Annotated in this window: 193 protein-coding genes, 4 tRNA genes, 3 rRNA genes and 2 pseudogenes (2 of these 202 running past the window's edge); 104 read left to right on the top strand and 98 right to left on the bottom strand. The window is 67.3% G+C overall.

Features of this window, described 5'->3' with window-relative positions; genetic code table 11:
• Both JL11_RS06145 and JL11_RS06150 read right to left on the bottom strand, forming a co-directional pair.
• Positions 1-813, bottom strand: the 5' portion of a protein-coding gene (locus JL11_RS06145; protein ID WP_054764880.1) for a sensor histidine kinase. The gene continues 168 nt to the left of window position 1, outside the view; 813 of the gene's 981 nt are visible here — the first part of the coding sequence; the start codon lies at positions 811-813; the stop codon falls past the left edge of the window.
• Between the two features lie 96 nt (positions 814-909).
• On the bottom strand, positions 910-1884 hold the full coding sequence (locus JL11_RS06150) for an alpha/beta hydrolase (RefSeq protein ID WP_054766846.1): 975 nt from the start codon (positions 1882-1884) through the stop codon (positions 910-912).
• Between the two features lie 91 nt (positions 1885-1975).
• On the opposite strand from JL11_RS06150, the gene JL11_RS06155 reads away from it, so the two are divergent.
• Entirely contained in the window at positions 1976-2158 is a 183-nt protein-coding gene (locus JL11_RS06155) for a hypothetical protein (RefSeq protein WP_054764881.1), read from the top strand.
• Here JL11_RS06155 and JL11_RS06160 read toward each other — a convergent pair.
• The 4 genes and pseudogenes from JL11_RS06160 to JL11_RS18190 form a co-directional block, all read right to left on the bottom strand.
• Entirely contained in the window at positions 2155-2964 is an 810-nt protein-coding gene (locus tag JL11_RS06160) for a hypothetical protein (protein WP_054764882.1), read from the bottom strand. The genes JL11_RS06155 and JL11_RS06160 overlap by 4 nt on opposite strands.
• On the bottom strand, positions 2961-3182 hold the full coding sequence (locus JL11_RS06165; protein WP_054764883.1) for a hypothetical protein: 222 nt from the start codon (positions 3180-3182) through the stop codon (positions 2961-2963). The genes JL11_RS06160 and JL11_RS06165 overlap by 4 nt, the downstream gene beginning before the upstream one ends.
• 68 nt (positions 3183-3250) lie before the next feature.
• Positions 3251-4186: pseudogene (locus tag JL11_RS18185) on the bottom strand (ATP-binding cassette domain-containing protein); the annotation flags it as partial.
• A 111-nt stretch (positions 4187-4297) separates the two neighbouring features.
• Positions 4298-5170 (bottom strand): annotated as a pseudogene (locus JL11_RS18190) (ATP-binding cassette domain-containing protein); the annotation flags it as partial.
• Between the two features lie 150 nt (positions 5171-5320).
• On the opposite strand from JL11_RS18190, the gene JL11_RS06180 reads away from it, so the two are divergent.
• From JL11_RS06180 to JL11_RS06205, 6 genes are all read left to right on the top strand, one after another.
• Positions 5321-5899 (top strand): TetR/AcrR family transcriptional regulator, encoded by a 579-nt coding sequence (locus tag JL11_RS06180; RefSeq protein WP_054764884.1) that lies wholly within the window; start codon positions 5321-5323, stop codon positions 5897-5899.
• Positions 5896-6234: a DMT family transporter gene (locus tag JL11_RS06185; protein WP_054764885.1), complete on the top strand. Its 339-nt coding sequence runs from the start codon at positions 5896-5898 to the stop codon at positions 6232-6234. Before JL11_RS06180 ends, JL11_RS06185 begins: the two co-directional genes overlap by 4 nt.
• A 102-nt stretch (positions 6235-6336) precedes the next feature.
• On the top strand, positions 6337-7383 hold the full coding sequence (locus JL11_RS06190; RefSeq protein ID WP_054764886.1) for a methyl-accepting chemotaxis protein: 1047 nt from the start codon (positions 6337-6339) through the stop codon (positions 7381-7383).
• 32 nt (positions 7384-7415) lie between these two features.
• Positions 7416-7883: a YcgN family cysteine cluster protein gene (locus tag JL11_RS06195; RefSeq protein ID WP_054764887.1), complete on the top strand. Its 468-nt coding sequence runs from the start codon at positions 7416-7418 to the stop codon at positions 7881-7883.
• A 133-nt stretch (positions 7884-8016) separates the two neighbouring features.
• Positions 8017-8445 (top strand): hypothetical protein, encoded by a 429-nt coding sequence (locus JL11_RS17410; protein WP_152949625.1) that lies wholly within the window; start codon positions 8017-8019, stop codon positions 8443-8445.
• Positions 8372-9586 carry a DNA-packaging protein gene (locus JL11_RS06205; RefSeq protein WP_054764889.1) on the top strand — a complete coding sequence of 405 codons (1215 nt, stop codon included), beginning with the start codon at positions 8372-8374 and terminating at the stop codon, positions 9584-9586. The genes JL11_RS17410 and JL11_RS06205 overlap by 74 nt, the downstream gene beginning before the upstream one ends.
• Here JL11_RS06205 and JL11_RS06210 read toward each other — a convergent pair.
• Together JL11_RS06210 and JL11_RS06215 are read right to left on the bottom strand one after the other, a co-directional pair.
• Positions 9573-9995 carry a type II toxin-antitoxin system VapC family toxin gene (locus JL11_RS06210; RefSeq protein ID WP_054764890.1) on the bottom strand — a complete coding sequence of 141 codons (423 nt, stop codon included), beginning with the start codon at positions 9993-9995 and terminating at the stop codon, positions 9573-9575. The genes JL11_RS06205 and JL11_RS06210 overlap by 14 nt on opposite strands.
• The gene (locus JL11_RS06215; RefSeq protein ID WP_054764891.1) at positions 9996-10262 is read right to left on the bottom strand and encodes a type II toxin-antitoxin system Phd/YefM family antitoxin; all 267 of its coding nucleotides are present in this window, start codon (positions 10260-10262) and stop codon (positions 9996-9998) included.
• Positions 10263-10366: 104 nt separating this feature from the next.
• On the opposite strand from JL11_RS06215, the gene JL11_RS06220 reads away from it, so the two are divergent.
• The 3 genes from JL11_RS06220 to JL11_RS06230 all read left to right on the top strand — a co-directional run bounded on the left by JL11_RS06220 (position 10367) and on the right by JL11_RS06230 (position 12314).
• Complete coding sequence (locus JL11_RS06220; RefSeq protein WP_054764892.1) at positions 10367-11521, top strand: phage portal protein; 1155 nt, start codon at positions 10367-10369, stop codon at positions 11519-11521.
• A 49-nt stretch (positions 11522-11570) separates the two neighbouring features.
• Positions 11571-11807, top strand: coding sequence for a hypothetical protein (locus tag JL11_RS06225; RefSeq protein ID WP_054764893.1), 237 nt, complete (start codon positions 11571-11573; stop codon positions 11805-11807).
• Positions 11808-11912: 105 nt separating this feature from the next.
• Positions 11913-12314 (top strand): HK97 family phage prohead protease, encoded by a 402-nt coding sequence (locus JL11_RS06230; RefSeq protein WP_082382771.1) that lies wholly within the window; start codon positions 11913-11915, stop codon positions 12312-12314.
• 211 nt (positions 12315-12525) lie between these two features.
• Here the strand turns inward: JL11_RS06230 and JL11_RS06235 are convergent, their stop codons facing one another.
• Positions 12526-12903 carry a hypothetical protein gene (locus JL11_RS06235; RefSeq protein ID WP_054764894.1) on the bottom strand — a complete coding sequence of 126 codons (378 nt, stop codon included), beginning with the start codon at positions 12901-12903 and terminating at the stop codon, positions 12526-12528.
• A gap of 125 nt (positions 12904-13028) precedes the next feature.
• Here JL11_RS06235 and JL11_RS06240 point away from each other — a divergent pair, with 125 nt between their 5' ends.
• The 8 genes from JL11_RS06240 (at position 13029) to JL11_RS06275 (ending at position 17399) form a co-directional block, all read left to right on the top strand.
• Positions 13029-14267 carry a phage major capsid protein gene (locus JL11_RS06240; protein ID WP_054764895.1) on the top strand — a complete coding sequence of 413 codons (1239 nt, stop codon included), beginning with the start codon at positions 13029-13031 and terminating at the stop codon, positions 14265-14267.
• A gap of 164 nt (positions 14268-14431) precedes the next feature.
• Positions 14432-14695 carry a head-tail connector protein gene (locus JL11_RS06245; RefSeq protein WP_054764896.1) on the top strand — a complete coding sequence of 88 codons (264 nt, stop codon included), beginning with the start codon at positions 14432-14434 and terminating at the stop codon, positions 14693-14695.
• A complete protein-coding gene (locus JL11_RS06250; protein WP_197273348.1) occupies positions 14692-14988 on the top strand; it encodes a phage head-tail adapter protein in 297 nt (98 codons plus the stop codon). Before JL11_RS06245 ends, JL11_RS06250 begins: the two co-directional genes overlap by 4 nt.
• Positions 14985-15395 (top strand): DUF3168 domain-containing protein, encoded by a 411-nt coding sequence (locus JL11_RS06255; RefSeq protein ID WP_054764898.1) that lies wholly within the window; start codon positions 14985-14987, stop codon positions 15393-15395. The genes JL11_RS06250 and JL11_RS06255 overlap by 4 nt, the downstream gene beginning before the upstream one ends.
• 114 nt (positions 15396-15509) lie before the next feature.
• Positions 15510-15920: a phage major tail protein, TP901-1 family gene (locus tag JL11_RS06260; RefSeq protein ID WP_054764899.1), complete on the top strand. Its 411-nt coding sequence runs from the start codon at positions 15510-15512 to the stop codon at positions 15918-15920.
• Positions 15921-16391: 471 nt separating this feature from the next.
• Positions 16392-16682: a GTA-gp10 family protein gene (locus tag JL11_RS06265; RefSeq protein ID WP_054764900.1), complete on the top strand. Its 291-nt coding sequence runs from the start codon at positions 16392-16394 to the stop codon at positions 16680-16682.
• On the top strand, positions 16679-16864 hold the full coding sequence (locus JL11_RS06270; protein WP_054764901.1) for a phage tail assembly chaperone: 186 nt from the start codon (positions 16679-16681) through the stop codon (positions 16862-16864). Before JL11_RS06265 ends, JL11_RS06270 begins: the two co-directional genes overlap by 4 nt.
• Positions 16854-17399 carry a hypothetical protein gene (locus tag JL11_RS06275; RefSeq protein WP_054764902.1) on the top strand — a complete coding sequence of 182 codons (546 nt, stop codon included), beginning with the start codon at positions 16854-16856 and terminating at the stop codon, positions 17397-17399. The genes JL11_RS06270 and JL11_RS06275 overlap by 11 nt, the downstream gene beginning before the upstream one ends.
• A gap of 104 nt (positions 17400-17503) precedes the next feature.
• On the opposite strand, the gene JL11_RS06280 is transcribed toward JL11_RS06275, so the two are convergent.
• Entirely contained in the window at positions 17504-18208 is a 705-nt protein-coding gene (locus JL11_RS06280) for a DUF805 domain-containing protein (RefSeq protein WP_054764903.1), read from the bottom strand.
• A 97-nt stretch (positions 18209-18305) separates the two neighbouring features.
• Between JL11_RS06280 and JL11_RS06285 the strand changes: the two genes are divergently transcribed.
• The 8 genes from JL11_RS06285 to JL11_RS06320 all read left to right on the top strand — a co-directional run bounded on the left by JL11_RS06285 (position 18306) and on the right by JL11_RS06320 (position 28575).
• Positions 18306-18917 carry a DUF2460 domain-containing protein gene (locus tag JL11_RS06285; protein WP_054764904.1) on the top strand — a complete coding sequence of 204 codons (612 nt, stop codon included), beginning with the start codon at positions 18306-18308 and terminating at the stop codon, positions 18915-18917.
• A gap of 131 nt (positions 18918-19048) precedes the next feature.
• Entirely contained in the window at positions 19049-19696 is a 648-nt protein-coding gene (locus JL11_RS06290) for a baseplate hub domain-containing protein (protein WP_054764905.1), read from the top strand.
• Complete coding sequence (locus JL11_RS06295; protein ID WP_082382619.1) at positions 19693-20133, top strand: NlpC/P60 family protein; 441 nt, start codon at positions 19693-19695, stop codon at positions 20131-20133. The genes JL11_RS06290 and JL11_RS06295 overlap by 4 nt, the downstream gene beginning before the upstream one ends.
• Positions 20134-23970 carry a baseplate multidomain protein megatron gene (locus JL11_RS06300; RefSeq protein WP_054764906.1) on the top strand — a complete coding sequence of 1279 codons (3837 nt, stop codon included), beginning with the start codon at positions 20134-20136 and terminating at the stop codon, positions 23968-23970.
• Positions 23971-24149: 179 nt separating this feature from the next.
• Entirely contained in the window at positions 24150-25070 is a 921-nt protein-coding gene (locus JL11_RS06305; protein ID WP_054764907.1) for a DnaJ C-terminal domain-containing protein, read from the top strand.
• 47 nt (positions 25071-25117) lie between these two features.
• Entirely contained in the window at positions 25118-26275 is a 1158-nt protein-coding gene (locus tag JL11_RS06310) for a phosphoserine transaminase (protein ID WP_054764908.1), read from the top strand.
• Between the two features lie 133 nt (positions 26276-26408).
• Positions 26409-27704, top strand: a complete 1296-nt coding sequence (locus tag JL11_RS06315) for an adenylosuccinate synthase (RefSeq protein WP_054764909.1) — start codon at positions 26409-26411, stop codon at positions 27702-27704.
• A gap of 61 nt (positions 27705-27765) precedes the next feature.
• Entirely contained in the window at positions 27766-28575 is an 810-nt protein-coding gene (locus JL11_RS06320; protein ID WP_054764910.1) for a response regulator, read from the top strand.
• A 12-nt stretch (positions 28576-28587) separates the two neighbouring features.
• Here the strand turns inward: JL11_RS06320 and rpoH are convergent, their stop codons facing one another.
• Together rpoH and JL11_RS06330 are read right to left on the bottom strand one after the other, a co-directional pair.
• Complete coding sequence (gene rpoH / locus JL11_RS06325) at positions 28588-29475, bottom strand: RNA polymerase sigma factor RpoH (protein WP_082382620.1); 888 nt, start codon at positions 29473-29475, stop codon at positions 28588-28590.
• A 280-nt stretch (positions 29476-29755) separates the two neighbouring features.
• Positions 29756-30766, bottom strand: a complete 1011-nt coding sequence (locus JL11_RS06330; RefSeq protein ID WP_054764911.1) for an RluA family pseudouridine synthase — start codon at positions 30764-30766, stop codon at positions 29756-29758.
• A gap of 101 nt (positions 30767-30867) precedes the next feature.
• Here JL11_RS06330 and JL11_RS06335 point away from each other — a divergent pair, with 101 nt between their 5' ends.
• Positions 30868-31503: a DUF2799 domain-containing protein gene (locus tag JL11_RS06335; protein ID WP_054764912.1), complete on the top strand. Its 636-nt coding sequence runs from the start codon at positions 30868-30870 to the stop codon at positions 31501-31503.
• Positions 31504-31520: 17 nt separating this feature from the next.
• Here JL11_RS06335 and fba read toward each other — a convergent pair whose 3' ends face one another.
• From fba to gap, 3 genes are all read right to left on the bottom strand, one after another.
• Positions 31521-32606 (bottom strand): class II fructose-bisphosphate aldolase, encoded by a 1086-nt coding sequence (fba, locus tag JL11_RS06340; RefSeq protein WP_054764913.1) that lies wholly within the window; start codon positions 32604-32606, stop codon positions 31521-31523.
• A gap of 103 nt (positions 32607-32709) precedes the next feature.
• Positions 32710-33906: a phosphoglycerate kinase gene (locus tag JL11_RS06345; protein ID WP_054764914.1), complete on the bottom strand. Its 1197-nt coding sequence runs from the start codon at positions 33904-33906 to the stop codon at positions 32710-32712.
• Between the two features lie 176 nt (positions 33907-34082).
• On the bottom strand, positions 34083-35090 hold the full coding sequence (gene gap, locus JL11_RS06350) for a type I glyceraldehyde-3-phosphate dehydrogenase (RefSeq protein ID WP_054764915.1): 1008 nt from the start codon (positions 35088-35090) through the stop codon (positions 34083-34085).
• 252 nt (positions 35091-35342) lie between these two features.
• On the opposite strand from gap, the gene JL11_RS06355 reads away from it, so the two are divergent.
• The 11 genes from JL11_RS06355 to JL11_RS06405 all read left to right on the top strand — a co-directional run bounded on the left by JL11_RS06355 (position 35343) and on the right by JL11_RS06405 (position 47176).
• Positions 35343-35495 carry a hypothetical protein gene (locus JL11_RS06355; protein ID WP_152949644.1) on the top strand — a complete coding sequence of 51 codons (153 nt, stop codon included), beginning with the start codon at positions 35343-35345 and terminating at the stop codon, positions 35493-35495.
• A gap of 90 nt (positions 35496-35585) precedes the next feature.
• Positions 35586-37325, top strand: coding sequence for a dihydroxy-acid dehydratase (ilvD, locus tag JL11_RS06360; RefSeq protein ID WP_054764917.1), 1740 nt, complete (start codon positions 35586-35588; stop codon positions 37323-37325).
• Positions 37326-37331: 6 nt separating this feature from the next.
• A complete protein-coding gene (gene ilvC / locus JL11_RS06365) occupies positions 37332-38345 on the top strand; it encodes a ketol-acid reductoisomerase (RefSeq protein ID WP_054764918.1) in 1014 nt (337 codons plus the stop codon).
• A gap of 18 nt (positions 38346-38363) precedes the next feature.
• Complete coding sequence (gene ilvG, locus JL11_RS06370; RefSeq protein WP_054764919.1) at positions 38364-40076, top strand: acetolactate synthase 2 catalytic subunit; 1713 nt, start codon at positions 38364-38366, stop codon at positions 40074-40076.
• Between the two features lies 1 nt (position 40077).
• On the top strand, positions 40078-40329 hold the full coding sequence (locus JL11_RS06375; protein WP_054764920.1) for an ACT domain-containing protein: 252 nt from the start codon (positions 40078-40080) through the stop codon (positions 40327-40329).
• The gene (locus JL11_RS06380; RefSeq protein WP_054764921.1) at positions 40329-41576 is read left to right on the top strand and encodes a 2-isopropylmalate synthase; all 1248 of its coding nucleotides are present in this window, start codon (positions 40329-40331) and stop codon (positions 41574-41576) included. The genes JL11_RS06375 and JL11_RS06380 overlap by 1 nt, the downstream gene beginning before the upstream one ends.
• Positions 41569-42981: a 3-isopropylmalate dehydratase large subunit gene (gene leuC / locus JL11_RS06385; RefSeq protein WP_054764922.1), complete on the top strand. Its 1413-nt coding sequence runs from the start codon at positions 41569-41571 to the stop codon at positions 42979-42981. Before JL11_RS06380 ends, leuC begins: the two co-directional genes overlap by 8 nt.
• Before the next feature lie 149 nt (positions 42982-43130).
• Positions 43131-43715, top strand: coding sequence for a 3-isopropylmalate dehydratase small subunit (gene leuD, locus JL11_RS06390; protein ID WP_054764923.1), 585 nt, complete (start codon positions 43131-43133; stop codon positions 43713-43715).
• Entirely contained in the window at positions 43715-44821 is a 1107-nt protein-coding gene (leuB, locus tag JL11_RS06395) for a 3-isopropylmalate dehydrogenase (protein WP_054764924.1), read from the top strand. The genes leuD and leuB overlap by 1 nt, the downstream gene beginning before the upstream one ends.
• Before the next feature lie 218 nt (positions 44822-45039).
• Entirely contained in the window at positions 45040-46389 is a 1350-nt protein-coding gene (locus JL11_RS06400; protein WP_054764925.1) for an ammonium transporter, read from the top strand.
• 97 nt (positions 46390-46486) lie between these two features.
• The gene (locus JL11_RS06405; protein ID WP_054764926.1) at positions 46487-47176 is read left to right on the top strand and encodes a TorF family putative porin; all 690 of its coding nucleotides are present in this window, start codon (positions 46487-46489) and stop codon (positions 47174-47176) included.
• A 57-nt stretch (positions 47177-47233) separates the two neighbouring features.
• Here the strand turns inward: JL11_RS06405 and JL11_RS06410 are convergent, their stop codons facing one another.
• The 4 genes from JL11_RS06410 to JL11_RS06425 form a co-directional block, all read right to left on the bottom strand.
• Entirely contained in the window at positions 47234-49606 is a 2373-nt protein-coding gene (locus tag JL11_RS06410) for a glucan 1,4-alpha-glucosidase (RefSeq protein WP_054764927.1), read from the bottom strand.
• 8 nt (positions 49607-49614) lie between these two features.
• Complete coding sequence (locus JL11_RS06415) at positions 49615-50547, bottom strand: alpha/beta hydrolase (RefSeq protein ID WP_054764928.1); 933 nt, start codon at positions 50545-50547, stop codon at positions 49615-49617.
• On the bottom strand, positions 50544-52064 hold the full coding sequence (locus tag JL11_RS06420; RefSeq protein WP_054764929.1) for an MFS transporter: 1521 nt from the start codon (positions 52062-52064) through the stop codon (positions 50544-50546). Before JL11_RS06420 ends, JL11_RS06415 begins: the two co-directional genes overlap by 4 nt.
• Before the next feature lie 169 nt (positions 52065-52233).
• A complete protein-coding gene (locus tag JL11_RS06425) occupies positions 52234-54294 on the bottom strand; it encodes a glycoside hydrolase family 97 protein (protein WP_054764930.1) in 2061 nt (686 codons plus the stop codon).
• Positions 54295-54399: 105 nt separating this feature from the next.
• Between JL11_RS06425 and JL11_RS06430 the strand changes: the two genes are divergently transcribed.
• Entirely contained in the window at positions 54400-55413 is a 1014-nt protein-coding gene (locus JL11_RS06430; RefSeq protein ID WP_008264064.1) for a LacI family DNA-binding transcriptional regulator, read from the top strand.
• Between the two features lie 5 nt (positions 55414-55418).
• On the opposite strand, the gene JL11_RS06435 is transcribed toward JL11_RS06430, so the two are convergent.
• Positions 55419-57059, bottom strand: a complete 1641-nt coding sequence (locus JL11_RS06435; RefSeq protein WP_054764931.1) for an alpha-amylase family glycosyl hydrolase — start codon at positions 57057-57059, stop codon at positions 55419-55421.
• Entirely contained in the window at positions 57056-58894 is a 1839-nt protein-coding gene (locus tag JL11_RS06440) for an alpha-amylase family glycosyl hydrolase (RefSeq protein WP_082382622.1), read from the bottom strand. Before JL11_RS06440 ends, JL11_RS06435 begins: the two co-directional genes overlap by 4 nt.
• Before the next feature lie 285 nt (positions 58895-59179).
• Here JL11_RS06440 and JL11_RS06445 point away from each other — a divergent pair, with 285 nt between their 5' ends.
• Together JL11_RS06445 and JL11_RS06450 are read left to right on the top strand one after the other, a co-directional pair.
• On the top strand, positions 59180-61981 hold the full coding sequence (locus tag JL11_RS06445) for a TonB-dependent receptor (RefSeq protein ID WP_197273349.1): 2802 nt from the start codon (positions 59180-59182) through the stop codon (positions 61979-61981).
• Between the two features lie 195 nt (positions 61982-62176).
• Positions 62177-63451 (top strand): sugar MFS transporter, encoded by a 1275-nt coding sequence (locus tag JL11_RS06450; protein ID WP_054764933.1) that lies wholly within the window; start codon positions 62177-62179, stop codon positions 63449-63451.
• Between the two features lie 70 nt (positions 63452-63521).
• Here the strand turns inward: JL11_RS06450 and JL11_RS06455 are convergent, their stop codons facing one another.
• The gene (locus JL11_RS06455) at positions 63522-64142 is read right to left on the bottom strand and encodes a TetR/AcrR family transcriptional regulator (RefSeq protein ID WP_335337464.1); all 621 of its coding nucleotides are present in this window, start codon (positions 64140-64142) and stop codon (positions 63522-63524) included.
• A 118-nt stretch (positions 64143-64260) separates the two neighbouring features.
• On the opposite strand from JL11_RS06455, the gene JL11_RS06460 reads away from it, so the two are divergent.
• The 4 genes from JL11_RS06460 to JL11_RS06475 all read left to right on the top strand — a co-directional run bounded on the left by JL11_RS06460 (position 64261) and on the right by JL11_RS06475 (position 70560).
• Complete coding sequence (locus tag JL11_RS06460; RefSeq protein ID WP_054764935.1) at positions 64261-65469, top strand: efflux RND transporter periplasmic adaptor subunit; 1209 nt, start codon at positions 64261-64263, stop codon at positions 65467-65469.
• A 3-nt stretch (positions 65470-65472) separates the two neighbouring features.
• Positions 65473-68739, top strand: a complete 3267-nt coding sequence (locus JL11_RS06465) for an efflux RND transporter permease subunit (RefSeq protein WP_054764936.1) — start codon at positions 65473-65475, stop codon at positions 68737-68739.
• Positions 68739-70175: an efflux transporter outer membrane subunit gene (locus JL11_RS06470; RefSeq protein ID WP_054764937.1), complete on the top strand. Its 1437-nt coding sequence runs from the start codon at positions 68739-68741 to the stop codon at positions 70173-70175. Before JL11_RS06465 ends, JL11_RS06470 begins: the two co-directional genes overlap by 1 nt.
• A 181-nt stretch (positions 70176-70356) precedes the next feature.
• On the top strand, positions 70357-70560 hold the full coding sequence (locus tag JL11_RS06475) for a hypothetical protein (RefSeq protein ID WP_054764938.1): 204 nt from the start codon (positions 70357-70359) through the stop codon (positions 70558-70560).
• 34 nt (positions 70561-70594) lie between these two features.
• Here JL11_RS06475 and JL11_RS17650 read toward each other — a convergent pair whose 3' ends face one another.
• The 7 genes from JL11_RS17650 to JL11_RS06505 form a co-directional block, all read right to left on the bottom strand.
• A complete protein-coding gene (locus JL11_RS17650) occupies positions 70595-70771 on the bottom strand; it encodes a hypothetical protein (RefSeq protein WP_182714330.1) in 177 nt (58 codons plus the stop codon).
• Between the two features lie 50 nt (positions 70772-70821).
• On the bottom strand, positions 70822-71916 hold the full coding sequence (locus JL11_RS06480) for an HlyD family secretion protein (protein WP_054764939.1): 1095 nt from the start codon (positions 71914-71916) through the stop codon (positions 70822-70824).
• Between the two features lie 21 nt (positions 71917-71937).
• Entirely contained in the window at positions 71938-73647 is a 1710-nt protein-coding gene (locus JL11_RS06485) for an MFS transporter (RefSeq protein WP_054764940.1), read from the bottom strand.
• The gene (locus JL11_RS06490) at positions 73647-74222 is read right to left on the bottom strand and encodes a TetR/AcrR family transcriptional regulator (RefSeq protein ID WP_054764941.1); all 576 of its coding nucleotides are present in this window, start codon (positions 74220-74222) and stop codon (positions 73647-73649) included. The genes JL11_RS06485 and JL11_RS06490 overlap by 1 nt, the downstream gene beginning before the upstream one ends.
• 232 nt (positions 74223-74454) lie before the next feature.
• Positions 74455-74964: a GNAT family N-acetyltransferase gene (locus JL11_RS06495; protein ID WP_054764942.1), complete on the bottom strand. Its 510-nt coding sequence runs from the start codon at positions 74962-74964 to the stop codon at positions 74455-74457.
• Positions 74961-77042 (bottom strand): S46 family peptidase, encoded by a 2082-nt coding sequence (locus JL11_RS06500; protein WP_054764943.1) that lies wholly within the window; start codon positions 77040-77042, stop codon positions 74961-74963. The genes JL11_RS06495 and JL11_RS06500 overlap by 4 nt, the downstream gene beginning before the upstream one ends.
• A 220-nt stretch (positions 77043-77262) precedes the next feature.
• Entirely contained in the window at positions 77263-79350 is a 2088-nt protein-coding gene (locus JL11_RS06505) for a S46 family peptidase (RefSeq protein WP_054764944.1), read from the bottom strand.
• 211 nt (positions 79351-79561) lie between these two features.
• Here JL11_RS06505 and JL11_RS06510 point away from each other — a divergent pair, with 211 nt between their 5' ends.
• The 3 genes from JL11_RS06510 to JL11_RS06520 are packed head-to-tail and all read left to right on the top strand — an operon-like array spanning position 79562 to position 82523.
• Positions 79562-80731 (top strand): ABC transporter permease, encoded by a 1170-nt coding sequence (locus JL11_RS06510; protein WP_054764945.1) that lies wholly within the window; start codon positions 79562-79564, stop codon positions 80729-80731.
• Positions 80728-81483: an ABC transporter ATP-binding protein gene (locus JL11_RS06515; protein ID WP_054764946.1), complete on the top strand. Its 756-nt coding sequence runs from the start codon at positions 80728-80730 to the stop codon at positions 81481-81483. The genes JL11_RS06510 and JL11_RS06515 overlap by 4 nt, the downstream gene beginning before the upstream one ends.
• Before the next feature lie 26 nt (positions 81484-81509).
• Positions 81510-82523 (top strand): HlyD family secretion protein, encoded by a 1014-nt coding sequence (locus tag JL11_RS06520; RefSeq protein WP_054764947.1) that lies wholly within the window; start codon positions 81510-81512, stop codon positions 82521-82523.
• Positions 82524-82532: 9 nt separating this feature from the next.
• Here JL11_RS06520 and JL11_RS06525 read toward each other — a convergent pair whose 3' ends face one another.
• Both JL11_RS06525 and JL11_RS17655 read right to left on the bottom strand, forming a co-directional pair.
• The gene (locus JL11_RS06525; protein WP_054764948.1) at positions 82533-83330 is read right to left on the bottom strand and encodes a crotonase/enoyl-CoA hydratase family protein; all 798 of its coding nucleotides are present in this window, start codon (positions 83328-83330) and stop codon (positions 82533-82535) included.
• Positions 83331-83445: 115 nt separating this feature from the next.
• Positions 83446-83598: a hypothetical protein gene (locus JL11_RS17655; protein ID WP_007390126.1), complete on the bottom strand. Its 153-nt coding sequence runs from the start codon at positions 83596-83598 to the stop codon at positions 83446-83448.
• 155 nt (positions 83599-83753) lie between these two features.
• On the opposite strand from JL11_RS17655, the gene JL11_RS06530 reads away from it, so the two are divergent.
• Both JL11_RS06530 and JL11_RS06535 read left to right on the top strand, forming a co-directional pair.
• Entirely contained in the window at positions 83754-83972 is a 219-nt protein-coding gene (locus JL11_RS06530; protein WP_054764949.1) for a DUF1289 domain-containing protein, read from the top strand.
• 88 nt (positions 83973-84060) lie between these two features.
• Entirely contained in the window at positions 84061-84585 is a 525-nt protein-coding gene (locus JL11_RS06535; protein ID WP_054764950.1) for a retropepsin-like aspartic protease family protein, read from the top strand.
• Here the strand turns inward: JL11_RS06535 and pgsA are convergent.
• The 5 genes from pgsA to JL11_RS06560 all read right to left on the bottom strand — a co-directional run bounded on the left by pgsA (position 84582) and on the right by JL11_RS06560 (position 87707).
• The gene (gene pgsA / locus JL11_RS06540; RefSeq protein WP_054764951.1) at positions 84582-85229 is read right to left on the bottom strand and encodes a CDP-diacylglycerol--glycerol-3-phosphate 3-phosphatidyltransferase; all 648 of its coding nucleotides are present in this window, start codon (positions 85227-85229) and stop codon (positions 84582-84584) included. The genes JL11_RS06535 and pgsA overlap by 4 nt on opposite strands.
• On the bottom strand, positions 85226-85681 hold the full coding sequence (locus JL11_RS06545; protein WP_054764952.1) for a PIN domain-containing protein: 456 nt from the start codon (positions 85679-85681) through the stop codon (positions 85226-85228). Before JL11_RS06545 ends, pgsA begins: the two co-directional genes overlap by 4 nt.
• Positions 85678-85965, bottom strand: coding sequence for a type II toxin-antitoxin system ParD family antitoxin (locus JL11_RS06550; RefSeq protein ID WP_054764953.1), 288 nt, complete (start codon positions 85963-85965; stop codon positions 85678-85680). Before JL11_RS06550 ends, JL11_RS06545 begins: the two co-directional genes overlap by 4 nt.
• 43 nt (positions 85966-86008) lie before the next feature.
• Positions 86009-86635, bottom strand: coding sequence for a carbonic anhydrase (locus JL11_RS06555; protein ID WP_054764954.1), 627 nt, complete (start codon positions 86633-86635; stop codon positions 86009-86011).
• Positions 86636-86732: 97 nt separating this feature from the next.
• Positions 86733-87707, bottom strand: coding sequence for a sodium-dependent bicarbonate transport family permease (locus tag JL11_RS06560; protein ID WP_054764955.1), 975 nt, complete (start codon positions 87705-87707; stop codon positions 86733-86735).
• A 95-nt stretch (positions 87708-87802) separates the two neighbouring features.
• Between JL11_RS06560 and JL11_RS06565 the strand changes: the two genes are divergently transcribed.
• Entirely contained in the window at positions 87803-88657 is an 855-nt protein-coding gene (locus JL11_RS06565; RefSeq protein WP_152949673.1) for a LysR substrate-binding domain-containing protein, read from the top strand.
• A gap of 7 nt (positions 88658-88664) precedes the next feature.
• Here the strand turns inward: JL11_RS06565 and uvrC are convergent, their stop codons facing one another.
• The 6 genes from uvrC to JL11_RS06595 form a co-directional block, all read right to left on the bottom strand.
• Positions 88665-90536 carry an excinuclease ABC subunit UvrC gene (gene uvrC, locus JL11_RS06570; protein WP_054764957.1) on the bottom strand — a complete coding sequence of 624 codons (1872 nt, stop codon included), beginning with the start codon at positions 90534-90536 and terminating at the stop codon, positions 88665-88667.
• Between the two features lie 196 nt (positions 90537-90732).
• Positions 90733-91179, bottom strand: a complete 447-nt coding sequence (locus JL11_RS06575; RefSeq protein ID WP_054764958.1) for a DMT family transporter — start codon at positions 91177-91179, stop codon at positions 90733-90735.
• A gap of 31 nt (positions 91180-91210) precedes the next feature.
• Positions 91211-92074 carry an alpha/beta hydrolase gene (locus JL11_RS06580; protein WP_054764959.1) on the bottom strand — a complete coding sequence of 288 codons (864 nt, stop codon included), beginning with the start codon at positions 92072-92074 and terminating at the stop codon, positions 91211-91213.
• Between the two features lie 61 nt (positions 92075-92135).
• Complete coding sequence (locus JL11_RS06585; RefSeq protein ID WP_054764960.1) at positions 92136-92606, bottom strand: NUDIX domain-containing protein; 471 nt, start codon at positions 92604-92606, stop codon at positions 92136-92138.
• A 214-nt stretch (positions 92607-92820) separates the two neighbouring features.
• Positions 92821-94911 (bottom strand): DEAD/DEAH box helicase, encoded by a 2091-nt coding sequence (locus JL11_RS06590; RefSeq protein ID WP_197273350.1) that lies wholly within the window; start codon positions 94909-94911, stop codon positions 92821-92823.
• Complete coding sequence (locus JL11_RS06595; RefSeq protein ID WP_197273351.1) at positions 94908-96290, bottom strand: HamA C-terminal domain-containing protein; 1383 nt, start codon at positions 96288-96290, stop codon at positions 94908-94910. The genes JL11_RS06590 and JL11_RS06595 overlap by 4 nt, the downstream gene beginning before the upstream one ends.
• Between JL11_RS06595 and JL11_RS06600 the strand changes: the two genes are divergently transcribed.
• The 5 genes from JL11_RS06600 to JL11_RS06620 all read left to right on the top strand — a co-directional run bounded on the left by JL11_RS06600 (position 96202) and on the right by JL11_RS06620 (position 98863).
• Positions 96202-96975, top strand: a complete 774-nt coding sequence (locus tag JL11_RS06600; RefSeq protein WP_054764961.1) for an SDR family oxidoreductase — start codon at positions 96202-96204, stop codon at positions 96973-96975. The genes JL11_RS06595 and JL11_RS06600 overlap by 89 nt on opposite strands.
• Positions 96976-96980: 5 nt before the next feature.
• Positions 96981-97379 (top strand): dihydroneopterin aldolase, encoded by a 399-nt coding sequence (gene folB, locus JL11_RS06605; protein WP_152949678.1) that lies wholly within the window; start codon positions 96981-96983, stop codon positions 97377-97379.
• 79 nt (positions 97380-97458) lie between these two features.
• Positions 97459-98124: a DUF4870 family protein gene (locus JL11_RS06610; RefSeq protein WP_054764962.1), complete on the top strand. Its 666-nt coding sequence runs from the start codon at positions 97459-97461 to the stop codon at positions 98122-98124.
• A gap of 10 nt (positions 98125-98134) precedes the next feature.
• Positions 98135-98518, top strand: a complete 384-nt coding sequence (locus tag JL11_RS06615) for a hypothetical protein (protein ID WP_054764963.1) — start codon at positions 98135-98137, stop codon at positions 98516-98518.
• Between the two features lie 60 nt (positions 98519-98578).
• Complete coding sequence (locus JL11_RS06620) at positions 98579-98863, top strand: GNAT family N-acetyltransferase (RefSeq protein ID WP_054764964.1); 285 nt, start codon at positions 98579-98581, stop codon at positions 98861-98863.
• A 20-nt stretch (positions 98864-98883) separates the two neighbouring features.
• Here the strand turns inward: JL11_RS06620 and JL11_RS06625 are convergent, their stop codons facing one another.
• The 5 genes from JL11_RS06625 to msrA all read right to left on the bottom strand — a co-directional run bounded on the left by JL11_RS06625 (position 98884) and on the right by msrA (position 105429).
• On the bottom strand, positions 98884-99201 hold the full coding sequence (locus tag JL11_RS06625) for a hypothetical protein (RefSeq protein WP_054764965.1): 318 nt from the start codon (positions 99199-99201) through the stop codon (positions 98884-98886).
• A gap of 125 nt (positions 99202-99326) precedes the next feature.
• Complete coding sequence (gene mdoH, locus JL11_RS06630; protein WP_054764966.1) at positions 99327-101291, bottom strand: glucans biosynthesis glucosyltransferase MdoH; 1965 nt, start codon at positions 101289-101291, stop codon at positions 99327-99329.
• A 150-nt stretch (positions 101292-101441) separates the two neighbouring features.
• Entirely contained in the window at positions 101442-103289 is a 1848-nt protein-coding gene (locus JL11_RS06635; RefSeq protein WP_231681417.1) for an acyltransferase family protein, read from the bottom strand.
• Between the two features lie 60 nt (positions 103290-103349).
• Positions 103350-104672 (bottom strand): VOC family protein, encoded by a 1323-nt coding sequence (locus JL11_RS06640; RefSeq protein ID WP_054764968.1) that lies wholly within the window; start codon positions 104670-104672, stop codon positions 103350-103352.
• 106 nt (positions 104673-104778) lie between these two features.
• Positions 104779-105429: a peptide-methionine (S)-S-oxide reductase MsrA gene (gene msrA / locus JL11_RS06645; RefSeq protein WP_054764969.1), complete on the bottom strand. Its 651-nt coding sequence runs from the start codon at positions 105427-105429 to the stop codon at positions 104779-104781.
• A 138-nt stretch (positions 105430-105567) separates the two neighbouring features.
• Between msrA and JL11_RS06650 the strand changes: the two genes are divergently transcribed.
• A tRNA-Ser gene (locus JL11_RS06650) sits at positions 105568-105657 on the top strand.
• 41 nt (positions 105658-105698) lie between these two features.
• Here the strand turns inward: JL11_RS06650 and JL11_RS06655 are convergent.
• Both JL11_RS06655 and JL11_RS06660 read right to left on the bottom strand, forming a co-directional pair.
• A complete protein-coding gene (locus tag JL11_RS06655; RefSeq protein WP_054764970.1) occupies positions 105699-107612 on the bottom strand; it encodes a sensor histidine kinase in 1914 nt (637 codons plus the stop codon).
• Complete coding sequence (locus JL11_RS06660) at positions 107609-108262, bottom strand: response regulator (protein ID WP_224761293.1); 654 nt, start codon at positions 108260-108262, stop codon at positions 107609-107611. Before JL11_RS06660 ends, JL11_RS06655 begins: the two co-directional genes overlap by 4 nt.
• Positions 108263-108448: 186 nt before the next feature.
• Here JL11_RS06660 and JL11_RS06665 point away from each other — a divergent pair, with 186 nt between their 5' ends.
• The 3 genes from JL11_RS06665 to JL11_RS06675 are packed head-to-tail and all read left to right on the top strand — an operon-like array spanning position 108449 to position 111038.
• The gene (locus JL11_RS06665; RefSeq protein ID WP_054764971.1) at positions 108449-108904 is read left to right on the top strand and encodes a hypothetical protein; all 456 of its coding nucleotides are present in this window, start codon (positions 108449-108451) and stop codon (positions 108902-108904) included.
• A gap of 53 nt (positions 108905-108957) precedes the next feature.
• Positions 108958-109851, top strand: coding sequence for a hypothetical protein (locus JL11_RS17660; protein WP_054764972.1), 894 nt, complete (start codon positions 108958-108960; stop codon positions 109849-109851).
• Between the two features lie 8 nt (positions 109852-109859).
• Positions 109860-111038, top strand: a complete 1179-nt coding sequence (locus tag JL11_RS06675; protein ID WP_054764973.1) for a TMEM43 family protein — start codon at positions 109860-109862, stop codon at positions 111036-111038.
• 191 nt (positions 111039-111229) lie between these two features.
• Here the strand turns inward: JL11_RS06675 and JL11_RS06680 are convergent, their stop codons facing one another.
• Entirely contained in the window at positions 111230-111970 is a 741-nt protein-coding gene (locus tag JL11_RS06680) for a hypothetical protein (protein ID WP_054764974.1), read from the bottom strand.
• Positions 111971-112500: 530 nt separating this feature from the next.
• On the opposite strand from JL11_RS06680, the gene JL11_RS06685 reads away from it, so the two are divergent.
• A complete protein-coding gene (locus tag JL11_RS06685) occupies positions 112501-115794 on the top strand; it encodes a S8 family serine peptidase (protein WP_054764975.1) in 3294 nt (1097 codons plus the stop codon).
• Between the two features lie 78 nt (positions 115795-115872).
• On the opposite strand, the gene JL11_RS06690 is transcribed toward JL11_RS06685, so the two are convergent.
• A complete protein-coding gene (locus JL11_RS06690) occupies positions 115873-116544 on the bottom strand; it encodes a hypothetical protein (protein WP_054764976.1) in 672 nt (223 codons plus the stop codon).
• A 32-nt stretch (positions 116545-116576) separates the two neighbouring features.
• The gene (locus JL11_RS06695; RefSeq protein ID WP_054764977.1) at positions 116577-117944 is read right to left on the bottom strand and encodes a metallophosphoesterase; all 1368 of its coding nucleotides are present in this window, start codon (positions 117942-117944) and stop codon (positions 116577-116579) included.
• A 247-nt stretch (positions 117945-118191) separates the two neighbouring features.
• On the opposite strand from JL11_RS06695, the gene JL11_RS06700 reads away from it, so the two are divergent.
• Positions 118192-120444 carry a TonB-dependent receptor gene (locus JL11_RS06700; protein WP_054764978.1) on the top strand — a complete coding sequence of 751 codons (2253 nt, stop codon included), beginning with the start codon at positions 118192-118194 and terminating at the stop codon, positions 120442-120444.
• Positions 120445-120556: 112 nt separating this feature from the next.
• Here JL11_RS06700 and pelA (JL11_RS06705) read toward each other — a convergent pair whose 3' ends face one another.
• The 3 genes from pelA (JL11_RS06705) to JL11_RS06715 all read right to left on the bottom strand — a co-directional run bounded on the left by pelA (JL11_RS06705) (position 120557) and on the right by JL11_RS06715 (position 127010).
• Positions 120557-121642: a pectate lyase gene (gene pelA / locus JL11_RS06705; protein WP_054764979.1), complete on the bottom strand. Its 1086-nt coding sequence runs from the start codon at positions 121640-121642 to the stop codon at positions 120557-120559.
• 84 nt (positions 121643-121726) lie between these two features.
• Positions 121727-125140, bottom strand: coding sequence for a TonB-dependent receptor domain-containing protein (locus tag JL11_RS06710; protein WP_054764980.1), 3414 nt, complete (start codon positions 125138-125140; stop codon positions 121727-121729).
• A gap of 238 nt (positions 125141-125378) precedes the next feature.
• On the bottom strand, positions 125379-127010 hold the full coding sequence (locus JL11_RS06715; protein ID WP_054764981.1) for a family 43 glycosylhydrolase: 1632 nt from the start codon (positions 127008-127010) through the stop codon (positions 125379-125381).
• 149 nt (positions 127011-127159) lie between these two features.
• On the opposite strand from JL11_RS06715, the gene JL11_RS06720 reads away from it, so the two are divergent.
• Entirely contained in the window at positions 127160-127435 is a 276-nt protein-coding gene (locus JL11_RS06720) for a hypothetical protein (protein ID WP_054764982.1), read from the top strand.
• 10 nt (positions 127436-127445) lie between these two features.
• On the opposite strand, the gene JL11_RS17420 is transcribed toward JL11_RS06720, so the two are convergent.
• The 9 genes from JL11_RS17420 to JL11_RS06760 form a co-directional block, all read right to left on the bottom strand.
• Positions 127446-127589 carry a hypothetical protein gene (locus JL11_RS17420; protein ID WP_156314160.1) on the bottom strand — a complete coding sequence of 48 codons (144 nt, stop codon included), beginning with the start codon at positions 127587-127589 and terminating at the stop codon, positions 127446-127448.
• A gap of 51 nt (positions 127590-127640) precedes the next feature.
• Complete coding sequence (locus JL11_RS06725) at positions 127641-128618, bottom strand: NAD-dependent epimerase/dehydratase family protein (protein ID WP_054764983.1); 978 nt, start codon at positions 128616-128618, stop codon at positions 127641-127643.
• Entirely contained in the window at positions 128615-129937 is a 1323-nt protein-coding gene (locus JL11_RS06730; protein ID WP_054764984.1) for a UDP-glucose dehydrogenase family protein, read from the bottom strand. The genes JL11_RS06725 and JL11_RS06730 overlap by 4 nt, the downstream gene beginning before the upstream one ends.
• 93 nt (positions 129938-130030) lie before the next feature.
• A complete protein-coding gene (locus tag JL11_RS06735; protein ID WP_191555289.1) occupies positions 130031-131083 on the bottom strand; it encodes a LacI family DNA-binding transcriptional regulator in 1053 nt (350 codons plus the stop codon).
• A gap of 65 nt (positions 131084-131148) precedes the next feature.
• Positions 131149-132699, bottom strand: a complete 1551-nt coding sequence (locus JL11_RS06740; protein ID WP_054764986.1) for a tryptophan halogenase family protein — start codon at positions 132697-132699, stop codon at positions 131149-131151.
• Between the two features lie 8 nt (positions 132700-132707).
• Positions 132708-134237 carry a tryptophan halogenase family protein gene (locus JL11_RS06745; protein WP_156314161.1) on the bottom strand — a complete coding sequence of 510 codons (1530 nt, stop codon included), beginning with the start codon at positions 134235-134237 and terminating at the stop codon, positions 132708-132710.
• A 71-nt stretch (positions 134238-134308) separates the two neighbouring features.
• A complete protein-coding gene (locus JL11_RS06750; protein ID WP_231681419.1) occupies positions 134309-137443 on the bottom strand; it encodes a TonB-dependent receptor in 3135 nt (1044 codons plus the stop codon).
• Positions 137444-137491: 48 nt separating this feature from the next.
• Positions 137492-139738 (bottom strand): beta-glucosidase family protein, encoded by a 2247-nt coding sequence (locus JL11_RS06755; protein WP_054766856.1) that lies wholly within the window; start codon positions 139736-139738, stop codon positions 137492-137494.
• Between the two features lie 425 nt (positions 139739-140163).
• On the bottom strand, positions 140164-140955 hold the full coding sequence (locus JL11_RS06760; RefSeq protein WP_152949696.1) for a PhoH family protein: 792 nt from the start codon (positions 140953-140955) through the stop codon (positions 140164-140166).
• A 312-nt stretch (positions 140956-141267) separates the two neighbouring features.
• On the opposite strand from JL11_RS06760, the gene JL11_RS06765 reads away from it, so the two are divergent.
• Positions 141268-141795 (top strand): gamma carbonic anhydrase family protein, encoded by a 528-nt coding sequence (locus JL11_RS06765; RefSeq protein WP_054764989.1) that lies wholly within the window; start codon positions 141268-141270, stop codon positions 141793-141795.
• Between the two features lie 22 nt (positions 141796-141817).
• On the opposite strand, the gene JL11_RS06770 is transcribed toward JL11_RS06765, so the two are convergent.
• From JL11_RS06770 to tipF, 4 genes are all read right to left on the bottom strand, one after another.
• Entirely contained in the window at positions 141818-142756 is a 939-nt protein-coding gene (locus tag JL11_RS06770; RefSeq protein ID WP_054764990.1) for a bifunctional riboflavin kinase/FAD synthetase, read from the bottom strand.
• Positions 142756-143217: a MaoC family dehydratase gene (locus JL11_RS06775; protein ID WP_054764991.1), complete on the bottom strand. Its 462-nt coding sequence runs from the start codon at positions 143215-143217 to the stop codon at positions 142756-142758. Before JL11_RS06775 ends, JL11_RS06770 begins: the two co-directional genes overlap by 1 nt.
• Positions 143218-143256: 39 nt before the next feature.
• Positions 143257-144126: a TIGR01459 family HAD-type hydrolase gene (locus tag JL11_RS06780; protein WP_054764992.1), complete on the bottom strand. Its 870-nt coding sequence runs from the start codon at positions 144124-144126 to the stop codon at positions 143257-143259.
• Between the two features lie 193 nt (positions 144127-144319).
• A complete protein-coding gene (gene tipF / locus JL11_RS06785; protein ID WP_054764993.1) occupies positions 144320-145594 on the bottom strand; it encodes a flagella assembly cyclic-di-GMP phosphodiesterase TipF in 1275 nt (424 codons plus the stop codon).
• A gap of 108 nt (positions 145595-145702) precedes the next feature.
• On the opposite strand from tipF, the gene JL11_RS06790 reads away from it, so the two are divergent.
• On the top strand, positions 145703-146473 hold the full coding sequence (locus tag JL11_RS06790; protein WP_054764994.1) for an SDR family NAD(P)-dependent oxidoreductase: 771 nt from the start codon (positions 145703-145705) through the stop codon (positions 146471-146473).
• Entirely contained in the window at positions 146463-147446 is a 984-nt protein-coding gene (locus JL11_RS06795) for a lysophospholipid acyltransferase family protein (protein WP_054764995.1), read from the top strand. Before JL11_RS06790 ends, JL11_RS06795 begins: the two co-directional genes overlap by 11 nt.
• On the opposite strand, the gene JL11_RS06800 is transcribed toward JL11_RS06795, so the two are convergent.
• The 5 genes from JL11_RS06800 to ileS form a co-directional block, all read right to left on the bottom strand.
• The gene (locus tag JL11_RS06800; protein WP_054764996.1) at positions 147389-147898 is read right to left on the bottom strand and encodes a response regulator; all 510 of its coding nucleotides are present in this window, start codon (positions 147896-147898) and stop codon (positions 147389-147391) included. The genes JL11_RS06795 and JL11_RS06800 overlap by 58 nt on opposite strands.
• 67 nt (positions 147899-147965) lie before the next feature.
• Positions 147966-148835: a M23 family metallopeptidase gene (locus JL11_RS06805; RefSeq protein WP_054764997.1), complete on the bottom strand. Its 870-nt coding sequence runs from the start codon at positions 148833-148835 to the stop codon at positions 147966-147968.
• A complete protein-coding gene (locus JL11_RS06810) occupies positions 148832-149029 on the bottom strand; it encodes a DUF2093 domain-containing protein (protein WP_054764998.1) in 198 nt (65 codons plus the stop codon). Before JL11_RS06810 ends, JL11_RS06805 begins: the two co-directional genes overlap by 4 nt.
• Before the next feature lie 46 nt (positions 149030-149075).
• The gene (locus JL11_RS06815; protein ID WP_054764999.1) at positions 149076-150344 is read right to left on the bottom strand and encodes a cation:proton antiporter domain-containing protein; all 1269 of its coding nucleotides are present in this window, start codon (positions 150342-150344) and stop codon (positions 149076-149078) included.
• Positions 150345-150597: 253 nt separating this feature from the next.
• A complete protein-coding gene (ileS, locus tag JL11_RS06820) occupies positions 150598-153522 on the bottom strand; it encodes an isoleucine--tRNA ligase (RefSeq protein WP_054765000.1) in 2925 nt (974 codons plus the stop codon).
• A gap of 310 nt (positions 153523-153832) precedes the next feature.
• On the opposite strand from ileS, the gene JL11_RS06825 reads away from it, so the two are divergent.
• Entirely contained in the window at positions 153833-154726 is an 894-nt protein-coding gene (locus JL11_RS06825; protein WP_183216969.1) for a hypothetical protein, read from the top strand.
• 140 nt (positions 154727-154866) lie between these two features.
• Here JL11_RS06825 and JL11_RS06830 read toward each other — a convergent pair whose 3' ends face one another.
• The 3 genes from JL11_RS06830 to JL11_RS06840 all read right to left on the bottom strand — a co-directional run bounded on the left by JL11_RS06830 (position 154867) and on the right by JL11_RS06840 (position 159139).
• Entirely contained in the window at positions 154867-157755 is a 2889-nt protein-coding gene (locus JL11_RS06830) for a M16 family metallopeptidase (protein WP_054765001.1), read from the bottom strand.
• A gap of 161 nt (positions 157756-157916) precedes the next feature.
• The gene (locus JL11_RS06835) at positions 157917-158639 is read right to left on the bottom strand and encodes an anti-sigma factor family protein (RefSeq protein WP_054765002.1); all 723 of its coding nucleotides are present in this window, start codon (positions 158637-158639) and stop codon (positions 157917-157919) included.
• Entirely contained in the window at positions 158636-159139 is a 504-nt protein-coding gene (locus JL11_RS06840) for an RNA polymerase sigma factor (RefSeq protein ID WP_054765003.1), read from the bottom strand. Before JL11_RS06840 ends, JL11_RS06835 begins: the two co-directional genes overlap by 4 nt.
• Before the next feature lie 121 nt (positions 159140-159260).
• Between JL11_RS06840 and JL11_RS06845 the strand changes: the two genes are divergently transcribed.
• On the top strand, positions 159261-160592 hold the full coding sequence (locus tag JL11_RS06845) for a S8 family serine peptidase (RefSeq protein WP_054765004.1): 1332 nt from the start codon (positions 159261-159263) through the stop codon (positions 160590-160592).
• Positions 160593-160678: 86 nt separating this feature from the next.
• Positions 160679-161338: a hypothetical protein gene (locus JL11_RS06850; protein ID WP_054765005.1), complete on the top strand. Its 660-nt coding sequence runs from the start codon at positions 160679-160681 to the stop codon at positions 161336-161338.
• Between the two features lie 118 nt (positions 161339-161456).
• Here JL11_RS06850 and hfaD read toward each other — a convergent pair whose 3' ends face one another.
• The 3 genes from hfaD to hfaA are packed head-to-tail and all read right to left on the bottom strand — an operon-like array spanning position 161457 to position 163955.
• Positions 161457-162572: a holdfast anchor protein HfaD gene (hfaD, locus tag JL11_RS06855; RefSeq protein WP_231681421.1), complete on the bottom strand. Its 1116-nt coding sequence runs from the start codon at positions 162570-162572 to the stop codon at positions 161457-161459.
• Entirely contained in the window at positions 162499-163515 is a 1017-nt protein-coding gene (hfaB, locus tag JL11_RS06860) for a holdfast anchoring protein HfaB (RefSeq protein WP_054765007.1), read from the bottom strand. Before hfaB ends, hfaD begins: the two co-directional genes overlap by 74 nt.
• Positions 163512-163955 (bottom strand): holdfast anchoring protein HfaA, encoded by a 444-nt coding sequence (hfaA, locus tag JL11_RS06865; RefSeq protein WP_054765008.1) that lies wholly within the window; start codon positions 163953-163955, stop codon positions 163512-163514. The genes hfaB and hfaA overlap by 4 nt, the downstream gene beginning before the upstream one ends.
• A 115-nt stretch (positions 163956-164070) precedes the next feature.
• Here hfaA and JL11_RS06870 point away from each other — a divergent pair, with 115 nt between their 5' ends.
• From JL11_RS06870 to JL11_RS06925, 12 genes are all read left to right on the top strand, one after another.
• Positions 164071-164784: a rhomboid family intramembrane serine protease gene (locus JL11_RS06870; RefSeq protein ID WP_054766858.1), complete on the top strand. Its 714-nt coding sequence runs from the start codon at positions 164071-164073 to the stop codon at positions 164782-164784.
• A gap of 91 nt (positions 164785-164875) precedes the next feature.
• Positions 164876-165304: a CBS domain-containing protein gene (locus JL11_RS06875; RefSeq protein WP_054765009.1), complete on the top strand. Its 429-nt coding sequence runs from the start codon at positions 164876-164878 to the stop codon at positions 165302-165304.
• A gap of 634 nt (positions 165305-165938) precedes the next feature.
• Positions 165939-167399: ribosomal RNA gene (locus JL11_RS06880) — 16S ribosomal RNA — on the top strand.
• Between the two features lie 209 nt (positions 167400-167608).
• Positions 167609-167685: transfer RNA gene (locus JL11_RS06885), tRNA-Ile, on the top strand.
• Between the two features lie 58 nt (positions 167686-167743).
• Positions 167744-167819, top strand: a tRNA-Ala gene (locus tag JL11_RS06890).
• A 228-nt stretch (positions 167820-168047) separates the two neighbouring features.
• Positions 168048-170833: ribosomal RNA gene (locus JL11_RS06895) — 23S ribosomal RNA — on the top strand.
• Positions 170834-170920: 87 nt separating this feature from the next.
• Positions 170921-171035, top strand: a 5S ribosomal RNA gene (gene rrf / locus JL11_RS06900).
• Together the 16S, 23S and 5S rRNA genes with 3 tRNA genes alongside form the textbook arrangement of a ribosomal RNA operon.
• Before the next feature lie 69 nt (positions 171036-171104).
• Positions 171105-171181, top strand: a tRNA-Met gene (locus tag JL11_RS06905).
• Positions 171182-171403: 222 nt separating this feature from the next.
• Positions 171404-172486, top strand: coding sequence for a LacI family DNA-binding transcriptional regulator (locus JL11_RS06910; protein WP_082382624.1), 1083 nt, complete (start codon positions 171404-171406; stop codon positions 172484-172486).
• A gap of 209 nt (positions 172487-172695) precedes the next feature.
• The gene (locus JL11_RS06915) at positions 172696-173988 is read left to right on the top strand and encodes a glycoside hydrolase family 30 protein (protein ID WP_231681422.1); all 1293 of its coding nucleotides are present in this window, start codon (positions 172696-172698) and stop codon (positions 173986-173988) included.
• A 120-nt stretch (positions 173989-174108) separates the two neighbouring features.
• A complete protein-coding gene (locus JL11_RS06920; RefSeq protein ID WP_054765012.1) occupies positions 174109-177015 on the top strand; it encodes a TonB-dependent receptor in 2907 nt (968 codons plus the stop codon).
• Positions 177016-177114: 99 nt separating this feature from the next.
• Positions 177115-179085: a glycoside hydrolase family 3 protein gene (locus JL11_RS06925; protein WP_054765013.1), complete on the top strand. Its 1971-nt coding sequence runs from the start codon at positions 177115-177117 to the stop codon at positions 179083-179085.
• A gap of 96 nt (positions 179086-179181) precedes the next feature.
• Here JL11_RS06925 and kduI read toward each other — a convergent pair whose 3' ends face one another.
• Both kduI and JL11_RS06935 read right to left on the bottom strand, forming a co-directional pair.
• Positions 179182-180027 (bottom strand): 5-dehydro-4-deoxy-D-glucuronate isomerase, encoded by an 846-nt coding sequence (gene kduI, locus JL11_RS06930; protein WP_054766859.1) that lies wholly within the window; start codon positions 180025-180027, stop codon positions 179182-179184.
• A gap of 50 nt (positions 180028-180077) precedes the next feature.
• On the bottom strand, positions 180078-182396 hold the full coding sequence (locus JL11_RS06935; RefSeq protein WP_082382625.1) for a glycoside hydrolase family 88 protein: 2319 nt from the start codon (positions 182394-182396) through the stop codon (positions 180078-180080).
• A 235-nt stretch (positions 182397-182631) separates the two neighbouring features.
• On the opposite strand from JL11_RS06935, the gene JL11_RS06940 reads away from it, so the two are divergent.
• Complete coding sequence (locus JL11_RS06940) at positions 182632-184032, top strand: glycoside hydrolase family 28 protein (RefSeq protein ID WP_054765014.1); 1401 nt, start codon at positions 182632-182634, stop codon at positions 184030-184032.
• Between the two features lie 99 nt (positions 184033-184131).
• On the opposite strand, the gene JL11_RS06945 is transcribed toward JL11_RS06940, so the two are convergent.
• From JL11_RS06945 to rhmD, 8 genes are all read right to left on the bottom strand, one after another.
• On the bottom strand, positions 184132-186864 hold the full coding sequence (locus JL11_RS06945) for a TonB-dependent receptor (protein ID WP_054765015.1): 2733 nt from the start codon (positions 186862-186864) through the stop codon (positions 184132-184134).
• Positions 186865-187019: 155 nt separating this feature from the next.
• Positions 187020-188483, bottom strand: coding sequence for an oligogalacturonate lyase family protein (locus JL11_RS06950; protein WP_054765016.1), 1464 nt, complete (start codon positions 188481-188483; stop codon positions 187020-187022).
• 23 nt (positions 188484-188506) lie between these two features.
• Positions 188507-190786, bottom strand: a complete 2280-nt coding sequence (locus tag JL11_RS06955; protein ID WP_054765017.1) for a hypothetical protein — start codon at positions 190784-190786, stop codon at positions 188507-188509.
• Positions 190786-192048 (bottom strand): sugar MFS transporter, encoded by a 1263-nt coding sequence (locus JL11_RS06960; RefSeq protein WP_054765018.1) that lies wholly within the window; start codon positions 192046-192048, stop codon positions 190786-190788. The genes JL11_RS06955 and JL11_RS06960 overlap by 1 nt, the downstream gene beginning before the upstream one ends.
• Positions 192049-192110: 62 nt before the next feature.
• Positions 192111-193013: an amidohydrolase family protein gene (locus JL11_RS06965; RefSeq protein ID WP_054765019.1), complete on the bottom strand. Its 903-nt coding sequence runs from the start codon at positions 193011-193013 to the stop codon at positions 192111-192113.
• Between the two features lie 10 nt (positions 193014-193023).
• Entirely contained in the window at positions 193024-193776 is a 753-nt protein-coding gene (locus JL11_RS06970; protein ID WP_054765020.1) for an SDR family NAD(P)-dependent oxidoreductase, read from the bottom strand.
• A complete protein-coding gene (locus tag JL11_RS06975; RefSeq protein WP_054765021.1) occupies positions 193773-194621 on the bottom strand; it encodes a fumarylacetoacetate hydrolase family protein in 849 nt (282 codons plus the stop codon). The genes JL11_RS06970 and JL11_RS06975 overlap by 4 nt, the downstream gene beginning before the upstream one ends.
• A 19-nt stretch (positions 194622-194640) precedes the next feature.
• Complete coding sequence (rhmD, locus tag JL11_RS06980; RefSeq protein ID WP_054765022.1) at positions 194641-195834, bottom strand: L-rhamnonate dehydratase; 1194 nt, start codon at positions 195832-195834, stop codon at positions 194641-194643.
• Between the two features lie 167 nt (positions 195835-196001).
• On the opposite strand from rhmD, the gene JL11_RS06985 reads away from it, so the two are divergent.
• The 8 genes from JL11_RS06985 (at position 196002) to JL11_RS07020 (ending at position 206009) form a co-directional block, all read left to right on the top strand.
• Entirely contained in the window at positions 196002-196781 is a 780-nt protein-coding gene (locus tag JL11_RS06985; protein ID WP_054766861.1) for an IclR family transcriptional regulator, read from the top strand.
• 29 nt (positions 196782-196810) lie between these two features.
• The gene (locus tag JL11_RS06990; protein WP_054765023.1) at positions 196811-197572 is read left to right on the top strand and encodes an SDR family NAD(P)-dependent oxidoreductase; all 762 of its coding nucleotides are present in this window, start codon (positions 196811-196813) and stop codon (positions 197570-197572) included.
• A 9-nt stretch (positions 197573-197581) separates the two neighbouring features.
• Positions 197582-198715: an FMN-dependent L-lactate dehydrogenase LldD gene (gene lldD / locus JL11_RS06995; RefSeq protein WP_054765024.1), complete on the top strand. Its 1134-nt coding sequence runs from the start codon at positions 197582-197584 to the stop codon at positions 198713-198715.
• Between the two features lie 84 nt (positions 198716-198799).
• Entirely contained in the window at positions 198800-200107 is a 1308-nt protein-coding gene (pelA, locus tag JL11_RS07000; protein ID WP_054765025.1) for a pectate lyase, read from the top strand.
• Between the two features lie 95 nt (positions 200108-200202).
• Entirely contained in the window at positions 200203-200763 is a 561-nt protein-coding gene (locus tag JL11_RS07005; RefSeq protein WP_224761307.1) for a sigma-70 family RNA polymerase sigma factor, read from the top strand.
• Positions 200760-201698: a FecR family protein gene (locus JL11_RS07010; protein WP_054765027.1), complete on the top strand. Its 939-nt coding sequence runs from the start codon at positions 200760-200762 to the stop codon at positions 201696-201698. Before JL11_RS07005 ends, JL11_RS07010 begins: the two co-directional genes overlap by 4 nt.
• A 110-nt stretch (positions 201699-201808) precedes the next feature.
• Positions 201809-204826 carry a TonB-dependent receptor gene (locus tag JL11_RS07015; protein WP_054765028.1) on the top strand — a complete coding sequence of 1006 codons (3018 nt, stop codon included), beginning with the start codon at positions 201809-201811 and terminating at the stop codon, positions 204824-204826.
• A gap of 73 nt (positions 204827-204899) precedes the next feature.
• Positions 204900-206009: a pectinesterase family protein gene (locus JL11_RS07020; protein ID WP_054765029.1), complete on the top strand. Its 1110-nt coding sequence runs from the start codon at positions 204900-204902 to the stop codon at positions 206007-206009.
• Here JL11_RS07020 and JL11_RS07025 read toward each other — a convergent pair.
• The 4 genes from JL11_RS07025 to JL11_RS07040 are packed head-to-tail and all read right to left on the bottom strand — an operon-like array spanning position 205984 to position 209396.
• The gene (locus JL11_RS07025; protein WP_054765030.1) at positions 205984-206916 is read right to left on the bottom strand and encodes a beta-xylosidase; all 933 of its coding nucleotides are present in this window, start codon (positions 206914-206916) and stop codon (positions 205984-205986) included. The genes JL11_RS07020 and JL11_RS07025 overlap by 26 nt on opposite strands.
• On the bottom strand, positions 206913-207704 hold the full coding sequence (locus tag JL11_RS07030; protein ID WP_054765031.1) for a TIGR04290 family methyltransferase: 792 nt from the start codon (positions 207702-207704) through the stop codon (positions 206913-206915). The genes JL11_RS07025 and JL11_RS07030 overlap by 4 nt, the downstream gene beginning before the upstream one ends.
• On the bottom strand, positions 207697-208284 hold the full coding sequence (locus JL11_RS07035; RefSeq protein WP_227976070.1) for a histidine phosphatase family protein: 588 nt from the start codon (positions 208282-208284) through the stop codon (positions 207697-207699). Before JL11_RS07035 ends, JL11_RS07030 begins: the two co-directional genes overlap by 8 nt.
• The gene (locus tag JL11_RS07040; RefSeq protein WP_054765033.1) at positions 208281-209396 is read right to left on the bottom strand and encodes an inositol-3-phosphate synthase; all 1116 of its coding nucleotides are present in this window, start codon (positions 209394-209396) and stop codon (positions 208281-208283) included. The genes JL11_RS07035 and JL11_RS07040 overlap by 4 nt, the downstream gene beginning before the upstream one ends.
• Before the next feature lie 265 nt (positions 209397-209661).
• Here JL11_RS07040 and JL11_RS07045 point away from each other — a divergent pair, with 265 nt between their 5' ends.
• The 10 genes from JL11_RS07045 to JL11_RS07090 all read left to right on the top strand — a co-directional run bounded on the left by JL11_RS07045 (position 209662) and on the right by JL11_RS07090 (position 220011).
• The gene (locus tag JL11_RS07045) at positions 209662-209931 is read left to right on the top strand and encodes a hypothetical protein (RefSeq protein WP_054765034.1); all 270 of its coding nucleotides are present in this window, start codon (positions 209662-209664) and stop codon (positions 209929-209931) included.
• 13 nt (positions 209932-209944) lie between these two features.
• Complete coding sequence (locus tag JL11_RS07050) at positions 209945-211057, top strand: NAD-dependent epimerase/dehydratase family protein (RefSeq protein WP_054765035.1); 1113 nt, start codon at positions 209945-209947, stop codon at positions 211055-211057.
• Positions 211054-212097 (top strand): SDR family NAD(P)-dependent oxidoreductase, encoded by a 1044-nt coding sequence (locus JL11_RS07055; RefSeq protein WP_054765036.1) that lies wholly within the window; start codon positions 211054-211056, stop codon positions 212095-212097. Before JL11_RS07050 ends, JL11_RS07055 begins: the two co-directional genes overlap by 4 nt.
• Before the next feature lie 183 nt (positions 212098-212280).
• A complete protein-coding gene (locus JL11_RS07060) occupies positions 212281-213201 on the top strand; it encodes a glycosyltransferase family 4 protein (RefSeq protein WP_197273353.1) in 921 nt (306 codons plus the stop codon).
• Positions 213198-214334 carry a CgeB family protein gene (locus JL11_RS07065; protein ID WP_054765037.1) on the top strand — a complete coding sequence of 379 codons (1137 nt, stop codon included), beginning with the start codon at positions 213198-213200 and terminating at the stop codon, positions 214332-214334. The genes JL11_RS07060 and JL11_RS07065 overlap by 4 nt, the downstream gene beginning before the upstream one ends.
• Positions 214331-215422 carry a CgeB family protein gene (locus tag JL11_RS07070; RefSeq protein ID WP_054765038.1) on the top strand — a complete coding sequence of 364 codons (1092 nt, stop codon included), beginning with the start codon at positions 214331-214333 and terminating at the stop codon, positions 215420-215422. The genes JL11_RS07065 and JL11_RS07070 overlap by 4 nt, the downstream gene beginning before the upstream one ends.
• Positions 215419-217494 (top strand): bifunctional glycosyltransferase/UDP-glucuronate decarboxylase, encoded by a 2076-nt coding sequence (locus JL11_RS17905; RefSeq protein ID WP_231681424.1) that lies wholly within the window; start codon positions 215419-215421, stop codon positions 217492-217494. Before JL11_RS07070 ends, JL11_RS17905 begins: the two co-directional genes overlap by 4 nt.
• Positions 217495-217513: 19 nt before the next feature.
• Positions 217514-218020 (top strand): DUF1003 domain-containing protein, encoded by a 507-nt coding sequence (locus JL11_RS07080; RefSeq protein WP_054766862.1) that lies wholly within the window; start codon positions 217514-217516, stop codon positions 218018-218020.
• An 81-nt stretch (positions 218021-218101) separates the two neighbouring features.
• Positions 218102-218989, top strand: a complete 888-nt coding sequence (locus JL11_RS07085) for an MDR/zinc-dependent alcohol dehydrogenase-like family protein (RefSeq protein WP_197273354.1) — start codon at positions 218102-218104, stop codon at positions 218987-218989.
• Complete coding sequence (locus tag JL11_RS07090) at positions 218986-220011, top strand: Gfo/Idh/MocA family protein (protein ID WP_054765039.1); 1026 nt, start codon at positions 218986-218988, stop codon at positions 220009-220011. Before JL11_RS07085 ends, JL11_RS07090 begins: the two co-directional genes overlap by 4 nt.
• Before the next feature lie 7 nt (positions 220012-220018).
• Here JL11_RS07090 and JL11_RS07095 read toward each other — a convergent pair whose 3' ends face one another.
• Complete coding sequence (locus tag JL11_RS07095; protein WP_054765040.1) at positions 220019-221428, bottom strand: SLC13 family permease; 1410 nt, start codon at positions 221426-221428, stop codon at positions 220019-220021.
• A gap of 88 nt (positions 221429-221516) precedes the next feature.
• Here JL11_RS07095 and JL11_RS07100 point away from each other — a divergent pair, with 88 nt between their 5' ends.
• Positions 221517-222371: a hypothetical protein gene (locus JL11_RS07100; RefSeq protein WP_054765041.1), complete on the top strand. Its 855-nt coding sequence runs from the start codon at positions 221517-221519 to the stop codon at positions 222369-222371.
• Between the two features lie 12 nt (positions 222372-222383).
• Here JL11_RS07100 and JL11_RS07105 read toward each other — a convergent pair whose 3' ends face one another.
• The gene (locus JL11_RS07105; protein WP_054765042.1) at positions 222384-222833 is read right to left on the bottom strand and encodes a MarR family winged helix-turn-helix transcriptional regulator; all 450 of its coding nucleotides are present in this window, start codon (positions 222831-222833) and stop codon (positions 222384-222386) included.
• Between the two features lie 112 nt (positions 222834-222945).
• Between JL11_RS07105 and JL11_RS07110 the strand changes: the two genes are divergently transcribed.
• Genes JL11_RS07110 through JL11_RS07120 form a run of 3 tightly spaced genes read left to right on the top strand, consistent with a single transcriptional unit; the run spans position 222946 to position 227606 of the window.
• Positions 222946-224721 (top strand): N-acetylglutaminylglutamine amidotransferase, encoded by a 1776-nt coding sequence (locus JL11_RS07110; RefSeq protein WP_054765043.1) that lies wholly within the window; start codon positions 222946-222948, stop codon positions 224719-224721.
• The gene (gene ngg, locus JL11_RS07115; protein WP_054765044.1) at positions 224711-226480 is read left to right on the top strand and encodes an N-acetylglutaminylglutamine synthetase; all 1770 of its coding nucleotides are present in this window, start codon (positions 224711-224713) and stop codon (positions 226478-226480) included. Before JL11_RS07110 ends, ngg begins: the two co-directional genes overlap by 11 nt.
• A 10-nt stretch (positions 226481-226490) precedes the next feature.
• The gene (locus JL11_RS07120) at positions 226491-227606 is read left to right on the top strand and encodes an osmoprotectant NAGGN system M42 family peptidase (protein ID WP_054765045.1); all 1116 of its coding nucleotides are present in this window, start codon (positions 226491-226493) and stop codon (positions 227604-227606) included.
• A gap of 24 nt (positions 227607-227630) precedes the next feature.
• On the opposite strand, the gene JL11_RS07125 is transcribed toward JL11_RS07120, so the two are convergent.
• The 3 genes in view from JL11_RS07125 to JL11_RS07135 are tightly spaced (at most 47 nt apart) and all read right to left on the bottom strand, a layout consistent with a single transcriptional unit that may run on beyond the window.
• Positions 227631-228035, bottom strand: a complete 405-nt coding sequence (locus JL11_RS07125; protein WP_054765046.1) for a DUF1622 domain-containing protein — start codon at positions 228033-228035, stop codon at positions 227631-227633.
• A gap of 47 nt (positions 228036-228082) precedes the next feature.
• Positions 228083-230029 (bottom strand): BCCT family transporter, encoded by a 1947-nt coding sequence (locus JL11_RS07130; RefSeq protein WP_231681426.1) that lies wholly within the window; start codon positions 230027-230029, stop codon positions 228083-228085.
• Between the two features lie 35 nt (positions 230030-230064).
• Positions 230065-230686, bottom strand: partial view of an oxidoreductase gene (locus JL11_RS07135; protein ID WP_054766864.1) — the 3' portion only. 416 nt of this gene lie beyond the right edge of the window; the window shows 622 of its 1038 coding nt (coding positions 417-1038); its start codon lies off the right edge, out of view — the gene reads right to left on this strand; it ends in the stop codon at positions 230065-230067.

A 230686-nucleotide genomic window follows, 5' to 3' on the forward strand; every position in this document is an offset into this window, starting at 1 on the left:
GCGCACCTCCAGCCGGCGTTCGCCGTCCACCTCGTAGAGACGGATGTCAATCCGGCCGGGGCGGCCGGGGAAGGCGTGCTCCAGGGCGTTGTTGACGCATTCCAGCAGGATCAGGGCGACCGGCGTCGCCTCTTCCGCCGTCAGGGCGTGGCAGGCGCGCTCGACCTCGATCGTCACATCCGTGCGGCCCGTGGCCTCCAGGGCGTCGGCGACGAGGCGGCGGGCCAGGTCGTCGAAGGGGGCGGCGGCGCCGTCGGCGTCCAGCAGGCTGCGCTGCACCTTGGCGATCAGGGCCGTGCGGGCCGCAGCCTCCGACAGGACGCGCCGGGCCGTCTCGTCCCGGGTCATGCCCGCCTCCAGCCGCAGCAGGCTGGAGACCACCTGGATGTTGTTGGACACCCGGTGCTGGACCTCCTTCAGCAACAGGTCGCGGCTCTCGGCCAGGGCGGCGTTGCGCGCCACCTCGCGCTTCAGACTGTCGGTCGCCGCATTCATGCCGACGATGAAGAAGATGTCGACCGCCACCACGAAGACGTAGAAGGCCAGGGCCAGGCCGGTCGCTGCGCTCCAGTCGAACCCCGGCGCCCCGATCCAGAACCACCAGGCGCTGAGGCCCGACAGGACGGCGGTCAGAACCGCCGGCCCCAGTCCGCAGAAATAGGCGATCACCACCACGGCCGGGAAGAAGGTCAGATAGGGGAAGCCCGGCGGGAACCAGTCGGCCAGGGCCATGCGCACACCCAGCGCGGTCAGCCAGGCGCAGACCGCCAGGCCGTAGCCATAGAGGGGACGGCGAAACAGGACCGGGTTCAAAGCCTCACTTCTCCCCGATTCCCGCGTCCGGATCGCGCGGTGGTGACGCTTCGTGAGGTAAGGGAAATCCCTCAGTCCCACAATCGGGAATTTTCCTTATGACTTCAGGCGCCTGTTGAGCCAGTGACGGACGGCCGCCCGCGCCCCGCGCGCGGCTGGGCCGCCGAAATGCAGGAAGCCGTGCGGCGCCTCGGGGACGCGGATCAGATCGGCCTCGGCCGCCTCGCCCCAGCGCGTCGCCATCAGCAGACTGTCTTCGAACAGGGGGTCGTATTCGCCCGCCAGGAACAGGGCCGGCGGCAGGCCGGTCAGGTCGGCGTAGAGGGGCGAGACGTCGGGCCGACGCAAGGCTTCCTCGTCCCGATCGGGCGCCAGCCGCGCCAGATCCGCCTGCATGGTCGGTCCGTTGAACAGCAGGGTCTCGGGCCCGGCCGAGCGGACGCCCTCGGTTCCCGACAGGTCGAAGACCCCATAGGTGAAGACGCAGCCTTTGACCTTGTCGATCAGGCCCTGGTCGCGCAGGGCGACGGCGGTCAGGGCCGCCAGATGGCCGCCGGCGGATTCCCCGGTCAGAAAGACGGTCGCGGCGCCCAGATCGTCGACATGGGTCACGGTCCAGTGGGCGGCGGCCAGGCAGTCGGCGATGGCGGCGTCGATATAGACGCCGCGCCGTTCGGACAGCAGGCGGTAATCGACCGAGACGACACAGAAGCCGTGGCGCGCCAGATGGGCGTTCAGCCGGTCGTTCAGCCCGGCGCTGCCCAGAACCCAGCCGCCGCCGTGAATGTCCAGCACCACGGCGCGGGGCGGACCTTCGGGCCGCAGGATGCGCAAGGGAACGGGCGTCTCGCCGTCGGTCTGGCGGATTTCGACGGTGACGCCGCGCTTGCGCAGGCGGGGAACGGTGACGGCCCCGGCGGCCGCGTCCAACCACAGGGACAGGCGCTGGCCCGCCTCGATCCGCCAGGGGTCGGTCCGCAGACGCGGGGCGCGGGCCAGGACGGCGTTGATCCGCCGCACCGCCGCCTGCTGGGCCGGGGGAAAGTCGACGACATGGGTGGAAAGGGTCATGAGGCTGGAGTGGGTAAGGGCGGCTTTGGTTTCAAGGGCGGAGGTTCGGAAGGTCTCGTCAGCCGAAAGAAACCCGGCTAACGTCCGCCCCATGAAGAAGCTCACCCCCTTCGGCGTTCTGCTGATCTTCGGCCTGATCGGCCTGCTCACCGACAAGTTCGGCCTGTGGTTCGCCTTCGGCCTGGTCGCCTTCATCGTGGTCGGGGTGATGCAGAACCGGGGCCAGGGCAAGACGCCGCCCCAGGATCAGGACGGCGGACCTGCGCAGGGCTAGACGACCGTTCCGTCCGCCGGACGAGGACTGGGCTTGCGCTGAAAGACGACCTGAAGCGCCACATTCTTGATCTGCGACCGTTCGATCAGCAGCAGGGGAATGGGCGCCGCGCGGGCCATCACCCTGTGACTGAGGCTGGTCTTTGTGGGCTCCAGCCGGAAGGCTTGGCAGTTCTTCAGGGTCAGGGCGACGATCTGCTTGTCGGTGTCGAGAGACAGGCTCGCGACCTCGCCCTCATAGCCGACCCAGCCGTTCTCGGTCTCCATGTCGGTCACCACATAGGCGGCCAGATGCTTGTCGTAGGCGGCTTCGGGACTGAGCTGAACCAGGGTCGAAGCCCAGCCGCCGTACAGAAATCGGAACAGGGGGACCGCAGGCTGGGGCGGCTCAAGCCGAGCCCGAGCGATGCTGGTCCGCTCCGCGCCGCCGATCGCCCACCGCATGACCAGATAGGCGCCGATCGAAAGGACCAGGAGGACGAACAGCAGCGACCAGACCTCAAGGCCGAGGAAGGGGTCGGTCTTGGGCGGGGCGGCCAGGAAATAGGCGTAAGGATTGGGGTTCCACGGCGGACGCAAGGCCGGAAGGGAGTAGGCGACGCCGTCCCCCAGGACGAAGACGAAGGCCGCCGCCGCATGGGCCGTCAGGGCGCCGAAGATGACGATGGACAGGGCGGTGAAGGAGTTGGGGGCAGGTGGGGCGGGCGCCACCACCTTGCCGCCGCCCGAGGTGTAGAGGGCGGCGAACACCGCCAGACCTGGAGCCAGGATGAACAGCGCCCAGGCGACCCCGAGCGTGACGGTCAAACGGCGCGCGCCGGGGTCTTGGCCTGCATCTTGGCCTGAGCCTGGGCGGGCGCCTCGGCCTGAGCGGTGGTCGCGACAGAGGGCGGCGCGGGCAGGATGACGACGCCGTCGTCGCGACGCTCGCCCTTGGCGATGGCGGCCGACCAGCTGCCGTACTGTTCGACGATCCTGCGACCGGCGCGCAGGGTCTCTTCAGAAGCGATCTGCATCGTCGACATGGAGTCTCCTTCAGGGCTTCACCCTAGCATGAGATTGGGTTTGGCGCATCCGATTCAAGCGGCGCCCCTCACCCAGCCAGGGCCGCCTTCTTCTCTTCCAGCTCCAGCCATTCCATCTCGGCGGACTCCAGCTCGGCGCGGGCCTTTTCGGCGGCCTTCATGGCGGCGTCGAAGGCCTTGGGGTCGCGGGCGTAGAGGTCGGGGTCCGACAGGGCGGCGTCGTGGCGGGCGATGGTCGCGGGCAGGGTTTCGATCAGCTTTTCCAGCTCTTCCAGACGGCGGGCGTCCTTGTAGGAGAGTTTGGCGGTCTTCTTTTGAGGGGCGGGGACGGCCCGAGCCCCCTCCACCGCCTTCGGCGGTCCCCCTCCCCCAACGGGGGCAGGATTAAGAAATCCCGGATTCTGGCGCAGGAAGTCGGTCCAGCCGCCGGGGGTCTCGACGATGTCGCCGCGGCCGTTCAGGGCCAGGGTCGAGGTCGCCAGCCGGTCGATGAAGTCGCGGTCGTGGGAGACCAGGATCAGGGTGCCGTCATAGCCCTCCAGCAGCTCTTCGAGCTTGTCGAGCGTGTCCATGTCCAGGTCGTTGGTCGGTTCGTCGAGGACCAGCAGATTGGCGGGCTTGGCGAGGGCGCGGGCCAGGAGGAGGCGGTTGCGTTCGCCGCCCGACAGGGTCGAAATCGGCTGACGCAGCTGGGCCTCGGAGAAGAGGAACTCCTTGGCGTAGGCGGCGACGTGTTTGGACACGCCGCGCACGATGATGCTGTCCCCCCCGCCGGGCGTCAGGGCGTCCCACAGGGTCATGTCGGACTTCAGCCCCTCGCGCGACTGATCCAGATAGACGGGCTCCAGATTGGCGCCCAGGCGGACCGTGCCTTCGTCAGGGGGCAGTTCGCCCAGCAGGGTCTTGACCAGGGTGGTCTTGCCCGCGCCGTTGGGGCCGACGATGCCCAGGCGATCGCCGCGCATGATGCGGGTGGTCAGGTTTTTGAACAGGGTGCGGCGGGCAGGAAGTGGCGAGTGGCGAGTGGCGAGTGGCGAGAGCGACGGGTCCTGCTCGGCGGTCGGGGCGGCGGAGCCGTCGCTCGCCACGCGCGACTCGCCACTCGCCACTGTGTCGAACCCCTTCGACACCCCCTTGATCTCGGCGACCAGCTTGCCCGAGGTCGCGCCGGAATCGACGCCCAGGGACAGTTCGCGCGGGACGTCCTTCATCTTCTCGGCCCGTTCGGCGCGCATGGCCTGGAGGGCGCGGGCGCGGCCCTCGTTGCGGCTGCGGCGGGCGGTGATGGAGCGGTAGAAGGTCTCGGTCTCGCGCTCGATGGTCTTGGTCAGGCGACGCAGGGATTCCGCCTCCTCCTCCAGCGTCTTGGCGGCCCAGTCGTCGAACTCGACGAAGCCCTTGTTCAGGGTGCGGACGCGGCGGCCCTCCAGCCAGTGAACGGTGTCGGTGACCCGGTTCAGGAAGGCGCGGTCGTGGCTGACGACCAGAAGGGCGAACCGGGCCGAGATCAGCTCGGTCTCCAGAAGCTCGATGGCGAGGATGTCGAGGTGGTTGGTCGGCTCGTCCAGCAGGAGCAGATCGGGCTCCTCGGCGAAGGCCTTGGCGAGCGCCGCCCGGCGGGTTTCGCCGCCCGACAGCCCTTGGGTGGACTTGGCCGGGTCCAGGCCGAAGGTGGTCAGCCAGGCCTCGGCGGTCCAGGGCTCGGCCTCGCCGGACGAGGCGTAGTCCAGCAAGGTTTCGCCGGTGATGATCGGCTCCTGCGGCACATAGGCGAAACGGGTGGCGGACTGGACCGAGCGGTCGCCGCTGTCGGGCTCGATCAGCCCCATGACCACCTTCATCAGGGTGGACTTGCCCGCCCCGTTGCGGCCCACCAGGGCGGCGCGGCTGCGGGGTTCGACCGCCAGATCGACGCCGTCGAACAGGGGGCGGGGGCCGTCCTGAAGGCGGACGTCCTTGAGCGCGACGAGAGGGGGTCTGGCGGCCATCTGACTTTCGATCCTCCCTGGGGAGGCTGTACGGGCGGGGAAGGGGCGGGAAGGGCGTTGATCTAAGGGCTGGAGGGCCGAGACGCCACCGGAAAGATCGTCCATCGGCGCCCAGCTTGACAGTTACCGTCCGGCCGGTATGTAGCGTTTATGGACACCCCCTCCCGCCGCCGCGCGCCCGATCAGACCCGCGCCGAAATCATCGACAAGGCCCTGGAGGTCGCCGCCGAACTGGGGGCGACGGGCTTTACTCTGGATGCGGTGGCGGCGCGCACCCGCGTCAGCAAGGGCGCCCTGCTGCACCACTTTCCCAGCAAGACCGCCCTGTTGGAGGGGATGATCGATCATCTGGGGGCCATGCATGTGGAGAGCGTCCTGGCCGAGGCGGCGCGCGATCCGGAGCCCTACGGCCGCAACGCCCGCGCCTATCTGAGGGTGACGGTCAATGAGCCGGTGACCTTGCAGGACGTCAGCATCGGGCGGGTGGTTCTGGCCGCCTTTGCGATCGAACCCAACCTGGTGCTGCGCTGGAACGCCTGGATGGAGCGGATCAAGACAGACGATCCCGATGATCCGGTCGGCGCCGACGACGCCCTGATGCTGCGGCTGATCGCCGACGGCCTGTGGATGTCGGACCTGTTCGGCCTGCATCAGGTCTCGGACGAGCAGCGCAAGGCCCTGCTGTCCCTGCTGACGCCGGGCCATACGATCACGGCCAACGAGCCGTGAGCCCCGTCACCTGGGCCGCCCTCTTGGCCGCCATCGCCTGCGAAGTGGCGGGCACCAGCCTGCTTCAGGCCTCGCAGCAGTTCACCCGGCCCTGGCCGACGGCGGGGACGGCGGTCTGCTACGGCCTGGCCTTCTATCTGCTGTCGGTGGCCCTGAAGCAGATGCCGGTGGGGATCGCCTATGCGATCTGGAGCGGCCTGGGGGTGGTGGCGATCTCCGTGATCGGGGCCGTGGCCTTTCGCCAGAGGCTGGACGCGCCCGCGATGCTCGGCCTGGCCCTGATCGTCGGCGGAGTGGTGGTGATCCAGTTGTTTTCCAAGAGCATGGCTCACTGAACCATGGTTATCTGGCGTTAAGTTTTATCGTTCTAGCCTTCGCGCTCGCTTCGGTTCGCCCGCCTCCCCTTGTGGCGCGCCGGGCGCGGGACGGGGGTCTCCATGAGTGAAGCGGACGCGGGCGTCAGGCCAGAGCGTATTCTCGAGCTGTCCGAACGGCTGAACGCCGTGGCGGGCGAGAAGATCGGCGAGATCGCCTCGGTCAACCGGGCCTCCAAGATGCTGGTGGTCAACGCCCAGGTGGTGGCCGCCCGCAGCGGCGAGGCCGGGCGCAGCTTCATGGTGGTGGCCGAGGAGTTCAAGCGCATCTCGGGCCAGATCGACGACATCGCCGGCGCCCTGGAGCAGCAGGTGCGGGGCGACCTGACCGAGCTGTCGGCCATCGGCGGGGCGATCCTGGGCCAACTGCGGGGCCAGAGGCTGGCGGACCTGGCGCTGAACGCCATCGAGATCATCGACCGGAACCTGTACGAGCGGACCTGCGACGTGCGCTGGTGGGCGACCGACAGCGCCGTGGTGGATTGCGTCGCCCAGCCGGACGCGGCCAAGGCGGACCACGCCGGCCGCCGGCTGAAGGTCATTCTGGACGCCTACACCGTCTATCTGGACCTTTGGATCTGCGACAGGGCCGGGACGATCGTCGCCAACGGTCGGCCGGACCGCTATCCGGTCAGGGGTCAGTCGGCGCGGGAGATGGCCTGGTTCCGCGACGCCCTGGCGACCAAGTCGGGCGACGATTTCGCCGTGGCGGACGTCGCCCGGCTGGAGGCGCTGAACGGGGCGCCGACGGCGACCTACGCCACCGCCATCCGCCAGGGCGGCCTGGCGAACGGGGCGGTGATCGGGGTTCTGGGCGTCCATTTCGACTGGCAGGCCCAGGCCCAGACGGTGGTGGACGGGGTGCGGCTGACGCCCGACGAAAAGGCCCGGACCCGGGTGCTGCTGCTGGACCAGACGCACCGGGTGCTGGCGGCCTCGGACGGGGTCGGGGTGCTGAACGAGACGGTCAAGCTGGACGTCGCGGGCGGCGCCATGGGCAGCTACGCCAAGGGGGGACGCACCATCGGCTACGCCCGCACGCCGGGCTATGAGACCTATCAGGGCCTGGGGTGGTATGGATGCCTGGTTCAGGACGCGGTCGCCATCTGATGGCCGCATCCGTCGATTAGGCGCGCCGTCCAATGATCCCCGAGCCCACCCGACCCTATTGGGAAACCAAGACCCTGGCCGAGATGACCCCGGCCGAGTGGGAGGGGCTGTGCGACGGCTGCGGCCTGTGCTGCGTGATCCGGTTCGAGGACGAGGACACGGGCGAGGTGATCCCGACGCGGGTCCACTGCCGGCTGTTCGACCCGGACGCCTGCGCCTGTTCGGACTATGCCAACCGCAAGGCCCAGGTGCCGGACTGCATCAAGCTGACGCCGCACAATATCGAGGCGCTGGAGTGGATGCCCAAGTCCTGCGCCTATCGTCGGCTGCACGAGGGGCGGCCGCTGGCGGCCTGGCACCCGCTGGTCTCGGGCGATCCCGAGACCGTCCATGCGGCCGGGGTTTCGGTCCGGGGGCAGACGATCTCGGAACTGGCCCTGGCCGAGCCGGAAGACGCCCTGGACTTCGAGGCACCAGAATGGATGGTCGAGCGGGGGTGAGCCCCCGTCTGATGGGGTGTGCTCGACGGCGACTGTTGCGATGACGTTGCCTGAAATCCTGTCATTCCAAAGACTTACGCCTTTCCAAGCGCGAACTTCCGGCCTGGGGACGCTGGTGCGCTAGGGTTTGGGCATGACGGGAGAAAGCGAAGAGAGCGAGGCGGGCGGCGACTGGCTGGCGCCGCTGTTCGAGCAGTTGAAGGGGGCGGTTCAGCGCGCCGCCGCCGTGCTGGCCAAGGACGATCCCGAGGAAAAGGCGGATGCGGAGACGCTGGCGCGGCGCGCCGGCGTGGTGGCGCGCGCCGCCCTGGCGGTCGATGCGATCCGCCGCCGCATGGAGGCTGAGCGCAGGGCCGAAAAAGACAGCGAAGAGGACGAAATGGGTGGGCGAACCGACAGACCCGAGGAGGACGAGCGGCTGCGACGCCGGCTCACCCTCCATTCCGAGCGTTTGGACCGCATTCTGGAGACGAAAGGCGCCCGACCAAATGGACGCGCGCGAACTGAGGCGGATGGTGCGGGCGACGGGGCTGCATCCTCACCAATGCCCGCCCCTGGATGAGCCCTGGCGGACCTGGCTGCTGCTGGGCGGGCGCGGGTCGGGAAAGACCTTCGCCGGGGCGGTGTGGATGGATGTGGCGGCGCGGTTCAGGCCCGGCGCGGTCATCGCCCTGGTCGGTCCGGCCCTGCACGACGTGCGCGAGGTGATGGTCGAGGGGGAGGCGGGCATCAAGGCCCTGGCCGAGCCGGGCGACCGGCCCCGCTGGGAGGCCGGACGGCGAAGGCTGGTGTGGGCCAACGGCTCGACCGCCTACGCCTTTTCCGCCGAGGACCCGGACAGTCTGCGCGGACCCCAGTTCCACGCCGCCTGGGCCGATGAGTTCTGCACCTGGCGCAAGCCCGAGGCGGTCCTGTCGAACCTGAGGTTCGGCCTGCGGCTGGGGCCCGATCCCCGGGTGGCGGTGACGACCACGCCCCGGCCCATTCCGGCCCTGCGCCGGCTGATGGCCGAGGCGGGGACGGTGACGGACCGGGCGGCGACGGCGGACAACGCCGAGAACCTGTCGCCGGGCTATGTCGATCATCTGACCGACCTTTACGGCGGGACGCGGCTGGCGGCTCAGGAGCTGGAGGGACAGGTGGTGGAGGGCGAGGGCGCCCTGTTCCGCATCGCCGATCTGAAACAGGCGCGCGGAAGCCGGCCGGCCGAGCTGGACCGGGTGGTCGTGGCGGTCGATCCGCCCGCCAGCGCCCACGGCGACGCCTGCGGCATAGTGGTGGTGGGACGGCGCGAACGGCGGGCCTTCGTCCTGGCCGACCGGACGGTGCGGGGCCTGTCGCCCGGCGGCTGGGCCGCCGCCGTCTGTCGCGCCGCGCGGGATTTCGACGCCCATGAGGTGGCGGCCGAGGCCAATCAGGGCGGGGAGATGGTGCGAAACGTTCTGGGCCAGGCGGACTGTCCGGCCCCGGTCGCCCTGGTCCACGCCCGCCGCTCCAAGGCCGCCCGGGCCGAGCCGGTGGCCCTGTTGTACGAACAGGGGCGGGTCGTCCACTGCGGCGACTTTCCCGCCCTGGAGGAGGAGATGCTGGCCCTGGGCTGCGAGGGCGGACCCAGCCCCGACCGGGCCGACGCCCTGGTCTGGGGCGTGTCGCGGCTGATGCTGGAGCCGCGGGGCGAGGGGCCGTGGATCAGAAGACTATGACGCCGGAGGTTTCGGGATGTTGGGCTGCGGCCCGCGCCAAGGCGGTGTCGGCGCTGATCAAGGAGACGCCCAGGAGGAGAGCCTGAGCCAGGATGATGCGGTCCCACGGGTCGCCATGATCAATGGGCAGGGCGGCGGCCAACTGCGCCGTTTCGGCGCTGATGGGCGTAAGTCTGTAGTCGTGGCTCGGCAAGAAGGACGTCAGGTCTGGCGGCATTCTAAGGAGAAGATCGTCGCGACGCGCGCGGACGCGACGCGGGTCGCGTCGTTTGAAGTCGATCTCGTAGATGCTGGCGACGCTGACATGGGCGACATCGCTGTCGGCGATGAGCCGTGCGGCGGCAGGCGACAGCCGAGGGTCGTCAAAGACGGCCCAGATCAGCGCCTGAGTGTCGAGCAGGACCGCCATTCAGCGGTAGAAATGATCTTCGTCTTCCGAACGAGCCAAACGCTCCATCTCGGGGTCCGGCTGAAGGAAGAGGGTTGCTTCTTCATCCGTCAGCGGCCCCAGGTGGGCCAGGGCGCCGATGCGGAGGCTGGGGCGAGCTTTGGCCGCGCGGATGACGGCGACGGCGTGGCCGTCGCGGGACAGGACGATTTCCTCGCCCTGTTCGGCCTGGGCGGCGAGTTCGGCCAGGGTGGCCTGAGACCGGGCGATGTCGACGTGGATCGTCATAGGCCGAGACTAGCACGGGCGGGGCGGAGGCGAAACGGCGGCGCCGAGCGCCGGCCGCCGCCTCCGCTGCGGCGAGACATTTTCAGGAGAGTGCGATGGGTGGGATGCGGTGGCCGTTCGGCCGGGGCGGGCGTGCGCCCGATCCGGGCGCGCCGGAGGCGAAGACCAGTCGGACGGCGGTGCTGCTGTCGGGCGTCGGGCGGGCGCGGTGGACGGGCAATGACTACGCCGGCCTGGCGCGCGAAGGCTATCAGAAGAACGCCGTGGCCTATCGCTGCATCCGCATGATCGCGGAGGCGGCGGCCTCGGCGCCCTTTGCGGTCTTTGTGGACGGGGTGCGCGACGAGACCCATCCGCTGGCGCGGCTGATCCGCCGGCCCAATCCCGAACAGTCGGGGGCGGAGCTGATGGAGGCGGTTTACGGATCGCTTCAGGTCTCGGGCAACGCCTGGGTGGAAGCGGTGGGGGACGCGGTTCCCGAGGAGCTGTGGGCGCTCAGGTCGGACCGGGTCAAGGTGGTTCCCGGCCGGTCGGGCTGGCCCGAGGCGTGGGATTATTCCGTAGACGGACGGTCGATCCGGATCGGGCGGGCGGCTGACGGCTGGGCGCCGGTGATGCAGCTGAAGCTGTGGCATCCGCTGGACGACTGGTACGGCCTGTCGCCGCTGGAGGCGGCGGCGCAAGGGGTGGATGCGCACAATGCGGCCGGGGCCTGGAACAAGGCCCTGCTGGACAATGGGGCGCGGCCGTCCGGCGCCCTGATCTATGGGGCCAAGGGCGGCGAGCGGCTGACCGACGGACAGTTCGAGGCGCTGAAGGCCCAACTGTCCAGCGCCTACGCCGGGGTGGAGAACGCCGGGCGGCCGATCCTGCTGGAAGGCGGGATGGACTGGAAGCCCCTGAGCCTGACCCCCGCCGAGATGGACTTCACCGCCGGGCGACATGCGGCGGCGCGCGAGATCGCCCTGGCCTTCGGGGTTCCGCCGCAGCTGCTGGGGATACCGGGGGACGCCACCTATTCCAACTATCGCGAGGCCAACACCGCCTTCTGGCGACAGACGGTCATCCCCCTGGTGCGCAAGGCGGCGGGCGCGATGACCGGCTGGCTGGGCGGACGGTTCCCCGGCTGCGAGGTGCGGGCCGATCTGGAGGCCGTGCCGGCCTTGCAGCCCGAACGCGACGCCCTGTGGGCGCGGCTGGAGGCGGCCAGCTTCCTGACGGACGCGGAGCGGCGACGGATGGCGGGGGTGGAGGGATGAGGAAGGCGTGGCGAGTGTCGAGTGGCGAGTGGCGAGGGAGACGTGACGCATGAGCGACGACTCTCAGGTCCGGCGCGTGCCGACCGCCCTGGTGATCGCGGTGGTGGTGCAGACCATCGGCGGACTGGTCTGGGCGGGCGGGGCGGCGGCGCGGATCGCGACCCTGGAGCAGAGGGTCGGGGAACAGAGGCTGGTGGCCGAACGGCTGGCGCGGCTGGAGACCCAAGGCGAGGCGACGGCGGCGGCTGTCGAGCGGATCGAACGGCGGCTGGAGGGGGGCGGGTGAGTGGTTAGTGGCGAGTGGCGAGTGGCGAGTGGTGAGGCGAACCAGGCGATTGGACGAAGGCAGGCGCGACTTCGCTCGCCCCTCGCCCCTCGCCACTCGCCACTCCTGATCCAGGGCTACGCCTCCCTGTGGGGCGTGGCGGATCTGAACGGGGACGTGGTCCAGGCGGGGGCGTTCGCCGACAGTCTGGCGAAGACGGGCGCCGAAGGGGTGCGGATGCTGAACCAGCACGACGGCCGGGCGCCGGTCGGGGTCTGGGACGAGGTGCGCGAGGACGAACGCGGCCTGTTCGTGCGCGGCCGGATCGAGGACTGGTCGCCCGAGGCCCGCTTCGCCGCCGCCCTGAGCCGGGCGGGGGCGATGGACGGGCTGTCCATCGGATACCGCACGGCGCGGGCGCGGCGTCAGGGACGTTTGAGGGTGCTGAGCGGGGTCGAGCTGTGGGAGGTGTCGCTGGTGACGTTTCCCATGCTGCCGGGGGCGCGGTTTAGGGTGTCGGGGGTGTGACGGGGCCGGGCCGATCGTGAATGATACTCTAAGACCGTCATCCTCGGGCTTGACCCGAGGATCGAGCGATCCGCCGCTTGAGCAAAGACGCGGGCGCAGAGCCTGGCCAGGGGCCGATCCTCGGGTCAAGCCCGAGGATGACGGGTCTGGCTGAGCGGTCTGGGCCGTGGGCGGATCGCGCCAGATGACCGCGATCCCGATTCTAGCGGCTTCAGCTTTTGGGCGTGGCGGCTTCGATATTGGCCTGGAGGGCCTGCATTTCGGCGGTGATCGCTTCCATTTCCGCCGTGCATTCGTCGGAGGAGATGGTGGCGGCGCGCGGGGACGCCTTGCCCTTTTCATAGGCCGCCAGGAGGAACTCGGAGGCCGCCTTCTTTTCCGGATCGGTCTCATTGGCCAGGGCGGCGCGGACCTCTTGCGCGACGTCGGGCGGGAACTGGCGTTCGCACGTGCCCAGGGTTTCGAACATGCGCGTCATGCCGGCGAAGACCTGATTGACCTGTTTCGCCTGTTCGGGCGGCAGGCCGGAGGTGTCGGGCGGCGTCTGAAGCGCCAGGGCGCCGGCGAAGGCGAGAACGAGACTGAACATGGGTGAAGCTCCTCCGTCACGCGGAGTAGCACGATTTTCGAGGGACGGCTGCCGTCCATCACAGGTTTCGGGCCACGCCCGGATCACGCGGCGCCGAAGACGGGCGCCTTCACACCGGAGACATCATGAAAGAGACCAAACAGGCTTCGGGCCATCCCGAGGCGCACGGCGCCGTGCGCGAGATGATGGCGGCGTTCGAGGCGTTCAAAGGGGCGAATGACGCCCGGCTGGGCGAGATCGAGAAGAAGGCGGCGGCCGATGTGCTGCTGGAGGAGAAGGTCGCCCGGATCGACCAGGCGGTGGCGGCGGCCCAGGCGCGGCTGGACCGGGTGATGAGCCAGAACCGGCGTCCGGCGATCGGCGGCGAGCCGGTGGAGCCTGTGTCGGCGCCCGAGGCGAAGGCGGCGTGGGACGGCTATCTGAAGACGGGCCACTCGCCTCAACTGGCCGGCGCCCTGGAGGTCAAGGCGGGACTTTCGACGGGGGCGACCTCGGGCGGCTATGTCGCGCCCTATGAGACCGAGCGGGCCATCGAGCGGCGGCTGATGGCGGCCTCGCCGATGCGCGAGATCGCGACGGTCAGGACGGTGGCGGCGGGCGTGTTCCGAAAGCCGGTCTCGACGGCGGGCGTGGCCTGCGGCTGGGTGGCGGAGACGGCGGCGCGGCCCGAGACCGATCCGGCGACCCTGGCCCTGCTGGAATTCCCCTCGGCGGATCTGTACGCCAATCCGGCGGCGACCCAGGCCCTGCTGGACGACGCCATGGTCGATCTGGACGAATGGCTGGCGGCCGAGGTCGAGGACGCCTTTGCGGCCCAGGAGACCCAGGCCTTTGTGGCCGGCGACGGGGTGAACAAGCCCAAGGGCTTTCTGGCCTATCCGACGGCGGCGGACGCGGGTCAGGTCTGGGGCCAGATCGGTTATGTGGCCTCGGGCGCCGCAGGCGGGTTCGCGGCCGACAGTCCGACCGACCGGCTGATCGACCTGATCTATGCGCCCAAGGCCCAGTATAGGCCGAACGGCCGGTTCGTGATGAACCGGAAGACGGTCTCGGCCGTGCGCAAGTTCAAGGACGCGGACGGCAACTATATTTGGCAGCCGGCGACGCGGCTGGGCGAGACGGCCAGCCTGCTGGGCTATCCGGTCACCGAGATCGAGACCATGCCGGATGTGGCGGCCAACAGTCTGTCGATCGCCTTCGGGGACTTCCAGCGGGGCTATCTGATCGTGGATCGGGCGGGGGTGCGGGTGTTGCGCGACCCTTATTCGGCCAAGCCCTATGTCCTGTTCTACACGACCAAGCGGGTCGGCGGCGGGGTGCAGAACTTCGACGCCGTGAAGGTCATGAAGTTCTCCGCGAGCTGATCGGGTCGTCTCCTCCCTGTCGCGCAGCGACGGGGAGGTGGCGCGGCGCGTCTTCGCGCCGTGACGGAGGGGCTCTGCGGGCGTTGAAGAGCCCCTCCACCACTTCGTGGTCCCCCTCCCCATTGCATGGGGAGGAGACTGATTTCTGACGACGGAGATTTTCGATGGCGCAACCGGTGACGGCGGCGGAGGCGAAGCTGTTTTTGAGGGTCGAGCATGAGGCCGAGGACGGCCTGATCCAGACCCTGATTGAGGCGGCCCAGGCGCGGGTGGAGGCGGAGGTGGGGCTGAGCCTGACCTCGACCGCGCCGGCGGGGCTGAGGCTGGCGATCCTGATGCTGGTGCTGCGGGCCTATGAGCGGGGCGAGGCGGCGGCGGACCTGTCGATCGACGAATGGACCGCCCCCTATCGCACGGTGCGGCTGTGAGGGTTCTGGCGAGCCTGTTCCGGCCGGTGGAGGCCGAGACCCCCTATGGCGGGCGCAGCGTGAGCTTCGAACCCGTCGGCTCGGCCTGGCTGACCTGCGGGACGCGGCGGCGGGTCGAACGGGGCGAGGGCGATCAGAGGCGGACGGTCGAGCGGCTGAGCGCCGAGGCGCGGGCCGACGCGCGGCTGGCGGTCGGGCGGGTGCTGCGGTTCGGCGGCGCCGACTGGGACATCGTCGGCCTTGATCCTCTGCGGCCGGGGCGGCTGCGGCTGGAGCTGGAGCGGGTACGATGAAGGATCATGAGAGCGCCCTGCAAAAGGCGGTGGTCGCGGCCCTGAAGGCGGATGCGGCGGTGTCGGCCCTGATCGGCGGGCGGGTGTTCGACCGGCCGCCGGAGGGCGCGGCCTGCCCCTATCTGGCGCTGGGCCGATGCGAGAGCCGGCCGCTGGCGGCGGACGGGGGCGGGGTGGAGCAGAGGCTGACCCTGACCGGGGTGTCGCGCTTCCTCGGCGCGGAAGAGGCCAAGGCGATGGCGGCGGCGGTGCGGGCCTGTCTGCACGAGGCGGTGCTGGAGGCGGACGGGGTGCGGACCGCGACCCTGAGGGCGACCTTCGCCGACGTGTTCGGGGCGAGCGACGGACGGCGGACCTATGCGGTGGTGCGGCTGAGGGCGGTGACCGAGGAAGTGGCGAGTGGTTAGTGGCGAGTGGCGAGTTGGGTCGGGAAGGCGGAAGCAGCGGGGGGAGCCGTTGCGACGACCTTCCTCGCCACTCGTCACTCGCCACCCGCCACTCAGGAGCAAAGCGAGGACAAGATGACCGCACAGGCGGGCAAGGACATGCTGCTGAAGATCGAGGGCGCGCCGGGCGTCTTCACGACGGTGGCGGGGTTGAGGGCGCGGACGATTTCGCTGAACGCGCGCACGGTGGACGCCACCGACGGCGACAGCGCCGGACGGTGGCGCGAACTGCTGGCCGGCGCCGGGGTCAAGTCGGCGGCGGTGTCGGGCCAGGGGATCTTCCGCGATGCGGCCTCGGACGCCCTGGTGCGGGAAGCCTTCTTCGATCAGGCGGCCAAGCGGTGGCGGCTGGTGGTGCCGGACTTCGGCGTGCTGGAGGGGCCGTTCCTGGTAGCGGCCCTGGAATACGCCGGAACGCATGAGGGGGAGGCGACCTTCGCCCTGAGCCTGGCCAGCGCTGGGGCGGTCGGGTTTTCGGCGGCGTGAGGGGGTGAGTGCTGGTGCTAGTGCTAGTGAGCGGGCTTCGCCGGTGAGCGGAGAACGGCGGGGCGGCTGAGTAGACGCTCGCTAGGTTCAATCGACATTCAGCTTACTGCGGTCAGGCCGCTCTTCCCGCGTCAGAGGGCCTTGATGCGGCGACCGGGTTCATCACAGCGATCACGGCGGATTCACAGCGGTCACGACGCCATCGGAACGCGCCGTGTTCGCCGTGACCTCGTCGTGCCCGTTGTGATGAACCCACCCTCAATCGGCGTTACGCCGCCAGACGTTTTCCCTTCCGCTGACGCGGGAAGGAAGACCGACACTCAATCGAATAGAGTCTTCAACGCCCGAGGCGCCTCTCTTGGGTTGGCGGCTGCGCGCAGGACGGCGGCAGGCCCAATGTCGATTGGCCCTAGCACTCGTACTCGCACTAGCACTGGCCCCGGCGTTTTTCACTTGAGATTGGAAGCGACGATGAACCAGGCGCGGGGCGAGGCGGCGGTGATGCTGGGCGGGGTGCGGCGCAGGGTCTGTCTGACCCTGGGGGCCCTGGCCGAGATCGAGACCGGGTTGGGCGTCGAGGGTCTGGCGGCGGCGGCCGAGCGGATGAAGACCCTGTCGGCGCGGGATCTGATGGTGGTCCTGGCGGCGGTGCTGCGCGGCGGGGGCGAGGCCCGGCCGGAGGTCGAGGCGGTCGATCCGCGCGAGGCGGCGCGGGCCGTGGCGGCGGCCTTTGAGGCGTCCTCCGGTCAAGCCGGAAGATGACGGGCGCGACGCCCTGGGGCGAGATGATGCGGGCGGCGATGCGGATGGGGATTGCGCCCGAGGCCTTCTGGCGGCTGTCGCTGAAGGAATGGCGGATGCTGACCGAGGCGCCGCGCGGGACGGCGCCGATGGGCCGGGCGGGCCTGGCGAAACTGATGGAGGACTGGCCCGATGACGGATGAGTTCGGAAGGGACGGGATCGACGACCTGCCGCTGAAGGCGGCCGAGGCGGGGGCGGCGCTGGAGGCGCTGAAGGGGCCGGCCGAGGCGGCGGCGAACGCCATAGAGGCGGCCTTCGGCCGGGCGGGCGAAAGCCTGACCCGGTCGCTGGCGCGGGCGGCGGCGGACGGAGAGGTGTCCCTGTCGGAGCTGGCCCAGGCCGTGCTGAAGGCGGTGAATGCGGCGGCCGGGTCCGGCGGATCGGGAAGCGGTCTGAGCGCGGCCATCCAGGCGGCGGCGTCCAGTTTCGGCGGGGCCAATTTCGGCGGGGCCAGGGCCGACGGCGGGCCGGTGCTGGGGGGCGGCGCCTATCTGGTCGGGGAACGGGGGCCGGAGGTGTTTCGCCCGAGCGTCGGCGGCGAGATCGGACCGGCGACGGGCGGGGCTGTGACCGTCCATGTGGCGGTGGACGGCGGGGCCGAGGCCCTGCTGCGATCCGAGGCCCAGATCGCCCAGATGCTGGCGCGGGCGGTCAGCCTGGGGGCGCGGGGGAGGTAGGCTTTTTTGAGTGGCGAGCGGCGAGGGGCGAGTGGCGAGTGACGAGCGGCGATGCGGATGCGGCCTGTCTCGCCACTGACCGCTCGCCACTCGTCACTGTCTTGCTATTCCCCCTTGGGGTTGGGGCCGAAGCGGTTGTCGCCCTTGTCGCCCTCGACCAGGCCGATCCACAGCAGGAAGGCGAGAGGAACCAGGCCCGCCAGGGCGAAGGCGCCGACGCCCGGGCCCATTAGGGCGAAGAAGGCGGCGGGATTGTCTTCGTAATAGTCGGGGCCCATGCCGCCGGCGAAGGCGGCGCCCATGACCATGACGAAGCCGATGATCGTGAAGACCGTCGCGGCGACCCAGGGAATGGCGACCAGCCAGCCGGTCTTGCCCATGTCGTGCAGGCGTTTCACCGAAATGGCCAGGTTCGGCCAGATCAGGGCCAGGGAGATCAGGGCGCCGATGATCGGCAGCCAGCCGGCGACGACGCCGACGCCCAGCAGGATCAGCCAGCCGATCCAGAAATGGCTGCGGCGGGTACGGCCCTCGAAGGACAGGAACAGTTTCTGCCAGTCGAAACCGGCGACGGTGGTGTCGGTCGAACTGGCGTAGCCGCCGGCGACGCCGACGGTGGAGGGGCCGCCCGCCAGGATCAGGATCTGGGTCGCCTCGCCATCCTCGGGCACGAAATCGACGCGGACGCCGGGGGCGGGGACGGCGGGGGACTGCAGGCCGGCGGCGCTGAAGCCGTAGCGGACGCCGTCGTCGCCGCTGATCAGGCCGGCGCCGGCCGTGGTGTCATAGCTGAGGATTTCGCCGCGCAAGTCTTCGCTCCCGTCTCGAGACGGCCCCCTCGGCCGTCGTTAGCCGAGCATGGACGAGCGGCGCCGTTCGGACAAGTGAAACAGGGGACAGGTTCGAATGAGCTTTCATGAGGTGCGCCTGCCCGCGCGGCTGGCGTTCGGCTCGACCGGCGGGGTGGAGCGGCGGACGGAGATCGCGACCCTGGCGTCCGGGTTCGAGCGGCGGTCCACGCCCTGGGCGCTGGGGCGCAGGCGCTATCTGATCGGGGCGAACCTGAGATCGCTGGACGACATGGCCGCCCTGATCGCCTTCTTCGAGGCGCGGCGGGGGCGGCTGTACGGGTTCCGGTTCAAGGACTTCGCCGATTTCAAATCGTGCGCGCCCAGCGGGACGGTTTCGGCCGGGGATCAGGTTCTGGGCCTGGGCGACGGGGCGCGGACCGTGTTTCCGCTGATCAAGACCTACGGCGACGTCGAACGGCCGATCCGGAAGCCGGTCGAGGGGTCGGTTCGGGTGGCGGTCGGGGGCGTGGAGACCCAGGGCCTTTCCGTCGATTGGACGACGGGGGCCGTGACCCTGGCGGCCGCGCCGGCGCCGGGGGTGACGGTGACGGCGGGCTTTCAGTTCGACACGCCGGTGCGGTTCGACACCGACCGGATCGAGACGACCCTGGAGAGTTTTGAGGCCGGGCGGATGGCGGCGGTTCCGCTGATCGAGGTGCGGGTCTGACGAGAGTGGCGAGTGGTCGGTGGCGAGTGGCGAGGCGGTTCGGGATGCGGGAGCGCCGAGACCTGATCGTCGGGACGAATGGTCGGCCCGCTCACTCGCCACTCGCCACTGACCACTGAGCGAAGGCGAAGATGAGACACATACCGGACGATCTGGCCGCCCGCATCGAAAGCGGGGCGGCGCGGCTTTGCCATGTCTGGCTGGTGCGGCGCGTCGACGGGACGCGGGCGGGCTTCACCGACCATGACCGGGGTCTGACGCTGGACGGGGTGGTCTGTCGGGCGGCGAGCGGCTGGACGGCGGGGGCGGCGGAGAGTGCGGTCGGACTGGCGGCGGGGACGGCCTCGGCCTCGGGCGTGCTGGACGACGCCTCGATCCGCGAGGCGGATGTGGCGGCGGGCCGGCTGGACGGAGCGGCGGTCGAGCTGTGGCGCCTGGACTGGTCCGAGCCGGGGCTGGGGGTGCGGCTGTGGTCGGGGACGATCGCGCGACTGAGGCGGCAGGACGGGGCCTTCGTCGCCGATCTGGAAGGGCCGCTGGCCAAGCTGGAGCGGGTGGTCGGGCGGACCTATGGCCGGCTGTGCGACGCGCGGCTGGGGGACGAGCGGTGCGGCGTGGCGGCGGTCGCCGGCCGGACCTGCGACAAGCGGTGGGGGACCTGCGTCGGGACGTTTGGGAATGGCGTGAATTTTCGGGGCTTTCCGGACGTGCCGGGGGATGACTTCCTGACGGCCTGGCCGGCGCAGGGCGGCCGCCATGACGGCGGGAGCCGGCGGTGAGGGGCGAGGCGATCGCCGCCGCCGCCCGGGCCTGGCTGGGGACGCCGTATCGGCATCAGGCCAGTGTGAAGGGCGTGGGGGCGGACTGTCTGGGTCTGGTGCGGGGGCTGTGGCGCGAGGTGGCGGGGGCGGAGCCGGAAGGCGTTCCGCCCTATTCGCCGGACTGGGCCGAGGCGGGCGGGCGCGAGCTGTTGCGGGAGGCGCTGGAGCGGTGGCTGATGCCGGTTTCGGTCGAGGCCATGCGGGCAGGGGATGTGCTGCTGTTTTGCATGTCGCCGGGCGTGGCGGCCAAACACTGCGCCGTGCTGAGCGCGGTCGAGGGGCCGGAGCCGAAGATGATCCACGCCTATTGGGGACGGGCGGTGGTGGAGAGCTGGATGGGGGTCTGGTGGCGGCGGCGGCTGGTCGCGGCGTTTCGATTTCCCGAGGAGGCGTAGATGGCGCAAGTCGTACTGAGCGCGGTGGGGCAGTCGGTCGGCGGGCCGGTCGGTCGGGTGATCGGGGCGACGATCGGGCGGGTGATCGACGATCGCGTGATCGGCTCCCTGTCGCCGGCGCGACAGCTGGGGCCGAGGCTGGACGGGCTGAAGATCCAGGGGACGGCCGAGGGGGCGCCGATGGCCTGCGTCTTCGGCCGGGCGCGGGTGACGGGTCAGGTGATCTGGGCCGCGCGGTTTCTGGAGGGCAAGGTCAAGGGACGGGCGGGCAAGGGCGGGCCGAAAACGGTCGACTACGCCTATTCGCTGAGTTTCGCCGTGGCCCTGTGCGAAGGCGAGATCGACGGGATCGGCCGGGTCTGGGCGGACGGTCGGCTGATGGAGCTGAACGGCGTGGCGATGCGGGTGCATCGCGGCGGGGAGGACCAGAGGCCGGACCCGCTGATCGAGGCGGTCGAAGGCGCGGCTCCCGCCTATCGGGGCGTGGCCTATGTGGTGTTCGAAGATTTGCCGCTGGGGCCGTTCGGGGACCGGGTTCCGCAGCTGAGCTTCGAGGTGTTCCGGCGGCCGCGCGGGGCGGGGCCGCGGCTGGAGGACCGGCTGGAGGGGGTGTGTCTGATCCCCGGCGCCGGGGAGTTCGCCCTGGCGACCGAGGCGGTGGTGCGGCGCGAAGGGCTGACGCGGACGACGGCGGAGAACGTCCATAACGGCGAGGGGCGGGCCGACCTGATCGTGTCGCTGGATCAGCTTCAGGCCCAGTTGCCGAATCTGAAACGGGTCAGTCTGGTGGTCGGCTGGTTCGGGGATGATCTGAGGGCCGGTCAGTGTCGGGTGCGGCCGGGGGTGGAGCGGCGCGACAAGCCGACCGAGCCGATGATCTGGTCGGTGGCGGGGGTGGCGCGGCATGAGGCCTATGAGGTCAGTCGGACCCCCTCCGTCGGCTTCGCCGCCACCTCCCCCACGGGGGGAGGATCGGCCCCCTCCGTCGGCTTCGCCGCCACCTCCCCCAGAGGGGGAGGATCTGGGCCGGCCTATGGCGGGACGCCGTCGGATGAGAGCGTGCGCCAGGCGATCCGAGAGTTGAAGAGCCGGGGGCTGGAGGTGACCCTGTATCCCTTCGTCTTCATGGACTGTCCCGGCTATCCGTGGCGGGGGCGGATCGCGGGCACGGACGGGGCGGGGGCGGCGGCCGAGATCGCGGCCTTTTTCGGCGGGCCGGAAGACTGGGGCCTGCGGCGAATGGGACTGCACTACGCCCGGATCGCGGCCGAGGAGGGGGCGCACGGCCTCTTGATCGGATCGGAGATGCGGGGCGTGACCTGGACGCGGGATGCGGCGGGCGGCTTTCCGGCGGTCGATCAGTTGCGGACCCTGGCGGCCGAGTGCCGGGCGGTGGTCGGATCGGGGATCAAACTGTCCTACGCCGCCGACTGGAGCGAATATTTCGGACGGCAGGCGGGCGGGGAGGTGCGGTTTCACCTGGATCCCCTGTGGGCCGATCCGAACATCGACCATGTGTCGATCGACTGGTACCCGCCCCTGAGCGACTGGCGTGACGGGCCCGGGGGCGTGGATGCGGCCCGGTTCGACGGGGCGGCGGACCCGGCCTATCTGGCGGCGGGCGTGGCGGGCGGCGAGGGGTTCGACTGGTATTACGCCAGCGCGGCCGACCGGGCGGCCCAGGTGCGCACGCCGATCATCGACGGGGCGCACGGAGAGGACTGGCTGTTCAGGCCCAAGGATCTGAAGGGCTGGTGGTCGAACCTGCACTATGAGCGGCCGGGCGGGGTGCGGGCGGCGACGCCGACGGCCTGGCGGCCGGGGATGAAGCCGGTGCGGCTGACCGAGTTCGGCTGTGCGGCCGTGGATCGGGGCGGCAATGCGCCCAATCTGTTTCAGGACCCCAAGAGCGGCGAAAGCGCCCTGCCGCCCTTTTCCACCGGGGCGCGCGACGATGCAGTGCAGCGGGCGGCGCTGGAGGCGGTGCTGGGCCATTTCGCGGCGCCTGAGAACAATCCGGTTTCGGCCGTCTATGGCCGACCGATGCTGGAGGGGGCGGACGCCTGGTGCTGGGACGCCCGGCCCTATCCGGCCTTTCCGGCGCGGGCGGAGGTCTGGGCCGACGCCGGGGCGTGGCGGGCGGGTCACTGGCTGAACGGGCGGCTGGCGGGCGACGGCGCCGATCTGGTCGCCGCCGTCCTGGCGCGCGGCGGCCTGGCGGCGGATGAACGGATCATCGAAGGGGTGGAGGGGGCGGCGGCCGGCTATGTGATCGACCGACCGATGCGGACGCGCGACGCCCTGGAGCCGCTGCTGGCCGCCTTCGACGCCGTGGCGGCGGAGCGGGACGGGCGGGTCGCCGTCCTGGGACGGACGGCGAGCGGGACGGTGCTGAGCCGCGACGGCCTGGCCCTGCCCAAGGCAGGCGGGGCCGAGACGGCGACGCGACGGCTGGAGGCCCGACCCGGCGCGGCGCGGGTGCGTTTCGTCGATGAGACGGCGGACTATCAGACGGGGGCGGTGACTGCGCGGGTCGAGGACGGGCGGGCCGAGGACGGGCGGGCCGCGACCGGCGGCGGCGTCGATCTGGACCTGCCCCTGGTCTGCGGCGACGGCCTGGCGCGGGCTGTGGCGGAGCGGGCGCTGGAGGCGGAGCAGGCCGAGACGGTCGTCCTGACCCTGGGGCCGCTGGAGGCCCTGGCGGCCGAGCCTGGGGACGTGGTGCGGCTGGAGGGCCGCGACGGCGACTGGCGGGTGGCGCGCGTCGCGGCGGAGGAGACGCCGGCGATCACTCTGGAGCCGGTCGGCGCGCGAAGACTCTATGAGGATCAGGGGGGAGGAAGGGGCGGCGAGGGTCCGGCGACGACCGGGGCGCCCTTTCTGGCCCTGCTGGATCTGCCGCCGCTGATAGGGAGCGAGGACGACGCACGGCCGGTGGCGGCGGCGGCGGTGGAGCCGTGGCGGCCGATGCGGCTGCACGCCGGGCCGTCGGCCGGCGCCTTGACCGCGCGCGCCGATCTGGACGCGCCGACGCCCGTGGGAGTGCTGGTCGAGCCCTTGCGGCCGGGGGCGCCCGGGCGCTGGGACACGGTCAACACCCTGGTGGTGCGGGTCGAGGGGGCGGCGCCGCAGAGCGCGGCGGAGACGGCGGTGCTGGGCGGCGCCAACACACTGGCGATCCAGACGGCGGGGGGATGGGAGGTGGCGCAATACCGATCCGCGACCCTGATCGCCCCGGACGTCTGGCGGCTGACCGGCCTTTTGCGCGGCCAGCAGGGGACGGAGGCGGAGATGCAGGCGGGGGCCGCAACCGGGGCGGTGGTGGTGTTCCTGGAGCCGCGCCCGGCGCGGGCGGAGATCGGGCGCGCCGAACGGGGCCTGCCCCTGGTCTGTCGCGCCGGACCGGCGGGGGCGGCGCCGGGCGGGGCGGGGTTCCGCCAGGCAGGCTTCACCCTGCGGGGGCTTTACGACCGGCCGTGGTCGCCGGCGGGGTTGACGGTGCGGGTCTCGGCCGAGGGACGGCGGATCAGTTGGACGCCGCGCGTGCGGCTGTACGGCGACGGCTGGGACGGCGAGCCGACGCCGGTCGATCCGATGCGTTTTCGTCTCCGGGTGACGAACGGGGGCGCGGTGGTGCGGACGATGGAGGTCGATGGGGCGACGGCCCTTTACGCCGCAGCGGACGCGGCGGCGGACTTTCCGGACGGGGCGCCGCCAACGGCGCGGATCGCCGTGGCCCAGTGGGGGGAGGGGTTCGGCTGGGGCGCCGAGGCGGAAATCGGCTTAGAGCCTGATGGTTTCGGACGGAACCGCGCGGCGGTTCCGACAGAAGCGTGAATCAGGCTCTCGCTCTAATCTGGAGCCTGATTCACCGTTTCAGCGGAACCGCGAAGCGGTTCCTCCTCAACGGATCAGGCTCTGGCCTGAGCAAATATCCGGGTCCGGCCCTTTGCGGGGGCGGGGGCATGGCTTAACTGACGGCCTCTCAGGTGTTTTCAGTTGGAGCGGCAACGGACGTGGCAGGCGACCCCTATAAGGAACTGGGCGTTTCAAAGGGCGCGAGCGCGGACGAGATCAAGAAGGCGTTCCGCAAACTGGCCAAGGAACTGCACCCCGACAAGAACCCCGGCGACGTCAAGACCGAGGAACGGTTCAAACGGGTGACGGCGGCCTTCGACCTGTTGGGCGATCCGGAAAAGCGGGCCAAGTATGACGCGGGCCAGTTGGACGCCGACGGCAATGAACAGTATCGCGGCTTCGGCGGGGGCGGACGGCCGGGCGGCAATCCCTTCGGCCAGGGCGGCTTCTCCGGCGGCGGCGGACCGGGCGGTCGGGCCGACTTCGAAGGCATCGACCTGGACGATCTGTTCGGCATGTTCGGGGGCGCGGGCCGCCAGCGGGGTCCGCGCGACTTCACCGCGCGCGGCCAGGACGTGCGCGCCAGCCTGAACATCAGCCTGGAGGACGCCATTTCGGGGGCGACCCGGCGAATCCAGTTCTCAGACGGTCGAACCCTGGACGTGACCATTCCCAAGGGCGCGTCGGACGGCCAGACCATCCGCCTGCGCGGCCAGGGGGCGCCGGGGCGGGGCGCCGAGAACGGCGACGCCCTGATCGAGCTGAAGATCGAGCCGCACCCGATCTATAAGCGCGACGGGGCGGACCTGACGATGGACCTGCCGGTCTCGGTGCCCGATGCGGTTCTGGGGGCCAAGGTGCGGGCGCCGACGCCGGAAGGGGAGGTGCAGGTGACGATCGCGCCGGGCTCCAACTCGGGCAAGCTGTTGCGGCTGAAGGGACGGGGCGCCTTCGCCCAGGGGCGGCGCGGCGATCTGTTGGCCCGCATCGTCGTGACCCTGCCCGAGACGCCGGATGCGGCCCTGATCAAGTTCGCCGAAGACTGGCGGGCCAAGCGGCCCTATACGCCGGGGCGTTGAGCGGCGTTTGGGCCGGGTGACGCGCGGTCGCGCAAGGGGAAGAGACCATGATCGCAAAGCCTGATGTCAAACCGGCGCGGCCGTGGTTCTCGGCCGGACCGACGGCCAAACGGCCGGGCTACAGCCTGGGCGGCCTGCCGCAGGATTTGCTAGGGCGCGGCATCCGCGCGCCCGAGGTGGTGGAGCGGTTCGCCCACGGGCTGAGACTGACGCGGGCGGTGCTGGAAGTGCCGGACAGCCATGTGCTGCTCTATACGCCGGGATCGGACACCGGGGCGGTCGAGGCGGCCCTGTGGGGCATGCTGGGTCAGCGGCCGGTGCAGGTGGTCGCCTTCGAGAATTTCGGCCTGACCTGGTTGGCGGACGTGCGCGATCATCTGGGGTTGGAGCCCGAGGCCCTGACGGCGCCCTGGGGCGAGCTGCCGGACCTGAGCCGGGCCGACTGGTCCAAGGACGTGGTCTTCCCCTGGAACGGCACGACCTCGGGCGTGCGCGTGCCGGACGCCGACTGGATCGCCGACGATCGCGAGGGGCTGGCGATCTGCGACGCCACCTCGGCCGCCTTCGCCATGCCCCTGCCGTTCGACAAGCTGGATGTGGTGACCTTCAGCTTCCAGAAGGCGCTGGGCGGCGAGGCGGGGATCGGGGTGATGGTTTTGTCGCCGCGAGCGGTGGCGCGGCTGGATTCCTATCGACCTGAACGACCCGTCCCGAAACTGCTGCGCCTGACCGACGGCAAGGGGTTCGATCGCGCCCTGGCCGACGGGGTGGCGATCAACACCTTCTCTGTTTTGACCATCGAGGACTGGATCGACGCCTTGGAATGGGCGCAAGGGATCGGGGGCTTGAGCGAACTGATCCGGCGCACCGACGCCAACTTCGCCGCCCTGGCCGACTGGGTGGAGCGGACCGACTGGATCGCCTTCCTGCCCGAGAGGCCCGAGATCCGCTCGACCACCTCAGTCTGTCTGAAGTTCGTCGATCCGCGCGTGACCGGCCTGGACGAGGCGGGGCAGAAGGGCTTCGTCAAACGCTTCAAGGCCCTGCTGGAAGGCGAGGGCGCCGTGTTCGATATGGAGCCCCACAGGAACGCGCCGCCGGGCCTTCGGCTGTGGTGCGGCTGCACCGTCGAGACGGCCGATGTAGTGGCGGCGACGCCGTGGCTCGAATGGGCGTTCGAGACGGCGGTGGGGGAACTGTCGTAAAATACGACGGATCGGGACGACACCGGACGATTCCCCCGCTATAGGCTGCGCCCGCATTCAGACCGTCGCAATGCTGCGGCGCCTGCTGGTTTTGATGCGTTCTCCGACGAGGACGCGAGGCGGAGTACGGACTTTGGCGAACGTGGCGGTGGTCGGCGCCCAGTGGGGCGACGAGGGCAAGGGCAAGATCGTGGACTGGCTGTCCAACCGCGCCGACATGGTGGTGCGGTTCCAGGGCGGGCACAATGCGGGCCATACGCTGGTCGTGGACGGCAAGGTCTATAAGCTGGCGTTGCTGCCCTCGGGCGTGGTGCAGGGCAAGCCGTCGATCATCGGCAACGGGGTGGTCGTCGATCCGTGGCATCTGGTCGGCGAGATCGAGAAGATCGCAGCCCAGGGCGTTGCAATCAGCCCCGACATCCTGACCATCGCCGACAACGCCTGTCTGATCCTGCCCATCCATCCGGCCTTGGACGTGGCGCGCGAGGCGGCGGCCAGCGCGCCCGGGGCCAAGATCGGCACGACCGGGCGGGGCATCGGCCCTGCCTACGAGGACAAGGTGGGGCGACGGGCCATTCGGGTCTGCGACCTAGCCAACGCCGACGACCTGAAGGTCAAGATCGACCGGCTGCGCTCGCACCACGATCCGCTGCGCGCCGGTCTGGGCCTGGAGCCGATCGATCCGGAGGCGCTTTTGGCCCAACTGCTGGAGATCGCGCCCAAGATCCTGCCCTATGTGAAGCCGGCCTGGCGGGTGCTGGACCAGGCGCAGAAGGCGGGCAAGCGGGTGCTGTTCGAAGGGGCCCAGGGCGCGTTTCTGGACGTGGATCACGGCACCTATCCCTATGTGACCAGCTCCAACACGGTGGCGGGGCAGGCGGCGGCGGGGTCGGGCATCGGGCCTCGTGGCGTCGGCTATGTGCTGGGCATCGTCAAGGCCTATACGACCCGGGTCGGCGAAGGGCCCTTCGCCTGCGAACTGGACGACGCGGTCGGTCAGCATTTGGCGACGGTCGGCCGCGAGGTCGGGGTCAACACCGGACGGGCGCGGCGTTGCGGCTGGTTCGACGCCGTGCTGGTGCGCCAGTCGGTGGCGATCAACGGCATCGACGGCATCGCCCTGACCAAGCTGGACGTGCTGGACGGATTGAAGACGCTGAAGATCTGCGTCGGCTATCGCGTCAACGGCGAGGTGCTGGACTATCTGCCGTCCAGCCTGAAGGATCAGGCGGCCGCAGAGCCGGTGTTCGAGGAGCTGGAAGGCTGGAGCGAGAGCACCGGAGGCGTGCGCAGCTTCAAGGACATCAACGCCAACGCCATCAAATATGTGCGTCGGATCGAGGAGCTGATCGGGGCGCCGGTGGCCCTGCTGTCGACCAGCCCCGAGCGGGACGACACCATATTGATGCGTGATCCCTTCCAAGGCTGAGCAATTCAGCGAGTCTTAACGGCGGTCAGATAGGGTCGAGGAGTCAAACGGAGCCGACCCCTTGTTCACTGCGGACGCAAAGACCCTGAGCCGCATCGAGCCCACGGTGCGGCGCGTCGCCATCATCGAACCCAACGCCGCCTCTGCGCGTCTGATGTCGGACCTGATCAAGGGGTTGGGCGCGCGCGAAATCTATGTGGAGAGCGACGAGGAGCGGGCGGTGGAGCTGCTGCGCGACGTCGAGCCCGGCGTGATCTTCACCGAATACGCCGGCCCGACCCTGAGCGGGGAGCGGCTGGCGCGGCGGGTCCGGCGCTCCTCCATGGTCTGTCGCATGGCGCCGATCATCATGGTCACGAACGAGGCGACGGCGGCGGCCATCAAGGGGGCGCGCGACGCGGGCGTTCACGAGTTTCTGAGAAAACCCTATACGACCGGCGATCTGTTCAAACGGGTGGAGAACGTCGCCCTGAAGCCCCGCCCCTGGATCGAGGCGGTCGGCTATGTCGGGCCGGATCGTCGGCGCTTCAACTCGGGCGAATACGCCGGAGCGCCCAAGCGCCGCACCGATGCGTCGGCCAAGGGCGGGCTGGACATAAAGGATCAGGCGATGCGGATCCTCGTTGCGGCCATGGCCCAGTTCGACCAGGACCCGGCCCAGGCCACCCGCGCCATCCGCCAGCAGGCGCAGACGCTGAAGGCGGTGGCGATCAAGAGCGGCGACGCCCGGTTGGCGATCGCGGCGGGTGGGCTGGAGGCATTCATGGACGGCGGCGGCGTGACCAAGGCCGGTCTGGCCCAGCCGGTCGGGGCCATACTGGCCCTGACCCAGACGCCGGCGTCGAACGCGCCGGTCGCCAGGGCGTCCTGATACCCGAGGAAATCAGGCGTCGACCAGATTGCGCTCTTCGGCGGCGGCCCGCATGGCCTTTTGCAGTTTTTCGAAGGCGCGGACCTCGATCTGACGCACCCGCTCGCGCGAGACGCCATAATGGCCGGCGAGTTCCTCAAGCGTGACGGGGTCGTCCTTGAGGCGGCGCTCTGTGAGGATGTGTTTTTCCCGATCCGTCAGCTCCTCCATGGCCTCCTGCAGGAGGCTCATGCGGATGCCCTTTTCCTCGTCGTCGGCCAGCTGGGTCTCCTGGGAGACGGCGGTGTCGTCGGCCAGCCAGTCTTGCCATTCGCTCTCGCCGTCGGCGCGCAGCGGGGCGTTCAGCGAGGCGTCGCCGCCGAGGCGACGGTTCATGTCGGTGACTTCCTGTTCCGACACGCCCAGCTTGGTGGCGATGGCCGACAGGTGTTCGGGGCGCAGATCGCCTTCCTCGAAGGCCGAGATCTGGCTCTTGGCCTTGCGCAGGTTGAAGAACAGCTTCTTCTGCGCCGCTGTGGTCCCCATCTTCACCAGGGACCAGCTGCGCAGGATGTATTCCTGGATCGAGGCCCTGATCCACCACATGGCGTAGGTCGCCAGCCGGAAGCCCTTGTCCGGATCGAACTTCTTGACGGCCTGCATCAGGCCGACGTTGCCCTCGGAGATCACCTCGCCGATCGGCAGGCCGTAGCCGCGATAGCCCATGGCGATCTTGGCGACCAGGCGCAGGTGGGAGGTGACGAGACGGTGGGCGGCCTCGGGGTCCTGATGCTCGGACCAGCGCTTGGCGAGCATGAACTCCTCGTCCTTGGTCAGCATCGGAAACTTGCGGATTTCCGTTAGATAACGCGACAGGCCCTGTTCAGGCGACATCACCGCGAGCGTGCTATTGGCAGCCATATGGTCCCTCCGACCGTCTAGAACGAGCGGGCGCTTCGCCGTCGGCCACGGCATGTGCGCCGACGCCTCACCCCTCAACCGGTAAAGTAGCGATGGGTTGCCGCCATTTTTAGGGGCGGATCGTCACACGAAAGCGTGACCGTGACCCCGGCGCCACTCACGCCGACCGGCTCAATATAGAACTTAGTCAGTTGCTATTCAAGACGCGCCTCCGGCGGCAGGGGGTCGGCGAGGGCCAGGTCGTGCCCGGCCGGTCTCTCGCGGCGATCGGGGGCCGGCCCTACAGCGCCGACAGCAGGCGTTCCAGCGCCGCCATGTCGGCGGGCGGATCGGTTTCGAAACGCAGGGGCGCGCCGGTGATCGGATGGACGAAGCCCAGGACGGCGGCATGCAGGGCCTGGCGCGTCAGTCCGACCTCGGCGAGGGCGGCGCGGACCGGGGGGGCGGGGCTGCTGGAGCCATAGACCGGATCGCCCAGGATGGGCGCGCCCTTGGACGACAGATGAACCCGGATCTGGTGTGTGCGGCCGGTTTGCAGGGTGCAGGCGACACGCGCCGCCAGGGGCGCGCCGCCGGCGCGGGCCGGTTCGCCGAAGGTCCGCTGGACCCGATAGTCGGTGATCGCCTCGCGCCCGCCCGTCTTCAGCACGGCCATCTTCTTGCGGTCGGCGGTCGAGCGGCCGATGCGCGTCTCGATCCGGCCCTGGAGCGGGGTCGGCGCGCCGCGGGTCAGGGCGATATAGGTGCGTTCGATGTCGTGGGTCGCGAACAGGGCCGACAGGCCCTGGTGGGCGCGGTCGCTCTTGGCCGCGACCATGACGCCCGAGGTGTCCTTGTCCAGCCGGTGGACGATGCCCGGTCGGGCGACGCCCCCTATGCCGGACAGGCTGTCGCCGCAACGGGCCAGCAGCGCATTGACCAGGGTGCCGTCGGGCGTGCCCGGCGCCGGATGGGCGGCCATTCCGGCGGGTTTGTCGATGACGATCAGGTCCGCATCCTCATAGAGGACCGCAAGCGGCAGGACCTGGGGCTGGGGAGCGGCGGGGGCGACGGGCGGCAGATCGACCCGATAGAGGCCCGGCTGGGCCTTGGCCGAGCCGCCGGTCAGGACGACCCCGTCACGGCGCACCGCCCCCTCGGCCAGCAGGGCCTGGAGACGCGCGCGCGACAGGTCGGGAAAGGCCTGGGCCAGGGCCTTGTCCAGGCGGACGCCGGATGCGTCGATCCGGGCCTCCAGGGTCTCGGCGGCCGGCGCCGGGTCTTCGTCGTCGATCAGTTCGGGGTCGGACACCCTCTATCCGTAAAGCATCGGAAGATCGGCTGCCAGCGAGGGCGCTTGCGTCGGGCCTGATCTGACGTGAATAGTGGCGCTCGGGGGCGTGGGGAACCGTGATGAAGACCTTGATGATCGCGGGCGGCGTCGCCGTCGTAGCCGTCTTGCTGGGCAGTTGCTCGACCATGAGCCAGGAAGAGTGTCTGGCCGGCGCCTGGGGCGACAAGGGTTACGCCGATGGGGCGGCGGGCTATCCGATGAGCCGGCTGGACGACCATGCCCAGGCCTGCGCCAAATATCAGGTCGCGCCCGATCCGGCGACCTACAGCCGAGCACGCGAAGACGGGCTGCGCGGCTATTGCACCTTCCAGCGCGGCTGGATCGAGGGGCGGGCGGGCAACACCTATTACGGCGTCTGTCGGCCCGAGGAGGAGGCGGCCTTCCTGCCGGCCTATAACGACGGGCGGCGACTGCATGAGGCGGCAGCGGCGGTGGAGGCGGCCGAGAGCGCGCTGAGAAGCGCCGAGGCGCGGATCGACGACCGCGAGGACAAGCTGGACGCCAAACAGCGCGAACTGCGTCAGGACGGCCTGACCGACGAGGAGAAGGAGCGGATCCGCAACCGCATCGAAGAGGTGCGCGGCGAGATCCGCGACGCCCGCCGCAACGCCCGCGACGCCAGGGACGAGCTGGACCGGGCGCGCTGGCAAGAGGACCGGGTGCGGTTCGAACTGAGCGGCCGCTACCCGGTCTGATCAGGGAGGGGCGGTCGTCAGGCCGCCTTGACCGCCGCATTGCGGAAGGACGGATCAAGCTCGCCCGAGGCGTAGCGTTTGGCCATGTGGGCGGTGGACAGGGGGCGGATGCGCGAGGCCTGGCCCTCGCAGCCGAACTGCTGATAGCGCTCCTTGCAGAGCTTCTTCATCGCCTCCTTGGCGGGCTTCAGATAGGCGCGCGGGTCGAACTCGCCCGGCTTTTCGGCCAGGACCTTGCGGATGGCGCCGGTGATGGCCATCCGGTTGTCGGTGTCGATGTTCACCTTGCGCACCCCGTGGCGGATGCCGCGCTGAATCTCTTCGATCGGCACGCCCCAGGTCTGGGGCATTTCGCCGCCGTACTGGTTGATGATGTCCTGAAGCTCCTGCGGCACGGAGGACGAGCCGTGCATGACCAGGTGGGTGTTGGGCAGGCGGCGGTGGATCTCTTCGATGACGTTCATCGCCAGGATGTCGCCGTCCGGCTTCTTGGTGAACTTATAGGCGCCGTGGCTGGTGCCCATAGCGATGGCCAGGGCATCGACCTTGGTGGCGGCGACGAATTCGACGGCCTGATCCGGGTCGGTCAGGAGCTGGGAATGGTCCAGCTTGCCCTCGAAGCCATGGCCGTCCTCGGCCTCGCCCATGCCGGTCTCCAGCGAGCCCAGCACGCCCAATTCGCCCTCGACCGAGACGCCGCAGGCGTGGGCCATTTCGGTGACGCGGCGCGTGACCTCGACATTGTATTCATAGGAGGCGGGGGTCTTGGCGTCCTCTTCCAGCGAGCCGTCCATCATCACCGAGGTGAAGCCGTACTGGATGGCGGTGGCGCAGGTCGCCGGGCCGTTGCCGTGGTCCTGGTGCATGCAGACCGGGATGTCGGGATAGAGTTCCGCCAGGGCGTCGATCAGCTTGGCCAGGACGATGTCGTTGGCGTAGTTCCGGGCGCCGCGCGAGGCCTGGATGATCACGGGCGCATTGACCTCATGGGCCGCCTCCATGATCGCGAGGCCCTGCTCCATGTTGTTGATATTATAGGCGGGAAGGCCGTAGCCGTTCTCCGCCGCGTGGTCGAGCAGCTGTCGCAGCGTGATGCGCGCCATGATGAAGTCTCCTGAGCCGAAAGTCTTTTTTGATTGGGCGCGAGACTAGCGGGCGGCGCGACCAAAGTCACGCCGTGTTACAGCCGTTTCCGCTGCGTCAGGCTCAGGCGCGCAGGGCCTCGACCCCCGGCAGGGGCTTGCCCTCCATCCATTCCAGGAAGGCGCCGCCGGCGGTGGAGACGAAGGTCATGTCGTCCGACACCCCCGCGTGATTCAGGGCCGAGACCGTGTCGCCGCCGCCGCCGACGGCGGTCAGGACGCTGGCCTTGGCCAGGGCCGCCGCATGACGGGCGACCGTCACGGTGGCGGCGTCGAAGGGCGGCACCTCGAACACGCCCAGAGGGCCGTTCCAGATCAGGGTCTTGGAGGCCGTCAGGGCCTCCAGCAGACGCGCGACCGTGGCCGGGCCGGCGTCCAGGATCTTGTCGTCGGCCGACAGGGCGGCGCCGGCGGCGACCGGGCGAGCGGCGGCGCCCGGCTTGACCTCGGTCGCCACCACGAAATCGACCGGCAGCAGCAGTTTGCAGCCCCGCGCCTCGGCCTCGGCCATGATTTCGCGGGCCGTGTCGGCCATGTCGCGCTCGGCCAGGGAGCCGCCGATGTCGATGCCCTGGGCGTACAGGAAGGTGTTGGCCATGCCGCCGCCGATGGCCAGGCGGTCCAGCTTGCCGACCAGGTTTTTCAAGAGGTCCAGCTTGGTCGAGACCTTGGCGCCGCCGACGATGCCGATGACGGGCTTTTGCGGATTGCCGAGCGCCGCGTCCAGGGCGTCCAGTTCGCGGCGCATGGATTCGCCGGCGTAGGCGGGCAGGTGGTGGGCGATCCCTTCGGTCGAGGCGTGGGCGCGGTGCGCCGCCGAGAAGGCGTCGTTGACATAGAGATCGCCCAGATCCGCCAGCTTCCGGGCGAAGACCGGATCATTGGCCTCTTCCGCCGCATGGAAGCGGACGTTCTCCAGCAGGACCACGCCGCCGGCGTCCAGTTCGCGGATGGCGTCCACGGCGTCCGGGCCGATGCAGTCGTCGGCGAAGCGGACGGGGGCGCCGAGCAGGGTCTCCAGATCATCTACGACCGGCTTCAAGCTCATCGACGGGACGCGCTGGCCCTTGGGACGGTCGAAGTGAGCCAGAAGCGCGACCTTGGCGCCGGCGTCGCGCAGACGCTGGATCGTCGGCAGGGCGACCCGCAGACGGGTGTCGTCCGTGACCTTGCCGTCCTCCATCGGGACGTTGAAGTCCACGCGGACCAGGGCCGTCTTGCCGGCGAGGTCGTGAGCGTCGTCGAGGGTGCGGAAGGTCATTGATCGGTTCCCTGTCTCCTCCCTGTCGCGAAGCGATGGGGAGGTGGCGCGGCGCCTCTTGCGCCGTGACGGAGGGGGTCCTTCGTGCGCGCAGAAAGAGCCCCTCCGTCTCTCCGCTACGCTTCGAGCCACCTCCCCATTCGCCAAGAGGCGAACGGGGAGGAGACGCGCGGTTCTTACAGGAACTTCGCCATCACCAGGGCGGTGTCGCTCATCCGCGTCGCGAAGCCCCATTCGTTGTCGTACCAGCTCAGCACGCGGGCCAGCTTGCCGTCGACCACCTGGGTCTGGGGCAGGGCGGCGGTGGAGGAGGCGGCGATGTGGTTCAGGTCGCTGGAGACCAGAGGGTCGGTCGTGGTGAACAGCACGCCCTTCATCGGGCCGTCGGCGGCGGCCTGAAGCGCGGCGTTGATCTCTTCCACCGTCACCTCGCGACCGGCGACGACCTTCAGGTCGACGACCGAGACGTTCGGGGTCGGGACACGGATCGACGAGCCGTCCAGCTTGCCCTTCAGTTCCGGCAGAACCAGGCCCAGGGCCTTGGCGGCGCCGGTCGAGGTCGGGATCATCGACAGGGCCGCGGCGCGGGCGCGGTACAGGTCCTTGTGCATCGTATCCAGCGTCGGCTGGTCGCCGGTGTAGGAGTGGATGGTGGTCATATAGCCGCGCTCGATGCCGAACAGGTCGTTCAGCACCTTGGCGACGGGGGCCAGGGCGTTGGTGGTGCACGAGCCGTTGGACACCACGATGTCGTCGGCGGTCAGGGTCTCGTGGTTGACCTTGAAGACGATGGTCTTGTCCGCGCCGTCGGCGGGGGCCGAGACCAGGACGCGCTTGGCGCCGGCCTTCAGGTGGGCGCTGGCCTTGTCCTTCGACGTGAAGATGCCGGTGCACTCCAGCGCGATGTCCACCTTCAGCTCGGCGTGGGGCAGGTTGGCGGGGTCGCGTTCGGCCGTGACCTTGATCTTGCCCGTGCCGACGTCGATCCAGTCCTCGCCCGAGGTCACCGTGCCGGGGAAGCGGCCGTGGACCGAATCATAGCGGAACAGGTGGGCGTTGGTCTCGACCGGGCCCAGATCGTTGATCGCCACCACCTCGATGTCCGTGCGGCCGTGCTCGATGATCGAGCGAAGGACGAGACGGCCGATGCGGCCGAAACCATTGATGGCGACGCGAACGGTCATGGGGGGCTCCTCTGAACGATTATGTTGTTGGGGGTCTCAATGGAACTGTCGCGGCCCGGTTTCAACCCCGCGCGGGGCCTGCGGCCCTAACAAGCGGTTAGGAACCGTTACGGTCGGCGGAGAGACTTGCGGACGCAAGGTAAGAAACACCCCCATGGTGGTCGCCGCCGGGTTTTTGCGCAAAATTTTTGCGACAGGGGTTGTGCGGCCCCGGCCCATATGGTTTCTTGGCGTCAGAACAGGGAGCCGCCCGTGGCTGTGATGACGCGCGACATGACGAAGGGACGCACCGCGAAGGCGGTGGCGGTCGTTCGCGCGCCGATCGGCCTGGAAAGCCCCGTAACCCTTATTATCCTCGTACTCCTCGGCCTGCTTACGCAAGCGGCGTGGATGCCTGCGACCTGACCTAGACACACTCAGGATCGCCTCGCACCACCCCGCTCCCGAAAGGAAGCGGGGTTTTTCGTGCTTGGCGGTTCGAAACGAACCGGACCGATGACGCAAGATTCTACCTCAGAGCCCAGAAAGCCCAACGCGCGCAGCGCGGCGGTGACGGCCGGTCCGAACCGGGCGGCGGCCCGCTCCTATCTGCGCGCCGCCGGCATGCAGGACGCCGACTTCGACAAGCCGATGATCGGCATCGTCAACACCTGGTCGACGGTCACCCCGTGCAACATGCACCTGGACCGTCTGGCCAAGGACGTGCGGGCCGGGATCATCGCGGCGGGCGGCTATCCGGTGGATTTCAACACCATCGTCGTGACCGACGGCATTTCGATGGGCACGGCGGGCATGAAGGCCTCGCTGATCAGCCGCGAGGTCGTCGCCGACTCGATCGAACTGGCGATCGAGGGGCACCAGCTGGACGGCGTGGTCTGCATCGTCGGCTGCGACAAGACCATTCCGGCGGCGGCCATGGCCCTGGCCCGGATGGATATCCCCGGCCTGGTCTATTACGGCGGCACCATCATGCCGGGCGTGATCGGCTCGAAGGAGGTCTCGGTCCAGGAGGTGTTCGAGGCCATCGGCGCCCATTCGGCCGGCGCCCTGGACGACGAAGGGCTGAAGGCGGTCGAACAGGCCGTCTGCCCCGGCGCCGGCGCCTGCGGCGGCCAGTTCACGGCCAACACCATGGCCATGGCCCTGTCGGTCATGGGCATCAGCCCCATGGGCGCCAATGACGTGCCGGCGGTCGATCCCGGCAAGGCGGCTGAAGGCGAGCGTTGCGGCCGTCTGATCGTCGAGCGGGTCTTCGCCGGCGACACGGCCCGCAAATACATCACCCGCGCCAGCCTGAAGAACGCCGCCGTCGCCGTCTCGGCCTCGGGGGGCTCGACCAACGCCGTCATGCACCTGACGGCCATCGCGGCCGAGGCCGGCGTCGATTTCGGCGTCGAGGACTGCCACCAGGCCTGCGTCGAGGCGCCGGTCATCTGCGACCTGAAGCCGGGCGGCCGTTTTCTGGCCTCGCACCTGTACGCCGCGGGCGGCACCCGTCTGGTGACCCAGCGGATGGCCCAGGCCGGCAAGATCGTGAACACCCCGACCGTCAGCGGCCGCAGCCTGTTCGCCGAGGCGGCCGAGGCCGAGGAGACGCCCGGCCAGGTGGTGGTGACGACCTTCGACGCCCCCGTGATGGACCGCGGCAGCTTCGCCGTCATCTACGGCGATGTCGCTCCCGAGGGCGCGGTCATCAAGCTGACGGGCCACAAGGTGGACAAGTTCGAAGGCCCCGCCTGCGTCTTCGACAGCGAGGAGGACGCCTTCCACGCGGTTCAGGACGGCTCGGTCGGCGAGGGCGACGTCATCATCATCCGTTACGAAGGCCCCAAGGGCGGCCCGGGCATGCGCGAAATGCTGCAGGTCACCGCCGCCCTGAAGGGCCGCAAGATCGACAATGTCGCCCTCCTGACCGACGGACGCTTCTCGGGCGCCAGCTACGGCTTCGTCGCCGGTCATATCTCGCCGGAAGCCGCCGTCGGCGGCCCGATCGCCCTCATTCGCGATGGTGACCGCATCACCATCGACGTCACCAACCGCCGGATCGACGTGGACGTCGATCTGGCGACGCGCCGGGCGGGCTTCACGCCCCACGTGGTCCGCCCGGCGCGAGGCGTCTTCGCCAAATACCGCGCCTCCGTGGCCTCGGCCGCCCAGGGCGCGGTCACCATCCCCAACCCGCCGCCGGCGCAAATCCCGGCCTCTCACAAATCCGCTGCTGCTCAGGACGCCTGAATTCTCATGGCCATCACCATCTACACCAACGAAGACATCAAGCCGGGCGCGATCGCCGGGCAGCGCATCGCCATCATCGGCTATGGCTCGCAGGGTCGGGCGCACGCCCAGAACCTGAAGGACAGCGGCCATGACGTGGTCGCCGGCGTTCGTCACGGCGGCACGGGCTGGAAACACGCCACCGCCGACGGCGTCCCGACCGCCGAGCCGGCCGAAGCGGTCAAGGGCGCCGACATCATCGCCATCCTGACCCCCGACATGGTTCAGGATCAGGTCTATCGCGACATCATCGAGCCGAACGCCAAACAGGGCTCCGCCCTGCTGTTCGCCCACGGCTTCTCGATCATCTACGGCCGGATCACCCCGCGCCCCGACATGGACGTCATCCTGGTCGCGCCCAAGGGACCGGGCGATCTGGTCCGTCGCGAATTCCAGCGCGGCCGCGGCGTGCCCAGCCTGTTCGCGGTCGAGAAGGACGCGACCGGCAAGGCCCGCGACCGGGCCATGGGCTACGCCAAGGGCAACGGCGGCGCGACCGGCGGCCTGCTGGAAACCACCTTCCGCGAAGAGACCGAAACCGACCTGTTCGGCGAACAGGCCGTCCTGTGCGGCGGCGCCAAGGAACTGGTGATGCAGGGCTTCAACACCCTGGTCGAGGCCGGCTACCAGCCCGAGATCGCCTATTTCGAATGCCTGCACGAGCTGAAGCTGATCGTGGACCTGTTCTACGAAGGCGGCATCTCCAAGATGCACCACTTCATCTCGGAAACCGCCAAATACGGCGCCGTCGCCAGCGGCCCGCGCGTCGTCAACGAAGAGACCAAGGCCCGGATGAAGACCATTCTGGACGAGATCCAGGACGGAACCTTCGCGCGCAACTGGATCGCCGAGAACGAGGCCGGCAAGCCCCAGTACGAGGCCTGGCTGAAGGCGGACCGCGAGAGCCAGATCGAACAGGTCGGCGCCCGTCTGCGCGAGCGGATGGCCTGGCTGAACACGCCCAAATCTGAAGCGGCCTGAGCCCGAGCGAAAGACCGGATGACCCTGATGACCGCCGCCGCCTTCAAATCCTCAGCCGAGGCCGCCCCCCAATCGGGGGCGCGCCTGCTGGTCTCCACCCTGGAGCGGCTGGGCGTGGAGGTGGTGTTCGGTTATCCGGGCGGCGCCATCATGCCGGTCTATGACGCCCTGGCCGGGTCTAAGCTGAAACATATTCTGGTCCGGCACGAACAGGCCGCCGCCTTCGCCGCCGACGCCTATGCGCGCAAGAGCGGCAGAGTCGGGGTCTGTCTGGCCACCTCGGGACCGGGGGCGACCAATCTGATCACCGGCATCGCCAATGCGATGATGGACTCGGCGCCGATCGTCTGCATCACCGGCAATGTGGCCCAGGGGCTGATGGGGACCGACGCCTTCCAGGAGATCGACATCCTGGGCGTCACCCTGCCGATCGTGAAACACTCGATCCTGGTCCGCGACGCGGCCGATGTTCCGGCCGCCGTCGAGGAGGCCTTCCACATCGCCGCCTCGGGCCGTCCCGGTCCGGTCCTGGTCGACCTGCCCAAGGACGTGCAGTTCGCCACGACCAGCGACGACTACGGCTTCCACATCCCCAACGAGACGCCGCGCATCGATCACGACGCCGTCGCCGCCGCCGAGGCCGCGATCCGCGCCGCCAAGAGGCCGCTGGTCTATGTCGGCGGCGGAGTGAAGATCGGCCGCGCGACCGAGGCTTTGCGCGCCTTCGTCGCCGCGACCGGCATCCCCCAGGTCTCGACCCTGAACGCCCTGGGCACCGTCCCGACCGACGCGCCGCGCATGCTGGGCATGCTGGGCATGCACGGCGCCCGCGCGGCCAATCATGCGGTTCAGGACAGCGACCTGCTGATCGTCGTCGGCGCCCGGTTCGACGACCGCGCCACGGGCAAGCTGGCCGAGTTCGCGCCCAACGCCCGGATCGTCCATTTCGACATCGACGCCTCCGAAGTCGGCAAGCTGCGGGCGGCCAATGTGGCCGTGGTCGGCGAGCTGAAGGACGGGATCGAGGCCCTGACGGCGCGCATGGCCGGCGGACCGGCCCTGGACATCCAGCCCTGGGTCGATGCGTGCGTCGACGCCGCCCGGACCAGCGCCTATCGCTATGACGCGCCGGGCGAGGGGGTCTACGCCCCGGCTCTGCTGAAAGAAGTGTCCGAAGCGGCCGGCGACGCCTTCGTCGCCGCCTGCGACGTGGGCCAGCACCAGATGTGGGCGGCCATGCACTGCCGCTTCTCCAAGCCCGAGGCCCACATCACCTCGGGGGGTCTGGGCGCCATGGGCTTCGGCCTGCCCGCCGGCATCGGCGCCAAGCTGGCCGATCCGTCCGCGACGGTCGTCACCATCGCCGGCGACGGCGGCTTCATGATGAACATCCAGGAGCTGGCGACGCTGAGGCGTTACGGCATCCCGCTGAAGATCGTGCTGATCGACAACTCCTCGCTGGGCCTGGTGCGCCAGTGGCAGGAGCTGTTCTTCGCCGAGAACTATTCCGAGATCGACCTGTCCGACAATCCGGACTTCGTGAAGGTGGCCGAGGCCTTCGGCATCGAGGCCTTCCGTATCGATCGCCGCGATCAGGTGTCCGAAGGCATCCAGCGCCTGCTGGCCGCCGACGGCCCCTGCCTGGCCCATGTGGTCATCGATCCCCGAGACAATGTCTGGCCGCTGGTTCCGCCGGGCAAGAGCAATGCTGAAATGATGGAGGGCTCCTGAGATGAGCAACACGATCCACATCCAGATCGACCGTGCGGACGGTTCGCTTCAGCGTCTCATCGGTCTTGTGGAGCGCCGGGGCTTCCACATCGACGGCATCAACATGGCCGACGAAGGGGCCTTCCGCCGTATCTCCCTGACCATCCGCGGCCGAGACGCCGGTCGGTGCATGGAGAATCTGGGTCGCCAGATCGACCGCCTGTTCGGCGTGCGCCGGATCGGCAACGACATTATTCAATCCGAGGCTGCGTAATGACCGCCGAACAAGTACGAGTATCCGGCGTATCCCGAACTGAGGAGATCGCCGCCGACCCCAACCGGGTCATCGTCTTCGACACGACGATGCGGGACGGGGAGCAGGCACCGGGCTTCTCCATGACCGCCCAAGCCAAGGTGAAGATGGCCCAGGTCCTGAAGGACCTGGGCGTCGACGTTATCGAGGCCGGCTTCGCCGCCGCCTCGCCCGGCGACGAGGACTGCATCCGCCGCGTGACCGGCGAGGTCGAGGGGCCGGTCTTCTGCTCCCTGTCGCGCGCCAACGAAAAGGACATCGACGCCAGCTTCCGCGCCCTGCAGCCGGCGCCCAAGTCGCACCGTCGCTGCCACACCTTCATCGGCACCAGCCCGATCCATCGCTCGGCCAAGCTGAAGATGTCGACCAACGAGGTTCTGGCCACGGCCGTCCGGGCGGTCGAATACGCCGCCAGCCTGTTCGACGACGTCGAGTTCTCGGCCGAGGACGCCTTCCGCACCGAACCCGAGTTCCTGGCCGATGTGCTGGAGGCCGCCGCCGACGCCGGCGCCCGGACCCTGAACGTGCCCGACACCGTCGGCTATGCGACCCCGGAAGAGGTGCGCGAGACCTTCCGCGCCCTGGCGGCGCGGATCCACAAGCGCCACCCCCATGTGATCTTCTCGGCCCACTGCCACGACGACCTGGGCATGGCGGTCGCCAACTCCCTGGCTGCGGTCCAGGGCGGGGCGCGTCAGGTCGAGGGCGCGATCAACGGCATCGGCGAACGGGCCGGCAACGCCTCGATCGAAGAGGTCATCATGGCCCTGAAGGTGCGCGAAGACCGCTATGGCGTCGCCATCGGCGCCGACAGCCGCCATCTGGTCCGCGCCTCCAAGATCCTGTGCGAAATCACCGAGACGGTCATCGCCCGCAACAAGTCGGTGGTCGGCATCAACGCCTTCGCCCACGAGGCCGGCATTCACCAGCACGGCATGCTGGCCGACAGCCGCACCTATGAGATCATGCGGCCCCAGGACGTGGGCTTTGAAGGCAGCTGGTTCGTTCTGGGCAAGCACTCGGGCCGCCACGCCATCGCCAAGCGGGCCGAGACCATCGGCCGTCCGATCGAGGGCGAGCGTCTGGCGGCCGTCGTCGCCGGCTTCAAACAGCGCGCCGACCAGATCGGCGAGATCAGCGACGCCGAACTGATCGCCATCATTGATCGCGTCGACGGCGTTGAGGAGACGGTGGCCCAGTATGCCTGATCCAAAGACCCTGTTCGACAAGGTCTGGGACGCTCATGTGGTGCGGCCGGAAACGGCCGATACGCCGGGCGTCCTGTATATCGACCTGCATCTGGTGCATGAGGTCACCAGTCCCCAGGCCTTCAGCGAGATCGAGGCCCGCGGCCTGAAGGTGCGCCGGCCCGACCGGACCTACGCCACCCTGGACCATTCGACCCCGACCCTGCCGGCGGGGCTGAACGGGCTGAAACCCTATGTCACCCCGCAGGCCGAGGCCCAGGTCCATACGCTGGAGCGAAACTGCGCCGCCCACGGGGTTCCCCTGGCCGGCTGGGGGTCCGAAGATCGGGGCGTGGTCCATGTCATGGGGCCGGAGCTGGGCCTGACCCAGCCGGGCATGACGGTCGTCTGCGGCGACAGCCATACCGCCACCCATGGGGCGTTCGGAGCCCTGGCCTTCGGCATCGGCACCTCCGAGGTCGGCCATGTGCTGGCGACCCAATGCCTGTTGCAGCGCAAGCCCAAGGCGATGCGGGTGACGGTGACCGGCGAACTGCAGTCGGGCGTGTCGGGCAAGGACGTCGCCCTGGCCGTGATCGCCGCCATCGGCTTCGGCGGCGGCACCGGCTACGTCATCGAATATGCGGGCGAGGCGGTGCGGTCGCTGGACATGGAAGGGCGGATGACCCTGTGCAACATGTCCATCGAGGCCGGCGCCCGCGCGGGGATGATCGCCCCGGACCAGACCACGATCGACTGGCTGCGGGGCCGCAAACATGTCCCCGCCGACTATGAGGCGGCGACCGCCGAATGGCTGAAGCTGGCCACGGACCCGGGCGCGACCTTCGACAAGGAAGTCGTGATCGACGGCGCCGCCATCCGGCCGATGGCGACCTGGGGCACGACGCCGGACGCCGGCGCCCCCATCGGCGCGCCCGTGCCCCAGCCCCAGTCGGACAGCGACCGCAAGGCCATCGCCTATATGGGCTTCACCCCCGGCGAGGCGACGACCAGCCAGCCGGTGGACGTGGTCTTCATCGGCTCCTGCACCAACGGCCGCCTGCCCGATCTGCGCGCCGCCGCCGAGGTTCTGCGCGGCCGCAAGGTCAAGCCGGGCCTGCGCATGCTGGTGGTTCCCGGTTCGGAGGCCGTTCGCCGGGCCGCCGAGGCGGAAGGACTGCACGAGGTCTTCATCGCCGCCGGGGCCGAATGGCGCATTCCCGGCTGTTCCATGTGCATCGCCATGAACGGCGACGTCGTCGCGCCCGGTCAGCTGGCCGTCTCGACTTCCAACCGCAATTTCGAAGGCCGCCAGGGCAAGGACGCCCGCACCATACTGGCCAGTCCCGCGACGGCTGCGGCGACGGCGGTGGCCGGTGTGCTGACCGATCCGCGCGTCTTTCTGAACGAGGTCGTGGATGCGTAGCGACACCCCCTTCCGCTCATCCCGGCGAAAGCCGGGACCCAGTGCTTTCGCGAAGCACAATGCGCGGGATCGCCGACAGGGCGCGACGGGTGACGCCTATCGCCCACAGAACTGGGTCCCGGCTTTCGCCGGGATGAGCGGAGTTTTTGATGTCTGAGCCCTTCACCACCCTGACCTCGAAGACGGTCACGCTCAGCCAGGCCAATATCGACACCGACCAGATCATTCCGGCGCGGTTCCTGACCACCACCACGCGCGAGGGGCTGGGCAAGGCGGCCTTTTATGACTGGCGCTATGAGGCCGACGGTTCGGAAAAGCCCGAAGCCATTCTGAACCGGATCGATCCGGCCGAGCATCGCATCCTGCTGGCGGGCAAGAATTTCGCCTGCGGCTCGTCGCGCGAACATGCCCCCTGGGCCCTGTACGACTATGGGTTCCGGGCGGTGATCTCGACCGAAATCGCTGACATTTTTACATCTAACGCCTTGAAAAACGGCCTGCTGCCGGTCGTCGTCAGCCAGGATGTCTGGGACGATCTGGCGTCGCAGCCCGACCAGCCGGTCACAATCGACCTCGAAGCCCGGCAGATCCGGCGCGGCAATGCCCAGCCCGTGCCGTTCGAGGTCGAATCCTTCGCACGCCAGTGCCTGTTGAACGGGGTGGACACCCTGGGCTGGCTGCAATCAAACCTGCCAGAGATCGAAGCCTTCGAGCGTTCGAGAGAGACCGTCTGATGACCCAAGCCGCCCCCAAGACCTATGAGATCGTCCTGTTGCCCGGCGACGGCGTCGGGCCGGAGGTGACGCGGGCCGCGCGCGACGTGCTGGCGGTCATCGGCGACTTCTACGGCCACAGCTTCAACTTCACCGAACATCTGATCGGCGGCGCCGCCATAGACGAGACGGGCGAGCCCCTGCCGGAGGCGACGCGGGCCGCCTGCGTCGCCGCGGACGCCGTCCTGCTGGGCGCGGTGGGCGGTCCCAAATGGGACGGCGGCAAGCGCCGGCCCGAGGAAGGGCTGTTGGCGATCCGCAAGGCCATGGGTCTGTTCGCCAATCTGCGGCCGCTGCAGGTATCGCCGGTCCTGGCGCACCGTTCGCCGCTGAAGAAGGAGATCGTCGAGGGCGTCGATCTGATCGTCTTTCGCGAACTGACCGGCGGCGTCTATTTCGGGGAGAAGACCCGCACCGCCGACCGCGCCACCGACCTGTGCGAATATACGGTCCCTGAAATCGAGCGCGTCGCCCGCGCCGCCTTCCAGACGGCCCGCCAGCGCCGCGGCAAGGTGACTTCGGTCGACAAGGCCAATGTGATGGAGACCAGCCGCCTGTGGCGCGAAGTGGTCACCCGCATCCATGCCGAGGAGTTCCCCGAGATCGCGCTGGAGCACGCCCTGGTCGATTCCATGGCCATGCACCTGATCAGGAAGCCCCGCGAATACGACGTCATCCTGACCGAGAACATGTTCGGCGACATCCTGTCGGACGAGATTTCGGTGCTGGGCGGCTCCATCGGCCTGCTGCCGTCGGCGTCGCTGGGCACGGAAGGGCCGGGCCTGTTCGAACCGATCCACGGGTCGGCGCCGGACATCGCCGGTCAGGATCTGGCCAATCCGGTCGGCACGATTCTGTCGGCGGCCCTCTTGCTGCGTCACAGTCTGAAGCTGGAGGACGAGGCGGATTCCATTGAGGCCGCCGTCGCCGCCGTCCTGGCGGCCGGCGCCGTGACCGCCGATCTCGGCGGAGCCCTGGGCACGCGGGGGGCGACCGAGGCCGTCATCGACGCCATCCGCGCCATTCACTGGGCGACGGCGCACCGGGTGCAGATGCACTGGGCCTGAGGGCGTCGCGCCGCCCCTGAATTTCATGCCGGGAACAGCGTTCCTTGAAACATGAATCTGAACCTTAAGCCTCGCACGACGAATGGATCATGCGAGGCTTAACTTTTTTGACAGGACCGTTGCAAGAAAGTTGCACCGTTTCAGCCTGACCCCCTTGCGTCGAACGCGATTGCAGTAAAACCTTCGCACTTGCGAGATTGCCAAGGGGGTATTTGCTTATGTCGCACGTTTGGAATCGACTTCCGGGGGTCGCTGCGCTCCTGCTTCTGACCATCGGGCTCTTTTACGCCGGCGGGGCCTTCGCCCAGACGCCGGAGGCGGCGCCCGCCCTGCTGGCGCACCAGTCGGCGCTGGAGCTGGACGGCGCGGGCACGGCCTGGCTGGGCACGTCCACGGCCCTGGTCCTGCTGATGACCCTGCCGGGACTGGCCCTGTTCTACGGCGGCATGGTGCGGCGCAAGAACGTCATCGCCACCATCACCCAGTCGGTCGGCGTCTTCGCCGTCGTCTCCCTGGTCTGGTTCATCGCGGGCTACAGCATCGCCTTCGGCGCCAACGCCGACGCCGCGCTTCAGCCCTACGTCGGCAGCCTGGACATGCTGTTCCTGAACGGCGTGACCCTTGGCACGGCCAACAGCCTGCTGACGGGCATTCCGGAATATCTGTTCATCGCCTTCCAGATGACCTTCGCCATCATCACCCCGGCCCTGGTCACCGGCGCCTTCGCCGAGCGGATGAAATATTCGGGCCTGCTGCTGTTCACGGCCCTGTGGTCGCTGCTGATCTATTCCCCCATCTGTCACTGGGTGTGGGGCGGCGGCTTCCTCGGTTCCGCCGGCGTGCTGGACTTCGCCGGCGGGGCGGTGGTTCACGTGAACTCGGGCGTGGCCGGTCTGGTCTGCGCCATCTTCCTGGGCCGCCGCAAAGGCTATGGGGTCGAGCCGATCAATCCGCACAACCCTGTCCTGACCATGATCGGCGCCTCGCTGCTGCTGGTCGGCTGGATCGGCTTCAACGCCGGTTCGGCGGGCGCGGCCAATGAGCTGATGGGCGTGGCCCTGCTGAACACGGTGCTGGCCGCCGCCGCCGCCGCCCTGACCTGGAAGATCATCGAACTGATTGAGAAGAAGAAGGTCTCCCTGATCGGCATGCTGTCGGGTGTGGTCGCCGGCCTGGTCGCCATCACCCCCGCGGCGGGCTTCGTCGATCCCAAGGGCGCGGTCATCATCGGCCTGATCGCTGGTCCGGTCTGCTACATCTCGTCGGTCTGGATCAAGAAGCTGCTGCGCTACGACGACTCGCTGGACGCCTTCGGCATCCACGGCGCGGGCGGCCTGATCGGCGCCCTGCTGACCGGCGTCTTCGCCACCACGGCGATCAACAGCCTGTCGGAAGGCGCCAATGTCGGGGCCCAGGCCATCGGCCTGGCCTGGACGATCGCCTATAGCGCGGTCGGGACCTTCATCATCCTGGTGATCTGCAAGTTCACCACGGGTCTGCGGGTCAGCGAGGCGGAAGAAGCCGCCGGTCTGGACACCTCGCTGCACGGCGAGGCTCTGGAACACTGAAACCAGAGGGTGCGGCCCGCCGGCCGCGCCCTCCCTCCCGGCGATCCCATCGGGCGCTGGAACAAAAATAACGAAACCAAGGGGATAGATAATGAGAATGAAACTGTTCGGTACGGCCGCCGCTGCGGCCCTGGCTCTGGGGCTGACCGGCCTGGCCGCGCCCGCCTCGGCTCAGGACGCCAAGGTGGCCTTCAATGTCGGCGTGACCAGCGACTATGTCTTCCGGGGCTACAGCCAGACCAACGAAGATCCCGCCATCCAGGGCGGCGTCGATCTGACGGCCGGCAGCTTCTATGCCGGCGCCTGGGCCTCAAACGTTGATTTCGGCGACGACACCGACGCGGAAGTCGACGTCTATGGCGGCTACCGCACCGAGGCGGCCGGCTTCGCCCTGGACTTCGGCGTGATCGGCTACCTCTATGCGGGCGAACCGGACGGCGCCGACTACAACTATGCGGAGTTCAAGGCTGCGGCCTCGCGCGCCGTGGGCCCGGCCACCTTCGGCGCCGCCGTCTACTATTCGCCCGACTTCTTCGGCGCGGCGGATAAGGAAGCGACCTACGCCGAGGTCAACGCCGCCTTCTCGCCCGCCGACAAGTGGACGATTTCCGGCGCCGTGGGTCAGCAATGGCTGGACGTGTCCGACGACTATCTGACCTGGAACGCCGGGATCGGCTATGCTCTGACGGAGAATCTGTCGGCGGATGCGCGCTACTACGACACGGACGTGGACGGCGTGCCCGTGGCCGGGGACCGTTTCGTGGTCGGTCTGAAGCTGACCTACTGAGCCCGTCTTCGGTCAAAAACGAGGCCCCGGAGCACTGGCTCCGGGGCCTTTTTCGTATCAGCGGGCGTAGCGGCTTTCGACCGGCTCGTACCGATCCCACACCTTGCCGTCGGCCAAGGACCGCAGCAGCTTCAGATATTCGGCATGGGTCCAGGCCAGGGGCGTGGCCGAGTCGGTGTTCTGGCCCAGGGCGTAGTCGCGCGCGGTCGGCTCGCCGACCCCGTCCCAGACCTGTTCGGCCAGCATCAGCCCGTCATTGGCGAACCGCTCCATGCCGCGCACATAGGTCTGGCGGATGGCGGCGATGTCGGCGGCGGACGGAGCGCCGTTCAGGCTGACGCGGGCCAGCTCATAGTGGCCGCGCTCGCCGGTGAAGAAGGGCCAGACCCGACCCCGCTGACCAGGGCTCATCTGCCCGCCGACGCCATAGTTGGCGCCCGTGACATGATCCTCGCCATAGCCGTCGACGCCGTAGCGGCGCCAGCCCGGCGTCTGGTCGCCCTCCGGCCCGAAGTCGTAGCGGACCCGGTACAGGTCCTCCAGGCTCTGATCGTCATAGACGGGCAGGGTCGAAACGATGTGCGGATCGTCGGCCTTGCGCACCCCGTAGCGGACCAGTTCCAGGAAGCCGCCGTCCACGACCCGGTCCTCCTGGGGCGCGATCTGGCCGTTGGCGGCGCCGATCGGGGCCTTGTCGTTCGGGTTCTCGTTCCGAGTGATGCGGATGAAATAGCGGCCGTCGCCGAAGTCGCCGCTGGTCGTGAACATCCGCTCTTCGATCTTGGAGGCGTAGCTGTCGGCGGCGAGCTGATAGCGGGTCGCTCCCGCCGCATCGCCCGAGGCGCGCGCCATTTCGGCCGCGACCGTCAGCCCGGCCACCACGGCGGCGGTGGTGGAGGGGGAATAGCCCTGCTGCTCCTCCCAGCGCTCCTGCTGGGTGAAGGGCGGCTTGATCTCGGCGTCGTTCCACAGAAGGCCGATCTTGCCGCCGTCCACCAGGAAGTCGGCCGCCGGCTTCAGCATCGAACGATAGTGGTCGGCCATCTGGGCGTCGGACAGCCAGCCCAGCTTCCACAGACGATAGCCCAGCATGATCGGCATGGCCGTCTGGTCCAGCTGGACCGCGACCCATTCCAGTTCTCCGTCCACATGGGTCTTCTGCAGGAACCAGCCGCCGACGCCGGTATTGCCGGGCGTGTCCGGGCCGACCTGGACCTGGGGCAGATAGTTGAAGGCCGCCAGCGGCGTCTCCTTGTCGCCCAGCGCCGCCAGGGCCATGGCTACCTGATAGAAGTCGCGCGGCCAGACGGCCTTGTAGCCTGTCGAAGATTTCGATGCGTCCACCGTGTCGCCCCAGGGGTTGGACAGGGAGGCGATCAGGGCGCCGGCATGGGTGCGGTCCTCCTGCACCTTCAGCATCAGGGCCGAGGCGTAGGCCAGCTTGCCGCCGTCCGTCGCCTGTTCGGCGATGCGCGGCAGTTCGGTCAGGGAGGCGACATAGTCCTCCCAGCCGATGCGATCACTCTCGCCGTTGAACCGGGCCAGGACCTCGTCCAGGCCGGTCGCAAAGGCGCCGTCCGCCGCCGCCTGGGCCTGGGCCTCGCTGGAGCCGAAGCCGATCACGAAATCGCGGGTCAGGCTCTGCCCCTGACGCAGGCGCGGCAGGGCGCCCGTCATCATCGTATTGCCCGCCGTCTCACCGGTGGAGGCGTAGGTCCAGTCCATCCGGCCGTCCTTCAGGTCGGTCAGACCGTCCGAGGCGCCGACGAAGCCGACGCCGGCCTTGTCGAACGGACGGCTCGGCTTGAGCACCAGATGGGTGTCGCCTTCCCAGGCATGGAAGGCCTGGCGCGTGACCTGACCCCGGTCGTCGACGCCGGTGTTGGCGATGTGCGGCTCCAGCAGCAGATAGGGCGTGGCCTCTCCGCTCAGGGCCGTGATCTTGACCCGCAGCACCAGGGCGTTGCGGTCCGGGTCGGTGAAGATGCGTTTCTCGATTTCGAACCGGCCGGCCTTGTCGCGCGTGGTGACCCTATAGGCCGGCGACAGGGGGCGGCCCTGGGCGTCCGTATGCAGATATTCGGTCTGCTCGGTGGTGTCGGCGCCCTCCACAGCCAGGCCGTCAGGGGTGACGACGGCGAAGCGAAGCGCCTTGATCTGGGCCTCGTGGATCAGGCCGTACATGGTTTCGGTCAGAACGCCGTCGGCGATGGAGAACCAGACCTTCGACACCGCGCCGGTCGGGCCGCCGTCACGGTACTGGCCGTCGACATAGGCTTCATAGGAGGCCCCGGCGCCGGTCTTGGCGGCGCTGGACCAGGTAGGCGGATCACCCGGCGCGCCCGGAGCGATCCCGGACTGGGCCGAGGCGGCCGAGGCGAGCGCCAGGCCGGCGGCGCCGGCGAGGCAGAAGGAACGGAAGTGACGCATTGTGGTCCTCACGGGTTGCGCGTGGGGGCGGGGGAAAGAAGAAAGCTCAGGGGAACGTCCAGCCGCTGGTTCCACGAGGCCTCATTGTGCTGGGCGCCGGGGAAGACCAGGCTCTGGAAATCGCCGGGGCCGTAGCCGCGACGGCGGAAGACGGCGTCCACCTGGGTCTGGAAGGCGGCGTAGAACTGATCCAGGGTCTCATCGCCCCGGTCGAAGTAGAAGCGGTTCGCGCCGGGCGCCGGCAGGCCGCGCTCGATCACCCCGGTCCAGGCGGCGACCAGACGTTCGCGCCAGGCCTCCAGGCCTGGGCCGTCCAGACCTGTGACCCGCAGCGGCCAATGGGTCGACAGACAGGCGGCGGCGGAGAAGACGTCCGGCCGTTTCATCACCGCGTACAGTGAGATCAGCCCGCCCATGCTGGAGCCGCTGATCAGGGTGTCCTCGCGGCCGGGCAGGGTGCGGTAGGTCCGGTCCACGAAGGGTTTCAGCTCTTCGGTCAGGAAGCGGATGTAGCCGTCCGACAGGGGCGGGCCGCCATAGACGGCCTGAACATCGCCGCGCATGTCCTCGGGCAGGGCCGCGATCAGATCGGCCGGGACATATTCCCGCAGGCGAAGATCCGTGTTCCAGACGCCGACCACGATGGGGGCGCGCACCTGACCGCCGGCGATCAGCCGCGTCAGATGCTCGTCCACCCCCCATTCGCCGAAGTTGGCCGTCGAGGGATCGAACAGGTTCTGTCCGTCGTGCATGTAGAGGACGGGATAGGCCGCATCCGACGCCTCATAGCCGGGCGGCAGCCAGACGGAGACGTTCCTCGCCTTCACATGGGCCGAGCTCACGGCCTCGTGGAGGATCAGACGACCGGCCGCCGTCTGCGCCCGTGCGGCGCCGGCGAAGGGCAGGGCGGCCGCCAGGGCCAGGAGCGCGCGGCGGTTCACGCCCTTTGCTCCCGCACCCTCAGGGCGCTGAAGGCCGCCAGCAGGAAGGAGGCGGCGCCCAGCACCAGGGCCCAGATCGCCTGGCCGCTGAAGAAGTGCTTCAGAATCAGGCCCAGCACCGTGGCCGCCAGCAGTTGGGGCACGACGATGAAGATGTTGAACACGCCCATATAGACGCCCATCTTCCGCGCCGGCACAGCCGCCGACAGGATGGCGTAGGGCATGGAGACGATCGAGGCCCAGGCGAAGCCGACCCCGACCATGGGCAACCACAGCAGGCCCGGCTCGCGGATCAGGAAGACGCCGAACAGACCCGCCGCGCCGAGCGCCAGCATCAGGGCGTGGGTCGCCCTGCGGCCGATCCGCCTGGCCAGAACCGGCAGGGTGAAGGCCGCCAGGGCCGCGACCCCGTTATAGACCCCGAACAGAACCCCCACCCAGTCGGCCCCGGCGGCGTAGGCGGCCGAGGTGGTGTCGGCCGTGCCGAAATGGACGCTGGTCACGGCGGCGGTGGTGTAGATCCACAGGGCGAACAGGGCGAACCAGCTGAAGAACTGGACCACCGCCAGGTCGCGCATGGTCTGGGGCATGCGATAGACGTCGTTCAGGATCTCGGTCACGGCGTTGGCGATGCGGCGGCGCTGCATCAGGCCCACTGCGATCTGCAACAGGCCGAAGCCGACGAAGAAGCCGGCCAGGACCAGCAGCTCCTTCTCCAGATCGAAGGCGGCGATCAGCACCAGGCCGAGCCCCCCCAGAACGGCGCAGACCAGGCCCGAACCCATCCAGCCCCGCACGCTGCGGGCCGGCGGCTCCGGCGCATCGTCTGCCGGGGCGGCGCCCAGGGCTTCAAGGCGCGCGCGTTCGAAGGCGGCGAGCTGTTCGGGGCTGTATTCGCGGGTGCTCAGCACCGTCCACAGCACGGCCGTGAACAGGCCGGCGGCGCCGACGTAGAAGGCGATCTTGACCGACAGGGGCACGACGCCCGCCTCAGCCGTCGAGACCACGCCGAAGACGTTCGACAGCAGCCAGGGCAGGACCGAGGCGAAGACCGCCCCTGCGCCGATGAAGAAGCTCTGCATCGCATAGCCGGCGGTGCGCTGCTCCTCCGGCAGATTGTCGCCGACGAAGGCGCGGAACGGCTCCATGGTGATGTTGATCGAGGCGTCCATGATCCACAGCATGGCGGCGGCGAACCACAGGCCGGGGCTGTTGGGCATGGCGATCAGGGCCAGGGTGGTCAGGATCGCCCCGACCAGGAAATAGGGGCGGCGACGCCCGAACCGGGTCCAGGTCTTGTCGCTGAAATGGCCGACCAGGGGCTGGACCAACAGACCCGTCAGGGGGGCGGCGATCCAGAGGATGGCCAGGCTGTCGACCTCGGCGCCCAGGGTCTGGAAGATCCGGCTGGTGTTGGCGTTCTGCAGGCCGAAGCCGATCTGGATGCCGAAGAAGCCGACGCACATGTTCCAGATCGCCAGGCCGGACAGGCGCGGGCGGCGGGAGAGGAGGGTCATGATCTTCCCCCGCTTGCGGGGGAAGTGTCAGGTCGTGGCGCGAAGCGACACGCCTGACGATGGGGGAAGCGTCTTCTTTCCTCAGAAGACTTCCCCCTCCGACCCTGGATCGCTGCGCGATCGACGGGCCACCTCTCCCGCAAGCGGGAGAGGATCTGAAAGTCGCCCATCACCGCCGCCCCCGCCCGAACGGCACGAACCGGATCGCCTGGCCGCCGCCGGGCGCCAGGGCCAGGGTCAGAACGTCCGCCGACGTGACCTCGCGCTGCTCGATGACGATGTCCTCGCGCTTGCCGCGATAGTCGGCGTCCGGCCCGTCGCGATAGATTTCGGCCCGGTAGCGGCGGCCGGGGTCCAGGAAGTCCAGCGGAGCCTTCAGCACACGCGGATGCTCGTCGGTGATGGCCCCAAGGGCCCAGACGTCCGACGCTCGATCCTTGCGCGCTATGGCGACATAGTCGCCCATCTCGGCCGCGAGCACGCGGGTCTCGGCCCAGTCGACCGGCACGTCCTTGATGAACTGGAAGGGGCCGGGATTGGCCTCGTAGTTGACCAGCAGGTCGGCGGCCATCTGGATCGGGCTGTAGATGACGACATAGAGGGCCAGCTGTTTGGCCCAGGTGGTCTGGACTCCGCCGGGGCTGCGCGTCTCCATGCCGAAGATGCCGGGCGTATAGTCCATCGGGCCGGCCAGCAGGCGGGTGAAGACCAGGTTCGGCTCGTGCTCGGGCGGATTGCCCGGATTGCCCCAGGCCGAATACTCCATGCCGCGCTGACCCTCGCGGCTGATGATGTTCGGATAGGTGCGGCGCAGGCCGGTGTCCTTGAACGGCTCGTGGGCGTTGATCGCCACCTTGTGGCGCGCGCCCGCCTCGACGACCTTCATATGGTGCTGGGCCATGGCCTGGCTCTCGTGCCAGGCCATCACCATCCGGCCGTCCGGCCCGGCGACGCGAGCGCCGCCTGCGTCGGCGACATAGCCGGTCTTGACCGAATGGACGCCCAGCCGCTCGTACAGGGCCATGGCCGGTTCGAGCTGCTGCTCATAGTGGAAGGCGTTGCCGCCGGTTTCGTGGTGGCCGATCAGCTGGACGCCCTTGGACCGGGCGTGGGCGCAGACCGCCTCGATGTCGAAGTCGGGATAGGCTTCGGTGAAGCTGAAGTCCGAGCCGTTGGCGAACCACTGGCCGTCCCAGCCCTTGTTCCAGCCCTCGACCAGGACCCCGCCCAGGCCGTGCTTGGCGGCGAAGTCGATGTGTTTGATGGCGTTCTCGGTGGTGGCGCCGTGTTTGGGGCCGGAGTTCCAGCTCTTCAGCTCCAGGTGCATCTCCCACCAGACGCCGACGTATTTCATCGGCTTGAACCAGGACACGTCACCCAGCTTGTTGGGCTCGTTCAGGTTCAGGATCAGGCTGGACTCGATCAGGCCGGCGGCGCTGTCCGAGATCTGCAGGGTCCGCCAGGGGGTGTTGAACGGCGCCTGGCGCACCACGGCGGCGTTGGTCAGGCCCGGCGTCAGCTGGGCGCGGAACCTGGTTTCCTCAGACCGGCGCAGATTCATGCCGGCGTAGTCGATGCAGGCGGCCTCGTGGATCGAGACGTGCAGGCCCGACCGTCCCTTGACCGTCATCGGCGTCTGGGCGCTGCCGACCGCGCTGATCGGGGTGCGGCTGTAGAGATATTCCTCGCGGTTCCATTCCCAGGCCGGGCACCACAGGGCCTCGCCGTCCTCGGCCAGATTGAACTCGGTGATCTCCGAACCGATGCGGACCGTCTTCAGGGCGGGCTGGTCCGGGAATTCGTAACGGAAGCCCAGGCCGTCGTCATACAGGCGAAAGACGACATCGACGCGCCGTTGCAGGCCGCCGGTCTCGGCGTAGCGGACCCGCCACTCGTTGTAATGGTTGCGGATGAAGCGGCGCTCGCCCCAGGGCTGTTCCCAGGTCTCGTCGAAGGTCACGGGCTGACCGGCCGTGATCGCCAGGCCGCGCTCGAGGGCGGGGGCGTCGGTCAGCAGGAAGCCGAGCTTGGAGGGGGCCACGACCATCCGCCCCTGACGCAGCACCGCATACATCGGCCGCCCGTCGTTGTCGGTAAAGGCCTCGACCGTCAGGACGCCGCCGGGCGAACTGGCGCGGGCGTGGGTCGGCGCGGTCTGGGCGCGAACGCCCGTCGCGCCGAAGGCCAGGATCGAGGCGCCGCCGAGGGCCAGGAAGGATCTGCGCTTCATCTGTGAACTCCGTTACGCCGCCTCTTGCCAACCGCTGCGAACGGTGGCTGAAACGTTTGCAGAAAAATTTGCAGGCTCGAAAGCCTGTGCTGAGGACCCGCGACCTTGAGCCGCAAGACAACCCGACTTGAAGACATCGCGCGCCTGGCCGGCGTCTCCGTCGCCACTACCTCGCGGGCGCTGAACGACAGCCCCGCCGTCAACGACCGCACCAAACAGCTGATCTGGAAGCTGGCGAAGGAGCACGACTATCCGTTCCGCCGCTACATGCCCGCCGGTCCGATCGGGGCTCAGGGCACCATCGCCCTGGTGACGCCGCGACCCCAAGGACGGGAAGGTCGGATCTCCGACCCCTTCTTCCTGGAGCTGCTGGCCGGGGTGGGCGAGGCGGCGCGCGAACGCGGCTGCGACCTGCTGATGAGCCATATCTCGCCCGCCACCTATGACGAGCTGGCGGCGGCGATGAACACCAGTCGTGCGGACGGCGTGATCTTCCTGGGCCAGTCCAGCCTGCACGGCGCCTTCAACCGACTGGCGGCGGGAGATCATCGGTTTGTGGTCTGGGGCGCCGACCTGCCGGAGCAGGACTATTGCTCGATCGGCTCGGACAACTTCTCGGGCGGCCGCCGCGCGACGGCGCACCTGGCGCGGCTGGGGCGGACGCGCATCGTCTTCCTGGGCGATCTGGATCCGCCTGAGGCCATGCAGAGGCACCGCGGTTATCTGGAGGCGCTGGAGACGGCGGGCCTGTCGGTCGACGCCGAACTGATCGTCCCCGCCCATTTCGAGGTCGAGTCCGCCGAGGCCGCCGTGGACGCCCTCGTGCGCCGGGGAGTCAGGTTCGACGGGGTGGTCGCCGCCTCCGACCAGATCGCCCTGGGCGCCGTGCGGGCTTTGGAACACGCCGGGCTGACCGTGCCCGGCGACGTCTCGGTGATCGGTTTCGACAATGTGCCCTTCAGCCGCTATTCGCGCCCGGCCCTGTCCACCATCGCCCAGGACACGATGAAGGCCGGACGGCTGATGGTGTCCAAACTGCTGGACCACGGGGGCGCGACGGCCGGTCGGTCGGAACGGGTGCCCACCGATCTGATCGTGCGCGAAACCTGTGGCGGCTGACCGGTTCATGCCAGTCTGAAGACCAGTCCGGCGAGTGGCGGCAGGGCGGCGCCGTCGGCCTCGGTCCAGTTGATCGCCTCGATCCGCGTCGCGTCGGCGGGCGGGCTCCAGTCGACCGGCGCGTGACCCAGGTTGAAGACGCACAGCAGCCGCTCTCCGCCGCCGCCGCGCTCCTGGCGTTCGAACACCAGCAGGTCCGAGGTTTTGATCGGCATCATGCCGCCGAAGCGCAGGGCCGGGTGCTGATGACGCAGCCGGATCATCCGCCGCGCGACGTGAAGGGTCGCGGCCGGGTCGGCCTCCTGCGCATCCACCGCCAGCGGCAGATGGCGGGCGTCGACCGGCAGCCAGGGCTCGACGGTCGAGAAGCCGGCGTTGGCCTGATCCGCATGCCAGGGCATGGGGGTGCGGGCGCCGTCGCGGCCCAGGGTCTCGGGCCAGTTGGCGATGGCCTCGGGATCGACCAGCCGCTCGAACGGCACCTCGGCCTGGGGCAGGCCCAGCTCCTCGCCCTGATAGACGAAGACATTGCCGCGCAGGCAGACCAGCAGCATCAGGGCCATCTCGGCGAAGGCCTTGCGGTCCCGCCCTTGCGCCCAGCGTGACACGGCGCGCGGCGCGTCATGGTTGGAGAAGGTCCAGGACGGCCAGCCTTCGCCCTGCTGATCCGGCCACATGGTCTCGCCCCGCGCGACCAGTTCGCTCTTCAGCGTGTCGGCGTACAGATACAGGAAGCCATAGGCCGAGTGCAGGCGATCGGTCCCGGCGGTGTATTCCTTCATCTCGCGATCGGCGTGATCGCCGCCGACCTCGGCCACGGTGAACCGCCCCTCATAGCTGTCGGTCAGGGCGCGGATCCGGTTCAGGAAGCCGAGGATCTCCGGCTGGCTCTGGTTGTAGATCTTGTCCTGGAAGTCGAAGGGCCGGGTGCGCTTCTTGCCGTCCTTGATCGGCGGATTGTCGGTCAGCTTCAGGTCGTGGATGGAGAAGTTGATGGCGTCCAGGCGGAAGCCGTCGACGCCCCGGTCCAGCCAGAAGCGCGCCGCTGCGATCAGGGCGTCCTGGACCTCGGGGTTCCTGACGTTCAGCTGCGGCTGCGAGGCCAGGAAGTTGTGCATATAGTACTGGCCGCGCCGCGCGTCCCAGGTCCAGGCCGGGCCGCCGAACACCGACTGCCAGTTCGACGGCGGCGATCCGTCCGGCTTGGCGTCGGCCCAGACGTACCAGTCGGCGTGCGGGCCCGAGCGCGAGGCTCGGCTGTCCAGGAACCAAGGGTGCTCGTCCGAGGTGTGGGAGAAGACCTGGTCGATCACGACCTTCAGGCCCAGCGCATGGGCGCGCGCCACCAGGGCGTCGAAATCGGCCAGGGTTCCGAAGATCGGATCGACGTCGCAATAGTCGGCGACGTCATAGCCGAAGTCCTTCATCGGCGAGGTGAAGAAGGGCGACAGCCAGATGCCGTCCACCCCCAGCGAGGCGACGTGATCCAGATGGTCCGTAATCCCCTTCAGATCGCCGACCCCGTCGTTGTTCGCATCGGCGAAACTGCGTGGATAGATCTGGTACAGAACGGCGCCCCGCCACCATTCGTGATGGGCGGTCGCCGGCTGGGCGGCGGTCGCGAGGTCGAGGCTGTGGGCGTTCACTGGGGCGTGCTCTTGCAGATCAGATAGTCGAGAGGAGGAATGCGGACGGCGTAGCTGGCCGGCGCCGAGGCCTGGGATTCGCAGTCGCCGCGCACAGCTTGCCACCGCAGCGAACCGGGCTCCACCTCGACTTGGGCCGTCACCTCGGCGGTCGAGCTGTTGAAGAGGACCAGGGTCTCCCCGCCGGCTTCATCCAGGCGGGACAGGGCGAAGATCCCGGGCGCGTCGCCCGCCGCTCGGACGACCTGTCGGCCCCGGCGCAGGGCGGGATCAGCGGCGCGAATTCGGGCCATTTCGGCGATGGCGGTGTAGAGGGGCGCTGTCGTGGAATAGGGCGCCTGCCGTCCGCCGATCGGCTGTTCCGCCGCATAGACCTGGGTGCGGCTGGGCCACATGTCCTGGCGCGAGTTTCCATAGCCGCCGGCGCCGGCGAAGCCCTGTTCGTCGCCGTAATAGAGGGTCGGCACGCCGCGGCTGAACATCATCAGGGCGTGGGCCAGTTTCACCCGGGCCAGGATCTCGGCCTCGTCGGCGTCGGGATTGGCCTGTTTCACGAAGAAGCCGACCCGGCCCATGTCGTGATTGCCCAGGAAGGTCGGCAAGACGGCGGCGGTCTCGGCGCCCTTGGCGTAGATCGCGTCGGCGGCGAACAGTCGGGCCAGGGCGTCGGTCCCCGTCTTGCCGGATGCGACCTCCACCGCCGTCTTCTGGAAGGGGAAGTCCAGCACGGCCGGATAGGCGTCCACCCGCGTGAACCGCGCCGTCACCGCCGGGTCGGGGTCATAGACCTCGCCGAAGATGTGGAAGTTCGGAATGCCCCTGGCCCGCGCCCGCTCCAGCATGGCGGGGATGAAGGCCTGCCAGAACTCGGGGTTCACGTGGCGGGCGGTGTCGATGCGGAAGCCGTCGATCCCGTATTTGTCGATCCAGCCGCCGAAGACGTCGATCATGCCCTGGACCACGACGGGGTCTTCGGTCAGCAAATCGTCCAGACCGGCGAAATCCCCGTCCAGCGAGCTTTCGCCCGCAAAGGTGCTGTCGCCCCGGTTATGATAGCGGATGGGGTCGTTCAGCCAGGCCGGGACCTTCGCGTTCTCTTCGCCCGCCGGGACATAGGGGGTGTAGGCGTAGTCGGGCCGGGTCAGGCGCGAGAAGTCCCGTCCGTCGAAGCCCGCGTTGATCGCCGCCCCGTCCACCCCGCCGCGGCGGGTGTAGGGATAGTCGGCCCGGCTGCGGTATTCGCACGGCCGGTCCGGGCATTCGCGGTAGCGGATGACGTCGGCCGTGTGGTTGGCGACGATGTCCAGATAGACCTTCATGCCCCGCGCATGGGCCGCATCGACCAGGGCCCGCATCGCCGTCTCGTCGCCGAAATGGGGATCGACGGCCGTGAAGTCGGTGATCCAGTAGCCGTGGTGCGCCGCGCCGGTGTAGCCGTTGTGCGTCTGCACCGGCTTGTTCTTGAACACGGGCGCCAGCCAGACGGCGGTGGCGCCCAGGCCCTGAATATAGTCCAGCCGCTGCGTCACTCCGGCGAGATCGCCGCCGTGGTAGAAGTCGGTGTCCGACGGATCGAAGCCGCTCTTCAGCCGCTCGGGGGTGTAGCCGCCGTGGTCGTTCGAGGGATCGCCGTTGGCGAACCGGTCGGGCAGCAGGAAGTAAATGACCTCGTCCTGTGGCGGACGCTGACGCAGCGCCGTCAGGGCGGCGGCTGCAGGCGACGCGGCCGGGGTCTCGGCGCGGGCCTGAAAGGGCAGGGCCGATAGGCTCGCCATCAGAGCCGTCGCTGCGGCTAAGGCGCGGGCGCGGTTCGTCTTGCGGGGGGCAAGGCTCATCCTGTCGGTCCTCCTGTCTGAAAAGTGCAAAGCCTTCCAGATCGATTTGCAAGATTTTGCAGCCCAAGCCCTGCCTGTCAACGCGGATTAGAATGCTGCGATGCAGCGACAGCTTGGCCGTATCGATCCGTAAATCCGCGTATATGGGGCTTTCGCGGCCTCGGCGTGTGCGACGAAAATGCGTCGTCCACATTAACGGCTTGCAACCTTGTCGAACATTTGCATATTTTTGCGAAGGCTTCGGCTGCGACATTCAGAATCGCGGCGGCCCCAGGGAGGATGACCATGTCTCAACGTCTTAACCGGCGCGTGCGCCTGCTGTCGGGCGCTGCTGTCGGCGCCGCCGCCTTCGTCGCCGTCGGGGCGGCGCAGGCTCAAACCGCGACCACCGCCGCTCAGGCTGACCAAGCGCCGACCGAAGTCGGCGAAATCGTCGTCACCGGCATCCGTCGCTCGATCGAGGCCTCGATCTCGGCCAAGGCCAACAACACCTCGATCGTCGAAGTCATCTCCGCCGAAGACATCGGCAAGCTGCCGGACGTCTCGATCGCCGAATCCCTGGCGCGCCTGCCCGGCGTGACGATGCAGCGCCTTGACGGCCGCAGCCAGCAGATCTCCATCCGCGGCCTGGGCCCGGATTTCACCACCGCCCTGCTGAACGGCCGCGAACTGGTCACCACCGGCGACAACCGCGGCGTCGAGTTCGACCAGTTCCCGTCGGAACTGCTGGGCAGCGTCGTCGTCTACAAGACCCCGGATGCGGCCCTGCTGGGTCAGGGTCTGGCGGGCTCGGTCGATCTGCGCACCGTGCGGCCCCTGGCCTACGGCCGTCAGGCAATCGCCCTGAACTATCGGCATGAGTGGAACGACATCGGCGCCCTGAACTCGGGCACGACCGACAGCGGCGACCGCTACACCGTCTCCTACATCGACCAGTTCATGGACGGCACCCTGGGCGTCGCCCTGGGCTACGCCCATATGAGCTCGCCCTATCAGTCCGAGCGGTTCAACGCCTGGGGCTATCCCACCTATTCCGACGGCAATCTGCTGACCGGCGGCGTCAAGCCCTACGTCATGTCCTCGGAGCTGGAGCGCGACGGCTATATGGGCGTCTTGGAATGGCGCCCGAACGACCGCATCCATTCGACGATCGACGCCTTCTATTCCGAGTTCAAGAACACCCAGGTCCTGCGCGGCATCGAATTTCCGCTGGCCTGGGGCGGCTCTTCGGGCGACTGCACCGTCAACGTCGCCTCGCCCGTCTGCCGTCCGGCGCCGTCGCTGCGCCCCGGCTACACCGTGGAAGACGGCCTGATCGTCGCCGGCACCTGGGACAACATCAAGGGCGTGGTCCGCAACGACCTGAACAAGCGCGACAGCAACATCACCGCCCTGGGCTGGAATACCGAATTCGTCGCCAATGACGATTGGACCCTGGGTCTGGACCTCAGCTATTCGAAGGTCGAGCGTGACGACATCATCCTGGAGACCAACGCCGGGACGGGCCGCAACATCAACGGCGCCCTGGACACCCTGGGCTTCGAACTGACCGACGACGGGGTGACCCGGTTCAACAGCCGGCTCGACTACGCCGACGCCAGCCTGATCCGCATCACCTCGGCCCAGGGCTGGGGTTCGGACGTCATTCCGGGCGGCCAGGTCGGCTATATGAACACGCCCTCGATCGAGGACGAGCTGAAGGCGGCCCGCATCACCGCCAAGCGGACTCTGCACCAGAGCCCGTTCAGCTCCATCGACTTCGGCCTGAACTATACCGAGCGCAACAAGAGCTTCGTCAACGACCAGTACTATATCGGCGTCCCCGGCGGCGGCGATCTGTTCGTGCCGTCGGAATATCTGCTGGCCCCGACCGACCTGGGCTATCTCGGCATTTCGCAGGTGCTGAGCTATGACGCCCTGGGCGTGGTCAACAGCGGCCTGCTGGATCGGGTTCGCAATCCCAACGCCGACGTCGCCGCCGGCAACTGGGAAGTGACCGAAAAGGTCTCTACCGCCTATATCCGCGCCAACATCGACCACGAACTGTTCGGCATGCCCCTGACCGGCAATGTCGGCATGCAGTTCGTCTATACGGATCAGAGCTCCAGCGGCTTCTCGGCGCGGCAGGTGGGCCCCGGCGTTGCTGAAACGGTCGCCGTCAACGGCGGTGCGGAATATCTGGAGATCCTGCCAAGCTCCAACTTCATCCTGGAGGTCGGCGACGACATGTTCGCCCGCTTTGCGGTCTCGCGCACCCTGGCGCGTCCGCGGATGGACGACATGCGCGCCTCGCGGAACTACAGCTACAACACCAGCCTGGCCCAATCGACGGACATCAACCGTTCGCCGTGGGGCGGCGGCGGCGGCAATCCGGAACTGCGGCCCTATATCGCCGACGTCGCGGACCTGTCGTTCGAGAAGTATTTCGCCAACCGCCGAGGCTATGTCTCGCTGGCCGGCTTCTACAAACACCTCGAAAGCTACGTCTATAACCGCAACCAGATCTTCGACTTCAGCGGCTATCCGATCGGCGTGATCTCGCCGACCAACCCCGAACCGGCTCTGCGCCAAGGTCTGGTCGGTGCGCCGGACAACGGCGACGGCGGCTGGATCAAGGGTCTGGAGTTCTCGGTGTCGGCTCCGTTCGACCTGTTCCACCCCGCGCTCGAGGGCTTCGGGGGCGTCTTCAGCGCCTCGGCGACCGACAGCGAGGTCCAGCCCGACCCGACCCAGGCCCCGACCACCCTGCCGGGCCTGTCGGAGACGGTGGTCAACGGCACCCTCTATTATGAGCGTTACGGCTTCCAGGCGCGGGTCTCGGGTCGCTACCGGTCGGACTTCCTGGGCGAGGTCGCCGGCTTCGGCAACGGCCGCACCCTGCGGTCGGTCGCGGCGGAAACCGTCGTGGACGCCCAGATCGGCTACGAATTCCAGTCCGGCCCGCTGGAGGGCCTGTCGATCCTGGCCCAGGTCAACAACCTGACCGACGAGCCGTTCAAAACCTTCGAAAACGGCGATGAGCGCCGGACCATCGACTATCAGAGCTATGGCCGGACCTTCGCGGTGGGCATGAACTACCGCTTCTGATTTCTCCCCTGAGCAAACTGTGGCCGCCTCGGAAACGAGGCGGCCTTTTTCTTCTGTGGGCCCACTGCGCGCCAAAGTTTGGTTACAGGCGCCCTTTTTCCGCTGGACGGCGCGTCCGCTATGGCCGAACCAAGGCGACCAGAACCGCGCGGGCACAGCGCGGCGTCTTCGTATCATCCGTAAGGGGGAATATTCATGTCCGCACCAGAGGCCGCAAGACGTCAGGGCACAAACCTGGCCTTCGCCTATGTCACCACGCTCTTCTTCGCCTGGGGCTTCGCCACCTCGCTGATCGATCCGCTGATCGCGGCGGTGAAGCGGGTGTTCGATCTGAACAATGCCGAGGCCTTTCTGACGACCTTCGCCTGGTTCATCGCCTATGGACTGATGTCCCTGCCGGCGGCGGCGGTGCTGGGCCGGCTGGGCTACAGCCGTTCGATCATCGGCGCCCTGGTCGTCATGGTGGCGGGCTGTCTGATCGTGCCGGCCGCGACGGCCGCCGACTGGTATCCGGGCGTGCTGATCGCCCTGTTCGTCATCGCCTCGGGCGTCACCCTGCTTCAGGTCGCGGCCAATCCGCTGGTGGCTGAACTGGGCGCGCCCAAGGGCGCCTCCAGCCGTCTGAATCTGTCCCAGGCCTTCAACTCCCTGGGCACCACGGTCGGTCCGTGGCTGGGGTCGCACGTCCTGTTGACGGGCGGCGTCTTCGCCGCCGGCGCCGTGGTCACGGCCGCCACCCGCACCCAGTCGCTGCGCAGCATCGACATGGCCTTCCTGGGCATGGGCGCCTTCTTCGCCGTGGTGGCCTTCTTCATCTTCACCGCCCGCAAGAAGATCAATGCGGCGGCGCCGGCCTCGACCGAGGCGGTCTCCCCGCTGAAGGCTCTGTCTTCGCCCTGGGCCATCTTCGGCGCCCTGGCCATCTTCCTCTACGTCGGTTCTGAAGTGGCCATCGGCGGCATGCTGACCAACTTCCTGGAAAGCCCCGAAATCCTGAACGCCCCCATCGAGACTGCGGGCAAGATGGTCGCCCTCTACTGGGGCGGCGCCATGGTCGGCCGCTTCATCGGCTCGGCCGTCCTGACCCAGGTCCGGCCGGGAATCGTCCTGGCGGTCTGCACCGTGACGGCGGCGGTCCTCTGCTTCGTCGTCAGCCGGATCGGCGGACCGACGGCGGCCTATGCGGCCCTGTCGATCGGCCTGTTCAACTCGATCATGTTCCCGACCATCTTCACCCTGACCCTGGAGCGGTCCACCGCCCCCACCTCGGCCACCTCGGGCCTGTTGGTCTTCGGCATCATCGGCGGCGCCCTGCTGCCCCAGGTGGCGGCGCGCATCGCCGACGCCGCCGGCGCGCTTCAGCCGGCCTTCGTCGTGCCGATGCTGGGCTATGTCGGCCTGACGATCTTCGCCGTGGCCTGCATCCGCACCAAGGCCAAGACCGAGGTGACGACCACCGTCTCGCACTGAGGCCGGTCTTCAGACACGACAAAGGGCGCGGAGAGCCATCTCCGCGCCCTTTTCAATTCCGCGCGGACGGTCAGCCGTCGATCAGGCCCTGAAGGATCGGGGCCAGGCGGTCGCGCATCTTTTCGCAGTCGGCCTGGTCGATGTTGAAACTGCCGCCGCCCAGTTCGCGGCTGACCGACATCCCCATGATGAAACCGGCCAAGAGGCGGGCGCGGACCCGGGCGTCTGGTCCGCTGATCCATTCCTCAAGCGGGCCGAAGAAGCGGGCCGTGCAGGTGTTCTGAACCATTTCAGCGGCCTTGTTCGAGCCGATGGAGCGCAGCATGATCGCCATGCCCTTCAGCTTTTCAGCCTTCTTGGGCTCGAAGACGATCTCGTGGGCGACGCGCCGGCCGAACTCGGACTTGTCGCCCGACATCAGGGTGCTGCCGTCGCTGCAGCTGTCCAGGGCCGCCAGGAACAGATCGTCCTTGGAGCCGAAATAGCGGCTGATCAGGGCCGCATCGACGCCGACGTCGCGGGCGATGTCGCGCATGCCCACATCGTCATAGCTCTCGGCCGCGAAACGGTCGCGTGCTGCTTCGAGGATGGCCGTGCGGGTGGCGGCGGCGTTCCTCGGGCGGGGGCCGGGACATAACAAGGGGGCGACACTCCAGAATGAATAACCGTAGCCTCCATATGGCTTTGTCAACGCCTGTTGACAAGCGTCACGACGCCACCCATTAAGTCACCATGCGTTGACAAGGCCGGCTCCCCACCGGTCCTCATCCGCACGACAGGGATTTACCTCCGACAGGGAGATTGCGCAGATGCGCGGGCTGAAGATTGCGGCCGTGTCCGTCATGGTGACGGGCGCGCTTTATGGATGTTCCCCCAAGGCCGAGGGCCAGGCGCCCGGCGGCGCCCCGCCGGTGACGGTGGCCACGCCTCTGCAGCAGAAGGTGGTGGACTGGGACGAGTTCACGGGACGCTTCGAAGCGATCGAGAGCGTGGATGTCCGCGCCCGCGTCGGCGGCTATATCCAGGCGGTCCATTTCCGCGACGGCCAGATGGTCCAGAAGGGCCAGCTGCTCTTCACCCTGGACCCGCGCCCCGCCCAGGCCGCCCTGGCCCAGGCCCAGGCCCAGGTCGCCCAGATGCAGTCGCAGCTGACCCTGGCCCGCGCCAATCTGGCGCGCAGCGAGACCCTGCTGGCCTCCCAGGCCGTTTCCCGGGCCGAATATGACGCCAACAAGGCGGCGGTCGATGCGGCCCAGGCCAATCTCGCGGCGGCCAACGCCGCCGTTCGCACCGCCCAGCTGAACCTGGAATACACCCGCGTCACGGCGCCGACCTCGGGCCGGGTCTCGGATCGTCGCGTCGATCCGGGCAATCTGGTTGCCGGCGGCTCCTCGGCGGGCGACGTCCTGACCACCATCGTCTCGGGCGGTCCGATCCACTTCGTCTTCGACGGTTCGGAAGCGGTGCTGTTGAAATATATGCGAGACGGCGGCGCCAGCCAGGGCTCCCCGGTTCGCATCCGCCTGCAGGACGAGAGCGGCTTCACCCGCACCGGCCGGCTGGACTTTTCGGACAACGCCCTGGACACCTCGTCCGGCGTGATCCGCATGCGCGCCATTGTGCCGAACGCCGACGGCTTCCTGCGGCCCGGCCTGTTCGGCCGCGCCCAGGTCGCCGGCGCCGGCTCCTATGACGCCCTGCTGGTGCCCGACACCGCCGTCGGCACCGATCAGGCGCGCCGCGTCGTCTCGGTCGTCAACGCCGACGGGTCGGTCACGACCAAGCCCGTCGAACTGGGTCCGATCGTCCAAGGTTTGCGCGTGATCAAGTCGGGTCTGGCCCCGACCGACCGCGTCATCATCGCCGGCCTGCAACGCGCCGCCCAGCCGGGCTCCAAGGTCACGCCCAAGACCGGCAAGATCCAACCCGTCGCCCAACAGGCGCCGGACGCCCCGGTCACCCAGGCGGCCCCGGCCTCCACCGCCTCGTTCGCCACCAGCCTTTCGACCGGCGACTAAGCCATGAACATATCCCGCTTCTTCATCGACCGGCCGATCTTCGCGGCCGTGATCGCGGTGGTGATCACCATTGTCGGCGTCTTCGCCTATCCGCTGCTGCCCCTGTCGCAGTATCCGGAGATCGCGCCGCCGACGATCACCATCAACGCCGCCTATCCCGGCGCCTCGGCCGAAACCTTGGCCGAGACCGTCGCCGCCCCCATCGAGCAGGAGGTGAACGGCGTCGAGGACATGCTCTACATCACCTCCTCGTCCACCTCGGACGGGGCGGTGGCGATCACCGTCACCTTCCAGCCGGGCACCGATCTGGACGCCGCCCAGGTGCTCGTCCAGAACCGCGTGGCCCTGGCCGAACCGCGTCTGCCCGAGGCGGTCCGCCAAACCGGCGTGGTCGTCAACAAGGCCGAGAGCGGCTTCCTGATGATCCTGGGGCTGACCTCGCCCGACGGCTCGCTGAACAACGACTATGTCGGCAACTACGCCAACTCGACCCTGCGGGACCGCCTGCTGCGGATCGAAGGCGTGGGCGCGGTCCAGGTCTTCGGCGGCGGCAACTATTCGATGCGGGTCTGGATCGACCCGGCCAAGGCGGCCGAGCGCGGCCTGACCGGGCCGGACATCGTCGCCGCCCTGCGGGCCCAGAACGTCCAGGCCGCCGCCGGCTCCATCGGCCAGCCGCCCTTCCCGAACAGCGCCTCGGCCTTCCAACTGCCGGTCCAGGTCCAAGGCCGTCTGACCGATCCCGACCAGTTCTCCAACGTCGTTCTGAAGACCGACAGCGAGGGCCGTGTCACCTATCTGCGCGACGTGGCGCGGATCGAACTGGGGGCCCAGGACTACGGCATTCGCGGCTTCTTTGACGGCCAGCGCGGCGTCGGCCTGGCCATCGTGCAGCAGCCGGGCGCTAATGCGCTCGGCACCGCCGATCGGGTCCTGGCCGAGGTCGAGGCCGTCAAGGCCGAACTGCCGGCCGGGATGCAGGTCTCGGTGCCCTACAACCCCACCGAATTTGTCGCCGCCTCGGTTGAGTCGGTTCAGCACACCCTGATCGAGGCCGTGGTCCTGGTCGTGATCGTGGTCATGGTCTTCCTTCAGACCTGGCGCGCGGCCATCATTCCGATCGTGGCCATCCCGGTCGCCCTGGTCGGCACCTTCGCAGTGCAGCTGGCGCTCGGCTATTCGATCAACTCCCTGTCCCTGTTCGCTCTGGTTCTGGCGGTCGGCATCGTCGTCGATGACGCCATCGTCGTGGTCGAGAATGTGGAGCGGGCGATCAGCGAGGGTCTGTCGCCCAAGGAAGCCGCCTATCGATCGATGCAGGAGGTCTCGGGCGCCCTGATCGCCATCGGCCTGGTGCTGGTGTCGGTGTTCGTGCCGACCATGTTCGTGCCGGGCATTCCGGGCATCTTCTACCGCCAGTTCGCCGTGGTCATCGCCTCGGCCTCGGTCATCTCCCTGTTCGTCTCCCTGACCCTGTCGCCGGCCATGGCCGCCCTGTTGCTGAAGCCGCACGACAAGGACCACGGCCCGGTGCGCAAGCCCGGCGTCCTGGGGACCGCCGTCTATTACGTCGGCTGGGGCGGACGGAAGTTCAACGAGGGCTTCGACTGGCTGTCGGACCGCTATGGTCGTCTGACGGCGCGTCTGGTGCGCACGGTCGGCATCGTGCTGATCCTGTACGCCGGTCTGTTGGGCCTGACCGCCTGGCGTCTGGTCGACACCCCCTCGGGCTTCATTCCCGAACAGGATCAGGGCTTCCTGATCGGCGTGATTCAGCTGCCGGCCGGCGCCTCCCTGGACCGGACGGAGGCGGTGATGACCCGCGCCCGTCAGATCATCGAGGGCACCGACGGGGTCAACGGCACCGTGGCCTTCGCGGGCCTGGACGGCGCCAGCTTCTCGTTCGGATCGAACGCCGCCACCATCTTCGTGCGCCTCGATCCCTTCGAAGAACGCTCCAAGGAAGAGGCCGCCGCCGCCCTGGCCGGGGCCATCACCCAGGCCACGGGTCAGATCGAGGACGCGCAGATCTTCGTCATCGCCCCGCCGGCGGTCCAGGGTCTGGGCAACGGCAACGGCTTCAAGATGATGATCCAGGACACCTCGGGCGCCGGCTACCGCGCGCTGGAGGGGGCGACCTTCGCCATGATGGGCGCCGCCGCCCAGGCCCCGGATCAGGTCAGCCAGGTCTTCTCGACCTACAACACCGGCTCGCCCCGCATCTCGGCCGACGTCGATCGCGACAAGGCCCTGATGATGGGCGTCCAGCCCAGCGCCGTCTTCGACACACTCGGCGTCTATCTGGGCTCGTCCTACGTCAACGACTTCAACCTTCTGGGCCGCACCTATCGGGTGACCGCCCAGGCCGAGCCCCAGTACCGCGACGACATCGCCGACATCGCCAACCTGAAGACCCGCTCCTCCAGTGGGGCCATGGTGCCGATCGGGTCGGTGGCCAATCTGGTCAATGACTCCGGCCCGTCGCGCGTGGTCCGCTACAACCTGTTCCCGGCGTCCGAGCTGCAGGGCAACCCGGCCATGGGGGTCTCCTCCGGCCAGGCCCTGCAGGTCATGGAGCAGATGGCGACCAGCACCCTGCCGCAAGGCTTCACCTACGAGTGGACCGAGCTGGCCTACCAGCAGAAGGCGGCCGGTTCGGGCGCGACCATGATCTTCCTGATGGCCGTGGTCTTCGTCTTCCTGGTGCTGGCGGCCCAGTATGAAGCCTTCACGCTTCCGCTGGCGGTCATCCTGATCGTGCCCATGTGTCTGCTGGCCGCCATCATCGGTGTGAACCTGCGGGGGCTGGACAACAACATCCTGGTCCAGATCGGCCTGGTGGTTCTGATCGCGCTGGCGGCCAAGAACGCCATCCTGATCGTGGAGTTCGCCAAACAGGCCGAAGAAGAGCAGGGCATGAACCGGTTCGACGCGGCCGTGGCCGCGGCCCGGACCCGTCTGCGCCCGATCCTGATGACCTCCTTCGCCTTCATCCTCGGCGTCGTGCCGCTGATGCTGGCGAGCGGGCCCGGCGCCGAAATGCGCCAGTCGCTCGGCACGGCGGTCTTCTCCGGCATGCTGGGGGTGACCTTCTTCGGCCTGATCTTCACCCCGGTCTTCTATGTCGTCACCCGCTGGCTGTCGTCCAAACTGCCGCAGGGCAAGACGCCGACGCCCACCGGCGCCGAGACCGTCCGTTACGATCAAACTTCCAGCCTGACCGATCCTAATGCGCCGGCTCCGGCCACGGGTCGGGGAGGGGACATCTGATGACCCGCACCAAGACCCTCAGCTTCCTGACCGCCGCAGCCGCCGGCGCCCTGCTCGCCGCCTGCGCGGTCGGGCCCAAGGCGCCCGAGGCGGCTCTGCCGACCTCGGGGACCGGCGGCTTCATCGGCGCGGCCAATCCGGCCGTGACCGCCACGACCCCGGCCCGCGACGACTGGTGGCGGCTGTATGACGACCCGACGCTGGACGGCCTGATCCGTCAGGCCTTCGCCGAGAACAACGAGCTGGAGGCCGCCTTCGCCAATCTGCGCGCGGTCCGGGCCTCCCTGTCGGAGGCCCGAGTCGGCCGCTTCCCGACCACGACCACCAGCGCCCAGGCCCAGCGCAGCCGGGCCTCGGCCGCCACCGTCACCGGCCTGCCCGCCGGCGAGGACGCCCCCGAGATCGACACCTATGACGTCGGTCTGTCGGCCAGCTACGAGGTCGATCTGTTCGGACGGGTGGAATCCACCATCCGCGCCGCCCGCGCCGACGCCCGCGCGGCCGAGGCGGCTCTTGCCACGGTCCAGGTCTCGGTCGCGGCCGAGACGGCCCGCGCCTATGCCGACGTCTGCTCGGCCAACGCCCAGATCGCGGTGGCCGAACGGACGCTGGAGCTTCAGCGCAACACCGCCAACCTGACCCAAACCCTGCTCGACGGCGGGGCGGGCACCGGTCTGGACGTGGCCAGCGCCCGCGCGGCCCTGGCCCAGACGGCGGCGACCCTGCCGACCCTGCGGGCGTCGCGGAACGAGGCCCTGTTCCGCCTGGCCACCCTGACCGGCCGCACCCCGGCCGAGGCCGACCAGGCCGCCGCGGCTTGCGTCCGGCCGCCGCAACTCAGCCGGCCGATCCCGGTCGGCGACGGCGCGGCTCTCTTGGCGCGTCGTCCCGACGTGCGTCAGGCCGAGGCCAATCTGGCCGCCGCCGCCGCCCGCGTGAACGTGGCGACCGCCAACCTCTATCCGCAGATCAGCCTGGGCGGCTCCTTCGGCTCGACGGCGCTGGAGTCGAGCGAACTGGGCGACGACCAGAACTATCGCTTCAGCTTCGGTCCGCTGATCAGCTGGTCCTTCCCCAACGTCTTCGCCGCCCGCGCCCAGATCCAGGCCGCCGGCGCCCGCTCGGACGCCGCCCTGGCGACCTTCGACCAGACGGTTCTGACGGCCCTGCAGGAGACCGAGACGGCGCTCAGCAACTACGCCAACGAACTGGACCGCCGCGCCGCCCTGACCGAGGCGCGGGATCAGGCCGCCCGCGCCGCCATCCTGTCGCGTCAGCGTTTCAACGCCGGCGCCGACAGCTTCCTGGTGGTGCTGGACGCCGAACGCACCCAGGCCGCCGCCGACGCCGCCCTGGCCCAGTCCGACGCCCTGGTCACCACCTATCAGATCGCCCTGTTCCGCGCCCTCGCCGGCGGCTGGCAGGCCGAGAGCTGACGAGAGAAAATTCTCCGTCCCTTGGGGGAGTGAAGACAGGCCGCCGGCGGTCCTTCGGGCCGCCGGCGTTCGTGCGTCGAGAGTCACAATCGTCCACAAGGACGTCGGCGTATCGTGTTCCTGATTTGTTCTCTTCGTGCTTAAACCGACTGCGGCGGTCGGCGGCGTGACGGAGGATCAGATGAATGACGGAATTCTGGCCGATATGATGGCCGAGCTGGATGCGGAGCTGGCGCGGGCCGAGGCGTCCTTGCCGCAGCATCCCGAACACACCCGCCAGACCGAGGTGATGCGCGCCTTGGCCCTGGGTCTGGGCAATTTCGAACGGATGCGGGCGCACGACGTGCATCTGCTGGCCGCGCGCCTGTCGTCCGGCCGGTCATGAGAGAAATCAGAACGGAGTGATCAGGCCGGGACGATCAGGGCTGTCGCTTGAAGGTGTCGCCCACTTCGGCCGCATCAGGCCCGTCGGGCCCGGCGCTGCGCCGCTCTTGGTCGCCCACCTTCTTCACGTCTGCCTCTGGCGTCAGGGCGTCCGGCTTGCCCAACGGCTCAGCGCCGTTCTTCTTGCGGCCCTCGGTCTGAATGTCATCCATGATGGTCTCCCTTGCTGATGAGGGAGCGCGGGGCGCGCAGGCGGGTTCCGTCAGCGACCGGTATCCACCCTGGCCACCACCGACATGCCGGGCGACAGGCGCTCCAGGGCCGGTTGACCGGAATCCAGCCGGATGCGGATGGGGATGCGCTGGGCGACCTTGGTGAAGTTGCCGGTGGCGTTGTCGGGGCGGATGACGCTGAACTCGCTGCCGGCGGCGGGGGCGATGCGTTCGACGCGGCCGCGCAGGCTCTGACCGCCCAGGGCGTCGACCGTGATCTCGACCGGCTGACCGACCCGGATGTCGCGCATCTGGGTCTCCTTCATATTGGCCGTGACCCAGACCACGTCGGGGACCAGACCCATCAGCTGGGTTCCGGCGGTGACATACTGGCCCTGGCGCACGCCGATCTCGCCCAGGCGGCCGGAGCGGGGGGCGATGATGCGGGTGTTGGCCAAGTCGATCTGGGCCAGACGGACGGCGGCCTGGGCGTTCTCGACCGAGGCGGCCAGGCTGTCGCGGTTGACCACGGCCGAGGTGACGCCGGTCTGGGCCACGCCCTCGGCGGCCTGGGCCTGGGCCAGCTGGGCCTGGGCGCTGCGCAGGGCGGCGACGGCGATATCGACATTGGATTGCGACACCCAGCCGCCGGCCTTCAGTGTGCGGGCGCGGTCGGCGTCGGCCTGGGCCTTGGTCAGGGCGGCCTGGGCGGCGGCGATCGAGGCGCGTTGCTGGGCCACGGCGCCGCGCGCGGACGCCTGGCTTTGGGTCGAGTTGGACAGGGCCGCCTCTGCGGAGTGCAGGGCGGCCTCGGCCTGTTCCAGCTTCTGGCGGTAGATACGGTCGTCGACCTGGGCCAGAAGCTGGCCCTGCTGGACCCTCTGGAAGTCCTGGACCGGCACGGCCGTCACATAGCCGCTGACCTGGGGGCTGATGATCGTCACCTGGCCGCGCACATAGGCGTTGTCGGTGCGCTGGACATGGCCGGTGAAGGGCGGCAGCCGCCAGGCGTAGAGGACCAGGCCGACGGCGAAGACGGCGACGATGGCCGCCACCACGGCCCAGAGGACGCGCTTGCGGGGTTCCGGCGCGGCAGGGGCGGCAGAGGCGGGCGGAGCGGAGGGAGCGGGGGCTGTGTCGGTCATCGGATGGGGGGCTTTCGGAGATCAGTCGGCGGCGGCGACAGCTGCGGCGTCGGGCGTGGGCGTGTTTCGGGCCTCCCGTTTCGCCTGACGGCGCGCCTTGAGGCGGGGGCGCAGATGGACCGCCGTAACCCAGGCGCAGCCCAGGCCGGCGACCCCGGCGATGATCAAGAAGACGTCGTTATAGGCGAGGACATTGGCCTGCTGCGTCACCTGGCGCGTCAGCAGAGCCACGCCCTCGGCGTTCAGCTGGGCGGGGTCGGTGACGGTCGAGGCGTAGGCGCCGGACAGCTGGCGCAGGCGCAGAACCACCTGGGGGGCCAGGCTGGTGATGTCGGCGGCCAGCTGGTTCGAATGGAATTTCTCGCGCACCACCTGGATGGTGCCGATCAGGGCCGAACCGGCCAGGCCGCCCAGGTTCTGAAGCACGCTGAACATGACGATGAAGCTGATGATGTTGCGGGCGCCCTGTTGCAGCACCTTGCCCACCCCGATCAGCAGGGCCGGGCCGACGAACAGGGCCGAGGCGAAGGCGACCAGGGCCTGGCTGACATAGAGCTGGGCCGGGCGGGTCAGGACGGTGGCGTGACTGTCCATATAGGCGCCGACGGCGATCAGGCCGAGGGCAATGGCGATGGGCAGGTTCAGCCGGGTCATGTCCAGCGTGAGGGCGGCGACCGCCGTCCCGGCCATCATGGCCAGCAGGATGACCAGGAACAGGCCGTGCAGCTGATCCGGCCCCAGACCCACAACGGTCAGAAAGCCCACGGCGCCCGAGGTCTGTTCCGACAGGGTAATCCGGATCAAGAGGATGGCGCCGAACAGGCGCAGGATGTCGGGGCCGGTCAGCCAGCGCACATTGATCAGCGGATTTCTGCGGTTGTATTCGACCGTCAAGGCGGCGGTCAGCAGCAGGATCGCCCCCGCCAAAGCCCAGCCGATCCAGGCGGCCTCGGTCCACCAGACGATCCGGCCCAGGCCCAGAACGGCGGCCAGCAGGGCCACGCCGGGGGCGAACAGGGCGAAGGTGACGAAGTCCAGCGGCTCGAACAGTTTCAGCCGCTCGGACGGGGGCAGTCGCAACACCTGGACGGCGGCCCAGGCCAGCAGCGCCATGCCCAGTTCGAAGGTATAGAAGGCGCGCCAGTCGTCCAGCTGAAGCAGGCTGGGCATGATCAGGCGAGCGATGGGGACGGCGAAGCTGGACAGGCCGATGCCGATCACCAGGCCCTTCAGCCGATGCTGGGCCGGAAAGGCCTGGATCATATAGAGGAAGCCCAGGCTGCTGAGCCCCGCCGCCGCCATGCCGGCCACGGCCCGGACGAACAGGGTCGATTCATAGTTGTCGACGGCCAGGTGGGCGGCGCAGGTGACGACGAAGGCGGTCAGGCAGATCTGGGTGAAGAGGCGCAGGCCATACTGCTGGCGGAACTTGAACAGGATCAGGTTCATACAGGCGTTGGTCATGACGAAGACGACCGGCAACCAGGCCGCCTCGCTCGGTGTGATCCCCAACGACCCCTGAAGATTGGAGAGGTTGGCGGTCACGGCCGCATTGCCCAGACTGCCGACCAGGGCCACCAGGACGCCGGTCAGGGCGTACTGAAGCCTCAGCCAGGCCGTGTGGTCGGGCGTGGCGGGCGAGCCGGGCAGGGTGGGCCGCTCGTGCGGTTTCAGCGTCGCCAGATACTGGTCCCACGGCAGATGCCAGTTGTGATCGGCGCGACGAGCCATCAGGAGGCCTCGGCCCGGGGGCGCAGGCCGTCCATGAGGAGGGCGCGGGTGCGCTGGGACACAGCCTGACGCTCGGCTTCATCGGCGCCCTGGAAGCCGGCGCCCAGCAGGGTGGCGATCAGGCGAATGTCCATCGGCCGCAGATCCTTTCGCACCAGGCCGGCCGCCTGGGCGCGTTGCAGAGGGGCGGCGCCCGCCTCCATCAAGCTTTGCCGCAGGGGCGTAAGCGCGTCGGGCGACCGAACGTTCCGCACCAGGCCCGCCAGGCCGGCGTTGCGGATCATGTCCTCGGCCAACCGGTCCAGAAACCAGAAGAAGGTCTCCGGCGCCTCGCCCTGTTCGGCGGTGCGGCGGCCCAGGTCGGCGACGTCGGCCTCGAGCACGGCCAGGGCCAGTTCGGTGCGGTCGGCGAAATGACGATACAGGGTGCCCCGGCCGACGCCCGCCTTTTCCGCGATCAGGTCCAGCGGGGCGTCCAGGCCGTGGTCGGCGAAGACCGCGCGCGCGGCCTGAAGCAGGGCGGCGCGGTTGTGGATGACGTCCTTGCGGAGGGTTTTGGGGGCGGGGCGCGACATGGTGACGCGCTTAAATGGACACGGGTGTCCGTTTTGCAAGGACCCTTTGTTTTCGTCATTCCGGGCGAAGCGTAGCGGAGACCCGGAACCCAGCGGCGCGCGAGAGCGCGAACCTGTCGCGGATAATGTCTTTCAACATCATGCGGCGGATAGATTTCGCCTTCGGCGCCGCTGGGTTCCGGGTCTACGGGCCAAGCGGCCCTTCGCCCGGAATGACGAAAGAAGAAGAGGCCTAGAGCCCCTTCTCCAACACCACGAACTCCAGCTCAGACCGGGGCGGGTCGACGGGGAAGGGGCGGGTCTCGCCGGTGGGGCGGTAGCCGCGCCGTTCGTACCAGGCGATCAGTTCGGCGCGGCGGTGGATGACGGTCATCTCCATGCGGCGGGCGGCGAAGCGGGTCACGGCCTCGCTCTCGGCGGCGGCGAGGAGACGGCGGCCCAGGCCGGAGGCTTGCAGGATGGGCTCGACCGTCAGCATGCCGAGGTAGGTCCGGCCGTCGCCGACGCGGGCCACCTGGACGCAGCCGACCAGGGCGCCGTTGCGGTGGGCCAGCAGAATGACCCGGTCGGGATCGGCGATCAGGGCCGACAGTTCCTCGGCGCTGGTGCGGGTGTCGAACAGCAGGTCCGCCTCATGCGTCCAGCCGGCCTTGGCCGTCTCGCCCCGATAGGCGCGCTCGATCAGGGGATGAAGCGCGGCGACGTCGTCGAGGATCGCCGCGCGGAAGGCGATGTCGCTCACCGCTCCCGGTCTGGGGAAACGCCCAGCTCCCGCACCAGATGGTCCATGCCATAGACGTCGCGCAGGGCCACGGTGACGGCCTGGGTGGTGACGATGACGCTGCGGTTGACGGCGCGGTCGTAGCCGTAGGCGTTGCGCTGGGTCAGGACGGTGGAGTCGAAGTTGGCGCCGATGATCTCGCCCCTGGCGTTGATCGCGGGCGAACCGGAGGAGCCGCCGATGGTGTCGGTCGAGACGGCCATGTCCATGACCGCGTTCGGGTCGATCCGGTCCTTGGCCGCGAGCAGTTTGGGCGCGACGGCGAAGGGCTCGGCGCCGGTGGCGCGGTCCCACAGGCCGGCGAAGGTGGTGAAGGCGGCGAACCGCTGGCCCGGAACGTCGGAGCCTTCGACCTGGCCGTAGGTCAGGCGAAGCGTGCCGGTGGCGTCGGGATAGACGGCGTCGCCATAGGCGGCGAAGCGGGCGGCGGCCAGCTGTTCCGAGGCGCGGTCGGTCGGGGCCTGGACGCGGGTCTCCCAGGCGTTGCGGACGGCGCGAGCATCGGCGTCGATCGCCAAAGCGTACTGGATCATCGGATCGGTCGAGGCCTGGACGGCTGCCAGACCGCCGGTCCACAGGGCGCGGCGCACGGCCGGATCGGCCAGGGTCGTGCCGGCGACAAGGCGAGCCGACAGGCCCTCGGGGCTTTCCTTGCCCAGCAGGGTGCGGACGGAAGGATTGTCGACCGTCAGCCACTCCCGGGTCTTGGACAGCCACCATTCCAGCCGGATCTGCTCCAGCTCGGGATAGGTGGGACGTTCGGCGAACAGGCGGGACTCGAGGCCCGACAGACGGCTGTCGGCGAACTCGGGCAGACGCTGGTCGGACGGCTTGGCCCGCTCCTGGGCGCCGCGCACCAGGGTGCGGGCATAGCTGAACAGTTGCGATCCCCCGGCGACCGAGGTCGTGCCCAGGCCCGTGCCGCCCTCCAGCAGCGCCATGGAGGGATAGAGTTCGCGGGCGACCGGCTGGACCGCGCTGAGGTTGGACCAGGGATCGACGCCGGAGGCGGCGGCGCGGGCGCGGAAGTCGGCTTCCTGCTCGGCTTTACGAGCCATGAAGGCCGGATCGATCAGGGCGGCCATCCGGCCGCGGCCGCGCTTGTAGGTGTTCTCCAGACCCACGATGGGGTCCATGGCGATGAAGGCCTGCTCCTCGCCCTCTTCGGAATAGCGGATCAGCCGGCCGCGCAGCTCCGACGCGATCAACTGGTCCAGCGGCAGCACCACGTCGCGAATGGTGGTCAGCTGGTCCATGGTCAGCAGGCGCTGGGTGGCGCCGGGGTTGCCGGAGATGAAGACGGCCTCGCCCTCGGTCGGCTTGTTCGGGTTCCAGGCGAAATGGGTCGGGGTCTCGACCGGCTTTCCGTCCTCGTACAGGCGGATGAAGGCCGCATCGATGGCGAAACGGGGGAAGGAGAAGTTGTCCAGATCGCCGCCGAAGGTGGCGGCCCGATCCTCAGGCGCCCAGGCCAGGCGGACGTCGGAATATTTGCGGTACTTGTAGAGTTTGAACTGGCCGCCCCGGTACAGGCTGACGACCTGGCAGCGGATCTTGGGGTCGTTTCCGCAGGCTTCGCTTTCGATCCGCCCGGCCTCGGCGTCGCGGGCCTGGGTGAAGGCCTGGCCTTCAAGACCGGCGCCGGCCTTGTGCATCCGCTCGGTGACGTCCGAGATGTCGGTCAGGATTTCGGCCGTGGCGCCGGGGCATTTCAGCTCTTCCTCGCGCGACTTCGGCAGGAAGCCGGTCTCGGCGTAGTTCACCTGGGGCGTGGACAGGTTGGCGACGCAGGTGGCGACGCAGTGATTGTTGGTCATCACCAGGCCCTGGCCCGAGACCACGCCCGCCGAACAGCCGCCGAACTTGACCGAAGACAACCGCACCCGGTCCAGGAAGGCCTGGTCGATGTCGGTTCCCAGCGCCTGGTTGGCGCGGGCGATGGGGAAGTTGTCGAAGGTCCACATGCCTTCTTCGGCGGAGGCCGCAGAGGCGGCTGCGACGGCGAGGACGGCGGCGGAGGCGAGAAGGGCGAGGCGCATGGGGGTGGTCCTTGAAGTCTCCTCCCCATCGCTCCGCGATGGGGAGGTGGCGCGGCGCGACTTCGCGCCGTGACGGAGGGGCTCTGAGATACATGACAGGCGCCGGTGCGGTGGTGAAGAGCCCTTCCACCGCGGAGCTTGTCCTCGGGCTCGCCGAAGGCGGGACCCGGGGGCGGTCCCCCTCCCCGCAAAGCGGGGAGGAGACTTTATGACCCGGCCTTTACCGCCGCACGCCCAGTTCGCGCAGCAGGCGCGGCTGGTTGTAGACGGTGCGCAGGGCCTCGGTGATGGCGGCGGTCGAGACCGTGACCGTGCGGTTCAACTCGCCGTCATAGCCGAAGCTGCCGCCCAGCGAGTGGATGTTGCCGTCGAAGGCGGCGCCGATGACTTCACCCTTGGCGTTGATCACGGGCGAGCCCGAGTTGCCGCCGATGATGTCGTTGGTCGAGACGAAGTCATAGACGGTCGACTTGTTCACCTTGCCCTCGGCCGCCAGCCAGTCTTCGGCCGCGTTGAAGGGCTCGGCGCCCGTATTCCGCTCGTACAGACCGCCGATATAGGTGAAGGGCTCCACCGTCACGCCACGATAGGTCCAGCCCTTAACCTGGCCGTAGGAGAGGCGCAGGGAGAAGGTGGCGTCGGGATAGAGGTTGGTTCCGTAGACCGCGAACCGGGCCTGGGCGATCTTTTCGGCGGCGCGGCTGGTCGGGCCGGACACGGCCGCTTCCCACTGGGTGCGGACGGCCTGGGCGGCGTCGTCATTGGCCAGAACGAACTGGATCATCGGATCGCCCGAGGCGGCCAGCTGTTCCGGCGTCATGGCCAGGGCTTCGGCGCGGAAGGCCGGATCGGCCAGGCGGGTGCCCTCGACGGTGCGCTCAGCGATCTGCTCGGGGCTTTCCTTGCCCAGCAGGGCTTTAACGCTGGGATTGTCCACCGTCAGATATTCGCGGGTCTTGGACAGCCAGAACGACATCTGAATCTTCTCGATGTCGTCGGAGATCGGGGCGTCCTGCGCCAGGCGGCGGCCCAGGGCGGCGATGTCCGCCTCGGAATAGCCGGCGCGGCGTTCGGCCGCAGGCTTGGCCCGCTCCTTGGCGGCGCGGACGATGGCCTTGGCGTAGCTGTACAGCTGCGAGCGCGGACCCGATTCCAGCTGGCGATAAGGCAGGTAAAGGTCGCGCTGGGCGGCGGCGGCGCGCTCCAGCTCGGCCCAGGGATCGCCGATCCGTTGGGCCAGGGCGGGGTCGGCCGCGACGCGCTGGCGCAGCTCCTGCTCCTCAGCGCGCTTCTTGGCCATGAAGGCGGGGTCGGTCAGGGCGCCCTGCTGGCCGTAATAGACCTTGAAGCTGTTCTCCAGGCCGAAGATCGGATCGACCGAGACCCGCTTGGCCTCTTCGCTGGTGGTCGCATATTCCAGCAGGCGGCCGCGCAGTTCCGAGGTCTGGATCAGGGTGATCGGCAGCTGCTGATCGCGCAGGACCTCCAGCTGGGCCATGGTCAACAGGCGCGAGGTCGAGCCGGGGTTGCCGGCGACGAAGGTGACGTCGCCTTCCTTGGGCGCATTGGGGTTCCACGTCAGGTGGTTCGGCGTGGAGACCGGCTTGCCGTCCTCGTAGGCGCGCAGGAAGGCCGCATCCAGGGCGTAGCGCGGGAAGTTGAAATTGTCCGGATCGCCGCCGAAGAAGGCCGCCTGAAACTCGGGCGCGAAGACCAGACGCACATCCTCGTACTTGCGGAACTTGTAGAGCTTGTACTGACCCCCGCGATAGAGGCTGATCACCTGGCAGGTCAGCTTCTGATCGTCGCCGCAGACTTCCTTTTGAATCTTGTCGATCTCGGCCGCGCGGGCGCGCACGAAGGCGGCGCCCTCAAGCCCGGCGCCGGCGGCGGTGACGCGGTCGGTGACGTCGGTGATGTCGGTCAGGATCTCGGCCGTCTGGCCGGGGCATTTCTTCTCTTCCTCGCGGGTCGCCGGCATCCAGCCGTTCTTGACGTAGTCGTTCTGGGCGTCCGACAGGTCCTGAACGCAGCTGACGACGCAGTGGTGGTTGGTCAGGATCAGGCCTTCGCCCGAAACCAGCGAAGCTGAACAGCCCTGCAGACGCACGGCGGCGTTGCGCACCCGATCCAGCCAGGCCTGGTCGAGGTTCGTGCCGTATTTCTCATTCACCGTGGCGATGGGGAAGTTGTCGAAGGTCCACATGCCCTCATCGGCCTTGGCGGGAGTCGCAGGCGCGGACAGGACGACGGTCGCGGCGCCCAGGGCGGCCAGCGAGGCGGTGAGACGAAGGGACGGCAGGGACATTTGGAAACTTCCTCCAGAGCGCGGGACCGGGCTGATCCGCCTGTTATCTTGTAACTAGCGCCGTTTCATCGACGCCGCCAAGAGCCAGACGCCGATAGTCCTTCGATCGGTCCCTCGCAATCGCGCCGATGCGAAGCCTTACCCCGATTTAACTTGGCGCTGAGGCACGCGCCGGTCAGATAGACCCCATACCGGGGGTTTATCGACGACCATGTCGCTTGCACTATCAACCTTGCTCTACGAGTGGCGCCGCTACATGGCGGCCATTGTGGCGCTCGCCTTTTCCGGCCTGCTGGTGCTGGCCCAGGTCGGCATGTTCATGGGGATCGGCAAGGCCTTCACGGCCCAGATCGACCGCGCCCGCGCCGACATCATGATCCTGAGCCCCGGGGCCACGGCCCTGTTCAACGGCGGCCCCTCGGGCGTGCCGCGGCGCATCATGCCGGTGGTCTATCAGCACCCCGAGGTCTTGGCCGTCGCCGACCTGGACGGGTCCGGCGGGCGTTGGCAGAACATCGTCAAGGACAAGGAGCCGGGCGCCGAGCCCGCCGCCCCCGGCGCCAAGAAGATGGAGTTCGTCAACGTCACCACCATCGACGCCATGCCCGGCGCGGTGACGGTGCCCGTCGACTATTCCGACGATCTGGTCGAGGCCCTGCGCCAGCCCTATGCGGTGGCGGTGGACCAGACCGCCCTGGGACGGCTGGGCGTCAAACTGGGCGACCAGGCCACCTATAACGGCAAGACCGTGCGGGTCGCGGCCGTGACCCAAGGCTATCCCAATATGATGCAGGCCACGGTCGTCATGTCGCGCGACACCCTGCGGATGCTGGGCGAGGCCAACACCGGCGAACGGGTCGGGCCGCTGATGGTCCAGATCAAGGATCCGGCGCGCGCCCCGATCGTGGTGGCTCAGCTGAACGCCATCTCGAACGGCCAGTTCAAGGCCTGGACGCGCCAGGATCTGGCGAAAGCCAATGAGGGGGCGATGATGAAGGAGAGCTTCATCGCCATCATGCTGGGCTTCTCGCTGTTCCTGGGCATTCTGATCGGGGTGGCCATCACCTGGCAGACCCTGCGCGGCGCCATCATGGCGAACATCAAGGAGTTCGCCTCTCTGCGGGCGCTCGGCGTCTCCATGGGGTCGCTGCGGCGGATCGTGCTGGAACTCAGCTTCTGGGTCGGGATCGCCGGGGTCCTGGCGGCCTTCGTCCTGACTTGGGCCGTCAGCCTGCTGGCCGCCGGCTCGGGTCTGACCATGTCCTTCCCGCCCACCATGGTGATGATGGTCTCGGCCATGCTGGTGGTGATCGCCCTCGTGTCCGGCTTCCTGTCGCTGGGCGTCCTGAAGAAGAGCCAGCCTGCGGACCTGCTGCGATGAGCGTTCATACCAAAGTCCACGGCAAGCACGGCGACTTCGCCATCGAGGCCAAGGGTCTGGTCAAGCGGTTCAAGACGGGCCGCAGCTGGGTCGAGGTGCTGAAGGGCGTCGATTTCGATGCGCGGCACGGCGACCTGACCATGGTCATGGGGCCGTCCGGCTCGGGCAAGTCGACCCTGATCGCCAATCTGTCCGGCCTGTTGAAACCCGAAGAGGGGCGGGTGGACATTCTGGACGTCGACGACCTGTGGAAATACGGCTCCGGCCGGATCGACAAGTTCCGGCTGGATCACTGCGGCTTCATCTTCCAGGGCTTCAACCTGTTCCCGTCGCTCACGGCGCTCCAACAGGTGATGACGGTGCTGAAATATCAGGGCCTGTCGCCGTCGGAGGCCAAGAAGCGCGCCACCACCGCCCTGGAAGAAGTCGGCCTGGGCCATCGCCTGAACCAACGGCCCAGCGCCCTGTCAGGCGGCGAGAAGCAGCGTGTCGCCATCGCCCGCGCCCTGGCCAAGAACCCGCAGATCCTGTTCGCCGACGAACCGACCTCGGCGCTGGACGGCGAAAACGGCCAGGTCGTCATTCGGCTGCTCCGCCGGGCCGCCACCGAACACGGCGCCGCCGTGATCTGCGTGACCCACGACCCGCGCCTGGAAGCCTGGGCCGACCGGGTCATCCACATCGAAGACGGCAAGATCCTGGACGATCAACGCCGCATCCCTGATCCCGACGCCCAGCTGGCGTCCCACTAAGCTCTTTTCGAACGGACTGAACCGTCATGCCCGCCTTTCTCAAAAACAAGTGGCTCTGGATCGGCCTGATCCTGATCGTGATCCTGGTCGTCGGCTTCATGGCCTTCAGCAAGGCCGGCGCGGCCAAGAAGGCCGAGGTCGAAAAGGCCGCCGCCCAGAAGATCGACAGCCCCTACGCCGCCATCGCCAACGGCAAGGCCGACGTCGAGGGCGGGGTGATCAAGGTCGCCGCCCGTCGCGGCGGCGTGGTCCGCGAAGTCTTCGTCAATGAGGGCGACAAGGTGGTCGCCGGCCAGATCCTGGCCCGCCAGGAAGACGACGAGACCCGTCTGGCGGCCCAGAGCGCGGCGGCTGCGGTGTCCGAGGCGCGCGCCCAGCTGGGCATGACGCGGGTGGAGCTGGCGACGGCCCGCCGCGAATATGAGCGGCTGTCGAAACTGGCCGCGACCAACTTCGTCGCCGCCCAGCGTCTGGACCAGGCCCGCGACCAGATCGCCCAGGCCGAGGCCCGTATGGCGTCCCAGAACGCCGCCGTCCAGACCGCCCAGTCCCGCCTGGACGAGGCGCGCTATAATCAGGAGCTGACGGTGATCCGCGCCCCGATGAACGGCCGCATCGCCCGCCGCTACGCCCAGCCGGGCGCCGGCGCCTCGACCCTGAACGTCACGGCCATGTTCGATCTGGAGCCCGAGACCGACCGCATCGTTCGCGCCGAGATCGTCGAGGCCGACCTGCCCAACGTCACGGTCGGCCAGGAGGTCGAACTGACCCCCGAAGGCGATCCCACCAAGATTTCAGTCGGCCGCGTCCTGCGCCGCGCCGCCGTCTTCGGCGCCCGCCAGCTGCAGTCCGAAGATCCTTCGGCCCGCACCGACGAGCGGGTGGTCGAGGTCGTGGTCTCGGCCGACGACACCCCCTTCCTGATCGGCCAGCGCGTCCTGGTGAAGTTCATGAAGCCTGGTCAAAAAGCCGGCGTCGCCCGTCCGGTCGCCGCCGGCGTCGGCCCCGACCAGGCCATGCGCGCGGCGGGACAGAAGTAAGGGGTCGGATCAGCGGCCGGTGAAATCCGCCGGCCGCTTTTCCAGCACGGCGGCGACGCCTTCCAGATGGTCGTCGGTCATATGGGCCAGGGCCTGCATGGCCGCCGACAGCTCCAGGATCTGTTCGAAGGTCTGGTCGCGGCCCTGGCGCATCAGGGTCTTGGCCATGCGCAGGGCCTGGGGCGGCTGGGCGGCGATTTCACCGGCGGTGATCAGGGCCTCGTCCATCAGCCGGTCGTGGGGAACCACGCGGTTGACCAGACCCCAGCGCTCGGCCGTCTCGGCGTCGATGCTGCGCCCGGTGAACAGCATTTCAGCGGCGCGGGCGTAGCCGACGTCGCGCGGCAGCCGCCAGGCCCCGCCGTCGCCGGGAATGATGCCCAGCTTCATAAACGGCACGCCGAAGCTGGCCCGGTCCGAGGCGATGCGGATGTCGGCTGTGGCGGCGATGCCGCAGCCCAGGCCCATGGCCGGGCCGTTGACCGCCGAGACCAGCGGAATCTCCAGATCATACAGGCTGCGGACGATCCGGTGGACGACGCGACGATAGCGTGCGCGAATCTCCGCGCCTGACCCTTCGAACAGGTCCCGCCGGTCGCGCATGGCGGTCAGATCGCCCCCGGCCGAAAAGGCCCGCCCCGCCCCGGTCAGGACGACGCATTTGACCGTCATGTCCGCATTCGCGCGGGCGCAGCCCTCAGCGAATTCATCGCCGTCGCCCAGGTCGGGCAGGGCGTTCAGCCGCGCCTCACGGTCCAGCGTCCAGATCAGCACCGCGCCCTGGCGGGTTTCGGCAATCAGCCCCATGGGTCGTCTCCCTTGTTCCCCCTCTCATCGTCCGCCGCCGTCGCGTCAGGCAAGGTCGGAATTGCAAAAGCCCCGGTCGGGACCGGGGCTCCTGCACGTCCGGCTCGCGAAGCCGTCAGCGTTTCTTGGGCGTATAGGGTACGAAGTTGGACGGATGGCTGGCCGCCCGTCCCGAGTTAGACGGCATGTGCCGACTGTTGACCAGCATCCCGCCCCACAGGGCGAAGGACATCATGGCGTGTTGGAGGTTGCGCTCCTTATCGTTCATCTTGGCGTCTCCTTTCGCAGAACGATGAAAAGAGACGCGTCGTACCTAGGGATCTCACCATCAGTCGTTTCGCGTCGATGACCAAGATAGCCATCTCCGTCCAAAATGCAAATTTTTAAGTCAGTAATCGGAGCAATTTTTATGAAGATGTCGCGTTGAGCGCGCCCAGCCCGCCCCGGCTTCCGCCGAAGGCGATCGCCACGCCGTGCGTCATGGTGTGCGCGGTCGATGGCGAAAGCGGCCTGTGCCTGGGCTGTTTTCGCACGCTGAAGGAGATCGCCGGCTGGCGCGCCCTGGGGGAGGAAGAGCGGACGCGGATCATGGCGGAACTGCCGTCGCGGCGCGGCCGGATCGACCCCGCCAAACTGGGCTGAGGGGGCGGGGTCGGGGGGATGGGCGTTTAAGACTTCGTCAGCCACGTCGCTTCACCGCATCCCAACGGGCGACGGTTATTGAAAGGGCATGATCCGTATCGATCTTCAGTCTGTCGTCGTGCTGGGCGCCTCTCTGGCGGCCTCGTTCGCGACGGCCCTGGCGATCCGTCACCTGGACGGCGGCGACCCCGCCCTGGCGGCGGCCCAGCCGGAACGCCTCGTCGTCGCGCCCGCGCCGGCTTCTGGGACCGCGACCCAGGTGGTGAAGGGGCCGGACGGTCACTACTGGGCCCAGGCGACGATCGAGGGCCGGGCCGTGCGGGTTCTGATCGACACGGGCGCCAGCGTGGTGGCCCTGACGCGGGCCGATGCGCGACGGCTGGGCGTCGATCCGGAGCCGGACGCCTTTACGGGGCGGGTGCAGACCGCCTCAGGCCTGGCCCGCGCCGCGCCCGTCGAACTGGCGGCGGTCTCGGTCGCAGGCGCGCGGGTCGAGCGGGTCCAGGCCCTGGTGGTCGAAGAGGGGCTTGCCTATTCCCTGTTGGGCATGAGCTATCTGGGGCGGCTGTCGGCCTTTGAGGCGACGCCTGCGGGTCTGACGCTGAGACCCTAAAGATCCTGCATCTGGCGCCGAGCTTCGCGGAAATACTGCCAGCCGGTCCACAGGGTGATGACGGCGGCGAACCAGATCAGGAAGACGGCGAAGGATTCGAAGGCCGGCTGCCAGGACAGGGGCGAGCCGTCCTCGTTCTGAAGGCCGAAGGCGTCCCACAGCAGGGTCAGTTGCAGGGCCGCCAGCGCCACCATCTGGACCGTGGTCTTCCATTTGGCGGCCAGGGTGACGGGCAGTTCGATGCGCCCCGCCATGGTCTCGCGCAGGGCCGAGACCGCGAACTCACGGAACAGGATCAGGCCGCAGGGCAGGGCGATGCCCGGCAGGGAGCCGGACGCCAAGACGCCCAGAATGGCCCCGGTGATCAGAACCTTGTCCGCGATCGGGTCCAGAATGGCGCCCCAGCGGGTGGTGGCGTTCCAGCGCCGCGCCAAAAAGCCGTCCACCCAGTCGGTCGAGGCGGCGATGACGAAGATCCAGAAGGCCCACAGGCCGAACTTCAGCTGGGTTTCCGGCGACAGCCAGGCGTCCAGAGCCCCCGGCGCGGCGCCGGCCAGCATGGCGAACATCACCACCCCGGCGAACAGGCGGATGCCCGTCAGGATGTTGGGGATCGGATTGGCGCGGAGGGCGGGCGCGGTCATGACGGGATCTCCAGCAGGGACGCGAGCAGGGGGTGAAGCGTCTCCGCGAACGGATTGGCGACGGTGACGCCTCGATAGACGAAGCCGTCCTGCATGTCTTCGGAAAGCAGAAGGCCGCAGCCGGCTTCGGCGGCAGCGCATAGGATGATGGCGTCCCAGATCTGGTGCGGGTGGGTGGCGACTAGTTCAAAGGCCGAGAAGACGACGGCTTCGCTGGTCGCGGGCACGATTGCGAGGCGTCGCCAACTGTCCGCGATCTCCGACGCCATTGCGGGTGTCATTCGCGCCTTGCCGGTCAGCACGCGGTGCAACTCTCCCAGGCATTGGGCGGCGACAATGAGCTCATGATCCGCATGAAGCCGGTCGATCAGTCGTCTGCCCGCAGCGCGTCGTGCGGGACCGTTGAGCCCTTCAGCGTAGACGATGACGTTCGTATCGAGGGCGATCCTCAATCGTACAGCTCTTCGCGGGTCCAGGGGCCTATGTCGATCGAGGGCATGGCGCTCCACCGGTCCAACATGGCCTTGAACGCCAGCTGACGGCGCGCGCTTTCTTCCTGCTGCCGGGCCAGTTCTTCCCGTCGAGCAGCTTCCGCGCTTTGACGCGCCACTTCCTGATCCTGCAGAAGGCGCAGACCGTCGCGAACCACTTCGCTCATACTGGCATAGCGGCCTGTCTTCACACGATCTCGAGCGAACTGCTCCAGTTCCGGGGTCAGGTGGACGTTGGTGGCCATGGGGTGAACATAACAAGAATAGGTGAGCCGGGGAAGGCGGTCGTCACCCCAACGGCTCGAACCTCGCCTTGTCGGTGAGGGCGGTCAGGACGCCGTCGGCGATTCCGAAATGAAGCCCGCTGAGCTCCAGTTCGCCCTTGGCTTCACGCTCGGCGATCCAGGGAAAGGTGCGCAGGTTTCGGATCGACAGACGCACCACGGCCTCTTCGGCGGCGCGCTCCAGTTCGTTCGGCGCGACGGTTTCGGCGACGTGCTGAACCACCGGCGTCCCCTGGGCGATCCAGGGGGCCACGAAGTCGGCGACGACGTCGGGCGCGCCGTGGATCATGGCGTTGACCCCGCCGCAGTGGGCGTGGCCCATGACGACTATGCGTTTGACGCCCAGAACCTTGACCCCGAACTCCAGGGCCGCAGAAACCCCGTGCAGCTTGCCGTCCGGTTCATAGGGCGGAACCAGATTGGCGACGTTGCGGACGACGAACAACTCGCCCGGCTTGGCGTCGAAGATCAGGGCCGGATCGGCGCGGCTGTCGGAACAGGCGACGATCAGGGTGTGCGGCGTCTGGCCCTTTTCAGCCAGGGTTTCGTACTCGGCGCGCGCCTCGGGCCAGTGTTCGGCGCGGAAGCGGCGATAACCTGACAGGAGAGGGTCTTTGGACGGATCGGACATGGGGGGGGTATAGGACCCAATCTCGGGACGGGGGAGAGGTGAAAGCGGGAAAAATCGCCGTCGCCTCTCCGGTTCCGCTCCCCCGTGGGTCAGGCGTCTAGGCCCACAGCCAGACTGCGGCCGCCGTATAGAGGGCGATGCCGATCACGAGGTTGAAGGGAAAGGTTACGGCCAGGGAGGCGGTGACGAAGACGCCGGGATCGGCCTTGGGCGCCGCGACCCGCATGGCGGCGGGCACGGCGATGTAGGAGGCCGAGCCCGCGAGGACGGCCAGCATGGCCGCGTCGCCGAGTCCGAGACCCGCCAGTCGTCCCAGGGCCAGGGCGACGCCTGCCGACAGGACGGGGAAGCCGAGGGCGAAACCGATCACCGGCCAGGTCAGCTTGCGCCGATCCGTCATCAGGCTGCGCGCGGCGGTCAGACCCAGGTCCAGCAGGAAGAAGCACAGGGCGCCCTGGAACAGCGGATTGACGAACAGGTCCAGCTTCTTCAGCCCCGCCTCGCCTGAAATGAGGCCGACCAGGAAGCTGCCGAGCAGCATCACCGTCGCCGCTCCGACCAGAACTTCGCGCAGGACGACGCCCCGGCCGGTCGACGGCTCGCGGCCGGCGCCGTGCATCAGGACCAGGGCGGTCAGGATCGCCGGCGTCTCCATCAGGGCCAGCACCGCCGCCATATAGCCGCCGGGCGCCAGACCCAGGTCGGTCAGATGCTGCTGACCGGCGGCGAAGGTCACAACCGACACCGATCCATAGGTCGCCGCGAGGGCGCACAGGGTCGGACGATCCAGTCGCGACGTCCACCGCAGCAGGATGAAGGCCAGGAGCGGCATGAGGGCGCTGAGCGCCAATCCCAGAGCCCCGGCTGTCAGAAAGTCGCCCTGAAGCCCAGCCTCGCGCGCTTCCACACCCCCGCGAAAGCCGATGCACAGCATCAGATAAAGGGAGATCGCCTTGGCGACCTGCTCCGGTATGGACAGGTCGGACCGGGCGAAGGCCGCAGCCGCGCCCACGAAGAAGAACAGGATGGCGGGCGAGGACAGCAGTCCGAGACCGGCGGCGATATCGGGCATGGGGGCTCCAAAACTCAGTGGCGGGCCCTTTGCCCGCCCCGCGCCAGACGCGCCAGTTTATTGACTTGATGTGCGACATAACGAACAGTTATGGCGTGACCAGTCTCGACATCGATCTGCTGCGGACCTTCGTGACGGTGGTCGAAACCCACAGCTTCACCCGGGCGGCCCAGCAACGCGGCCTGACCCAGCCGGCCGTCAGCTTGCAGATGCGGCGGCTGGAGCAGCAGCTCGGGGCGCCGCTGCTGGACCGGGGCGGCGCCAGGGTGGGGCTGACCACCGAGGGGGCGGCCCTGCTGCCCCAGGCGCGGCGGCTGTTGAAGCTGAACGACGAAATCATCGCCACGCTGAGCGACGGCGAGCCCGAGGGCGAGGTGCGGTTCGGGGCGCCGGAAGACATCGCCACGGTTCATCTGCCGGGCATACTGGGGGCCTTCGCGCGCAGCCATCCGCGCATCCGGCTGTCGGTGACATGCGACTATACCGCCAATCTGCTGGATCAGCTGTCGCGCGGACTGCTGGACCTGGCCCTGGTCAAGCGCGAGGCCGGGGGCGCCGACCTGGGGCTGAAGGTGTGGAGCGAGCCGCTGGTCTGGGTGGCCCAAGACGCCTCGGTCGCGGAGGCCTCGCCGCTGCCCCTGATCATCGCGCCTGCGCCGGACATCTATCGCAAGCGCGCGCTACAGGCGTTGGAGACGGCGGGGATCGGATTCCGGGCGTCCTTCACCTCGCCCAGTCTTGCCGGTCAGATGGCGGCGCTACGGGCGGGGCTGGGCGTCGGAGTTCTGCCGGCCGCCATGGCGCCGCGCGATCTGGCGGTGGTGAAGACCCTGCCCGCCCTGCACGACAGCGAGATCGCCCTGGTGTCGGCGCGCGGCTCGGGCGGTCCCGCCAAGCTGCTGGCGCAGGAGGTGTTTCGAAGCCTGGAGCGTGCGCCGGATCGCGCCTAGCCCTGAATCACCGCGCCTGGGGATGGAAGAAGGCGTAGATGCGTTCGGCCAGGGCCTGGCTGACGCCGTCCACTTTGACCAGGTCGGCGACGGAGGCGCGGCCGACGCCCTTGGCCGAGCCGAAGGCGTGGAGCAGGGCCTTCTTGCGGCCCGGGCCGACCCCTTCGATCTCGTCCAGCGGATTCCTGCGGATGTCCATCGAGCGGCGCTTGGCGTGGGCGCCGTTGGCGAAACGGTGGGCCTCGTCGCGCAGCCGCTGGAGATAATAGAGGGCCGGGGACTTCAGCGGCAGCATGAAGGGCGGCTTGCCGGGCATGAAGAACTTCTCCATCCCCGCGTCGCGATCCGGTCCCTTGGCGACCCCCACCACGGCGATGTCGTCCAGGCCCAGGTCGGCCATGACGGCCAGAACCTCGGCCAGCTGGCCCGCGCCGCCGTCGATCAGCAGCAGGTCCGGGCGCACCACTTCCTCGCCCTCCTCTTCGTCCTTGATCAGACGGGCGAAGCGGCGGCGCATGACCTCGCGCATCATGCCGTAGTCGTCGCCGGGCGTCAGGTCCTCGCCCCGGATGTTGAACTTGCGGTACTGGGACTTCTGGAAGCCTTCCGGGCCGGCCACGATCATGCCGCCCACCGCATTGGTCCCCTGGATGTGGGCGTTGTCGTAGACTTCGATCCGCTCGGGCCGGGCCTCCAGGCCGAAGGCCTCGCACACCTCGTCCAGGATCTTGCCCTGGGCGGAGCTTTCGGCCAGACGGCGGCCCAGGGCCTCCTTCGCATTGGTCAGGGCGTGGTCGACCAGGGCCAGCTTCTCGCCCCGCTGGGGTTTGGCGATCTCGACCCTGCGGTCGGCCTTCATCGAAAAGGCTTCTTCCAGCAGTTCCAGCTCGTGCGGCCGGACGTTGGACAGGATCAGGCGGGGGATCGGCTTGTCCTCGTAAAACTGGCCCAGGAAGGCGGCCAGGATCTCCGGGTCGGTGTCGGTCTTGTCCACGCGGGGGAAGTAGGCGCGGCCGCCCCAGTTCTGGCCGGCGCGATAGAAGAAGACCTGGACGCAGGCCTGGCCGCCGTCGGTGTGCAGGGCGAAGACATCGCCCTCGGCCACGCTGTCGGCGCTGACCGAGTTCTCCATCGAGATGGCCGACAGGGCGCGGATGCGGTCGCGGACCCGGGCGGCCTGTTCGAAGTCCATGGCGTCGGACGCGGCCTGCATCTCCTGCGACAGGCGACTGATGACGGCCCGTGACTTGCCGCGCAGGAAGGCTTCGGCCTCGGTGACCAATTCGCCATAGTCCTCAAGCGAGATCAGGCCGGTGCAGGGCGCCGAGCAGCGCTTGATCTGGTGCAGCATACAGGGGCGGGTGCGGGTCTCGTAGACGCTGTCTGAGCAGGAGCGCAGCAGGAAGGCCTTCTGCAGGGTGTTCAGGGTCCGGTTCACCGCCCAGGTCGAGGCGAAGGGCCCGAAATACTGGCCCGGCGTGGTGTGGGCGCCGCGATGCTTGCGGATCTGGGGGGCGCGGTGGTCGCTGCGGATCATCAGTTCGGCGAAGGACTTGTCGTCGCGCAACACGACGTTGAAGCGCGGCTTCAGCTTCTTGATGAAGTTGGATTCCAGCAGCAGGGCTTCGGTCTCGGTGGCGGTGACCACCAGCTCCATCGACCGGGTGAGCGAGACCATCAGGCCAATCCGCTGGGTGTGGAACCTTCCCTGGGCGTACTGGACGATCCGCTTCTTCAGCGACTTGGCCTTGCCGACATACAAGCACGAGCCGTCCTCGCCATACATGCGATAGACGCCCGGCTTGTCGGGCGCCCGACGCGCCTCGTCGGCGATCAGGGCGGCGGCCTTCAAGGTCGAATCGAGCGTCTCCTCGGTCATCGGGATGGATATAGGGCTTCGCGCGAGGCGGCGCATGTCCTTCCCCCGCTTGCGGGGGAAGTGTCAGCTCGTCGAGTGTAGCGAGACGGCTGACGATGGGGGAGTTTCACTTCAGGGAAGAAGACTTCCCTCTCCGTCGCTGGATCGCTGCGCGATCGACGCGCTGCCTCTCCCGCAAGCGGGAGAGGGTCTGGATTTACGAGCGGCGAACCAGAAGGACGCCGGCCAGAACCAGGCCCACACCGGCGATCCGGCCCAGGTTCAGCGGCTGGCGCGGCACCCCCAGGGCGCCGAAATGATCCAGGATCAAACTGAGCAGCAGTTGGCCCCCGACCATCAGGGTGATGGTCATGGCCACCCCCAGGCGCGGCACGCCCCAGGCGGCGGCCACCACGAAACAGGCGCCGTAGACCCCGCCAAGCCAGGCGTACCAGGGCAGGGCGCGGGCGGCGGCCATGTCGGGCCGGGTCTGCATCAGGGCGGCGAGGATGCCCAGCACCGTCGTGCCCACGGCGAAGGAGATGAAGGCCGCATTGACCGGCGAGGCGACGGCGGTCGCCAGCTTGGCGTTGGTCGGCGCCTGAAGGGCGGTGGCGCCCCCGGCCAGAACGACGACGAGGATGGCGAACAGAGACGGGTTCATGGGCCTTGGCTAGCACGTCGCCGGCCTTTTGTTAGCCCGAGATGAAGCGGGCGGCGCGTTCGCCCTCCGGATCGCCGGCGGCGCCGAAGCCCCGATTGATGGTCATATGGCTGTCGTCGGGGGCGGGAACGACCTCGGCGCGGCCGCCGGCGCGGGTCAGGGCCTCGGCCAGGCCCCGGCTCTGGACGGCCGAATCCTGACGCCGGGCCACGTGGAAGATCAGAAAGGGCGGATAGGCGACGCCGGGGCGGACGCGCAGGGTGGGCGACAGGGCGGCGGCCTGATCGCCGAAAGCCTGGTCATAGGTCTGGCCCAGCCACTGGTCGATGCGGCCGTCCCCGCGCGGCGCCGTGGCGTCATAGCCGGCGCCGTCCAGCAGGATCACCCCCGCCAGATCCGACGGCCTCAGCCCGAACGCGCCCAGATAGTCGGGGTCGATTCCGACCAGGGCGGCCAGATGCGCCCCGGCCGAATGGCCCATCAGATAGAGCGGCCGGCCGGGCAGGCGGCGTTTCAGGTCGGCCACGGCGGCGGCGACGTCCATGGCCGACTCGCGGGCGCTGACGGCGGGCGCCAGTCGATAGCCGGTCGAGGCCAGGGTCAGGCCGTGGCGGCGGGCATAGGCCGGCAGCTCATTGACCCGCGTCCGCTCGCCTCGCGACCAACCGCCGCCGTGGACGAACATCAGGACCGGTCCTGCGCCCCGGTCGGCATAGAGGTCATAGGCCTGAAGCGGATCGGGGCCGAAGGCGACGGTCTGGGACGGCCCCGGGGTCGCCGCGGGCGGCCCCGTTCGACGGCGCCGCCGATCTCCGCGCGATTGGGCCAGAGCGGCATTGGGCAAGAGGGCGCCGAGGGCCAGCCCCATCAGGGCCAGGCGACGGGAGACGGGCATAGAACGATCCTTTCCGAACAGGCTTGGCCGTTCTGAAACGGATCGGCGGATCGTTTCCGTCTCACCAGAGGTCGGAAACTGGGGCGCCGTCGAAGATTTCGGCCAGCCGCGCGCGACAGCCCCGATTGACGTCGGCAGGCAGGGCGGCGGGGGAGAACCAGCCGATCTCGGCGATCTCGCCGCGGCTGGTCGGTTCGCCCGGATCGAAGGCGTCGATGAGGAAGACGGCGACGTGATCGCCGGGAAAGAACCGCTCATTGGAATGGATCGACACCAGGCCCGGCGCCAACCGCGCGATCAGCCCGGCCTCCTCACGCAGTTCGCGCACCACGGCGGCCTGCGTCGTCTCGCCCCGATCCACCCCGCCCCCGGGCAGCCACCAGCCGTTCAGATAGGTGTGCCGCACCAGCAGCACCCGCCTCTGGGCGTCCGTCGCCACGGCCCGCACGCCCAGGGTCTTGCCGCGCGTCAGGCGCGACCAGGCGAAGAAGAGCGGACGGGTGAAGGGTTCGACGTGGATGCGCCAGTTCATGGGGGGGGTAACCGTCGGGGGCGGGATATTGGCTGGTCTTTTGAAAGGGAGCATGGGCGCATTGCGCCATCACCGGAAGTTGGCACCGCTCCAGAAAAACAGACATTGGGACCGTGAGGAGCAGGGGCGAGCTAGACTCTGGCCCGGAACTAGGATGGGCTGCAGATTGGTGATGGTTCTCTTCGCAGTCGCGTCGAGTCGTTTGCCCCTGCCATCAGTCCACGGTGATGCCGTCAAAGAAGAATTTGACAACATAGCGGTCAAACCGGCTCAACGACTGCGTCGCGAGGATCTTTCCCTGCCCTAGCTGCTTAAACCGCTCCAAGGCAACTAGAAGGTCCACGTCAGGGTCTTCGAAGTTGATGAGGCCTGCACGGTGGATTTTCTTGGAGATCATCCGTGGGAGACCATATTCCTCAAGGTGGTAGACAGCGCTGGGCAGGAACGCGCGGCTCATGCGGCCGACAAAGCCGGAGACGTCCACGGACGGGTTGATGATCAACTTATGCAACTCGTTCGTATCGCTTAGCAGCGCCGATAGCTTGAAAGTCACCGCCCGTTCGAGCTTGAAAAATTCCTCGATATCGATCCCTGAATCTTCTAAAGCGCGGATGATCTGAGAGAGATCCTGCTTCCAATTGTTAGCGATAGCCTTGGTTACGGTAACGACGTTGCTCCATGGCGCCTCCCAGCCATTGGGCTTCAGCTTGAGCACCTTGTACAGCGTGCTTTCCCAGTTGGACGAGTTGTTGGAATTGAGGAAGGCGAACCCTTTCCAGTCTTCTGGAGAGTTTCGCATGTCCGTTGCAAGTCGCAGTAAAAAATCCGCATCGCTGTCGTGGAGCAGGTTTTGACGCTTGATCCGAGCGAAATTTTCTTCACCGACAATCGAAGACATCTGAACTTTATATTCGATGATTTTCTCGACTTGGCGATCAGTCAGCTGGTCGGCGTCATCCGTCTCGTCCAAGGTCCCAAGAATTTCCTCTGGGAACTCGATCTCAAGTTGAGCGTCTTCAGCCGCTGGAGGTGCGTCAAGTAGATGAATATTTCCTACAAAATATTTGAACATACGGCCGCCGCGACCAATGATATTTTTGTATGTAAAATCCTTAAGGTTGTTCTTTCCGATCTTACTTCTCCACAGAACTACATTCTCTGCAGATGTATTAACGCCCTCTATTATTGAAGAAGTTGAGATAATATTGCTGAAGCCGTTATCGTATTCAAAAAGCTTTACTTGAAGCTGACTTATGCAACGATGCATGCGTCCATTGTGAACGCCGACGCCCCGGTCCGCGAGATCCGCCAATATCCAGTCTGGCTTATAGTTATCACGAAGCCATTGCGCGAAATTGTTAGTGTAAGAGTTATCCACTTTCGGCATGTGATCTATGACAAGATCGGAAACTCGCTTAATATCAGCGTATGTTCCCGCATAGATGAGCGCTTTCTGATCTCCAGCCGAGATCAGTTCAATCAATTTTTCGGCCTTCTTTTTTTCATTCCCACCGATATCCGTATAGTGGTCATTTATCGCGAGATATACAGTATTGAAGTCAAGTAATTCGATAAATTCCATGCCTTTAGTGAAGGCGTTGTCTCCAAGCTTCTTGATGTTTGGCGCTAGGTAATACCTCTGCTTCGACTTTTTCGAGAGCTTCAATATCGCCTTTATCAGCGAGGGTGCGCGTTCCTTATCGTGCTTTTGACTTGCCTTGTAGAACTCGTCGACAACAAGTAGGTCGATCTTGTTGAGAAGGTCCAAATATCCGAATGCCCGTTCCTGCGGAAAAATGAGTATATTCTTTGAGCCCAGCGCCGTATCTGGCGCGGTTATCACCGTATAATCTCTGGAGAATTTCTTGAATATACGTCGGCGCGTCTCGTCCATGAGCGCGATGGTCGGCACGATAATCACTACGGTGTCGGGTTTCTTAGCCGCGATATATGCGTCAATGATGAAGCTCTTACCGAAGCTGGTTGGCGCGCTGACAGCGATGCTCGTGCCGTCCAGGAGCTTTGCCAGAACGCTCGACTGCTCTCGGTGCAAAGTTGCGACCCGACGGCCGACATCCACTTCGAAAGCCTGGTGGACGTATTTGACGTCCCAAGGCGCGCCATCGAGTTGGAGGTAGGGAAACAGGCCAGTCTCCCGGATCATATGGTTCACGACTTGCGGATACGGCGTCCCGGCTTGCTCGAGGTCGGCCAGCAAACGAATTAGAAGATTTCGCGCCGCTAGTTCATTATGCGCGGTGAGAAGGCTGTTGATCTCCTGGCAGGTTTCGAAAACATCCATCATCCCTGCTCCTTGTAGAAGGCAACAGTTTTCATAAAAGCGTCGACGATTACCTTCTTGTCCGGCACCGGAAATAGAATGATATGAAAGCTGACGTCGTCGTATTTATGGACGTTACTAGCCTTTGCCATCTGCTTAGAAAAGTACGCCTCCGCCCTTGATTGATGATATAACTTTATTGTATCCTTATAGTAGGACGACAGATCCGTAGATTTCGCCGTTTCGCCGCATTCATGTAATATTAGGATCGGAATGTGAATTTTAGATTTGAGTTTATCTATCGACTCTCTGTTGCTGAGCGCGGCTCGAATATTTCCGCGTAATTTTGTATCAATCTGCAGTCCGTCTAAATCGGACACGCTGGTGATTATCGCATTTTCTTTTTTGAGCTTATCCGTCGAAAGGGACGCCAGGACGGACCCTACTATGGCGTCGAGGCGATAGTCCTCGATGGAGTTGTAAAACTTCGCCTCCCCGAACCAGAGTGTGAAGTCATCTCCATCAACGACAATGTGGACGCTATCGGCGCCCTTGGCATTGTCCTGAACGTTCTGCTTGTAGAAGATTTTCGGGACGACCGGCAGCGCATGAAATTGGTGCCGCATGATCCCATACAGGAAGACTTCAGCGATCTCGCTGCCCTGCCCGACCTCATCCTTGTCGGTCAGACGTAGGTTCTTGGCCGCAGCAACCAGGCTGCTATGGCTTTGATTGACGAGCGAGGCGCGCTCCCTTTGGGATAGCGCCGTCTGAGCGATGTTATCCCAAAGAAAATTTTTGAACTTGGGATAGCGCCAGTTCGTATCCTCGAAGTCGTTCACCAGACTAAGAACTCGCTTTTTGACGAGACCCTTGAGCTGTTCAGCCGAGGTAATGTTGGACAGCGCATCGTCGATAAGGACGTCAAACACTAGCCCCGTCATCGAGACGGACTCTGCGTAAAGATCGATCGCACAGATGGCATCCAAGCTTAAGGTGGCAACGGAGTTCCCCGACTCCTCGCTGAAGGGTGCAGCTTGCGATGCAAGGTTGCAAGCGCCTTGGCTGCACGCATGTCGCGCTCCACCTGCGCGTCGCCGCTCCGTTCGGAGAAGCGCCACTCGGGGAGCGGACCTTCCGGACGTCTGCCATGAGTCAACTTCCACCCCCACCCCCACCCCCATCCCCGCTTGAACCGCGCCCCGCCTGCCTCTAAGCCTTGGGGAAACAGGAGGATCACCATGCTGGCTCTCGGCATCATCTTCGGCTTCATCGCCGTCATGGCCATGATGAACCTGGTCGAGTTCGGTCGGGTTGACTGAAGTCCCGGCGGCTTCGGGCGCTTCTGCGGCGCGGGGCGTCGCCCTGGTTACGGGCGGGGCGCGGCGGATCGGGCGGGCCATCTGTCTGACCCTGGCCAGGGCCGGGTTCGATGTGGCCATCCATCATCACGCCTCGGGCGAGGCGGCGCGGGATCTGGCCGAGGTCATCGGCGGCCTGGGGCGGCGCGCCTGTCTGTTGCAGGCCGATCTGACGGACGAGGCGCGGGTGCGCGCCCTGGTTCCGGCGGCGGCCGAGGCCCTGGGGCCGGTCACGGTGCTGGTCAACAACGCCTCGGTGTTCGAGGACGACCGGATCGGCGGCCTGACGCGCGACAGCTGGGACAAGCATCTGGAGACCAATCTGCGGGCGCCGATCGTGCTGGCCGAGGCCTTCGCCGCCCAGACGGTGGAAGGGGCGATCGTCAATCTGCTGGACCAGAAGGTGCTGAAGCCGGACCCGCGCTTCTTCTCCTACAGCCTGTCGCGAAATGGGCTGTGGTGGGCGACCCAGACCCTGGCCCAGGCCCTGGCGCCGGGCATTCGGGTCAACGGCGTGGGGCCGGGGCCGACCCTGCCGTCGATCCATCAGACCCCCGAGGAATTCGCCGCCGAGGCGCGCGCCACCCTGTTGCAGACGCCCGGCAGCCCGGAGGCGGTGGCCGAGGCCGTGCTGTGGCTCATTGACGCGCGGATGGTGACGGGCCAGATGATCGCCGTCGACGGGGGCCAGCATCTGGCCTGGCGCACCCCGGACATCCAGGAGTAGATCGCGTGGTTCAGTCGTCGTCGGTGTCGCCGTTTCCGGCGGACGAACCGCTGCGCTGCGAGCGGCTGAGCGTCTTCGTGCGCGGGCTGGAGGTTCAGGCGGGGATCGGGGTCTATGACCACGAACAGGGGCGGCTTCAGACCCTGGTCATCGACGTGACCCTGGAGCTGGAGCCCCGGCCGATCGAGCGGCTGGGCGACACCATCAACTATGAGACCGTCGCCGAGGCCGCGCGCGCCATCGCCGCCGAGGGCCATGTGGGACTGGTCGAGACCTTCGCCGACCGGCTGGCGCGGGCCTGTCTGGACGACCGGCGGGTGATGCGGGCCACGGTGCGGATCGAAAAGCCCGGCGCCCTTTCGGCCGTGATCGCGCCGGGATGCGAGATCGTTCTGGCGCGATAGGTTGCGTCCGCCCGCCTGGGCGGCCATTGTCCTTAACAGTCCAGCCGTCTCGGCGGCGCGAGAGAAGCGTATCCTGTCCATGGCCGAACCCGGCGATCCGCAAGGCTCAGAGTCCGCACAGCCCCAGGCCGCGTCCGACGATCAGGATCACGACGCCCTGGTCGGCTTCGTCTCGGCGGCTTCGCTGGCGGGGCGGCGCCGAGAGCCGGAGGCGACGCCGGCTGCGCCGGTCTCCGCGCCGACCAGGGCCGAGACCGTGACGCCGGCCCCTGAGCGCGAAGCCGATCTGTTCGATCCGCCCGAGCCCCAGCCCGTTGCGGCGCCCGCCCCCGCCCAGCCGGGGCCCTTCGAACGGTCGGCCCGGCCCGGCCCGGTGGACGCCCTGCGTGACAGTCTGGAGCGCCGAAAGGAACAGCCGGCCGCGCCGATGAGCCTTTACGCCGTCTATGTGTTGATCCTTCTGGCGGTGCCGACCCTGGGGGTTTCGGCGGTGCTGGCCCTGTTGGCCGTGACCGGTCGCGACGGGCCGGAGGAGCGGCTGGCCGCCAGCCACTTCCTGTATCAGCGGCGCACCCTGTGGATCGCCGCCGGGGCGGTGGTGCTGGGCGGTCTGCTGGTGATCGTCAATATCGGCGTCTTCGTCCTGTTCCTCTTGGCCCTGTGGGTGTTGGCGCGGGGCGTCTTCGGCGTGATGCGTCTGAAGGCCGGACGGCCGATCGACCGCCCGCGCAGCTGGCTGTTCTGAAAGGACGACCATGACGACCGAACCCAACTTCACCCCCGGCCAGGAGCCGGAAGGCAAGGTCGGCACCCTGATCGCCTGGGCCCTGTTCATCCTGTCCATCCCCAGCGCCAATGTGCTGGTCCTGGTCGGGCTGGTGGTCGCCTATGTGACGCGCGGCACGGCGGCGGGCGTGGCCCGCCAACACATCGACGCCCAGATCCGCCTGTTCTGGTCGGTCTTCTGGTGGACCATCGCCGCCTGGGTCGGCATCTTCGTCAGCGCCCTGGCCTCGGTGGTGCTGATCGGCATTCCCTTCCTGCTGCTGTTCCTGCTGATCTGGTTCCTGCTCAGCGTCTGGTTCACGGTGAAGAGCGTGCTGGGCCTGATCAATCTGTTGCAGAACAAGCCGATCTGACGCACTCGCCGATGGAACGTCCCGGCGCCCCAAGCTGTTGAGGCAGAAAGGGAGTTGAGCATGGGACCGTTCACCGACGCCAGGGGCGACAACCGCTTCGAACAGGTGTTCGACGGCGAGGGCGGAAGCGGACGGGTCTGGGCCGACTACGCCGTGCGCGGCGGGGCGCGGATGATCCTGCACGTCGAGGCGGACCAGAGCCTGCGCGGCTCCGGCGCCGCCGGGCGCTTCATGCAGGCGATGGCCGAATATGCACGCGAACAGGGAATGAAACTGTTCCCCCAGTGCAGCTACGCCGTGGCCTGGCACAAGCGCCACCCCGATTACGACGACGTCCTGGCCTAGAAGGCGGACGGGGGCCGTAATCAGCCCAGACGGCCCACGATCGTGCGTATGGTCTCGGCCCGTGTCGGCAGATCGGCGGCGATACGCGTGGCGACTTCTCGAACGCCGACCGGATAGGCGTCGCCGCCCGAGGCGATGTCCTTGGCCTTTTGCGCCGCCTGGGTCAGCAGTTTTTCGAACTGGTCGATCTCTTCCAGGGCCAGGGCATGCGCCTCCATCTGCAGGCGCTTAACGCGCTCGGCCGTGGTCTCGGGCGCGCGCATCAGGTCATAGACGGCCGCCTCGGTCCCGACGATGCGCAGCTCGGGCTTGGAATCGGCGCTGGTCTTCTTGGTCATGGAATCGGTCCTCAGCAGAGCTGATGACTGAAGATGATCAAGACCGAGCCCTGCGTCGAGCGTGGCTGTAGCGGTTATGACGGTTCTGTGGCCGTCCTGCATCGGTCGGGCGGATAGAGCGGGGCTTACAGCTCCGGCGCGCGGGCGGGGACCATGGCCGGGGCTGCGACCGGGGCCAGGACGCCGCCGGCGACCGCGCGCAGGGGCGAACGCGGCGTGTGCAGGACCGACGGATTGACGCTGACGCCGTCCTGGGCCGGGGTGACCAGGAAGCCCTTCTTGGCCAGGGCGTCGCCCGAACGGACGCGCGAGGTCCAGACCGCGATGGGGGCTGCCAGCAGCAGCGGCAGGACGATGGGGGCGAACCAGGTGGCAAGGTCGGGCCGGACGCACAGGGGCGCGATGAAGCCCACGCCGGCGACCATCTGCCAGCGCATGGCGCGGAAGGCGTCGGACCAGGCCAGGCCGTCGGCCTCGCGCTGCTGGGTGGTCCAGCCGGTGTCGTGGCCGGACAGGATCTGGATGAAGGCCTTGGTGTTGGCGACCATCAGAATGGGGGCCAGGATGGCCGACAGGGCGATCTCGGCGGCCATGCCCTTGGCGATGGCGCGGCGTCCGCCGAAGGCGCGCCGCTCGGCCGGGCGGCTGAGCACCAGGGCGGCGCCCATGAATTTGGGCCCGATCAGCAGGACGCCGGACAGGAAGGAGGCCAGCATGAAGGGGGTGAACTGCGGGTTCAGGATGTAGAAGAAGCTGGTCCAGTCGACCGGATAGAACATCTGGATGAACAGGCCCACGATCAGCGAGGCCAGCCACAGGGGCGAGGACAGATAGGCCATGCAGCCCATGGCCAGCTGCAGGCGGCTCATCGGCGACAGGCCCTTGGCCGTGATCAGGCCCAGGTGCTGCAGATTGCCCTGGAACCAGCGGTGGTCACGGCGGATGAAGTCGGTGATCGACGGCGGGGTCTCTTCCCACGACCCGTCCAGGGCGGCGCTGACGTGGACGGCCCAGCCGGCGCGGCGCATCAGGGCGGCCTCGACCACGTCGTGGCTCATGATATGGCCGCCGAAGGGCTTCCTGCCCTTCAGGTGGGGCAGGCCGCAGCAGGCGGCGAAGGCGCGCGTGCGGATGATGGCGTTGTGGCCCCAGTAGCTGGATTCCGAACCGGTCCAGTAGGCCAGGCCGGCAGCGGCGACGCGGCCGTACAGGCGCACCGAATACTGCGACACCCGGGCGAAGATGGTGCGGGCCTTGATGATGACGGGGGCGGTCTGGATCAGGCCGACGCCGGGATTGCGCTCCATGGCGTCGACCATGCGCAGCAGGGTCTCGCCGGCCATGGTGCTGTCGGCGTCCAGGACGATCATGGTCTCATAGGCGCCGCCGAAACGACGGACCCATTCGGCCAGATTGCCGGCCTTGCGCTCGGTGTTCTCGGTGCGGCGACGATAGAAGGTCTTGCAGCCGGCGGTCTGGCGGAAGGCCTGGAAGACCGAACGCTCGTCGGCGGCGGCCTCTTCCTTGGTCGAGTCGCTCAGCACGAAGATGTCGAAGGCCGAGGCGGCGCCCAGGCGCGTCAGCGAGGCGTCGATCATCGCCAGACGGGCGAAGGAGGCGCGGGCGTCCTCGTTGTACAGCGGCATCAGCAGGGCCGTGCGGGTGCGCGGCAGGGCCGGGTGGGGGGCGAAGGACAGGTCGGCCTGGTCCTTGCCGCGCAGCATGACGAACAGGCCCATCAGGCCGCTGACGAACCAGCAGGAGATGGCGGTGATCAGCACCATGAAGATGCCGAAGGCCAGAACCTCGGTCCCGTCCCAACCCTTGCGGGCGTAGAGATAGAAGGGGGCGATGGCGGACAGGCCGGTCAGGACCAGGGTGCCGGCCAGCAGCATCAGCCGGCGCAGGCCGACCGCGCGCGGGGAGGTGGCGGGGATGGCCTCGGCGACGGCGTCGGGCGCGGTCAGGGACTGGACCGGCATGGCCAGCGGCGCCTCGTCGGGCAGCCAGGACCAGGCCGGGCCCTGCGGCGCCGGGTTCAGGGTCTCGATTTCAGCCTGTTCGACAGGCCGGATCGCCAGCTTGTTCATGCCGCTCTGAGCGCCCCCGTGTTGACCAGCCGCGCTTCCGAAGGCAGGAAGGCGGTGCGCGCTGCATCGCAGCACGACCCCTATAGTCGATCACATTCGCGCGATTTTCAATCACGCAATGTTGATAGGGGCGAAAAATTCGGGGTTTTTTTACTCACCCGCCGCCGCGACCTGGGCGACGGACCCGCCAGACGGGGATTTTATCGCTTCCTGCAACAACTTGCGGTCCAGCAGCCAGGCGGCGACGCCGACCCAGCCGACCAGCACCAGGGCGTAGGCCCGCTCCCACCAGCCGACGTTGGCGTCGTTGACCGTGCCGGGAAAGATCATGTGTTTTGTAACAACGGTCAGACACGCCATGATGACAAAGATGGCGGTCAGGAAGATTTTGAGCCGGGGCAGATCTCGGCGCGACGCAAGACCCCAGAGCAGCAGCACCGGCGCCAGCTGAATGCCCAGGGCCAGGTTGATGATCATGTGGCGCGGGTCCGGCCAGGGGTAGAGGGTCGAGCCCGACATGCCGGCGCCCGCTAGGACAAAGACGACGGCGATCACGGCCCCGGCGGCGCGCTTCTCGGTCAGGGCGTAGACGGCCAGGCCGAAGCCGATTCCCGCCAGCCCCGCCATCACCCCGGCGACGAAGACCCCGCCGTTGAAGATCAGGGGCAGGGGGGCGGTCGCCCCGCCCAGCTCGCTCAGATACTGGGTGGCGTTGTCGAACCCCGGATAGGCGGCGATGGCGGCCGCCACCACGGTCAGGGCCAGAAGCGGTGCGGCGACGCCGACGGCCAGCAGGCGGCGGCGCCGGTGATACCGGGCGGAAGGTTTGCGCAGGGCCTGGAGGTCCAGCGGCCAGGGCCGGCCGTCCAGCGGCTTCAGGCCCCAGAGCGGGCGGACGGCCGGGATGCGTTTGACGATCTCATAGACCGCGAAACTGCCCACGAAGGTGATCAGCAGCAGGGACAGGGCCTCCAGCCCCGCCGGCAGACGGGCGGGGCGGATGATCCAGACCGCCGCCACCAGGATGGTCTGGTGCGCCAGATAGAGGGGGAAGGTGGCCTCGGTCAGATAGGTCAGGACCGGCCCGCCGCGCGACCGCAGATGCCGGCTGCCGAAGCCCAGGATGGCGACGATCGTCGCCCACTGGTCCAGGCCGTAGACCATGGCCTTGGGCACGCCCCAGAAGGCCCGGCCGCCCGGATGCCAGACCTGGGCCATCATGATCGGCAGGGCGACCGCCGCCAGCCCCAGGGCGACCCAGCGATACCGCTCCATGTCGCGCCAGAGGGTCTCGCGGCCCACGATGCTGAAGCCGAAGACGAAGGCGCCCAGCGACAGGGCGTGATTGTACCAGTCCCAGTGCAGGACATTGGTCACCCCGAACCAGGGAAACAGCAGGATGCGGATGGCGATCAGATAGAGGATCGGCAGGATCAGAAGGCGCGGCCCCGCCAGGGCCGTCTCCAGCCATCCGCCGATCCGGTCGATCAGGCCGGGCCGCCGCCACAGCAGGATGGCGACGATACTGTAGGCGGCGATATAGACGATGAACCACAGGTGGTTGACCGGCACGCCGTCGGCCAGGCCGCTGAAGCTGAACTCGTGCACCATCCAGGCGGCGTAGCCGGCCAGGCCGCCGGGCCAGCCGGCCTTGTCCATCGCCTCGATCCAGGACTGGATGGGCACCAGGACCACGGCCCCGAACAGAAGCGGCGGAACCAGCCGCTCGAACCGCGCCCGGGCCACCTGGCGCGGCGTGCGGCGGAAGGTCATGAACCGCAGGGCCGCGCCCGACACCAGAAACAGCAGGGTCAGCCGCCACGGATTGGTGATCAGTATGGCTTCGCGCATCCACTCGAAGGTGTGGACGCTGTGCACGTGCCAGCCGTAGACCCCATAGACCAGGCCGACGTGATAGAGGATCAGCAGGCCGAACGCCCCAACCCGGATCCAGTCCAGATCATAACGACGCGCAGACGAGGGGGCGGAGGGGGGCACGGCCGCGTCTATGATCCGGCGCGGGGCGTCAGGCAATACGGCGGATGGTCTCGGATTTGCTCAGGCCGCGGCCTCGGCCAGACCCAAGGCCTTCAGGGCGGCGGCGATCGAAGCCTCCTGCTCCGCCTGATACAGGACCATCTCGTCCAGCACCGACCGGCCCAGGGCCTGTTCGAAATCGGCCTTGGCCGGGTCGACGGCATAGGCTTCGCGCACCTCGGCGCCCAGGTTGGACTGGAAGATTCCGGCGGCGCTGACGGGCAGGAAGTCCTCGTAGGTGATCGGCTCCGCGACGACGTGACCCAGGGCGATCAGGGCCTCCAGATCGGCCGTCTCGGCGCGGCCGGCCAGGCCCTGCGGCGTCGCGCGATAGCGGAACCAGGCCAGGCCGTTCCGGCGCAGGGCCGTCCAGTCGTCGGGCAGGGCCGAAAAGTCCTTGCTGGCCAGGGCCGCGTCGTACAGGGCGCGTCCCGTCGGGGTCAGGGCGCAGCCGCGCTGCTCGATCTCGCCGAAGCGGGCGGTGTGCACCCCCTGGACGGCCCCGTCCGCGCCGGGGAAGGCGATGGCCTCCTGCAGGGCCTTGAAACTGGTCTGGCGCAGCAGGATGGGGCAGGCGCGGGCGGGCGGCCCCTCGATCGTCTCCTTGGGCGTGATGCCCCGTTCGGGCATGGCGGCCTGGGCCGCGTCTATGTCCAGGGTGCGCGGCGTCAGATGGTTGATGTGCGGCCCCTTGAAGCTGACCACGTCGGCGATCAGCCGGTGGGCGGCGACCAGGCGCTCGTAAGTCTCGGCGCTGACCGTCGCCTCGGCGTGCCAGCGGAAGGTCTCCAGCAGTTCGGAGACGAAACGGTCGGCCTGGTCCTCGTCCAGACCGCCGGCGGTCTCGGCCGTCTCGATCAGCGCCCGCGCGCCCGGGGTGAAGATGTCGCGCCGGGCCAGGGCGGCGGCCGCCTCCTGACGCAGGTCCTGATCCGCGATCAGCTCCAGCCGCAGCAGGGAGCAGAAGACCCGGAAGGGATTGCGCGCCAGGGCCGCCGGATCGACCGGGCGGAAGGCGGTCGAATGGACCGGCACCCCCGCGGGGGCCAGATTGTAATAGCTGACCGGCGCCATGCCCATGACGGCGAAGGCGCGGGCGATAGTGGCCAGTTCGTCCGCCGTGCCGACGCGGATGGCGCCGTGCCGTTCCTCAGACAGCCGCGCCAGTTCGCCGGCTGCGGCCAGCCGGTCCGCCCCCGCCGGATCGGCCTTCAAGGCCTCGGCGTTGACCTCGGCCACCAGGGTCAGCAGCTCCCCGTACTGAGGCACCTCCGCTCGGTACATGGCCGACAAGGCGGCCGAGAAACGGCTGCGGATCTCATCGGGATGGACGAAGGCGGACATGGCGGCTCTCCCTTGGGCGTTTTCGGCTTCCCTACGCCTGTCCGCCGCCGACGCCTAGCCGGAGGCGGACAGGACATTTCGCCCGACCGTCATCCAAGGACGTCGGTCAGGCCCTCACGCCGATCCCGATCGGACAGACCACGCCGGTGCCGCCGATGCCGCAATAGCCGGCCGGATTCTTGGCCAGATAGCCCTGGTGATAACCCTCGGCGTAATAGTATTCGCCGGCAGGCTGAATCTCGGTGGTGATGGCGCCGCGCCCGGCCGCGGTCAGGGCCGCCTGATAGGCGTCACGCGACGCCTCGGCCTCGCGCTGCTGATCGTCGTTCAGAGTGTAGATGGCGGACCGATAGGTGGTGCCGACGTCATTCCCCTGGCGCATGCCCTGGGTCGGGTCGTGGTTTTCCCAGAAAGCCTTAAGCAGGTCGCCGTAGGTTATGACCGACGGGTCAAACACCACCTTGACCACCTCGGCATGCCCGGTCCGGCCGGTGCAGGTCTCCTCATAGGTCGGATTGGGCGTGATTCCGCCCGAATAGCCGGCCGACGTCACCCAGACGCCCGGCAGGGACCAGAAGACCCGCTCCACGCCCCAGAAACAGCCCATGCCGAAGATCGCCGTTTCAAAACCCTCGGGATAGGGCCCCTTCAGCGGATGGCCGCTGACGAAATGGGTTTCGTCCGTCGCCAGGGGCTCGGCGCGTCCGGGCAGGGCGGTCTCGGCGGTGGGCAGTTCGGCGGTCTTGGTCAGCAGCATGGGGTTCCCCAATAAGGAAAATGTCGTCCGCCCCCATATGGGGACGTCACAGGCGCTTGCCGAGGGGGCCATGGTGTTCTATCAGGCCCGCCTCCCGCCGGATCGACCTCCGGCGGCGCGCACGAGCTGGCGTGAAACGGACAGGTGGCGGAGTGGTCGATCGCGCACGCTTGGAAAGCGTGTGTAGGTGAAAGCCTACCGAGGGTTCGAATCCCTCTCTGTCCGCCAGCGCCTGGTGTTACGGGCTCTCTTCGGCTCGCTTTCGCCTCCTAACGCCCTGGTTCCGGCGCAGAAGGGAGAGGCGCCTGCAGCCGAACTGAAAGTCCGGGGTTCAGCGGGACCAGATCCAGCGTTCCGCCGATCCGGTCCGCGCGGCGGTTCATGTTGGGCAGGCCCTTGCCGCCTTCACGCAGCGACTGGGGCAGTCCGACACCGTTGTCCGAGACCGAGATAACGACGGCGTCGCGTTCCATCTTCAAGCGAATATCGACTCTGGACGCCTTGGCGTGTTTCACGGCGTTGGTGATCGCCTCCTGAAGAATGCGGTAGATATTGATCCTGGCCTCCGGGCCGAAACCCTCGACGGGCGCGCCCGGCTCGGCCGACCAAGTCAGCTCAATCCCCGCCAGACGCAGGCGGGGCGCCATGCGTTCGTGGAAGATGGCGATGGCCACCTCCAGCGAGTCATCCACGCCGTCCATCGAATCGATGATCAGCCGCAGATCGTCGATGGCGATCCGCACGCCCTCGCGCAGGGTTTCGACATCGGGCGCGCCGCCTCTCAACTGGGCCAGCAGCGAGACCAGATGGCCGCCGACTCCGTCGTGCATGTCGCGCACCAGGCGCTGGCGCTCTTCGTTGATGGCGATCATCCGCTCCTGCTCTCTGAGGCGCAGATAGGTGGAGCGGATCTCGGCCTCCTTGAGCTGCACCTGTTCCGCCAGGCTGTCGCGCGCCATGGCGGCGCCGCGATACAGATCTATGCCCCTGATGATGATCTCCCAGGCGATGGCGCCGATCAGGACGAAGGGGAAATAGAGCCCCGCCATGGTCCATCGGGGCAGGCCGAAAAGGGCGATGATCAGATCATGTATCGTCGCCGTCAGGGCGACGGACAGGAAGGCGAAGGTGCGCGCCGCCACGGCCGGCCGGGCTTTGGCCAGACAGGTCATCCGCCAGATGAAATAAAGGCCGCACAGCACGATGCAGGCCGTTTCGGTGATCTGCGGGACCCAGACGACCTTGGCCGCCCAGCCGCACCAGAGGCCGATGATGCAGGCCAGGCACCAGCCGTAGACGAAGACCAGATGGCGCGCCGGGGCCTGGGTCCAGCGGTTCAGGAAGAAGGCGGCGTTCGCCATGGCCGTCGCCGAGATCGAATAGGCCGCCACGTCCCTCAGGGCGCGGTCGATGTCGGCGTCGTACCAGATGAAGGTCCAGCCCCGGACGGCCAGCGAGATCATGAAGGCGGCCAGGCTGAAGAAGACGCCGCTGTAACCGCTGAGCGGCAGCAGGAACACGGCGGTCAGGGCCAGGGTCGAGGAGGCGATCACCGTGATGAAGGGCAGGACGGTCTTCGTCAGCCTTTCCTGCTGCTGAAGGCGCCGCAGGACGTTTTCCGGCCCGACATAGATCCGGCCGAAATTCGGATGGCAACCGTTGGCGACGGCGACGATGTCGAGCCGGTTCTTGCCCGGTTGGATCAGTTCGGGCGTCAGCCCCAGGGTCAGGGGCTCATTGCCTTCCCGGGTCGGCTGGGATGAAAAGCGTCCGCGCGGCGTGGCGACCATTCGACCGTTCAGCCAGACGGCGTAGTTGTCGCGGATCCCGCTGACATGGACGCCGTAGACGACGTCGGGATCGGCAAGGCTGACGTCGGCGCTCAGCTGATAGGCCGAGAAGCGCGCGCCACGGACGCAGGGAGAGGCGTCGTTCTCGCGCGTGTTGAAGGGCAGGCGTTTCAGCGTGCGGCCCGACCGTTCGATCGGTTCCGGCTCAAGGCCGGGGACCGGCGCCACATAGGCCTTTGAGATCTGAAGGGCGGCGAGTTGGGCCGGCGGCAGGGCCGGCCGGTTGGCCGCGAAGACGAAGGTCCAGAAGACCACCTGGATGAGGACCGTCAGGATCAGGCCGCCGGCGACAGGCCGGCGTTCGAGATCCAGGTTGAACAGGGGCGTGGTCAAAGCTGGATGAGGCCCGTCTGGACCGCCTCGAACACCGCTTCGGACCGCGAATTGACCGCCAGCTTGCGATAGATGGCCTTCACATGGGCGCCCACCGTATGGTGGGAGATCGACAGGGCCGAGGCGACCTCGCGATAGCTCAGCCCGCGCGCCAGCAGATTCAGCAGCTCGACCTCGCGAGGGGTGACGGCGGCGGCGCTCTCGCACGGTTCGGGCTGGGCCGGTTGCGGCGCGCGGCGCATGCGCCGCAGCAGATAGGCCGCCACCGAGGCCGATATGGGAGACCCGCCGTTCAGGGTCTCCAGAATGTCGGCGCACAGGGTCTCGTCGGCGCTGTCCTTCAACAGATAGCCGTCCGCGCCGGCGCCGACCGCCTCGACCACGCTGGTCTCGTCGCCGAAAACGGTCAGCACCAGCAGGCGCGGCGGGGACGGCAGGGCCGCCGCCGTGCGAATGACCTCCAGACCGGAGCCGTCGGGCAGTCCCAGGTCGACGATGATCAGGTCGGCGCCCTTGGCGGCGAGCGCCAGTCCGGCCGAGACGCCGCCGGCCTCGCCGATCAGCTGCAGCTCGGGATGGGCGTCGATCAGGCGGGCCAGGTGGCGACGGACGAAGGGGTCGTCCTCGACGACGGCGATGCGATGGGGCACGGCCCTCTCCTGATGAACGACCGCAAAGCTTAGCGGGAAGGCGTCGAACCGCATCCCATGATCATGGGAGGCGGCCCGCGCACCCATGGTATTCCAAGCGCCTCCCCCAACGGTCAAGCTTTCTGTCGAACCCGCCTCCGACCGGCTCCGGTCTCGACGGCGGGCCCATTTGGAAGGACCACGAACTTGAAACTCTGTCTTCTCGCCGCCGCCCTGCTGGCCGCCGCCGCCCCGACCGTCTCGCTCGCCCAGGACGCCAGCCTCACCGCCAACTTCGGCGAGATTTCGCTCAGCTCCGGCTTCACCCCCGACCCCTACCGCGTCAGCGTCCAGGCGGGCGGATCGGTCGACGGAGCGCGTCTGCCGGGCGCCTGCACCGGCATGATCAGCCAGGCCCCCGACTTTGAGCTGACCTATCAGGCGGGCTCCCTGCCGCTGGTGTTCCGCACGGTCTCGTCGGAAGACACGACCCTGATCATCAACGGCCCGGACGGACGCTGGCACTGCGACGACGACTCGTACGGCGACGGCGACGCCATGGTGCGCTTCAACCGGCCGCAGAGCGGAACCTACGACGTCTGGGTCGGCACCTTCGGCGGCGGCACGACCAGCGCCACCCTGCAGATCACCGAAACCCCCTGAAGAAAGAGGCGCGGTCCCGGATCGATCCGGGGCCGCGCCGAACGTTCAGTCCCATGGCTTTTCGATCCATTCTCATCGGCTTCGGCCTGGTCTTCGCCGCCGGTCAGGTCTCGGCCCAGGCCTTTCAGCACAGGCCCGACTTCCAGATTGTCGAGCTCGAATCCGGCTTCCTGCCGGATCCCGAGGTCGTGCAGCTCCGCGCCGGCGGCGCCCGGTCGGCCGCATCCCTGGCGCCCGGATGCGTCGGCATGGTGGCCCGTCGCGCCAATATCGAGCTTCGCTACGAAGCCGGCGCCTCCCCGCTCGTCCTGACCAGCGACAGCCCTGCAGACACCAGCCTGGTCGTCCAGGGACCGGACGGGCGCTGGCGTTGCGACGACGACAGCCTCGACGGCCGCAACGCGCGCATCGTCATTTCCAGCCCCCAGTCCGGGACATACCGCATCTGGCTGGGCGCCTTCGGTCAGCCTCGCCCGATCGGCGAGGTCCGGATTTCGGAAATGCTGGGCGGCGGCCGGTACGGCCCCGAGGCGAGCGACGACGGCCGGGACGCTCCCGATCACGCCGCACCGGCCGCCTATGGCTCGCGCCGGCTTCGCGCGGGCTTTACGCCTGATCCCTTCCGTCGCGCCGTGACCGCTGGAGGGACGGTCGACGCCTCGCGTGTCGAAAACGGCTGTTCCGGCTTTACGGCGATCGCGCCCAGTTTCGAACTGACCTACGACGCGGCCGGCATGCCGCTGGCGATTCGCGCGAACGCCGACCGCGACGTCACCCTGATGGTCAATACGCCGGACGGCGAGTGGCTGTGCGACGACGACGGCGGCGAAGGCACCAACGCAGAGATCCGCCTGAACGCGCCGCGCAGCGGCGTCTACGACATCTGGGTCGGCGTCTTCGGCGGCGGCACGGCGCCGGCTGTCCTGCAAATCACTGAAACCCCGTGAAGCCGGACATGAGCCAAGATCCCCTCGTCGTGACGACCCACGCCTCCTGGCTGCAACGGCTGGGCGGCGCCCTGGCGGGCATGGCGGTCGGCGTCATCCTGGTGCTGGGAGGCCTGACGCTTCTGTTCGGCAACGAAGGCCGCGCCGTGCGTGCGGCCCAGACGCTGGACGAGGGCGGACGTCTGGCGACCTCGGCCTCGCCCGACCGGATCGACCCGGCCCAGGAGGGGCGGCCCATTCACGTCGTCGGCATGGCCCAGGCCGCCGGACCGCTGAGCGACGAGAGCACAGGTCTCAGAATCTCCGGCCTCCGGCTGGTTCGGAAGGTCGAACTCTATCAGTGGGTCGAGACGGTTCGCACCGAGACGCGCACGCGGTTGGGCGGCGGCGAGGAGACGGTCGCCACCTATGACTACCGGCTGGAATGGTCGTCGCTTCCGGTGGATTCCGACGGGTTCAAGCAGCCGCAGGGACACGTCAATCCCGAACCGATTCTGAAGGATCAGGACTTTTCGACGCCGCAGATCAGGCTGGGGCGGCGGCGCCTCGGGCCAGAGGCGGCTGCGGGGCTGCCGGCGACGGAAACCGTCGTCCTTCTGGCCGGCGACGCCCAGGAGGCGGAGCGGCGCCTGGGGCGCAAAGTCGTCGTCAGCGGCGACGCCCTCTATGTGGGCGCAGATCCGGCCCAGCCGGCCGTGGGCGACGCCCGCATCCGCTATGCGGCGGCTCCCTGGGGGCCGATCAGCGTCATCGCCGGCCAGCAGGGCGCCGATCTGGTTCCCTACGCCACGCGCCACGGCCGCCTTTACGAGGTGCGGGCCGGACGGCTCGACGCCGAGACGATGCTGCAGGACGCCAAGGCGGCCAACCAGGTCCTGACCTGGCTTGTGCGGCTCGGCGGCGCGGTCGCGATCATCCTGGGCCTCGCCCTGATCCTCAATCCGGCCAAGGTGGCGGCCGACGTGTTCCCGCCGGCGGGCGCGATCGTCGGGTTCGGCGTCGTCGCCCTCGCCTTCATCTTCGGCTTAATCCTCTCGGCCCTGACGATCGCGACGGCCTGGCTGGTCGTTCGTCCCCTGCTGTCCGTCGTCGTCCTCACCCTCGGCGCGCTCGTCGCCCTGGGCATATGGAGGTTAAAGGCCGCACGCGGAACGCGCTCTGAACCTCGCGTTGTTGGTACTCAGTAAACGAGCGGTATTGGCCCGTAGCTGCTTGAAATGCCCTCGAGCTAGTGCGGCAGCTCTAACCCTCGCTAGCGCAGCCGACGAAGGCAGCTGTTCTAGAAGTAGGCCGGCAACCTTATAGGCTGTTCGCAGTAAGGGGTAATCGACGCAACATTTGCGGTAAATTTTGTGAGTATTCGCCGCACGCTTTTTCATCAGGCCGCGAGCTGACGGGATTTGCAGGGCTGCAATGCGATAGACACGCCTCTCGCGGCTGGCGGCGTGCCGACGAGATCCTTCAGTCGGGCGAACGCCGTGGGGCTGGTGCAGAGGATGCGCCGTTCATCGGGCTCCCATCTGGCGTGATCCAGGTAGCTTACCGCCGCACCTTCCCCCGCGATCTGGACGACCGCCTGGCGGATGTCGGTCTGGGCGAACGGGATGAGCCGCGCCGGCGTTCCGGCGCTGCCATCCGGTCGTCGGTTTTCGGCGGCGCGAAATCTTTTAATGGGTTCATAAAGGTATTGTCGGTCGCTGGTGACCGGTTTTCGTGTCGCTGATGTCCGCTTTTCTGGCGTTTGAGCGGTCACCAGTGGCCGCTTTTCGCGGGTTTGATCGACCGCGGATGACCGGCTTTGCGGCGTCTCTGCCTTTTCGTAGGGCAGGGTCGCGCGGCAGATATTGGTGCGGCCGCGTCCCTTGCGGACCTCGATCTCGAGATAGTTTGCGGTCTTCAACTCTTCGAGCAGGCGTCGCAGTTGGCGGGGGCTGACACCCAGGCTGGTGGCCATGCTCTCTTGGCCGCGCCAGGCGCCGCCTTCGCAAGGGTTCAGGTCGTGAAGGATTAAGCCTGCTACGGCTTTGGCCTGGAGGCTGATCTTGGGGTCGCTGGCGATGCGCTGATGCCAGGCCAGCTTCTCGGCGACGAAGTTTTCGGGATCGAGGCGGCGGGTCATGAGCGAGCCTCCGACGTTGCGGCCGGGCAGGGCATGGGGCCGAATGCCTTCGGCCTTGAGTGTTGTGCCAAGCCCATTTGAACCCCGCCGTGCGCTGCAACGCTGGCGGGGTTTTTCGTGTCGGCATGACCGTTCATCGGGTTAGCCAAAGCGGAAAAATCTATAAAGATTTCAAAGTGCGCCCAAGTCCCCGTTAGTCGAGCCAAAAGTTTGATTTTAAACGAGGAAACGACTTCCTCTCTGTCCGCCACGGCTTTCCCTCCTTACCCCCCCCTGCGAGCGAGTTGCTTCGGCCCGGCGATGGTCTGGACCTGCGCCGCTGAACCGAATAGCGCATGACAATGCGGAGAAGGCTACGGCTGGCCGCGCAGAACGCGTCGGAATTTTATCCCCTAAAAGACGAAACGCCGCGCCCGTCTTTTGTCCGAAATGTGTTGACGACGGTGCTCGCGCCGGTCGATTGAGTGTTTGAATTGCGCCGTGGGGTTGCAAGCTTAAGCGTTCGGCCGTCGGCCGAAGAGGGGGAAAGAGTGGCTTTCAGTTTCAAAATCGGCCTGATGGCTGCGACGGCGGGCGTGTCGGTCCTGGCGGGCGCGGCGGCGGCGCAGACGGCGCCGACCCCGCCGGCCGGCGGCTTCTATATGGCCGATGGGACACGCACGACCAACTATCAGACCGCCCTGGCTTCCTGGCGTGCGGACGCCCAGTTCTCGGTTGATTATTCCAAGGGTTTCCTGGGGTTGGAGCACGCCTACGCCATGGGATTGACCGGGCGGGGTCAGACGATCGGGGTCAATGACGCCGGCGTCTATATGGACCACCCCCTGTTCGGATCGGCGGGCAAGGTGACGGGGCTGCGAACCCAGGTCGTCGAGGGCTACGGCAATGACGGGCGGATCAATCCGCGTCGTCGATGGGAGGGCCACGGCACCCATGTGGCGGGCACCATCGCCGGCGACCGGGTCGCGGGTCAGCCCATGTTCGGCAACGCCTACGGCGCCAAGCTCTACGCCGCCACCACCAACTTCGCGGCCGGCGACTTCCTGTGGTTCAAGGACGTCTATATCGACGGCGACATCGTCGCGACCTCGAACCAGAACATCGTCGATCTGGCCAATACGGGGCAGGTGCGCATCATCAACAACAGCTGGGGCAGCGGCACTTCCCTGCCGTACAATGCGTCGCTGTCGACCGTTCTGGCGTCGATGAATCGGAACTACGGCGACTACTACAAGCCGGTGCTGGACAAGGACGTGCTGGTGGTCTTCTCGGCCGGCAACGGCTATGGCGTCCACGCCAGCATCGACGCCGTGGCGCCCCTGTCGGATCCGCGCCTGCGCTCCAACTGGCTGTCGGTCGCCAACTATTCCAGCTTTGCCGCCGCCGACCCGTCGACCAGCTTCTGCGGTCAGACGGCGACCTGGTGCGTCGCCGGACCGGGTTCGGCCGTCGTCTCGTCCGTGCCCGCCTATACGATGGACCGGGCCGGCATCCTGGCCCTATATCCCCGGGCGAACTATACGGGACTCTATGCTGCGACCACCGTCTCGGCCCTGCAATCTGCGGCCGTGAACCAGTTTCTGGTCGTGCTGAACAACTATCTCGACGCGCGAGAAGCCGGCGGACCCGGTTATGACGAGGACGCGCAACGGCGCGAAGTGGCTCGACAAGCGGCGGCCATCACCCTGGTTGCGGGAGCCCGCCTGGGCGATCCCGACAGCTTCACCTCCACCCTGGCGGGCTTGCTGGTCTCGACCAACAACATGGCGATCCTGACCCCGGCCTTCTCCGGCGCCGTGCTCGAATACGCCAACGCCGAACTGCAGCGGGTGCTGAACCAGTACATCCGCTACACCGGCGCCGGCTATGCGGCCTATACCGGCACGTCGATGGCGGCGCCGAACGTGTCGGGCTTCGCCGCCCTCCTGATGGAGAACTTCCCCGAATATTCCACGGCCCTGATTTCGGACATTCTGGTGTCCAGCTCGCGGGATCTGGACACGCCGGGCGTCGATCTGAAGTCCGGCTGGGGCGCGCCCCAGATGAACGTCGCCTTGGGCGGCCCGACCGCTTTGCGGGCGACCCGCGACGTCACCGTGGCGGTCGGCACCGTCGATGTCTGGAGCAACAACATCGGCGACGCCCGCGACCGCTATTCGGCCGAGGTGCGGGCCAACTTCGGCAATGACATCGGCGGTCTGGTCAAGAAGGGCGGGGGGCAGCTGATCCTGACCGGCGCCAATGACTACAGCGGCCCGACCCGCGTCGAGGGCGGTCTTCTGACCGTCAACGGCAGCCTGCTGCGTTCGAACGCCACCGTCGGCGGCGTGGGCATGATCGGCGGCGTCGGTCGTCTGCTGAACCTGACGGCGGAAAGCGGCGGCGTGGTCGCGCCGGGCGACGGGGCCAATCCGTTCGGAACCCTGACCGTCGCCGGCGACGTCAACTTCAAGCCGGGCTCCTTCCTGTGGATCCGCTCCAGCGTCAACGGCGGCGCCTATTCGCGGCTGAACGTCGGCGGGGCGACGCGCCTCGAGGGCGGTCAGGTCGTGCTGAAGGCCGACAGCGGCGAATGGAACCTGCGCTCGCGGATGAACATCATTCAGTCGACGGGCGCAGTCACCGGCGCCTTCACCGGGGCGCAGAGCGATCTGGCCTTCCTGACGCCGGTCCTGACCTATTCGACCAACGGGGTCACGCTGACGGTGCGCCGCAACGACGTGACGGTGGCGTCCCTAGGCGCCAACTCGAACCAGAAGTCGGCGGGCGCAGCCCTGGACGTGATGATCAACGGATCGGCGACCAGCGGAAGCCGCGACCTGTCGCTGGAGAACGCCCTGCTGGACGCCAGCGTGCCCGCGGTTCAGGCCGCCCTGCCCAGCCTGACTGGCGAGGTTCACGCCTCTCTGGCCGGCCTGGCGGTGTCCGACACGCGCGCGATCCGCGAGGCCATGTCGGACCGCGGCCGGGGTCAGGCCGGCGGTCAGACCTATGCGGGCAACGGGGTTTCGGTCTGGGGCAGCGGCGTCTTCGGCGACGGCCGCGGCTCGCGTCATGACGGCCTGGCGGCCTTCCGCAGCGAATCGTCCGGCTATCTGGTCGGGGCCGAAAAGGCGCTGTCGGACGATGTTCACATCGGCTTGGCCTTGGGCGAAAGCCGTTCGAAACTGCGGTCGGCGCGGCTGAACTCGACGGGTCGTGTCAACAGCGAACAGATCGGCGTCTACGGCGGCGGCGCCCTGGGCGACTTCCAGGTCCGTGTCGGCGGATCCTGGGCCAAGGCCGACGTCCGCACCGACCGCACCGCTCAACTGAATCAGTTCAGCAACGCCTTGGCCGGCGACTACGACGGCGACGTCTGGCAGGTCTATGGCGAACTGGCCTGGAGCCGAGCGGTCGGGGCGACGATGTTCGAACCCTACGGCGCCTTCAGCCATGTCCAGTACGACGCCGACGTCGTCGAGGTCGGCGGAGACGCCGCCCTGTCGGGCCAGGTCGAACAGACGGCGGATCTGGTCACGGCCGGCTTCCGCACCCGCACCGTCCTGGCCGGCGGTCAGGGCCGTCCGCGTCTGTCGGCGGTGACCCACCTGGCCTATACCCACGATCTGAACGGCGACGGGCCCGTGTTCGACGCCGCCTTCGCCGACGGACCCGGCTTCGTGATCAACGGCGCCAATCCGGGGGACGACGTCATCTCCGGCGGCCTGGCCTTCACCGTCCAGGCGACCGAACGCACCGCGCTGGAGATGGGCTACACCGGCCTCTACAAGGACGAATACCGCGACAACCGCATCTTCGGCCGGTTCAGCGTCAAGTTCTGATTCCCGCCTGAACGCTGACTTTCGCGCCCCTGACGGCTCCGTCAGGGGCGCGATCGTTTCAGGCTCAGTCGAAAGACTTCAGTGGGGACCGGCGGACAGGGCGTCGTCGTCCAGGAAGAAGGGCCGGTCGCGATTGGCCGGGCGATGTTCGATCCAGGCGCCGGGCTGACGGATCCTTTGTTCGACCGCCTGAACCGCGCCGCGCATGAAGGCTTCGGGCGAGACGGCTTCGGACTGCGGCGCGATCGGCGCTTCCGGATCGCCGTGCAGGACGGCGGCGGCGTAGATGTCGAGCTGAAGTCCCTGGCGCGCGCCGTCGCGATAGGGAAAGAGACAGAGGGTGTAGCGGGTCCCGACCGGCCCGACCTGACGCGGGCTGACTTCGGCGCGCCAGGCGGCGCCGTTGCAGACGACCGTGCGGACCGGCCGCAGCCAGCCCGCCGCGGCGCGCGTCGTCGGACCCTCCAGCCCGAAACCCGTCGGCGCGGCCGGGTCCGCCAGGGTGAAACGACCGGGCGTGCGGGGCGGGGCGCCGGAGGCTTGGCGGCGGGTGACGACCCGGAATCCCTGACGGCGAAGATGGCGCTCCAAGGCTTGGGCGACGCTGCGGCCGTCGTGGCGGGTCTGGAAGTCGATGACGGCGTAGGCCTGATCGACGGTCCAACGCCCCGTCGTCTGCGCAGCCGCAGTCCCAGCCTGTCCCAGGGCCGCCAGCGCCAGGATGGTCGACAGTATCGAGCGCATCGCCATGATCCATCTTGGCTCCGGCTGGGCGGCCGTTGTCAATGCGGCTCCAACAGGGCCGCCGCCGCCGCCGTCTTGACCGTCAGGCCGGGCGCTTCGGCGAAGACGAGGTCGGCGACGCCGAAATATCCGGCCTGATTGGTCGCGCACCAGTCGGTGGTGACGATGTGCACGGGGCCGTCCGTCGGCGCGGCGCCGGCGGCGTAGAGGAAATCGCCGTTGCGCGCGCTGAGCGGCATCGGCCGGTCCTGGTTGGCGCGGGCGAGGAAGGCGTCGAACCGATCACGCGGGACGACGGCGGTCATCAGCCGGCCGTCGAAACGCACGACGGCGTCGAAAACGTAGCGGCTGACCGGCCCCGCAGGCAGGCCGGCGCCCAGGGTGGTGTGGCCGATGAAGCCCGCATCGACGCCTGCGGCCTGGGCAAGGCCTGCCGCGACCCTCCGTCCAGTGTCGCCCAGCGACAGGGCGCGGGGGCTGACGCCCAGTATGGCCCGCTCCTCCGCCGTCATCTGGGCGGCCAGGGTCGCCGCGATCAGTTCGGCCAGGGGCTGATCGACCGCGGCGTCCAGCGCGACTGGGTGAGAGGCGGCCGTGACCGAGCCGTCGGCGTGGAATTCGGCGACCGTATAGGCGCTGGTCCACGAGCCGGTGTGGGCATAGGCGCTGCGGCCCTGTTGATGCTGGAACAGCAGATGGTTGTGGCCGCCGATCATCAGGCCGCCGTCGGGCAGCAGGGGCAGGATGTCGCGATCGGCCGCGACACCCGCATGGCTCAGGATCAGAATCCGATCGGCGCCCGCCAAGGCGGTCGCAAGCTCGGCCCTGGCCCAGTCCGCAGGGGCTGGAATGTCCAGTTGGTCGCGAGAAACCTTGGGATAGGTGTTCAGGGCGTCGGTCCCTATGCCCACGACGCGCAAGGACCGGGCGCCGAAGGGCAGGGTGGTCGAAGAGGGGGCGTAGCCTTCGCCCGTGCGCCGGTCGCCTATGGTGCTGACGACCTGGACGCCCAGGGTCCGCAGACGCGCCACGACCTCAGCCAGGTCCGGGGTCAGGTCGTTGTCGTGATTGCCCAGGTTGAACACCGTGGGCGCCAGGCGCGGCAGGGCCTCGACGAAGGCCCAGTCGATCACACCCCCGGACCGCACGGCCACGGCGTTGCCGTGTTCGAACAGGTCGCCGTTGACGGCGATCACATGGGGAACCGGGTGGGTCCGCACCTCGGTTTCAAAGGCGGCCAGCAGTTGGGCGGTGCGCTCATAGGCCGAATGCATGTCCGAAACGGCCAGCACCCGGCCGATCGTTTCGGTCTGATCCTTCGCTCTCAGGCCGATCAGGCCCGGCGCCAGCGTCGTCGCCCCGGCCAGTTGAAGAAGACGGCGGCGGGAAGGCCTGACGAGAGACATTCGCAATCCAGGATATGGGGAAGGGGCGCGCAGCGGAGGGACGCACCCTTACATCGTCGCACTTCAACCTTGTTCGAACAAGACTGGGGGGCCGCGCGGCGCCTTGTCTGAAGTCGATTGTCACACCGCTGTGTCCGCGTCTTCAAAGCTTCAACAAAGCGGCCCGTCTGACGCTGGCGATTCCCTTTTCGAAGCTTTACGGCGTCGCGCGATCGTTCCTCCCCACGACGCCAAGGATAGTTCAGCCATGCTTCGTCCCGCCCTTCTGGCCGCCACCGTCAGCAGCATCGCCCTGCTGAGCGCCGGCTCGGCCCTCGCTCAGGTTCAGACCCAGGCCCAGACGCAAACCGCCGCCGAACCGGCCGGCGTCGATGACATCGTCGTCACCGCCCAGCGTCGCAGCGAGAACATCCGCGACGTTCCCTTCGCCGTCTCCGCCCTGACGCCCCAGACCTTGCAGGACATCTCGGCCGGCGGCGCCGACGTTCTGGCCCTGTCGGGCCGCGTGCCCAGCCTTCAGGTCGAAAGCTCGAACGGCCGCTATGCGCCGCGCTTCTACATCCGCGGCCTGGGCAATGTGGACTTCGACTTCACCGCCTCCCAGCCGGTTTCGGTGGTGCTGGACGACGTGGTTCTGGAAAGCGTCTATCTGAAGGGCTTTCCGCTGTTCGACGTGCAGCAGCTGGAAGTGCTGCGCGGACCGCAGGGCACCCTGTTCGGCCGCAACACCCCGGCGGGCGTGATCAAGATCGACAGCGTCAAGCCGTCGGACGACTTCACCGGTTTCGGCTCCCTGACCTACGGCAACCTGGGTTCGACCCGGGCCGAGGCCGCCGTCACCTTGCCGGCGTCCGAGACGCTCCAGGTGCGCGGCGCCTTCCTGTGGAACCACCGCGAGGACTGGGTGAACAACGCCTACAACCCGTCCTTCGCCAATCCGGACAAGGACGACCTGGGCAATTTTGATGACATCGCCGGCCGCGTTCACGTCGCCTGGACCCCGACCCCGCGTCTGTCGACCCTGTTGACCCTTCAGGCTCGCGACTATGAAGGCACGGGCACGATGAACCGCGCCAATGCCCTGACCAAGGGCTCCAACAAGCTGAACGACAACTTCGACCGGGACACCGTCTATTACGACGGCGGCCGCAACAACTTCCAGAAGCAGAAGACCACGTCCCAGTCGCTGCGCGTGGCCTATGACTTCGGCCCCGCCACCCTGACCGGCATCGTCGGCTCCTACCAGGGCTGGTCGCAGGGCGACGGCGACATCGACGGCGGCGTGGCCAGCGCCCCGGCGACGGCCTCCTACAAGACGCCGTTCAACTCCGAGACCGGCACCCTGTCCAGCGACCTGCTGCAAAACACCTACGAGCTGCGCCTGGCCTCGAACGGCGATGCGCGCCTGGGCTGGCAGATCGGCGCCTTCTACTGGGATGAGCGGATCAATCTGGTCTCTGGCTCCTTCAACGGCGTAGGCGGGCTTCAGCCGACGCGCGTGACCGACATCGTGCAGAAGTCGGACTCCTGGTCCGTGTTCGGTCAGGGCAGCTACAAGCTGACGGAGGCCCTGAAGGTCACGACGGGTCTGCGCTATACCGACGACAACCGCGACTATTTCGGTCGGATCGTCCTGGGAGCCGGCGCCGGCGGGACGGGCGCCGTCTCGGTCGGCGACGAGCAGGTCAGCTGGGACGTCAGCGCCCTGTATGAGGTCAACGACAGCCTCAACCTGTTCGCCCGGGTGGCCAAGGGCTATCGCGGTCCGTCGATCCAGGGCCGCAACCTGCCGGTCCTGACCACGGCCGATTCCGAAACCGTCATGTCCTATGAGACCGGCTTTAAGGCCCGTCTGTTCGACGGCCGCGGCCGTTTGAACGGCACGGCCTACGCCTATGAGGTCAGCGACATGCAGTTCACCGCCATCGGCGGGGCGGACAACACCAACCGCCTGATCAACGCCGACAAGGGCGAAGGTTACGGCCTGGAGCTGGACGGCGACCTGTATCTGGGTGCGGGCTTCAGCCTGACGGCCGGCGCCGCCTGGAACCACACGGAGATCAAGGACGGCGACCTGCTGGTCGCCATCTGCGGCTCCAACTGCACCGTCACCGACCCGATCGTGACCGTGGGCGCGACCCGTCGCGCCAAGGTCGACGGCAACCCCTTCCCGCAGGCGCCGGAATACACCGCCAATCTGACGCTGAACTACGTCCTGCCGCTGAGCGCCGACACCGAGTTCTTCGCCTCGACCGACTGGGCGATGCAGAAGGATTTCAACCTGTTCCTCTATGAATCGGTCGAGTTCATGCAGGATACGCACTTCGAGGGCGGTCTGCGGACCGGCTGGCGCGACCTGGGCCGCGGCCTGGAAGCGGCGGCCTATGTCCGCAACCTGACCGACGAAGAGAACGTCATCGGCGCGATCGACTTCAACAACCTGACCGCCTTCGTCAACGAGCCGCGCACCTACGGCGTGCAGCTGACCAAGCGGTTCTGAGGCTCCAGGTTAAAGCGAGAGCATGATTCACGCTTCTGTCGGAACCGCGAAGCGGTTCCGTCCGAAACGATCATGCTCTAGAGCCAGCGAGGCCTTCGCTTCGCCGGCCCTGTCAGTTCGGCCGGGCAAGGCGCGCGCGCCAGGCGGGATAGTCCCGCTCCAGCAGCGTCTTCGCCCAGTCGCCATAGTAGTTGTAGCCGGCGCGGCGCTCCCGCTCGATGTCCGCCAGGGCCGGGCGCGGAACGCCGTCGCGGCCGGTGAACAGCGGGCGATTGTCCTCGAGCCCGTAGAATCGGGCCCACAGCGGGCCTTCGCCCGGCGCCGGCACGACCCGTCGGTCCGCCTGTCCCTCAGCGTCGGTGAAGGACTCGATGCGGATGTCGTAGAGGGCCGTGGCGCGGAACCAGGCAACGGCGCCTTCGACCGCGGCGATCACGTCAGGACCGGGCGGGTCGATCCCCATCAGGAAGCGCACCAGGCCCACGCTTTCCTGCCCCGACAGAGACGCCGGCTCGAACCGGCGGGCGCCGACGGGCGCCAGGGTGACGGGATCGTGCTGGGCGGACCAGACGGTCCGTCGGCCGTCCTGTCGCACCTGGGATTTCAATAGGGCGTCCACGCCGCGCCGCACGGCCTGGGCCGCCCGCTCGCGCCGCGCGCCGTCGACGAAGCCGTAAGGCGGTTTGGTCTGGGCGACCTCGTCCAGCAGGCGCAGCACCCGCACCATGGCGTCGTCATTATAGGTGACCGCGTCGTGATAGCCGCCCCGCAGCGGAGCGTACTGGGGCCATCCGCCGTTCGGATATTGGGCGGCCAGCAGATAGTCGAGACCCCTGTCGAAGGCGGCGCGCGGCGTCGAATCGCCGGCCTCGATCACCCGCGCGATAAAGGCGAGGGGCAGGGTGGTGGCGTTGTTGTCGATGGTGTTGGTCAGGGTCGGATCCGCATCCGGCGCGGGCGGCGCGAACAGATCCGTGTTCTTGGGCCAGCCGCCTTGGGGCGACTGATGCGCGATGACCTGAAGGGCCAGGCGACGCGCCTCATCCGAGCCGTACCAGCCCGCCGGACGGCTGACGGCGGACGACCCCCAGACCATGGATGAGGCCGCTGCAACCCGTTGGGACCCGGGCGGCGGGGTCTGGGCGCAGGCGGCGCCCGCGATCGCCGTCAGGCTTAGGATCAGGGTGGCTCTCAGCATGGCGCTTTCCTGGATCGAAGGGCAAAAAAAGCGGGACGTCGCCGGGGCGACGTCCCTTCAGGGGGCAGGGAGCGTCGGTCCGCCTCAGAAGATGAAGCGGGCGCCGACGAAATATTGGCGACCTGTGCTGCCATAGCTGTTGACCAGCGGATCGGCCTGATAGGCCCAGCGTTCGTCCGGCTGATCCGTCAGATTCAGGGCCTCGGCGGTGATCGTGACGTTGTCGGTCAGTTTGTAGGTGAAGGCGGCGTCCACATTCAGCGTCTCATTGGAGCCGATGAAGTCGTTGATCAGGGGCGAGTCGCACTGGCCCGGATCGCAGCCGCCCGAGGCCAGCGGATAGGTGGTTTGGTAGGCGGCCCGATAGGCGGCCGAAACGCGGGCGCTCCAGCGCGGCACCTCATAGAAGACGGTCGCGTTGAAGGATTCCGGCGAGGCGCCCAGGAAGGGGGCCGTTCCGGTCAGGTTCCGCGCGGGATCGAGGATGTATTCCAGCTCGGATTCGATGTTGGTGTAGTTGGCCTGAACCCCGAAACCGTCGAACGGCGCCGGCAGGAAGGTGAAGTTCTGCTGATAGGCGACCTCGAAGCCGGACAGGGTCCCGCCCGGCGCGTCATTGTACTGACGCAGGACGAACGGCAGGTCGGCGTCGATATAGGCGCGGCGGCTGTCGGAGGCCAGGTCGGTCAGGTCGTCATAGGCGGCCCGAAGATTGGCGATCTGCTCGCTGCTGAAAACCTCGCTCAGCCTGCCCTCACGCAGCACCACCTGCGGGAAGCTTTCGATTTCCTTGTGGAAATAGGCCACCGACAACAAGGCGTCCTTGGCGAAATACCATTCGACATTGAAGTCGAGGTTGGTGGCTCGGAACGGCTTCAGCTTAGTGTTGCCCAGGCTGATCTGGGCGTTTGAGCCGTCGAACTCGGCCGCCGCCCCAGCGACGCCCACAGGCACCGTGAAGGAGGTGACGCCGGGCTGCAAGGCCATCATCTGCGGGCGCGCCATCACCTTGGCCGCCGCGAAGCGCAGGATCAGGCTGTCGCTGACCTCCCACGCCAGGTTCAGCGAGGGGAGGGTGTCGTTATAGTCGTTGTCGTTGCTGATGGGGCGGCCGCTGGGCGAACGCCCCCGTGAGTCGACGCTGGTCTCGGCCCTCCGCAGACCGGCGTTGCCGCGCAGGGTTCCGGCGAACAGAGGCAGGTTGAAATCCATCTGGCCGTAGTAGGACAGGCTCTCTTCATCGACCCAGAAGGTGTTGACCCCGCCGTTGCGAAGGTCCGACAGACGCCAGTCGCCCCATTCGTTGATGCAGTCGCAGTCGAAGCCGAAGCGGTTCTGGAAGGCTTGAAGATTGGGGGCGAAGAAGGACGTCGGCATGCCGTCAGGCACGTTCAGACCGTCTCCCCAGCTGACCGTCTGGCCCATGTCAGCCACTGTCGTGGCCTGAGCCAGGCCGCTGCGCACCCCCTCCAGCAGGCTGGGGTTCATGGTGTCGCTGACCAGCCGCTCGAACCGCGTATAGTAGAAGTCGAACTTCCGCTTGCCGATGCCGAAACGAAGGGTGACGTAGTCGTTGTAATCCCAACGGAAGTCGGCCTTGGCCGTCTGATAGCCGTTTTCGGTGACGGTGCGGAAGGCGCGCAGGGCGGAATAGCCCTTCACGAAGTCCCAGTTGTTGGGATCGGCGACGTCGAAGCCGAAGTCGATGAAGGGCATGTCGCCGCCCGCGCGGTCGTCATAGACGAAGTAGTCGTTTCCTGCGACGCCCTGGCCGGAGTCCAGCCGGATGAAGTCAGCGAGCAGACCCATGTTTTCGTTGGTCGATTCGGAATCGCCGACCAGCAGGGACATGCTGAACCGGTCGCTGAAGTCATGCTCGATATTGATCGAGTTCTGGCGGAACTTGGTCGTATAGGAGCCCTGATCGACCGCCGAGCGCATGTCGACGTTGCCGAGCACCAGATAGTTGGCGTTGGCCCCGGTCTCGCTGAGGCCGGCGTCGATCAGGCGCACCGAGGGCCGGCCGATGAAGGCGCCGCGCATGGCCAGATACTGCGGATGCGCGACATAGCCGACCGAGCCGGGCTGGTTATAGTAGTCGTAGACGTCCAGGTTGTTCGGATTGAAGCTGCCGACGCCGGGCGCCAGAGTCTGGTTCGTGGCGCCCGGCGCCGTGGTGAAGATCGGCGTATTGCCATAGAGGGACTGCCCGCAGTCGATGGCGTCGCGAAACTCGGTCGCGGTCTGGGCGGTGCAGTTGGCGTAGACGCTGCGGCGGTTATTGTAGCTGTTGTTGGAGTTGCTGGCGGTCGTCGCGGTCTGATAGCTGAAGGCCGTAGCGGTGCGGTTGCCGTTCGTGTTGTTGCGGTTCAGGCCGACCGGACCGATCTGATAGTTGGTCGAGGTCTGGGTCATCTCCGAATAGAGATTGTCGAAGCTGATCGTGGTCCGCTCCGTCGGCCGCCATTGGCCGGACAGGGTGACCCCCAGGCGATCCTGATCCACCTCCCGGTGATTCAGGGTGGCCAGGGCCGGGATGCGAACCAGAGAGCCGCGGTTCCCCGTTCCGTTGATCAGGGCATAGGCGGCCGGGTTCGAGCCGATCAGATAGTTGCGCGCCTCGGGATTGGTGACGCGCGGCAGGGCCGAGTTGGGCGTGCCGATCGGCAGGGCGAAGCCTTGAGGGTCCCCTGCGGCGTTGGCGCCGGCGTTATTGAACGTCGCGCCGCGATAGGCGTAGTCCATCGAGCCCACCTGACGGGCGTAGCTGTCGATGACCTGTTTACGCTCGTTGTAGGCGACCGAGCCCAAGAGGCCGAACTCGCCGATCTTGCTGGTCCAGCGGTCAGACGCCAACAGGGCCACGCGCGGGCTGTGGTTGCCGCCGTTCTCGTAATAGGCGTCCTGAAGGGTCAGGGCGAGACGGCGTTCGGTGAAGTCGAACGGGCGGCCCGAGATCAGATCGACGGTCGCGCCCAGGGAGCCTTCGTCCGTCTGGGCGTCTGCGGACTTCTGGACCTTCAGGGAGTTGAACAGCTCGGAGGCGAAGGTGTTGAACTGGAAGCCGCGGTCGCGCCGCAGGGCTCCGTCGGCGCTGCTGGCGCCGGAGGTGGACAGGGTCTCCAGCCCGTTCAGCCGGACGCGGGTGAAGTCGCCGCCAAGGCCGCGGACCGAGATCGAATTGCCCTCGCCGTTTTCGCGGTCGATCGAGACGCCGGGAATCCGCTGAAGCGACTCCGCCAGGTTGGCGTCGGGGAAGTCGGCGATGTCTTCGGCGTTGATGACGTCGACGATGGTGTTCGACCGACGCTTTTCGCTCAGGGCGCTGGCGAGAGAGGCGCGGATCCCGGTGACGACGATCTCATCGACGGTCGTAGCCTCCTGATCATCGGCCTGTTGAGCCTGGGCCCAAGTGGGCGCCGCCAGCAGCAGGGCGCCGATCAGAAGCGCCGCCGGGGACGCCGCCGCGCGCAGTTGTCCTGTGGTTTGGTTGTGCATCCGTTCCCTCCGTTGCTGTCGCGCTCCGACCTCTGGCGGGCCGGATGCCGACATCCTCTGTCCCCCTCTTGATGAGGGGATCGTCTTGAATTCGTCCCCCCGCCGTTGCGAGGCAGGACAATGTCACCGGTGTCATATGGTGAAAATGTGGCGAACGCCAGGGCAAAAATCAGCGTTTGATTGGAAGGGGCCGGGAAAGAACGAGGCGATCCCCGCCCATCGACGCTGCCCGGGCGGCTTAGGCGCCGAGCGCGCGGAAGCGGAAATTCCTGAACCGCGCCTCACCTTCTCCGGCGGCGTAGAGGCCCGGACGCAACATCATGAAGCCGCCCCTAACATTTTGATTATAGCCGGAAACTTCCATGCCTCGATCGAACCGTCGCCAGGTCACGCCGTCGCCGGAGGTGTCGAAATAGAGGTTCTGATAGGCGTTGGTCAGGCGGATGAACATGCGCCGTCCGTGGGGATTGGCCGGGCGGCCGCGTTCGATTCCGTATTGGTGGGTGACATAGCGCTGAGCGTCGAACCCCAGACCGGCGTAAAGGGCGCGATCGTAGAACAGAATCAGCCCCGCCACCGCGCCGGGGTCGATCTCGATTTCGCATTCAATTTCATAAGCTTGCTCGCCTTGGACGAAGGTCAGGGGCGAGCAGTCCGCCGGCGCCCTGCCTTTAGCGCGCATATGAAGCACGCCGCTGTCTCGCCGCAGACGGTCCTTTTCGTTCGGCTGCGGATCATAGAAGCTCCATTGAAGGCCGAACTTGTCGGTTGAGAAATCGTCCGACAGGGCCATGCCGTGGGGTACGGCCTGCCCGCCGCGCGGCTTGGCGATCGGCTGCGACAGATCGCCGCCCCTGGCGCGGAACCAGCCGTCGTCGGTCCATTCGATCGGATCCAGCAGGGTCTGGCGGCCCAGGCTCCAATAGGCGTTCTCATAGCCGTGGTAGACCATCCACCAGTCGCCGGCCGAACCTTCGACCAGGGTGGCGTGACCGCGCGACCACCATTTTTCAGCGCCGGAACGGGTGCGGACGATCGGATTGTGCGGGCAGTCCTCCCACGGGCCATGGATGGACCGGGAACGGGCGGCGATGACCATATGCCCCGTCGGCGGCCCCGCCGTGCCGCCGATGGCGGTGATCATGTAAAAATAGTCGCCGCGCTTCAGAAGTTTGGGGCCTTCCTGGGCGAAGCCTTCGACGATCCAGTCCTCGGGATAGCGCCAGGCGTCATAGACACCCTCCTCCACCGGACCATCGACCGCCAGGCCGTCGTCGGTCAGCCGGACCCGGTCGCCGCCGTTCAGGAACAGATAGCGTTTGCCGTCCTCGCCGACGATATGGCCGGGGTCGATATGGGCGGGCAGCTTCAGGTCGATCGGTGCGCTCCAGGGCCCTTCGATCCGATCGGCCCAGATGACGTAGTTCGACCGGTACTCCGGGAAGCGGGCGGGGATGTAGCAGTAGAATCGCCCCTCGTGTTTGATCAGTTCGGGCGCCCAGACCGAGCCGATATTGGTGGTGAGGGCCGCAGTGACGGGTCGCCAGTTCACCAGGTCGCGCGAATGCCAGATATGGATGCCCGGCACGGATTCGAACGACGAAAAGGTCATGTAATAGTCGTCGCCGTCCTTCAGGATCGACGGGTCCGGGTGGTCGCCGGACAGGATCGGGTTCAGGAACGTCCCGTCGCCCAGATCCGCCATCCGCTGGTTTTCGATCCCGCGACGCCATTTCATGTTCGCCCATTCGCGGCCGAGCGGCGCGGCCTCTTCCAGCGTCTGGGCCAGGACGCTCCGGATCGGCAGGGCGGAGGCGGCGACCCCGCCCAGAAGGCCGGTCAGTGCGGTGCGACGGTCGATGAACCTCATGGGCGTTTCCCTTGTCCCAGTTTTGCGGACAGCTTGTCAGGTTTGCTACCGGTGTCAATTTGCGACCGGAGCCCGACGCCCTGACACGATGCAGGAACCGGGCAGGCAGGGGTCGGTTACCTCCTGGTCCCATTGGATGGAGGTTCGACATGAACAAGGAACAAGAGGCCGAGGCGGCCCTGCCGCCGGGCGTGGCGCGCGGGCGGTCGCTGAACACTCCGTCCGAGGCGCTGCAGGAACGGGCCGGCGGCGTCGGTCCGGGCGGCCAGATCGGCCCTGATCCCAATACGCTGGCGGTTCAGAAGACGCCGCACGACCAGCGCCCCGAAGGCGACCTGCCCCAGGGACCGATCAGCGGCGATCCGCGCACGCCCGTCCCGACCACCGCCAAGGACGAGGCTGTGGACGATCTGAACGAAGGCTGAGCAGGCCCGCCTACATCGGCGGCTGGGTCCGCAGGAAGGCGGTGGCGCCGACGCCGAAGTAGAGCAGGCCGAAGATCAGGGCCAGGACGAGGAGCAGGATGGCGACGCCGCGCTTGCTCTTCAGGATCGGGGGTTTGGGGGCGCGTCTGGGCATGGGCTGAAAACCGCCTTCAGCGCCGTCCGTTCCGGCCTCAGCCCTCGATCTTCAGCCGTTTTCATACCCGCGCCACCAGGCGGCGAACTTCTCAAGCCCCTCTTTCAGAGGCACCTTTGGCCGATAGCCGATCAGGGCGTTCAGCTTGGAGACGTCCGCATAGGTGGCGGTGACGTCGCCTGGCTGCATGGGGCGCATGATCTTTTCGGCCTCGGCGCCGAGCGCCGCTTCGAGGGTGGAGATCATCTCCATCAGGCCGACCGGCTGGCTGTCGCCGATATTGTAGACCTCATGACCGCCCAGTGCAGGCGGATGATCCAAGACCCCGACGATCCCGTCCACGATGTCGTCGATATAGGTGAAGTCGCGCGCCATGCGGCCCTCGCCATAGACTTCGATCGGTTCGCCGCGCGCGATCTTCCGCGTGAAGCTGAAATAGGCCATGTCCGGCCGGCCCCAGGGGCCATAGACGGTGAAGAAGCGCAGACCCGACTGGGGAAAGCCGTACAGCTTGGCGTAGCTCTGGCTCAGCAGTTCGCAGGATCGTTTGGTGGCGGCGTACAAGGAGACCGGCGTGACGGTCGGATCGTCCTCGCGAAAGCCGGAGCCCTCCAGCGGCCGATCGCCATAGACCGAGCTGGACGAGGCGTAGACCAGGTGCTGGACCGCGTTGTGACGCGCCGCCTCTAAGATCGACAGATGCCCCGCCAGATTCGACCGCTCATAGGCGAAGGGGTTCTCCAGCGAATAACGAACCCCGGCCTGGGCGGCCAGATGGACGATCCGCTTGATCCCCTGATCCCGCACCAGGGCCAGCACCTGCTCATGTTCGGCGATGTCGGCCCGAACCAGGCGAAAGCCCTCGCGGGCCTGCAGCCGCGCCGCGCGGGCCTCCTTCAGGGCCGGGTCGTAATAGGTGTTGAAGTTGTCGATCCCGACCACCGTCTCGCCCCGCGCCAGCAATCGCTCGGCCGTATGCATGCCGATGAAGCCGGCGGCGCCGGTGACGAGGATCGGCCCTTCGCTCATCCGCGGCCGATCCCGGAGTATTTGAACCCACGCCGCGCCATGTCGTCGGGACGATAGATGTTTCTCAGATCAATCAGCACCGGCTGTTTCATCAGCAGCTTGATCCGGTCCAGATCCAGGGCGCGGAACGGGTCCCATTCCGTCACGATCACCACCGCGTCGGCGCCCTCGACCGCGTCATAGGCGTTGGCCTTCATCTTCACGTCCGGCAGCAGCTTGGCCGCCTCGGGCATGCCTTCGGGGTCGAAGGCCTGGACCTGGGCCCCGGCGGCGATCAGGGCCTGGGCGATGTCCAGGCTTGGGGCGTCGCGCATGTCGTCAGTGTTCGGCTTGAAGGTCAGACCCAGCAGGGCCACCGTCTTGCCAGCGACGGCGGCGCCGAGGGTGGTTTCAACCCGCCCGGCCATGGCCTTCTTGCGCGCGTCATTGACCTCGACCGTGGTCTCGATCAACCGCACCGGTGATTCATATTGCTGGGCCGTGCGGACTAGGGCCAGGGTGTCCTTGGGGAAGCAGGAGCCGCCGTAGCCGGGGCCGGCGTGCAGGAATTTCGACCCGATGCGCTTGTCCAGGCCGATGCCGCGCGCGACCTGCTGCACGTCGGCGCCCACCGCCTCGCACAGGTCCGCCATCTCGTTGATGAAGGTGATCTTCATCGCCAGGAAGGCGTTGGCGGCGTATTTGATCAGTTCGGACGTGCGCCGGCCGACGAAGAGCAGCGGACTCTCGTTCAGGTTCAGCGGACGGTACAGTTCGCTCATCACCGCCTTGGCGCGGGCGCCGGCGTCGCCCTCGATGTCGTTGACGCCGATCACCACCCGGTCGGGGCGTTTGAAGTCGCCGATGGCGGCGCCCTCACGCAGGAACTCGGGATTGGAGACCACGACGAAGTCCGCGTTGGGATTGGCCTTGCGGATCACCGCCTCGACCTCGTCTCCGGTGCCGACCGGGACCGTGGACTTGGTGACGATCACGGTGAAGCCGTCGATCAGACCCGCGATTTCCTCAGCCGCCGCATAGACGTAGGACAGGTCCGCATGACCGTCGCCGCGGCGGGTCGGGGTGCCCACGGCGATAAAGACCGCATCGGCCCGGCGGATCGCCTCGGCCCCGTCCAGGGTGAAGAACAGCCGACCTTCCTTGACGTTGGCGGCCACCAGATCATCCAGCCCCGGCTCGAAGATCGGAATCTCGCCGCGTTCCAGACGCTCGATCTTGGAGGGATCCTTGTCGATACAGGTCACGACGTGGCCGAAATCGGCGAAACAGGCCCCAGACACCAGGCCCACATAGCCGGTGCCGATCATCGCGACGCGCATCCTAACATCCTCAAACGAACAGGAGAGACGGCCCTATATCATGTGATCCGGGCGCTGCTGGACTTATTAAGGCCTCCGCGAAAAGACTGTCGCCTAGCGTGAGCCGCCAGACCGGGGCGGGGCGGTCGAGCCGCGAGGCGCAAAGCCGAAGGCCACCCTGCTTTGGGACGGCAGGTCCGTTTCCCCCGCCTTGAACCGGATCAGCAGGTCGGCGGCGACCGCGCTCATCTCGGCGACCGGCTGGATAACCGCCGTCATGTCGGCGAACCGCGCCAGGGGCGTGTTGTCGAAACTGACGACCGACAGATCCGACGGCGTGGAAAGACCGCGCCGCTGGGCGGTGCGGATCGCCGCCAGGGCCATGCGGTCATTGCTGCAGACGACGGCCGTCGGCGGCGACGGCAGATCGAGCAGGGCGTCCACAGCGGCGACACCCGACTCATAGGAGAAGTCGCCGCGTCCGATCAGGGTCTCGTCCAGCCCATGGGGCGAGGCGATCATGGCGGCGCGATAGCCGGACAGGCGGGCGTCGCTGACCGCATATTGCGGGCTGCCGGTGACGAAGCCGACGCGCCTATGGCCGAGGGAGAGAAGATGATCCGTCGCGTGGGCGGCGGCCTCGGCGTCGTCCATCGATACGGCGAAACCGTCGCCCTCGGCGATCGACGCGATCCGCGCAAAGGGCAGGCCCAACTGGCTGAGCAGGCCGGTGATGGCCGGGTTTTCGCTGTGCGGCGGGGTCAGGATGACCCCGTCAGGGTGAAGAGCGGCGAGGGCGGCGCGCACGGCGCGATCCACATGGTCGGAATGGGTGTCGACCAGTTCGAAGATCATCCGATAGCCGTGGGACTCGCACTTCAGCATGCCGCCCATCAGCATCTGATCGACCCAGTCGGTGCCCTCGCCGGACTTCCAGCCCTCGATGGTCCGGTCCCGGTCGTTCAGGGCCATCAGCAGATAGGAGCGTGAGCCCCCCATCCGTCGGGCCGCCAGACTGGGCACATAGCCCAGCTTGGCCACGGCGGCGCGCACCCGCTCCTGCACCACGGGCCGCACGTTCGGTTCGTTGTTGATGACGCGCGACACTGTCTGCAGCGAAACGCCCGCCTCGGCGGCGACGTGTTTGATGGTGACGGCGCGGCGCAAACTCTGGTTCCTTATCCCCGCCTCATACTGTCAGGCTCGGCGGCGACAAGGCAAGCGCGCCGGCATCAAGCGGGTACGGCGGCCGGGGCGACCGGCGCCAGGTCGACCGGCGGGGCGGGACAGTTGTCCTGCAGAAACTGCTGATGCGACGGCAGGTCCTTGACGAAGGCGTTCAGAATATCGGCCGCCCGGTCCATCTCGGCGGTCAGGCCGGCGAAGTCGATCCGGTCGACCAGCGGCGGATAGGAGCGGGGCGTCACCCCCATGCCGTCCATCACCGCATACCAGCTGACATTGCGGAACAGGGGGTCCAGCGCCTCGACCAGGCTGCCGTTGGCGCGGAAGACGTCCAGCTTGTGCTGCAACCCCTCGGGCAGGGCCATGTCGCGGCATGCCCGCCAGAAGGGCGTGTCGTCCCGCCGCGTCAGGGCATAGTGCAGGATGATGAAGTCGCGGATCTCCTCATAGTCCACGGTCATCCGCCGATTGTATTCGGCCGCCAGTTTCGGATCGCAGTCCAGATCCGGCATCAGCCGGAAGAAGAAGTCCATCCCGCGATAGATCAGATGGATGGCCGTCGATTCCAGCGGCTCGATGAAGCCGCTGGCCAGACCCAGGGACAGGACGTTCCTGTCCCAGATCTTCTCCCGCACCCCGGTCTTGAACGGCACCACCATCGGATTGACCACGGGCCGGCCCTCGACCTGGGCCAGCAGGCGCGCCGTCGCCTCGTCGTCCGACATGTAGCGGCTGCAGAAGACATGGCCGTTGCCGGTCCGGTGCTGCAGCGGGATGCGCCAGCGCCAGCCGCAGTCCTGGGCCTGGGCCAATGTATAGGGTTTGGGCGCCCCGACATTCTCGGTCTGGACCGCGATGGCCCGGTCGCACATCAGCCATTCGGACCAGTCTGTATAGCCGACGCCCAGGGTCTTGCCGATCAGCAGGGCGCGGAAGCCGGTGCAGTCGATGAAGAAGTCCGCCTCGACCGTCTGGCCCGATTTCAGTTTCACGCCGGTGACGAAGCCGTCGGGCCGCGTCATCACATCCTCGACGATGCCTTCGGTCCGCTTCACCCCCCGCGCTTCGGCGAAGTCGCGCAGATAGCGGGCCACCCGCTTCGCATCCACATGGACGGCGTAGGAGGCCCCGCCGATAGGGCTGCGCTGGGCTTTGAACGGCAGCATGAACCTTTCGTGGGCCGCCATCCGCGCCGCAGAGGCGAAGTCCATCAGCGGGCGCTGATAGCCGTTCATCCGCGCCTTCAGCCAGACGGGATAGAAGTCGCTGACGTCCACCGGCACGCCGATGGCGCCGAACGGGTGGAAATAGCTTTCGCCCTTCTCGGTCCAGTCGTCGAACTGGATGCCCAGTTTGAAACTGGCCTGGGTCTGTTGGATGAAGTCCTGCTCGTTGATCCCCAGCTTCTTCAGCATTTCCAGGAAGGGGGGCACGGTGGATTCGCCGACCCCGATCGTGCCGATGTCGTCGGACTCGACCAGTTCGACCTGGGCCATCCGGCCCTTGAAATGCTCGGCCATCAGGGCGGCGGCGATCCAGCCGGCGGTCCCGCCGCCGACGATGCAGATCTTCTTCAGGGGGCGGCGGGGCTGGTCCATCTGGGGTCTCATGCGGCGGAGGCGGCGGGATCGAGTCCGGCCAGGAATTGGGCGTGATCGGGGGTCCGGGCGACGAAGTCGGCGATATTGGTCCGCATCTCGGACAGGCTGCGCGCCAGATAGGCGGGGTCCATGGCGTCGACGGCGGGGTCGTAATGGTCGGGATACAGGCCGAACCCGTCATAGATGGCCAGCCAGCTGGCCGGGTGGAACATCTCCCACCGATAGCGGACGAACTGACCCCGCGCGGTCCACAGGGCGAGCTTGCGCTCCAGGGTCTCCGGGACGGCCATCTCGCGGCAGTCGCGCCAGAAGTCAGTGTCGGTCCGCCGGTTCAGCTTGTAATGCAGGATGATGAAGTCCCGGACCCGCTCCATCTCCCGCGCGGTCTGATCATTGAATTCGTCCAGGATCGGCTGGGCGAAGCGACGGTCGGGGAACAGGGCCTTCAGCCGCTCGATGCCCGTCTCGATCAGGGCGATGCTGGTGCTTTCCAGCGGCTCCAGAAAGCCGGACGACAGGCCGATGGCGACGCAGTTCTTGGCCCAGGCCTGCGACCGCCGGCCGGGGCGGAAGGGAATGCGCCGCGGCTCGGTCAGCGCATCGCCCAGCAGATGGGGCATCAGCTCGGCCAGGGCCTGATCGTCGCTCAGATGGGCGCTGGAAAACACCAGGCCGTTGCCGGCCCTGTGGCGCAGCGGAATCCCCCATTGCCATCCGGCCGACCGGGCGGTGACGCAGGTGAAGGGGGCGGGGGCGTCGTCCGGCCGGTTCTGGCTCTGCACCGCATAGGCGGCGTCGCAAGGCAGCCAGCGGCTCCAGTCCTCGAACCCGACGCCCAAAGCCTCGCCGATCACCAGGCCCTTGAAACCCGAACAGTCGACGAACAGATCGCCCTCGACCTCGCGCCCGTCGTCCAGCGTCAGGGCGCGCACGAAACCGTCCTCGGGCCGCAGTTCGACCGAGCGGATGCGGGCGTCGATCCGGGCGCAGCCCCCGGCCTCGGCATAGGCGCGCAGATGTTGTGCGAACAGGCCGGCGTCCAGATGAAGCGCCCAGTCGAACACCGACAGCTGGGACGGCGGATTAGGCGAGGGCTGGATGAACTTGCCCCCGGCGGCCAGGGACGCGCCCAAGGAATAGGCCGCCAGCGGCGCGGGGTCGCCCGCGCGCTTCTGCTTCAGCCAGTAATGATGAAAACCGATCCCCTTCACGTCCTGCCCGTACAGGCCGAAGGGATGGATGAAGTCCGAGCCCGGCCCGGACCAGTCGATGAAACGAATACCCAGTTTGCAGGTCGCCTGGGTGGCGCGCATCACGTCCTCGTCGTGCAGACCCAGCTGGCCATAAAAGCGACGGATGGTGGGAATGGTCGCCTCGCCCACGCCGATCGTGCCGATGTCGGAGGACTCGACCACGGTGATCTTCAGCGGTGTGCTGCGGAAATGCTGGACCAGGGCCGCAGCCGTCATCCAGCCGGCGGTGCCGCCGCCGACGATGACGACGGAACGGATGCGAGGATCGTCGATCTCATCCATGGCCTGATCCCAATACGCGAAAAAAGAGGCCGGCGACACGAATGCCGCCGGCCAGTCTGCTCAGGAAGAGATCAGAAGCGAGCGCGCACGCCGATGGTGTAGCGCGGCTCGAACTCGTTGCGGCTCTGGAACTGTTCCGCACCCGGCTTGAACTCGAGGTAGTACTCCTCGATTTCGCCCAGGACGTTCGATCCGTTGGCGTAAACCGTGACCATGTCGTTGACGTCATAGGTCACGTTCACATCCACGTATTGCGACGTATCCTGATAGATCGGGATGCTGCCGAACGTGCTGTTGAGGCGCGGCGTGCGATAGTTCCAGGCGACCCGCGCCTGAAGCTTGTCGCCCTGGTACCAGACGGCGGCGTTCAGCGAGTGTTTCGAGTTGTCCTGGAACGGCAGTTCGTCCCCGTTCAGGGCCGTCGAGTTGGAGGAGCTGTCCGAGAAGGTGTAGCTGCCGTCGAAGCCGAAATCGGACCAGATGGGCGTGTCGATGAAATCCGACAGACCGATCTTGGCGCCTATTTCGATGCCTTGAAGCTGGCCGCCGTCGCCTTGTACCGGACGGTTGACGTCCACCAGCCTGCGGATGACGCCATCGCCGTCCGCATATGACCCGCTCTGGGGGACGGTGGCGCGGGTGACGAAGCTATCGATGTTCAGGCGGAAGGCCGCGATGTTGAACATCGTCGCCGGGCCGTAATAGTACTCCAGCGCCAGATCGAAGTTATCCGAACGCCAAGGGTCAAGGTCCGGGCTTCCGGACAGGGTGGCCCCGGTCACCCGACGAACGCCGACGGGCGGAGCGGTCGGATCGGCGGGCGTCGGACCTTGGGAGTCCGCCGTCGATATGGTGACGCCGCCGCCGTAGTTGCCCAGATCCAGCGGGATCATGGTTTTGGCGTAGGCGGCCCGCAGACGCAGCTTGTCGCTGAAGTCGTAGGCCAGGTTCACCGACGGCAGCCAGTCCGTGTAGCTGCGGCTCGAAATCGTGTCGCCGACATCGTTGTTCGTGTCGCCATAGGCGCGCACGTCGCCGGTCTGATTTTGACGGACCCGAAGCTCGGTCCGGACCATCCGCACGCCCACGTCGCCGTGCAGGGCGCCGAACTCGACGGCGCCGTTCAGATAGGCGCTGTCCTCATACAGATCGACGTCATAGGAGTTGCCGGGAATGATGACGTCATAGGCGTTGCCGAAGACCCGTTGCTGGAAGGCGCGGGGGTCGTCGAAATCGCGCGGATCAGCCACCCACACCCCCGGAATGCCCGAGGCGACCGAGCCGAAGTCGGTCAGGAAGTAGGTATTGTTGTTTTCGCGCAGCAGCGTGGGGCGGTTGACGGTATAGCCCTGGAAGCAGGTGGGGGCGTTGGCCACCGTGCCGGCCGTACAGCTGCTGGGCGTGGTCGCAACCGCCAAGGCCGGATTGAACCCGGGGTTAGTCACGAACTCGCCAGACTGGCACTGCGGATTGTCCATCACGACGTCGATGGCCTTCCACTGGGCCGAGCAGCCCGCTTGGTTGCCGGCGCCGGCATTGGCGTAGAAGTCCGAGAACAGATGGAAGTTGGTGATCTCCACCTCGCGACCGCTGTGGCGAACCCCGGCGTCGACGCGGGTTAGGAAGCCGAAAGCAGGGCGCTCTTGGAACTCATACGAGCCGTCGAAACGGACAACGGTCAGATCCGAGTTGTTGCGCTGGTTGCCTTCGGATGAATAGGCCCCGACCGTATAGGAATCGAGGTTCGACATATATTGGCTCAGCGGCACATTGCCCAAGCCGCCGACGATGTTGTTTTCGAACCCGCTCCAGGTCAGTTTCGAACCGCCGGTATCGATATGCAGTTGCGGGTCCGCCCCATAACCGAAGGGGTTGGGCGTGATGTAGCGACCGCCTTGGCTGCCGACGACGTTGTTGGAATAGCGTGAGGCCGGATACAGGGCGGCGATCGAGGCGGGGTAGAAGGTGCCGCGGGTGCGGTCCGCCGCTTGGCGGAACAGGGTGAAGGCGCGGTCCGATCCGTACTCCCAGTTGGACAGGTCGCCCTGGACCTGACCGTTCATGCTCAGCAGCGAGGCCTCGGCCTTGATCGCCCGCGCATTGAAGGTGAAGGGACCGCCCTTGTCGTAGTCCAGCTCCAGGTTGAAGTTCTTGGACTCATTGTTGGTGACGCGGTTGACGGTGAAGGAGTTCACCCACCAGGCGTCCAGATCATATTCCTCGACGTCGAGCCAACCCAGGCCCGTGTCGGTCGACTCGGTCGGGGTGGTCCACCCCAGCCCGCTCCAGCGGTTGGAGACGTTCAGGCCGGCGGCGCGATTGTACTCGTCCTGTTTGGTGTAGAAGGCCTCGGCCGTCAGACGAATGCCGTCTTCGATGTCGAACTGGAAGGCGGCGTTCAGACCGACCCGTTCGCGCTCGACCACGCGGTTGAACATTTCGTAGCCGTGGGGCGCCAGCCAAGCGTTGCCCGAACCGCCCCAGTCGTTGCTGCCGAACAGGCTGCCGGCGGTGCCCGCGTAGTTATTGCCCAGGTTCGAATTGCTGAGCACGCCCGAGACCATGACGCCCATGCGGTCGCCGCGCCAGTTCAGCAGGCCGTTGATCAGGTAGTCGTCCTGACGAGTGCGTTCGCCCGTCTGGTATTCGGCGGCGCCGGTGACGGTCGTTCCGTAGCTGAAGTCCATCGGACGACGGGTGCGCAGATCGATGGTGCCGGAGATGCCGGACAGGGCGTTCGTCACGTCCTGCGACTTGAATACGACGATCGAGCTCATCAGCTGCGACGGCACGTCGTTCAGGTTCGGCTGGGCGCTGCCCAGGTTGCCGGGGCTCAGATATTGTTCGCCGTTCAGCAGGGTCACAACCTGCGGCAGGCCGCGGATGTTGACGGTGGAGCCCTCACCAGCGGTGCGGCGGATCTGGATGCCGGCGATGCGTTGCAGGGCATCGGCCACGGTGACGTCAGGCAGTTTGCCGATGTCTTCCGCCGAAATCGCATCGACCAAAGCGGTCTCATTGCGCTTGACGTTGATCGACTGGGTCTGCGACGCGCGGATGCCGGTCACGACGATTTCGCCGACCTCGGTCGGCTCCTGCGTCGCCGCCGGTTCAGCGGTCTGGGCCCCCGTCTGGGCGTAGGCCGGCGCGACCAGCGCCGAACTCGCCAGCAAGGCCGCAACCATGGGCCTCTTGTGGATTCTCATCTCTTTCTCCCTCCTCGGTGGCGCCGCGTTTTGTTGTGCGGCATTGGTTCAAGGTTTGATGGTCGACCCTGAAAGCGTGGTCGTCGCGCTCAACCCCGGCTCGGCGGCGTCGCGGGCGACGGTGATGCGGTAATCGCCCGGCGTGATGCGCCAGCCGGGCAGGGCGGTGTCGTATTCGGCCAGGATGCGGGGCTCGGCCGTCAGGGTGACGCGGCGCGTCTCGCCCGGCGCCAGGTTCACCCGCGCAAAGGCGGCCAGACGGCGGGGCCGATCGCCCGAAGCGACATAGAGTTGCGCAACCTCGGCGCCGGCCCGCGCGCCGGTATTGGTCACATCGACGCTGACGCTGAGCTGGTCTGCGCTGGACGCCGCCAGGTTGGAATAGGCGAAGCTTGTGTAGCTGAGGCCGTATCCGAACGGGAACAGGGGCGTCTTGCCTTCGCGTTCGTACCAGCGGTAACCGACGTCCGAGCCTTCGGCATAGTCCACCGCGAAACCCTGGATTTCGCCGGCCTGGGGTGCGCCGGGATTGGCGGCGGCTGCGGCCTCGGCGCTCTTCAGCGCCTCGAGGCCCGGCGGCGTCGGGCGCGGCGCCTGATCCGCCGAGGCGGGGAAGGTGATCGGCAGACGGCCCGACGGATTGACCTCGCCGAACAGGATGCGGGCGACGGCCTCGCCGCCGCGCTGGCCGGGATACCAGGCCTGGATCACCGCCGGGGTCTTCTCCAGCCAGGGCATCAGCACCGGCCCGCCGGTCTCCAGCACCACTACGGTCTTGTCGTTGGCGGCGGCGACCGCCTCGATCAGGGCGTCCTGTCCGTCGGGCAGGGACAGGGTCTCGACGTCCTGGGCCTCGGTGGTCCACTGGGTCGCAAAGACGACGGCGACGTCCGCCGCTCGCGCCGCAGCAGCCGCAGCCGCCGGATCCTTGCCGTCGACATAGGTCACGGTCGCCTCCGGCGCGATCGCCCGAATGGCGTTCAGCGGTGAGGACGCATGCCAAGTGATCCGCGCGAACGAGGCTGCGGCCCCCGAGGTCAGGGGAATCTCGACCGGCGCCCCGCCGACCGACCGCACCTGGGACGATCCGCCGCCCGACAGGACGCCGACGTCGGCATGGCCGCCGATCAGCACGATCCGCTTCGCCGTCCTGGCCAGGGGCAGGACCCCGCCGTCGTTCTTCAGCAGCACGATTCCGGCCTCGGCCGCGCGCTGGGCGACCTCGGCGTTGCGGGCGTAGTCGATCGGCTGTTCGGTCGTCACCACGGGCGCGTCCAGCACCCCGGTCCGGATCAGGCCGACCAGCAGGCGGCGCACCATGTCGTCCAGCCGCGCCTGTGGGATCCGTCCGGCTTCCAGAGCCTCCCGGAAGGGCGCGTCGAAATAAAGCGCCCGGTCCAGCTCCTGACCCGAGGCTTGGTCCAGCCCCGCCAGGGCCGCCTTCTCGGTCGAATGGACCGCGCCCCAGTCCGACATGACCCAGCCGTCATAGGCCCAGTCGCGCTTCAGCACCTGGTTCAGCAGGACGTCGTTCTCGCAGGCCCAGTCGCCGTTGACCTTGTTGTAGGCGCACATGACCGAGCCGGGGTTCCCCCGCTCTATGGCGATCTGGAAGGCCAAGAGGTCGCTTTCGCGCAGGGACGCCTCGTCCAGCCGCGCATCCATGATCATCCGCCCCGTCTCTTGCGCGTTGAAGGCGAAATGTTTGATGGTCGAAACGATCCTGTTCGACTGGACGCCGCGGATATGCTCCCCGGCCATGACCCCGGCCAGCAGAGGATCCTCGCCCAGATATTCGAAATTCCGTCCGGCCCACGGATCGCGCGTCAGGTTCACCCCGCCGGCCAGCAGGATGTTGAACCGCTTGGCCCGCGCCTCCGAGCCGATCATGGCCCCGCCGGCGTAGGCGATCTCGGGATCGAAGGTGGCGGCGGTCGCCAGGCTGGAGGGCAGGGCGGTGGCGACGTCGCCCTTGCGCTGCTCGACCTGGTTGGCGACGCCCAGGCTGGCGTCGCTTTCGCGCAGATTGGGTATGCCCAGGCGGGGAATTCCCGGGATGTGGCCGGCCGAGGGAATCATGTCGGCGACTGGGGCGCCCGGCGTCCGCGCCGCCATGGGCGGGAAATAGCCGTGGATCAGCTGAAGCTTTTCGTCCTGCGTCATTCGCGCCAGCAGGGCGTCGGCGCGCGATTGGGCGGCGGCCGTCTCCGTCTGGGGCGCAGACTGCGCCGGCTGCGCGAGTGCGCCGGCGGGCGTCACGCCCACGGCGAAGGCCAGGGCGAGACGGCTGATCATCAAGGACTTGGAAAACTTCAAGAGACGCCCCGAACCGATTGCGCGACGGCGACCGCCGTCAGGACAAGAGTTGGGATGCGCCGCACAGGATCGATGATGGCGGCGGGCAGCCGACAGCATCGCCTGCTGTCGCAGGCTTTTCGATCCTGTTTGCGGATAGCGTCTTCGACGCCGAGGTTCGACGACCTGGAGAGGCCGTCAACTTTCCGCTCCCTGTGCGGAGACTCTTCGGCCCCTCGCATGAACAGGTAAGCATGGATTGAGAGCGTTCACAACACGAAACGGCCATGATCGAACGTGGTTATGACACCCCCAGTTCACATGTCGTTTCAGGGCCCTTCTGCGGATGGGGCGACGGGCGCGCAAAAAGAGAGGGCCGGCGCACTGGGACGCCGGCCCTCCCTCTACTCAGACCCGCAGGGCGTTCAGAGCACCCCGATCATCGAGGCCACCAGCGGGTGGCGGACGATGTCGCGTTCGGCCAGACGCACCACGGCGATGTTGTCGACCGCCTCCAGCCTGGCGGAAATATCCGCCAAGCCGGACACGCCGGGCAGCAGGTCCGACTGGTGGGGGTCGCCCGTGACCACCATGGTCGAATGCCAGCCGAGGCGCGTCAGCAGCATCTTCAGCTGCACATAGGTGCAGTTCTGGGCCTCATCGACGACGATGAAGGCGTTGTTCAGGGTGCGGCCGCGCATATAGCCGATGGGGGCGATTTCGATCAGGCCCTCGGCCATCAGGGCCTTGACCCGTTTCATCGACAGCCGGTCCGACAGGGCGTCGTAGAGCGGGCGCAGATAGGGGGCCAGCTTGTCCTCCATGTCGCCCGGCAGGAAGCCGATCGATTCGCCGGCCTCGACGGCGGGGCGGCTCAGGACGATGCGGCCGACCTTGCCGGCCTCAAGCGCCTCGACCGCCTTGGCGACGGCGAGATAGGTCTTGCCGGTCCCTGCCGGTCCCAGGGCCATGACCAGATTGTGCGCGTCGATGGCCGCCATCAGTTCGTGCTGACCGTCCGACTTGGGCTTCAGCGTCTTCAGATAGCCTTGGTCCCGGTCGTCATTGTTGGGATAGGGCGACCAGCCTGACCGTTCGTTGTGGGGGGCGTGCAGGCGCCGCACCTTTGATTCCTCCATGAACTCTCGCGAATCCAGGAGTCCGTTTTCACGGGACTGACGCTTCATTGCCGCACGCTTGGTCATGGACGCCTCCAGGGCATGAAAAAAGGCGGACCCACACGGGTTCCGCCTTGGCTGGTCTTGGGGAGGAAGGGGTCGCGGCCTGCGCTGCGGCGACCACCGGGATCAACGGCCGGGCCGTCCAAAACGGGCTGAACCCGTTCCCGAACAACCGAACCAGGATCCCAACGCGCCAAGCGAAAGCCCCGACAATTGACCGGATCGGGCTTGATCCGGCTTCGGATCCGGGGCCGAAATGGCGACCCTCGAATCGCATCAACAGTTAGATGCTATCGTGGTTAGAAATCTGTTAAAGCCCTCAATTTTCGAAGATTAGGCGGCATTCTGATGACCATTTACGCATTAGGCGACAGCAAACCTCAGTTTCCGCCGCAGGGCGAATACTGGGTGGCGCCGAACGCATCCGTGATTGGAAACGTGATTCTGCACGCCAACGCCAGCGTCTGGTTCGGGGCGGTGCTGCGTGGCGACAATGAGCCGATCAGCGTGGGACCCGACAGCAACATTCAGGACGGCAGCGTGCTGCACACCGACATGGGCTCGCCCCTGACCCTGGGCCGGGGCGTCACCGTCGGCCACCAGGCCATGCTGCACGGCTGCGAGATCGGCGATTACAGCCTGATCGGCATAGGGGCGGTGGTGCTGAACGGGGTCAAGATCGGCCGCAACTGCATCATCGGGGCCAACGCCCTGCTGACCGAGGGCAAGATCATCCCCGACAACAGTCTGGTGGTGGGCCAGCCGGGCAAGGTGGTGCGCGAACGCGATCCCGACCAGATCGCCGTGTTGCAGATGTCGGCCGAACACTATGTCCAGAACTGGAAGCGATTTGCGGCGGAGTTGCGCCCGCTCTGATCCCGCCGGGAGGAAGCGGAAGTTAGGAGGCTAGGATCTTCCGCGCCGCCGCCGCATCGGCGTCGATCTGGGCCTTCAAGGCCTCCAGCCCGTCGAAGCTTTCCTCGCCGCGCAGCCAGGCGACCAGTTCCGTCTCGATGATCTGGCCGTACAGGTCGCCGTCGAAATCGAACAGCCAGACCTCCAGCAGCGGGCTCTCCAGCGCATACATGGGCCGAACGCCCAGGCTGGCGACGCCGTCGATCACACGGCCGTCAGGCAGGCGGCTGCGCGTCGCATAGACGCCGTAGGCCGGCCGCATATAGTCGCCCAGGGCGATATTGGCGGTCGGCACGCCGATGGTGCGGCCGCGCTTGTCGCCGTGGATCACCTCGCCCTGGATGGCGAAGGGGCGGCCCAGTATGGCGGCGGCCCGGTCCATGTCCCCGGCCTTCAGGGCCTCGCGCACGGCGCTGGACGACAGTTTCAGCCCGTCGGCGTCGTCCAGGCGTTCGGCCACCGAGACCGTGAATCCCAGCCGCTCGCCATAGGCCCGCAGCGCCTCGGGCGAGCCGGACCGCCCCTTGCCGAAGGTGAAGTCGAAGCCGACGGCGGCGTGTCGCACGCCCAGACCCTGGGCCAGCACCTGTTCGGCGAAGTCGGCGTCGCTCATGCCCGCCATCTCGCCGTCGAACGGGAGCAGATACAGGATGTCGACCCCCAGGGGCGTCAGAGCCCGCGCCATCTGGTCGGCGGTCATCAGGCGAAAGGGCGCGGCCTCGGGCTGGAACCAGCGGCGCGGATGGGGATCGAAACTGACCACGCCCAGCGGGGCGCCCAGTCGTTCGGCGGCGGCCTTCGCCCCTGCAATGACCGCCTGGTGCCCCCGATGCACGCCGTCGAAGGCGCCGACCGCGACCGACGCGCCCCTCAGGGCTTCCGGCAGGTCGCGCCAGTCGCGCCAATTACGCGTACTCCGCATCAGCGCTGGGACGGTTTGCGCCGGCGCGGAACGCGAACCACGGCGATCCCGTCCATGATCATCGTCTCGCCGACGAAGCCTTCGCAGCTCAGCTTGACCCGTGCGCTCTCGGACTCGATCTCTATCACGGTGATCCGGATACGGACCACATCGTCGATCCGCACCGGCTGATGGAAGGCCAGGGTCTGGGAGATGTAGATCGACCCCGCCCCCGGCAGGATGGTCCCGACCACGGCCGAGCCGAAGGAGGCGCTGAGCAGGCCGTGGGCGATCCGGCCGCGGTAGGCGGTCTTGGAGGCGAAGGCCTCGTCCAGATGCACGGGGTTGAAATCGTCGGACGCCTCGGCGAACAGCCGAATCCGGTCCTCCGTCGCCACGACGATTTTTTCGGCCGCCATGCCGATGTGAAGCTCGTCCAGGATGTAGCCGCCGGACGGATGTTGCTGAACCAATTCGACCATGGATCAGGCTTTAGCGGCGGTGCGACAAAATGGCGAGCCTTACCAGGTCAGTTCGAGCGCGGCGTAGCGCGCATATGTTGTTTCAGCCTTCAGAAGTTCGCCGGCGCGGGCGGGATCGAGGCGTCCGTCCTCGCCCCTGGCCTGGTCGCCGTGGATCCCTTGCGCGATGAACAGGCAGTCCAGGCCTTGGGCGTTGGCGCCCATGACGTCGGTCACGACGCCGTCGCCGATGCACAGGACGCGCGACCGGTCCACGGGCCGTCCCAGCAGACCTTCCGCCTCTCTCAAGGCCAGGTCGTAGATGGGGCCGAAAGGCTTTCCGGCCATGACGACCCGGCCGCCCAAGGCCTCATAGAGGTCGGCCAAGGCCCCGCCGCAATAGATCAGCTGATCGCCGCGTTGGACCACCCGATCCGGATTGGCGCAGATCAGCTCCAGATTCCGCGCCGCGCCGACTGCCAGTCGTTCACGATAGTCCTCCGGCGTCTCCACCGTGTCGTCGACCGGCCCGGTGACGGAGATGAAGGCGGCGTCCTCGGCGCTGTCGGTCCGGGCCAGGTTCAGACCGGCGTACAGGGGAGCGTCGCGCTCGGGCCCGACGATCCACGCCGGGCCGGGGGCGCGCTTGGCCAGTTCGGCGCGGGTCGCGTCGCCCGAGGTGACGAAGGCCTTCCACGCCTCACGCGGCACGCCCAGCCCGTCCAGCTGGGCGACGACGTCAGAAGCCGGACGCGGCGAGTTGGAGATCAGCACCACATGGCCGCCCTGGGCGTTGAACCGGGTCAGGGCCTCGCACGGACCCGCCCAGCTCTCCCGTCCATTGTGGATCACCCCCCAGACGTCGCACAGCAGGATGTCGTAGTCGCCGGCGACGGCTTGGAGATGGGGCAGGGCGTGGGGGAGGGTCATGGGCAGGCAAGTAGGGGGTTTAACGCCGTGACGAAAGTCTCCTCCCCATGAAATGGGGGGGGAACCGCGAAGCGGTGGAGGGCTCTTGACGCCGCTTAAGCGCCTGGGCTGCGAAAAGCACCCCTCCGTCACGGCGCGGAAGGCGCGCCGCGCCACCTCCCCATGTCATGGGGAGGTGATAGACATGGGGCGATCAGCTGAACCGACGCCGCTGCTCCGCCGTGCGCAGGGTCGAGCGCATGAAGTCGGCCGGAGGGTCGGTCTCGGCCAGCACCTGTTCCTTGATGGCGCGGGGTTCGCCGAACAGATGGCCCTGGCCCATGGCGACGTCCAGTTCGAGGATGTCGACGACCTGACGTTCCGCCTCGACCTTTTCAGCGATCACCTCGACGCCGTAGCGGCGGGTCAGGGCGGCGAAGTCCGCCGCCTGAATGTCGGGCATGGAGCGCAAGGGCGCCCCGCCGTCCAGGTCCAGCAGTTGTTCGATCAGCAGATCGGCCGCCACCTTGATGAACTTCACGTCCGAGCGCTGCAGATCGGCGAAGTCCAGGTCCAGGGTCTGGACCTTGTCCAGCGAAAAGCGGAAGCCTAGGTCCGCCAGCTTGGCCATGTTGCGGGCCTCGACCGCGCCGCGCGCGTCGAAGGTCGCCTGACCCAGTTCGAAGATCAGGGCCTGGTTCAGGTCGCGGTTCTCGTTCAGGAAGTCCAGGAAGCGCGGGAAGAAGGTCTCGTCGCCCAGAGACGTCAGGGCGACGTTGCAGAAGACCCCGACCTTGCGGTCCTGGCGCGACAACCGGCGCACGATCTGGGCGCAGCGGAACAGCAGCAGATTGTCGATCGCGGGCACCAGGCCCTCGCCCTCCGCCAGGGACAGATACTCCGCCGGCATCATCACCCGATCGGAGGCGTCGCGCAGACGGGTGAAGCTCTCGTAGAAGAGGGTGCGGCGTTGCGGCAGGGAGACGACGGGCTGGAGATAGAGATCGACCCGCCCCTGGCTCAGCGCCTCGTGGATGGTCCGCAGCAGAACGTTGGACTGGGCCTGGCGGCGGCCTTCAAAGGTCTCGACGCCCAGATTGGGCGCGCTGGCCAGACGCTGGTCGATGCTGTCGCTCATCTGCTGGACCAGGGTCTCCAGCATCCGAACCTCGCCGGTCAGGGCGTCAGTATCCGACAAGGCGCCGCTTTCGATGGCCTGGGCCAGTTCGGTCAGGGCGCCCTGGGTCGATTCCATCGCATCGGCCAGCAGCCGATGCGCCTCGCGGACCTGATCGATTTCCTTCTTCAGAGCGCGGCGCGCCGCCATGCCGGTGACGATGCCGTGGAAGGCGCCCAACAGGCCCAGGGCGCCGATCGCCCCCGCCACGCCTGCGCCGGCGCCCAAACCCGCACGCCACAGGAAGGCCCCCACGGTCATGCCGAGGAACAGATAGGCGAAGTAGAGAAAGCCCGTGGTCAGGTTGCGCATCGGCTGGCGGTGGCCACTCCCGGATGGAATCGCCTGAGTATCAGGCTATCAATGGCGTTCGGCTAGAGCCGGGCTGCAAATAACCCGGCGAAACTCAAGGGAAACGCAATGGAACTGTTCGATCTCACCGGCAAGGTCGCCATCATCACCGGCTCATCGCGCGGCATCGGCAAGGCCATAGCCGAGCGTCTGGCCGAACACGGCGCCCGGGTCGTCATATCCTCGCGCAAGGCCGGACCCTGCGATGAGGCCGCCGCCGAGATCAACGCAAAGTACGGAGCCGGCCGCGCCATCGCGGTTCCGGCCAACATCGCCTCCAAGGAAGACCTGCAACGGCTGGTCGATGAAACCAACGCCGCCTTCGGCCGAATCGACATCCTGGTCTGCAACGCCGCGACCAATCCCTACGCCGGGCCGATGGCCGGGATCGCCGATGAGCAGTTCGAAAAGATCCTTCAGAACAACGTCATCTCCAACCATTGGCTGATCCAGATGGTCGCCCCCCAGATGGTGGAGCGCGAGGACGGCGCCATCCTGGTGATCTCCTCGATCGGAGGCCTGCGCGGCAACGCCCTGATCGGCGCCTACAACATCTCCAAGGCCGCCGACATGCAGCTGGTGCGCAATCTCGCCGTGGAGTGGGGGCCGTCCAATGTGCGCGTCAACTGCATTGCGCCGGGCCTGGTCCAGACCGACTTCGCCAAATATCTGTGGGAGAATCCGGAGCTGCTGAAGACCGTCACTGAGCCGGCGCCGCTGAAAAGGATCGGCCAGCCCGATGAAATCGCGGGCACGGCGGTCTATCTGTGCAGCCCTGCTTCGGCCTATGTGACCGGACAGACCCTGGTGGTGGACGGCGGATTGACGATTGCCTGGTGAAGACACGCGCGCAGACGGCCCAAGGGGCGGTCGCGCCACAGATTGGAAGCAGGACGTCATCTGGCGCCTAGAGGCCGTCGGCTTTCAGGCCCTGTTCGCCTTCCTGCGCCTTTTGGGCGTCGAGCGGGCCTCGGCCCTGGGGGGCTGGTTGCTGAGGACCCTGGGGCCGCTGACCGGTACGCAGAAGACGGTAATGCGAAATCTGCGCATCGCCTTTCCCGAGATGCCGCCGGATCGTCGCGAGGCCCTGGCGCGCGAACAGTGGGACCGCACGGGCCGCACCTTCGCCGAACTGGCGGTGATGGATCAGCTGACCCCGGCCGGTGGGCGGGTTGAGGTGGTGGGGATGGAGCGGCTGCACGCTCTGCGCGACAGCGGGCGCCCCGCAGTCCTGATCTCGGGCCATCTGGCCAATTTCGAAGTCATGGCGGCGGTCATCATGGCCTCGGGCGTGCCGTGCCAAGTCACCTATCGCGCCGCCAACAATCCCTATGTCGACGCCCAGATCCGCAAGAGCCGAGAGCGTTACGGCATCCGGCTGTTCGCGCCCAAGGGGGACGGGACGCGCGATCTGATGGCCGGGATGAAGCGGGGCGATTCCATCGCCCTGCTGGTCGACCAGAAATACAATCAGGGGCCGGAGGTCGAGTTTTTCGGTCAGCCCGTCAACGCCTCGCCGGGCGCGGCGCGGCTGGCCCTGAAGTTCGGAACCGTGATGCAGCCGCTGTCGGTGGTGCGGCTGCCTGGGGCGCGCTTTCGCGTGACCGCCCATGAGCCGATCACAGTGCGTGAAACCGAAGACAAGGCCGCCGCCGTCCTGGCCGGAATCCAGGCCGCCAACCGCTTCGTCGAAGACCGGGTGCGCGAAGTTCCCGAAGACTGGTTCTGGGTCCACAAACGGTGGCCCGACCGGGTTTACGCCGCGTTGGAAGCGGCCGCCCCGTCGGCGGAACGGCGGAACGGGCCGCAGTAGTCGTCGGCCTCGCGGCGACGGCGGCAGGGTCCGAAATAGGTGGCGGTCTTCACGAACGGACGGGGTCGGAAGATGACGGCGTTGATCCGGTCCAGAATGGCCTTGGCCGTGATCGGCTTGACCAGAAACTCGGTGACCCCGGCGTCGCGGGCGGCGTAGACGCGGTGCTTCTCGGCATGGCCGCTCATCATGATGATGGGCAGATAGATGTTGGCGCTGTCGGGGCGGTTCCGGACCCGCCGGGTGAACTCGACCCCGTCCATCGGGAACATGTTGTAATCGACCAGAGCCAGGTCGATGGGCTGACGGCGCAAAACCTCGAAGGCTTCCGCCCCGTCGCCGGCCTCATACACCCGGTGGATGTCGGCGGAATGCAGGACGGCCGCTGCGATGGTGCGCATGTGCTGATTGTCATCGACCAGCAGCACATTCAGCGATTGAAGATGCGGCATTCGGCCCCCCGCCTAGCACGAAGGCGCAATATAAGGGATTTCCCTTAGGCAGGCAAGCGGCCGCGAATCAGGCCAGGCGCTCGGGCGGCCGGGCGCCGATCAGAAGCGAGGGGTCCAGGTTGCGGTCGCGCCATTTCAAGCGCCAGCACAGGTGCGGGCCGGTCGCGCGGCCGCTCATGCCGACCCGCCCCATCGGATCGCCGCGACGAACGGTCTGACCGGCCGCGACGTCGATCTGCGACTGGTGAAGATAGGCGCTGATCAGCCCCTGACCATGATCGATCAGGGTCAGACCGCCCTCGAAATGCATGTCGGGCCGGGTGAAGATGACGCGGCCGTCGGCCGGCGCCCGGATGACGGTTCCGATCGGCGCGGCCAGATCGACGCCGTAATGGGGCCGCGCGGGCGTGCCGTTCAAAACGCGCTGGGCGCCCCAGGCGCTGGAGACGCGATAGGTCTCCAGCGGCCAGACGAAGCCGTCGCGGAAGTCGTCCGTATCAGCCCGGCTGGCGAAGGCCTCGGTCTTGACCAGGACCTCCTGGCGAATGCGCTCCAGCAGGGCCGGATCGCTGGGCTCGACCGTGGCCGGCGGCAGGCCGTCGATCCGTGTCGAGGGGAAGTCATAGGGGGCCACGGCGATGCGGCGTCGGGTGGATTGCGCGCCGTCGCGGGCTTCGATGTCCACCTCTGCGGCGGCGTCTCGGTCAAAGCCCACGATGAACAGGCCGTCGGCGGAGGCGGTGCTCAAGGCATCTCCGTCCACGAAGATCAGGGCGCGCGGCGCCGTGCGACCCAGGGCGTAGCCGCCTTGTCGCCAGGCGCCGTTCATCGCCAGGGGCAGGGCGGACGGCGTCTCGCCGCGCGCGGCGGCGCCCAGGCCGCGGGGCGTCGCAACCGCAGCGGCCAGGCCCAGCAGCAGCGGCCGGCGGCCGATCATTCAGGCTGCATCCGGGCGATGAACTCGGCTGGGCCGAAATAGGCTTCCTGCCGGCTGGGGCTCCAGTACCGCAGCACCTCCAGGGGAATGGGCTTCTCCGTCACGGCGCAGCGCACGAAACGGCCGGGCTTCAGCACTGCGAACTCCCCGTCGCCGTAGTGAAGCACCGCCTGGGCTGAAAGGGTCTCGTCCATGGCCGCAGTTAACGACGATCCCGAGCGCCCGCCAAGAGGCGTCGGCTCAGGCGGTGGCCGGATTCGATGCGGCCTTTTCCGCCGCGTGGTCGATCGCCGCCTGTTTGGCCTCGGGCGAGCCGGCGACGGGCGGGCGGGGCCGCCCTCCCATCCGATCCGTCAGCAGGAAGACGAAGGGGTTCAGCGAGATCGACAGCAGGGCCGCCGCCAGGATCAGATCGTGGGTCTCTCGGCTCATGGCCCCCAGATAGACGCCCAAGGCCGCCAGGATGAAGGAGAATTCGCCGATCTGGGCCAGGGAGGCCGCGACGGTCAGGCCGGTCGAGCGATCCAGCCTGAAGCCGTGGGTGATGACCAGGGCCGCCAGCGACTTGCCGACGATGACGATGGCCAGGACGCCCAGAACCGCCAGCGGATCGCGCACCAGGATCATCGGGTCAAACAGCATGCCCACCGAGACGAAGAACAGGACGGCGAAGGCGTCCCGCAGGGGCAGGGACCGTTCGGCCGCATTATGCCCAAGGGGAGAGGCGTTCATGACCAGCCCGGCGAGGAAGGCGCCGAGGGCGAACGAATGGAACAGATAATAGGCCAGCCAGGCGATGCCCAGAGCGATCGCCAGGACGCCCAGGGTGAAGAGTTCGCGCGACCGGGTATGGGCGATCCGCACCAGGAGCCAGGGGATCAGACGCCCGCCGACCACCAGCATGCCGGCGACGAACAGGCCTACCTTCAACAGGGTCCAGCCGATGTTCATGCCCAGGGCGCCCAGGTCGGCCTGGGTTCCGGCCGGGACGAGGATCATCGGCAGCATGACCAGGGCGATGACGATCACCATGTCCTCGACGATCAGCCAGCCGACGGCGATCCGCCCGATTTCGCCCTTGACCTGTTTGCGCTCTTCCAGCGCCCGCAGCAGAACGACGGTGGAGGCGACCGAAAGGGAGAAGCCCATCAGCAGGGCCTCGACGTCGCCGAGGCCCAACAAGGTCCGGCCCAGGACCCAGCCCAGGGCGGTGGCGGCGGCGATCTGGACTAGGGCGCCGGGCACGGCGACCTTGCGCACCTGCATCAAATCCTTGGGCGAAAAATGCAGACCGACTCCAAACATCAGCAGGATCACGCCGATCTCGGCCAACTGGGGCGCCAGTTCCAGATCGGCGACGAACCCCGCCGTATAGGGACCGACGACGATCCCCGCGACCAGATAGCCGACCAGAGGCGACAGTTTCAGACGATTGGCCAACATGCCGAACACGAAGGCGAGGACGAAGCCTCCGACCAGGGTGAGAATCAGGCTGTCGGCATGCGTCATCGGGGCTCCTGCGAAGGGGAAGGGCGCGCTGTTCGGAGACGTCGCAGTTGGTGGCCGCAGGCCGCTTTTTCAAGATGACGCAGTGTCGCGTTCAGACCTTCCCCCGCTTGCGGGGGGAGCAGCAGGTCGAGGCGCACAGCAATACGCTTGACGATGGGGGAGGTCTTCCTTCAGGCGACACCTCCCCCTCCGAGCCTGGTCCGCTGCGCGGACGCCGGCCCACCTCCTCCGCAGGCGGGGGAGGGTCTTGAGGTCAGCGTCGCGTCTGGTCCCAGTACCGGACCGCATCGGCGTCGCGCGCCGACAGGTCGGGGTAGTCGGGGTCGGAGCCGACGTCGGGGACGCGCCGCCAGGAGCGGGCGCATTTGGGATAGTCGGCCAGGTTCACGGTCACGGCCAGGGCCTCGCCTTCGACCAGTTCAGCGCCAGAGGTGCGGAAAATCTCGGCCGCGTCCAGGCCGTCGAACGGGGCAAAGGTCCCGGCCGGGGCCGTTACGGTGGGCCAGGCGTCCAGCGCCCCGCCGATCCGCTTGTCGCGACGGGCGGCCTCCAGGGATTCGTTGACGACTTCCAGGACGGTGTTGATCTTCGCCCACCGAGCCGCCTCGGCCGCATTCTCCCACTCCGCCGGCGTTTCCGGCATCACCCGCAGGCAGTTGCTTCCACCTTCCGGGAACCGCGTGGTCCAGGCCTCTTCCATCGTGAAGGGCGTCAGCGGCGAGAGCCAGGCGGTCAGGCGGGCGAACACCTCGACCATCACCGTGCGGGCGGCCCGGCGGCGCAGGGCGTCGGGGCGGTCGCAGTACAGGCTGTCCTTCCTGATGTCGAAATACAGGGCCGACAGGTCGTTGGAGCAGAACTCCAGCACGGGGCGCACCACGTCCTGGAATCGGTATTCGGCGTAGGCCTGGCGCACATGGGCGTCCAGCTCCCACAGGCGGTGCAGGATGAACGTCTCCAGCGGCGGGAACTGGTCGTAGTCGGTCAGCCGCTCGGCCTCGTCGAAGTCGGCCAAGGCGCCCAGCAGATAGCGGACCGTGTTCCTCAGCTTGCGATAGGCGTCGACCGTGGTCTGCAGGATCTGTTTGCCGATCCGCTGATCCTCGGAATAGTCGACCAGAGCCACCCACAGGCGCAGGATGTCGGCGCCGCTCTCCTTGATGATGGTCAGGGGATCGGTCGTATTGCCCTTGGACTTGGACATCTTCTCCCCCTTCTCGTCGAGGGTGAAGCCGTGGGTCAGGACCGCCTTGAACGGGGCGCGGCCACGGGTGCCGCAACCTTCCAGCAGCGACGACTGGAACCAGCCGCGGTGCTGGTCCGACCCTTCCAGATAGAGGTCGGCCGGCCAATGCGCCGGGCGGTCGCCCGTATAGCCGTGCTCGGGCAGGCGCGGATCCAGGGTGAAGGCGTGGGTCGAACCGGAGTCGAACCAGACGTCCAGAATGTCCTCGACCTTTTCGTAGCGGGTCGGGTCGTGAGCGCCCAGGAAGTCGCTGTCCGGCGCGGTGAACCAGATGTCGGCGCCGTGTTCGGCCACGGCCGCGACGATGCGGGCGTCGACCTCGGGATCATGCAGGGGCTGGCCGGTCTGTTTGTCGATGAACATGGCGAGCGGCGTGCCCCAGGCGCGCTGGCGGCTGACCAGCCAGTCGGGACGCCCCTCGACCATCGACCGGATGCGGTTCTTGCCCGCCGCCGGGTGGAAGGCGGTGTCGTCGATGGCGTTCAACGCCGTTTCGCGCAGGGTGTCGCCGCTCTTCAAGGGCTGGTCCATGCGGATGAACCACTGCGGCGTATTGCGGAAGATGATCGGCGCCTTGGACCGCCAAGAGTGCGGATAGGAATGCTCCAGCCGCCCGCGCGCCAAGAGATTGCCGGCCTCGATCAGCTTCTCCATCACCGCCCCGTTGGCGGGACCGAACTTGCCGGTCTTCTTGCCCTCGGTCTCCAGAACCTTCAGCCCGGCGAACAGAGGGACGTGGGGGTAATAGGCGCCGTCCGGATCGACCGTGTCCGGCACCTCGTGATGACCGTGGGCCCTCCACACCTCGAAGTCGTCGGCGCCGTGGCCGGGCGCCGTGTGGACGAAGCCCGTACCGGCGTCGTCGGTGACGTGGTCGCCGGCCAGCAGGGGCACCGAGAAGCCGTAGCCGCTGTCCAGCGCCGCCAGCGGGTGGGCGCATTCCAGGCCCGACGGATTGATGTCGTAGATCCGGGTCCAGGCGGCGATCTTGGCGGCCTTGAACACGTCTTCCGCCAGCTTGTCGGCGACGATCAGGCGGTCGCCCGGCTTGGCCCAGGGCGCGAACTCCAGACCCTCTTCCATGGCCGTGACCTCGTACAGGCCGTAGGCGATCTCGGGGCCGTAGCTGATCGCGCGGTTGGCCGGGATGGTCCAGGGGGTGGTGGTCCAGATCACGACCGAGGGCGTGCCGCTGCGGAAGGACAGCAGATCGTCGGGGTGGTCGTCGGATGCGCCCGTGACCGGGAACTTGACCCAGATCGTCGGCGACACATGGTCGTGGTACTCGATCTCGGCGTCGGCCAGGGCGGTGCGCTCGACCGGCGACCACATGACGGGCTTGGAGCCGCGATACAGCTGGCCCGAGTTCTTGAACTTGTGGAACTCGGCGACGATGGCCGCTTCCGACTTGAAATCCATGGTGGCGTAGCGGTTGGCGAAGTCGCCGACGGCGCCCAGGCGCAGGAACTGGTCGCGTTGCAGGTCGATGTATTTGCCGGCGTAGTCGCGGCAGGCGGCGCGGAACTCGTCCTTGGACACCTCGTCCTTGCGGCGGCCCTTGGCGCGGAACTGTTCCTCGATCTTCCACTCGATCGGCAGGCCGTGGCAGTCCCAGCCGGGGACGTAGTCAACATCATAGCCCAGCAGGAACCGGCTGCGGACCACGAAATCCTTCAGCGTCTTGTTCAGCGCATGGCCGATGTGGATGTCGCCGTTGGCGTAGGGCGGGCCGTCGTGCAGGACGAACAGGGGCGCGTTCTGCTTCTGCCGCTCGGCGCGCAGGGCGCCGTACAGGTCGCCCCACTGCTCCAGGATCGCCGGCTCCTTCTGCGGCAGGCCGCCCCGCATGGGGAAGGGCGTTTCGGGCAGGAAGACGGTGTCGCGATAGTCGCGGCCGGAGGGGGTGTCGGTGGTGTCGGTGGCGTCGGCCATGGGTCGTCTCGGCGTCGTGGGGTGAGCGTTCGCTGTCTTCGTTCGCCCTATCGCGCTGCTGAGGGCGGTCGTTCCCGGCGTGCACGGGGCCAAGGGCCCAGAGGCGCTACGCCGGGCGGCTAATCGAAATCAGGCGAATGAGGACGCGGACGGTCATTGTGGAGGCGGTCTAGCAGACGGATGCGGCATTGCGCCATCCCGAACACCGCCGCGTCTCAACGGAAACGAAAGGCTTTTGCCGTCTTGGTTAAGTTTGGATCGTCCGGAAGTCTGTTCGGGCGAGATGAGAATTCGTTCGGGAGTCCCGCCGATGCGGCAGCGGATCAGGAATTGGATGCTGGGTCTGGCGGCCGGCGCGGCCATGCTGGGCGTCGCCGGCGCGGCTGCCGCCCAGAGCTGCGGCCAACCGGCCTGCGAGCCGCCGCCGCCGCCCTGCTGCGAGCCGCCGCCGCCCCCGCCCCCGCCCTCTTGCGGAGACGGCGGTTCCTGCGGCGGGGGCGGGGGCCACTGGTCGTCCAACACCAATGTCAATGTGAACGTCAATGTGAACGCCGGTGCGTCCGCCAACGCCGGCGCCAACGCAAACGCTGGCGCGCGGGCCTATATCAACGCGCGAGCCGGCGGGTTCGCGGGCGGCTATGGCTACGGGGGGGGCGGCGGTGCGGCTTATGTGACCGTGGACCAACCCTATCCGACCACCATTCAGGGCCTGGCCGTCGAGGGTCTGGCCCAGACGGTGCGGACGCCCTTCACCGCCTATCGCCGGATGATGAAGCGCGTGGTGATCCAGGCCGTCTGTATCGACGATCGCCAGGTGCCGCATCCCGCCTCTCAGGTGAAGCCGGACCGCGAGATCGCCGACGGCTATGAGGGCGAAATCTACCGCTGCCTGGCCGGCACCTGGCTTCAGGCGACGATCGCCGACTATGAGGGTGAGATCAAATTCGACCACGGCACGACCCTGACCTGCAACAAGCACGAGGCCCTGTGGTTCGGCGGCGAAGGTCGGCTGGAATGCCGCCCCGAAAAGCCCGAGCGCGACTGCAACGAGCGCTCCCTGCTGCGTCGCTACGGCGCCGGGGTGAAGATCCTGACGATGTATCGCGAGGAAGAATACACCGAATACCGCGAAGAGGTGCAGAGCGCGACGGTCGTCACCGGCGCCATCACCCTGGACGGCGGCGTCGGCGGCCGGGTCTTCTGAACCGGAGCTGACACGCCCCGTTCAGCCTCGGCTCAGGCGCCGCGTGCGAGATATGGGGGCGTCGACGTCTCCGTCGATGATCCTGAAAACTGCCCTGGAAAGGGCTCGGCCCCGGCTCTTTCGAACCGGGGCCGTTTTTCTTACCGGGCCAGCTTGTCCGAGACGACCTCGGCGCGCCAGGCCGTGTCCGGCTTCAGATAATGCTGCGCCAGCCGTTGCAGGTCGGCCGCTGTGACGGCTTCCAGTACCGCGATATTGTTGCGGGTCTGGTCCAGCGAGGCGGGGTCCGACTGGGCCTCGGACAACTGGGTCAGCCAATAGCCGTTGTCGGCCATGCTGCGGCGCAGACGCTCCAGCGCCGGGCGGCGGGCGCGGTTCAGTTCGTCCTCACCGATCGGATTGTCGCGCAGATCGGCGGCGATGGCGTCAACGGCGGTGAACAGTTTCGGCAGGGACTCCGGCGCCGTCTCGGCCGCCACGACCATATAGCCGTAGCCGGGGAAGACGTCGGAGGTGCTGGAGCCGGCGTTGGGCGAATAGGCCAGACCCTGCTTCTCGCGGATGTCTTCGTTGAGCCGCAGCTGCAGCACCGCCGACAGCAGGGACAGCTGACGCGAGGTGGTGCGGTCGCCGATCTGGTCCGTCGTCGGCCAGGCCACGACGCCCAGGGCCTGTTCGGCCTGGCCGGTGTGAGTCAGCCGGACCGGGGTCGCCGTGGGCGCGGGGAAGCGCCGTTCGGCCGAACCGGCCGGCGGCGTCGGCGCCGCGCCGCGGGCGGGCAGGGCGCCGAAGGTCGAGCCCACGGCCGCGATCACCGCATCCACGTCCACATCGCCGACGACGGTGATCTCGACCGGGCCGGAGGCCAGGGCGGCCTTGATCTGCTCGCGCAGCGGCTCGATCTCAACCGACTGGAACTCCTCGACCGTCGGCGTGGCGGCGCGCTTGTCGCCCCCGGCAAGGATCGCGCCGCCCTTCACCGCAAAGGCGCCGCCGGGGGTGGCCGTCAATTGCTCCAGGGTTTGGGGATAGGCCGCCTGGGCGCGCTGCAGCGGGGCGGGGCGCAGGCCCGGATCGGTCAGGAAGGCGGTCAGCACCTGAAGCTCCAGCGCCAGATCTTCAGGCCGGGTCGAGCCGCTGAAGACATAGCCGTCCTCGCCCTGGCTGACCGAGGTGTTGATCACATGACCCGCCAGGACCCGATCCGCCTCGTCCACCGTCAGCTTGCCCAGGCCCCCGGCGTTCAGCACCGTATCGGCCAGGGACAGGGGCGAGAACCGGTCTGTCGGCAGCCCCAGGGAGCCGATGCCGGTCTTGGCCCTGATCAGGATCTGATCGTCACGGAAGTCGGTCTTCTTGATGTTCAGCAGCGTGCCGTTGGGGAAGCGCACCAGCACGGCCCCCAGGTCCGACACCTCGGTGCGCGAAGACGGGGCCGCCGCCGCGCCGAAGTCGGCGTAGGGCCATTCCAGGGCCGCCTGATCGGCCGGAGCCGCCACAGGCACCTGACGCGACGCCTCCAGGGCGGCCGTGACGGCGGCCTCGCCGCCCTCGACCGGGACCGGGCTGGTGAAGAGCACCAGCGGCCCCTGGCCTTCGAATACCGGGCGGACGGCGGCGTCTACCTGTTCAGGCGTCAGGTCGGCCACGATCCGTTCGAACTGGTCCAGGCTCTGCTGGGGCGCGGTGAAGACCGTGTCGCTGTTGACGGCGTTCAGCAGGGCGCCGGCCAGGGCGGGGGTGGAGCGGGTCGCTGCGGTGGCGACGGCGTTCTGAAGCGAGGTGCGGTATTCGGTGATCTCGCGCTGAAGTTCAGGCGCGGTCACCCCGTATTGGGTCAGGCGGCGCGCCTCCTGTTCGACGGTCTCCAGGGCGCGCTTCCACTGGCCCGGGGTGAAGCTGACCGACAGGACGCCGGCGTCCAGGCTGTCGAACAGCGACTGATAGCCGGCGCCGGCGCCGAGGAAGGGCGGATTGTCGGCCCGCGCCATCTCGCCCAGCCGTCGGTTCAGCACGGCTAAGCCCAGGCTGCGGCGAATGTCCTCGGCCCGCTCGTTGAAGCTGTCGGGGTCCAGGTCCGGCGCCTTGATCCAGTTGATTTGGATCGACGACTGCACGCCCGGCTCCACAATGATGCTGGTCTGGGGCTGGCGCGGCTGCACCTGGCCCAGGTCGGGCTCGGGCCCGTCCGCCGCCTTGGGCGTCCAGTCGGCGAAGGCGCCGCGCACCTTGGCCTCCATGGCGTCCAGGTCGAAGTCGCCCACGGCGATGAAGGTCGCCCGCGACGGGCGATAGTAGGCCTCATAGAAGTCCACGAAGCGCTCGCGCGGCGCGGTGCGGATCACCTCCAGGTCGCCGATCGGCAGGCGTTGCGACAGGCGCTGACCCGGCGCCAGGAGGGCCAGCTGGGTCTTCAGCACCCGCATCTGCGGGCTGTTGCGGCTGCGTTCCTCGCCCTCGATCACGCCGCGCTCGGCGTCGATGGAGTCCGACGCCATCAGGGCGTCGCCCATCATCTGCCGCATGACCCGCAGCGACGTATCCACCGTCTCGTCCTGGGTGTTGGGCAGCTCCAACATATAGGCGGTCTGGTCGAAGCTGGTGAAGGCGTTGGTGTCGGCGCCGAAGGCCAGGCCCAGTCGCTCCAGGATCCGCAGCATCTCATTCTCGGGGATGTCCTTGGTCCCGTTGAAGGCCATATGCTCCATGAAGTGGGCCAGCCCCTTCTGGTCGTCGCGCTCCATCAGGGAGCCCGCGTCGATCCGCAGCCGGAACGACGCCTGGCCGGGCGGGGTAGCGTTGTGCATCAGGGCGTAGCGCATTCCGTTCGGCAACAGGCCGTACCGCACCGCCGGATCGGCCGGAACGTCGCTGGCGGACTGGGCCCAAGGATCGGACGGCGCGACCTGTCCTTCCACCTGAACGGCGGCGGGGGAAGCCGCCAGAGCCAGGGCGGGAACACTGAAGGCCCCCGCAGACAGAGCCAACCCGGAGGCTGCCAGCAGCATCAGACGACGCGCAGAACGCATGAACTCACTCCCAACGCCGCAACCCCCGACGGAGCGGCTTTTGTCCGCAGTAGGGGAGCGTGGGGGCGAGGGCAAGGCGACCTTTTGCACCGCCCGACGCCCCCTCCGGGGTCGAAGGCGCTTTGCAAGCGGTGAATTTGAAGAGGGAATCCGTTCGCGGACTAGCGCCAGCCTTCGTCGCGGGCGCGCGCCTCAGTGACGGCGTCGGCGGAGGGACCGGCGATCAGGGCATCGACCGCGCTAAGGACGGCGGCGGGGGTGTCGGACGAGGCCGTGCGGACTTCGCCCGTTGGACTCGACAGGGGCGCCAGGGCCTGGACGGTCCAGCCGTCCGACCGGCGACAGGCCAGGCCCGCCAGCCCGTCGTCTCGAGCCTGGAACGTGCGGCACCAGCGGCCCTCGCCGTCCTGGAAGGTCAGACCGACGGCCCGACCGGCGTTGTCCGCCCCCTCTGACGCGAGGCGGCGATCCAAGACCTTGACCAGATCCCTGTCGGCAAGGACGCCGTCCTCGGCGACACGGATGCCGGAGCCGCTGTTCAGGCCCGGCCCGATCAGCACCCCGGCGACGAAGGCCGCCGCAGCCAGCCCGCCCCAGATCGGCGCCTGGCGCGGCGCGAGGGCTTGGGACAACCAGGCTTTCAAACCCGCCAACGGCGCTGCGCGGACGTGGCCGCCATTGGCGATCAGGCGCGACAGATCACGGTCGCGGGGATCGACCTGGACCAGAAAGGCCGCCTGCGTCGCCGCGCGCAACCGTCGCGCCGTCGCCATCCGTTCGGCCAGGGCGGAGTCGGTCCGGGCCGCCGCTTCCAGCCGTGCGACCGCATCGGGCGCCAGTTCGCCGTCGATCCATCGCATCAGGGTTTCGTCGTCGATGGTCATCCCGTCACTCCCTGTTCGGCCAACGTCTGCATCAAGGTCTGACGGCCACGCACCAGGCGGCTGGTCAGGGTGCCGGCGGGCACGCCCAGAACCTGGGCTGCCTCGGCGTAGGACAGGCCCTCGACCAGGACGAGGGCGACCGCATGTTTCTGATCCTCGGGCAGGGCGTGGATGGCGTCGCGCACCAGCCGGGCGTCGGCGCGCAGACCTTCGTCCGCCTGGGCGGCGTCGGGCACACGGGCCGTGGCCTCGTCCTCGGGCGTCAGGACCTGGCCCCAGCGCTGGCGTGCGCGACCGTCGTCTATGGCGATCCGTCTCATGATGGTGAAGGTCCAACTGTCCAGCCGAGTGCCGGGCTTAAAGCCGCGCCGCGACGCCAGGGCGCGCTCCACCGTCTGCTGCACCAGATCCTGAGCGTCTGCGTCGTGGGAGCGGAGGACGCGGGCGAATCGGCGCAGGCGCGGCAGAAGCTCCACCAGCCCCCTCTGAAAATCGTCCACGTGTCGTCCTTTTCCATGCGGATGAAACGAATGAGCCCAAGCGTTTCATCCATGGCATATCGAGAACGGAACGCAGCGTGAGGCAAGGGCGAACTGGCGTGGGCGGTCGAAGGAGCCGACGATGAGATGGACATGGACCTCCGCCTGGGCCGGCCTGGCGGCGCTGCTGCTGGTGTCGCTGGCTGCGGGCACGCCGGCACGGGCACAGATCGGATCGCTGCCCGTTCCCAGCCTTCCGGGATCGGGGCAGGGTCTGCCGGATCGCCTGCCTGACCGTTTGACGGAGGGACTACCGGGTCTGGATGACATTGATCGCATGGGCCGCCAGGCGGTCGAGGACGCCTTGAGGGCGCCGTCGCGTCTGGCGCAACTGGTGCGGCGGTCCAATGGGGCGCTGGAGGCCGACCCTCAGGGCTGGCCTGTGGTGCGCGGCGAGATCGTGGCCCTGGACCTGTCGCCCGCCGCCCGCGACCAGGCGATGAGGGCGGGGTTTACGCTGCTGCGGGAGGAGCGGCTGGACGCTTTGGACCTGTCCAGTGTCATTCTGGCCCCGCCGCGGGGTCTGGCCTTGGCGCGGGCCGTCGCGCAACTGAAGCGACTGGACCCGCAGGCGGAGATCACCTTCAATCATGTCCATGACCTCGCCGGCGCCGTGCCGTCGGCGGAGACCGGACTGGTGGATCTATCCTCCAACGGTCGTAGAGAGACAGGCCCCACGCTCGGCTTGATCGACACGGGCGTCGAGGCCACCCATCCCGCCCTGGCCGGGGCGCAGATCGTGCAGCGAGGTTTCGCCGGCCCTCCGCGTATGGGCGCCCATGGGTTGGCGGTCGCCTCCCTGATGGTCGGCCGCGCCGGCCCATTCGCCGGCGGCGCGCCGGGCGCCGATCTGCGCGTCGCAGACATCTATGGTGGACAAGCGGCGAACGGCTCATCGACCGCCCTGGCCCAGGCTCTGGCATGGATGGTCGAGCAAAGAGTGTCGGTAGTGAACATCAGCCTGGTCGGCCCGCGCAACGCTCTAGTCGAACGCGCGATTCAGCGGGCCCAAGCCCGTGGCCTGACCGTGGTGGCCGCTGTCGGCAACGACGGCCCGGCCGCCCCGGCCCTCTATCCCGCCGCCTACGACGGGGTGGTCGGCGTGACCGCCGTGAACGCCCGCAACCAGGTTCTGCCGGAGGCCGCGCGCGGCCCTCAGGTGGCCTTCGCCGCGCCCGGCGCCGATATGGCCGCTGCGGCTCCGGGCGGTGGGTGGACCAGCGTGCGGGGAACTTCCTTCGCCGCGCCGATCGTGGCTGGACTTCTGGCGCGCCAGGGCCAGGCCGCCTTGGGACGTAGCGCCGAGGATCTGGGCGCGCGGGGCCGCGACCCGATTTATGGCCAAGGACTGGTCGGCGTCGCTTCGCGCGTTTCGCCACAGACCATGGGCGCGCCCGGGCGGCTGGCTCGGTAAAAATTCGAGCGGTCGGGATGAAACCTCGACGGCCGGTCGTTGGATCCTGTGAGGGCGAGATGCCCGAGACATGCAGGAGATTGACCATGAAGAAGACCCTGATGACCGCGACCGTCGCTTTTGGCCTGGCTCTGGCCGGTGCATCGCAAGCCCAGGTTCTGGGCGGTTCCGGCGGCTTGACCGGTGGTTTGACCGGCGGGCTCGGAGGCCAGGTCGGGAGCATGATGGGCGGCCAGATCGGCGGCTCCGGTTCCCTGGCCGGCAGCGTATCCGGTGCGGTGGACGGTTCGCGCATCCGTGACGGCGTCACCTCGACCACCGATCAGACCCTGACCCGCGCGGAACGTCGCGCTCAGCAGGCCCAGGCCCGCGCCGCCGCAGCCGCCGAGCGCACGCGCGCTCGGGCCGAGGACGCAGCCGTCACGGCTGGAAACCGCGTCGCTTCTACCGCTGCCGCCGCCCAAGGCCAGGCCCAGGGTGCGTTGAACGGAACCGTCAACGGCGCCGCCAACGCTGCGGGCTCCATTGAAGGCGAAGGCCAGGCCCAGGGGTCGGGTCTGGTGAATAGCGCCCTGTCCAGCAGAGGCGGTTCGGTCAGCGGCTCCTCATCGGGTTCGGGTCAAACCCAAACCCCCACGCACCGCGCCTCCGCCAACGCCGGCGTCAACGGATCGGCGTCCGCGGACCGCAACGGCGCAGCCGTCTCGGCCGGCGTTTCCGCCAGCGGCGGCGCCCGGCCCCACTAAGCTTGGCCGCTGATAGATATTAAGGAGGGCCCCGTCGTTCACGGCGGGGCCTTTCGGCAAAAGGGGCGCGCTGGGCGAGATATCGCGGCGGCTGCGTCTCTCGGCGGACCTTACTCCCTCAGCCGCCCGGCCGGCTGACATAGAAGGTGGCGCTGTTGCCGACGGCGGTGGCGCCGACCACGGCGGCGCGGCCGGACCCGATGGTGGCGTTGATCGTGGCCGTGACATTGGCGTCGTTGGTCTGGCTGTTGGTCACATGGACCTCGCCGCCGCATTGCGAGCAGGCGGAACCGGTCACGCTGTTGCCCACGGCCTCGGCGCCGACATAGGCGTCATAGCCGCTGACGCCCGCATAGGTCGCGGTCGCCTCGACTCCGCCGGTGTTCAGCTGGGTGTTGTCCAGCTCCAGATAGACGTCCTGGTTGCCGGCGACGGTCTCGTTGGCGACGGCGCGGGCGGCGACGGTGGTCTGGCCCTGCAGATCGGTCTGGGCGCGGGCCGCTGCGCGGATACGGCCCTGGTTGGTCTGGTCACTCGTCGCGACCAGAGAGCCGTCGGCGTTCGACAGGACGATCCGGTTGCCCCCGGCGCCGGCCCGGGCGGCCAGGTTCCAGGCGTTGTCGACATAGACGTCGGTGCGGGCCTCGATGGTCGAGGGGGCGTTAGTCTGGCGCACTGTCAGATCCTGGTGGGAGGCCCCGTCCGTCGAAACCTGGACCAGGTTGGCCGCCGCATGGGCGGAAAAGTCGGCGGGGGCAGGGATATATTGAACATCGGCGACGGTCTCGGCCAGGACGGGGGTCTGGGCCGACTGGTCTAGGGCGCCGGTGATCGCGGCGGACGATCCGCTGAGCGCGATCCGATTGGCCGCCGCCGTGGTGGCGACGGCGGCGCCGTCTTCGATATGGGCGGTCGGCGCCTGTACCGCGGTGCGGGCCGAGACGGACGGACCCGTCATGGTCTGGCGCGCCGTCAGGTCGGCGGCGGCCTGATCGACGCCTCCGACCAGAAGATTGCCCGCAACGTCATTGGTCACTTGAAGCTGGCCCACGGCGACGTCCAGGTTCACCGCGCCGGTGACCTCGCCGGTCATCGTCTGGGTGCTGGTGCAGGTGGAGCCGGTCTGGGCGTCGCAGACCGGCGTCTGCTGCGCTCTCGTCTCAGTAGCGAGAACGGCGAACGTCGCCGTCGCGGCGATCATGCCAGCGAGACGGATCGGCGCGGGTGTGGCCATTGTTCGTCTCCGTGGTGGGATAGGCCGGATAATAGCCGCCGGTCGGACCGACGGTGGAATCGCCAAGCGGATCATTGGCGGCGTTGAGGCAGATTTCGGGGCCGGGGGCGCCGTAAAGATTGGCCATGAACTCGACCGTGGCCCGTTCGACCAGGGCGCGGACGGCCAGTTGCACCGGCTCCATCCCGCCGGACCCGGCCGAGATGTCGAAGACATTGCCGTTCAGGAAGTCGAACACGCCCGCCGAGATCTCGCGGCCGATGATTTGCTTTTGATAGGAGACCACGTCCACGACCTCCAGGGTCGTGGTCTGAACCAGCCGCAGATCCATGGCGATGTTCATCACATAGGTGCGGTGGGTGGCGATGCCGGAACCGGGCCGGTCGCTGTCCACCTCGCCCACGGCGGCGTCGAATCCGCCCGAGCGGATGTTGTAGTTCACCTCGGTGATGCCGCCGACGATGTAGAAGTCCGAGCCCGGCACCTGGCCGGCCAGGATGCGGCGGTACTGGGTGTCTTCCGGCCCCTGGGCGCTGGGCGTGCTGTCGCCGATCAGCTTGTTGTTGGCGTAGCGCAGCTCCAGCTCCGACACCGAGGTGTCGTAACGTTCGACGATCCGCGCGCCGGCCTTGGCGAGGGCCGAGTTGGCCATCAGCGAGGCGCCGCCGGTGATCTGGCGCCCGCCGTCGGAGGAGACGGTGCCCGTATAGTCGCTGATCCGCCCCACGGCCATGCGCGGCGAGGGCAGATTATAGCGGCGGGCGTAGTCGGCCAGGCAGTAGAGGGCGGTCGAATAGGGGGTTGGGTTGGCGGTGACCGGCGCATTGCCGATCGGCGTCGCATACTGGCCCGACGGCCCTGCGACCGGACTGACGCAGCCGGCCAGCAGCAGGGCGGCCGCAATCGACGCAGCGCCGGTGCGAATGAAGACAGGTCGGCTCATGGCAGGGTGAGGCTTCCGTTCAGAGCCGTGCCGGCGGTGACGTCGCCGTTGTTGGTCTGTTTCGAATTGACGATGACGGTGTTGTGGCTGCCCTGAACCACCACGTTCAGTTGATTGCCGACGGCGGTCGAGCCGCCGATGGCCGCGCCCCCGCTGCTCGATGCGCCGGCGCCAGCATAGGCCGAGGCTACGCCGCCGGATTGGCTGGAATAGGAGGAGGCGCCGGACTGGATCAGGCCGTTGACGATGATGCGGTTGCCGTTGGCGTCGCGTGTCGAGCCGGTCGCGGCGGCCTGGGTGGCGCTTCGCGCCGCCCCATAGCCTTGTTGAAAGCGCGCTGCGCCGGCCGAGCCCGTGGTCTGGGCGGCCGCCAGCGTCGGGACCGCCAGGACGACCGCAAGCGCCATCGTCAGGGGGGCGATCGGCCTCTGGACCGGCATGGGGACTCCTTGCGCGTCGACGAACCAAGGGATCGAACCGCGATCCACCCGCTAAACTGGGTTAAGGTTATTAAGAAGCGCTTGAGATCGGCGAAATCGTCACCCATTGAAAACCATGTCCGAACCTGACGACCGATTCGACGGCCCCCCGCTTTCAGATCCGCCCAAATCAGAGGCTGTATTCAACGCGCCTCTGTCGGTGGTCGTGGTCGCCCTGTCCATGCCGGTGCTGTTCTTCTTTCAGCGCCAGTTGCCCGACATGGGCGCCAGCATGGCCTTTGCGCCGATCGACCTGCAGAACGGCCGTTGGGGCGGGCTGTTCACCGCCATGCTGCTGCACGGTGGATGGGCCCACGCCCTGATGAATGCGGTCGGCGCCCTGGCCTTCGGCGCGCCGGTCGCGCGGCTTTTTGGCGAACGCTTCGGATCGAGCGTCTTTCTGCTCTTCTATATAGGGTGTGGCGTCATCGCGGCCCTGGGCTACGGGCTGGTGCATTGGGGATCTTCCGATCCGATGGTGGGAGCGTCGGGCGCCGTCTTTGGGCTGATCGGCGGGGCGACCCGACTGATGGGAGCGCCACAGGGCTGGAGGGGCGGCAGAGTCCTCAGCCTGTTGGACCGGCGTGTGATCGCGGCTTCCATCGCCTGGATGGCGGTCAACGCCGTGACCGGCCTGATCGGCTATGCCCCCGGCGCCGACGGCGCGCGAATCGCCTGGGAGGCCCATGCCTTCGGCTTCTTGGCCGGGCTGCTCGCGATCGGCCCCCTGGGACGCGCTTTCGGAACGACGTCGCAGGCGGGACGCTCAGGCGCCGATTCGGCCATTTGATTCCCCGGCGTCCCTGAGCGATCATCGGTCCGAGCGGCCCTGTCGCCATCCCGGCCCTGCGGTCGTCTCCTAACAGAGAGAAGGAGCCGCGATGTTCGTCGCCGAGATCCTCAAGACCAAGGGAAACGCCGTCTATTCCATTACCGCCGATGTGACGGTGGCCCAGGCGTGTCAGGCGCTGGACGCCAAACGCGTAGGCGCTCTGGTGGTCCAGAACGGAGACGCCGTCGTGGGCGTCTTTTCGGAACGGGATGTGGTCAAGGCCGTGGCGGCCGACGGGCCGAAGGCCCTCGCGCGCGCCGTTCAGGACTATATGACCGCCAAGGTCATCTTCGCCCAGCCGCGCGAGAGCCTGTCGACCGTCATGAGTCGGATGACGGACCGGCGGATCCGCCATCTGCCGGTCCTGGACGGAGAGACCCTGGTCGGCGTCGTCTCGATCGGCGACCTCGTCAAACGCCAGATCGAAGAACACGCCCGCGAGGCCGAAAGCCTCAAGACCTATATAGCGGCGGGCTGAGCGGCGGGGCTGCGGCTCGACCGACCGAGAGTCGGTGAGAATCTTTCCTCCGCCTTCAGAATCTGGTTGCGGTGTAAAATGGTGGCCCGTATAGGGCTGCCTCGCTCGGAGACGGGCCGGCCTTTGAGGCTTTTGGGACTTTGGTTTCGGGAGTTTTGGGGGAGTTGAGGGGTTGAAAAACTTCTTGCTTTCCTGGGTTGGTTTCAATAGGTTCCGCGCTCCAATCGAATCGCCGAACGGTTAAGAGGAAGGCCTCTTGGTTTTCCTTGCGGTGGTTTTTTGTGGTTTTGAGGCCTTGGTCTTGGATCTGCAAAATCTCTGAAAAGAGCGGTTGACATGAGGTTCGGCGGTCTCTAAATCGCCGCCTCCGCCGACGACGAGGCGCTAAACAAGTCGGGCCGCTTTGGCGGTTCTGGTCTTTGACATTGTTGATATGGAAAGAGAAACGCAGGCGGCGGTGTCCTTGCGATAGTCCTAGGGGCTATCATACGACACTGACTATCTGCGGTCTTTTTGAAAAGATACCATGCGTCGGTCTTAGGATCGACGGGTGGGAACTCGTCAAACAAATACGTAGAACTAACGCCAAGACGTCCTTTGGGATGGTCTTAGTGCTTTAGGTCAGAAGTCAACTCAACCTGAGAGTTTGATCCTGGCTCAGAGCGAACGCTGGCGGCAGGCCTAACACATGCAAGTCGAACGAAGTCTTCGGACTTAGTGGCGGACGGGTGAGTAACACGTGGGAACGTGCCTTTAGGTTCGGAATAACTCAGGGAAACTTGTGCTAATACCGAATGTGCCCTTCGGGGGAAAGATTTATCGCCTTTAGAGCGGCCCGCGTCTGATTAGCTAGTTGGTGAGGTAAAGGCTCACCAAGGCGACGATCGGTAGCTGGTCTGAGAGGATGATCAGCCACATTGGGACTGAGACACGGCCCAAACTCCTACGGGAGGCAGCAGTGGGGAATCTTGCGCAATGGGCGAAAGCCTGACGCAGCCATGCCGCGTGAATGATGAAGGTCTTAGGATTGTAAAATTCTTTCACCGGGGACGATAATGACGGTACCCGGAGAAGAAGCCCCGGCTAACTTCGTGCCAGCAGCCGCGGTAATACGAAGGGGGCTAGCGTTGCTCGGAATTACTGGGCGTAAAGGGAGCGTAGGCGGACATTTAAGTCAGGGGTGAAATCCCGGGGCTCAACCTCGGAATTGCCTTTGATACTGGGTGTCTTGAGTGTGAGAGAGGTATGTGGAACTCCGAGTGTAGAGGTGAAATTCGTAGATATTCGGAAGAACACCAGTGGCGAAGGCGACATACTGGCTCATTACTGACGCTGAGGCTCGAAAGCGTGGGGAGCAAACAGGATTAGATACCCTGGTAGTCCACGCCGTAAACGATGATTGCTAGTTGTCGGGATGCATGCATTTCGGTGACGCAGCTAACGCATTAAGCAATCCGCCTGGGGAGTACGGTCGCAAGATTAAAACTCAAAGGAATTGACGGGGGCCCGCACAAGCGGTGGAGCATGTGGTTTAATTCGAAGCAACGCGCAGAACCTTACCACCTTTTGACATGCCCGGACCGCCACAGAGATGTGGCTTTCTCTTCGGAGACTGGGACACAGGTGCTGCATGGCTGTCGTCAGCTCGTGTCGTGAGATGTTGGGTTAAGTCCCGCAACGAGCGCAACCCTCGCCATTAGTTGCCATCATTCAGTTGGGAACTCTAATGGGACTGCCGGTGCTAAGCCGGAGGAAGGTGGGGATGACGTCAAGTCCTCATGGCCCTTACAGGGTGGGCTACACACGTGCTACAATGGCGACTACAGAGGGTTAATCCTTAAAAGTCGTCTCAGTTCGGATTGTCCTCTGCAACTCGAGGGCATGAAGTTGGAATCGCTAGTAATCGCGGATCAGCATGCCGCGGTGAATACGTTCCCGGGCCTTGTACACACCGCCCGTCACACCATGGGAGTTGGTTCTACCCGAAGGCGCTGCGCTGACCGCAAGGAGGCAGGCGACCACGGTAGGGTCAGCGACTGGGGTGAAGTCGTAACAAGGTAGCCGTAGGGGAACCTGCGGCTGGATCACCTCCTTTCTAAGGATGCTTCTCCAGCCTCTCACGAGACTATTGAGGCTCCACATAGCGGTGCGCTCAAGCAGCAATGCGGTAGCGCAAAGCAAAAACGGCAGGATGCCGCCGTCTCCGTTTCTCTTTCCACTTTCGTCATCGACGCCTCGGCTATACGGGTCGCGGGGTTGGTGACGCGATCGCGAGCCCGGAACTCCTGGCTGTCGCGCTGCCCTAGGCCCGTAGCTCAGGTGGTTAGAGCGTACGCCTGATAAGCGTAAGGTCGGCAGTTCGAGTCTGCCCGGGCCTACCAGCCCTCTAGGATCCATCTGGACGGTTCGTCGACAGCTCTCCTGGCTTGACCCTGAGAAGGGGCCATAGCTCAGTTGGTAGAGCGCCTGCTTTGCAAGCAGGATGTCGTCGGTTCGACTCCGTCTGGCTCCACCACTCGCCGAGCGGCGAGAGGCGAATGACCAGAGGCGCGCATCGCATACAAGTTTGCCGTTACCTGAATAGGTGATGTGCATTGATATTGTGAAGGAAGAATGAGGCCGGCTCCCCTGAGCTTTTAGGTCTGGTTCGATAAGAAGACATTGTCTGACAAAAATCAGGCTTGGTCCCCCGGCATCTTTCCAGTCGGGCGGAAAACACCAAGCATGAGTTTTGCTGAGAAACGATCAAACGTTGAAGGGCTTCTGACGGATGCCTTGGCGTAGAGAGGCGATGAAGGACGTGGCAAGCTGCGATAAGAACCGGGGAGGCGCTAGCACCCTTTGATCCGGTTATTTCCGAATGGGGGAACCCACCTTTACAGTCTTCCAACTCTGTTCCGGCTTCGGTCGGGTCAGCGATTGGCGGATTGTTGAAAGGTATAATGAGCTGAATACATAGGCTTCATTAAGCGAACGCGGGGAACTGAAACATCTCAGTACCCGTAGGAAAGGACATCAACCGAGACTCCCGTAGTAGTGGCGAGCGAACCGGGACCAGGCCAGTGCTCTTGTGAAATAAAGACGAACGATCTGGAAAGGTCGGCCATAGTGGGTGAAAGCCCCGTAGTCATCAAACAGCAAGAGACTCGAGTAGGGCGGGACACGTGAAATCCTGTCTGAACATGGGGGGACCACCCTCCAAGCCTAAGTACTCCTCTACGACCGATAGTGAACAAGTACCGTGAGGGAAAGGTGAAAAGCACCCCGACAAGGGGAGTGAAACAGATCCTGAAATCGGAAGCCTACAAGCAGTCGGAGCCCCCAAGCGGGGTGACGGCGTACCTTTTGTATAATGGGTCAGCGACTTCATGTGTCGAGCAAGCTTAAGCCGTTAGGTGTAGGCGCAGCGAAAGCGAGTCTGAATAGGGCGCTAAGTTCGACGTATGACGACCCGAAACCAAGTGATCTATCCATGAGCAGGTTGAAGGTTGGGTAACACCAACTGGAGGACCGAACCGGTGAATGTTGAAAAATTCTCGGATGACTTGTGGATAGGGGTGAAAGGCCAATCAAACTTGGACATAGCTGGTTCTCCGCGAAATCTATTTAGGTAGAGCGTCCGACGAATTCCTTAGGGGGTAGAGCACTGGATGGTTGCGGGCTGCGCGAGCGGTACCAATACTAACCAAACTCCGAATACCTAAGAGAACTATCGGGCAGACACACGGCGGGTGCTAACGTCCGTCGTGAAAAGGGAAACAACCCTAACCATCATCTAAGGCCCCCAAGTACTGGCTAAGTGGGAAACGATGTGGGATTGCTTTGACAATCAGGAGGTTGGCTTAGAAGCAGCCATCCTTTAAAGAAAGCGTAACAGCTCACTGATCAAGCGATCCTGCGCGGAAAATGTAACGGGGCTCAAGCCAGTCGCCGAAGATATGGGTTTGCACTTTGTGCAAGCGGTAGCGGAGCGTTCCGTAAGCCGGTGAAGGTCAGGCGTGAGCCTGGCTGGAGGTATCGGAAGTGAGAATGCTGACATGAGTAACGATAAGAGTGTGAGAGACACTCTCGCCGAAAGACCAAGGGTTCCTGCGTAAAGCTAATCTGCGCAGGGTTAGTCGGCCCCTAAGGCGAGGCTGAAAAGCGTAGTCGATGGGAAGCAGGTAAATATTCCTGCACCAGCTGGAAGTGACGGATGGCATAACTTGTACGGGCTTATTGGATTGTCCGTGCAGGGGCGTCGTCCCAGGAAATAACTCCAGCAGAGACCGTACCCGAAACCGACACAGGTGGTCAGGTAGAGCATACCAAGGCGTTTGAGAGAACTGTGCTGAAGGAACTCGGCAAATTGCACGCGTAACTTCGGAATAAGCGTGACTCACCCTGGGCAACCAGGACTGAGTGGCACAAGCCAGGGGGTAGCGACTGTTTAGCAAAAACACAGGGCTCTGCGAAGCAGCAATGCGACGTATAGGGTCTGACGCCTGCCCGGTGCCTGAAGGTTAAAGGGAGGAGTGAAAGCTCCGAACTGAAGCCCAGGTAAACGGCGGCCGTAACTATAACGGTCCTAAGGTAGCGAAATTCCTTGTCGGGTAAGTTCCGACCTGCACGAATGGCGTAACGACTTCCCCACTGTCTCCAGCACAGGCTCAGTGAAATTGAATTCCCCGTGAAGATGCGGGGTTCCCGCGGTCAGACGGAAAGACCCTATGAACCTTTACTATAGCTTCGCCTTGGCGTTAGCGACCGTATGTGTAGGATAGGTGGGAGACTATGAAACCGGGGCGCCAGCTCTGGTGGAGTCGTCCTTGAAATACCACCCTTACTGTCGTTGACGTCTAACCGAGGACCGTTATCCGGTCCCGGGACATGGCGTGGTGGGTAGTTTGACTGGGGCGGTCGCCTCCCAAAGTGTAACGGAGGCGCGCGATGGTGAGCTCAGAGCGGTCGGAAATCGCTCGTCGAGTGCAATGGCATAAGCTCGCCTGACTGCGAGACTGACAAGTCGAGCAGAGACGAAAGTCGGCCATAGTGATCCGGTGGTCCCGAGTGGAAGGGCCATCGCTCAACGGATAAAAGGTACTCTAGGGATAACAGGCTGATTTTGCCCAAGAGTCCATATCGACGGCAAAGTTTGGCACCTCGATGTCGGCTCATCACATCCTGGGGCTGGAGCAGGTCCCAAGGGTATGGCTGTTCGCCATTTAAAGTGGTACGTGAGCTGGGTTCAGAACGTCGTGAGACAGTTTGGTCCCTATCTGCCGTGGGTGTTCGAAGCTTGAGAGGATCTGTCCCTAGTACGAGAGGACCGGGATGGACATACCTCTGGTGTACCTGTCATGGCGCCAGCTGTGCAGCAGGGTAGCTAAGTATGGAATAGATAACCGCTGAAAGCATCTAAGCGGGAAACTAACCTCAAAACAAGGCTTCGCTGAGGATCGTGGAAGACTACCACGTTGATAGGCCAGGTGTGGAAGCGCGGCGACGCGTGAAGCTTACTGGTACTAATAATCCGATCGGTTTGATCGTTTCTCAGCAAAACTCATTCGATGATCATCAATGACCCGATGATCGTCACGACAATGTCTTCTCATCATCCGCTGTCCGCCTCGTTGACCTGGTGGCTATGTCGGAGGTTCCCCACCCGATCCCATTCCGAACTCGGTCGTTAAGCCCTCCAGAGCCAATGGTACTTCGTCTCAAGGCGCGGGAGAGTAGGTCGCCGCCGGGTCTACCAGGCGGACAGCCGATGATGAAAAATCCTTGTCGAACCCCTTCTTCCTCCACAAACCACCCCTGCCGCGGGATGGAGCAGCCCGGTAGCTCGTCAGGCTCATAACCTGAAGGTCGCAGGTTCAAATCCTGCTCCCGCACCCAAACAATCAAGCCGCTGGATCAACGATCCAGCGGCTTTTTGCTGCCTGAAACCCCAAGCCCGCGCCCCCCCATCCCGGACCCAAACGCCCAGCGTCCCAGCAGCTGAAGTGAGGTTTGTTCTCGAGCGAACCCGCTCGACGGTCCTGGACGCAAGTCCGGTCTGGACTCAACGCTGGCTTGGCGCGCTCGATCGCTGCGGGCGGCCTTGCAGTCAGCGCCGCCATGAGCCATCCAGACAGGATGCGGACACCGGAGCATGGGCGGGCGCCCAAGAAGCCCACAATCGATGATGTGGCGCGGCTGTCGGGCGTTGCGCGGACCACGGTGTCGCGCGTTCTCAACGGCGGCCCGAATGTTCGCGATCCGGTGCGACGCAAGGTGCTGGAGGCGGTGAAGGCCCTGGACTACCGCGTCAATCCTCAGGCGCGGTCGCTGGCCGGCGGCGCCAGCGGCGTTCTGGCCCTGATCCTGGCCTCGGACCTGGATGCGGAGCCCAACTCCTTCTACGCCTCTGCGCTGGAGCTTGGCGCGATACGGGAATGCCTGCTGGCGGGCTTTCAACTGATCACCCGCCACGTGCCGCAGGACGATCCTGCGGCGGTCCAGCAGTTGTTGGAGATCGCGACCAGTCAGAGGTGCCAGGGGGTGATCTTGACGCCGCCCTTTTGCGACAACGTCGATCTGATCCGGCAACTCAGGACCAGAGGCGTTCATCTAGCCGCCGTGTCGCCCGGCGGCGACGGACGGGGGCTGATCGACGCCGTCGGCATCGACGACGAGGCGGGAGGACGGGACATCGCCCGCCATCTGATCGATCTGGGGCATCGACGGCTCGCTTATCTCAGTGGGATACCGGGCCATCTGTCCGCCAAGAGCCGTTTGGACGGCGTAAGGCGCGCGATGCGAGAAGCGGGGCTGGATGAGGCGGCCTTGGTGGTGGAGCCGGGCGACTTCACCTTTCGATCGGGCGGGCTAATCGCTTCGCGCCTCCTTTCGCTCAGCCCTCGCCCCACCGCTCTGATCTGCGCCAATGACGATATGGCCGCAGGCGCCCTGTCGGTGGCCCATGCGCGCGGCCTTCAGGTGCCGGGTGATCTGTCGATTTCCGGCTTTGACGACACGCCCGTCTCGGGCATCGTCTGGCCGCCGCTCACGACGGTGCACCAACCGCTGAAGGAGATGGGCGGAGAGGCGGTCCGGCTGCTCTCGGGTCGGATCGCAGGAAGAGACGCCGGCGATTGGACCTTCCGCACTCTGCCGCACGCCGTGGTCGCGCGGGAGTCGGTGGGAAGCTGGGCGGGATAGAAGGCAGGAGGCCTTGACGCGCGTAGCCGCACCGTCATTATGGAAGCGCTTCCAATAAATCGACGGGCGCGTCAGACGTCTGCAGGGAGGAAGGCATGAAAGCTCACACGGCCGCGATTTGCGCCTTGTTTTTGGCTGCTTCAGGCGCGGCAGGATGCGCCTCGGCGCCGGATGGCGGCTGGATCACGACCGGGGACCAGTCCCGCCTCATGCAACACGAACCGCTGATGATGAGGCGGGCGGCTGTCCAGGCGACGGGCCAGGCGGTGCTTCTTGACCCGCAGACGCCGCTTCAAACCATGGTCGGCTTCGGCGCCGCCATAACGGATGCCTCGGCGCATCTTATCCAGAGCCGGATGACGCCCGCTCAACGCGACGCCCTGATGCGAGACTTGTTCGGCCGGGCGGACGGCGGGCTGGGATTCGACTTCACGCGCGTGACGATCGGCGCGTCCGACTTCTCACTGAGCCACTACAGCCTCGCAGATCAAGCCGATCCCTCGCTGGCGGGGTTTTCGGTCGCGCCCATGGCTGCGGAGGTGTTCCCCACGGTTCGCCAGGCCCTGGCGATCAATCCTCAGCTCAAGATCATGGCCACGCCGTGGAGCGCGCCGGGCTGGATGAAGACGACGGGCTCCTTGATCCAGGGAGAGTTGAAGCCCCAATACTATTCGACCTATGCCGAGTATCTGACGCGCTATATTGCAGAGGCTGCGGCAGAGGGCGTGCCGACCCACTATATCAGCATTCAGAACGAGCCTGACTTCGAGCCCGACTCCTATCCCGGCATGCGGTGGGGACCACAGGGGCGCGCGACGTTCATCGGGCGGGACTTGGGACCCCGACTGGAGCGGTCGGGGGTGGAGACGAAGATCCTCGACTGGGATCACAACTGGGACAAGCCGGAGCAGCCCTTGGGCGTATTGGCCGACCCTGAGGCCCGGGCCTATGTCTCCGGCGTCGCCTGGCATTGCTATGCAGGCGACGTCTCGGCCCAGTCGAAAGTGTTCGACGCCTATCCCGACAAGGACGTCTTCTTCACGGAATGCTCCGGCGGCGAGTGGGCCCCCGCCTTCAAGGACAGCTTCGTCTGGACCATGAAGAGCCTGATCATCGGCGCAGTGGAAAACCATGCGCGCGGCGTTCTGATGTGGAACATCGCCCTGGACGAAAACCATGGTCCGCACGCGGGCGGATGCAGTGACTGCCGCGGCGTGGTGACGATCGACAGCCGAACCGGCGCCGTTCAGAAGAACCAAGAATACTACGCCTTTGGGCACGCCAGCCGATTTGTACGCCAAGGCGCCAGGCGCGTGGCGGTGGCGAAACCGGAGGGGCTTGAGGCGGTCGGTTTCGTCAATCCGGATGGGCGACGGGTGCTGGTGGTCCTGAATCCGGCGGACGTTGAGGCGCGCTTCGATGTCGGCGAAGCGGGCCGGCGGGCCCAGGTCCTCCTGCCGGCCTCCAGCGCCGCCACCTACGTATGGAGCAGCCCGCGCTAAGGCCTATCTTGTCAAAAATGCAAAAGGTGGTAGCGTGTTGGAAGCGCTTCCAATGAGCGCCAACAAAGAAGGACGCAGGCCCAAGGGGCGCTGCGCCGAGGAAACGTGAGGGGAGATCAAATGCGCAGCGCATTCGCTGGGGGCAGTTCCATTCGTTCAAACCAGGGTCGCCGTCGCCTCCGCGTCACGGCTTCGGCCTTGGCGCTGGCTTCCGTCCTGCCGACGGTCGCCGTCGCCCAAACCCAGACGCCGCCGTCGGGCGCCGACGCCGCTCCGACGGAGGTCGAGGAGATCGTCGTCACCGGTCTTCGGCGAGGACTGGCGGATTCGATTTCCATCAAACGGCGGGAAACTTCGATCGTCGAAGCGGTCTCGGCGGAGGATATCGGCAAGCTGCCCGATGTCTCCATCGCGGAATCCATCGCCCGTCTGCCTGGGTTGGCGGCTCAGCGCGTCAACGGCCGCGCCCAGGTGATTTCGATTCGGGGCCTGGCGCCGGATTTCACCACCACCCTGCTGAACGGGCGTCAACAGGCCAGTTCGGGCGACAACCGGGCGGTGGAATTCGACCAATACCCGTCCGAACTGCTGTCCGGCGTCGTCATCTATAAGACGCCGGACGCCGAGGTCTCGGGCATGGGGCTGTCCGGCACGGCCGATCTGCGGACCGTGCGGCCATTGACGTTCGGCGACCGCGCCGTGGCGGTCAACCTTCGCGGCGAGATGACCGAAGGCGACGCCCTCAACGATGATATCCGCAACTATGGCGGACGTTTCTCGGTCAGCTATATCGACCAGCTGGCGGACGGGACGCTTGGCATTGCGCTCGGATACGCCCACCTGGATTCCCCGTCGCAGAACAAACACTACAAGGCCTATGGTTATGAGTCGTTCGGCGGGGTCTGCGAACCCAGCGCGCCCGGATCGACCTGCACTGTCGATTCCGTCCAACCGGACAGCGCCGACACGGCCCTGCTGCTGAACGGACAGGAAATCTTCTCGACGTCACGCCTGAATCAGCGCGACGCGGTCATCGGCATTGTCGAATGGCGTCCGAACGAGCGGGTCCATTCGATCCTCGATCTCTACTATTCGAAATTCGAGCAGGAAGAGACCACGCGGGGCGCGCAGTGGTTTTCGAACGCCTGGGCTGACGACGCCTATTTTACGGGGGTCGTGACCGAGGATCGCGGCGGCTCGTCGTTCGGCCGCAGCGGCACGATCCACAACGCCGTTCCCATCATCCGCAACGACCGCAACACCCGCGAAGACGAGATTTTCTCGGTCGGCTTCAACACCCAGTACGAGCTGAACGACCGGACCCGCCTCGTCGCCGACCTGTCCTATTCGAACAATCGTCGCCGCGAGACCATTCTGGAAACCTACGCCGGCTATGGACGGGGGACGGGCGGCGTGACGCCATCGACGCCGAACGTCGGCCGCACCCTGGACGTCATTGACTTCACGGTGAACGACGACGGCTATCCGACCTATGCCGAAGGTCTGGACTATGCGGACGCCTCGCAGGTGTCGCTGGGTGACCGGGCGCCTTGGGGCGGCTGGGGCCACGACGGCGCCATTCGCTTCCCCGACGTCGAGGAGACCATCCAGTCCGCAGATCTGAAGATCGAGCGCGACATGGAGGGCTTCTTCAACACCTTCACGGCCGGCGTAAACTACGCCAAGCGCGAGAAGTCCAAGAGGGTCGATGATTATGACCTGTTCCTGAAGAATGGCCGGCAGCAGGTCTATGTTGACGCTCAGTATCTGGAAACGCCGGTGTCGCTGGACTGGGCCGGTTTCGGCAATGTCCTGGCCGTCGATCTGAGCCGTGCGCTTGACGTGTACTACGATCGCGCGCCGATCCTCGACGCCAACTATTTCGACAAGAACTGGGATATCGAAGAACAGGTCACCACGGCCTTCGTGAAGCTGGACTTCATGGGTGGTCGCTGGAGCGGCAATGTCGGCATGCAGGCCGTCGTCCAGAACCAGGAATCGACCGGCGTCGTGATCAACGGCACCGAGCCCGGCGCGCCGATCACGCCGATTTCCGTCACCAAGGGGGCGGACTATCTGGACATCCTGCCGAGCCTGAACCTGATCTATGATCTGGGCGGCGGGCATCGTCTCCGTTTCGCTGCGTCACGCACCATGGCGCGGCCGCGCATGGACGAGATGCGGGCCAATGTGACGCCGGGCTTCAACGCCCTGGTCTGCACGGGCCAGACCTGTCCGCCGGGTTCGACCGTCAATCCCTGGTCCGCCTCGGGCGGCAATCCGAACCTGGAGCCTTGGCGAGCGAACGCCTTCGACCTCGCCTATGAATGGTACGTCGACGCCACCACTTATCTGTCGATTGCCGGATTCTACAAGGATCTGGAGACTTACATCTATGTCCAGAACGGCACCTTCGACTTCACCGGCATACCCCTGCCGTCGACGGCGTCCTCTATTCCGGCGGGTGTGAACATCAGCCCGATCGGACAGATCAGCCTGCCGGCCAACGGCAATGGTGGAACGGTTCAGGGGCTTGAGGTCAGCGGCGCCTTGAACTTCGGTACGGTGTGGGCGCCGCTGGATGGACTGGGCTTGTTGGGCAGCATCTCCTTCACGGAGTCGGATCTGAATCCGGCTCCGGATGGACAGACGGTTCGCATCCCCGGCCTGTCCGGCACGGTCTACAACGTCACCGCCTACTACGAACACGGCGGCTTCCAGGCGCGGATCAGCAAGCGGTTCCGCGAAGCCTTCAAGGGCGAGGTGGTGCAGTTGTTCGCGACGCGCGGCTACACCGAAATCCTGGACGACGAGCAGATCGACGCCCAGATCGGCTACACCTTCGAGGAAGGGCCTCTGGAGGGATTGGGCGTCCTGTTCCAGGTCAACAACCTGACCAACTCGCCCTACCGGACCCGCCTGGGTCTGGACAGCGGCGGCACGACGACGGCCGACGGCGGCTCCCTGCCGGAGACCTACGAGGAGTACGGTCGCCAGTTCCTGTTCGGCGTCAACTACCGGTTCTAGGGCGCCCCTCCCACGGCCCTGGACACTGGGGCGGGGCGGCCTGGCCGTCCCGCCCTCTCTATTCGCTCATTCGGCCCCTGTAGCATCGAGAGACGGCGCATGACCCTTCGCAAGACCAAGCTTCTATCCCTGCTGCTTCTGGCCGGGTGCGCCCTTGCGCCGATGAGCGCCGTCGGCCAGCAGACCGCCCCCGGTCAAAGTCTCCCGGACTGGCCGGCTCTGACCCCCGCCCACGCGCCGGACGCCGCCATGGAGACGCGGATCGCCCGGATCGTGGCGGGCATGACCCTGGCGCAGAAGATCGGTCAGATGACCCAGCCGGACGTCCGCTACATCACGCCCGAAGAGGTGACCCAGTATTACATCGGCTCGGTCCTGAACGGCGGCGGCGCCTGGCCCGCCATGAACAAGCACGCGACCGTCGCCGAATGGGCGGCCCTGTCGGACCGCTATCATGACGCCGCCCTCGCCACCGACATGGCGGTGAAGATCCCGCTTATCTGGGGTACGGACGCGGTGCACGGCCACAACAACGTCTCCGGCGCCACGCTTTTCCCCCACAATATCGGCCTGGGCGCCGCCCACGACTCCGATCTGATCGAGCGGATCGGCCGCGCCACCGCGCGCCAGGTGCGCGCCACCGGCATCACCTGGGTCTTCGCCCCCACCCTGGCGGTCGGCGAGAACCGCCGTTGGGGCCGCACCTATGAGAGCTATTCCAGCGATCCTCAGCAGGTCGCCGAATATGGCGAGGCCCTGGTCCGCGGGCTTCAGGGCGACCTGACCGGCGACGGCGACGTGGTCGCCACGGCCAAACACTATATGGGCGACGGCGGCACCTATAACGGTCAGGACCAGGGCGAGACCCGCGCCACCCGCGCGGAAATGATCAATCGCCACGCCGCCGGCTATTATTCGGCCATAGAGGCGGGCGTGCAGACGGTCATGGCCTCCTACAGCAGTTGGAATGACGTCGCCGCCGGCCACGACTACGGCAAGATGCACGGCAGCCGCGAGATGCTGACCGATGTGCTGAAGGACCGGCTGGGCTTCGACGGCCTGGTGGTGTCTGACTGGAACGGGATCGAACAGGTGCCCGGCTGCGCCAAGGCCGAGTGCGCCCAGGCCATCAACGCCGGCATCGACATGGTCATGGTCCCCGAAGACTGGAAGGCCTTCATCCAGAACACCATCGCCGATGTGGAGGCTGGGCGCATTCCAATGTCGCGCATCGACGACGCCGTGACGCGGATCCTGCGGGTCAAGATGCGGTCGGGCCTGTTCGAGCACGCCCCGTCGGAAAGCCGCTACAACGGCCGGGCGGAGGCCGTCGCCGCCGCAGACCTGGCGCGCGAGGCGGTGCGCAAGTCGGTCGTCCTGCTGAAGAACAACGAGTCCGCCCTGCCTCTGGTCCAGGGCGAGAAGATCCTGGTCGTGGGCGACAGCGCCGACAGCCTGTCCAACCAGACCGGAGGCTGGTCCCTGACCTGGCAGGGGACCGAAAACGTCAACGCCGACTTCGCCACCGGCGCCACCCTGTTGCAAGCCCTGACGGCCCAGTTCGGCGCCGAGAACATCGTCTATTCCCGCGACGCGGTCGGGGTGGACGTGACCCGGTTCGCCAAGGTGGTGGTCGTCCTGGGCGAGACCCCCTATGCCGAGTACCATGGCGACGTACGCTTCCCGGCGCCCGTCCAGTACAGCCATCGCCGCCCGAACGACCTGGCCCTGTTGCACGCCGTCTCGGGCAAGGGGGTTCCAGTGGTGTCGGTGCTCTATTCGGGCCGTCCCGCCTATGTGAACGACCTGATCAACCTGTCGGACGCCTTCGTCGCCGCCTTCCTGCCCGGCACGGAGGGGGCGGGGCTGGCCGACGTCCTGTCCGGCGGGGCCTATGACTTCACCGGTCGTCTGTCCTTCGCTTGGCCGGGGTCGGCTTGCAGCACCGGGGAGCATGAGGGCGAAGTGGTGCAGTTCGCCCGCGGCTATGGCCTCAGCTATGCGCGTCCGTCCCACATGAACCCTCTGCCCCTGCCGCCGACGCCTAACGTCTGCGACCCCATCGGATGATCGCCGCCCAGTAAGCCTGCGACCTGCGGCGGGGCCTCAATGGCGCGTCAGCCGAACAAGGTCGCAGGGCCGCCTGCGGAGACGCCAACCAGGCGGCTACTTCAGCTGGCAGAGATCCAGCTTGTCCATATCGGCATAGTCCAGGTTCTCGCCGCCCATGCCCCAGATGAAGGTGTAGTTGGAGGTGCCTGCGCCCATGTGGATGGACCACGGCGGGCTGATCACCGCTTCGCCGTCCTGGACGATGATGTGGCGCGTCTTGTCGGGCTGGCCCATGAAGTGGAACACTCGGTCTGTTTCGCTCAGGCCGAAATAGAGATAGGCCTCCGATCGGCGGTCATGCAGATGGGGCGGCATGGTGTTCCACACCGAACCGGTCTTCAGCACTGTAACGCCGAGCAGCAGTTGGCACGACTTGACCTTGCCCGGCACGATATACTGGTAGATCGTGCGTTCGTTGGAGGTCTCCAGCGCGCCCATCTCCAGCGGCGTCGCCGCCTCGATGGGGATCCTGACCAGGTCGTAGCGGGCGTGGGCGGGGGTTGAGACCAGATAGAACCGCGCCGGATCAGCCGCGTCGTCGGAGCCGAGGATCACCTCGGCCGCGCCCATCGGTACATAGAGGCCGTCACGGAAGCCCAGTCGCACGGTCTCGCCGTCGATGATCGCCGAGCCTGCGCCCCCGATGTTGACGACGCCCAGTTCCCGGGCGTGCAGGAACGGCTTGCCGGCTAGGGAGGCCGGCTCTGAGTGGCGGGGCAGGGACAGCGGCGCGTCGGTCGGAACGGCGCCGCCGATGATCAGCCGCTCATGATGCGAATAGTTGAGGCTGATCCGGCCGGGCTGGAACAGGCCGGACACCAGATAGCGGTCGCGCAGCTGCTCATTGGTGGCGCCGTCCACCATGTCCGGATGAGTGGCCTGATAAACCTTGTCGTACATCTTGTCGTACATGTCGCTCTGCCTCGGTTCGGGGGTGGGATTTGCCGCGTTCAGGGCGCCGGACGGAAGTCGAAGGCCTGGTCGGCGACGAAGGCCTCCCATGACCGGCGGTCGGGGAAGTCGAGGCCGCGGGACCAGGCCGAGCCCATATAATAGACGAAGGGCCGGCCCGGCGTGACCCGCACCAGCATCAGATAGTTGTCCGCATCCTCGGCGAAGCCTTCGACCATCGACGGGTCGGCGACGACGGCTATGCCCAGGCTGCCGTGCTCGGGATCTTCCGGCTCCCAGAACATGATCCGTCCGTTTGCGGCGTCGCGGGTGACGAAGCCGGCGCCGTTGGCGTTCCGTCGCTTTGAGATGCCGATGCCGACGATCAGCGGGGCGTCGGAGTTCGAATTGAGCGTCGAGGTCATCCGGGTGAAGTTCGACCCCAGCGGCAGGCTGAACGCCCGCGTCTCCCAAACGTTGCGGACCACATCGACCGGCCAGGGGCGGTAGGTCACGCTGAACCGGGCCTCATCGCCGCCGGTGCGGGTGATGGCGTGGGCGGAGAAGTTGCGGCTGGTCCACAGCTTGTTATCGTACCAGACGCCCAGGCCCCCTGCGCCGCGGCCGCGGCCGACGTCGTAATAGTCCAGCCCTTCACCCCGATCGACGTGGTAGTTCGGGAACTTCAGCTGACGGTCCATGAAGGGATAGCGGACCCGCTTGGCCCAGACGTCGATCCCCGACCCGGACGGCGGTTCACGCCCCTCCAGGGCCGGACCATAGATGCGATGCGCGACCCGGTCGTTCTCCCACAACAGATCGTCCAGCCGATCGGGCGCGAAGCGGGCGACGGCGCGCGGCGTCTGCAGATCCGCCGGCGGCGGGACCAGCGGCGCGATCGTCGAGGGGCGGCCCAGGACGGCGGGATCATAGGACAGGGCGGCGGTGGCCCGCATCTCGGCCTCGCGGCGGCGGGTCTCTTCCGGTCCCCTCACGGTGACCGGAGCGGGCGGCGTCGGCGTGGTGGCGGCGATCACCTCAGCGGTGTCCCGCGCAGGCTCCGGCTCGGGCAGGGACTGGGCCGATCCGTTCAGATCGGCGATCTCCAGCCCCGCCAGGATGTAGGTTCCGGTGGCGTAGAGGCCGGCGTCGTCCGCCGCCGTCGAGACCGGCTGGTCCCCCGTCTTCTGGGCGGCGCCCAACAGGCCGCTGGGCAGGACATGACGGTTCAGTGCGGCCCAGCCCTTCAGCACGTGGGGCAGATAGGCCTCTCGGTCCAGCAGGCCGTGATTGACGCCCCAGGCCAGGGCGTAGACGTAGAAGACCGAGCCGGAGGTTTCAGCCTCCGGATAGGCCCCCGGGTCCAGAAGGCTGGCGCGCCAAAGCCCGTCGTCTTGCTGCAGCTCGGCGATCCGTCCCGCCATCGTCTGAAACAGATCGACGTAGAAGGGGCGGCTCGGCAGGTCGGCCGGGACCGATTCCAGCCAGCGCGCCAACCCGCCCATGACCCAGCCGTTGGCCCGCGACCAATAGATGCGGTCGCCGTCGGCGTCGCGGTGGTCCTGGTCCTTGAATCGTTCGTCGCGCAGGAACAGGCGCTCCTCTGGGACCCAAAGCCGATCGGCCGTGCGCCGCCACTCCTTGTCGGCGGCGTTCAGATATTTGGGGTCGCCTGTGATGGCCGACATGCGCGCCAGAACCGGCGGCGCCATATAGAGGGCGTCGGCCCACCACCAGACCAGGGCGGGCGTCTCCTCCGCCCGCGCCAGATGGGGAATCTGCCAGTCCAGCCTCTGACGCAGAGGCATCAGAACGCCTTCCTGGCCGCGTCGCGCGTAAAGCTCTTCGTACAGATCGCCGATGGCGATGTCGTCGGCGTTCAGCAGGGTCTTGCCGGACCGGCCCCCCCGCAGGCTGTAGTTATAGTGGTCGGCGACGGCGCTGAGGAACCGCAGCGTCTTCGGATCTTCCGTCACCCGCGCCAGGCGCGCCGCCCCCACATAGAAGGTCGCAGCCACCCAGTTGGACGACATCTGCGTCAGATTGCTGCCGGTCGACAGAGCGATCGGCTCGGCGGCCATGGCGGCGATCTGGGACGAGGCGACATAGTCCACCGCCGCCATCGTATCGCGGCGGGAGGGCAGGCCGGCGGCTTCCGTATAGAGGGTCGCCCGGGGCCGCGGGCTCAGCCAGTCCGCCTCGACGCCGGGCGGCAGTGCGGCTGCGCTCGAGGCGATGGCCTCAGACGCGGCCGGGGTCGGGGGCGGGGTTTGGGACGCCGTCTGGGCCAGGGCCGGGCCGGTGAGGACGAGGGCGGTGGTCAGGCCGGTGGTCAGGGCGGTCGTCAGCGCCAGACGGGTGCGCGAGGGCAGGGGCATTGGCTTTCCTCCGGCGGCGCGTGAAGGCGTCGCTCTCTCTTCGTTGTCGTTTGCGCCGGCGCGCGTGGTAACCGGTGTCTTTCCTGTGCGGCGCACGGCCGCACGCGCCGCTTCGGCTTGCCAGGACCATACCGTCCGCTATCGTGAGACGAAAGAGCAGAATATGGGAAGCGGCTTTCTGCGGTCAAATGGCCGCGCCCGGCTCCTCCCTTTGCACAGTGCGAAAAGGCCCGCCATGAATCGTCGATCCCTGCTTCACCTCGGCCTGACCGGCGCTCTGACCTCGGCGGCGCCCGCCCTTCTGCCCGCCGTCGCCCGAGCGCAAGGCGGAAAAATTCATGATGCAGCGGACTTCGGCGCCGTCGGAGACGGCCAGACGATCAATACGCGCCCGATCCAGGCGGCCATCGACGCTGCGGCGGCCGAGGGCGGCGGCACGGTGGTGATCAGGCCCGGCCTCTACCTGTCGGGTTCGCTGTTCGTAAAGTCGGGCGTGACCCTGATGATCGGGCGAGGGGCGACGATCCGGGGCCTCAAGGACATCGCCGCCTATCCGATGATCCGGACCCGCGTGGCGGGGATCGAGATGGATTGGCCGGCCGCGCTGCTCAACATCTATCGTCAGCAGAATGCGAAGATCACCGGCGAGGGGCTGGTGGACGGCGACGGCCAGGTCTTTTGGGACAGCTATTGGGCGTTGCGGCGCGACTATGATCCGCGCGATCTGCGCTGGGCCGCCGACTATGACTGCCGCCGCCCGCGTCTGATCCATCTTTATGAGGCGGATCAGGCGGAGGTCTCGGGCCTCAATCTGGCGCGGTCGGGCTTCTGGACCGTCCACGTCTGCTATTCGCGCGACGTCACCGTTTCGGACCTGATCATCCGCAACAACATCGGCGGGCGCGGCCCGTCCACCGACGGGGTGGACATCGATTCCTCGGAACGCGTGCTGGTCGAGCGGTGCGACATCGCCGTCAATGACGACGCCCTGTGCATCAAGGCCGGGCGCGACTGGGACGGGCTGCGCGTGGCCCGGCCCTGCCGTCAGGTGCGGGTGAAGGACTGTGTCGTGCGCGACGCCTTGGCCGGCATGACCTTCGGCAGCGAAACCTCCGGCGGGTTCGAGGACATCGAGGTCTCGGGCCTCAGGATCGAATATCCGGTGCCGCTGGGGATCTTCTTCAAATCGGGCCACACGCGCGGCGGCGTCATCTCCAACATCCGCCTGCGCGACATCCATCTGCAGGACGTGCGCACCCTGTTCCGGGTCAACCTGAACTGGTACCCCAACTACAGCTACGCTCGGATTCCGCCGGGCGTCGCGGACGTCCCGGACTATTGGCGGGCGCTGGCGACGCCGGTGCCCCGCGACCGAGGCGTGCCGCGCATCCACGACGTCCGCCTGTCCGACATCAAGGCCGTGGGGGGCAAGGTTGGGTTCGAGGCCGCCGCCTATCCCGAGGCGCCGCTCAAGGACTTCCTGTTCGAGCGCCTGGACTGGGACGTTCACGACGCCGGGACCATCGCCAACGCCGAGGACTGGCGCTTCGTCGACTGCAACATCGACACCCTGGACGGCAAGGCGCCGCGTGTGACGGATTCGGTGCGCGTCACGGGTCTGCGTGACAGGGCCTGAACCCAGCCTCCCACGGCCAGGCCAGGCGACAAAAAAGCGGGCCCGGAGCATTGCGCTCCGGGCCCAGTCAATTGCGCTGAAGAGGTCAGAGAGGGAAGGTCAGTACTTCCAGCGCAATCCCACGGCGATCTCTCGGCCGGTGTGACGGTAGTCGGACACGCGGTCCGCCACATCGACATAGCGATCGTTGTATTCGTCGGTCAGGTTGATCCCTTCCAGGGAGAAGGTCAGGTTGGGCGTGATGTCGTAGGACATCGAGGCGTCCAGATAGACCGTGTCGTTCATGCCTTCCTCGGAGTTGCCGTTGCTGCCTGGGAAGGACATCAGATAGCTGCTGCGATAGGCGGCCGAGGTGCGCGCCTGGAAGGGGCCCTTCTCGTAATAGAGGGTGGCGTTGACCGTATTCTTGGACTGGCCCGTAAGGCGGTTCTTGCCGGCGGCGCCGTAGTCGACCTCGGAGTCCACATAGGTGAAGTTGCCGATGAAGCCGAAATTCGACCAGAAGCCAGGCAGGAAGGTGAACGGCTGCTGATACTGAATCTCCAGCCCGTGCAGCGTGCCGCCCTGGCCGTTCAGCTTGCGCGTGACCTGGAAGACGTCCGTCGGGCGCGCCGCCCCCTGCAGCAGTTCGTCCGGCAGGCCAAGGTCGCTCCACACGATTGATTCCGTCACCGAGGTGATGAAGCTGTCGATGTCCTTGTAGAAGACGGCGGCGGCCAGCAGGCCCTCGTTCTGGAAGTACCACTCGACCGACATGTCATAGTTGGTGGCGCGGAATGGATCGAGCAGCGGATTGCCGTAGGAGACGGTGCGGGTGGTGGGCGAAACGCCGCCGCCGGGAGTCAGATCGCCCAGCGAAGGCCGCGACATCACCTTGGCCGCGCCCAGCCGGATCACCAAGTCTTCGCGCGGCTCGATCGCCAGGTTGAACGACGGCAGAACGTCGTCATAGTCATTGTTGGCGGTGACGTATTCATAGGTCGGACCGGCCGGGGTGGTGATGGTCTGCCAGCCCTTGGATTCGACCTCGGTCCGGGCGTAGCGAACCCCGACGTTGCCCCGCACCGTCACGGCGCCCAGCTGGGTGTTGAAGTCGGTCTGAACGAAGACGCCCTGATCGGTTTCGTCCACTTCCCGCTCGCTGCGGTTGGGGGTCAATGGGTCGTCATAGACGCTCAGGAAGTCGGCGATCTTGCCGATGTCAGGCACGATGAAGTTGAGGCTGGAGCCCGCCGGCACGCCGATCTTGCCGTCGATGCTGACGACCTTGCCGATGGAGTCGACCCCGGTCAGACGGTCCGCGCCGACGGTCGCGGTGTTGGCCCGCGAAACACCGAAGTTGCTGAAACCATAGGTGCGGTATTCGCCCCCAAATTTGAAGGTGACCGCGTCGGACCAGTCGTATTCCAGCGCGCCGGCCGCGACCTGGTTGTCGAAGTCGCCGCCGCTGGTGCTGCGGGTCGCCTGGATCAGGGTGAAGTCTTCGCCCGAGGTGGTGTCGAAGCCGTAGTTGATCAGCGGCAGACGGTCGTCGCCTCGGAAGTCGATGGTGTAGCCGTCCACATCCGACTGCTCGAAGGCGTAGGCGACGTTCAGCGGGGTGCGAGCCTCCGACTTGTTGGCGCCCAGCTTCAGATTGCCGCGGAACCGGTCGGTGAAGTCGTGGCGGACGTTCAGCGAGGCCTGGGCGAAGGTGCTCTCATTTCGCGTGAAGCCGTTTTCCGACCGCACCAGGACATTGTCGAACACGCCGTAGGAGAAGGCGTTCTTGGAGGCGTCGATCGCATAGTCGCGCACGACGACGCTGTTCACCGCCGCGCGGCTGAAAGACCAGGCCTCCAGGTTCGGGCTTTCGAGTTCGGAGTTCAGGCGCGACCACAAAAGGTCCAGCGCCACCTCGGTGCGGGCGCTGGGCCGCCATTGAAGGGCGGCGGTCACGCCCAGGCGGTCCTCCTGGGTGTTGCCGAAGGTGTAGCGCGGAATGCGCGGATAAAAGGCGTTCAGCACCTCGGTGCGTTGGGCCGCCGTGTTGCAAGGGATGCAGCCGCCGAGGTTCTGACCCACGCCGTAGGGCCGGCTCGCGTCGCCCCGCTGCCAGCGGGTGGTGTTGAAGCTTTCCAGGATCGGCGACCGCTCGGAATAGGCGGCTGAGATCAGGGCGCCGAAGGTGCGGTCTTCATTGGTCCAACTCAACAGACCGGCCAGGCGCGGCACCGTCTTTTCGGACAGGTCGTTATAGGAGCCCTGGACCGACAGGGCCGAGTTGAGGCCGCTGCCGCCGAAATCCATCGGCCGGCCGGTCTGCAGATCGACCGTGGCGCCCAGGGAGCCTTCTTCGATCTCAGCCGACTGAGTCTTGCGGACCTTGATGCTGTTGAACAGCTCCGAGGCGAACATGGAGAAGTCGAAGCTGCGGTTGCGACTGCCGCCGGACGCCGCCTGAGCTTCCAGGCCGTTGATGCGGGTGCGGGTGAAGTCCGAGCTCAGGCCCCGGACCGAAATGGTCGTGCCCTGGCCGTTCACCCGGTCGATGGTCACGCCGGGCAGGCGCTGGATGGCTTCGGCCAGGTTTTGATCCGGAAAATCGGCGATGTCCTCGGCCAGGATGGCGTCCACGGCGCCGGCTTCGCTGCGCTTGATGTTCAGCGCCTGCTGAAGGCTGGAGCGGAAGCCGGTGACGACAATGTCCTCGACCTGGGCTGCGGGCTGATCGGCGACCCCTGTCGGCACGGGCTCCTGCGGCGCCGTTTGCGCAACGGCCGGCAGCGCCAAAGACAGCGCCGCAAGGGATACGCCGACGGCCCACGAATTGCGGAGGTTGATCCGTTGCATCCTGTTCTCTCCCCATCCGGCGTCTGTGGCACCGGTGTCATTTCTTGGTATGGCGTCGCACATGATCGGACGCGCAACGTACCGTTTTGTGCAACAGCTTCTCGTATTTTGCAATACGTGGCGGATTTAGCCGGGCAAGGCTGGTTTGCGCCCTGTCAGTTTCGGGCGACAGAGGCCGCATAGACGTGATTGCGACCGTGCATGTTGGACACGAACAGCACCCACCGTCCGTCCGGCGTGAAGGTGACGTTGGGCTCCAGCCGATAGTCGTGGCGGCCCATGTCCACCAGCCGCTCGGTCCGCAGATATTCGACCGAGATCAGGTCGTCCTGATCGCTTTCGGGGTCATGATCGACCACCGGTTCGGGGCGCAGAAGCACCAGCCATTTGCCGTCCGGCGCATGGGCGACCATGTCTGCGTCGCCGCCGTCGCCGGCGAAGAAGCTCCCGTCGGGCGAGCTGTTGAAGTGCACCGACCAGCTGTTCTGCTCCAGCCGGCGATAGACGCGCTTTCCGGTTTCCAGGTCCACGGACGCCACCCAGAAGACCTGACCCCGCGGCGTCTGCAGATCGTACAGGACCTGGCGTCCGTCAGGACTGAACCACTCGTGGCCGAAGATTTCGAAATTCATCGTCCGCTGGTGCAGTTTGCGCAGGTCCGCGCCGTTCGTCTTGATCGTCCACATGCGATCGACCCGGCGCCAGGGCCCTTCGTGCGAGAAGATGATGCGCTCAGGGTCGGTGGGCGAGAACTGCGGATGGTTCAGCCAGTCTCTGGCCGCATGGACGACGCGGCGTTCGCCGGTCCGCAGATCAATGACGAACAACTCCATCGGCACGCGCGCGGCCCAGCGCTGAAGCATCCGCACGCCCTTGGCCTTGGCGAAGTTCAGCGGGCGGCCGTCGGGGCCGACGGCGGCGTACTCGGCCTGTCCTGCGCGGCGATTGCGCGGATCGGCGGCGTCGGGCTGGAGCGGCGCGTCGCCATAGGCCACCGTCCCGACCACCAGGGTCTCGTCGGCGTTGATCGAACTGAACTGGCCCTGTTCGATCCGGGCCAGACGTCGGGTGCGGCCCGTGTCGATATCGACGGCGAACAGGGTGCGCGGCCGATCGGTGGGCTGGCCTTCGCCGGCATCAGAGACAGTATAGTAGGCGGTCCGCGTCTTGCGGCCCGTGACCATCAGGTCCGCGTCCGGGTCGGCCACCAGCACAGAGCGTCGAAAGCCGTTGTCGAGCTCGACCTTGATGATGCCCTGGGGCGAGGAGAAGAGCAGAACATCCCCCTGGGGCGTGAAGCTGTTGCGGTAGAAGTAGAGCTTGCTGCCGCCCTCGTCCCCGGACAGGCGCACAATGCGATGGCCGGTCTTGGGGTCAATCCAGTCGGTCGGAACCGGCCCCTCCCAGGTCGGCCAAGGCGGCGGCGCTTCGCTGACCTGATGAATGGGCGGGGCGGTGTTGGGCGCGGGGAAGACCGGCGCGCCGGCCGGCCCGGCCTGGGGCGGCCCAGCCTGGGCCGTCGTGGCCTGGGTCGTCGCGGCCTGGGCCTGGCCGGCAAGCACGCCGGCGGCGGGGCCGGCCAACAGGGCCTTCAGGGCGGAGCGTCTGGAGGTCGTCATGGGGGCGATCCTGTCTTTCGGGTTCAGGGGGCGGGCGTCAGGCCTTCGACCCGCACGGTCCAGCCCTCCTTGGGGAAGCCGGGCGCATGGCCGCTGGACCCGTCCCATCCGGCGGCCATCAGGCCGACAGCCATGAGTAAGGAGCCGTTGGACGGGAAGTAGGTCTCCGCCGCGCGACGATAGCCGGGGCCGTCGGGATTGACGGCCATCCGGACTCCGCCGGCGCCGGCCGAGACGGGCACCAGCTCGTCGGCGTGCTCGTCCAGATGGACGCGCGGCGTCATGCCGGTGACGCCCCACTGATTGTTCTTCAGGTCCGCGAACAGCCAGTCCACGGCCTTGTCGGGTTCACCCAGGCGGGCGGCGGTCATGGCCATCATGGGGAAGTCCCATCCCCAGGTCTGGCGCACGTCCCAGTTCCGCTCCACCGCTTCGAAGGTGCGGCGCATGGCGGCCGGGTCGATCCGAGCGCCTGGGATGAAGCCGTACGCCATTAGGAAGGAGGGGTGGTCGCGGTTCTTGCATTGAGCCGCCGCAGCGTGTCTGCGGCAGGCGTCGGACATTGCGGTCTCCCAGAAGTCCGGCACGTTTTCGACCGGCAGATAGAGGCCGTCCTTCATCGGCGGCGGCGCCATCCTGGCCAGGGCCTGATCCCAGTCGGCGCGGCGGGCCTGGCCCTTGCGCTCGCGCCAGGCCTGCGCGGTTTCCAGCCCCCAACGGAAATACTCGACCTCGAAGGCGGGGTTCACCGTGGTCAGGGGATCATAATTTTCCTGCGCCGGAATCATCGGCGGTCCCAGGTTCAGCCGGCCGTCGCGTTCTATGGGCCAGGAGGCCAGGAGGTCGGCGGTGGCCTCGACCAATTCGCCGTATCGATCCAGTACGGCGGGATCCCTCTCAGCCCGCCACACCAGCTCGGCGAGCAGGATCGGATGCGGCTGCTGCCACATGATGAAGGGCGAGACCAGGCTGGGGCTGTTGCGGCCCTCGGGTCCGACCATCTTGGGCCACCAGGCGCCCTTGACCCGGTGGCGGGCGGCCTCGGCGCGGGCCTGGTCCAGATGGCCGACATACCAGGGCAGACTCCGCTCCAGCATGTCGGCATGGCCCCACATGGCCTGCCAGCCGGCGTGCCAGGGGTGCATTTCCAGGTGGAACTTGCCGTACCAGCTGTTGGAGAACAGACCCTCTTCCTGGGGCGGCAGTTCGCCGGCGCCGTTCAGGGCCGAGAGGTATTGCGACAGGACCACGCGGCGCTCCAACTCGGATGCGCGGGGATCGGTGGAACCGCTGAAATCCACGGCGCCGCCCTGGGTCCAGAAACCGTTCCAGTGGGCGGCCGTCGCCTGGACGCCGGCGCTGTAGGCCGGTGTCGCGGGCGCTCGCTCCTGCTGATCGAAGCGGACCATGACGGTCAGCCGGTCGCGACCGGCGGCGCCCGCTCGAAAGGCGTCGGCGCCGGTTTGCTCGATCTCACCGGAAGCGGTGATGCCGGAATAATAGCGCGTGTCGTCCAGGGTGCGGCGAATGCGGACGTCGCCCGCGTCTTGGGCGACGACGGTCAGGCCTTGGGCTCCCGAGGCGTCAAACGACGTCGGATCGGGATTGATGGCGGGGGCGACGCTTGGATAGCGGATCTGAACGCCCAGGCCTCGCGTGGAGACCAAGGGGGAGACGATCTCGACCATAACCATGTCCAGGCTCGGGTGGACGCGGGTGACGACCTCGACCGGCTGGCCGTCATAGGTGAAGCGGCTGGTCAGGGTCCCAGACCACAGGTCCAGCGTCTGGCGGGTATGAGCGACCTTGGCGAAGTCCAGCGGCCTGCTGTCGGCGAAGGTCAGGCCGATGCGACTGAGAGAGAACCGATGCGGATTGGCCCGCAGCCAGGTGTAGGCGGGCTGGGTCTCGGCCACCGCCCACGACTTCATCCAGGCATAGGGTTGTTCCCCCCGTCCCGGCACGGGCACGTCGATCAGGCCGTCCTGTTCGGTATAGCCGTTCGGATTGGGAAAGCTGTGCCAGGCCCACTGCGCCATGGTCAGCAGGGGGGACAGTTCCGAATACTGCTCCGGAAAGGTCTGCAACCCCGTGATGTCGGCGGTGAAGCCCAGGTTCCCATTGCCCAGCATGATCGGCGCATGAGGGTCTATCGAGGTCAGCGTCACATTATGGCGCGTGACCAGGGCGTGTCGGTCGATCGGCGCGACAGGCGCGACGGTGACGGGCGCGACTGTCTGGGCGCAGGCCGCAGTGGGGCCGGCCAGCAGGGTGAAGGCGAGAAGGGCGGCGCGGAAACCCATCACTTCGCCTCCGCCTTCAGCCCCAAGCCTGCGCCCTTCCATCCGTACCAGGCGACGACCGCGAAACAGATCGCCGGCATCAGGAAGGCGACGTTGGCGCCGTAGAGGTCGGCGATCCTGCCCATCGGCCACGGCAGCAGCACGCCGCCGCCGATCGCCATGACCATCAAGGAGGACGCCCGTTTTGTGCTCGCGCCCAGTCCGGTCGTGCCCAATGCGAAGATGGTCGCGAACATCGTCGACATGAAGAAGAAGACGGCGATCAGGGCGACCGGCGACACGACATTGATCCCGGCCGCCACGATCAGGGTCAGGACGACATTGATCAGGCCATAGGCCGTCAGCAGGGCGCGCGGCCTGACCCGGAGCAGCAGGGCGGTGGCGAAGAAGCGGCCGACCAGATAGCCGATCGCGGCCAGGGACAGCATGAAGGCCCCCTGCTGCGACGTCAGGCCCTGCCAGTTGTGGGTGACCAGATTGATGAAATAGGCGCCGATGCCGACCTGGGCGCCGATATAAAGGGCCTGGGTGATCACGCCGGCGACGAAGTGCGGCTGTTTCGACAGGGGCAGGGCGGGAACGTCGCCCTCGGCCGAGCCATGGTCCGACAGGCCGGTCTCCGGCAGGCGGGCGCGCCAGACGGCCAGGGCGAACAGGATCACCCCGACGGCGATCAGGCCGTAGACGATCTGGATCGAGCGGGTCGCCCCGCCCAGGGCCTGGGTCGTCGTCGGGCTGAAGAAGACGGCGCCGCCGATCAGCGGCCCGAAGAAGACGCCCAGGGCGTTGAACGACTGGGCCAGGTTCAGGCGCTGAGACGCCTTGGCCGGATCCCCCAGGACGTTGACATAGGTGTCGGCGCTGGTTTCCAGGATGCACAGGCCGGCGGCCAGAACGAACATCGAGCCGACGAAGGGCAGGAAGGCGCCCGCGCCCGCCGCCGGGATGAACAGCAGAGCGCCGATCGCGGTGACGGCCAGGCCCGAGACGATCCCGAACTTGTAGCCCCGGGCGTGCAGCAGCATGCCCGCAGGGATCGACAGCAGCAGATAGGCCCCGAAATAGGCGATCTGCAGCCATGCGCTGTCGGCCTGGCTGATGCTCAGCGTCTCCTGGAAATGTTTGTTCAGCACGTCCAACAGCCCATAGGCCAGGCCCCAGATCAGGAAGCAGGCGATGGCGAAGGCCAGGGGGCCCTTAAGCGACCCGGCGGGTTTGGCCAGGCCTCCGGGGGTGTGGGCGGCGTCGGTCTCGATGACCATGGGAACTCTCCTGGTGTTTTCTCGGGGCCCGGCCGTCTTGTCGCGGCCTGGGCGGGTGGATGTCAGATGCGGTAGATCGCCTCGGCGTTAGCGGCGAACAGCCGGTCGCGCTCGTCGGCCGAGAAGTCGGCCGTGATCGCGTCGAAGGCGGAATAGAAGGCGTCGAAGGTTCCGTGGACCCGCTCGACCGGGAAGTCGGAGGCGAACATGGCCCGCTCGGTCCCGAAGGCGTCGATACACTCCAGGACGACGGGGCGAATGCTGTCGGGGGTCCAGGCGCGGTCGGTGATGCCCAGGCCGGAAATCTTGATCGACACCTGGGGCTGGGCGGCCAGCAGGCGCAGACCCCGCTTCCAGCGTTCCATTCCCGTCGCGTCGCGGTCGGTCGGCAGCCCGGCGTGGTTGACGATCATCGGGATCTCGGGGTGGCGCGCCGCGAGGATGGCGGCGGTCGCCATCTGCGATGGATAGAGCTGAAGATCGAAAGACAGGCCGTATCGGGCCAGTTTGGCGAGACCCTCGACCCAGGTCGGATCGCGCAGCAGATCGCGCGAATTATAGGTCTTCAGTGGATCTTCGTGCCAGCAGACGATCTGGCGGATCCCGCGCACGTTGCGACGGGCGGCCTGGGCCTCCAGTCGGGCGTCCAACTCCGGATCCAGAAGGTCGGCGCCGGCGACGATGGCCTGGGGATAGCCCCTGGCGTCGGCCAAGGACTGAAGCCAGTCGGTCTCGGCCAGGTGCTGACCGACGGGCTGACCGGCCTCGACATGGACGATCTTGTCCACGCGCCAGCCGGCCGTGTCGGACAGATAGTCGTCCAGCAGATAGTTCTTGTGCGCGATGGACGACATGTCCCCGGCCGGATTGTTCGGCAGGGGATCGTCCTGAAGCCAGCCGTAGCGAGCGCGCGACAGGTCCCACAGATGGACATGCCCGTCGACGATGCGAAGGTCCGACGCCACCGTCAGCGCCCTAGTAGGTGGTGCGCCCGCCGGACGTGTCGAACGTCGAGGCGGTGGTGAAACTGCATTCTTCGGAGGCCATGAAACAGACCATGGCCGCGCTTTCCTCGACCTCGCCCAGACGGCCCATCGGAATCTTGGAGCGCATGTAGTCGACCTGGCTCTGGGGCAACTGCTCCAGGATGGGGCTTTCGAAGGTGGCGGGGGTCAGGCTGTTGGCGATGACGCCCTTGCCGGCCAACTCCTTGCCCAGGGACTTGGTGAGGCCGATAACCCCCGCCTTCGACGCCGAATAGGCGCTGGCGTTGGGATTGCCTTCCTTGCCGGCGACCGAGGCCACATTGACGATCCGGCCATAACCGTTGGCCAGCATGAAGGGCACGATGGCGCGGCAGCAATAGAAGACGCCGTTCAGGTTGATGTCCACGACCCGTTTCCAGCTGTCGATCGGAAACTCCTGCACCGGCACGGTGGCGCCGGTGATGCCGGCCGACGCGATCAGAATATCGATGCGTCCGTCCAGAGCTTGGGTCGAGGCTTCGGCGGCGGCGGCGACAGCCTCAGGATCGGAAACGTCCAGCGCGACGACGTGGGTCGCGCCGACGTCTTCGGCCGCCGCCTTAAGTGCTTCAGAATTGAGGTCCCACAGCACGACCCGACCGCCTTCGGCCACGATGCGGGCGGCCGAGGCCTTGCCCAGGCCCGAAGCGCCTCCCGTGACGACGGCGGTACGACCCGCAAAACGGCCCTGATAGGCGCTCATCGCGTCCACTCCACGAAGGTCTGGCCCTGTTCGCCGAGCTTCTGGATGCCCAGACGGACCGTGTCGCCGGCCTTCAAATAGAGCGGCGGCTTCTGGCCCAGGCCGACGCCGGGCGGGGTACCTGTGGTGATCAGATCGCCGGGCTCCAGCGTCATGAACTCCGACAGATAGGACACGATCTCGGCGACGCCGAAGATCATGGTCTTGGTGTTGCCGGTCTGCATGCGTTGGCCGTTCAGATCCAGCCACATGTCCAGGTTCTGAACGTCGCCCACCTCGTCAGTCGTCACGAGCCAGGGGCCGACGGGGCCGAAGGTATCGCAGCCCTTGCCCTTGTCCCAGGTGCCGCCGCGCTCGGTCTGGAACGCGCGCTCGGACACGTCATTGATCAGGACGTAACCGACGACGTGATCCAGGGCCTCCTCCTTGGTGACATAGGAGGCGGTCTTGCCGATGACGACGCCCAGTTCGACTTCCCAGTCGGTCTTCTCAGACCCGCGCGGAATGACCACATCGTCGTTCGGCCCGTTCAGGCAGGTGATGGCCTTGGTGAAAACGACGGGTTCTTCCGGGATCGGCAAATTCGATTCCTCGGCGTGATCCGCGAAGTTCAGGCCGATGGCGATGAACTTGCGGCTGCCGTTGACCGGCACGCCATAGCGGGGGTCGCCCTCGACCAAAGGCAATGTGGTCGGGTCGATGGCTTTAAGCGCGTCAAGCGCCGGGCCGTGCAACTGGTCAGGGGTGATGTCGGCGATGACGCCCGACAGGTCGCGGATGCGCCCTTCGGTGTCCAGCGTGCCCGGCTTTTCCTGGCCCTTGGGGCCGTAACGCAGCAGTTTCATGAGACGGGGGGACTCTCGACTAGCGGGCGTAGGGGCGGTGCAGGGCGATGTCGCGGTTCAGCTCCACGCCGAAGCCTGGCGTGTCGGGAACCTTGAGCCTGCCGTTGACCGGCACGGGTTCGCCGATCAGCTGCGGATGGAACATGGGCACGACCTCGTCGGCGCCGGGGGCCATCATCAGGAACTCGGCGAAGGGGCTGTTATGGCGCGTGACGACGAAGTGGTAGGAATAGACGCTCGATCCATGGGGGATCATCAGCACGCCCTTGGAATCGGCCAGGGCGGATATCTTCTGCAGTTCGGTGACGCCGCCGCACCAGCCGACGTCCGGCTGGATGATGTCGCAGCATTCCATCTCCAGCAGCATGCGGAAGCCCCAGCGGGTCGCCTCATGCTCGCCGGTGGTCACCAGCATCCCCTTGGGGGCGTTCTTCTTCAGCGCCTGATAGCCCCAGTAGTCGTCGGGGCTCAGCGCCTCCTCGATCCACTTCATACCCAGCCTGTGCGCCTCATGCGCCAGGCGGGTGGCGTAGTTCAGGTCCAGCGCCATCCAGCAGTCGAACATCAGCCAGAAGTCGTCGCCGCAGGCGTTCCGCATGGCCTCCAGTTCGGCGAGGTTCTTCTTCAGGCCCTCCTCGCCCTCGGCGGGGCCGTGGTGCAGGGGCATCTTGCCGCCGATGAAACCCAGTTCCCTGGCTTTGTCGGGCCGGGCGCCGGTGGCGTAGAAGGTCAGTTCGTCGCGCACGGCCCCGCCCAGCATGGCGAAGACCGGCTCCTGGCGCAGACGGCCCAACAGGTCCCACAGGGCCAGATCGACGCCCGAGATGGCGTTCACCACCAGACCCTTGCGGCCGTAATACTGGGTCGAGAAATACATCTGGTCCCAGATCTTCTCGACCTCGGACGGATCGCGGCCTTCCAGGAAACGGGCCAGGTGTTTTTCGACGATATAGGCGGCGGGTTCGCCGCCGGTCGTGACCGCGAAACCGACGACGCCGTTCTCGGCCTCGATCTCGACCACCAGCGTGCCCAGCACATTGATGCCGAAGCTGCGGCGGCTCTGACGATACTCGGGATATTTCGCCATGGGCGTGGCGATATGGTCGTCGATCCAGTGGCCGTCGCCCTGATCGTGATAGTCGGCGCCGCCGCCGGTCCCGTCGTTTTTAACGACGAAGGCGCGGACATGCTTGATCCGGGGCAGGCGGCTCATTGCGGACCAGCCAAAAAGCGGCGATCCGCTCCCATATTTCGGGATTTCACTGGCTTTCCTCCCTGCGACACGCCAAGGTTCCCTGCATAGCTTTGGACGACTTGCGCGTTTTGCTACATTCTGAGAATGAGGATTACGAAATGGGACGAACGGCGTCAATCAAGACCATGCAGGTCGCAGGTGAAGACGAGGCGGGGGCCAAGGCGTCCGGCAGCCAGACCCTGCTGCGCGGTCTGGATGTCATCGACGCCTTGATCGAAGGCTCTCTGCCGCTGGCCGAACTGTCGGAAAAGCTGGATCTGACCCGCAGCACCACCCACCGTCTGGCCTCGGCCTTGGTCGAGCGTCGTCTGCTGTCGTTCCGGCCGCGCGAGGGCTATTCCCTGGGGCCGAAACTACTGGAGCTGGGTCACGCCGCCAGCCAGCAGATGCATCTGCCGCGCGTCGCCCGACCCTGGCTGGAGCAGCTGTCGGCCGCCACGGACGACACCGTGCATCTGGGCGTGCTGGACGGCCGTCATGCCCTCTATCTGGACAAGGTGGCCGGGCGTCGCCGCATCAACATCGGTTCGCGCCTGGGCGAACGTCACCCCATCGCCTCGACCGGCCTGGGCAAGGCGCTGATCCTGGACAAGACCGAGGCGGAGTGGATCGACTTCTACGCCGAGCCGGACGCCAAGTTCGACTCGGCCGCCCGCGCCGTCTGGCTGGAGCGGATGCGCGGCTATGCCCAGAAGGGCTACGCCTTCGATCTGGAGGAGAACGAAGACCAGATACGCTGCGTCGCCGCTCCGATCCGCTCAGTCGACGGCCGAATCGTCGCGGCCCTCAGCGTGTCCTCGGCCGCTCAATACATGTCCGACGCGCGAATGAGCGAACTGACCAAGACGGTGACGGAGGCCGCTGACGCCATCAGCGCCGACCTCGGCTGGTCGCCCAAAACCTGATCCAAACCCACAGAACCGCTGGAGCCCCCATGCTGCTTGAGAACAAGGTCGTCCTGATCACCGGGGCGTCGCGAGGCATCGGACGGGCGACCGCGATCGAGGCCGCGCGCCAGGGCGCAGACGTGGCGATCAACACCTTTCGCGACGCCGAGGCCGCCGCAGATGTCGTCGCCGAGATCGAGCGGCTGGGCCGCCGGGCCGTCGCCGTCGATGGCGACGTGGCCCTGCCGGACAGCGCCGCCGACTTCATCGACCGGTCGGTCCAGGCCCTGGGCCGGGTGGACGTCTTCGTCTCCAATGCCGGGATCTGCCCCTTCCACGCCTTTCTGGACATGCCGGTGGAGACCCTGCGCCGGACCATGGAGGTCAATCTGCACGGGGCCTATTTCATGACCCAGGCCGCCGCCAACCAGATGGTGAAGCAGGGCGACGGCGGGGCCATCGTGGCGATCAGCTCCATCTCCGCCCTGGTCGGCGGCGAGATGCAGACCCATTACACCCCGACCAAGGCCGGGGTTCACAGCCTGATGCAATCCTGCGCCGTGGCCCTGGGCCAATACGGCATTCGCTGCAACTCGGTCCTGCCCGGCACCATCGCCACCGACATCAATAAGGACGACCTGTCCGATCCCGCCAAGCGGACCTATATGGAAGGGCGGATTCCGCTGGGGCGGCTGGGTCGGCCCGAGGACATCGCCTCGGTGGTCGCCTTCCTGGCTTCGGACATGGCGGGCTACATGTCCGGCGCCGCCCTGCTGGTCGACGGCGGGGCCTTCGCCAACTTTCAGTAAGACAGGCCCATGATCATCTCGTCGCCCAGCGATTACCGCGAGGCCGCGCGGCGCAAGCTGCCGCCCTTCCTGTTTCACTACATCGACGGCGGCGCCTATGCCGAACACACCCTGCGCCGCAACGTCGAGGACTGGAGCGACGTCGCCCTGCGCCAGCGGGTGTTGCAGGACATGTCCAGCCTCAGTCTGGAGACGCGGCTGTTCGATGAAACACTGCGCCTGCCGATCGTCCTGGCGCCGGTCGGCCTGACGGGCATGTACGCCCGGCGCGGCGAGGTGCAGGCGGCCCGGGCGGCGGCGTCGCGCGGCGTGCCCTTCACCCTGTCCACCGTCTCGGTCTGTCCTATCGAAGAGGTGGCGCCCGCCATCGACCGGCCGATGTGGTTCCAGCTCTATGTGCTGCGCGATCGGGGCTTCATGAAGAACGCCCTGGAGCGGGCCAGGGCGGCGGGCGTCAAGACCTTGGTCTTCACCGTCGACATGCCCACCCCCGGCGCCCGCTATCGCGACGCCCATTCGGGCATGAGCGGGCCCAACGCCGAGATGCGCCGCATGATCCAGGCCATGACCCATCCCGCCTGGGCCTGGGACGTCGGGGTGAGGGGGCGGCCGCACGACCTGGGCAACGTTTCCCGATATCTGGGCAAGGCGACGGGTCTGGCCGACTATATCGGCTGGCTGGGCGCCAATTTCGATCCGTCGATCTCGTGGAAGGATCTTCAGTGGATCCGCGACGCCTGGGACGGTCCCATGATCATCAAGGGCGTCCTGGATCCCCAGGATGCGCGTGACGCCGTGGCCTTCGGCGCCGACGGGATCGTTGTGTCGAACCATGGCGGGCGTCAGCTGGACGGCGTTCTCTCCTCGGCGCGGGCCTTGCCGGCCATCGCCGACGCGGTTCAGGGCGACCTGAAGATCCTCGTGGATTCCGGCATCCGCAACGGCCTAGACGTGGTGCGGGCTCTGGCGCTCGGCGCGGACGCCGTGATGCTGGGCCGGGCCTTCATCTACGCCCTGGCGGCGCGGGGGCAGGCGGGCGTGGGCGACCTTCTCGATCTGTTCGAAAAGGAGATGCGCGTGGCCATGACCCTGACGGGAGCAAAGTCCGTCTCCGCCCTGGATCGCACTCTGATCGTGGCGTGACGGCGCATGGCCCGCCAACCGGGGGGCGGTTGCGTCTCATGTTTCATTATGTAGAAGTGTTTCCAAAATATTGGGAGTACGCTCGTGAGTTCTGTTTTTACCCGATCCTTCGCCGCCTTGGGGGCTCTGACCCTGGTCGCCATGGCCGGAGCGCCGGCTGAGGCCGAGGTTCTTCGCCTGAACACCCCGGCCGTTGGTCTGACCATTGATCGGATCGGCGCCCTGCCGGATGGGGAGCGCGGCGCCTGGGTCGAGTATCTGGCTCGTTCCCAGGCCCAGCATCTGGCGGACCGGGCGGCTCTGGCCGCCGAACTGCCGCCGGGCGCCACCCCGCCGCCGCCGCCTCAGGCCGTGGGGCCTAGCCAGTACAACATGCCTCTGGACCGGCCGTCGAATTGGTACGGATCGGCGCAGGCCCGCCGGATCGCCGACGCCATCGTCAGCTTCCAGACGCCGGCCGGCGGGTGGAGCAAGAACCAGGATCGAACGATCGCCCGTCTGCCTGGTCAGCGGTTCTCGAACGACGCCGAGACCATGGAGCAGAATCCGGCCAATTTCGACGCCCCCGCGGACCGGTTCTGGACCTTCGTCGGCACCCTCGACAATGAGGCGACCTGGACTGAGATGCGCTTCCTGGCCAAGGTCGCGGCCCACGCCCCGGACGCCCAGGGCGACGCCTGGCGCGCCAGTATCGAGCGCGGCGTGCGCTATCTGTTGAACGCCCAATATCTGAACGGCGGCTGGCCGCAGATCTGGCCTCTGGAAGGCGGCTTCCACGATTCCATCACCTTCAACGACAACGCTGTCGCCAACGCCGCCATGCTGCTGCGGGACGTGTCGCAGGGACGCGAGGGCTTCGACTTCGTTTCGAACGATTTGAAGTCCAGGGCAGGGGAGGCGACGCACAAGGCGGTCGAAGTCATTTTGGCGGCCCAGGTGCGTCAGGGCGATCGCCTGCTGGGCTGGCCTCAGCAGGTGGAGCCGATGCGCCTGGTTCCGACCAGCGCCCGCAACTATGAGCCTCGCTCCATCGCCAGCGGCGAAACCACCGACATCCTGATCTTCCTGATGCGCGAGCCGAACCCTTCCGCCGAGGTCAAGGCGGCCGTGCGCGGCGCGGCGGCTTGGCTGGAGGCGGTCCGGGTCTATGACAAGTCGTTCGAAATGACAGATCAGGGCCGCAAACTGATCGACAAGCCCGGCGCCGGTCCGATCTGGTCGCGCAACTATGATCTGGTGACCGGACGGCCGATCTTCGGCGACAAGGACCAGACCATCCACGACGACGTGAACGAGATTTCGATCGGGCGGCGCAACGGCTATTCCTGGTGGATCACCTCGCCGCAACGGGCGCTTGATCTGTACGCCGCCTGGTCGGCCGAGAACGGCTGATCGGGGGCGTCCGGCCGTCGAACTTTTTCCTCCCTCGTTCGGCGGCCTTTGACGGAAACGGCCGCGCCGCTCATCGTCATCAGATGGAGGGGCCTGTGGCGACCAGACTGAGCATTCCAAGCGAGGAGGCCGTGCGCTGGCTGGCGCGCGAGGTTCTGCCGCATGAGGCGGACGTCCGCCGCTGGCTGGCCCAGTCCTTGGTCGCCGCCTCCGAAACGGATGATGTGATCCAGGAGGCCTATTGTCGACTGGTCGATCTGGACGATCCAGGCCGCATCCGCAGCCCCCGCGCCTATTTCTTCCAGACCGCCCGGTCGATCGTTCTCGAACAGCTGCGTCGGCAACGCGTCGTCCGCTTCGAAACCGTGACGGAAATCGACGGTCTGAACATCGAGTGGGACGAACCGTCTCCGGAGCGTATTGCGGCCGGGCGCAAGGAACTTGAACGCGTGATGCAGATCATCAGCCGTCTGCCCGACCGATGCCGGCGCATCTTCGAGATGCGGCGCATTCTGGGTCTGTCGCAGCGGGAGATCGCACGCCAACTGGGCGTCAGCGAGAATGTGGTCGAGAACGAAGCCGCGCGTGGGCTGAAGGCGATTCTGGCCGCCTTGGCCGCCGAGGAGGCGCCGGCCATGACGAGGCGCAAGGCATGAGCGCTTCCGACCTGAATCCGATCGATGCGGAAGCGGCCGCCTGGGCGGTGAAGCTGGATCGCCCGTTGCCGGATTGCGAACGCTCGGCCTTGGAGAACTGGCTGGCCCAGGATCGACGTCACCGCGGAGCGCTGGCGCGAGCGCAGGCCGCCTATTGTCTAGCCGCCGCGCCCGCCCAGGCGGCAGAACCCGGGGCGCCGACAGAGCGGCCGGCTCGGCGCTGGGTCCTGGCGGGCGCGGCCGGCGTGGCCGCCTCGCTGGCGGCCGGCGGTGTTTTCGTCTCGGCCCTGCAACGCCAGCGACTGTCCACTCGTCTGGGCGAGATCCGCCGGGTGCCCCTGGAGGATGGATCTCTGGCCGCGATCAACACCGATACGGTGGTCGAGGTCAGCCTGAAGCCGCGCCGCCGCGAGGTCGCGATCGAGCGCGGCGAGGCCTGGTTCCAGGTCGCCAAGGACGCCGCCCGCCCCTTCGTCGTCGAGGCCGGCGCTGTGCGGGTGCAGGCGGTCGGCACTGCCTTTTCCGTGCGCCGCAAGACCATCGGCGCCCAGGTCATGGTGACCGAAGGCGTCGTCGAGGTCTGGAGCGTCGACGACCCCGGCGGCGCGCGGCGGCGCGTCAAGGCGGGCGAACAGGTCTTCATCGGCGACAAGGCCGGCGCGGCGCGTCCCGTCAGCCGCCCCCTGGAGGCGGAGCGCGCCCTGGCCTGGCGCGACGGTCAGGTGGTGCTTGACGGCGACACGGTCGCCGCCGCCGCCGCCGAGTTCAATCGCTACAACAGCCGCAAGATCATCATCAGCGACCCGGCCCTGGAGGGGCGCCGTGTGGTGGGCTGGTTCCGCACGAACGAGCCCGACAGCTTCGCACGGGCGGTCGCCGTCGCGCACGGCGCATCGGTCCAGGTTGCCGACACCGTCATCGTCTTGGGCGGCTGAAGAAGAAAAATGACGGGCGCGTGACGGAAAGTCCGCGCCTGAGCATCGCTTGAATGGAACCCTCGTCAGAAGGGTCCGGGAACAGGAAACAGATAAGGGAGGGCCTGCGCATGCCATTCGCGCCAAAATTCGACGCTCGCGCGTCGCTCATGATCGCCGTCAGCACCATCGCCCTGGCTTCGGCCGGAGCCGCCCACGCCCAGACGCGGCAGTTCAACGTGCCGGCCCAACCCGCCGCGACCGGCGTGCCGGCCTTCGCCCGGCAGGCGGATCTCCAGCTCCTGGCGTCCTCTGACGCCGTGGCGGGGCAGCAGACCGGCGCGGTTCAGGGGGTGCTGACCGTGCAGCAGGGCCTGGACCGACTGCTCGCCGGCACCAACCTCGTCGTCGCGTCCAACGACGGACGGACCGCCGTCCTCGCCCGCGACACCCGCGTCGCCCAGGGGGATGAGACGCAGGATCCGGTCTCTGAAGTCGACTCGATTGTGGTAACCGGTTTCCGCGCCTCGCTCAGCAGCGCCCTGACGACCAAGCGCCGCGCCAACGGCGTCGTGGACGTCATCAAGGCCGAGGACATGGCCGACTTCCCGGACGCAAACCTGGCGGAATCCATCCAGCGGGTGCCGGGCGTCTCCATCGCCCGCGACGCCGGCGAGGGCCGACAGATCACCGTGCGCGGCCTGGGACCGCAGTTCACCCGCGTGCGCATCAACGGCGTGGAGGGTCAGAGCACGGCCTCGGGCACCGACAGCTCGGGCGGCGCCAACCGCAACCGCGCCTTCGATTTCAACGTCTTCGCCTCGGAACTCTTCAACAGCATCACCGTGCGTAAGACCGCCTCGGCCGAGACGGAGGAAGGCTCGCTGGGCGCCACCGTCGATCTGCAGACCGGCCGGCCCTTCGACTACGCCGGCGCCAACCTGGTCCTGTCGGGTCAGTACGGCTACAATGATCTGTCGCAGGAATGGGACCCCCGGTTCGCCGCCTTGGCCAGCAACACCTGGATGGACGGCCGCCTGGGCGCCCTGGTCTCGGTCGCCTACACCAAGCGGCGTCTGCTGGAGGAAGGCCACGGGTCCGGCGGCTGGCTGAACGGAACCGAGGCGGGCGGATACAACCCGGCTTCACCCTTCGCCGATGCGCGCCGGGCGGACGTCTATTCGCCGCGCTTTCCCCGCTACGGCCGTCTGACCCATGATCAGGAGCGGTTGGGCCTGACGGGTTCGCTGCAGTTCCGCCCGCAGGAACAGACGCTGATCAACCTTGATCTCCTCTATTCCGATTTCAAGGCGACGCGGCAGGAGAACTGGCTGGAAGCCCTGTCCTTCGCCCGCAACGCCTCCCAGGGCGGCCGGCCTGAAATCATCGTTCGCGACGGCGTCATCGATGCGAACGGCGACATGGTCTATGGTCTGTTCGACGACGTCGATGTGGAGACCGAAACCCGCTTTGACGAGCTGGACACCAAATACACCCAGGCGACGCTGAGCCTGGAGCACGACTTCAGCGATCGCTTCCGGGTGAAGGGTCTGGTCGGCTACTCCAAGTCGGACTTCGACAATCCGATCCAGACCACGGTCATCCTGAACCGCGAGAATTCGGACAACTATTTCTACGACTACCGTGAGAACCGGAACGCGCCGCTGATCGGCTTCGGCTATGACGTCACCGATCCGCTGGCCTATAATTTCGGCGCCGCCCGCTCGGAAATCCGTCTGCGGCCTCAGGGCGTGACCAACACCATCAAGACGGCCCAGTTTGACGCCGGCTATGATTTCAATCCGTCCCTGACCCTGAAGGCCGGCGTCAACTACAAGGAATATGAGTTCGATTCCTGGGCCTTGGCGCGGGTCAACGAAGGCGTGGTGCCCCAGCTGCCGGCCGGGGTGACCCTGGCCAGCCTGACCGAACTGGTCAGCGGCTTCGGCCGGAACCTGGATGCGCCGGCCGGAACGGTCACCAGCTGGATCGCGCCGAACCTTCAGGCCTTCGCCGACCTGTTCGACATCTACAGCAACACGGGCCTGTTCGAGCTGAGCGGGGCGTCCAACAGCAATGCGCGCGGCAATATCCGCAGCGTGACGGAGAAGGATTCGGCCGCCTATCTGCAACTGGACTTCAGCACCGAACTGGCCGGCGTGCCGATCCGCGGCGACGTGGGCGTGCGCTATGTGAAGACGGAACAGAGCTCGACCGGCTATCAGCTGGTCGCCGGAGCGGCGCAGCAGACGACGGTGGACCGCGACTATGACGACGTCCTGCCCGCCCTGAACGTCACTGCTGAAGTGACGCCGGACTTCCTGGTCCGCTTCGGCGCGGCCAAGGTCATGACCCGCCCGAACCTGGGCAGTGTCACGCCCGGCGGCAGCCTCAGCACCGTGGGCGTCTTCAGCGTCAGCTCGGGCAACCCCTATCTGGACCCCATCCGGGCCACCACCTACGACCTTTCGGCCGAGTGGTATTTCGCGCCGGAAGCCCTGCTGTCGGTCGGTCTGTTCTACAAGGACATCGACAGCTACATTCAGACGTCCAGGATCTCGCGCCCGTTCAATGAATCGGGTCTGCCGCTCGAACTGCTGAACGGCCTGGGGGTCTCGCCCAGCGACGTCTTCCTGTTCAGCCAGCCGGTCAACACCGAGGGCGGTCCGCTGAAGGGGATCGAAGTCAGCTACCAGCAGCCGTTCAGCTTCCTGCCGGGACCCTTCGACAATCTGGGCGCCATCTTCAACGTCACCCTGGTGGATTCCAAGATCAGCTATATCTCGTCGCGGTCCCCGACCGGCTTTGTCGAGAACGACCTGATCGGCCTGTCGAAAACGGCCTATAACGCCACCCTCTATTACGAGGACGATCGGTTCAGCGCCCGCGTCTCGGCCGCCTACCGCGACCGCTATCTGACGGCCGTGCCCAGCGGGACCAGCACCAACGACATCGACGGGGTGCGCGACATCGTCACTGTGGACGCCTCGGCCTCCTACGCCCTGAACGACCGCATCAAGCTGACGTTCGAAGGGCTGAACCTGACCGACGCCTTCAACGAGCAATATACGGACAGCCGTCGCGACAGCATCTACGTCTATTCGCACACCGGCCGGCAGTACAACTTCGGCGTCCGCTACAGCTTCTAGTCATCCTCTCCCCTCCCGAGGATGGGCGTCGGCCGGTTCGCCGGTCGGCGCCCGCTTTTCATTCGGAGACGCCATGAACCCGCTGCTTCATCGTCGTTCTGTCCTGGCCGCCGGCGCCGCCTTGCCGCTCGCGACGGTCAGTCCGCCCGCCTGGTCGAGGGCGCGGGCCTATGATGCGGTGGTCGCCAAACCCGCCTCGGGGCGGACCTTCGCCGCCCCGGCCTATTCCAGCCTGTCGGCCGCCATCGCCGCCGCCCCGGCGAACGGGACGCGGCCGTTCCGCATCCTGATCACGCGCGGGATCTGGACCGAACAGGTGGTGGTGGACAAGCCCTTCGTCCATCTGATCGGTGAAGACCGCAGCGGTTCAGTGATCAACCATCTGGCCGCCTCCGGTCTGGCGGCGCCGGACGGGCGGCCCTGGGGCACCTTCCGCACCGCGACTCTGTTCGTCCGCGCCCCGGATTTTCACGCCGAGACCCTGACGATCAACAACGCCTTCGACGGCCTGGCGGAGATGACCAAGTCGAACGGCCTGCATTCTCACAACGGCGCCGGTCCTCAGGCGGTCGCCCTGATGATGGACAAGGGTTCCGACCGGGCGGTGGTGCGCGCCTGCGACATCCTCAGCTACCAGGACACCCTGTTCCCCGATGCGGGATCGACCCTGTTCGACCGTTGTCTGATCACCGGCAGCTATGACTTCATCTTCGGCGGCGGGCGCGCCTGGTTCGAAGGCTGCGAAATCCGATCGCGCACACGTCCGGCCGATCCGATCGAGGGTTACGTCACCGCGCCCAGCACCCCGATCGATCAGCCGTTCGGCTTCGTCTTCAAAGACTGCCGGTTGACCAAGGACGCCGATGTTCGTCCGGGCTCCGTCTTCTTGGGCCGACCCTGGCGGCCGTCCAGCGCCTTTCCCGATGGGCGATACGGCGATCCCCGTTACGTCGGCGCGGCCGCCTTTGTGGACTGCTGGATGGACGACCACATCGCCCGGGAGGGCTGGACGGAGATGTGGTACACGGGGCGCGACGGCAATCCGCGCACCATGCTTCAGCCGGAGGAGGCGCGATTCGCGACCTTCGGCTCGACCGGACCGGGCGCCGCCGACTTTGGGCGGGGGCGCCGCCTGTCTGCAGACGAGGCGGGGCGCATCACGCGATCAGCCGTGCTGGGCTGATCGCCGCATCCTGAGGTCCGGCCGGCGCATAGCGGGCGGTCATCTCGGCGCAGAAGTCTGCGAACTCTTCGGCGACCTGCGGCGGGCTGGTGTGGTGGGGCTCCAGGCCGCGATGCTCGGGCGTGAAGCAGAAGGTCACGGTCACGTCGAAGTCGGCTAAGGTCTCCATCTGCCGGTCGAACCAATCCAGGGCGCCGTCGCGATAACGGTCCGCCCAGGACAGGCCGGTGCGCAGCCGACGCACGCCAAGGTCCTTCAGCCATCGGACCGCATCGTCCAGCCTGTGATCCTGGAAGTGAAACCACTGGCAGACCCCCATGTCGGCCGCATAGGGCCGGAAGGCCTCCAGCGCCGGCTTGGGCGAGCCGTCCTCGCGCAACAGGCCCATGTGGAAGTGCCGGTAGTAGGACGATCCCTCAGCCTCCCGATGCCGTGTCGTGGCCTCCCAGGTGCGGGGCAGGTTGTACAGGCTGTACCAGTGGATGCGGGGCGCCTTGCCGATCAGCAGTTCGGCGGTCTTTTTCACACCCCAGGCCTGAACCTCTTCGGAGCCGAAGGCGGAGACCCCGACCTCCGTCACCCAGACCGGCTTGTCGGCGACCGCCTTGATCTCGTCAATTCGCGCGGGCCATTCGTCGATGGGCCACAGGTTCCAGTCCAGGGGAAAACCATGGACGGCGACCACGTCGATCGCCTCCATCACCCCCATCTCCTCCAGTCGCCGAACGAAGGAAGGGTCGATGGGGGACATCCCGCCCAGGACGCGGGTCACCGTGGAGTTCTCCGCCCGGACAGCGGCCCCGGCCAGCCGCGTCATCTCGGCGAAACGCGCCCATTCGGGGTCCAGCAGGGGGTCCCAGTGGGACTTGTTGTTCGGTTCGTTCCAGATCTTGACGGCCTCGATCATCGGCGCGGCTCCTTGGTCTTGTCATGGCCGTTGAGGGGCGAGCGGGCGGGATAGACGGCGCCGGCCTCGGTCGGTCGTTCTGTGCGGCGACACAGGAAGACTTCCTCCTCCGGTCGATCCAGCACCTGGAACCCCGCGCTACGCAGCATGGCCGCGCTGGCCGAGGCGTTGGGCGCCCACCAGTTGGTCCAGTCCCCGGCGTAGCGGTGCTCGATGAAGTGCAGCTTCGGATAGTCGGGCCGGTCGAAATGCGCAGTCTGGCTGAAGTCGTAGTCGATTTCGGGTTCAAAGATTTCATTCGCGCCGCGTTGCATCGACTGGAACAGAAGCAGGTCGTCGGCCACGTGCTCGTGGATCAGGTCCAGCGCCAGCAGCGGGTGGCGCAGGTGGTAGAGGACGCCCATGAAGATGACGAGGTCGAACCGTTCGCCGAGTTTGGCCAGGTCGTAGACCGACAGTTTGCGGAACTCGATATCCGCGTCTTCGACCTCGGCGGCGAGCCGCGCCTGGTCCAGATAGCGGTCGTCGAAATCGACGCCCAGCACCCGGTTCGCCCCCCGCCGCTTCATCTCCAGCGAGTAGAAGCCGGCGTTGCAGCCGATATCGAGCACGCTGCGCCCGCTCAGATCATCGGGGATCACATGGGCGAAGCGGGCGAACTTGTTGGCGGGATAGTCGTGGAGGAAGTGATCCGGCGCGGTGCGAACCCCCTTCAGCTCCATATTGTGAAACCAGGGGCCGAGTTCGGCCACCCGAGCGCGAACCTGCGCGGCGCTGAGTTCAGCCATGAGGAACCTCATTCAGGCGAAGAAGGGACAGGTGTTCCGGCGTCGCCGAGACGGTGGTGATCGACCCCGGCGCGATCTCGAACCGATCGTGGTGTCGCAGCGAAAGCCCCAGAGTCAGGGCGACGACCGACTTGATCACGTCGGCGTGGCTGACCGCCGCCACGGCTCCGGCGTCGGCGGCCGCCATCGTCTCCAGCCAGCGGGACAGGCGGCCTTGGACCTCCAGCATCGACTCGCCGTTCGGCGCCCGGCCTTGGTCGCGGGCGGCGTTCCACCGGCGCCATTCGGGCAGGGCGTCCAGTTGGGCGAAATCCCGGCCGGTCCAGTCCCCGAAATCAATTTCGTTCAAGGCGGCTTCCTCTTCGAGCCGACCGGAGTGGGCGGCGGCTATCACGGCGGCGGTCTCTCGCGTCCGGTCCAGGGGGCTGGTCAGCACCCGATCAAGTCGGGGGAAGGCGCGCGCCAGAGCCTGAGCTTGACGTCTTCCTGTGTCGCTCAGACCCACGCCAGGGGTGCGTCCGCAAAGCCGTCGGGACACAAGATCGTGGGTTCCGTGTCGGATCAGGTGGATGATCGTCACGAGACCAGGCGAGCGGCGCGCGGGGCAGGGGCGGGCTCCTCGCCGCGGATGAAGCGCAGCGTCCGTTCGCGCGCCTCCTCGTCCGTGAACTGTTCCGGGGGGGATTTCATGAACCAGCTGGACGGCCCGATCAGAGGCCCTGACACGCCGCGATCCATCGCCACCTTGGCGCATCGGACGGCGTCGATGACGACGCCGGCGCTGTTGGGACTGTCCCAGACCTCCAGCTTGACCTCCATGCTGATCGGCACGTCGCCGAAGGTGGTGCCCTCCAGACGGATGTGCGCCCATTTGCGGTCGGTCAGCCACGGGACGAAATCACTGGGGCCGACATGGACGTCGTCGTCGGCCAGGGGCGTCTCGAATTGACTGGTGACCGCCTGGGTCTTGGAAATCTTCTTCGACGTCAGTCTTTCGCGCTCCAGCATGTTCTTGAAGTCGGAATTGCCGCCGAAGTTGAGCTGATAGGTGCGATCCACGCGCACGCCCCGCTCACGCATCAGATTGGCCAGAACCCGGTGAACGATGGTGGCGCCGACCTGGCTCTTGATGTCGTCGCCGACGAGCGGCAGTCCGGCGTCGCTGAACCGCTTCGCCCAGCCTGGGTCAGAGGCGATGAATACCGGAATGCAGTTGACGAAGGCGCAGCCGGCCCGCAGCGCCTGTTCGGCGTAATATTCGGTGGCCTTTTGCGATCCCACGGGCAGGTAGGAGACCAGCACCTGGGTTCCGCTGTCGCGTAAGGCCTGGGCCACATCGACGGGGGGAGCGGCGCTCTCTTCCAGGTCGTCGATCATGTATCGGCCGATCCCGTCCAACGTCGGTCCGCGCTGGACGGTGACGCCCGAGGGGCCGGGGGAGGCGAAGCGGAAGGTGTTGTTCGGCGGGGCGAAGACGGCGTCCGACAAGTCGCGGCCGACCTTGGCCGCATGGATGTCGAAGGCGCTGACCATTTCCATGTCTTCGATACGATAACCGCCGAGTTCGACGTTCATCAGCCCGGGCGGAGGGGCGTTGCTGGGGGCCGCCGCGTAATGGGCCAGGCCCTGCACGAAGGACGAAGCGCAGTTGCCCACGCCCACGACGCCGATCCGAACGGATTTTCGCTGCATTGGCTGGTCCCTTCGCCGTTCCGCGACCCGATCGGCCGCAGCAAGAGGAAGGATCTACAAAGCTCCCGGTTCCGTGAACTGGCCAAGTATCCGTCAGATCAAGGATCGAAGCGGACGATATATGTTCTTGTGTCGAATTTTGAACATTGAAAGAAAAGGCGGAAAGGGAAGTGCTAGCGCAATATGTTCAAAATTGAACGCTCCGAATATCGGAACAGATGGGTAGAAGAAGCTGTTGCTCGGGTGAACCTGCCGGAGCTGCACCATGTCCGAAGCGAACCGCCTGACTGATCATGACGACATCCGCGCCTGGGCCGAGGCCCGCGGCGCCAGGCCTTCTCGCGTGGCCAGCACGGCCGACGCCGACGGCGGCGGGGTGCTGAGGTTCGACTTCGGCGACAAGGAAGAGGCGCTGGAGGAGATCTCCTGGGACGACTTCTTCCGCATCTTCGAAGACAGCGACCTGGCCTTGCTTGCGCAGGACCATACGAGCGGCGGCGAAACGAGCCGCTTCTCCAAATTCGTGCAGCGCTGAGCCGGAGATCCCCATGGCGAACACTGTCCTGATCACCGGCGGCGCGGGCTTCGTCGGCCGTCATCTCGCCCGATCCTTGCTTGAACAGGGCCACAGGGTGAGGGCGCTGGACAGCCTGATCGAGCAGGTCCACCCCACCGGCGCGCGGCCCGACGAATTGGACCCCGAGGTCGAACTGGTGGTCGGCGACATTCGCGACGAGGACCGGGTCCGGGCGGCGCTTCAGGGGGTGGACAAGGTCGTTCACCTGGCGGCGGAGGTCGGCGTCGGCCAGAGCATGTATGCGATCGACCGCTACACCTCGGTCAATGATTACGGCACGGCGGTGCTGTTCCAGCAGTTGATCGACCAGCCGGTGCAGCGGGTGGTCGTCGCCTCCTCGATGAGCATCTACGGCGAGGGCCTGTACCGCACTGAAGACGGCGATTTGCGTCAGGAGGTGGTGCGCGGCGCCCGGAACCCGGACGGCTCATGGGACCCCACGGACGACCAGGGGCGTGCGCTGATCCCCGTGCCGACGCCAGAGACCAAGTCGCCGGCGCTGAAGAGCGTCTATGCGATCAACAAATTCGTTCAGGAACGGCTCACCCTGACCCTGACGGCCCAATACGGGATGGAAAGCTGCGCCCTGCGGCTCTGGAACATCTACGGGCCGGGGCAGGCCCTTTCCAATCCCTACACCGGCGTCCTGGCCATCTTCGCCTCCCGTATCGCCAACGGTCAGGCGCCGATGGTGTTCGAGGACGGCCTGCAGAGGCGCGACTTCGTGCATGTCTCGGATGTCGCGCGCGCCTTCCTTCTGGCGCTGGAGAAGCCGGAGGCGAACGGGGAGGTCTTCAACATCGGCTCTGGGGAGGACCGCACCGTCGAGGACGTGGCGCGGCTGCAGGCGGCCTCGATGGGGCGGCCCGATATCGAGCCACTGATCACCAACAAGGCCAGGGCGGGCGACATCCGCCACAATATTCCCGATCTGACGAAGGCCCGCGAGCAACTCGGCTATGAATCACGTCAGGACTTCGCGGCAGGTCTTGAGGAACTGGCCGAATGGGTGGCGCGTCAGGAAGCCCAGGACCGGGTCGATCAGGCGCGCGGCGAGCTGGAACGTCGGGGGCTGGTGGCATGAGCCGGGTCCTGATCACGGGCGGCGCCGGTTTCATCGGCTCCAACCTCGCCGACCGCCTGGCCGGCCAGGGGCATGAGATCGTGGTGCTGGACACCCTGGCGCGGCCGGGGGTGGAGGGAAACCTCAAATGGCTGCTGCTGCGCCACGGCGCACAGGTCCGGCACCTGGCGGCCGACGTGCGCCAGGCCGAGGCGGTCGAGACGGCGATCGCCCAGGCGGACGTGGTCTTTCACCTGGCCGCCCAGGTGGCGGTGACGACCAGTTTGGCTGATCCCCGCAACGACTTCGACGTCAATCTGGTCGGGACGCTGAACGTCCTGGAGGCGGCGCGCCGGCGACGCACTCCGGTCGTTTTCGCCAGCACGAACAAGGTCTACGGCGACCTGGGCGACATCGAGCTGGGCGTTCAGAACGAGGCCTGGCTGCCGACGGATGCGGCCCTGCGGACGCGGGGCGTGGACGAACGGCGGCCGCTGGACTTCCACACGCCCTACGGCTGCTCCAAAGGCGCGGCCGACCAGTATGTGCTGGACTATGCCCGCAGCTACGACGTGCCGACCTGCGTGCTGCGGATGAGCTGCATCTACGGTTCCCGTCAGATGGGTACGGAGGACCAGGGCTGGGTCGCCCATTTCCTGATCCGGGCGCTGGAAGGCGCCCCGATCACCCTTTACGGCGACGGCCGGCAGGTGCGCGATATTCTGGACGTGTCCGACGCGGTCGACGCCTATGTCGCGGCCTGGAAGCGGATCGAGGCCGTGTCGGGCCGCGCCTTCAACCTGGGCGGCGGGCCTGAGAACGCCGTCAGCCTGAGGGGATTGATCGCTCATATCGACCGACTGCTCGGTCGCGCGACCGAACTGCAGTTTGAGGACTGGCGGGCCGGGGATCAGCGCTACTTCGTCGCCGACGCCTCGGCGGCCCACCGCGCCCTGGGGCTGGGCGCGGTCAAGTCCTGGCGGCCGGGCGTGTCGGACCTGGCGGACTGGCTGCGGGCGGAACGGCGACTGGACGCCCGCATCGGCTCGGCGGCGGCATGAGTCTGGTCCCCCGTCACGTGCTGATGACCACCGACGCCGTGGGCGGCGTCTGGACCTATGCGCTGGATCTGGCGGAAGGCCTGTCGGCGCGCGGCGTCCGCATCACCCTAGCCGTGTCGGGCCCTGCGCCCCGTCCCGCCCAGCGACGAGCCGCCGAACAGATTGGGGGGCTCACGCTGGTCGATGCGGGGGGGGACGCTCGACTGGCTGGCGGACGGTCCCCGCCCGCTGGACCAGACGGCGCGGGCCCTGCGCGGTTTGGCGGCCCAGAACGGCGTGGATCTGGTGCACCTTAACAGCCCCGCCTTGCGGGGCGACGAGGACTGGGGCGCGCCCGTGGTCGGGGTTTGTCACTCCTGCGTGGCGACCTGGTGGGACGCGGTGCGTGGAACGGCCTTGCCGGAGGATTTCGCCTGGCGGACGGAGCGGCTCGCCCAGGGCTACCGGCGTTGTGACCGTCTGATCGCCCCCAGTTTCGCCTTCATGCAGACGACGGCGGCGCGCTACGGCGTCCTGCCCGCTACGGTTCGAAACGGCCGCCGTCCCATTGGAACCCGCCCGGTTCCCCGGCGCCGGCAGGTTCTGACCTCGGGCCGGCTGTGGGACGAGGGCAAGAATATTGCGACCCTCGAACGGGCCGCCCGACGGATGCGGGGCCGGGTCGAGGCCGCCGGTCCGCTTGAAGGACCGAACGGTCAGTCGGTTCATCTGGACCGGATCCAGCCCCTGGGCGCGCTGAGCCCCACCGACTTGCAGCAAAGGCTTCGACTGGCGTCAATCTTCTGCGCCCCGTCGCTTTACGAGCCCTTCGGCCTGGGCGTGCTGGAGGCGGCCCAGGCGGGATGCGCCCTGGTCTTGGCCGATATTCCGACCTTCCGCGAGCTTTGGGAGGGGGCGGCGCTGTTCGTCTCTCCGCAAGACGACGCCGCGCTGGCGGTCGTTCTGGATGAACTGCTGGAAGACGCCGACCGCGCGCGCCGCCTGGGACGGCTGGCGGCCGAGCGCGCCGAACAGTTCAGCCTCGAGGCCATGGTCGAGGGAACCCTGGCCGTCTATGCCGAGGCCTTGGCCCAGCGCGCCCCCTTCGGGGAGGCGGCGGCGTGAAGATCGTCTATTTCACCCATTCGCTGGAGTCGTGCTGGAACCACGGCAATGTGCATTTCCTGCGGGGGGTGCTGCGCGAACTGATCGCCCGCGGCCATCAGGTCGAGGCGTGGGAGCCGCACGACGCCTGGAGCCGCGCCAATCTGATCGCGGACCATGGCGAAGACGGACTGGCGCCCTATCGGCAAGCCTATCCCGAACTGGTCAGCCGCCGCTTCCATCCGCCCCTCGATGTGGATCGGGCGCTGGACGGGGCGGACCTGGTCATCGTGCATGAATGGAACGATCCGGCGCTGGTGGCGGCCGTCGGTCGCGCGCGGGGGCGGGGCCGCTTTACTCTGTTGTTTCACGACACCCACCACCGGGCCGTCAGCGAGCCGGAGGCCATGCAGGCTTTCGACCTGTCGGAATATGACGGAGTGCTCGCCTTCGGTGAGACCCTGGCGGCGGTGTACCGCCGATGGGGCTGGGGCGATCGCGTCTTCGTCTGGCATGAGGCGGCCGACGTCCGCCTGTTCCATCCTCCGCTTGAGCAGCAGGGCCGGGAAGGACTGGTCTGGGTCGGCAACTGGGGCGACGGGGAGCGGACTGCGGAGCTGGAGCGATTTCTGTTCGCCCCGGCGGCGGCGAGCGGCCTTGCCCTTGATCTCTACGGCGTCCGCTATCCCGAGGCGGCGCGGCGCCTGCTGGACCGCTACGACGTCCGCTATCACGGCTGGCTGGCCAATGCGGCCGCGCCGGGGGTGTTCGCACGGCGCCTGGCGACCGTTCACGTCCCGCGCCGTTTCTACGTCGAGACGCTTCCGGGCATTCCGACCATTCGCGTTTTCGAAGCCCTGGCCTGTGGAATCCCCCTGATCAGCGCGCCGTGGACGGACAGCGAGGGCCTGTTCGAGGTCGGTCGTGACTTCCTGATGGTGCGGTCCGGCAGCGAAATGGCCTCGGCGCTCCGGGCGGTCAAGTCGGACGCAGGCCTGCGCGCGGAACTGACCGACCACGGACTGGCTGCAATCCGCGCCCGCCACACCTGCGCACACCGGGTCGATGAACTGATGGCGGTGCTGGGGCGGCTCGGCGCGCCCGCCGCAGATCCCGTTCCAACCTTCCACCCCGTCATGGAGATTGCGGAATGAAGATCGCCTTTTACGGCTCCAGCCTGCTGTCGTCCTACTGGAACGGCGCGGCCACCTATTATCGCGGCCTGCTGGGCGCCTTGGCCGAACGCGGATGGGACATCCTGTTTCTGGAACCCGACGCCTTCGACCGGCAGCAGCATCGCGACATTGATGCGCCGGACTGGGCTGAGGTGGTGGTGTGGGACAACACCGTCGAAGGCTGCAAGACAGCCATGGCGCGCGCCGTGGAGGCCGACGTAGTGGTCAAGGCTTCCGGCGTCGGCGTGTTCGACGACGTCCTGCTGGGCGTGTTCGACCTGGCGCGCCCCGACGCCCTGACCGTCTACTGGGACGTGGACGCCCCCGCCACCCTGGCGGAGGTGAAGGCCGCGCCCGATCATCCGCTGCGGCGGGTCCTGCCGCAGATTGATCACGTCCTGACCTATGGCGGCGGCGCTCCGGTCGTGCAGGCGTTCCAAGCGCTCGGCGCCCGCGACTGCCGTCCGATCTATAATGCGCTCGATCCCGCCACCCATCATCCCGTCCAGCCGGACCCCGGCTTCTCCGCCGACCTCGCGCTCCTGGCCAATCGACTGCCGGATCGGGAACGCCGGATCGAGACCTTCTTTCTGGAGCCCGCCGCCGCCCTGCCGCAACGCCGGTTTCTGCTGGGCGGCAACGGCTGGGCCGACAAGGCCATGTCGGCGAACGTCCAGACCATCGGTCATGTGGGCACGGCCCAGCACAACGCCTTCAACTGTACGCCCCTGGCGGTGCTGAACGTCGCCCGCGACAGCATGGCCGAGGTCGGCTTCTCGCCCGCCACGCGGGTGTTCGAGGCCACCGGCGCCGGGGCCTGCCTGATCACCGACTATTGGGAAGGCGTCGAACAGTTTCTGAAGCCGGACGTCGAAGTGCTGGTGGCGCGCGACGGCCAGGACGTGGCGGCGCATCTGGCCGCCCTGACGCCGGAACGGGCGCAGGCCATCGGCCGGGCGGCGCGCGACCGCGTCCTGGCGGACCATACCTACGCCCAGCGGGCCGAGGCGGTGGACGCCCTGTTCCGCGAACGGCTCGCGGCGCGCCGCGAAAGGAGCGCGGCATGAAGCTGGTCGTGCTGGGGCTCAGCCTGTCGTCCGCCTGGGGCAATGGCCACGCCGTGACCTTCCGCGCCCTGCTGTCCGCCTTCGCGGACCGGGGACACGAGGTGGTGTTCCTGGAGCGGGAAACCCCTTGGTATGCGGCGCACCGCGATGTGTCGGACCCGCCCTATTGCCGCCTCGACTTCTATTCGGATCTGCAGGATCTGGAGCGTTTCGCCGACGAGGTGCGCAGCGCAGACGCCGTCCTGGTCGGCTCATATGTGCCCCAGGGGATCGAGGTCGGCCGGTGGGCGCGTCGCACGGCGACGGGCGTGGTCGCCTTCTACGACATCGACACCCCTGTGACCCTGGCCCGGCTGGCGCAAGACGACTGCGACTATCTGCGAGCCGACCAGATTGCGAACTACGACATCTATTTCTCCTTCACCGGCGGGGCGATGCTCGAGCGTCTGGAGCGCGACCACGGCGCGCCGGCGGCCCGCGCCCTCTATTGTTCGGCGGACCCCGAGGCCTATCGACCGCAAGCCGCCGCTCCGCGGTGGGATCTGTCCTACCTCGGCACCTACAGCCCGGATCGTCAGCCGACATTGGAGCGTCTGCTGCTGGAGCCGGCCCGGCGTATGCCGGATCGTCGCTTCGTGGTGGCGGGCCCTCAGTATCCCGACGACATCGACTGGCCCCAGAATGTCGAGCGGATCGACCATCTGCCCCCGGCCGACCATCCGGCCTTCTACGCCGCCAGCCGCTTCACCCTGAACGTCACTCGCGCGGACATGCGGGCGGCCGGGCACAGCCCCTCGATCCGGCTGTTCGAGGCCGGCTCTTGCGGCTGCCCGATCATTTCAGACGCCTGGCCTGGCATCGAGACGCTCTTCACCCCGGGCGAGGAGATCCTGCTGGCCGACGCCGCCGAGACGGTGATCGAGGCGCTGTCCGCGCCTGTGGATCAGGCTCGGGCGATGGGCGAGGCCGCGCGCCGTCGCATCCTGTCCGAACACACCCCCTCCCACCGCGCCCACACTCTGGAGCGTGAGTTGATCGCGGCTCCACGGGCCAAGACGAAGGACCGACCTATGAAGTCCATATCCGACACCCGCACCGTCCTGGTCGCCGGCGGCGCCGGTTTCCTCGGTTCGCACCTGTGCGACCGTTTGTTGGCGGAAGGTCGCCACGTCGTCTGCCTCGACAATCTGCAGACGGGCGACCTGGCGAACCTCAAGGACGCGATGAAACAGCCGCGGTTCGAGTTCGTGCGCCACGACATCGTCGACCCCCTGCCGGAGCGGATCGCCGCCCGTGGGTTCGACCGCATCTACGACCTGGCCTGCGCTGCTTCGCCGCCGCAGTATCAGCAGGATCCGGAGCATACGATGCTGACCTGCATCCTCGGGGTTCGTAACCTGCTGCAACTGGCCGAGAAGACCGGCGCGCGTCTGTTGCTGACCTCCACCAGCGAGGTCTACGGCGATCCGGAGGTCCATCCCCAGCCGGAAACCTATCGCGGCAACGTCAATCCGATCGGCCCGCGCGCCTGCTATGACGAGGGCAAGCGGGCGGCCGAGACCCTGGTCTTCGACTATGATCGGGCGGGGCGAGCCGAGGTTCGCGTGGCGCGGATCTTCAACACCTATGGGCCGCGCCTGTCGGCGGCCGACGGTCGGGTCGTCTCCAACCTGATCACCCAGGCCCTTTCGGACGCGCCGATCACCATCTATGGCGACGGCAGCCAGAGCCGGTCCTTCTGCTATGTGGACGACATGATCGGCGGCCTGATCGCCCTGATGGAGCATGAGGGACCGCAGCCGGGACCGATCAACCTCGGCAATCCGGTCGAGCTGACGGTGTCCGAACTGGTCGAGGTCATTCTTGATCTGACCGGCTCCGGCTCCGGAATCGTCCACCGACCGCTGCCCGCCGACGACCCGCGGCGTCGCCGTCCGGATATCGCCAAGGCCGATGCAGTCCTGGATTGGCGCCCGACCACCGCCTTGCTTGACGGTCTGCGCCGCACCATCAACTGGTTCGACGCCGATCGCCCGATTGTGGTCAGCGACCGTCCGGCCCTCAGCGCCTGAGGTGCGGGCCGACGGCGACATGGCGGAGGTTCTGCGGCGCAATATCGAGGCCATGCGTGCGCAGCGAAAAGAGGCGGCCGAGGCGGCGCCATGGCCGGAACGGCTCGCCCAGCGCATCACCGGATTCGCGGGGAGCATGGGGTTCGTGCTGCTGCACCTGCTGATTTTCGGCGGCTGGATCCTCTGGAACCTGTTGGCTCCGGAGCCGTGGCGTTTCGACGAGACCCTGGTCGTCCTGGCCATGGCCGCCTCCGTGGAGGCCATCTTCCTGTCGACCTTCGTCCTGATCAGCCAGAACCGGATGGCGGCGGCGGAGCACGGGCGGGCGGAGTTGGATCTGCAGATCAATCTGCTGGCCGAACACGAAATCACCCGGCTGATTGATCTGGTCGGTCGCCTCGCCGCGCACGCGGGACTTTCGGAGACGGACCCAGACCTGGACGAGCTGCGCCGCGACGTCGCGCCGGACGCCGTTCTCGATCAGATCACGCGATCAAATGAGGAAGACGATGACAGAGGTTCTTGACCAGACGCACACCATGCGCGCGGCGGTCGTCACAGGCCCCGGTCAACTGGAGGTGCAGCGCGTGCCCAGGCTGAACCCGGCGTGGGTCAGGTCCGGATCAGGCTGGAGGGCTGCGGCGTCTGCGCCTCCAATCTGACGCCTTGGGCGGGGCCGGACTGGATGACCTTTCCAACGCCGCCCGGCGGGCTGGGCCACGAAGGGTGGGGCGTCGTGGATGCGGTCGGCGAGGGCGTATCGCGTGTCGCGGTCGGCGACCGGGTCGCGGCCCTGTCCCAGAGCAGTTTCGCCGAATATGACGTCGCCGATCAGGCGGCGGTGGTGCCCCTGCCGTCCGAACTGGACGGCCTGCCGTTTGCGGGCGAACCCCTGGGCTGCGCCATGAACATCTTTCGGCGCAGCGGGATCTCGCCCGGTCAGACCGTCGCCATCGTCGGAATTGGTTTTCTGGGGGCGATCCTGACACGGTTGGCGACTGATGCGGGCGCCCGCGTCATCGCCCTTTCCCGGCGGCCCTATTCTCTGGACGTCGCCCGTCGCATGGGGGCGGTCGAAACCCTGGCGCTGGACGACCACTACGCCTTGATCGCCAGGGTCTCCGAACTGACGGAGGGGCGGTTCTGCGATGTGGTGATCGAGGCGGTCGGCAAGGCCTGGCCGCTGGACCTGGCGGCCGAACTGACCCGTGAACGCGGTCGGCTGGTCATCGCCGGCTATCACCAGGACGGCCCGCGGCAGATCAACATGCAGCTGTGGAACTGGCGCGGCCTGGATGTCGTCAACGCCCATGAGCGCGACCCCGCCGTCTATGCTGAAGGGGTGCGCGAGGCCGTGGAGGCCGTGCGCTCAGGGCAGTTGGACCTCAACGACCTGATCACCCACGCCTATCCGCTGGAACAGTTGGCCCAGGCGCTGGACGCCACCCGCGACCGACCGGACGGCTTCCTGAAGGCGGTGGTGAGGATGCGATGACCGATCTGCTTCTGCAACGCGGCGCGTCGTCTGAACTGCGTCGCCCGCGCGTGGGATTCCTGGGCGTGGGCTGGATCGGGCGGCATCGGATGGCGGCCATGCTGGACGCCGGCCGGATCGAGGCGGTCGCCGTCGCCGAGCCCGACCCGGACATGGCGCGCGAGGCCCTGGTTCTCGCCCCTGACGCGACGGTCTGCGCCGACCTCGACGATCTGCTGGCCCAGGATCTGGACGGTCTGGTGATCGCCACACCCAGCGCGCTTCACGCCGATCAGGCGCAACGGGCCCTGGACGCCGGCGTCGCCGTCTTCTGCCAGAAGCCGCTGGGCCGGAACGCGCAGGAGACCGAGGCCGCCATAGCCGCCGCCCGCCGCGCGAACCGGCTGCTGGCGGTGGACCTCAGCTACAGGTTCACCGCAGCCGTTCAGGCTCTGAAGACGCAGCTGGAGTTGGGGGCCATGGGCCGTGTTCATGCGGTCGATCTGACCTTCCATAACGCCTATGGACCGGACAAGCCCTGGTTCTACGACGCGGCTCTCTCTGGCGGCGGATGCGTCATGGATCTAGGCGTCCATCTGGTCGATCTGTGTCTGTGGCTGCTGGATGACGCGGTGGCGGGGGTCGAGGCGCATCTGCGGCGACAGGGTCGTCCCCTGGCTGGTCGCAAGGAGGCGGAAGACTACGCCGTCGCGACCCTGATCCTGAAATCCGGCGCGGTTGTCCGCCTGGCCTGTTCATGGCGGCTGCCTGCGGGCCAGGACGCGGTGATCGAAGCGGCCTTCTACGGCGAGAAGGGCGGGGCGGCCCTGCGCAATCTCGGCGGCTCCTTCTATGATTTCGAGGCCACGGCGTTTGAAGGCGTGACGCGGCGCGTTCTGGCGTCGCCGCCGGACGACTGGGGCGGCCGCGCCGCTCAGGCCTGGGCTCAGGCCCTTGCGGAAGGGAAGCGATACGACCCTGGGGTCGAGCGGCTGGTGGAGGTGGCCCGGACCCTGGACCGGATCTACGCCGCCGCAGCCTGAGGCTTGATCAGAACGGAAAGACGATCGGGATCGCCACCATGGCCGCGACCCAGGTCGCCAGGTTCAACGGAAGCCCCACGCGAACGAAGTCCATGTAGCTGTAGCCGCCCATGTTGAAGACCAGCACATTGGTCTGATAGCCGAAGGGGGTGGCGAAGGCGGCTGAGGCGGCCATCATGACCCCGACCAAAAAGGGCCGGGGATCGACGCCCAGGCTCTCCGCCAGGGCGACGGCGATGGGGGTGATCAGCACGGCGACGGTCGCATTGGACAGAAGCTCCGTCGCAAACAGGGTGACGCCATAGAGCACGACCAGGGCGCCGAACGGCCCCATGGGGCGGATGACGTCGATCAGTCGCTCGGCGCCGGCTGCGGCGAGGCCGGTCACCTCAATGGCGGTTCCGACCACCACCATGCCGGCGATCAGCAGCAGGATTTCCGGCCTCAGACCGGCGTAGGCTTCCTCCGGCGTGATGACCCGAAGCAGGATCAGCGCCACGGCCCCGGCGAAGGCCGAGGCGGCGATCGGCGCCCAGCCCAGGGCCGCTGAGGCGATCACCAGGACGAAGACCGCCAGGGACATCATGGCCGGGCGCAGCCGGAAGGGGCGGTCCGCCGCCTCATACAGGGTGACGTCGCCCAGATGGGCGTCCCCCGACCCGTCCGCCTGATTGCGGGATTCGCCCAGGCGCGGCAGGCCGAAGGGGATGATGCGCTTGCGCCGCTTCGCCGCCTCGGCCTCGGCGCGCCGTCGCGCCGCCTCCATCTCGGCCAGCCGCGCGGCCTGGGCCTCGTCCTGGGCGACGGAACGACCCAGCTGTCGCGCCCCGAAGAAGTAGAGCCACAGGCCGCCGACGATCGCGATGAACAGACCCACCGGCGTGATCTCGAACAGGCCGAAGACCGGCTGGCCGGCGTTGCGCGCCATGTCGTTGACCAACAGGTTCGTCGAGGTGCCGATCAAGGTCAGAAGCCCGCCCATGACGGTGACGTGGCTCAGCGGCATCAGAAAACGTTTGGGCGACAGCTTCAGCGACTGGGCCACGTCGCGGATCACCGGCGCGGCCAAGACGACCACCGGGGTGTTGTTCAAAAAGCCCCCCACCGCGCCGCACAGGCCGATGACGATCCAGATCCCCTGGGCTCCGACGCGGGCCGCCAGACCGGTCGCCTGCCGGATCAGCAGGCCCAGCAGGCCCGACAATTCGATGGCGTAGGCGATCACGAACAGGCCGGCCAGGGCGATGACGGCCGGACTGGCGAAGGCGCTCTGCACCTCGACCGGCCGCACGACGCCCAGCAAAAGCAGGACGGCCGCGCCGCTCAGGGCGACGACGTCGGCGCGCAGCTTGCCGTGGATCAGGACGCCGACCACGCCGATCAGCACCGCCAGGGCAACCATCTGGTCGAAAGTCATAGGGTGTGCAGACCGTTCTCCGCGCCCTTCGTCAACCTTTTTCGCAGGGCCGCCCCAAAAGCGACCGACCTTATGCTAGGCTTGGTTCATGCTCGAACCGATCGCGTCGCCTCGCCCGTCGGTCGTCGCGCTCGCGGCGTCTGTCCTCCTCCTTGGTCCCGTCCTGGTGGGCTGCCAGCGCGAGGAGCCGGCGCCTGAAGCCGCTCCGCCTCAGACCCAGGCCCAGACCCAGGCCCCGGTCGTTTCGGTCGCGCCTGCGCCGACCCTGGACCGGGCGAGCTTGCTGCAGGCCATGGACGTGGCCGCTTCGGCCTATGCGGCGGGCCGCGATCCCGGCGGCGCCGATCTGGTCGGTCGGCGCTTTTCGGTGCGACAGGTCTTCGGCTGTACGGGGCCCACTCCACCGCCCGCCGGGGACGCTGTGTCCGGCGGCGGCCTGGCCCGCTGGACCTGGGGGGACCGGCGTCGCACCCTCAAGTTGACGCTGGCTCCAGGAGACTGGACCGATTCAGCCTTGATCGCCGGGGGCGCCGACAGCTGGGAGGCTGTCGAGGGCTTTTGGGTGAGCCGTCCTTGGCTCAGGACCGAACGGTGTCCCGGCGTCCAGGGCGATCCCCTGGCCGGCGGCCCCGTTGCCCCGTCTCCCCAGACCGTGGGCCTGGCGGCGGTCTTCGACCAGGACGGTCCGCGCACCGGCCGCCGCAACGGTCGCGCCTACGAATATGTCGTAAGGGGCGAAGGGGACCAGCCGCCCCCGGCGCCGTCCGGCGGCTACCGGCTGGTGCTGGAAGGGCGAATGGCCGCCTTCGCCGACGGCCGCGCCATCCGCTGCCGCGCCGCCGGCCCCGATCAGCGGCCGGTCTGTATCGGCGCAGTTCGCCTGGACCGCGTGGCCTTTGAGGATGCGAGCGGCAGGCTGCTCAGCGAGTGGCGCGGCGGCTGACGGCGGTTGTCCTCAGCCCCTTTCGCCGTCTTCTGAAAACGCAGGCGGGCGCGGCTGCATCATAGTCGCCAGCCGATCCACAGCCGTCGCCATCGCCGCCCTGTCGTCCGCCGACAATCGGCCGAAACCTGAAATGAAGCCGTCGCCGAACAGGCCGGGCGAGGAGGCGAGGGCGTCCCGCCCGGCCTCTGTCAGCCGGACATGGACGATCCGACGGTCAATCGTTGAGCGGTAACGCACGGCCATCCCCTTGGCTTCCAGCTTGTCCAACACGGCGACCACCGTGGGCGGCGACATGGAGACGTCGCGGGATATGGCGCTGGTGCTGACCTCGCCCAGGTCGCGGATCGACTGCAGCACCAGAAGTTGGGGCAGGGTCAGGCCCGTCAGGCGCGCGACTTCCCGCGATCGGACGTCAATCGCCTGGGCGATTCGCCGGACGGAGCGCACCAGAGACGTCATGGGCTCTGTCGGCTCCTCTCGAAACGGCGCCGCTGAAAAATCACGCATAGGGTTGAACTCTTTCGTACACGAACCATTTGTACCCGCTGCATCCACAATTCAAGGAGGCCCCATGTGCGGTCTTAGCGGCGAGATCAATTTCGACGGACGCCCGGCCGACGCCGGCGCCGTTCAACGCATGACGGATGCGCTCTCGCCCCGCGGACCGGACGGGTCCGGCATCGTAATGCGCGGCCCGGTGGGGCTGGGCCACCGTCGCCTGAAGATCATCGACCTGTCGGAGGCGGCGCAGCAGCCCATGGTGGACGCCGACCTGGGCGTGACCCTGGCCTTCAACGGCTGCATCTACAACTATCCGGAACTGCGCGAAGAGCTGCAGGGGCTGGGCTTCCGCTTCTTCTCGCACGGCGACACCGAGGTCATCATCAAGGCCTGGAAGGCCTGGGGCGAGGCCTGCGTCGAACGGTTCAAGGGCATGTTCGCCTTCGTCCTGCACGAGCGGGACACGGGCCGAACCGTGATCGCCCGCGACCGGTTCGGCATCAAACCGCTGTATCTGGCCGAGAGCGGCAAGCGGCTGAGGTTCGCCTCGACCCTGCCGGCCCTGCTGGCGGCGGGGGATGTGGACAAGACCATCGATCCGGTCGGCCTGCACCACTATATGACCTTCCATGCGGTCGTTCCGCCGCCCCACACCATACTGAAGGGGGTGAAGAAGTTTCCCCCGGCGACCATCCGGGTGATCGAGGCGGACGGCACGGCCAAGGACCGGCTGTACTGGCGGCCCGACATGACCCGCCACGCCGAGGACGCGGCCCTGACCGCCGAGGACTGGCGCGACCGGGTGCTGGACAGTCTGCGCGAGGCGGTGAAGCGTCGCATGGTCGCGGACGTGCCGGTGGGCGTGCTGCTGTCGGGCGGGGTGGACTCCAGCCTGATCGTCGGCCTGCTGGCCGAGCTGGGCCAGAAGGATCTGCTGACCTTCTCGGTCGGCTTCGAAGAGGCCAATGGCGAGAAGGGCGACGAGTTCGTCTATTCCGACCTGATCGCCAAACACTATGGGACCAAACACCACCAGATCTTCGTGCCGCACCAGCGGCTGATGGAGGCCCTGCCGGGGACGATCGGGGCCATGTCGGAGCCGATGGTCAGTTACGACAATGTCGGCTTCTATCTGCTGAGCCAGGAAGTCTCTAAACATATCAAGGTGGTGCAGTCGGGCCAGGGGGCGGACGAGGTCTTCGCCGGCTATCACTGGTACCCGCCGATGATGGAGGCGACCGACCCGGTCGAGACCTACGCCAAGGCCTTTTTCGACCGCAGCCATGCGACGCTGAAGACCCAGTTGAACGGCGCCTATATGGCCGACACCGACGTCAGTCGCGCCCTGGTCGAGGCCCATTTCGCCCAACCGGGCGCCGATACGCCGGTCGACCAGGCCCTGCGCCTGGACAGCCAGGTGATGCTGGTGGACGATCCGGTGAAGCGGGTCGACAACATGACCATGGCCTGGGGGCTGGAGGCGCGGGTGCCCTTCCTCGACCACGAGCTGGTCGAACTGGCCGGCCGGATTCCGCCTGAGCACAAGCTGGCCCAGGGCGGCAAGGGGGTGCTGAAGGAGGCGGCGCGCCTGGTCATCCCGTCCGAGGTGATCGACCGCAAGAAGGGCTACTTCCCCGTTCCCGCGCTGAAATACATCCAGGGTCCGTATCTGGAGATGGTGCGCGAGGCCCTGACCAATCAGGCCGCCCGCGACCGGGGTCTGTTCGACAGGGGGTATCTGGACACCCTGTTCGCCGATCCGACCCAGCACATCACGCCGCTTCGCGGGTCCGAACTGTGGCAGGTCGCCGTGCTCGAGATGTGGATGCAACAGCATGGCGTCTGACGTTCGACCCGAACGGTCCAAGGCGCACCGGCTGAAGCGGCTGCGTCACGAAGGGCTGAAGCCACCCGTGCAGTCCGGAGACGGACCGAGGCCGGACGCCGTGCTGGACTGCGGCTGGGGCCGGCTGCTGTTCGCCCAGACCTTCGAGACGGCCGAGCCCCTGGTCGAGGCCCTGCGCGCCGAGGGGCCGGACCGGCGCGACATCGCCTTCTACGTCCGCAATCCGCATGTCCTGCTGGCCCAGGCGCCGCAGGAGCTGTTCCTGGACCCGTCGCACACCTATCGGCTGGAACTGGCCACCTATCGCGCCGGTCGTCGCCAGCCGAGAGGCTTCACCGTGCGCCGTCTGACGTCGGAGGCGGACGCCCAGGCGGTCAACGACATCTACGCCAAGCGCAGGATGGTGCCGGTCCCGCCCGACTTCTTCTGGTCCCGTCGCGACGACCGGACGATCACCTATTTCGTCGCCGAAGATGCGACGACGAGCGCCGTCATCGGCACGGTGACGGGGGTCAATCACGCGCGCGCCTTCGACGATCCCGAATGCGGTTCGTCGCTCTGGTGTCTGGCGGTCGATCCCCAGGCGACCCAGCCGGGCGTCGGCGAGGCCCTGGTCCGGCGGCTGGCCGAGCATTTTAAGACCCAGGGTTTGGCCTACATGGACCTGTCGGTCATGCACGACAACGACCAGGCCATCGCCCTGTACGAAAAGCTGGGTTTTCGCCGCGTCTCCTTCTTCGGGGTCAAGCGCAAGAACCCGATCAACGAGGCCCTGTTCGTCGGTCCGACCGACGACCACGACCTGAACCCCTATGCCCGGATCATCGTCAATGAGGCGCGGCGGCGCGGCATCCATACAGAGATCATCGACGCCGAGGGCGGGCTGTTTCGCCTGAACTGGGGCGGGCGGTCGGTGCGGTGCCGCGAGAGCCTGTCGGAGCTGACCTCGGCCGTGGCGCTCAGCATCTGTGACGACAAGCGGATGACGCGACGCATCGTCGAGGCGGCCGGGGTGCGCGTGCCCGAGCGGATCGATCCCGACGATCCCTCCGCCATCGACGCGGCCCTGGAGCGGTTCGGCGCCCTGGTGGTCAAGCCGGCGCGGGGCGAACAGGGGCAGGGCGTCGCCGTGGGTCTGACGACCATGAAGGCCGTCCAGTCGGCCCTGGTCCGCGCGCGCCGCATCTGTTCCGAGGTGCTGATCGAGGAACAGGTCCAGGGCGAGGATCTGCGTCTGGTGGTGATCGACTACAAGGTCGTGGCCTGCGCCCTGCGTCGCCCGCCCCGCGTCATCGGCGACGGGCGCACCCCGCTTCGGGCTCTGATCGAGCATCAGAGCCGCCGCCGCGCCGCCGCGACCGGCGGAGAATCGACCATACCGATTGACGAAGAGACCGAACGCACCCTGGGCGAGGCCGGCTATGGCCTGGACGACGTCGCGCCCGAGGGCGTCGAGGTTCTGGTGCGCAAGGCGGCCAATCTGCACCTGGGCGGCACCATTCACGATGTTACGGAGGAGGTGCACCCGACTCTGATCCGCGCCGCCGTCGCCGCCGCCCGCGCCATCGACATTCCGGTCACCGGCATAGACCTGATGGTGAAGTCGCCACGCGAGCCCGACTACGCCTTCATCGAGGCCAACGAACGCCCCGGTCTGGCCAATCACGAACCCCAGCCGACGGCCGAGCGTTTCATCGACCTGTTGTTCCCCCTGTCCGCCCCGACCTCGGCGCGCGCCGTGGTTCGCGCCGACGTCTGAAGGAGGCCCCTTGGCCCGTCCTGCGATCGACCTTGACTATCTGAAGTCCCGCCTCGCCGACCTGCTGAACACGCCCAGCCCCACCGGCTATACCGACGAGGCCGTGTGGCAGGTGTGCCGGGAGCTGCAGCGGCTGGGGCTGGACTATGAACTGACCCGACGCGGCGCCATCCGGGCCCGCCTGCCGGGCCGGGCCTCCAAACCCGCCCGCGCGGTCGTGGCCCACGTCGACACCCTGGGCGCCCAGGTCAAACAGGTGAAGGACAACGGCCGGCTGGAGCTGGTGGCCATCGGCCACTGGTCGTCGCGCTTCGCGGAGGGCGCGCGGGCCACAGTCTTTTCGGAGGGCGGCGCCTGGCGCGGCACCATCCTGCCGCTGAAGGCCTCGGGCCACACCTTCAATGAGGAGGTGGACACCCAGCCGGTCAGCTGGCGTCAGGTCGAGCTGCGCATCGACGCCGTGACCCACGGGCGCGACGACACCCTGGCTCTCGGGATCGACGTCGGCGACATCGTCGCCATCGACCCCCAGCCCGAGTTCACCGACACCGGCTTTATCGTCTCGCGCCATCTGGACGACAAGGCGGGGGTCGCGGTCCTTTTGGCCGCTCTGGAGTGCATGATCCGTGAAGAGCGCACCCCCACGGTCGACACCTGGTGGCTGTTCACCATCGCCGAGGAGGTGGGGCTGGGCGCCTCGTCCGTGCTGATCCCGGACGTGGCGGCCATGGTCACGGTCGACAACGGCACGACCGCGCCGGGCCAGAACTCGTCGGAGTTCGGCGTCACCATCGCCATGGCCGACCAGACGGGGCCGTTCGACTGGCACCTGTCGCGCAAACTGGTCCAACTGGCGCGCGACCACGACATCGCGCATCAGAAAGACGTCTTCCGCTACTACCGCTCGGACTCGGCCTCTGCGCTGGAATCCGGGGCGGACATCCGCACCGCCTTGATCACCTTCGGCGTGGACGCCAGCCACGGCTATGAGCGGATCCACGAAACCGCCCTGGCGGATCTGACGCGCCTGCTGATCGCCTATGCCGAGAGCGAGGTCGAAATCGGCCGTGACGCCAAACCCCTCAGCGGGGTCAAGGGCTTCACCCACCAGCCGGTCGACGAATAGGTCGACTGAGGGGGTTTGCCGGCGTCAGCGCCTGTCCATTCTCCCAGCCTCCGCCCTCGCGGCTCGCCCAGGCTCCGCCCTCGCGGCCCGGCGCCAGGGCCAGCAGCCCTCGATCTCCGTTTCCAGAGAAAAGCTGAGGAAGGTCCGTATCAGGACGACCAGACCCAGCAGGCCGACCGGCTGAAGCGTCAGGGGTGCGGTGATGGTGCTGATGATGTCCGCCCCGACCAGGAGTTCCAGGCCGAGGAGGATGCCGCGGCCCAGGTTCGCCCGATAGGTGGTATAGGCCTGGCGCCAGTTTCGATCCCGGACGCCGTGCAGGGCGAACAGCCCGGTCGCCAGCAGGACTCCGCCCACGATGATGCCGGCGCCGGCCAACTCCAGCAGCACCGCAAACGGTTGGATGAAGGCGTGAACCTGGCTCAGCATGGCCGTTCCGATCGCTTATCCGTATCGCCGACCTCGTCCGGGCGACGTCAACCCATGCGCCACAGACGCAGATGTTCAAGCACGTCCGCGACGATCTGTTCCCGCGTGAACCCCGTCAGATCGCGCGCCCGCCCTGCGGCGTCGGAATAGGCGGACAGCCGCCATTCCATCGCGCGGCGTTTCTCGGGCGCATCCAGCGCGGTCATGGCGGGTCGCGGACGTTCACGCGCCGCGAGGCGATAATGGAACGTCGGCCCGTTCTGACCGGTCGCGGTCAGGACCAGGCCGGCCGCCTCGCGCGCCACCTCGGCCTCCAGTCCTTCGGCGGACAGGGCCGCGCGAACCGTCTCCAGGGCCGGGGCTCCGGCCTGGTCCAGCTGGCGGTCAATGTCGCGCCGGTTCGCGGGCGACAGAATGCGTTTGAGCTGTTCGGACAGGGGCGGGCCTTCGGTCTCGACCGCGCGTCCGGCCAGGTCGGCGTTCATCTGCCGCACCAGTCCGGCGGCCAGCAGGATCATGATGACGGCGAAGGGCAGGGCGGCCACCAGGGTCGCCGCCTGAAGCGCGCCCAGGCCCCCGGCCAACAGCAGCAGGGCGGCGGCCAGCCCCTCCAGCGAACACCAATAGACCCTTTGCCAACGCGGCGTATCGTCGGCCCCGCCCGACGCGATGGTGTCGATCACCAATGAGCCGGAATCCGCCGAGGTGACGAAGAAGACCGCCACCAGCAGCACCGCCAGGGTCGAGGTGACGGCGGCGCCCGGCAGTTCCTCGAAGAAGCGGAATATGGCGGTGGACAGGTCCGCCGTCACCGCATCGGCGATGGCCCCCGCCGCGACCCCCATATCGAGATTGACCGCCGTATTGCCGAAGATCGTCATCCACAGAAAGGTGAAGCCGGTGGGAACCAGCAGCACGCCGATGACGAATTCTCGCACCGTGCGGCCGCGTGAGATGCGGGCGATGAACATGCCCACGAAGGGCGACCAGGCGATCCACCAGGCCCAGTAGAACAGGGTCCAGCTCGCCATCCAGCCGCGGGGCTCATAGGCGTAAAGGTTGAAGGTGCGGATGAAGAAATGGTCCAGATAGAGGCCGAAGTTCTGGACCAGGGCCTTCAAGAGGAAGCCGGTCGGCCCGACGACCAGGACGAACAGCATCAGCAGCACCGCCAGCACCAGGTTCAGCTCCGACAGCCGCCGGACCCCCTTGTCCAGTCCGGTCAGCACCGAGGCGGTGGCGCACGCCATGACCAAGGCGATCAGCCCCACCTGCACCCAGGGCGTATTGGGCAGGCCGGTCAAATCGTTAAGCCCGCTGTTGATCTGCGACACCCCCAGACCCAGGGAGGTGGCGATGCCGAACAGGGTGCCGCAGATGGCGAAGACGTCGACGGCGTCGCCGATCGGTCCGTTGATCCTCCGGCCCAACAGGGGCGACAGGCCCGAGCGAAGGGTCAGCGGCAGGCCCTTGCGATGGGCGAAATAGGCCAGGCTGAGCCCGACCAGCGCATAGACGGCCCAGGCGTGGACGCCCCAATGGGTGAAGGTGATCACCATCGCCTCTCGCGCCGCCTCGAAGGTGCGGGGCTGGGCCTCGGGCGGGCTGGCGTAATGCTGGATCGGCTCGGCGACGGCGAAATACATCAGGCCGATGCCCATGCCGGCGGCGAACAGCATGGCCAGCCAGGAGACATAGGGGAAGTCCGGCTCCGAATCGTCCGGCCCCAGCTTTAGGGCCCCGGTCGGCCCCAGGGCGAGGAACAGGATCAGCAGCAGAAATCCGGCGACGGCGGCGATGTAGAACCAGCCGAAGGTGTCGATCACCCAGCCTTGAGCGGCCTGGAACAGACGGTCGGACTCGCCGGGGGCGGCGACGGCCAGGGCCAGCAGCAGGCCGACGATCAGGCTTGCGCCCCAGAAGACGCGCGGATTCATCTTGGTCTTGAGCATGGACCTATAGCGTGACAGTTCCGCCATGGTTGCGGCGTCCATGCCGCGTTCGGTTCAAATCGGCTTTCAGACCGTCTTCACAGGGGGATTTCCCGCCGCTCTGCGGCGCTGCGCAGGCCGGCGTCCAGGACGCGCATGACGACCAGCGCCTGGTCGGCGGGAACGGGCGCGGGCGCCGCGCCGCGGATGGCGTCGCGGACCGCGGCGTAGAAGGCGAGGTAGTCGCCGCGTTCGGGCGCGGGCGTGGTGCGGACGATCTCACCGTCGATCTGCCTGGTCAGCACGCCGGGCGACGGGTCCAGGCCCCAGTCGGCGTCGCCGGGACGCAGGCCCGCCTTGGATTGGCCCTCCTGGGCGTCCAGCCCGTGTTTGATGAAGCTGCCGCCCGTGCCGTGGACGAGGTAGCGCAGGCCGGACTCGGCGACGAGGTGGCCCATGTTCAGAATGACCCGCAGCCGGTCGTAGCGCAGCAGGACGTGGGCGTAGTCAATGGCCGCAGCGCCGACGCGCTGGGGCTGGAGATCGGCGTAGACCGCCAGGGGCAGGCCGAACAGCTGCACCGCCTGGTCGATCAGGTGCGGGCCCAGATCGGCCCAGACGCCGCCGTCGCGCCTGTCCTTCCAGCGGTCGGCGACGGCGGGGCGGAAGCGGTCGAAATGGCTTTCGAACACGGCGATCTCGCCCAGTTCGCCCTGGTCG

The sequence above is a fragment of the Brevundimonas sp. DS20 genome (assembly GCF_001310255.1).
GTDB classification, from domain to species: Bacteria; Pseudomonadota; Alphaproteobacteria; order Caulobacterales; family Caulobacteraceae; genus Brevundimonas; species Brevundimonas aurantiaca.

What these genes read in the sequence shown, in the direction of transcription:
- tipF (WP_054764993.1), bottom strand. Translation starts at nt 145,594, where the DNA reads ATGCGCAACCTGACCACGGGCTTTCTCTACTTCGCCTATCTGTTCCTC.
- JL11_RS06155 (WP_054764881.1), top strand. Translation starts at nt 1,976, where the DNA reads ATGAAGAAGCTCACCCCCTTCGGCGTTCTGCTGATCTTCGGCCTGATC.
- JL11_RS06450 (WP_054764933.1), top strand. Translation starts at nt 62,177, where the DNA reads ATGTCCGCACCAGAGGCCGCAAGACGTCAGGGCACAAACCTGGCCTTC.
- JL11_RS06770 (WP_054764990.1), bottom strand. Translation starts at nt 142,756, where the DNA reads ATGCGGAGTACGCGTAATTGGCGCGACTGGCGCGACCTGCCGGAAGCC.
- JL11_RS06220 (WP_054764892.1), top strand. Translation starts at nt 10,367, where the DNA reads ATGCGGTGGCCGTTCGGCCGGGGCGGGCGTGCGCCCGATCCGGGCGCG.
- JL11_RS17420 (WP_156314160.1), bottom strand. Translation starts at nt 127,589, where the DNA reads ATGCCCAGACGCGCCCCCAAACCCCCGATCCTGAAGAGCAAGCGCGGC.
- JL11_RS17410 (WP_152949625.1), top strand. Translation starts at nt 8,017, where the DNA reads ATGACGGGAGAAAGCGAAGAGAGCGAGGCGGGCGGCGACTGGCTGGCG.
- JL11_RS06960 (WP_054765018.1), bottom strand. Translation starts at nt 192,048, where the DNA reads ATGGTCATCGAGACCGACGCCGCCCACACCCCCGGAGGCCTGGCCAAA.
- ilvD (WP_054764917.1), top strand. Translation starts at nt 35,586, where the DNA reads ATGACGCAAGATTCTACCTCAGAGCCCAGAAAGCCCAACGCGCGCAGC.
- JL11_RS06910 (WP_082382624.1), top strand. Translation starts at nt 171,404, where the DNA reads ATGAGCCATCCAGACAGGATGCGGACACCGGAGCATGGGCGGGCGCCC.
- ilvG (WP_054764919.1), top strand. Translation starts at nt 38,364, where the DNA reads ATGACCCTGATGACCGCCGCCGCCTTCAAATCCTCAGCCGAGGCCGCC.
- JL11_RS06765 (WP_054764989.1), top strand. Translation starts at nt 141,268, where the DNA reads ATGACCATTTACGCATTAGGCGACAGCAAACCTCAGTTTCCGCCGCAG.
- JL11_RS06875 (WP_054765009.1), top strand. Translation starts at nt 164,876, where the DNA reads ATGTTCGTCGCCGAGATCCTCAAGACCAAGGGAAACGCCGTCTATTCC.
- JL11_RS06610 (WP_054764962.1), top strand. Translation starts at nt 97,459, where the DNA reads ATGGCCGAACCCGGCGATCCGCAAGGCTCAGAGTCCGCACAGCCCCAG.
- fba (WP_054764913.1), bottom strand. Translation starts at nt 32,606, where the DNA reads ATGGCGCGCATCACGCTGCGACAGCTGCTCGACCACGCGGCGGAGAAC.
- JL11_RS06510 (WP_054764945.1), top strand. Translation starts at nt 79,562, where the DNA reads ATGTCGCTTGCACTATCAACCTTGCTCTACGAGTGGCGCCGCTACATG.
- JL11_RS07025 (WP_054765030.1), bottom strand. Translation starts at nt 206,916, where the DNA reads ATGATCGAGGCCGTCAAGATCTGGAACGAACCGAACAACAAGTCCCAC.
- JL11_RS07110 (WP_054765043.1), top strand. Translation starts at nt 222,946, where the DNA reads ATGTGCGGTCTTAGCGGCGAGATCAATTTCGACGGACGCCCGGCCGAC.
- JL11_RS06830 (WP_054765001.1), bottom strand. Translation starts at nt 157,755, where the DNA reads ATGCGTTCTGCGCGTCGTCTGATGCTGCTGGCAGCCTCCGGGTTGGCT.
- JL11_RS06845 (WP_054765004.1), top strand. Translation starts at nt 159,261, where the DNA reads ATGAGATGGACATGGACCTCCGCCTGGGCCGGCCTGGCGGCGCTGCTG.
- JL11_RS06215 (WP_054764891.1), bottom strand. Translation starts at nt 10,262, where the DNA reads ATGACGATCCACGTCGACATCGCCCGGTCTCAGGCCACCCTGGCCGAA.
- JL11_RS06275 (WP_054764902.1), top strand. Translation starts at nt 16,854, where the DNA reads ATGACGGATGAGTTCGGAAGGGACGGGATCGACGACCTGCCGCTGAAG.
- kduI (WP_054766859.1), bottom strand. Translation starts at nt 180,027, where the DNA reads ATGTACGACAAGGTTTATCAGGCCACTCATCCGGACATGGTGGACGGC.
- JL11_RS06775 (WP_054764991.1), bottom strand. Translation starts at nt 143,217, where the DNA reads ATGGTCGAATTGGTTCAGCAACATCCGTCCGGCGGCTACATCCTGGAC.
- JL11_RS06690 (WP_054764976.1), bottom strand. Translation starts at nt 116,544, where the DNA reads ATGGCGATGCGCTCGATACTGTCGACCATCCTGGCGCTGGCGGCCCTG.
- JL11_RS06420 (WP_054764929.1), bottom strand. Translation starts at nt 52,064, where the DNA reads ATGACCCTCCTCTCCCGCCGCCCGCGCCTGTCCGGCCTGGCGATCTGG.
- msrA (WP_054764969.1), bottom strand. Translation starts at nt 105,429, where the DNA reads ATGCTGCTGACCAAGACCGCCGAACTGCCCACCGCCGAGACCGCCCTG.
- JL11_RS06935 (WP_082382625.1), bottom strand. Translation starts at nt 182,396, where the DNA reads ATGCCCCTGCCCTCGCGCACCCGTCTGGCGCTGACGACCGCCCTGACC.
- JL11_RS06470 (WP_054764937.1), top strand. Translation starts at nt 68,739, where the DNA reads ATGACCCGCACCAAGACCCTCAGCTTCCTGACCGCCGCAGCCGCCGGC.
- JL11_RS06310 (WP_054764908.1), top strand. Translation starts at nt 25,118, where the DNA reads ATGATCGCAAAGCCTGATGTCAAACCGGCGCGGCCGTGGTTCTCGGCC.
- JL11_RS06190 (WP_054764886.1), top strand. Translation starts at nt 6,337, where the DNA reads ATGAGTGAAGCGGACGCGGGCGTCAGGCCAGAGCGTATTCTCGAGCTG.
- JL11_RS06585 (WP_054764960.1), bottom strand. Translation starts at nt 92,606, where the DNA reads ATGAACTGGCGCATCCACGTCGAACCCTTCACCCGTCCGCTCTTCTTC.
- JL11_RS06970 (WP_054765020.1), bottom strand. Translation starts at nt 193,776, where the DNA reads ATGAGCGCCTATCAGGGCCGTTTTGCGGGTCGTACCGCCGTCGTCACG.
- JL11_RS06730 (WP_054764984.1), bottom strand. Translation starts at nt 129,937, where the DNA reads ATGCGCGTCGCGATGATCGGCACCGGCTATGTGGGCCTGGTGTCTGGG.
- JL11_RS07045 (WP_054765034.1), top strand. Translation starts at nt 209,662, where the DNA reads ATGTCCGAAGCGAACCGCCTGACTGATCATGACGACATCCGCGCCTGG.
- JL11_RS06560 (WP_054764955.1), bottom strand. Translation starts at nt 87,707, where the DNA reads ATGCCCGATATCGCCGCCGGTCTCGGACTGCTGTCCTCGCCCGCCATC.
- rhmD (WP_054765022.1), bottom strand. Translation starts at nt 195,834, where the DNA reads ATGAGCCGCCTGCCCCGGATCAAGCATGTCCGCGCCTTCGTCGTTAAA.
- JL11_RS06270 (WP_054764901.1), top strand. Translation starts at nt 16,679, where the DNA reads ATGACGGGCGCGACGCCCTGGGGCGAGATGATGCGGGCGGCGATGCGG.
- JL11_RS06550 (WP_054764953.1), bottom strand. Translation starts at nt 85,965, where the DNA reads ATGGCCACCAACGTCCACCTGACCCCGGAACTGGAGCAGTTCGCTCGA.
- JL11_RS06680 (WP_054764974.1), bottom strand. Translation starts at nt 111,970, where the DNA reads ATGACCCGCCGCCTCGATCCCGAAAACTTCGTCGCCGAGAAGCTGGCC.
- ilvC (WP_054764918.1), top strand. Translation starts at nt 37,332, where the DNA reads ATGGCCATCACCATCTACACCAACGAAGACATCAAGCCGGGCGCGATC.
- gap (WP_054764915.1), bottom strand. Translation starts at nt 35,090, where the DNA reads ATGACCGTTCGCGTCGCCATCAATGGTTTCGGCCGCATCGGCCGTCTC.
- JL11_RS07070 (WP_054765038.1), top strand. Translation starts at nt 214,331, where the DNA reads ATGAAGATCGCCTTTTACGGCTCCAGCCTGCTGTCGTCCTACTGGAAC.
- JL11_RS06595 (WP_197273351.1), bottom strand. Translation starts at nt 96,290, where the DNA reads ATGGCCCGCCCGATCCGCCGCGCCCCGCCCGTAACCAGGGCGACGCCC.
- uvrC (WP_054764957.1), bottom strand. Translation starts at nt 90,536, where the DNA reads ATGACCGAGGAGACGCTCGATTCGACCTTGAAGGCCGCCGCCCTGATC.
- JL11_RS06810 (WP_054764998.1), bottom strand. Translation starts at nt 149,029, where the DNA reads ATGGACGAGACCCTTTCAGCCCAGGCGGTGCTTCACTACGGCGACGGG.
- mdoH (WP_054764966.1), bottom strand. Translation starts at nt 101,291, where the DNA reads ATGAACAAGCTGGCGATCCGGCCTGTCGAACAGGCTGAAATCGAGACC.
- JL11_RS06520 (WP_054764947.1), top strand. Translation starts at nt 81,510, where the DNA reads ATGCCCGCCTTTCTCAAAAACAAGTGGCTCTGGATCGGCCTGATCCTG.
- JL11_RS06460 (WP_054764935.1), top strand. Translation starts at nt 64,261, where the DNA reads ATGCGCGGGCTGAAGATTGCGGCCGTGTCCGTCATGGTGACGGGCGCG.
- JL11_RS06920 (WP_054765012.1), top strand. Translation starts at nt 174,109, where the DNA reads ATGCGCAGCGCATTCGCTGGGGGCAGTTCCATTCGTTCAAACCAGGGT.
- JL11_RS06375 (WP_054764920.1), top strand. Translation starts at nt 40,078, where the DNA reads ATGAGCAACACGATCCACATCCAGATCGACCGTGCGGACGGTTCGCTT.
- JL11_RS06825 (WP_183216969.1), top strand. Translation starts at nt 153,833, where the DNA reads ATGCGGCAGCGGATCAGGAATTGGATGCTGGGTCTGGCGGCCGGCGCG.
- pgsA (WP_054764951.1), bottom strand. Translation starts at nt 85,229, where the DNA reads ATGACCGCGCCCGCCCTCCGCGCCAATCCGATCCCCAACATCCTGACG.
- JL11_RS06940 (WP_054765014.1), top strand. Translation starts at nt 182,632, where the DNA reads ATGAATCGTCGATCCCTGCTTCACCTCGGCCTGACCGGCGCTCTGACC.
- JL11_RS07015 (WP_054765028.1), top strand. Translation starts at nt 201,809, where the DNA reads ATGCCATTCGCGCCAAAATTCGACGCTCGCGCGTCGCTCATGATCGCC.
- ngg (WP_054765044.1), top strand. Translation starts at nt 224,711, where the DNA reads ATGGCGTCTGACGTTCGACCCGAACGGTCCAAGGCGCACCGGCTGAAG.
- JL11_RS06835 (WP_054765002.1), bottom strand. Translation starts at nt 158,639, where the DNA reads ATGACCATCGACGACGAAACCCTGATGCGATGGATCGACGGCGAACTG.
- JL11_RS06255 (WP_054764898.1), top strand. Translation starts at nt 14,985, where the DNA reads ATGAAGGATCATGAGAGCGCCCTGCAAAAGGCGGTGGTCGCGGCCCTG.
- JL11_RS17660 (WP_054764972.1), top strand. Translation starts at nt 108,958, where the DNA reads ATGGCTTTTCGATCCATTCTCATCGGCTTCGGCCTGGTCTTCGCCGCC.
- JL11_RS06300 (WP_054764906.1), top strand. Translation starts at nt 20,134, where the DNA reads ATGGCGCAAGTCGTACTGAGCGCGGTGGGGCAGTCGGTCGGCGGGCCG.
- JL11_RS06500 (WP_054764943.1), bottom strand. Translation starts at nt 77,042, where the DNA reads ATGCGCCTCGCCCTTCTCGCCTCCGCCGCCGTCCTCGCCGTCGCAGCC.
- JL11_RS06335 (WP_054764912.1), top strand. Translation starts at nt 30,868, where the DNA reads ATGAAGACCTTGATGATCGCGGGCGGCGTCGCCGTCGTAGCCGTCTTG.
- JL11_RS06615 (WP_054764963.1), top strand. Translation starts at nt 98,135, where the DNA reads ATGACGACCGAACCCAACTTCACCCCCGGCCAGGAGCCGGAAGGCAAG.
- JL11_RS06225 (WP_054764893.1), top strand. Translation starts at nt 11,571, where the DNA reads ATGAGCGACGACTCTCAGGTCCGGCGCGTGCCGACCGCCCTGGTGATC.
- JL11_RS06535 (WP_054764950.1), top strand. Translation starts at nt 84,061, where the DNA reads ATGATCCGTATCGATCTTCAGTCTGTCGTCGTGCTGGGCGCCTCTCTG.
- JL11_RS06165 (WP_054764883.1), bottom strand. Translation starts at nt 3,182, where the DNA reads ATGTCGACGATGCAGATCGCTTCTGAAGAGACCCTGCGCGCCGGTCGC.
- JL11_RS07080 (WP_054766862.1), top strand. Translation starts at nt 217,514, where the DNA reads ATGGCGGAGGTTCTGCGGCGCAATATCGAGGCCATGCGTGCGCAGCGA.
- JL11_RS06240 (WP_054764895.1), top strand. Translation starts at nt 13,029, where the DNA reads ATGAAAGAGACCAAACAGGCTTCGGGCCATCCCGAGGCGCACGGCGCC.
- ileS (WP_054765000.1), bottom strand. Translation starts at nt 153,522, where the DNA reads ATGGCCGACGCCACCGACACCACCGACACCCCCTCCGGCCGCGACTAT.
- JL11_RS07125 (WP_054765046.1), bottom strand. Translation starts at nt 228,035, where the DNA reads ATGCTGAGCCAGGTTCACGCCTTCATCCAACCGTTTGCGGTGCTGCTG.
- JL11_RS06505 (WP_054764944.1), bottom strand. Translation starts at nt 79,350, where the DNA reads ATGTCCCTGCCGTCCCTTCGTCTCACCGCCTCGCTGGCCGCCCTGGGC.
- JL11_RS07060 (WP_197273353.1), top strand. Translation starts at nt 212,281, where the DNA reads ATGCGGGGGGGGACGCTCGACTGGCTGGCGGACGGTCCCCGCCCGCTG.
- JL11_RS06380 (WP_054764921.1), top strand. Translation starts at nt 40,329, where the DNA reads ATGACCGCCGAACAAGTACGAGTATCCGGCGTATCCCGAACTGAGGAG.
- JL11_RS06555 (WP_054764954.1), bottom strand. Translation starts at nt 86,635, where the DNA reads ATGTCCGATCCGTCCAAAGACCCTCTCCTGTCAGGTTATCGCCGCTTC.
- JL11_RS06150 (WP_054766846.1), bottom strand. Translation starts at nt 1,884, where the DNA reads ATGACCCTTTCCACCCATGTCGTCGACTTTCCCCCGGCCCAGCAGGCG.
- JL11_RS07030 (WP_054765031.1), bottom strand. Translation starts at nt 207,704, where the DNA reads ATGGCTGAACTCAGCGCCGCGCAGGTTCGCGCTCGGGTGGCCGAACTC.
- JL11_RS06975 (WP_054765021.1), bottom strand. Translation starts at nt 194,621, where the DNA reads ATGAAACTGCTGCGTTACGGCCCCAAGGGCCAGGAAAAGCCGGGCACG.
- JL11_RS06525 (WP_054764948.1), bottom strand. Translation starts at nt 83,330, where the DNA reads ATGGGGCTGATTGCCGAAACCCGCCAGGGCGCGGTGCTGATCTGGACG.
- JL11_RS06180 (WP_054764884.1), top strand. Translation starts at nt 5,321, where the DNA reads ATGGACACCCCCTCCCGCCGCCGCGCGCCCGATCAGACCCGCGCCGAA.
- JL11_RS06575 (WP_054764958.1), bottom strand. Translation starts at nt 91,179, where the DNA reads ATGAACCCGTCTCTGTTCGCCATCCTCGTCGTCGTTCTGGCCGGGGGC.
- JL11_RS06695 (WP_054764977.1), bottom strand. Translation starts at nt 117,944, where the DNA reads ATGTCTCTCGTCAGGCCTTCCCGCCGCCGTCTTCTTCAACTGGCCGGG.
- JL11_RS06985 (WP_054766861.1), top strand. Translation starts at nt 196,002, where the DNA reads ATGCAGGTCGCAGGTGAAGACGAGGCGGGGGCCAAGGCGTCCGGCAGC.
- JL11_RS06515 (WP_054764946.1), top strand. Translation starts at nt 80,728, where the DNA reads ATGAGCGTTCATACCAAAGTCCACGGCAAGCACGGCGACTTCGCCATC.
- hfaD (WP_231681421.1), bottom strand. Translation starts at nt 162,572, where the DNA reads ATGGCCACACCCGCGCCGATCCGTCTCGCTGGCATGATCGCCGCGACG.
- JL11_RS06485 (WP_054764940.1), bottom strand. Translation starts at nt 73,647, where the DNA reads ATGGCTCGTCGCGCCGATCACAACTGGCATCTGCCGTGGGACCAGTAT.
- JL11_RS06755 (WP_054766856.1), bottom strand. Translation starts at nt 139,738, where the DNA reads ATGATCAGCCGTCTCGCCCTGGCCTTCGCCGTGGGCGTGACGCCCGCC.
- lldD (WP_054765024.1), top strand. Translation starts at nt 197,582, where the DNA reads ATGATCATCTCGTCGCCCAGCGATTACCGCGAGGCCGCGCGGCGCAAG.
- JL11_RS06345 (WP_054764914.1), bottom strand. Translation starts at nt 33,906, where the DNA reads ATGACCTTCCGCACCCTCGACGACGCTCACGACCTCGCCGGCAAGACG.
- JL11_RS06245 (WP_054764896.1), top strand. Translation starts at nt 14,432, where the DNA reads ATGGCGCAACCGGTGACGGCGGCGGAGGCGAAGCTGTTTTTGAGGGTC.
- JL11_RS17650 (WP_182714330.1), bottom strand. Translation starts at nt 70,771, where the DNA reads ATGGATGACATTCAGACCGAGGGCCGCAAGAAGAACGGCGCTGAGCCG.
- JL11_RS06955 (WP_054765017.1), bottom strand. Translation starts at nt 190,786, where the DNA reads ATGGGTTTCCGCGCCGCCCTTCTCGCCTTCACCCTGCTGGCCGGCCCC.
- JL11_RS07010 (WP_054765027.1), top strand. Translation starts at nt 200,760, where the DNA reads ATGAGCGCTTCCGACCTGAATCCGATCGATGCGGAAGCGGCCGCCTGG.
- JL11_RS06945 (WP_054765015.1), bottom strand. Translation starts at nt 186,864, where the DNA reads ATGCAACGGATCAACCTCCGCAATTCGTGGGCCGTCGGCGTATCCCTT.
- JL11_RS06195 (WP_054764887.1), top strand. Translation starts at nt 7,416, where the DNA reads ATGATCCCCGAGCCCACCCGACCCTATTGGGAAACCAAGACCCTGGCC.
- JL11_RS06590 (WP_197273350.1), bottom strand. Translation starts at nt 94,911, where the DNA reads ATGATGGATGTTTTCGAAACCTGCCAGGAGATCAACAGCCTTCTCACC.
- JL11_RS06490 (WP_054764941.1), bottom strand. Translation starts at nt 74,222, where the DNA reads ATGTCGCGCCCCGCCCCCAAAACCCTCCGCAAGGACGTCATCCACAAC.
- JL11_RS17905 (WP_231681424.1), top strand. Translation starts at nt 215,419, where the DNA reads ATGAAGCTGGTCGTGCTGGGGCTCAGCCTGTCGTCCGCCTGGGGCAAT.
- JL11_RS06625 (WP_054764965.1), bottom strand. Translation starts at nt 99,201, where the DNA reads ATGACCAAGAAGACCAGCGCCGATTCCAAGCCCGAGCTGCGCATCGTC.
- JL11_RS06850 (WP_054765005.1), top strand. Translation starts at nt 160,679, where the DNA reads ATGAAGAAGACCCTGATGACCGCGACCGTCGCTTTTGGCCTGGCTCTG.
- JL11_RS06780 (WP_054764992.1), bottom strand. Translation starts at nt 144,126, where the DNA reads ATGACCCTCCCCCACGCCCTGCCCCATCTCCAAGCCGTCGCCGGCGAC.
- JL11_RS06740 (WP_054764986.1), bottom strand. Translation starts at nt 132,699, where the DNA reads ATGGACCAGCCCCGCCGCCCCCTGAAGAAGATCTGCATCGTCGGCGGC.
- hfaA (WP_054765008.1), bottom strand. Translation starts at nt 163,955, where the DNA reads ATGCCGGTCCAGAGGCCGATCGCCCCCCTGACGATGGCGCTTGCGGTC.
- JL11_RS06425 (WP_054764930.1), bottom strand. Translation starts at nt 54,294, where the DNA reads ATGAAGCGCAGATCCTTCCTGGCCCTCGGCGGCGCCTCGATCCTGGCC.
- JL11_RS06285 (WP_054764904.1), top strand. Translation starts at nt 18,306, where the DNA reads ATGAGCTTTCATGAGGTGCGCCTGCCCGCGCGGCTGGCGTTCGGCTCG.
- JL11_RS06265 (WP_054764900.1), top strand. Translation starts at nt 16,392, where the DNA reads ATGAACCAGGCGCGGGGCGAGGCGGCGGTGATGCTGGGCGGGGTGCGG.
- JL11_RS06405 (WP_054764926.1), top strand. Translation starts at nt 46,487, where the DNA reads ATGAAACTGTTCGGTACGGCCGCCGCTGCGGCCCTGGCTCTGGGGCTG.
- JL11_RS06580 (WP_054764959.1), bottom strand. Translation starts at nt 92,074, where the DNA reads ATGCCCGTCTCCCGTCGCCTGGCCCTGATGGGGCTGGCCCTCGGCGCC.
- JL11_RS07090 (WP_054765039.1), top strand. Translation starts at nt 218,986, where the DNA reads ATGACCGATCTGCTTCTGCAACGCGGCGCGTCGTCTGAACTGCGTCGC.
- rpoH (WP_082382620.1), bottom strand. Translation starts at nt 29,475, where the DNA reads ATGGCTGCCAATAGCACGCTCGCGGTGATGTCGCCTGAACAGGGCCTG.
- JL11_RS06925 (WP_054765013.1), top strand. Translation starts at nt 177,115, where the DNA reads ATGACCCTTCGCAAGACCAAGCTTCTATCCCTGCTGCTTCTGGCCGGG.
- JL11_RS06620 (WP_054764964.1), top strand. Translation starts at nt 98,579, where the DNA reads ATGGGACCGTTCACCGACGCCAGGGGCGACAACCGCTTCGAACAGGTG.
- JL11_RS06400 (WP_054764925.1), top strand. Translation starts at nt 45,040, where the DNA reads ATGTCGCACGTTTGGAATCGACTTCCGGGGGTCGCTGCGCTCCTGCTT.
- JL11_RS07105 (WP_054765042.1), bottom strand. Translation starts at nt 222,833, where the DNA reads ATGACGTCTCTGGTGCGCTCCGTCCGGCGAATCGCCCAGGCGATTGAC.
- hfaB (WP_054765007.1), bottom strand. Translation starts at nt 163,515, where the DNA reads ATGAGCCGACCTGTCTTCATTCGCACCGGCGCTGCGTCGATTGCGGCC.
- JL11_RS06725 (WP_054764983.1), bottom strand. Translation starts at nt 128,618, where the DNA reads ATGAGCGAAGGGCCGATCCTCGTCACCGGCGCCGCCGGCTTCATCGGC.
- JL11_RS06290 (WP_054764905.1), top strand. Translation starts at nt 19,049, where the DNA reads ATGAGACACATACCGGACGATCTGGCCGCCCGCATCGAAAGCGGGGCG.
- JL11_RS07130 (WP_231681426.1), bottom strand. Translation starts at nt 230,029, where the DNA reads ATGGACGCCGCAACCATGGCGGAACTGTCACGCTATAGGTCCATGCTC.
- JL11_RS06815 (WP_054764999.1), bottom strand. Translation starts at nt 150,344, where the DNA reads ATGACGCATGCCGACAGCCTGATTCTCACCCTGGTCGGAGGCTTCGTC.
- JL11_RS07100 (WP_054765041.1), top strand. Translation starts at nt 221,517, where the DNA reads ATGCTCGAACCGATCGCGTCGCCTCGCCCGTCGGTCGTCGCGCTCGCG.
- JL11_RS06915 (WP_231681422.1), top strand. Translation starts at nt 172,696, where the DNA reads ATGCAACACGAACCGCTGATGATGAGGCGGGCGGCTGTCCAGGCGACG.
- JL11_RS06235 (WP_054764894.1), bottom strand. Translation starts at nt 12,903, where the DNA reads ATGTTCAGTCTCGTTCTCGCCTTCGCCGGCGCCCTGGCGCTTCAGACG.
- pelA (WP_054764979.1), bottom strand. Translation starts at nt 121,642, where the DNA reads ATGCTGAGAGCCACCCTGATCCTAAGCCTGACGGCGATCGCGGGCGCC.
- JL11_RS07040 (WP_054765033.1), bottom strand. Translation starts at nt 209,396, where the DNA reads ATGCAGCGAAAATCCGTTCGGATCGGCGTCGTGGGCGTGGGCAACTGC.
- JL11_RS06790 (WP_054764994.1), top strand. Translation starts at nt 145,703, where the DNA reads ATGGAACTGTTCGATCTCACCGGCAAGGTCGCCATCATCACCGGCTCA.
- JL11_RS07055 (WP_054765036.1), top strand. Translation starts at nt 211,054, where the DNA reads ATGAGCCGGGTCCTGATCACGGGCGGCGCCGGTTTCATCGGCTCCAAC.
- JL11_RS17655 (WP_007390126.1), bottom strand. Translation starts at nt 83,598, where the DNA reads ATGAACGATAAGGAGCGCAACCTCCAACACGCCATGATGTCCTTCGCC.
- JL11_RS07050 (WP_054765035.1), top strand. Translation starts at nt 209,945, where the DNA reads ATGGCGAACACTGTCCTGATCACCGGCGGCGCGGGCTTCGTCGGCCGT.
- JL11_RS06640 (WP_054764968.1), bottom strand. Translation starts at nt 104,672, where the DNA reads ATGTCCGCCTTCGTCCATCCCGATGAGATCCGCAGCCGTTTCTCGGCC.
- JL11_RS06720 (WP_054764982.1), top strand. Translation starts at nt 127,160, where the DNA reads ATGAACAAGGAACAAGAGGCCGAGGCGGCCCTGCCGCCGGGCGTGGCG.
- JL11_RS06675 (WP_054764973.1), top strand. Translation starts at nt 109,860, where the DNA reads ATGAGCCAAGATCCCCTCGTCGTGACGACCCACGCCTCCTGGCTGCAA.
- JL11_RS06710 (WP_054764980.1), bottom strand. Translation starts at nt 125,140, where the DNA reads ATGCACAACCAAACCACAGGACAACTGCGCGCGGCGGCGTCCCCGGCG.
- JL11_RS06700 (WP_054764978.1), top strand. Translation starts at nt 118,192, where the DNA reads ATGCTTCGTCCCGCCCTTCTGGCCGCCACCGTCAGCAGCATCGCCCTG.
- JL11_RS06480 (WP_054764939.1), bottom strand. Translation starts at nt 71,916, where the DNA reads ATGACCGACACAGCCCCCGCTCCCTCCGCTCCGCCCGCCTCTGCCGCC.
- JL11_RS06750 (WP_231681419.1), bottom strand. Translation starts at nt 137,443, where the DNA reads ATGAGAATCCACAAGAGGCCCATGGTTGCGGCCTTGCTGGCGAGTTCG.
- JL11_RS06475 (WP_054764938.1), top strand. Translation starts at nt 70,357, where the DNA reads ATGAATGACGGAATTCTGGCCGATATGATGGCCGAGCTGGATGCGGAG.
- JL11_RS06990 (WP_054765023.1), top strand. Translation starts at nt 196,811, where the DNA reads ATGCTGCTTGAGAACAAGGTCGTCCTGATCACCGGGGCGTCGCGAGGC.
- JL11_RS07020 (WP_054765029.1), top strand. Translation starts at nt 204,900, where the DNA reads ATGAACCCGCTGCTTCATCGTCGTTCTGTCCTGGCCGCCGGCGCCGCC.
- JL11_RS06465 (WP_054764936.1), top strand. Translation starts at nt 65,473, where the DNA reads ATGAACATATCCCGCTTCTTCATCGACCGGCCGATCTTCGCGGCCGTG.
- JL11_RS07095 (WP_054765040.1), bottom strand. Translation starts at nt 221,428, where the DNA reads ATGACTTTCGACCAGATGGTTGCCCTGGCGGTGCTGATCGGCGTGGTC.
- leuD (WP_054764923.1), top strand. Translation starts at nt 43,131, where the DNA reads ATGTCTGAGCCCTTCACCACCCTGACCTCGAAGACGGTCACGCTCAGC.
- JL11_RS06745 (WP_156314161.1), bottom strand. Translation starts at nt 134,237, where the DNA reads ATGGATGAGATCGACGATCCTCGCATCCGTTCCGTCGTCATCGTCGGC.
- JL11_RS06440 (WP_082382622.1), bottom strand. Translation starts at nt 58,894, where the DNA reads ATGAGCCTTGCCCCCCGCAAGACGAACCGCGCCCGCGCCTTAGCCGCA.
- JL11_RS06445 (WP_197273349.1), top strand. Translation starts at nt 59,180, where the DNA reads ATGTCTCAACGTCTTAACCGGCGCGTGCGCCTGCTGTCGGGCGCTGCT.
- JL11_RS06715 (WP_054764981.1), bottom strand. Translation starts at nt 127,010, where the DNA reads ATGAGGTTCATCGACCGTCGCACCGCACTGACCGGCCTTCTGGGCGGG.
- leuC (WP_054764922.1), top strand. Translation starts at nt 41,569, where the DNA reads ATGCCTGATCCAAAGACCCTGTTCGACAAGGTCTGGGACGCTCATGTG.
- JL11_RS06260 (WP_054764899.1), top strand. Translation starts at nt 15,510, where the DNA reads ATGACCGCACAGGCGGGCAAGGACATGCTGCTGAAGATCGAGGGCGCG.
- JL11_RS06805 (WP_054764997.1), bottom strand. Translation starts at nt 148,835, where the DNA reads ATGATCGGCCGCCGGCCGCTGCTGCTGGGCCTGGCCGCTGCGGTTGCG.
- JL11_RS06210 (WP_054764890.1), bottom strand. Translation starts at nt 9,995, where the DNA reads ATGGCGGTCCTGCTCGACACTCAGGCGCTGATCTGGGCCGTCTTTGAC.
- JL11_RS06950 (WP_054765016.1), bottom strand. Translation starts at nt 188,483, where the DNA reads ATGACGACCTCCAGACGCTCCGCCCTGAAGGCCCTGTTGGCCGGCCCC.
- JL11_RS06205 (WP_054764889.1), top strand. Translation starts at nt 8,372, where the DNA reads ATGGACGCGCGCGAACTGAGGCGGATGGTGCGGGCGACGGGGCTGCAT.
- JL11_RS06410 (WP_054764927.1), bottom strand. Translation starts at nt 49,606, where the DNA reads ATGCGTCACTTCCGTTCCTTCTGCCTCGCCGGCGCCGCCGGCCTGGCG.
- JL11_RS06870 (WP_054766858.1), top strand. Translation starts at nt 164,071, where the DNA reads ATGTCCGAACCTGACGACCGATTCGACGGCCCCCCGCTTTCAGATCCG.
- JL11_RS06800 (WP_054764996.1), bottom strand. Translation starts at nt 147,898, where the DNA reads ATGCCGCATCTTCAATCGCTGAATGTGCTGCTGGTCGATGACAATCAG.
- leuB (WP_054764924.1), top strand. Translation starts at nt 43,715, where the DNA reads ATGACCCAAGCCGCCCCCAAGACCTATGAGATCGTCCTGTTGCCCGGC.